The sequence below is a fragment of the Amycolatopsis sp. NPDC104819 genome (genome assembly GCF_055583145.1).
In genome coordinates this window covers 202320-422968 of record NZ_JBVJON010000003.1, presented here as the reverse complement: position 1 = coordinate 422968, position 220649 = coordinate 202320, and the positions used below count along the sequence as shown (strand labels likewise).

The 220649-nt window shown below is 70.9% G+C and carries 227 protein-coding genes and 2 pseudogenes (1 of these 229 only partly in view); 108 read left to right on the top strand and 121 right to left on the bottom strand.

Annotated features, from left to right (window positions below; translation table 11 throughout):
* The 3 genes in view from ACZ63E_RS11180 to ACZ63E_RS11170 are tightly spaced (at most 32 nt apart) and all read right to left on the bottom strand, a layout consistent with a single transcriptional unit that may run on beyond the window.
* Positions 1–133, bottom strand: the 5' portion of a protein-coding gene (locus ACZ63E_RS11180) for a class I SAM-dependent methyltransferase (RefSeq protein ID WP_465335864.1). Its footprint begins 617 nt before the window's first position; the window shows 133 of its 750 coding nt (coding positions 1–133); it begins with the start codon at positions 131–133; the stop codon falls past the left edge of the window.
* Positions 134–165: 32 nt separating this feature from the next.
* Positions 166–594: an acyl-CoA thioesterase gene (locus tag ACZ63E_RS11175; protein WP_465335863.1), complete on the bottom strand. Its 429-nt coding sequence runs from the start codon at positions 592–594 to the stop codon at positions 166–168.
* Positions 563–1387: a helix-turn-helix domain-containing protein gene (locus ACZ63E_RS11170; RefSeq protein WP_465335862.1), complete on the bottom strand. Its 825-nt coding sequence runs from the start codon at positions 1385–1387 to the stop codon at positions 563–565. Before ACZ63E_RS11170 ends, ACZ63E_RS11175 begins: the two co-directional genes overlap by 32 nt.
* Positions 1388–1464: 77 nt before the next feature.
* Here ACZ63E_RS11170 and ACZ63E_RS11165 point away from each other — a divergent pair, with 77 nt between their 5' ends.
* Positions 1465–1923, top strand: a complete 459-nt coding sequence (locus ACZ63E_RS11165) for a VOC family protein (protein ID WP_465335861.1) — start codon at positions 1465–1467, stop codon at positions 1921–1923.
* Between the two features lie 25 nt (positions 1924–1948).
* Positions 1949–2536 (top strand): pentapeptide repeat-containing protein, encoded by a 588-nt coding sequence (locus ACZ63E_RS11160; RefSeq protein WP_465308880.1) that lies wholly within the window; start codon positions 1949–1951, stop codon positions 2534–2536.
* Positions 2537–2578: 42 nt separating this feature from the next.
* Here the strand turns inward: ACZ63E_RS11160 and ACZ63E_RS11155 are convergent, their stop codons facing one another.
* The gene (locus ACZ63E_RS11155; RefSeq protein ID WP_465335860.1) at positions 2579–5272 is read right to left on the bottom strand and encodes a TNT domain-containing protein; all 2694 of its coding nucleotides are present in this window, start codon (positions 5270–5272) and stop codon (positions 2579–2581) included.
* A gap of 188 nt (positions 5273–5460) precedes the next feature.
* Between ACZ63E_RS11155 and ACZ63E_RS11150 the strand changes: the two genes are divergently transcribed.
* Entirely contained in the window at positions 5461–6327 is an 867-nt protein-coding gene (locus ACZ63E_RS11150) for a bifunctional methylenetetrahydrofolate dehydrogenase/methenyltetrahydrofolate cyclohydrolase (protein ID WP_465335859.1), read from the top strand.
* Positions 6324–6647 (top strand): DUF3017 domain-containing protein, encoded by a 324-nt coding sequence (locus ACZ63E_RS11145; protein WP_465308886.1) that lies wholly within the window; start codon positions 6324–6326, stop codon positions 6645–6647. Before ACZ63E_RS11150 ends, ACZ63E_RS11145 begins: the two co-directional genes overlap by 4 nt.
* Here ACZ63E_RS11145 and ACZ63E_RS11140 read toward each other — a convergent pair.
* Together ACZ63E_RS11140 and ACZ63E_RS11135 are read right to left on the bottom strand one after the other, a co-directional pair.
* Complete coding sequence (locus ACZ63E_RS11140; RefSeq protein WP_465335858.1) at positions 6644–7825, bottom strand: MFS transporter; 1182 nt, start codon at positions 7823–7825, stop codon at positions 6644–6646. The genes ACZ63E_RS11145 and ACZ63E_RS11140 overlap by 4 nt on opposite strands.
* Before the next feature lie 194 nt (positions 7826–8019).
* Entirely contained in the window at positions 8020–8343 is a 324-nt protein-coding gene (locus ACZ63E_RS11135; protein ID WP_465335857.1) for an ArsR/SmtB family transcription factor, read from the bottom strand.
* Between the two features lie 108 nt (positions 8344–8451).
* Between ACZ63E_RS11135 and ACZ63E_RS11130 the strand changes: the two genes are divergently transcribed.
* Positions 8452–9618 (top strand): MFS transporter, encoded by a 1167-nt coding sequence (locus tag ACZ63E_RS11130; protein ID WP_465335856.1) that lies wholly within the window; start codon positions 8452–8454, stop codon positions 9616–9618.
* Here ACZ63E_RS11130 and ACZ63E_RS11125 read toward each other — a convergent pair.
* A complete protein-coding gene (locus tag ACZ63E_RS11125) occupies positions 9615–9803 on the bottom strand; it encodes a DUF1918 domain-containing protein (RefSeq protein ID WP_465335855.1) in 189 nt (62 codons plus the stop codon). The genes ACZ63E_RS11130 and ACZ63E_RS11125 overlap by 4 nt on opposite strands.
* Positions 9804–9998: 195 nt before the next feature.
* On the opposite strand from ACZ63E_RS11125, the gene ACZ63E_RS11120 reads away from it, so the two are divergent.
* Complete coding sequence (locus tag ACZ63E_RS11120; RefSeq protein WP_465335854.1) at positions 9999–10433, top strand: TrmH family RNA methyltransferase; 435 nt, start codon at positions 9999–10001, stop codon at positions 10431–10433.
* 106 nt (positions 10434–10539) lie between these two features.
* On the opposite strand, the gene ACZ63E_RS11115 is transcribed toward ACZ63E_RS11120, so the two are convergent.
* The 3 genes from ACZ63E_RS11115 to ACZ63E_RS11105 form a co-directional block, all read right to left on the bottom strand.
* Complete coding sequence (locus ACZ63E_RS11115; RefSeq protein WP_465309427.1) at positions 10540–11121, bottom strand: HhH-GPD-type base excision DNA repair protein; 582 nt, start codon at positions 11119–11121, stop codon at positions 10540–10542.
* Between the two features lie 5 nt (positions 11122–11126).
* Complete coding sequence (locus tag ACZ63E_RS11110) at positions 11127–12359, bottom strand: serine hydrolase domain-containing protein (protein WP_465335853.1); 1233 nt, start codon at positions 12357–12359, stop codon at positions 11127–11129.
* Between the two features lie 113 nt (positions 12360–12472).
* Complete coding sequence (locus ACZ63E_RS11105) at positions 12473–13255, bottom strand: helix-turn-helix transcriptional regulator (protein ID WP_465335852.1); 783 nt, start codon at positions 13253–13255, stop codon at positions 12473–12475.
* Positions 13256–13305: 50 nt separating this feature from the next.
* On the opposite strand from ACZ63E_RS11105, the gene ACZ63E_RS11100 reads away from it, so the two are divergent.
* Together ACZ63E_RS11100 and ACZ63E_RS11095 are read left to right on the top strand one after the other, a co-directional pair.
* Entirely contained in the window at positions 13306–13719 is a 414-nt protein-coding gene (locus ACZ63E_RS11100) for a DUF2000 family protein (RefSeq protein WP_465308902.1), read from the top strand.
* 129 nt (positions 13720–13848) lie between these two features.
* Positions 13849–14337, top strand: coding sequence for a hypothetical protein (locus ACZ63E_RS11095; protein WP_465335851.1), 489 nt, complete (start codon positions 13849–13851; stop codon positions 14335–14337).
* On the opposite strand, the gene ACZ63E_RS11090 is transcribed toward ACZ63E_RS11095, so the two are convergent.
* Genes ACZ63E_RS11090 through ACZ63E_RS11075 form a run of 4 tightly spaced genes read right to left on the bottom strand, consistent with a single transcriptional unit; the run spans position 14327 to position 16559 of the window.
* Positions 14327–15016 (bottom strand): hypothetical protein, encoded by a 690-nt coding sequence (locus ACZ63E_RS11090; protein WP_465335850.1) that lies wholly within the window; start codon positions 15014–15016, stop codon positions 14327–14329. The genes ACZ63E_RS11095 and ACZ63E_RS11090 overlap by 11 nt on opposite strands.
* Complete coding sequence (locus ACZ63E_RS11085) at positions 15013–15630, bottom strand: class I SAM-dependent methyltransferase (protein ID WP_465335849.1); 618 nt, start codon at positions 15628–15630, stop codon at positions 15013–15015. The genes ACZ63E_RS11090 and ACZ63E_RS11085 overlap by 4 nt, the downstream gene beginning before the upstream one ends.
* 10 nt (positions 15631–15640) lie before the next feature.
* On the bottom strand, positions 15641–16021 hold the full coding sequence (locus ACZ63E_RS11080) for a DUF2203 domain-containing protein (protein ID WP_465335848.1): 381 nt from the start codon (positions 16019–16021) through the stop codon (positions 15641–15643).
* Positions 16022–16046: 25 nt separating this feature from the next.
* Positions 16047–16559 carry a hypothetical protein gene (locus ACZ63E_RS11075; protein WP_465335847.1) on the bottom strand — a complete coding sequence of 171 codons (513 nt, stop codon included), beginning with the start codon at positions 16557–16559 and terminating at the stop codon, positions 16047–16049.
* Between the two features lie 257 nt (positions 16560–16816).
* On the opposite strand from ACZ63E_RS11075, the gene ACZ63E_RS11070 reads away from it, so the two are divergent.
* A complete protein-coding gene (locus ACZ63E_RS11070) occupies positions 16817–18040 on the top strand; it encodes an NADP-dependent isocitrate dehydrogenase (RefSeq protein WP_465308914.1) in 1224 nt (407 codons plus the stop codon).
* 171 nt (positions 18041–18211) lie between these two features.
* Entirely contained in the window at positions 18212–18508 is a 297-nt protein-coding gene (locus tag ACZ63E_RS11065; RefSeq protein WP_465308916.1) for an SH3 domain-containing protein, read from the top strand.
* A 4-nt stretch (positions 18509–18512) separates the two neighbouring features.
* Here ACZ63E_RS11065 and ACZ63E_RS11060 read toward each other — a convergent pair whose 3' ends face one another.
* From ACZ63E_RS11060 to ACZ63E_RS11050, 3 genes are all read right to left on the bottom strand, one after another.
* A complete protein-coding gene (locus ACZ63E_RS11060) occupies positions 18513–19061 on the bottom strand; it encodes a permease (protein WP_465335846.1) in 549 nt (182 codons plus the stop codon).
* A gap of 79 nt (positions 19062–19140) precedes the next feature.
* Positions 19141–19716, bottom strand: a complete 576-nt coding sequence (locus ACZ63E_RS11055) for a TetR/AcrR family transcriptional regulator (protein ID WP_465335845.1) — start codon at positions 19714–19716, stop codon at positions 19141–19143.
* Positions 19717–20399: 683 nt separating this feature from the next.
* Positions 20400–21128, bottom strand: a complete 729-nt coding sequence (locus ACZ63E_RS11050; RefSeq protein WP_465335844.1) for an MBL fold metallo-hydrolase — start codon at positions 21126–21128, stop codon at positions 20400–20402.
* Here ACZ63E_RS11050 and ACZ63E_RS11045 point away from each other — a divergent pair.
* Positions 21127–21969 carry an exodeoxyribonuclease III gene (locus tag ACZ63E_RS11045; RefSeq protein WP_465335843.1) on the top strand — a complete coding sequence of 281 codons (843 nt, stop codon included), beginning with the start codon at positions 21127–21129 and terminating at the stop codon, positions 21967–21969. The genes ACZ63E_RS11050 and ACZ63E_RS11045 overlap by 2 nt on opposite strands.
* Here ACZ63E_RS11045 and ACZ63E_RS11040 read toward each other — a convergent pair.
* Positions 21966–22439 (bottom strand): cupin domain-containing protein, encoded by a 474-nt coding sequence (locus tag ACZ63E_RS11040; protein WP_465335842.1) that lies wholly within the window; start codon positions 22437–22439, stop codon positions 21966–21968. The two genes, ACZ63E_RS11045 and ACZ63E_RS11040, sit on opposite strands and share 4 nt — an antisense overlap.
* 65 nt (positions 22440–22504) lie before the next feature.
* Between ACZ63E_RS11040 and ACZ63E_RS11035 the strand changes: the two genes are divergently transcribed.
* The gene (locus tag ACZ63E_RS11035; protein ID WP_465308926.1) at positions 22505–23002 is read left to right on the top strand and encodes a MarR family winged helix-turn-helix transcriptional regulator; all 498 of its coding nucleotides are present in this window, start codon (positions 22505–22507) and stop codon (positions 23000–23002) included.
* 54 nt (positions 23003–23056) lie between these two features.
* Here the strand turns inward: ACZ63E_RS11035 and ACZ63E_RS11030 are convergent, their stop codons facing one another.
* A complete protein-coding gene (locus tag ACZ63E_RS11030; RefSeq protein WP_465308928.1) occupies positions 23057–23776 on the bottom strand; it encodes a chitinase in 720 nt (239 codons plus the stop codon).
* Between the two features lie 467 nt (positions 23777–24243).
* Between ACZ63E_RS11030 and ACZ63E_RS11025 the strand changes: the two genes are divergently transcribed.
* From ACZ63E_RS11025 to ACZ63E_RS10995, 7 genes are all read left to right on the top strand, one after another.
* Positions 24244–24597, top strand: a complete 354-nt coding sequence (locus ACZ63E_RS11025; RefSeq protein WP_465335841.1) for a hypothetical protein — start codon at positions 24244–24246, stop codon at positions 24595–24597.
* 46 nt (positions 24598–24643) lie between these two features.
* On the top strand, positions 24644–25678 hold the full coding sequence (gene trpS / locus ACZ63E_RS11020; protein WP_465308932.1) for a tryptophan--tRNA ligase: 1035 nt from the start codon (positions 24644–24646) through the stop codon (positions 25676–25678).
* 171 nt (positions 25679–25849) lie between these two features.
* Entirely contained in the window at positions 25850–26149 is a 300-nt protein-coding gene (locus ACZ63E_RS11015) for a hypothetical protein (RefSeq protein ID WP_465335840.1), read from the top strand.
* A 45-nt stretch (positions 26150–26194) separates the two neighbouring features.
* On the top strand, positions 26195–27208 hold the full coding sequence (gene yhjD / locus ACZ63E_RS11010) for an inner membrane protein YhjD (protein WP_465335839.1): 1014 nt from the start codon (positions 26195–26197) through the stop codon (positions 27206–27208).
* Positions 27209–27264: 56 nt separating this feature from the next.
* Complete coding sequence (locus tag ACZ63E_RS11005) at positions 27265–28371, top strand: acyl-CoA dehydrogenase family protein (RefSeq protein ID WP_465335838.1); 1107 nt, start codon at positions 27265–27267, stop codon at positions 28369–28371.
* A gap of 8 nt (positions 28372–28379) precedes the next feature.
* Positions 28380–29381 carry an NADP-dependent oxidoreductase gene (locus tag ACZ63E_RS11000; protein WP_465335837.1) on the top strand — a complete coding sequence of 334 codons (1002 nt, stop codon included), beginning with the start codon at positions 28380–28382 and terminating at the stop codon, positions 29379–29381.
* Positions 29378–29824: a winged helix-turn-helix transcriptional regulator gene (locus ACZ63E_RS10995; RefSeq protein WP_465335836.1), complete on the top strand. Its 447-nt coding sequence runs from the start codon at positions 29378–29380 to the stop codon at positions 29822–29824. The genes ACZ63E_RS11000 and ACZ63E_RS10995 overlap by 4 nt, the downstream gene beginning before the upstream one ends.
* Here ACZ63E_RS10995 and ACZ63E_RS10990 read toward each other — a convergent pair.
* A complete protein-coding gene (locus tag ACZ63E_RS10990; protein ID WP_465335835.1) occupies positions 29821–31062 on the bottom strand; it encodes a D-alanyl-D-alanine carboxypeptidase family protein in 1242 nt (413 codons plus the stop codon). The genes ACZ63E_RS10995 and ACZ63E_RS10990 overlap by 4 nt on opposite strands.
* A gap of 43 nt (positions 31063–31105) precedes the next feature.
* Here ACZ63E_RS10990 and ACZ63E_RS10985 point away from each other — a divergent pair.
* Positions 31106–31341 (top strand): annotated as a pseudogene (locus ACZ63E_RS10985) (SCO4848 family membrane protein).
* Between the two features lie 63 nt (positions 31342–31404).
* Positions 31405–32805 carry a S8 family peptidase gene (locus ACZ63E_RS10980; protein ID WP_465335834.1) on the top strand — a complete coding sequence of 467 codons (1401 nt, stop codon included), beginning with the start codon at positions 31405–31407 and terminating at the stop codon, positions 32803–32805.
* A 540-nt stretch (positions 32806–33345) separates the two neighbouring features.
* Here ACZ63E_RS10980 and ACZ63E_RS10975 read toward each other — a convergent pair.
* From ACZ63E_RS10975 to sdhC, 5 genes are all read right to left on the bottom strand, one after another.
* Entirely contained in the window at positions 33346–33825 is a 480-nt protein-coding gene (locus ACZ63E_RS10975) for a TIR domain-containing protein (protein WP_465335833.1), read from the bottom strand.
* 97 nt (positions 33826–33922) lie between these two features.
* Entirely contained in the window at positions 33923–34696 is a 774-nt protein-coding gene (locus tag ACZ63E_RS10970) for a succinate dehydrogenase iron-sulfur subunit (RefSeq protein ID WP_465308950.1), read from the bottom strand.
* A complete protein-coding gene (gene sdhA / locus ACZ63E_RS10965) occupies positions 34696–36450 on the bottom strand; it encodes a succinate dehydrogenase flavoprotein subunit (protein WP_465335832.1) in 1755 nt (584 codons plus the stop codon). The genes ACZ63E_RS10970 and sdhA overlap by 1 nt, the downstream gene beginning before the upstream one ends.
* Before the next feature lie 19 nt (positions 36451–36469).
* A complete protein-coding gene (locus ACZ63E_RS10960; protein WP_247060758.1) occupies positions 36470–36883 on the bottom strand; it encodes a succinate dehydrogenase hydrophobic membrane anchor subunit in 414 nt (137 codons plus the stop codon).
* Between the two features lies 1 nt (position 36884).
* Positions 36885–37328, bottom strand: coding sequence for a succinate dehydrogenase, cytochrome b556 subunit (sdhC, locus tag ACZ63E_RS10955; RefSeq protein ID WP_465308955.1), 444 nt, complete (start codon positions 37326–37328; stop codon positions 36885–36887).
* Positions 37329–37993: 665 nt separating this feature from the next.
* Here sdhC and ACZ63E_RS10950 point away from each other — a divergent pair.
* The 6 genes from ACZ63E_RS10950 to ACZ63E_RS10925 all read left to right on the top strand — a co-directional run bounded on the left by ACZ63E_RS10950 (position 37994) and on the right by ACZ63E_RS10925 (position 44826).
* The gene (locus ACZ63E_RS10950; RefSeq protein WP_465335831.1) at positions 37994–39136 is read left to right on the top strand and encodes a BMP family lipoprotein; all 1143 of its coding nucleotides are present in this window, start codon (positions 37994–37996) and stop codon (positions 39134–39136) included.
* Positions 39137–39214: 78 nt separating this feature from the next.
* Positions 39215–40795 (top strand): ABC transporter ATP-binding protein, encoded by a 1581-nt coding sequence (locus ACZ63E_RS10945; protein WP_465335830.1) that lies wholly within the window; start codon positions 39215–39217, stop codon positions 40793–40795.
* Positions 40792–41880, top strand: a complete 1089-nt coding sequence (locus tag ACZ63E_RS10940) for an ABC transporter permease (protein WP_465335829.1) — start codon at positions 40792–40794, stop codon at positions 41878–41880. The genes ACZ63E_RS10945 and ACZ63E_RS10940 overlap by 4 nt, the downstream gene beginning before the upstream one ends.
* Positions 41880–43157, top strand: a complete 1278-nt coding sequence (locus tag ACZ63E_RS10935; protein WP_465335828.1) for an ABC transporter permease — start codon at positions 41880–41882, stop codon at positions 43155–43157. The genes ACZ63E_RS10940 and ACZ63E_RS10935 overlap by 1 nt, the downstream gene beginning before the upstream one ends.
* A complete protein-coding gene (locus ACZ63E_RS10930; RefSeq protein ID WP_086839697.1) occupies positions 43157–43546 on the top strand; it encodes a cytidine deaminase in 390 nt (129 codons plus the stop codon). Before ACZ63E_RS10935 ends, ACZ63E_RS10930 begins: the two co-directional genes overlap by 1 nt.
* Positions 43543–44826: a thymidine phosphorylase gene (locus tag ACZ63E_RS10925; RefSeq protein ID WP_465335827.1), complete on the top strand. Its 1284-nt coding sequence runs from the start codon at positions 43543–43545 to the stop codon at positions 44824–44826. The genes ACZ63E_RS10930 and ACZ63E_RS10925 overlap by 4 nt, the downstream gene beginning before the upstream one ends.
* A 168-nt stretch (positions 44827–44994) precedes the next feature.
* Here the strand turns inward: ACZ63E_RS10925 and ACZ63E_RS10920 are convergent, their stop codons facing one another.
* Positions 44995–46119 carry a PA containing protein gene (locus tag ACZ63E_RS10920; RefSeq protein WP_465335826.1) on the bottom strand — a complete coding sequence of 375 codons (1125 nt, stop codon included), beginning with the start codon at positions 46117–46119 and terminating at the stop codon, positions 44995–44997.
* A gap of 211 nt (positions 46120–46330) precedes the next feature.
* On the opposite strand from ACZ63E_RS10920, the gene ACZ63E_RS10915 reads away from it, so the two are divergent.
* Both ACZ63E_RS10915 and ACZ63E_RS10910 read left to right on the top strand, forming a co-directional pair.
* A complete protein-coding gene (locus ACZ63E_RS10915; RefSeq protein WP_465335825.1) occupies positions 46331–47425 on the top strand; it encodes an adenosine deaminase in 1095 nt (364 codons plus the stop codon).
* An 89-nt stretch (positions 47426–47514) separates the two neighbouring features.
* Positions 47515–48717, top strand: a complete 1203-nt coding sequence (locus ACZ63E_RS10910; protein WP_465336101.1) for an MFS transporter — start codon at positions 47515–47517, stop codon at positions 48715–48717.
* Positions 48718–49016: 299 nt separating this feature from the next.
* Here the strand turns inward: ACZ63E_RS10910 and ACZ63E_RS10905 are convergent, their stop codons facing one another.
* Complete coding sequence (locus ACZ63E_RS10905; protein WP_465335824.1) at positions 49017–50285, bottom strand: primosomal protein; 1269 nt, start codon at positions 50283–50285, stop codon at positions 49017–49019.
* A gap of 151 nt (positions 50286–50436) precedes the next feature.
* Here ACZ63E_RS10905 and ACZ63E_RS10900 point away from each other — a divergent pair, with 151 nt between their 5' ends.
* Positions 50437–52941 (top strand): DEAD/DEAH box helicase, encoded by a 2505-nt coding sequence (locus tag ACZ63E_RS10900; protein ID WP_465335823.1) that lies wholly within the window; start codon positions 50437–50439, stop codon positions 52939–52941.
* A gap of 21 nt (positions 52942–52962) precedes the next feature.
* Here the strand turns inward: ACZ63E_RS10900 and ACZ63E_RS10895 are convergent, their stop codons facing one another.
* Positions 52963–53511, bottom strand: a complete 549-nt coding sequence (locus tag ACZ63E_RS10895; protein WP_465335822.1) for a DUF1062 domain-containing protein — start codon at positions 53509–53511, stop codon at positions 52963–52965.
* A gap of 228 nt (positions 53512–53739) precedes the next feature.
* Here ACZ63E_RS10895 and ACZ63E_RS10890 point away from each other — a divergent pair, with 228 nt between their 5' ends.
* Entirely contained in the window at positions 53740–54786 is a 1047-nt protein-coding gene (locus tag ACZ63E_RS10890; protein ID WP_465335821.1) for a C45 family autoproteolytic acyltransferase/hydolase, read from the top strand.
* An 88-nt stretch (positions 54787–54874) separates the two neighbouring features.
* A complete protein-coding gene (locus ACZ63E_RS10885; RefSeq protein WP_465335820.1) occupies positions 54875–55045 on the top strand; it encodes a hypothetical protein in 171 nt (56 codons plus the stop codon).
* 2 nt (positions 55046–55047) lie between these two features.
* Here the strand turns inward: ACZ63E_RS10885 and ACZ63E_RS10880 are convergent, their stop codons facing one another.
* A complete protein-coding gene (locus ACZ63E_RS10880) occupies positions 55048–55635 on the bottom strand; it encodes an NADPH-dependent F420 reductase (RefSeq protein WP_465335819.1) in 588 nt (195 codons plus the stop codon).
* 65 nt (positions 55636–55700) lie between these two features.
* On the opposite strand from ACZ63E_RS10880, the gene ACZ63E_RS10875 reads away from it, so the two are divergent.
* A complete protein-coding gene (locus tag ACZ63E_RS10875) occupies positions 55701–56027 on the top strand; it encodes a winged helix-turn-helix transcriptional regulator (RefSeq protein ID WP_465335818.1) in 327 nt (108 codons plus the stop codon).
* On the opposite strand, the gene ACZ63E_RS10870 is transcribed toward ACZ63E_RS10875, so the two are convergent.
* Positions 55915–56595 (bottom strand): hypothetical protein, encoded by a 681-nt coding sequence (locus ACZ63E_RS10870; protein WP_465335817.1) that lies wholly within the window; start codon positions 56593–56595, stop codon positions 55915–55917. The two genes, ACZ63E_RS10875 and ACZ63E_RS10870, sit on opposite strands and share 113 nt — an antisense overlap.
* A 208-nt stretch (positions 56596–56803) precedes the next feature.
* Positions 56804–57790 carry a sugar-binding transcriptional regulator gene (locus ACZ63E_RS10865; protein WP_465308985.1) on the bottom strand — a complete coding sequence of 329 codons (987 nt, stop codon included), beginning with the start codon at positions 57788–57790 and terminating at the stop codon, positions 56804–56806.
* 128 nt (positions 57791–57918) lie between these two features.
* Here ACZ63E_RS10865 and ACZ63E_RS10860 point away from each other — a divergent pair, with 128 nt between their 5' ends.
* The 5 genes from ACZ63E_RS10860 to ACZ63E_RS10840 are packed head-to-tail and all read left to right on the top strand — an operon-like array spanning position 57919 to position 63127.
* Complete coding sequence (locus ACZ63E_RS10860; RefSeq protein ID WP_465308987.1) at positions 57919–58923, top strand: zinc-dependent alcohol dehydrogenase family protein; 1005 nt, start codon at positions 57919–57921, stop codon at positions 58921–58923.
* Positions 58910–60250 carry an ABC transporter substrate-binding protein gene (locus ACZ63E_RS10855; RefSeq protein WP_465335816.1) on the top strand — a complete coding sequence of 447 codons (1341 nt, stop codon included), beginning with the start codon at positions 58910–58912 and terminating at the stop codon, positions 60248–60250. Before ACZ63E_RS10860 ends, ACZ63E_RS10855 begins: the two co-directional genes overlap by 14 nt.
* Complete coding sequence (locus tag ACZ63E_RS10850) at positions 60250–61182, top strand: carbohydrate ABC transporter permease (protein WP_465335815.1); 933 nt, start codon at positions 60250–60252, stop codon at positions 61180–61182. The genes ACZ63E_RS10855 and ACZ63E_RS10850 overlap by 1 nt, the downstream gene beginning before the upstream one ends.
* Positions 61179–62051, top strand: a complete 873-nt coding sequence (locus ACZ63E_RS10845) for a carbohydrate ABC transporter permease (protein ID WP_465335814.1) — start codon at positions 61179–61181, stop codon at positions 62049–62051. The genes ACZ63E_RS10850 and ACZ63E_RS10845 overlap by 4 nt, the downstream gene beginning before the upstream one ends.
* A gap of 2 nt (positions 62052–62053) precedes the next feature.
* Positions 62054–63127, top strand: a complete 1074-nt coding sequence (locus ACZ63E_RS10840; protein WP_465335813.1) for an ABC transporter ATP-binding protein — start codon at positions 62054–62056, stop codon at positions 63125–63127.
* A gap of 54 nt (positions 63128–63181) precedes the next feature.
* Here ACZ63E_RS10840 and ACZ63E_RS10835 read toward each other — a convergent pair whose 3' ends face one another.
* From ACZ63E_RS10835 to ACZ63E_RS10825, 3 genes are read right to left on the bottom strand one after another with little or no spacing between them, the layout of a single operon-like run.
* Complete coding sequence (locus tag ACZ63E_RS10835) at positions 63182–63376, bottom strand: ferredoxin (protein ID WP_465335812.1); 195 nt, start codon at positions 63374–63376, stop codon at positions 63182–63184.
* A gap of 38 nt (positions 63377–63414) precedes the next feature.
* Positions 63415–64614: a cytochrome P450 gene (locus tag ACZ63E_RS10830; RefSeq protein WP_465335811.1), complete on the bottom strand. Its 1200-nt coding sequence runs from the start codon at positions 64612–64614 to the stop codon at positions 63415–63417.
* A 13-nt stretch (positions 64615–64627) separates the two neighbouring features.
* Positions 64628–65851 (bottom strand): cytochrome P450, encoded by a 1224-nt coding sequence (locus ACZ63E_RS10825; RefSeq protein ID WP_465335810.1) that lies wholly within the window; start codon positions 65849–65851, stop codon positions 64628–64630.
* Positions 65852–66030: 179 nt separating this feature from the next.
* Between ACZ63E_RS10825 and ACZ63E_RS10820 the strand changes: the two genes are divergently transcribed.
* Both ACZ63E_RS10820 and ACZ63E_RS10815 read left to right on the top strand, forming a co-directional pair.
* The gene (locus ACZ63E_RS10820; RefSeq protein ID WP_465309001.1) at positions 66031–66672 is read left to right on the top strand and encodes a TetR/AcrR family transcriptional regulator; all 642 of its coding nucleotides are present in this window, start codon (positions 66031–66033) and stop codon (positions 66670–66672) included.
* A gap of 63 nt (positions 66673–66735) precedes the next feature.
* Positions 66736–67515: a GH12 family glycosyl hydrolase domain-containing protein gene (locus tag ACZ63E_RS10815; RefSeq protein ID WP_465335809.1), complete on the top strand. Its 780-nt coding sequence runs from the start codon at positions 66736–66738 to the stop codon at positions 67513–67515.
* Between the two features lie 46 nt (positions 67516–67561).
* Here ACZ63E_RS10815 and ACZ63E_RS10810 read toward each other — a convergent pair whose 3' ends face one another.
* From ACZ63E_RS10810 to ACZ63E_RS10790, 5 genes are all read right to left on the bottom strand, one after another.
* Positions 67562–67684, bottom strand: a complete 123-nt coding sequence (locus tag ACZ63E_RS10810) for a hypothetical protein (RefSeq protein WP_465335808.1) — start codon at positions 67682–67684, stop codon at positions 67562–67564.
* A 114-nt stretch (positions 67685–67798) separates the two neighbouring features.
* Positions 67799–68665: an aldehyde dehydrogenase family protein gene (locus ACZ63E_RS10805; RefSeq protein WP_465309005.1), complete on the bottom strand. Its 867-nt coding sequence runs from the start codon at positions 68663–68665 to the stop codon at positions 67799–67801.
* On the bottom strand, positions 68658–70088 hold the full coding sequence (locus tag ACZ63E_RS10800) for an aldehyde dehydrogenase family protein (protein ID WP_465335807.1): 1431 nt from the start codon (positions 70086–70088) through the stop codon (positions 68658–68660). The genes ACZ63E_RS10805 and ACZ63E_RS10800 overlap by 8 nt, the downstream gene beginning before the upstream one ends.
* Positions 70088–71062, bottom strand: a complete 975-nt coding sequence (gene deoC, locus ACZ63E_RS10795) for a deoxyribose-phosphate aldolase (protein ID WP_465309009.1) — start codon at positions 71060–71062, stop codon at positions 70088–70090. Before deoC ends, ACZ63E_RS10800 begins: the two co-directional genes overlap by 1 nt.
* 84 nt (positions 71063–71146) lie before the next feature.
* Complete coding sequence (locus tag ACZ63E_RS10790; protein WP_465336100.1) at positions 71147–71761, bottom strand: DUF1707 SHOCT-like domain-containing protein; 615 nt, start codon at positions 71759–71761, stop codon at positions 71147–71149.
* Positions 71762–71846: 85 nt separating this feature from the next.
* Here ACZ63E_RS10790 and ACZ63E_RS10785 point away from each other — a divergent pair, with 85 nt between their 5' ends.
* On the top strand, positions 71847–72269 hold the full coding sequence (locus ACZ63E_RS10785; RefSeq protein ID WP_465309013.1) for a protein-tyrosine phosphatase family protein: 423 nt from the start codon (positions 71847–71849) through the stop codon (positions 72267–72269).
* Between the two features lie 5 nt (positions 72270–72274).
* The gene (gene upp, locus ACZ63E_RS10780; RefSeq protein ID WP_465309015.1) at positions 72275–72898 is read left to right on the top strand and encodes a uracil phosphoribosyltransferase; all 624 of its coding nucleotides are present in this window, start codon (positions 72275–72277) and stop codon (positions 72896–72898) included.
* Here upp and ACZ63E_RS10775 read toward each other — a convergent pair.
* The gene (locus tag ACZ63E_RS10775; protein ID WP_465335806.1) at positions 72895–73536 is read right to left on the bottom strand and encodes a TetR/AcrR family transcriptional regulator; all 642 of its coding nucleotides are present in this window, start codon (positions 73534–73536) and stop codon (positions 72895–72897) included. The genes upp and ACZ63E_RS10775 overlap by 4 nt on opposite strands.
* Positions 73537–73620: 84 nt before the next feature.
* On the opposite strand from ACZ63E_RS10775, the gene ACZ63E_RS10770 reads away from it, so the two are divergent.
* The 8 genes from ACZ63E_RS10770 (at position 73621) to ACZ63E_RS10735 (ending at position 82169) form a co-directional block, all read left to right on the top strand.
* Positions 73621–74022, top strand: coding sequence for a MerR family transcriptional regulator (locus ACZ63E_RS10770; RefSeq protein ID WP_465335805.1), 402 nt, complete (start codon positions 73621–73623; stop codon positions 74020–74022).
* Positions 74023–74072: 50 nt separating this feature from the next.
* Positions 74073–74996, top strand: coding sequence for an aldo/keto reductase (locus ACZ63E_RS10765; RefSeq protein WP_465336099.1), 924 nt, complete (start codon positions 74073–74075; stop codon positions 74994–74996).
* A 117-nt stretch (positions 74997–75113) separates the two neighbouring features.
* Positions 75114–76655 (top strand): NAD(P)-binding domain-containing protein, encoded by a 1542-nt coding sequence (locus tag ACZ63E_RS10760; RefSeq protein WP_465335804.1) that lies wholly within the window; start codon positions 75114–75116, stop codon positions 76653–76655.
* Complete coding sequence (locus ACZ63E_RS10755; protein WP_465335803.1) at positions 76655–77725, top strand: alpha-hydroxy acid oxidase; 1071 nt, start codon at positions 76655–76657, stop codon at positions 77723–77725. Before ACZ63E_RS10760 ends, ACZ63E_RS10755 begins: the two co-directional genes overlap by 1 nt.
* The gene (locus ACZ63E_RS10750; RefSeq protein WP_465335802.1) at positions 77722–78987 is read left to right on the top strand and encodes a cytochrome P450; all 1266 of its coding nucleotides are present in this window, start codon (positions 77722–77724) and stop codon (positions 78985–78987) included. Before ACZ63E_RS10755 ends, ACZ63E_RS10750 begins: the two co-directional genes overlap by 4 nt.
* Positions 78984–80264, top strand: coding sequence for a cation:proton antiporter (locus tag ACZ63E_RS10745; protein WP_465335801.1), 1281 nt, complete (start codon positions 78984–78986; stop codon positions 80262–80264). The genes ACZ63E_RS10750 and ACZ63E_RS10745 overlap by 4 nt, the downstream gene beginning before the upstream one ends.
* 64 nt (positions 80265–80328) lie before the next feature.
* Positions 80329–80976 (top strand): response regulator transcription factor, encoded by a 648-nt coding sequence (locus ACZ63E_RS10740; protein WP_465336098.1) that lies wholly within the window; start codon positions 80329–80331, stop codon positions 80974–80976.
* Positions 80973–82169, top strand: coding sequence for a sensor histidine kinase (locus ACZ63E_RS10735; RefSeq protein ID WP_465335800.1), 1197 nt, complete (start codon positions 80973–80975; stop codon positions 82167–82169). The genes ACZ63E_RS10740 and ACZ63E_RS10735 overlap by 4 nt, the downstream gene beginning before the upstream one ends.
* A 32-nt stretch (positions 82170–82201) precedes the next feature.
* Here ACZ63E_RS10735 and ACZ63E_RS10730 read toward each other — a convergent pair whose 3' ends face one another.
* The 10 genes from ACZ63E_RS10730 to ACZ63E_RS10685 form a co-directional block, all read right to left on the bottom strand.
* Complete coding sequence (locus ACZ63E_RS10730) at positions 82202–82330, bottom strand: hypothetical protein (protein ID WP_465335799.1); 129 nt, start codon at positions 82328–82330, stop codon at positions 82202–82204.
* Positions 82331–82417: 87 nt separating this feature from the next.
* A complete protein-coding gene (locus tag ACZ63E_RS10725) occupies positions 82418–83500 on the bottom strand; it encodes a HEAT repeat domain-containing protein (RefSeq protein ID WP_465335798.1) in 1083 nt (360 codons plus the stop codon).
* 56 nt (positions 83501–83556) lie between these two features.
* Complete coding sequence (hisS, locus tag ACZ63E_RS10720) at positions 83557–84846, bottom strand: histidine--tRNA ligase (protein WP_465335797.1); 1290 nt, start codon at positions 84844–84846, stop codon at positions 83557–83559.
* Between the two features lie 24 nt (positions 84847–84870).
* Positions 84871–85260 carry a hypothetical protein gene (locus ACZ63E_RS10715; RefSeq protein ID WP_465335796.1) on the bottom strand — a complete coding sequence of 130 codons (390 nt, stop codon included), beginning with the start codon at positions 85258–85260 and terminating at the stop codon, positions 84871–84873.
* Positions 85261–85348: 88 nt separating this feature from the next.
* Positions 85349–86512, bottom strand: a complete 1164-nt coding sequence (locus ACZ63E_RS10710) for an amidohydrolase family protein (protein ID WP_465335795.1) — start codon at positions 86510–86512, stop codon at positions 85349–85351.
* Between the two features lies 1 nt (position 86513).
* Positions 86514–87644, bottom strand: a complete 1131-nt coding sequence (locus tag ACZ63E_RS10705) for an MAB_1171c family putative transporter (protein WP_465335794.1) — start codon at positions 87642–87644, stop codon at positions 86514–86516.
* Positions 87641–88162, bottom strand: coding sequence for a hypothetical protein (locus tag ACZ63E_RS10700; protein WP_285455959.1), 522 nt, complete (start codon positions 88160–88162; stop codon positions 87641–87643). The genes ACZ63E_RS10705 and ACZ63E_RS10700 overlap by 4 nt, the downstream gene beginning before the upstream one ends.
* The gene (locus ACZ63E_RS10695; protein WP_465335793.1) at positions 88159–88563 is read right to left on the bottom strand and encodes an XRE family transcriptional regulator; all 405 of its coding nucleotides are present in this window, start codon (positions 88561–88563) and stop codon (positions 88159–88161) included. The genes ACZ63E_RS10700 and ACZ63E_RS10695 overlap by 4 nt, the downstream gene beginning before the upstream one ends.
* 309 nt (positions 88564–88872) lie before the next feature.
* On the bottom strand, positions 88873–89325 hold the full coding sequence (locus ACZ63E_RS10690; RefSeq protein WP_465335792.1) for a flavodoxin family protein: 453 nt from the start codon (positions 89323–89325) through the stop codon (positions 88873–88875).
* The gene (locus tag ACZ63E_RS10685; RefSeq protein WP_465335791.1) at positions 89325–90959 is read right to left on the bottom strand and encodes a phospho-sugar mutase; all 1635 of its coding nucleotides are present in this window, start codon (positions 90957–90959) and stop codon (positions 89325–89327) included. The genes ACZ63E_RS10690 and ACZ63E_RS10685 overlap by 1 nt, the downstream gene beginning before the upstream one ends.
* Before the next feature lie 30 nt (positions 90960–90989).
* On the opposite strand from ACZ63E_RS10685, the gene ACZ63E_RS10680 reads away from it, so the two are divergent.
* Positions 90990–92147, top strand: coding sequence for a glycosyltransferase (locus tag ACZ63E_RS10680; RefSeq protein WP_465335790.1), 1158 nt, complete (start codon positions 90990–90992; stop codon positions 92145–92147).
* Positions 92148–92225: 78 nt separating this feature from the next.
* Here the strand turns inward: ACZ63E_RS10680 and ACZ63E_RS10675 are convergent, their stop codons facing one another.
* Genes ACZ63E_RS10675 through ACZ63E_RS10665 form a run of 3 tightly spaced genes read right to left on the bottom strand, consistent with a single transcriptional unit; the run spans position 92226 to position 94359 of the window.
* The gene (locus tag ACZ63E_RS10675; RefSeq protein WP_465335788.1) at positions 92226–93005 is read right to left on the bottom strand and encodes a purine-nucleoside phosphorylase; all 780 of its coding nucleotides are present in this window, start codon (positions 93003–93005) and stop codon (positions 92226–92228) included.
* Positions 93002–93421, bottom strand: a complete 420-nt coding sequence (locus tag ACZ63E_RS10670) for an ABA4-like family protein (protein ID WP_465335787.1) — start codon at positions 93419–93421, stop codon at positions 93002–93004. The genes ACZ63E_RS10675 and ACZ63E_RS10670 overlap by 4 nt, the downstream gene beginning before the upstream one ends.
* The gene (locus tag ACZ63E_RS10665) at positions 93418–94359 is read right to left on the bottom strand and encodes a hypothetical protein (RefSeq protein ID WP_465335786.1); all 942 of its coding nucleotides are present in this window, start codon (positions 94357–94359) and stop codon (positions 93418–93420) included. The genes ACZ63E_RS10670 and ACZ63E_RS10665 overlap by 4 nt, the downstream gene beginning before the upstream one ends.
* Positions 94360–94471: 112 nt before the next feature.
* Between ACZ63E_RS10665 and ACZ63E_RS10660 the strand changes: the two genes are divergently transcribed.
* Positions 94472–95107, top strand: a complete 636-nt coding sequence (locus ACZ63E_RS10660) for a MerR family transcriptional regulator (RefSeq protein ID WP_465335785.1) — start codon at positions 94472–94474, stop codon at positions 95105–95107.
* Here the strand turns inward: ACZ63E_RS10660 and ACZ63E_RS10655 are convergent.
* Positions 95104–96870: a serine/threonine-protein kinase gene (locus ACZ63E_RS10655; RefSeq protein WP_465335784.1), complete on the bottom strand. Its 1767-nt coding sequence runs from the start codon at positions 96868–96870 to the stop codon at positions 95104–95106. The two genes, ACZ63E_RS10660 and ACZ63E_RS10655, sit on opposite strands and share 4 nt — an antisense overlap.
* 112 nt (positions 96871–96982) lie before the next feature.
* On the opposite strand from ACZ63E_RS10655, the gene ACZ63E_RS10650 reads away from it, so the two are divergent.
* The 6 genes from ACZ63E_RS10650 (at position 96983) to ACZ63E_RS10625 (ending at position 104864) form a co-directional block, all read left to right on the top strand.
* Entirely contained in the window at positions 96983–98818 is a 1836-nt protein-coding gene (locus tag ACZ63E_RS10650) for a methylmalonyl-CoA mutase family protein (RefSeq protein WP_465335783.1), read from the top strand.
* Positions 98815–100983: a methylmalonyl-CoA mutase gene (scpA, locus tag ACZ63E_RS10645; RefSeq protein ID WP_465335782.1), complete on the top strand. Its 2169-nt coding sequence runs from the start codon at positions 98815–98817 to the stop codon at positions 100981–100983. The genes ACZ63E_RS10650 and scpA overlap by 4 nt, the downstream gene beginning before the upstream one ends.
* Before the next feature lie 3 nt (positions 100984–100986).
* Positions 100987–101982 carry a methylmalonyl Co-A mutase-associated GTPase MeaB gene (gene meaB, locus ACZ63E_RS10640; RefSeq protein ID WP_465335781.1) on the top strand — a complete coding sequence of 332 codons (996 nt, stop codon included), beginning with the start codon at positions 100987–100989 and terminating at the stop codon, positions 101980–101982.
* A gap of 49 nt (positions 101983–102031) precedes the next feature.
* Positions 102032–102331, top strand: coding sequence for a hypothetical protein (locus ACZ63E_RS10635; protein ID WP_465309067.1), 300 nt, complete (start codon positions 102032–102034; stop codon positions 102329–102331).
* A gap of 197 nt (positions 102332–102528) precedes the next feature.
* Positions 102529–103818 (top strand): amidohydrolase, encoded by a 1290-nt coding sequence (locus ACZ63E_RS10630; protein WP_465309069.1) that lies wholly within the window; start codon positions 102529–102531, stop codon positions 103816–103818.
* A 203-nt stretch (positions 103819–104021) separates the two neighbouring features.
* Positions 104022–104864: a DUF559 domain-containing protein gene (locus ACZ63E_RS10625; RefSeq protein WP_465336097.1), complete on the top strand. Its 843-nt coding sequence runs from the start codon at positions 104022–104024 to the stop codon at positions 104862–104864.
* A gap of 53 nt (positions 104865–104917) precedes the next feature.
* On the opposite strand, the gene ACZ63E_RS10620 is transcribed toward ACZ63E_RS10625, so the two are convergent.
* Complete coding sequence (locus ACZ63E_RS10620; RefSeq protein ID WP_465309071.1) at positions 104918–105370, bottom strand: gamma-glutamylcyclotransferase family protein; 453 nt, start codon at positions 105368–105370, stop codon at positions 104918–104920.
* Positions 105371–105497: 127 nt separating this feature from the next.
* Between ACZ63E_RS10620 and ACZ63E_RS10615 the strand changes: the two genes are divergently transcribed.
* The 5 genes from ACZ63E_RS10615 to ACZ63E_RS10595 all read left to right on the top strand — a co-directional run bounded on the left by ACZ63E_RS10615 (position 105498) and on the right by ACZ63E_RS10595 (position 109880).
* On the top strand, positions 105498–106901 hold the full coding sequence (locus tag ACZ63E_RS10615; RefSeq protein ID WP_465335780.1) for an NAD(P)H-quinone dehydrogenase: 1404 nt from the start codon (positions 105498–105500) through the stop codon (positions 106899–106901).
* A 73-nt stretch (positions 106902–106974) separates the two neighbouring features.
* Positions 106975–107427, top strand: coding sequence for a hypothetical protein (locus tag ACZ63E_RS10610; RefSeq protein WP_465335779.1), 453 nt, complete (start codon positions 106975–106977; stop codon positions 107425–107427).
* 222 nt (positions 107428–107649) lie between these two features.
* Complete coding sequence (locus ACZ63E_RS10605) at positions 107650–108219, top strand: hypothetical protein (RefSeq protein WP_465335778.1); 570 nt, start codon at positions 107650–107652, stop codon at positions 108217–108219.
* 121 nt (positions 108220–108340) lie between these two features.
* Positions 108341–108997 (top strand): class F sortase, encoded by a 657-nt coding sequence (locus tag ACZ63E_RS10600; RefSeq protein WP_465335777.1) that lies wholly within the window; start codon positions 108341–108343, stop codon positions 108995–108997.
* 79 nt (positions 108998–109076) lie between these two features.
* Positions 109077–109880, top strand: coding sequence for a VOC family protein (locus ACZ63E_RS10595; protein ID WP_465336096.1), 804 nt, complete (start codon positions 109077–109079; stop codon positions 109878–109880).
* A gap of 69 nt (positions 109881–109949) precedes the next feature.
* On the opposite strand, the gene glpK is transcribed toward ACZ63E_RS10595, so the two are convergent.
* On the bottom strand, positions 109950–111464 hold the full coding sequence (gene glpK, locus ACZ63E_RS10590) for a glycerol kinase GlpK (protein WP_465335776.1): 1515 nt from the start codon (positions 111462–111464) through the stop codon (positions 109950–109952).
* 32 nt (positions 111465–111496) lie between these two features.
* The gene (locus ACZ63E_RS10585; RefSeq protein WP_465335775.1) at positions 111497–112246 is read right to left on the bottom strand and encodes an MIP/aquaporin family protein; all 750 of its coding nucleotides are present in this window, start codon (positions 112244–112246) and stop codon (positions 111497–111499) included.
* A gap of 202 nt (positions 112247–112448) precedes the next feature.
* On the opposite strand from ACZ63E_RS10585, the gene ACZ63E_RS10580 reads away from it, so the two are divergent.
* Positions 112449–114239, top strand: coding sequence for a glycerol-3-phosphate dehydrogenase/oxidase (locus ACZ63E_RS10580; protein WP_465336095.1), 1791 nt, complete (start codon positions 112449–112451; stop codon positions 114237–114239).
* 7 nt (positions 114240–114246) lie between these two features.
* Here ACZ63E_RS10580 and ACZ63E_RS10575 read toward each other — a convergent pair whose 3' ends face one another.
* The 8 genes from ACZ63E_RS10575 to ACZ63E_RS10540 all read right to left on the bottom strand — a co-directional run bounded on the left by ACZ63E_RS10575 (position 114247) and on the right by ACZ63E_RS10540 (position 121412).
* Positions 114247–114777, bottom strand: coding sequence for a GNAT family N-acetyltransferase (locus tag ACZ63E_RS10575; protein WP_465335774.1), 531 nt, complete (start codon positions 114775–114777; stop codon positions 114247–114249).
* Positions 114778–114855: 78 nt separating this feature from the next.
* Positions 114856–115881, bottom strand: coding sequence for a hypothetical protein (locus ACZ63E_RS10570; protein ID WP_465335773.1), 1026 nt, complete (start codon positions 115879–115881; stop codon positions 114856–114858).
* A 100-nt stretch (positions 115882–115981) separates the two neighbouring features.
* Positions 115982–117007 (bottom strand): hypothetical protein, encoded by a 1026-nt coding sequence (locus ACZ63E_RS10565; RefSeq protein WP_465335772.1) that lies wholly within the window; start codon positions 117005–117007, stop codon positions 115982–115984.
* A gap of 76 nt (positions 117008–117083) precedes the next feature.
* Positions 117084–118238, bottom strand: a complete 1155-nt coding sequence (locus tag ACZ63E_RS10560) for a sensor histidine kinase (RefSeq protein ID WP_465336094.1) — start codon at positions 118236–118238, stop codon at positions 117084–117086.
* Between the two features lie 21 nt (positions 118239–118259).
* Complete coding sequence (locus ACZ63E_RS10555) at positions 118260–118649, bottom strand: DUF1707 SHOCT-like domain-containing protein (RefSeq protein WP_465309095.1); 390 nt, start codon at positions 118647–118649, stop codon at positions 118260–118262.
* 7 nt (positions 118650–118656) lie between these two features.
* Positions 118657–119175, bottom strand: coding sequence for a DUF1707 SHOCT-like domain-containing protein (locus ACZ63E_RS10550; RefSeq protein WP_465335771.1), 519 nt, complete (start codon positions 119173–119175; stop codon positions 118657–118659).
* A gap of 58 nt (positions 119176–119233) precedes the next feature.
* Positions 119234–121030 (bottom strand): acetyl/propionyl/methylcrotonyl-CoA carboxylase subunit alpha, encoded by a 1797-nt coding sequence (locus ACZ63E_RS10545; RefSeq protein ID WP_465335770.1) that lies wholly within the window; start codon positions 121028–121030, stop codon positions 119234–119236.
* Between the two features lie 106 nt (positions 121031–121136).
* On the bottom strand, positions 121137–121412 hold the full coding sequence (locus ACZ63E_RS10540; RefSeq protein ID WP_465335769.1) for an SAV_915 family protein: 276 nt from the start codon (positions 121410–121412) through the stop codon (positions 121137–121139).
* Between the two features lie 158 nt (positions 121413–121570).
* Here ACZ63E_RS10540 and ACZ63E_RS10535 point away from each other — a divergent pair, with 158 nt between their 5' ends.
* Entirely contained in the window at positions 121571–122296 is a 726-nt protein-coding gene (locus ACZ63E_RS10535) for a hypothetical protein (RefSeq protein ID WP_465335768.1), read from the top strand.
* 40 nt (positions 122297–122336) lie between these two features.
* Here the strand turns inward: ACZ63E_RS10535 and ACZ63E_RS10530 are convergent, their stop codons facing one another.
* From ACZ63E_RS10530 to ACZ63E_RS10515, 4 genes are all read right to left on the bottom strand, one after another.
* Positions 122337–123689 (bottom strand): dicarboxylate/amino acid:cation symporter, encoded by a 1353-nt coding sequence (locus tag ACZ63E_RS10530; RefSeq protein ID WP_465335767.1) that lies wholly within the window; start codon positions 123687–123689, stop codon positions 122337–122339.
* A 100-nt stretch (positions 123690–123789) separates the two neighbouring features.
* Entirely contained in the window at positions 123790–124419 is a 630-nt protein-coding gene (locus tag ACZ63E_RS10525) for a Maf family protein (protein ID WP_465335766.1), read from the bottom strand.
* Between the two features lie 332 nt (positions 124420–124751).
* A complete protein-coding gene (locus ACZ63E_RS10520) occupies positions 124752–126368 on the bottom strand; it encodes a DHA2 family efflux MFS transporter permease subunit (RefSeq protein ID WP_465335765.1) in 1617 nt (538 codons plus the stop codon).
* On the bottom strand, positions 126349–126975 hold the full coding sequence (locus ACZ63E_RS10515; protein WP_465309111.1) for a PadR family transcriptional regulator: 627 nt from the start codon (positions 126973–126975) through the stop codon (positions 126349–126351). The genes ACZ63E_RS10520 and ACZ63E_RS10515 overlap by 20 nt, the downstream gene beginning before the upstream one ends.
* Before the next feature lie 520 nt (positions 126976–127495).
* Between ACZ63E_RS10515 and ACZ63E_RS10510 the strand changes: the two genes are divergently transcribed.
* Entirely contained in the window at positions 127496–128389 is an 894-nt protein-coding gene (locus ACZ63E_RS10510) for an LLM class flavin-dependent oxidoreductase (RefSeq protein ID WP_465335764.1), read from the top strand.
* 9 nt (positions 128390–128398) lie between these two features.
* Positions 128399–128857: a MarR family winged helix-turn-helix transcriptional regulator gene (locus tag ACZ63E_RS10505; protein ID WP_465335763.1), complete on the top strand. Its 459-nt coding sequence runs from the start codon at positions 128399–128401 to the stop codon at positions 128855–128857.
* Here the strand turns inward: ACZ63E_RS10505 and ACZ63E_RS10500 are convergent.
* Both ACZ63E_RS10500 and ACZ63E_RS10495 read right to left on the bottom strand, forming a co-directional pair.
* On the bottom strand, positions 128854–129078 hold the full coding sequence (locus ACZ63E_RS10500; RefSeq protein WP_465335762.1) for an acyl-CoA carboxylase subunit epsilon: 225 nt from the start codon (positions 129076–129078) through the stop codon (positions 128854–128856). The two genes, ACZ63E_RS10505 and ACZ63E_RS10500, sit on opposite strands and share 4 nt — an antisense overlap.
* Positions 129075–130712: an acyl-CoA carboxylase subunit beta gene (locus ACZ63E_RS10495; RefSeq protein ID WP_465335761.1), complete on the bottom strand. Its 1638-nt coding sequence runs from the start codon at positions 130710–130712 to the stop codon at positions 129075–129077. Before ACZ63E_RS10495 ends, ACZ63E_RS10500 begins: the two co-directional genes overlap by 4 nt.
* Before the next feature lie 55 nt (positions 130713–130767).
* On the opposite strand from ACZ63E_RS10495, the gene ACZ63E_RS10490 reads away from it, so the two are divergent.
* Positions 130768–131553 carry a GNAT family N-acetyltransferase gene (locus ACZ63E_RS10490; RefSeq protein ID WP_465335760.1) on the top strand — a complete coding sequence of 262 codons (786 nt, stop codon included), beginning with the start codon at positions 130768–130770 and terminating at the stop codon, positions 131551–131553.
* Between the two features lies 1 nt (position 131554).
* Here the strand turns inward: ACZ63E_RS10490 and ACZ63E_RS10485 are convergent, their stop codons facing one another.
* From ACZ63E_RS10485 to ACZ63E_RS10465, 5 genes are read right to left on the bottom strand one after another with little or no spacing between them, the layout of a single operon-like run.
* Positions 131555–132760, bottom strand: coding sequence for an FAD-dependent monooxygenase (locus ACZ63E_RS10485; protein WP_465335759.1), 1206 nt, complete (start codon positions 132758–132760; stop codon positions 131555–131557).
* Between the two features lie 39 nt (positions 132761–132799).
* Positions 132800–133441: a response regulator gene (locus ACZ63E_RS10480; protein ID WP_465335758.1), complete on the bottom strand. Its 642-nt coding sequence runs from the start codon at positions 133439–133441 to the stop codon at positions 132800–132802.
* On the bottom strand, positions 133438–134541 hold the full coding sequence (locus ACZ63E_RS10475; RefSeq protein ID WP_465335757.1) for a sensor histidine kinase: 1104 nt from the start codon (positions 134539–134541) through the stop codon (positions 133438–133440). The genes ACZ63E_RS10480 and ACZ63E_RS10475 overlap by 4 nt, the downstream gene beginning before the upstream one ends.
* A 34-nt stretch (positions 134542–134575) precedes the next feature.
* Complete coding sequence (locus tag ACZ63E_RS10470; RefSeq protein ID WP_465335756.1) at positions 134576–135367, bottom strand: SRPBCC family protein; 792 nt, start codon at positions 135365–135367, stop codon at positions 134576–134578.
* 56 nt (positions 135368–135423) lie between these two features.
* On the bottom strand, positions 135424–135840 hold the full coding sequence (locus ACZ63E_RS10465) for a MarR family winged helix-turn-helix transcriptional regulator (protein WP_465309135.1): 417 nt from the start codon (positions 135838–135840) through the stop codon (positions 135424–135426).
* Positions 135841–135917: 77 nt separating this feature from the next.
* On the opposite strand from ACZ63E_RS10465, the gene ACZ63E_RS10460 reads away from it, so the two are divergent.
* Positions 135918–136475, top strand: a complete 558-nt coding sequence (locus tag ACZ63E_RS10460; protein WP_465335755.1) for a flavodoxin family protein — start codon at positions 135918–135920, stop codon at positions 136473–136475.
* Here ACZ63E_RS10460 and ACZ63E_RS10455 read toward each other — a convergent pair.
* Entirely contained in the window at positions 136472–137038 is a 567-nt protein-coding gene (locus ACZ63E_RS10455; RefSeq protein ID WP_465335754.1) for a TetR/AcrR family transcriptional regulator, read from the bottom strand. The genes ACZ63E_RS10460 and ACZ63E_RS10455 overlap by 4 nt on opposite strands.
* 73 nt (positions 137039–137111) lie before the next feature.
* Between ACZ63E_RS10455 and ACZ63E_RS10450 the strand changes: the two genes are divergently transcribed.
* Positions 137112–138302, top strand: a complete 1191-nt coding sequence (locus tag ACZ63E_RS10450; RefSeq protein ID WP_465335753.1) for an FAD-dependent monooxygenase — start codon at positions 137112–137114, stop codon at positions 138300–138302.
* On the opposite strand, the gene ACZ63E_RS10445 is transcribed toward ACZ63E_RS10450, so the two are convergent.
* Positions 138274–138633, bottom strand: a complete 360-nt coding sequence (locus ACZ63E_RS10445; protein ID WP_465309143.1) for a winged helix-turn-helix transcriptional regulator — start codon at positions 138631–138633, stop codon at positions 138274–138276. The genes ACZ63E_RS10450 and ACZ63E_RS10445 overlap by 29 nt on opposite strands.
* An 83-nt stretch (positions 138634–138716) precedes the next feature.
* On the opposite strand from ACZ63E_RS10445, the gene ACZ63E_RS10440 reads away from it, so the two are divergent.
* Positions 138717–139568 (top strand): NAD(P)-dependent oxidoreductase, encoded by an 852-nt coding sequence (locus ACZ63E_RS10440; protein ID WP_465335752.1) that lies wholly within the window; start codon positions 138717–138719, stop codon positions 139566–139568.
* Positions 139565–140314, top strand: a complete 750-nt coding sequence (locus tag ACZ63E_RS10435; RefSeq protein ID WP_465335751.1) for an SDR family oxidoreductase — start codon at positions 139565–139567, stop codon at positions 140312–140314. The genes ACZ63E_RS10440 and ACZ63E_RS10435 overlap by 4 nt, the downstream gene beginning before the upstream one ends.
* Positions 140315–140352: 38 nt before the next feature.
* On the opposite strand, the pseudogene ACZ63E_RS10430 reads toward ACZ63E_RS10435, so the two are convergent.
* Positions 140353–141128, bottom strand: a pseudogene (locus tag ACZ63E_RS10430) (NAD(P)H-dependent oxidoreductase).
* 71 nt (positions 141129–141199) lie between these two features.
* Here ACZ63E_RS10430 and ACZ63E_RS10425 point away from each other — a divergent pair.
* Both ACZ63E_RS10425 and ACZ63E_RS10420 read left to right on the top strand, forming a co-directional pair.
* Positions 141200–142198 carry a GlxA family transcriptional regulator gene (locus ACZ63E_RS10425; protein ID WP_465335750.1) on the top strand — a complete coding sequence of 333 codons (999 nt, stop codon included), beginning with the start codon at positions 141200–141202 and terminating at the stop codon, positions 142196–142198.
* Positions 142199–142219: 21 nt separating this feature from the next.
* Positions 142220–143086, top strand: coding sequence for a transglutaminase-like domain-containing protein (locus ACZ63E_RS10420; RefSeq protein ID WP_465335749.1), 867 nt, complete (start codon positions 142220–142222; stop codon positions 143084–143086).
* Here the strand turns inward: ACZ63E_RS10420 and ACZ63E_RS10415 are convergent.
* The 3 genes from ACZ63E_RS10415 to ACZ63E_RS10405 all read right to left on the bottom strand — a co-directional run bounded on the left by ACZ63E_RS10415 (position 143043) and on the right by ACZ63E_RS10405 (position 145511).
* Positions 143043–143942 carry a LysR family transcriptional regulator gene (locus ACZ63E_RS10415; protein WP_465335748.1) on the bottom strand — a complete coding sequence of 300 codons (900 nt, stop codon included), beginning with the start codon at positions 143940–143942 and terminating at the stop codon, positions 143043–143045. The genes ACZ63E_RS10420 and ACZ63E_RS10415 overlap by 44 nt on opposite strands.
* A 134-nt stretch (positions 143943–144076) precedes the next feature.
* Positions 144077–144679 carry a TetR/AcrR family transcriptional regulator gene (locus tag ACZ63E_RS10410; protein WP_465335747.1) on the bottom strand — a complete coding sequence of 201 codons (603 nt, stop codon included), beginning with the start codon at positions 144677–144679 and terminating at the stop codon, positions 144077–144079.
* Between the two features lie 19 nt (positions 144680–144698).
* Positions 144699–145511, bottom strand: a complete 813-nt coding sequence (locus ACZ63E_RS10405) for a class I SAM-dependent methyltransferase (RefSeq protein WP_465335746.1) — start codon at positions 145509–145511, stop codon at positions 144699–144701.
* Between the two features lie 191 nt (positions 145512–145702).
* On the opposite strand from ACZ63E_RS10405, the gene ACZ63E_RS10400 reads away from it, so the two are divergent.
* Positions 145703–146290, top strand: a complete 588-nt coding sequence (locus ACZ63E_RS10400) for a dihydrofolate reductase family protein (RefSeq protein WP_465335745.1) — start codon at positions 145703–145705, stop codon at positions 146288–146290.
* A gap of 34 nt (positions 146291–146324) precedes the next feature.
* On the opposite strand, the gene ACZ63E_RS10395 is transcribed toward ACZ63E_RS10400, so the two are convergent.
* On the bottom strand, positions 146325–147173 hold the full coding sequence (locus ACZ63E_RS10395; RefSeq protein WP_465335744.1) for a sigma-70 family RNA polymerase sigma factor: 849 nt from the start codon (positions 147171–147173) through the stop codon (positions 146325–146327).
* A 65-nt stretch (positions 147174–147238) separates the two neighbouring features.
* On the opposite strand from ACZ63E_RS10395, the gene ACZ63E_RS10390 reads away from it, so the two are divergent.
* Positions 147239–148261 (top strand): alkene reductase, encoded by a 1023-nt coding sequence (locus ACZ63E_RS10390; protein ID WP_465335743.1) that lies wholly within the window; start codon positions 147239–147241, stop codon positions 148259–148261.
* 2 nt (positions 148262–148263) lie between these two features.
* Here the strand turns inward: ACZ63E_RS10390 and ACZ63E_RS10385 are convergent, their stop codons facing one another.
* The 3 genes from ACZ63E_RS10385 to ACZ63E_RS10375 all read right to left on the bottom strand — a co-directional run bounded on the left by ACZ63E_RS10385 (position 148264) and on the right by ACZ63E_RS10375 (position 150304).
* Positions 148264–148599, bottom strand: a complete 336-nt coding sequence (locus ACZ63E_RS10385) for a VOC family protein (protein WP_465335742.1) — start codon at positions 148597–148599, stop codon at positions 148264–148266.
* Positions 148600–148640: 41 nt separating this feature from the next.
* Complete coding sequence (locus tag ACZ63E_RS10380) at positions 148641–149192, bottom strand: hypothetical protein (protein WP_465335741.1); 552 nt, start codon at positions 149190–149192, stop codon at positions 148641–148643.
* A gap of 86 nt (positions 149193–149278) precedes the next feature.
* A complete protein-coding gene (locus ACZ63E_RS10375) occupies positions 149279–150304 on the bottom strand; it encodes a C40 family peptidase (protein ID WP_465309169.1) in 1026 nt (341 codons plus the stop codon).
* Between the two features lie 81 nt (positions 150305–150385).
* On the opposite strand from ACZ63E_RS10375, the gene ACZ63E_RS10370 reads away from it, so the two are divergent.
* The 5 genes from ACZ63E_RS10370 to ACZ63E_RS10350 all read left to right on the top strand — a co-directional run bounded on the left by ACZ63E_RS10370 (position 150386) and on the right by ACZ63E_RS10350 (position 154101).
* On the top strand, positions 150386–151186 hold the full coding sequence (locus tag ACZ63E_RS10370; protein WP_465335740.1) for a biotin--[acetyl-CoA-carboxylase] ligase: 801 nt from the start codon (positions 150386–150388) through the stop codon (positions 151184–151186).
* Between the two features lie 85 nt (positions 151187–151271).
* A complete protein-coding gene (locus ACZ63E_RS10365) occupies positions 151272–151859 on the top strand; it encodes a PH domain-containing protein (protein WP_465309173.1) in 588 nt (195 codons plus the stop codon).
* Positions 151859–152788 carry a hydroxymethylglutaryl-CoA lyase gene (locus ACZ63E_RS10360; RefSeq protein WP_465335739.1) on the top strand — a complete coding sequence of 310 codons (930 nt, stop codon included), beginning with the start codon at positions 151859–151861 and terminating at the stop codon, positions 152786–152788. Before ACZ63E_RS10365 ends, ACZ63E_RS10360 begins: the two co-directional genes overlap by 1 nt.
* Before the next feature lie 102 nt (positions 152789–152890).
* Complete coding sequence (locus tag ACZ63E_RS10355) at positions 152891–153841, top strand: TNT domain-containing protein (protein ID WP_465335738.1); 951 nt, start codon at positions 152891–152893, stop codon at positions 153839–153841.
* Positions 153841–154101 carry a hypothetical protein gene (locus ACZ63E_RS10350; protein WP_003105220.1) on the top strand — a complete coding sequence of 87 codons (261 nt, stop codon included), beginning with the start codon at positions 153841–153843 and terminating at the stop codon, positions 154099–154101. The genes ACZ63E_RS10355 and ACZ63E_RS10350 overlap by 1 nt, the downstream gene beginning before the upstream one ends.
* A 490-nt stretch (positions 154102–154591) precedes the next feature.
* Here ACZ63E_RS10350 and hisN read toward each other — a convergent pair whose 3' ends face one another.
* Positions 154592–155377 carry a histidinol-phosphatase gene (gene hisN, locus ACZ63E_RS10345; protein WP_465336093.1) on the bottom strand — a complete coding sequence of 262 codons (786 nt, stop codon included), beginning with the start codon at positions 155375–155377 and terminating at the stop codon, positions 154592–154594.
* Positions 155378–155419: 42 nt separating this feature from the next.
* On the opposite strand from hisN, the gene ACZ63E_RS10340 reads away from it, so the two are divergent.
* Both ACZ63E_RS10340 and ACZ63E_RS10335 read left to right on the top strand, forming a co-directional pair.
* Complete coding sequence (locus tag ACZ63E_RS10340) at positions 155420–156115, top strand: response regulator transcription factor (RefSeq protein WP_395932280.1); 696 nt, start codon at positions 155420–155422, stop codon at positions 156113–156115.
* 3 nt (positions 156116–156118) lie between these two features.
* Positions 156119–157402: an ATP-binding protein gene (locus ACZ63E_RS10335; RefSeq protein ID WP_465335737.1), complete on the top strand. Its 1284-nt coding sequence runs from the start codon at positions 156119–156121 to the stop codon at positions 157400–157402.
* A 1-nt stretch (position 157403) separates the two neighbouring features.
* On the opposite strand, the gene ACZ63E_RS10330 is transcribed toward ACZ63E_RS10335, so the two are convergent.
* Positions 157404–158528 (bottom strand): FAD-dependent oxidoreductase, encoded by a 1125-nt coding sequence (locus tag ACZ63E_RS10330; RefSeq protein ID WP_465335736.1) that lies wholly within the window; start codon positions 158526–158528, stop codon positions 157404–157406.
* A gap of 67 nt (positions 158529–158595) precedes the next feature.
* On the opposite strand from ACZ63E_RS10330, the gene ACZ63E_RS10325 reads away from it, so the two are divergent.
* The gene (locus ACZ63E_RS10325) at positions 158596–159372 is read left to right on the top strand and encodes a TetR/AcrR family transcriptional regulator (RefSeq protein ID WP_465335735.1); all 777 of its coding nucleotides are present in this window, start codon (positions 158596–158598) and stop codon (positions 159370–159372) included.
* Here ACZ63E_RS10325 and ACZ63E_RS10320 read toward each other — a convergent pair.
* The 8 genes from ACZ63E_RS10320 to ACZ63E_RS10285 form a co-directional block, all read right to left on the bottom strand.
* A complete protein-coding gene (locus ACZ63E_RS10320) occupies positions 159262–159672 on the bottom strand; it encodes a Pvc16 family protein (RefSeq protein ID WP_465335734.1) in 411 nt (136 codons plus the stop codon). The two genes, ACZ63E_RS10325 and ACZ63E_RS10320, sit on opposite strands and share 111 nt — an antisense overlap.
* A gap of 3 nt (positions 159673–159675) precedes the next feature.
* On the bottom strand, positions 159676–160308 hold the full coding sequence (locus tag ACZ63E_RS10315) for a response regulator transcription factor (protein WP_465309450.1): 633 nt from the start codon (positions 160306–160308) through the stop codon (positions 159676–159678).
* 101 nt (positions 160309–160409) lie between these two features.
* The gene (locus ACZ63E_RS10310) at positions 160410–161057 is read right to left on the bottom strand and encodes a response regulator (protein ID WP_465335733.1); all 648 of its coding nucleotides are present in this window, start codon (positions 161055–161057) and stop codon (positions 160410–160412) included.
* 18 nt (positions 161058–161075) lie between these two features.
* Positions 161076–161930, bottom strand: a complete 855-nt coding sequence (locus ACZ63E_RS10305; RefSeq protein WP_465335732.1) for an NAD(P)H-binding protein — start codon at positions 161928–161930, stop codon at positions 161076–161078.
* On the bottom strand, positions 161927–163240 hold the full coding sequence (locus ACZ63E_RS10300; RefSeq protein WP_465335731.1) for an MFS transporter: 1314 nt from the start codon (positions 163238–163240) through the stop codon (positions 161927–161929). The genes ACZ63E_RS10305 and ACZ63E_RS10300 overlap by 4 nt, the downstream gene beginning before the upstream one ends.
* Positions 163241–163691: 451 nt before the next feature.
* The gene (locus ACZ63E_RS10295; RefSeq protein ID WP_465309197.1) at positions 163692–164219 is read right to left on the bottom strand and encodes a GtrA family protein; all 528 of its coding nucleotides are present in this window, start codon (positions 164217–164219) and stop codon (positions 163692–163694) included.
* Between the two features lie 38 nt (positions 164220–164257).
* Positions 164258–164758: a GtrA family protein gene (locus tag ACZ63E_RS10290; RefSeq protein WP_465335730.1), complete on the bottom strand. Its 501-nt coding sequence runs from the start codon at positions 164756–164758 to the stop codon at positions 164258–164260.
* A 10-nt stretch (positions 164759–164768) separates the two neighbouring features.
* A complete protein-coding gene (locus tag ACZ63E_RS10285; RefSeq protein WP_465335729.1) occupies positions 164769–166973 on the bottom strand; it encodes a sigma-70 family RNA polymerase sigma factor in 2205 nt (734 codons plus the stop codon).
* A gap of 270 nt (positions 166974–167243) precedes the next feature.
* Here ACZ63E_RS10285 and ACZ63E_RS10280 point away from each other — a divergent pair, with 270 nt between their 5' ends.
* From ACZ63E_RS10280 to purE, 5 genes are all read left to right on the top strand, one after another.
* Positions 167244–168095: a GGDEF domain-containing protein gene (locus ACZ63E_RS10280; RefSeq protein WP_465335728.1), complete on the top strand. Its 852-nt coding sequence runs from the start codon at positions 167244–167246 to the stop codon at positions 168093–168095.
* A 71-nt stretch (positions 168096–168166) separates the two neighbouring features.
* Positions 168167–169516, top strand: a complete 1350-nt coding sequence (locus ACZ63E_RS10275) for a glycosyltransferase 87 family protein (RefSeq protein WP_465335727.1) — start codon at positions 168167–168169, stop codon at positions 169514–169516.
* Positions 169491–170699 carry a glycosyltransferase 87 family protein gene (locus tag ACZ63E_RS10270; RefSeq protein ID WP_465335726.1) on the top strand — a complete coding sequence of 403 codons (1209 nt, stop codon included), beginning with the start codon at positions 169491–169493 and terminating at the stop codon, positions 170697–170699. The genes ACZ63E_RS10275 and ACZ63E_RS10270 overlap by 26 nt, the downstream gene beginning before the upstream one ends.
* Before the next feature lie 13 nt (positions 170700–170712).
* Positions 170713–171897, top strand: a complete 1185-nt coding sequence (locus ACZ63E_RS10265) for a 5-(carboxyamino)imidazole ribonucleotide synthase (protein WP_465335725.1) — start codon at positions 170713–170715, stop codon at positions 171895–171897.
* A 14-nt stretch (positions 171898–171911) separates the two neighbouring features.
* Positions 171912–172409, top strand: coding sequence for a 5-(carboxyamino)imidazole ribonucleotide mutase (gene purE / locus ACZ63E_RS10260; protein WP_465309211.1), 498 nt, complete (start codon positions 171912–171914; stop codon positions 172407–172409).
* Positions 172410–172483: 74 nt separating this feature from the next.
* On the opposite strand, the gene ACZ63E_RS10255 is transcribed toward purE, so the two are convergent.
* Both ACZ63E_RS10255 and ACZ63E_RS10250 read right to left on the bottom strand, forming a co-directional pair.
* Positions 172484–175042 (bottom strand): NACHT domain-containing protein, encoded by a 2559-nt coding sequence (locus ACZ63E_RS10255; RefSeq protein ID WP_465335724.1) that lies wholly within the window; start codon positions 175040–175042, stop codon positions 172484–172486.
* 327 nt (positions 175043–175369) lie between these two features.
* Positions 175370–177052 (bottom strand): class I adenylate-forming enzyme family protein, encoded by a 1683-nt coding sequence (locus ACZ63E_RS10250; protein ID WP_465335723.1) that lies wholly within the window; start codon positions 177050–177052, stop codon positions 175370–175372.
* 105 nt (positions 177053–177157) lie between these two features.
* Here ACZ63E_RS10250 and ACZ63E_RS10245 point away from each other — a divergent pair, with 105 nt between their 5' ends.
* The 4 genes from ACZ63E_RS10245 to ACZ63E_RS10230 all read left to right on the top strand — a co-directional run bounded on the left by ACZ63E_RS10245 (position 177158) and on the right by ACZ63E_RS10230 (position 181028).
* Positions 177158–178315, top strand: a complete 1158-nt coding sequence (locus ACZ63E_RS10245) for an acyl-CoA dehydrogenase family protein (RefSeq protein ID WP_465335722.1) — start codon at positions 177158–177160, stop codon at positions 178313–178315.
* 354 nt (positions 178316–178669) lie between these two features.
* A complete protein-coding gene (locus ACZ63E_RS10240) occupies positions 178670–179599 on the top strand; it encodes an esterase/lipase family protein (RefSeq protein WP_465335721.1) in 930 nt (309 codons plus the stop codon).
* 68 nt (positions 179600–179667) lie between these two features.
* Positions 179668–180093, top strand: coding sequence for a hypothetical protein (locus ACZ63E_RS10235; RefSeq protein WP_465335720.1), 426 nt, complete (start codon positions 179668–179670; stop codon positions 180091–180093).
* Between the two features lie 77 nt (positions 180094–180170).
* Positions 180171–181028, top strand: a complete 858-nt coding sequence (locus ACZ63E_RS10230) for a DUF1206 domain-containing protein (protein ID WP_465335719.1) — start codon at positions 180171–180173, stop codon at positions 181026–181028.
* Here ACZ63E_RS10230 and ACZ63E_RS10225 read toward each other — a convergent pair.
* Positions 181025–182875 (bottom strand): GTP-binding protein, encoded by a 1851-nt coding sequence (locus ACZ63E_RS10225; RefSeq protein WP_465335718.1) that lies wholly within the window; start codon positions 182873–182875, stop codon positions 181025–181027. The two genes, ACZ63E_RS10230 and ACZ63E_RS10225, sit on opposite strands and share 4 nt — an antisense overlap.
* A gap of 253 nt (positions 182876–183128) precedes the next feature.
* On the opposite strand from ACZ63E_RS10225, the gene ACZ63E_RS10220 reads away from it, so the two are divergent.
* Complete coding sequence (locus ACZ63E_RS10220) at positions 183129–183569, top strand: DoxX family protein (RefSeq protein WP_465335717.1); 441 nt, start codon at positions 183129–183131, stop codon at positions 183567–183569.
* On the opposite strand, the gene ACZ63E_RS10215 is transcribed toward ACZ63E_RS10220, so the two are convergent.
* Positions 183566–184276, bottom strand: a complete 711-nt coding sequence (locus tag ACZ63E_RS10215) for a TIGR03089 family protein (protein WP_465335716.1) — start codon at positions 184274–184276, stop codon at positions 183566–183568. The genes ACZ63E_RS10220 and ACZ63E_RS10215 overlap by 4 nt on opposite strands.
* A gap of 109 nt (positions 184277–184385) precedes the next feature.
* On the opposite strand from ACZ63E_RS10215, the gene ACZ63E_RS10210 reads away from it, so the two are divergent.
* Positions 184386–185216 carry an NAD(P)H-binding protein gene (locus ACZ63E_RS10210; RefSeq protein WP_465335715.1) on the top strand — a complete coding sequence of 277 codons (831 nt, stop codon included), beginning with the start codon at positions 184386–184388 and terminating at the stop codon, positions 185214–185216.
* A 57-nt stretch (positions 185217–185273) separates the two neighbouring features.
* On the opposite strand, the gene ACZ63E_RS10205 is transcribed toward ACZ63E_RS10210, so the two are convergent.
* Positions 185274–186596, bottom strand: coding sequence for an LCP family protein (locus ACZ63E_RS10205; protein WP_465335714.1), 1323 nt, complete (start codon positions 186594–186596; stop codon positions 185274–185276).
* A gap of 37 nt (positions 186597–186633) precedes the next feature.
* Positions 186634–188160: an LCP family protein gene (locus ACZ63E_RS10200; RefSeq protein WP_465335713.1), complete on the bottom strand. Its 1527-nt coding sequence runs from the start codon at positions 188158–188160 to the stop codon at positions 186634–186636.
* A gap of 138 nt (positions 188161–188298) precedes the next feature.
* On the opposite strand from ACZ63E_RS10200, the gene rfbB reads away from it, so the two are divergent.
* Both rfbB and rfbD read left to right on the top strand, forming a co-directional pair.
* Positions 188299–189288 carry a dTDP-glucose 4,6-dehydratase gene (gene rfbB / locus ACZ63E_RS10195; protein ID WP_465335712.1) on the top strand — a complete coding sequence of 330 codons (990 nt, stop codon included), beginning with the start codon at positions 188299–188301 and terminating at the stop codon, positions 189286–189288.
* A gap of 5 nt (positions 189289–189293) precedes the next feature.
* A complete protein-coding gene (gene rfbD / locus ACZ63E_RS10190) occupies positions 189294–190199 on the top strand; it encodes a dTDP-4-dehydrorhamnose reductase (RefSeq protein WP_465335711.1) in 906 nt (301 codons plus the stop codon).
* Here the strand turns inward: rfbD and ACZ63E_RS10185 are convergent.
* Genes ACZ63E_RS10185 through ACZ63E_RS10175 form a run of 3 tightly spaced genes read right to left on the bottom strand, consistent with a single transcriptional unit; the run spans position 190185 to position 194734 of the window.
* The gene (locus ACZ63E_RS10185; protein ID WP_465335710.1) at positions 190185–191270 is read right to left on the bottom strand and encodes a glycosyltransferase family 4 protein; all 1086 of its coding nucleotides are present in this window, start codon (positions 191268–191270) and stop codon (positions 190185–190187) included. The two genes, rfbD and ACZ63E_RS10185, sit on opposite strands and share 15 nt — an antisense overlap.
* Positions 191263–193764 (bottom strand): glycosyltransferase, encoded by a 2502-nt coding sequence (locus ACZ63E_RS10180; RefSeq protein WP_465335709.1) that lies wholly within the window; start codon positions 193762–193764, stop codon positions 191263–191265. The genes ACZ63E_RS10185 and ACZ63E_RS10180 overlap by 8 nt, the downstream gene beginning before the upstream one ends.
* 34 nt (positions 193765–193798) lie before the next feature.
* A complete protein-coding gene (locus tag ACZ63E_RS10175; protein WP_465335708.1) occupies positions 193799–194734 on the bottom strand; it encodes a glycosyltransferase family 2 protein in 936 nt (311 codons plus the stop codon).
* 9 nt (positions 194735–194743) lie between these two features.
* Here ACZ63E_RS10175 and ACZ63E_RS10170 point away from each other — a divergent pair, with 9 nt between their 5' ends.
* The 3 genes from ACZ63E_RS10170 to ACZ63E_RS10160 all read left to right on the top strand — a co-directional run bounded on the left by ACZ63E_RS10170 (position 194744) and on the right by ACZ63E_RS10160 (position 197961).
* The gene (locus ACZ63E_RS10170) at positions 194744–195820 is read left to right on the top strand and encodes a glycosyltransferase family 4 protein (protein WP_465335707.1); all 1077 of its coding nucleotides are present in this window, start codon (positions 194744–194746) and stop codon (positions 195818–195820) included.
* Between the two features lie 53 nt (positions 195821–195873).
* Positions 195874–197022, top strand: coding sequence for a glycosyltransferase family 4 protein (locus tag ACZ63E_RS10165; protein WP_465335706.1), 1149 nt, complete (start codon positions 195874–195876; stop codon positions 197020–197022).
* Between the two features lie 75 nt (positions 197023–197097).
* Entirely contained in the window at positions 197098–197961 is an 864-nt protein-coding gene (locus ACZ63E_RS10160; protein WP_465335705.1) for a glycosyltransferase family 2 protein, read from the top strand.
* Here ACZ63E_RS10160 and ACZ63E_RS10155 read toward each other — a convergent pair.
* Positions 197958–198431: a hypothetical protein gene (locus ACZ63E_RS10155; protein ID WP_465335704.1), complete on the bottom strand. Its 474-nt coding sequence runs from the start codon at positions 198429–198431 to the stop codon at positions 197958–197960. The genes ACZ63E_RS10160 and ACZ63E_RS10155 overlap by 4 nt on opposite strands.
* 142 nt (positions 198432–198573) lie before the next feature.
* On the opposite strand from ACZ63E_RS10155, the gene manB reads away from it, so the two are divergent.
* Both manB and ACZ63E_RS10145 read left to right on the top strand, forming a co-directional pair.
* Complete coding sequence (gene manB, locus ACZ63E_RS10150; RefSeq protein ID WP_465335703.1) at positions 198574–199653, top strand: mannose-1-phosphate guanylyltransferase; 1080 nt, start codon at positions 198574–198576, stop codon at positions 199651–199653.
* 3 nt (positions 199654–199656) lie between these two features.
* The gene (locus ACZ63E_RS10145) at positions 199657–200553 is read left to right on the top strand and encodes a DNA-3-methyladenine glycosylase family protein (protein WP_465335702.1); all 897 of its coding nucleotides are present in this window, start codon (positions 199657–199659) and stop codon (positions 200551–200553) included.
* 10 nt (positions 200554–200563) lie between these two features.
* Here the strand turns inward: ACZ63E_RS10145 and ACZ63E_RS10140 are convergent, their stop codons facing one another.
* Genes ACZ63E_RS10140 through ACZ63E_RS10110 form a run of 7 tightly spaced genes read right to left on the bottom strand, consistent with a single transcriptional unit; the run spans position 200564 to position 205450 of the window.
* Positions 200564–200842 (bottom strand): hypothetical protein, encoded by a 279-nt coding sequence (locus tag ACZ63E_RS10140; RefSeq protein WP_465335701.1) that lies wholly within the window; start codon positions 200840–200842, stop codon positions 200564–200566.
* Positions 200839–201210: a GntR family transcriptional regulator gene (locus tag ACZ63E_RS10135; protein ID WP_465309265.1), complete on the bottom strand. Its 372-nt coding sequence runs from the start codon at positions 201208–201210 to the stop codon at positions 200839–200841. Before ACZ63E_RS10135 ends, ACZ63E_RS10140 begins: the two co-directional genes overlap by 4 nt.
* Positions 201207–201812, bottom strand: a complete 606-nt coding sequence (locus ACZ63E_RS10130; protein ID WP_465335700.1) for a hypothetical protein — start codon at positions 201810–201812, stop codon at positions 201207–201209. Before ACZ63E_RS10130 ends, ACZ63E_RS10135 begins: the two co-directional genes overlap by 4 nt.
* Positions 201813–201839: 27 nt before the next feature.
* Positions 201840–202385 (bottom strand): NUDIX hydrolase, encoded by a 546-nt coding sequence (locus ACZ63E_RS10125; protein WP_465335699.1) that lies wholly within the window; start codon positions 202383–202385, stop codon positions 201840–201842.
* Positions 202382–203776 (bottom strand): coenzyme F420-0:L-glutamate ligase, encoded by a 1395-nt coding sequence (locus tag ACZ63E_RS10120; RefSeq protein ID WP_465335698.1) that lies wholly within the window; start codon positions 203774–203776, stop codon positions 202382–202384. The genes ACZ63E_RS10125 and ACZ63E_RS10120 overlap by 4 nt, the downstream gene beginning before the upstream one ends.
* The gene (gene cofD / locus ACZ63E_RS10115; RefSeq protein WP_465335697.1) at positions 203712–204701 is read right to left on the bottom strand and encodes a 2-phospho-L-lactate transferase; all 990 of its coding nucleotides are present in this window, start codon (positions 204699–204701) and stop codon (positions 203712–203714) included. Before cofD ends, ACZ63E_RS10120 begins: the two co-directional genes overlap by 65 nt.
* Positions 204698–205450, bottom strand: a complete 753-nt coding sequence (locus tag ACZ63E_RS10110; RefSeq protein ID WP_465335696.1) for a GNAT family N-acetyltransferase — start codon at positions 205448–205450, stop codon at positions 204698–204700. Before ACZ63E_RS10110 ends, cofD begins: the two co-directional genes overlap by 4 nt.
* 58 nt (positions 205451–205508) lie before the next feature.
* Here ACZ63E_RS10110 and ACZ63E_RS10105 point away from each other — a divergent pair, with 58 nt between their 5' ends.
* The 3 genes from ACZ63E_RS10105 (at position 205509) to dapC (ending at position 207204) form a co-directional block, all read left to right on the top strand.
* Positions 205509–205682: a hypothetical protein gene (locus ACZ63E_RS10105; RefSeq protein WP_465309277.1), complete on the top strand. Its 174-nt coding sequence runs from the start codon at positions 205509–205511 to the stop codon at positions 205680–205682.
* 113 nt (positions 205683–205795) lie between these two features.
* Complete coding sequence (fdxA, locus tag ACZ63E_RS10100) at positions 205796–206116, top strand: ferredoxin (protein ID WP_086680320.1); 321 nt, start codon at positions 205796–205798, stop codon at positions 206114–206116.
* Entirely contained in the window at positions 206113–207204 is a 1092-nt protein-coding gene (dapC, locus tag ACZ63E_RS10095; protein ID WP_465335695.1) for a succinyldiaminopimelate transaminase, read from the top strand. The genes fdxA and dapC overlap by 4 nt, the downstream gene beginning before the upstream one ends.
* Here dapC and ACZ63E_RS10090 read toward each other — a convergent pair.
* Positions 207201–207848: a TetR/AcrR family transcriptional regulator gene (locus ACZ63E_RS10090; RefSeq protein ID WP_465335694.1), complete on the bottom strand. Its 648-nt coding sequence runs from the start codon at positions 207846–207848 to the stop codon at positions 207201–207203. The two genes, dapC and ACZ63E_RS10090, sit on opposite strands and share 4 nt — an antisense overlap.
* A gap of 44 nt (positions 207849–207892) precedes the next feature.
* Here ACZ63E_RS10090 and ACZ63E_RS10085 point away from each other — a divergent pair, with 44 nt between their 5' ends.
* A complete protein-coding gene (locus ACZ63E_RS10085; RefSeq protein WP_465335693.1) occupies positions 207893–209311 on the top strand; it encodes an FAD-dependent monooxygenase in 1419 nt (472 codons plus the stop codon).
* A 42-nt stretch (positions 209312–209353) separates the two neighbouring features.
* Here the strand turns inward: ACZ63E_RS10085 and ACZ63E_RS10080 are convergent, their stop codons facing one another.
* From ACZ63E_RS10080 to ACZ63E_RS10070, 3 genes are read right to left on the bottom strand one after another with little or no spacing between them, the layout of a single operon-like run.
* On the bottom strand, positions 209354–210283 hold the full coding sequence (locus tag ACZ63E_RS10080; protein ID WP_465335692.1) for a CHAD domain-containing protein: 930 nt from the start codon (positions 210281–210283) through the stop codon (positions 209354–209356).
* 28 nt (positions 210284–210311) lie between these two features.
* Positions 210312–211295 (bottom strand): 2,3,4,5-tetrahydropyridine-2,6-dicarboxylate N-succinyltransferase, encoded by a 984-nt coding sequence (gene dapD / locus ACZ63E_RS10075; RefSeq protein ID WP_465335691.1) that lies wholly within the window; start codon positions 211293–211295, stop codon positions 210312–210314.
* A 28-nt stretch (positions 211296–211323) separates the two neighbouring features.
* Positions 211324–211752, bottom strand: coding sequence for a hypothetical protein (locus ACZ63E_RS10070; RefSeq protein ID WP_465335690.1), 429 nt, complete (start codon positions 211750–211752; stop codon positions 211324–211326).
* A 35-nt stretch (positions 211753–211787) separates the two neighbouring features.
* On the opposite strand from ACZ63E_RS10070, the gene dapE reads away from it, so the two are divergent.
* Together dapE and ACZ63E_RS10060 are read left to right on the top strand one after the other, a co-directional pair.
* The gene (dapE, locus tag ACZ63E_RS10065; RefSeq protein ID WP_465335689.1) at positions 211788–212846 is read left to right on the top strand and encodes a succinyl-diaminopimelate desuccinylase; all 1059 of its coding nucleotides are present in this window, start codon (positions 211788–211790) and stop codon (positions 212844–212846) included.
* A gap of 154 nt (positions 212847–213000) precedes the next feature.
* The gene (locus tag ACZ63E_RS10060) at positions 213001–213801 is read left to right on the top strand and encodes a DUF3152 domain-containing protein (protein ID WP_465335688.1); all 801 of its coding nucleotides are present in this window, start codon (positions 213001–213003) and stop codon (positions 213799–213801) included.
* Here the strand turns inward: ACZ63E_RS10060 and ACZ63E_RS10055 are convergent.
* The 4 genes from ACZ63E_RS10055 to ACZ63E_RS10040 form a co-directional block, all read right to left on the bottom strand.
* Positions 213798–214850, bottom strand: coding sequence for a chitinase (locus tag ACZ63E_RS10055; RefSeq protein ID WP_465335687.1), 1053 nt, complete (start codon positions 214848–214850; stop codon positions 213798–213800). The two genes, ACZ63E_RS10060 and ACZ63E_RS10055, sit on opposite strands and share 4 nt — an antisense overlap.
* Before the next feature lie 136 nt (positions 214851–214986).
* The gene (locus ACZ63E_RS10050; protein ID WP_465335686.1) at positions 214987–216591 is read right to left on the bottom strand and encodes a M28 family peptidase; all 1605 of its coding nucleotides are present in this window, start codon (positions 216589–216591) and stop codon (positions 214987–214989) included.
* Between the two features lie 85 nt (positions 216592–216676).
* On the bottom strand, positions 216677–218941 hold the full coding sequence (locus ACZ63E_RS10045; RefSeq protein WP_465335685.1) for a M4 family metallopeptidase: 2265 nt from the start codon (positions 218939–218941) through the stop codon (positions 216677–216679).
* Positions 218942–219253: 312 nt separating this feature from the next.
* On the bottom strand, positions 219254–220528 hold the full coding sequence (locus ACZ63E_RS10040; RefSeq protein WP_465335684.1) for a helix-turn-helix domain-containing protein: 1275 nt from the start codon (positions 220526–220528) through the stop codon (positions 219254–219256).
* Between the last annotated feature and the right edge of the window lie 121 nt (positions 220529–220649).

Sequence of the window (220649 nt, the reverse complement as noted above, 5' to 3'; positions counted from 1 at the left end):
AGCCGACGTCGAGGACCGACTCCGCCGCCATGATCATCGGCAGGTAGAACTCGAAGTCGCCGCTGCTCTCCCGCGGGTTGAAGGCGTCGTAGAGCGCGGCAAGGTCGTGATCGGCGAAGTGCTCGTCGGGCATGGCCGTCACGGTAGTGAGCGCCGCGGCCGGGATCATCCGGTTTTCGGGGCCAGGCCCAGCAGTTCCGGACGCGCGGCCAGCTCGCGCCAGTACGCGCCGGGGTCGGGCAGGAGCCTGCGCCGGTCGAGGTCGAGCAGGCCCGACACCGAGGACACCTCCGCGACCAGCGTGCCGTCCGGTGTGTGGAACTCCTGCGCCACCCGGGAAGTCTTGCCCGCGCCCCACTTGAAGTCGCAGCTGACGGAGACCTCGCCGCCCGGGACGAGCTCGCGGTGGAACCGCACCGTCGTCTCCAGGTTCACCGGCCCGATGCGGCGCGCGGCCAGCGCAGCCGGGTCGATTCCCGCCGCCTGGACGCACATCCAGCGCGCGTGGTCGGCGTAGGCGAGGTACGCCGGGCCGCGGACGTGACCGTTGACGTCGAGGTCGTCAGCGCGCACCGCGATCTTGACTCGGAACATGGGGAAGAGCGTGGCGCGCGGGCGGTGTCGCCGTCTGGAACTTTTCGGCCACGCGCACGAGCGCCGCGGGGGAGGAGCCCGACAGCCGACGGCACTCGCGGCCGAGGTGGGACTGATCGGCGTACCCGAGGTCGGCGGCCGCGCGAGCCAGCGACGTCCGCCCGGCGACCAGGGGCTCCAGGAGACGCAGGAACCGCTGGAACCGCCGGATCCGCTGCAGCTGCTTCGGCCCGGCGCCGACCGCGTGGACGAAGTGCCGCCGCAGCCCGCGTTCGCTGATCCCCACGGCGACCTCGGCCGTCCGCGTGGCCGCGCCGAGGGCCTGCACGGCAGCCAGCACCCGCCGGTCCGGCGACGCGCTTCGCCGGGCGACGAGCGTTTCGAGGATCCCGCGCTGGGCCTCGGGATCACTAGTGCCCGCAAGGGTTTCTTCGGCACGACGGGCGGGCGCGCCCCAGAGGTCGCTCAGCCGGGTCGGGCCCGCGGGCAGCTCCGGCATGGCCGTCCCGAGCACGGCGCCCGCGGCCCCGCACCGCAGCCGCACCCCGACGCGCGACGCCGACGCCGGGACCCACAGCCGCAGCGGCGCGCCGGCCGTGACGACCACCGTGAGCGCGTCACCGTCCCAGACGAGGTCGGCGCAGCCGTCGGGGAGCACGCGCAGCGGCCGCGCCCAGCCGGTGCGCCCGTGCCAGCCGCAGGCGAGCACGGCCTCGAGCCCGGACGGCGGCGGGACTTCGCGGTACACCGACCGGGCCGCGCCGATCGCCAGCGGTCGCAGCGGAACTCCCATGGCCCCAGTATGCAGCGGTCAGGAGCTGTCCTATTTCGATCTTAGCGTCGGAGCTACACCGACCGAGGAGGAAAAACATGGTTCCCGACGGCTACACGACGGTCACCCCGTGGATCATCGGCCACCACACCGCCGGCCTGCTCGACTTCCTGAAGGAGGCGTTCGACGCCGAGGAACTCGGCCGGGTCGTCGGCGAGGACGGGAAGATCGGCCACGCCGAGGTCCGCATCGGCGACGCCGTCGTGATGGCGTTCGACTCACCGGACGGCTGGGACGCCACTCCCGCCTTTCTCCGGCTTTACGTGCCGGACAGCGAAGAAACGCAGCGACGCGCCATCGAAGCGGGCGCGACCGAGGTGACCCGCCAGACCGTCCTGTTCTTCGGCGACCGCGTCGGCCGCGTGCGTGACCCGTTCGGCAACCTGTGGTGGATCCAGACCCGCCTGGAGAACCTGGACGAGGCCGAGATGGCGCGACGCGCCCAGCTGCCCGAGTACGTCGAGGCGATGAACTACGTCCAGGGTGTGAGGCTCTAGGGGCGGGTGTGGCACCCTGGAGGCCGTGCTGGAGACGGGGGAGGACTACCGCGAAGCGGTCTTGTCCGGGCAGTGGTGGGAAAAGCGCCGGTTCACCGGGTGCGACTTCACCGGGGCGGACCTGAGCGGGCTGCGGACCCGCGGCTGCACCTTCGACGACTGCGTGTTCAGCAAAGCCGACCTCTCCCGTTCGCGGCACGACGCGTCGGCGTTCCGCTCCTGCACCTTCGACCGGACGGTGCTCGCCGAGAGCCGCTGGACGGCGTGTTCGCTGCTCGGGACGTCGTTCGCCGAGAGCGGGTTCAGCGGCATCGCCATCACCGACTGCGACCTTTCGCTGACGTCGCTGGCGAAGGCGCGGCTGCGCCGCCTCGGGCTGTCCGGGCTCCGGCTGCGCGAAGCCAACCTGATGGACGCCGACCTCACCGGCGCCGACCTGCGCGACAGCGACCTGACCGGCGCACGCCTGCAGGGCGCGAAGCTCGAGGGCGCGGACCTGCGTGGCGCGCGGATCGACGCGAACGCCCTGGTCCAGGCCGACCTGCGCGGCGCCGAGGTCGACGTCGAGACGGCCATCGCCTTCGCGGCCGCGCACGGGCTCGTCATCCGCTGAAAACGACGAAGGCCCCGGCAGTGCCGGGGCCTTCGCGAAACATCAGTCGATCGGGGGCTCACCCGGGTCGAGCTCGATCAGGTCGCCCTCGGCGAGCAGCTCCTCGATCGACGTCGGCAGCAGGTACGCCGACCCGCCGCCCGGCTGGTTGAACCACGGGATCGCGACGCCGGCGAGCGCCTCGAGCGGCCGCTGCACCCGGTAGACGTGGTACGGGCGGTTCACCCACTCCGGCACCAGCGAGCGCTCGGCGAACGGCGTGCCCGCCGCGTACGTCAGGTTGCCGTTCGGGCCGCCGAAGCGGTCCAGCTCGCTGCCCGCGGGCAGCTCCCGCAGCTCCTTGCCGCGGAACAGCGTCAGCGGCGGCTCACCGGCCATCGGGCCGATCGGCCACTGCTGCTGGCCACCGCCGCCACCCCCGCCGTTGACGGCCGGGCGGGCCGGCTCGTCACGCCGCTGCGGTGCCGGGGGCGCCGGCGGAGCGGGCGGCGGGACCGGCGGGGCGGCCTGCACCGGCGGGGCCAGGACGGTCGGCGCGGACGGCGGCTCACGCCGGGGCGGCGCCGGGGCGACCGGCGGTGGCCCGGCCTGCTGCTGTGCCACGGGCGGCGGCCCGGCCGGGACCGGCGCGGAGACCGGCGGGGCGGGCGGAGCCGGCGGCTCGTCGTCCTCGAGGTCGCCGAACAGCTCCTCGGCGCTGGTGAACGCCGTCTGCTCCTGGGCGGGCACCGGCTCCGGCTTGCGGACCGGGTACGAGCCGGTCGCGACCTCCGGCGACAGCGTCGCGACGACGCGCTGCGGCGCCGGTTCCGGCTCGGGCTCGGGTTCCGGTTCGGGCTCCGGCGCGGGCGGCTCCTCGGCGGGCACGTGGCCCTCCGGGTTGAGCAGCAGCTTGCCGAGCATGAACGCGGCCGCGTCCTCGGCGTCGCCGAACACCGCGGGGTTGCTGAGCTTGCCGTCGTACCAGCCGACCCGCCAGCCGTCGTCGACCTGCTCGACGCTCCAGCCGTGTTCGGCGGGTTCGCCCAGCTTGTAGCCGCTTTCCGGGATCTCGAGCTCGTCCAGCTTCTCCTGCAGCCCGGCGAGCACCGGATGCTCCGGCGTCTCACGGCGCAGCGCCCGGCGGCCCGACCGCGGCGGCTCGGGCTGCGCCGCGGGCGCCGGGGCCGGTGGCTCCGGCACCGGCAGCACCCCGGGCACCTCGGGCTGGGTGATCATCGTCGGCGGGCCGGGGTCGAACGCGGGCTGCGGCGGCTCGAACGCGTGCGCGGGCTCGGCGTCCTCCTCGTCGTGGCGCGGCTGGAACGCGGCGTGCGCCGGCTCGTCGTCGTGCCGCGGCTCGAACCCGGTGTGCTCGGGCGGCTGGAAGCTCTGCGCCGGCTCGTCGTCCCGGTGGGCCGGGAAGGGCTCGCCGTCGCGCGGCTGTTCCTCGCTGTGCCCGATCGGCTGGTCGGGGACGTACTCCGCGGTCTCGTCGAGGTCGGGCACCCGGCCCGGCTCCGGCGCCGAGCCGTTCGAGCCCGCGGCGTGCTCGGCCTGCTGGTCGTACTCCTCCTCGCCGTACTGGTCCTCTTCGGCGAAGCGGTCGTCGAACTCCTGGTCGTCGTAGCCGTCTTCGTGGTACTCGGCCTCTTCGACGTACTCGTGCTCCTCCGCGGGCGCCTCCGGCTCGGCGGGGGAGTGCGCCGCGAGCGGCGCCTCGACGGGCGCGGGCGGCTCCTGGTGCTGAAGCGGCACGACGGGCGGGGCCACGGCGGCCGCGCCCGGCGGCGGGCCGACCGGGGGCTGCTGCGGCGGCACCTGCTGCTGGGGCGGCGGGCCCTGCGGCGGCGGCCCGGCCGGACGCTGCTGCTGCGGCGGCGGTGGCGGCGGGTTGCCCCGGGTCAGGTACGCGGCGGCGGCCTGCAGGGTCGGCTCGTCGACCGGCGGCAGCTTGAAACCGACCGCGCGGACGTGCTCAACGAGGTCCGGTTCGGGCGAAACGCCGTACTTGTGCAGGTAGAAGTTGACGGCGGCGGGCCACACCCACTGGCCGTCGCTGTGGAAGGCGACCGGGACGGTGGCCTCCGGCGCCGCGGCCAGCCGGTCGATGTCGTACCCGCGCTCGGGCACCACCAGCGGCGCCTGCTCGAGGTACTCCAGCAGGCGGTCCTGCTCGTCGACCTCGAGGTCGGGGCGGTTGATCACCGGACGGCCGGCGGGCCCGACGGTGTCGAAGATCCGCGCGATCCGGAAGTGCGGCCCCGGCTGCTCCGGGCCGAGCCCGGACATCCGCCGGATCAGCCACTCGGGCACGTTCTCCTCGGTGCGCGGGAACATCCGCAGCTCGTCGGAGTAGGCCTGCGGCGGCGGCGCGAGGTTCCACACCGGCTCGTCGCGGTTGTATTCGAGGTTGTAGCTGGAGGGGTGGTCGAGCTGGTACCGCGCGTTGAACCAGGTGCCCCGGCCGTCGCGGTACATGCCCCCGCGCAGCCGGCCGAAGAGGGTGGCGATGTCGTGCGTCGCCAGCCACTCGTGGACCGTGCCGTCTTCGGTGACGATCTCGCCGGTCAGCTCGTGGTACCTCCCGACGGCTCGGTACTCCGCGCTGACCTTGCGCCAGTCGCGGGGGGCGGCGCGCAGCAGTGCCAGCCCGATCTGCTTGACCAGGGTGTCCTGCTCGGTCGCGTTCAGCTGCGTCGTCGGTTGTGCCACGGGGACATTTTGACTGTTCGCGCGCGCGAGTGCACCCCGCATGTGGGTTTTGCCGCTCGGCGACCCGATGGCACACGGTCTGACCTCGCGTGATGCGACGTGCGGTAGATCACAGGTTGATCGCGGACGGCGTCGCGAATGGACCGTGCGGGGGTGACGATCACTCTACGGGCTGCGACCACCCGCGCCTGGAAGCGACGCGCGGGGGTCGCTTTGCCAGAATGGGCCCCGTGACGGCGAAGATTCTCGACGGCAAGGCCACCAAGAACGCCATTTTCGCGGAGCTCGAGCCGCGCGTCGCGGCGCTGGCCGCGAAGGGGGTGACGCCGGGCCTGGGCACTGTCCTGGTGGGAGACGACCCGGGGTCGCACTCCTACGTGCGGATGAAGCACGCCGACAGCGGCAAGATCGGGATCAACTCGATCCGCCGCGACCTGCCGGCCGACATCACGCAGGAGAAGCTCGAGGCCGTCGTCGACGAGCTGAACGCCGACCCGGCCTGCCACGGCTACATCGTGCAGCTGCCGCTGCCCAAGCACCTGGACGCGAACCGCGTCCTGGAGCGCATCGACCCGGAGAAGGACGCCGACGGCCTCGCGCCGGTCAGCCTCGGCCGGCTGGTGCTCGGCCAGCAGGGCGCGCTGCCGTGCACGCCGTACGGGATCATCGAGCTGCTCAAGCGCCACGGCGTCGAGCTGAACGGCGCACGCGTCACGGTGGTCGGCCGCGGCATCACCGTCGGCCGCACGCTGGGCCTGCTGCTGACCCGCCGCAGCGAGAACGCCACCGTCACCTTGTGCCACACGGGCACCCGCGACCTCGCCGCCGAGGTCCGCCGCGCGGACATCGTGGTCGCCGCGGCGGGGGTGCCGGGGATCATCACGCCGGACATGGTCGCGCCGGGCGCCGCGGTGCTCGACGTCGGTGTGTCCCACGTGGACGGCAAGCTCACCGGCGATGTTCACCCGGACGTGGCCGAGGTGGCCGCCTGGATCTCGCCGAACCCGGGCGGGGTCGGCCCGATGACCCGGGCGATGCTGGTGAGCAACGTCGTGGAAGCGGCGGAGCGCGCGGTCCAAGGTCTCCAGGGCCGATGACCATGACGGAGGACCGGCGGGACGTCCACGACCGCCGGAGCGGGCCGGCCCGGTTCACCCAGCTGCCGTTCGCGGTGGTGCTGCTGGTGGTGGCCGTCGCGGTGCTGCGGATCGTCCAGTACCACTGGCGCGAGGGCGCGGCGCTGATCGGCGCCGCGCTCGTGCTGGCGGCGGTGCTGCGGGCGGTGCTCCCGACGGAACGGGCGGGACTGCTGGTGATCCGCGGCAAGGCCGTCGACATCGTGACGTACGCCGGCCTCGCCGCGGCAGTGCTCTACGTGGCCCTGACGATCATCGGCGGGCCGTTCGCGTCTTCTTAGGACGCCATCGCGAGCTCGCGCCGTTCGGCGCGGGCTTCCCGGCGGTCCAGGGTGCCGGAGACGATCGCCAGCGACAGTCCGAAGACGGCCAGCAGCGCGCCGACCCAGTTCGGGGCGACCAGGCCGAGCCCGCCCGCGATCACCAGCCCGCCGAGGTAGGCCCCGATCGAGTTGGCGATGTTGAACGCGGACTGGACGGCGGCCGACACCAGGGACGGTGTGCCGCCCGCCTTCTCCATGATCCGCGCCTGCATCATCGGGCCGATCATGAACCCGGCGACGCCGACGAAGAAGATCGTGATCGCCGCGCCGAGCTTGCCCTGCGCGGTGATCGTGAAGATCCCCAGCACGCACGCCAGCGCCAGCAGCGCCGCGTACAGGCCCGGCATCAGCGCGCGGTCGGCCAGGCGGCCGCCGAGCAGGTTGCCGATCGTCATGCCGATGCCGGCCAGGGACAGCAGCAGCGTGACGTTCGACGGCGAGTAGCCGGCGACGTCGGTCAGCATCGGCGTGATGTAGCTCAGGCAGGCGAACACACCGCCGAGCCCGAACGTGACGATCGCCAGCGCGAGGTGCACCTGCGGCCGTTTGAACGCGCCGAGCTCCGTGCGCAGCGACGCGTCGGCGGGCCGGCCCTGGTGGGGCACCAGCTTCCAGATGGCCGCCGCGGCGACCATGCCGATCACGGCGACCACGGCGAACGTGGCGCGCCAGCCGACCTGCTGCCCCAGTAGCGTGCCCAGCGGCACGCCGATGACGTTCGCCAGGGTCAGGCCGAGGAACATCAGCGACACGGCCTTGGCGCGCTGGCCGGGTCCGACGAGGCTGGACGCGACGACCGCGCCCGCGCCGAAGAACGCGCCGTGGGGCAGGCCGGCGAGGAATCGGAACGCGACGCCGAACTCCTGGTTGGGCGAGAGCGCGAAGAGGGCGTTGCCCAGGGTGAACAGGCCCATCATGGCCAGCAGCATGGTCTTGCGCGGCAGCCGGACGGCGACCGCGGTGAGCAGCGGGGCGCCGACGACTACGCCGAGGGCGTAGGCGGAGATGAGGTAGCCGGCGGTCGGGATGTCGACGCCGAAGTCGGCGGCCGCCTGGGGCAGCACGCCCATCATGACGAACTCGGTGGTCCCGATGCCGAAGGCTCCGATGGCGAGCGCGAGCAGCGCGACGGGCACGGCACTCCTTCCAGGGTGGGTAAACGATTACTCGGCTGTTCCGATCTCCGGTGCTGGATCGGTTCAGTACGGGGGCAAAAAGGAAGACAGCCATGCGGCCCCAGCGCCGTGAGCTGTCCTACGCACAGTCCAACCGACGAGGGGGGTCGTTGTCATCCCGATATCGGGTGACGATCCACACCGTAACGCGATGATCAGCGCGGAGCGGCCAGAACGCCGTCCAGCAGGCCGGGGAACAGCGCGTCGAGATCCTTGCGGCGCAACGAGTTGAACCGGGTCGTGCCCTCCTGACGGCCGGCGACGACACCGGCCTGGCGCAGGATGCTCAGGTGGTGGGTGATTGTGGACTTCGTCACCGGCACGGTCAGCGCGCCGCACGCCAACTCGCGATCCTCCGCCGCCAACTGTCGCACGATGCCCAGGCGCACGGGGTCGGCCAGGGCCCGCAGCACCCCTTCGACGGTGATCTCGTCCCGCGACGGGTGGACGATCGGCGGCAGCGCCGCGGTCTTCGGCATGGCTCCATTGTACGACGCCGGTCGAAATTGTCGGAGCCGCGTAGTACGGTGACGGTCGAACTACGACGTTCGTCGAACCAATCGCTCGCTCCCTTGGGGGACCCACCCATGTCCACACCCTCGCCTTCGAGGATCTCGGTGCTCGCCTTCGGCGCGTTCGGCGTCGGGACCAGCGGTTACATCGTCGCCGGGCTGCTGCCCGCGCTGACCGGTGAGCTGCACGTCTCGGCCACGGCCGCGGCGCAGCTCGTGACCGCCTTCGCCATCGCGTACGCGGTCGGCTCGCCGATCTTCGCCGCCGTCACGGGCACCTGGGAACGCCGGACGCTGCTGGTGGCCGCGCTCGCCGTCACCGCGGCCGGCAACCTGTTCGCCGCCCTCGCGCCCGGTTACGGCACGCTCTTGGTGGCCCGGGTGGTGACCGCGATCGGCGCCGCGGTGTTCACCCCCGCGGCGAGCGCCGTGGCGGCCCAGCTGACCGCCCCCGAACGCCGGGGCCGCGCGATCGCGCTCGTGTTCGGCGGCCTGACCGTCGCGCTCATCTTCGGTGTGCCGCTGGGCAGTCTCATCTCGCAGCACCTCGGCTACCGGACGGCGTTCGCGCTGGTCGCCGCGTTCTCCCTGGCGAGCGCCCTGGCCGTGCGGGTGGCGCTACCGCCGGTCGCCGCGCCGCCGCGGGTGACCCTGGCCGAGCGGTTCGCCGCCGGCCGCGACCCGCGCGTGCTCGTCATGCTGGCCGTGACGGTCCTCGGCTGCCTCGCCGCGTTCATGGTCTACACGTTCGTGTCGCCGCTGCTGGCCGCGACCGCCGGCCTCCACGGCACGGCCGTCACGGTGCTGCTCTTCTGCTACGGCGTCGGCGGCGCGGTCGGCAACTTCGCCGGTGGCCGGGCGGCCGACCGCTGGGGTTCACGCGCGCCGCTGCTCGTCGTGACAGCGGCGATCACCGTGGTGATGGCGCTGCTGCCGATCGCGACGACGACCCCGGTCGCGGCCGGTGTCGCGCTGTTCGTGTGGGGCATGGCGACGTGGTCGTTCAGCCCGCCGGTGCAGCACCGGCTGATCGAGCTGGCCCCGGGCCACGCGGGCCTGGTGCTCTCGCTCAACGCGTCGGCGATCTACCTCGGTGTCGGCCTGTCCGGTGTGGTCGGGGGCGCGGTGCTGACGTCCGGCGGGCCGCTGGTGCTGCCCGAGGTCGCGGCGGCGCTGACCCTGGTGGCGCTGGTGCTCGTGGGCACCGCGTGGGGCCGGGTCCGCGAACCGGTCGCCGTCTAGTCGGCGCGGGCCTGGACTTCGCAGTCGGGCCCGGGGTAGACGAGTGCTTCGTGCCCGTCGGCGAACCGCACCAGGTAGGGCGGGGCGCCGTCGGGCCCGCGGACTTCGAGGATCTCGCCGCGCTGCTCGGCCGACCCGACTGTCCGGCCGTGTACCCGGATCTCGTCCCCGACGGCTGCGCGCATGGGGCTCACCTCCGTGTTCAGCGTAGGAGCGTGGGTCGTTCCGCGGTCCCGGCGAACGGGTTAGAATCCGGGTATGACGACCAAAATCGGAGGCGCCGCGCCTCGGCGCCGGTGAGCCCCGCGGTCCGGGTCCGCACCCCACAGGAGCTGCGGAAGTCCCGGCGGAGCAAGTCACATCCCTGTTGGGGCCACCTGGTGGCCGCCCCGCTCTGGCCGTTGCACGGCGTCAACCTCGGCACGCTGCTGCGCACCTGTGACGCGGTGGGCGCGTGCCTCGCGGTACCGCGTTTCCCGTGGGTGCCGGAGGCGCTGCGGCGAGGAAACACGTTGCGGCGCCCGGCATGCGTGCACTGGGTGCACGACCCGCCAGGCTGGCTCGAACGCGAACGAGCGGCGGGCACGAAGGTCGTCGGCGTCGAGCTGGCGGAAGAAGCGGTGCGGCTGGGAGACCTGCCCGCGGCGCGCGGCCGCACGATCGCCGTGCTCGGCCACGAGCAGACCGGGATCCCACCGGAGGCCCTCGACCTGCTCGACACGGTCGTCGAGATCCCGATGGTGGGCACCGGCGCGAGCCTCAACGTCGCGGTGGCGGCCAGCCTGGTGCTCTACAAGCTCGCCGGCCTGCTGTGAAGGAGTCCACTGTGGACCTCGGAAACCGGAGCTGCCGGGCTTCGAGGGTCCGAACGAAGACTGGCCAAGGCGCGGAGCCCCTCGGCCCGCTGCGCGTCTGGGTGCGTCAGCTCGAAGCGGCCGCGGCCTTGGCGGCCTTCTTGAACGCGCGGACCTGGGCGAGCGTCTCCCCGCTGGTGACGTCGGCGATCGACCGGCGCGACCCGCGGTCGCCGTACGCGCCGGCCGCTTCGCGCCAGCCCTTCGGCTGGACCCCGCGCTGCTTGCCCAGCAGGGCCAGGAAGATCTTCGCCTTCTGCTCCCCGAACCCGGGCAGGGCCCGGAGGCGCTTGAGGACCTCCGGGCCGTCGGGCTTCGGGCGGCCGTCGAGCCAGAGGCCCTCGGTCCGGCCGTCGTAGTTCTCGATGATGTGCTGCGCGAGCGCGTGGACACGACGCGCCATCGAACCGCCGTAGCGGTGGATCGCCGGCGGCACCACGCACATCTCGACGAACGTCTCGACGTCGGTGGCGGCGATCTTCGCCAGCGAGAAGCCGTCCATCCGGTCGGCGATCTTGCGCGGGCCGGCGAACGCGTGCTCCATCGGATATTGCTGGTCCAGGAGCATCCCGACGAGCAGGGCGAACGGGTCGTCGTTGAGCAGCTTGTCGGCGGCGGGGTCGCCGGTCAGGTGCAGTTCGCGCAGCATGCGGGTCATCTTGACACATTTTCCGGCCGGCCTTGGGGCGATGTCCCGGCCGGCGACGGCGTGGCCGCGGCCACGGCGATCCGCTGGACGATCGCCGGCTGGCCGTCGCTGCTCTTGGTCGTCGCGTTGACCGAGTAGGCGAGCTTGCGCTGCAGGTCGCAGGTGGCGAAGACCCCGCTGGAGTAGCCGTAGCGGCTGCCGGTCTTGCCCCAGACCGTGAGGTCGCCCAGCCGGATCTTCATCAGGCCCTGGCTGTAGTACGCGTCGCCGGTGCCGTCGAACATCGGGACCTTCGGCACGGTGAACAGCCGGGTCATCATGGCCGGGCCGAGGAGCCGGCCGCGGAACAGGCCGGTGACGAACCGGTCGAGGTCGGCCGCAGTGGACACGAGGCTGCCCGCCGACCACGGGATCGACTGGTTCATCTCGGTGACGTCGACGAGGTCGCCGTCCCCGTTCCGGAGATAGCCGTTCGAGTGGGGATCCGGCAGCCGCGGGTCGTCGCCGGGTTCGAAGGTCCGTGTCATCCCGAGCGGCCGGGTGATGCGGTCGCGCACGGTCTGCCCGTACGAGCGGCCGGTGACCTTCTCGATGAGCATCCCGGCGAGGACGTAGCTGGTGTTGGTGTACTTCTGCGCGGTGCCCGGCGGGTAGTCGATCGGGTGGGCGGTCGCCGTGCCGAGCACGCGGGCCGGGCTCCAGTGCTCGTAACGGTGTTCGAGCACCAGGTCCGGGTCCGACAGCCACGGGATGTCGACGCTCGGCAGGCCCGAGGTGTGGTCGAGCAGGGTGCGGACCGGGATCGGCGGGTAGCCGCGCGGCAGGACACCCGGCAGGTACCGCTGCACCGGCTGCTCGAGGTCGAGCCGGTGTTCCTGCGCGAGCTGGAGCACGACCACGGCGGTGAACGTCTTGGTGGTGCTGCCGATCCGCACGTAACCGCCGGGATCGACCGGGGCGTGGGTGCGGCGGTCGGACTCGCCGGAGGTCCCGCTCCAGTCGCCCGCCGAGCCGGTGACGCGGACCAGCGCGCCGGTCGTGTCGTCGTCGGGTGCGCTGGAAATCGAGGCGGCCAGCGCCGACGCGTTGGGCCGGCTGAGCTCGGGAACGGGTTCCGTCCCGCCGGGATCGGCGTAGGCGCAGGCGTTCACGACGCCGCCGGCCGTCTCGGCGTGGGCGGGGAGGGCGGTGAGTCCGAGGGCCGCGGTGGCGAGGACTGCGATCGCTGTTCGTTTCATGCCGAAAGCCTGTCGTCCCGCGGCCACCGTGCCATCCAGGAAATGCCCGGTCCCCGGATCCCGGTGATCGTCCCCCGCCGGAGGGACGGTTCCGTCCCCGCCCGGGGGACTGCTCAGCGAGCCTTCGGGTACCGCGACGGCGTTGTCCCCAAGTACCGCTTGAAGTGCCGCGTCAGGTGCGCCTGGTCGCTGAACCCGGAGGCGACCGCCACTTCGGCGGCCGGCGCGCCGTCGAGCAGCAGCCGGCGTGCGCGGTCGACGCGGCGGCCGGTCAGGTACCGGTGCGGGGGCAGGCCGAACCGCGAACCGAAGCAGCGGACGAGGTACGCGGGGTGCGCGCCGAGCGTCTCGGCGGCTTCGGCCAGCGTCAACGCCTCGGGCAGGCGCGCGTCGAGCAGGTCCCGCAGGTCGTCGGCGAGGCCGCGCTTGGGCTCGTGGGACACCGGCTGCCCGAGGTGGGTGCGCAGCCGGTCGGCGACCAGCACGAGCCGGCTCTCGGCCTCGAGCGCGTCGCCGGCGTCGGCGTCGGCGAGGGACTCGTGGAGCTGGTGGATGCGGGTGCGCAGCAGCCCGTCGGCGACGCTCGGCTGGTCGACCGCCGCGCCGATGAGGTCCTCGCCCAGCACCGACGTGTCCAGGTAGAGCACGCGCTTGCGGAAGCCGTGGCTGGTCGCGGCGCGCCCGTCGTGCGCGACGTTCGGCGGCAGCAGCGTCACGGCCGGCCCGAGCGCGCCGTGGTGGTGGCGGTCGAGGTCGTAGCGGATGACGCCGTCGTCGACGATCAGCAGCGTCCACGTGTCGTGCGTGTGCAGCGGGTAGGCGTGCGTGGTGAAGCGCGCGTGGAAGACCTCGGCGATCCCCGGGACCGCCGGCCGCCAAGCTTCGACGTCCGCCATGTCAAGAACGTACAAGACGCGCCGGTCACCGGCGGGCGAGTCTGTGCGGCATGACTTCCTTCGACACGAAGATCGCCGTCCTGCTGCGGGAAGACCTGGCGTCCTGGCAGCGGCTCAACGTGACCGCGTTCCTGGTGAGCGGGATCGCCCACGTGACGCCGGAGCTGATGGGCGAGCCCTACCGGGACGCCGACGACACCGAGTACCTGCCGATGTTCGGCCAGCCGGTGATGGTCTTTTCGGGGTCCGCGGACGTCCTGACGGCGGCGCACGGCCGCGCGCTGGGCCGCGGCCTGCGGTTTTCGATCTTCACCGACGAGCTGTTCCACACCGGCAACGACGTCGACAACCGCGCGGCGGTGCGCGCGGTGCCGGGGGAGAAGCTGGCGCTGGCCGGCCTGGCGGTGCACGGCCCGAAGAACGCGGTGGACAAGATCCTCAAGGGCGCGTCGCTGCACCGGTGAGCGGGACGCCGGAACGGTTGTCCGGCCCGGCGAAAAGTGGGGAACCGCGCAAACCGGGTGCGTGACCCGCCGCCGGTGCCATCCTTCGAGTCAGCGCCGCGGAGGGCGGCTCTGACTGGGGAGGTTCTCGTGAAATCACTGCACCGAGCCTGCGTGATCGCCGCGGCGACGGCGGCTCTGGGCGTCGCGGTCGTACCGGTCGCTTCGGCGGATCCGGTCCGGACCGTGGACTACACCTCGGACGACGGCGCTTGGCCGATGCGGGGCAGCGCCCACTACGCGTCGCCGGATGCCGAGATCGCCGTCTGGAACCGAGACGGCAGGCTGACGATCGACGTCGACGCGGGTTTCGACTATCTGCGTGTCGAGCTGAGCGCCCCGGCGGGGGAAGCCCTGCACACCGGGACGTACACCGGCGCGCGTTACCGCGATCCGAACCACCCGGCGCTGAGCACACCGGGGTTCTCGGCGGTCACGGCCGGCTTCGGCTGCGGCGACGACTACGCGGACTTCACGATCGACCGCCTCGACGCGACCGGCGTGGACGTCACCTTCGTCCAGCGCTGCGGCAGCCCGGACGGCCCGGCGACCCGCGGCGAGGCCCACTTCACGGCCTGAGCCGCGCCACCGGCGGCAGCGTCCCGGTGGTCACCCAGGCCAGCCAGTCCGCGGGCTCGAACGCGCAGTTCCCGGACCGGACACGGCTCGCGTGCGCGCCGAGCAGCTGCACGGCGCGCCACAGCTCGTCGTCGGCGTCGTGCCGCTCGAACGTGGCCGGGTTCGCGCCCGACCGGCAGAAGACGCCGGTCAGCGAGCTCGTCAGCCGGTCCCGGCGCTGGAGGAACCAGCCGTCGGGATCGGCGGGCGTGCCCTCGCCGCCCCCGTAGACGCGCCACACGACGTCCGGCCCCAGCCGCGTCGCGAGCTCGAGCGCGACGACCGAGCCGAAGCTGCACTGGCGGGCGTACGGCGAGGGCGGCACGGGCCGCGGCTCGGTTCCCAGCGACTTCAGCTCGAAGGCGGCCGCGGTCACCCGGACGAGGTTCGGGGCGAAGAGCTCGACCGTCTCCACCCCGTCGTGGTCCCAGTGCCACGGCTCCTCGAGCGCGTGATCCGGCTCCGGCGGTCCGGCGGCCTCCAGCTCGGCCGGGTCGGCGCTCAGCTCGAAGACCTCGACGACGGAGATCTCACCGGGCACGAGCCGGTACTCCACGTACGTCTCCAGCCGCAGGGTGACCCGGCTGCCGTCCGTGGTGACCGACGTCAGGTGGCCGTCGGCGAAGCGTTCCAGGTTCACGGCGCCGTGGCGTGCACCAGGAACACACTCCGCACGCGGTCCTCGCCGGTCACCGTGAACGTCCGCGCGGACACGTCCACGAACCCGGCCGACGACGCCAGCGCTGCCGCCTCCCTCTCGTCGGTCGGGAACGTGATGTCCTTCGGCACGAACTCCGCGAAAGCCCCCGACGGCTTGAACCGCGCGCCCGACACCACCGAGAACGCCAGCCGCCCGCCCGGCCGCAGCGCGCGCAGCCAGTCCTCGAACGCGACGGCTCCCAGGAAGTGCAAAGACGACGCACACAGCACGACGTCCGCCGACCCGTCCGGCGACGGCATCGGCACCGCCGGCCCGACCTGCCACGTGATCACCCCGGACGGATCCAGCGTGGGCGCCTTCGCCGTCGCGCGAGCGACCATGGCCGGCGACAGATCGACCGCCAGTACGCGAGACGGCTTCAGCCGCAAAGCCGCGTACGCCGCGAAGCCCGTTCCGGTCGCGACGTCCAGCACGAGCCCCGGGCCGGCCGGCAGCGGCGCCACCAGCTCCTCCGCCACCGAAGCGTGGAAGGTGTCTTCGTCGTAGTGCTCGGCCGTGCCGTCGAAGACGGCGGCCCGCGAGTCGTGGTCCACGGACCTCAACCTAGCCGGAGCCACCAGCGGTTTTCAGCGGACGACGCCCCGCGAACCCCAGGTCCGCGCGGTGGTACCAGGCGAGCTCCCGGTCGCCTTCCAGCCAGCACAGCAGCACGTCGGCGCCGTCGAGCTCGGCCGGGAAGTCGACGAGCAGCGGCGCGAACCCCTTGAGCTCGGCGCCGGTGCGCTGGACCGTCGTCATCAGGTCGTCGAGCCGGGCCTGCGCGGCCTTCCACTCGGGCAGCCCGCCCAGCTCGGTGGCCCGGCCGCCCGGCCGAAGCGACGCCGCGAGCTCTGCCGCGTCGGTCCGGACGCGCACCAGTTCGGCGAGGACCGGCCGCAGCCGCGCCAGTTCGTCGCGGGCCTCCGCGACGGTGAACAGTCCCATCCGCCGATGATCCCATCGGCGGGGTTCAGGCCTCGCGCCGCCGCCGGACCAGCGCGTTGGCCAGGCCGCTGCCGACCAGCAGGAAGCCTACGCCGAGCAGCCCGCCGATGAAGAGGAAGTCCATGACGCCGTAGGCGATGTCGCTCTTCGGCATCAGGTTCACCAGCCGGAAGCCCCATTCCGGCATGGCCATCGCGGCGATGCCCGGCAGCACGCCGTAGATCAGCCCGCCCAGGATCGGGCCGACCGCCGACAGCGCCCCGAGCGCGGCGACCACCAGCAGCAGGATCGCGCCGCCGGCGAGCAGCGCGATGCCCAGCGCGTCGCGGTTGGTGCTGAGGGTGGCCTGGATCAGCTGCTGCTGGCGCAGGCCGCCCCAGCTCAGCAGGCCCAGCGCGACGGGGGTGAGCACCAGCCCGCCCAGCGCGCTGACCACGTGCGCGGCGCCCCGTCTCCGCGGCCGCTCGTCGAGCACGTCAGCAGTGTCGTCGTAGTCCTCGTAGTCGTCTTCGTACTCGGTGTACCGATGGGTCGACATGGCCGTCACCTCCCGCATGATGAGTTCACGGGTGGCATCGTGCCCTGGTTCACCGCCGAGCGCGACGATCGCTCGGCGAGCGGTCGGATCGGCTGACCGGCAGGTCATGCCCCGTGATTCGCGCCACAGCGGGCGGGTGGAGACTTGATACCGGCCACTACTGGAACCATCCAGCTCGGTCAAGCAGTACGCTTGTACCGCTACCGGCGAGACTTAAAAGAAGAATGCGAAGATCCGCGGAAGGAGCACCGCTGCTCATGGCCAAGATCAAGGTCCAGGGCACCGTCGTCGAACTCGACGGCGATGAGATGACCCGCATCATCTGGCAGTTCATCAAGGACAAGCTGATCCACCCGTACCTGGACGTGAACCTGGACTACTACGACCTGGGTATCGAGGAGCGGGACCGCACCGACGACCAGGTCACGGTCGACTCCGCGAACGCGATCAAGCGGCACGGCGTGGGCGTCAAGTGCGCCACGATCACCCCGGACGAGGCGCGCGTCGAAGAGTTCGGCCTCAAGAAGATGTGGCTGTCCCCGAACGGGACGATCCGCAACATCCTCGGCGGCGTGATCTTCCGCGAGCCGATCGTCATCCAGAACATCCCGCGGCTGGTGCCGACGTGGACGAAGCCGATCATCATCGGCCGTCACGCGCACGGCGACCAGTACAAGGCGACCAACTTCAAGGTCCCCGGCCCGGGCACGCTGACCGTCAGCTACACCCCGGACGACGGCTCCGAGCCGATGGAGTTCGAGGTCGCGAAGTTCCCCGAGGGCGGCGGCGTCGCGATGGGGATGTACAACTTCAAGAAGTCGATCGAGGACTTCGCGCGCGCCTCGCTCCAGTACGGCCTCGACCGCGGCCTGCCGGTGTACCTCTCCACGAAGAACACGATCCTCAAGGCCTACGACGGCCAGTTCAAGGACGTCTTCGAGGAGATCTTCCAGAACGAGTTCAAGTCCGACTTCGACGCCAAGGGCATCTCCTACGAGCACCGCCTGATCGACGACATGGTCGCCGCGGCGATGAAGTGGGAGGGCGGCTACGTCTGGGCGTGCAAGAACTACGACGGTGACGTCCAGTCCGACACGGTCGCGCAGGGCTTCGGCTCGCTCGGCCTGATGACGTCGGTGCTGCGCACGCCGGACGGCAAGACCGTCGAGGCCGAGGCCGCGCACGGCACGGTCACCCGGCACTACCGCCAGCACCAGCAGGGCAAGCCGACGTCGACGAACCCGATCGCGTCGATCTACGCCTGGACCCGCGGCCTCGAGCACCGCGGCAAGCTGGACGGCAACCAGGAGCTGATCGGCTTCGCGAACAAGCTGGAGCAGGTCGTCGTCGAGACGGTCGAGGCCGGTCAGATGACCAAGGACCTCGCGCTGCTCATCAGCAAGGACCAGCCGTTCCAGACGACCGAGGAGTTCCTCGCGACGCTGGACGACAACCTGGCGAAGAAGATCGCCCAGGGCTGAGCCGGCTCGCGAAAGCCCCCTTCCCGGATGGCCGGGGAGGGGGCTTTTGCGTACTCACGGGGAGTAATGGCACTGGCGCCTCCGGGTGGTTGCGGCGTCCGGCGCTGTCCGACCGGGTAAAGGATTGCCTACCCTTGGGAGCGGGACGGGGCCACGCGGTTGGAGGAAGGCATGTCGAAGAAGACTCTGCTCATCTTGGGCGCCATCGTCCTGGTCGTCATCGTCTACGTGATGAACACGGACAAGCAGGCTTCGGGAGCTTCGGCGACCGGCTGCAAGGTGACCGTGACCGCGGACGTCCTCAACGCCCGCGAGACGGCCGACGGCAACGCGAAGGTCGTCGGCAAATACCTGCGCGACGCCTCGTTCGACGCGCTCCCGGGAGTCCAGAACGGCTTCCGCAAGGTCGCCGACGACAAGTGGGTGGCGGCCGCGTTCACCCAGCCCGTCGCGGGCTCCACCTGCTGAGCCGTCACACGCCGAGGAGGTCGGCCGCGAGCGTGACCACGCCGAACGCCGCGGCCGACAGTCCCAGCGTCCGAGCGCGCTTGCGGTCACGCTTCGCCGCCTCGCGCCAGTAGAGGCCGATGCCGATCGCGAGCATCAGCAGTTCGACGACGGCCGACACGGCGGGCAGCCGCCAGAGCCCGAAGCCGAACGTCGGCAGGTCGCCCGCGTTGCCGGGCAGGATCGGCAGGTCGGCGCGGTGCACGACGAGGTCGAGCAGCCAGTGCGAGAAGACGACGCCGCCGAGGATGAGCCCGGCTTCTCGGCCGAGCCAGTGGGCCGCGACGGCGCCGAAGAGGGCGGCTAGGACGAGCGCGCCGACGAGGGAGTGCGTGTAGTCGGCGTGGATGACGCCGCCGCCGTAACCCGCGCCGTCGACGGTCTCGATGCCGCTGAGGTACAGCGGAACGAAGACGACGTCGAGCCAGGCCGTGGCCAGCATGAGCGTCCAGATCGGGATGGCCGGCCGCCCCGCCTTGACGGCGACGGCCAGCCCGAAGTGCCCGGCGATCATCTGCGTGCCTCCGTCCAGGGGAAGCGGGCGTCGAGCACGCCGAGCCCGACGGTGAAGAGGAGGACGGCGAGGATGAAGCTCATGGTTTCTCCGCGTAGTTCGTGAGGCCTTGGACGAGCATGGTTTTGAGGACTTCGAAGCTCTGGTCGACGTCTTCGGGGCGCCCGAACCCGCCGGACGCTTCGAGCCCGGCAAAGCCGTGGACGGCCGCCCGGATGCAGCGGGTCGCGTGCACGGCCCGCTCGTGCTCGAAGCCGAACGGCCTGAGCACGGCGAAGACGACCTCCGCGACAGCGTGGGTGGCGGTGCTGAGCTCGGTGTCGGTTTCGTCCGGGGCGGTGGCGAGGGCGTTGGTGCGGTGCGGGTGGCGCCGCAGGTAGTCGCGGTAGGTGTCGGCGAGGGCGCTGATCGCCGCCGCGCCTTCGCGCCCGGTGGCGGCGGTTCTGAGTGCGTCGGCCATCTCCTGGACGACTCTGAGGTCGATGAGCCGGCGCAGGTCGGCGAGGTTTTTGACGTGCTTGTAGAGCGAGGGCGCGGCCACTCCGGCGCGTGCGGCGACCTTGGCGAGGGTGAGGGCGCCGGGGCTTTCGTCGTCGACGATCTCGAGGGCCAGGGTGACCACCGCCGGGGTGGTCAGCCCTGCTCTAGGGGACATCGGGTTGGCTACTTGGCATAGCTTTGAAGCTAATAGTCGTAGCTTTTGGTGTCAAGGAGGCTTTTTTGTCGGTGGTCGCTGATAGAACTTGGTGCGTCGGAAAACGCAGGTGAGCGGAGGTGTGGGGACGTCCTGGGGTGGGCGACAACTGAATGCGGCACGGGCTGAGGCGAGGTGTCCGCGGGGTCTCCAGGGGGAGTTCCGCGGGCGCGAGGGCCTGAGGGCGTGCGGCTTGGCGGCGGCCGGAGGAGTGGAGCCCGGGGACCGCGCTCGGACGGGGGTCGGGGCGCGGCGGTGAGATTCCTTCGGTCTGCCGGAGAGCGGGTGGGGAAGCTGAGGTCGGGGTTTCGGCGGGTCGCGCCCGGGCAATGAGCGAGCGCGAAGGCGAGACTCTTCCGCACTCAGCTGCCGAGACCGCGGCGGACGCGAGCCCAGGGCTCCTCGGCGCCTGGCCGGGGCGGGGGGCGGCGGCGCCATCAGGGCCGACGGACTCGTCGGCGCGGGCTCGGCATCAGCGCTGCGAAGTTCCGCCGGTCGCCGAGGAGCTGACGGCCTGGTCGGGCACCGGGTACGCCGCGCGCGGCCGCCGGCGGACCGAGGTCGGCTGCGTGAGCGAGCTTCCCGGCGGTGCCCGAGCGGGCGCATGCCCTGGCACAGCGGGTGCAACCCGCGCGACCCGGCCGTCAGAGCGCGACCGTCAGGTCCTCTTCGGCGACCAACACCTCACCGCCGAACTCGGCACGCGCCTCGGCAGCCGCCGCGGCCCGGTCGGTTCCCGGCCAGAAGTGGGTCAGCATGAGCCGGCGCGCGCCAGCACGCTCCGCCCAATGGCCCGCCTCTGCGGCGGTCATCAGGAACCGCGGCTCTCCCTCTGCCGGTGGGGTGCGGAGGGTGGCATCGCAGATGACCAGGTCCGCGTCACGGCCGAGGTCCGCCAACACAGGCGACGGTCCCGTGTCCCCGGTGTACGCCACCGTGAGCCCCGGCGCGCTCAGGCGCACGCCGAAGTTCGGCACGAAGTGCGGCAGCGAGTACGCCGTGAGCCGGAACGGGCCGAGGTCGCCCGGTGAGCCGAGGTCGTGGACCTCGAACACCTCCGTCGGGTGCGGCCGCGGCTCCATCGCGGCCAGCCGCCGGACGGTGCCGGGCGTGCAGTGCAGCGGCATCTTCGGCGGCGACGGCTCCGCGTAGTACCAGGCCCGCCCGAGCGCGCTCACGTCCGCGCAGTGGTCGGGGTGCTCGTGCGTCACCACCACGGCGTCGGGCAGCCCGTGTGCGAGCAGGCGCGACGCCGCGCCGTACCCGAGGTCGAGGACGACGCGGAACCCGTTGTGCGACAACAGGAACCCGGCGCACGCACGCCCGGGCTCCGGGAACGCGCCGCAACTGCCGAGGACCGTCAGCTCACCCATGCCCGGCAGTCTGGCAGAGCGGCCACCGGGTAGCGTGGCCCGCGTGCTGACCGTCTCCACCGTGAACGTCAACGGCCTCCGCGCCGCCGCCAAGAAGGGCTTCGTCGAGTGGCTCGCCGCCACGAAGGCGGACGTCGTCTGCTGCCAGGAAGTGCGCGCCACGGCGGAGCAGCTTCCCGCCGACGTCGTCGCCCCCGAAGGCTGGTTCGCCGTGCACGCCCCTAGTGCCGTCAAGGGCCGCAACGGGGTCGCCGTCTACAGCCGCGTCGAGCCCGAAGAGGTCCGGATCGGCTTCGGGGAGCCCGAGTTCGAGGACAGCGGGCGCTACCTCGAAGTTCACCTGCCGAACGTCGTCGTGGCGAGCCTCTACCTGCCCAGCGGTGACGTCGGCACCGAACGCCAGGACGAGAAGGAACGCTTCATGGCCGCGTTCCTCCCGTACCTCGTCGAGCTGCGCGCGAAGGCCGCCGCGGCCGGCCGTGAGGTCGTCGTGGTCGGGGACTGGAACATCGCCTACGACAACGCCGACCTCAAGAACTGGCGCGGCAACCGCAAGAACTCCGGCTTCCTGCCCGAAGAGCGCGAATGGCTCGGCCGCGTCTACACCGAGGCGGGCTTCACGGACGTCCAGCGCCGCCTCGACCCCGAAGGCCCCGGCCCCTACACCTGGTGGTCCTACCGCGGCCAGGCCTTCGACAACGACTCCGGCTGGCGCATCGACTGCCAGCTCGCGACCCCCGGCCTCGCCGAGAAGGTCGTCGACGTCGTGGTCGAGCGCGCCGCCGCCTACGACCAGCGCTGGTCCGACCACGCGCCGGTCACCGCCACCTACGACATCTAGGCCGCGCGGGCGGCGCGCCAGGCCGCGCTGTCCACGAAGTGGTTGTCGAACCGGTCCTGCGACGCCAGGATCTCCGCCGGCGACGCCTCGCCGCGCCGGATCCGGTCGATCATCCGAAAGTACTCGAAGCGCTCGACGCCGGGTGTGAACACGATCAGCACGTCCGCACCCGACCGCGACGTCGCGCCGAAGGCGTGGGTCGTGTGCGGCGGCACGAACAGCATGTCGCCGGTTCGCACCGTCACGACCTCCTCGCCGTTCAGCACCTCCAGCTCGCCGTCGAGCATGAAGAACATCTCCGCCGACGACGTGTGGAAGTGCGGCGTCGCGCCGTCGTGCCCGCGGCCCAGGCAGGCGCGGTTCGTGCTCAGATGGCCGCCGGTCTGGGAGACGTCGGCGAGCAGGGTCATCGTGTCGGGGGTCGAGCCGAGCTGCTCGGCTTCGTCGTTGCGCACCAGCAAAGTTGTCATGCCCGAGATGGTTCCACGGCTGATAGTTCGCTGTCAAACTATCCGGCATCGAATAGACTGCCGGGGTGACTGACGAAGACGCCGTCGACGCCGTGGTGTCGGCCTGGGCCCGTGAACGCCCCGACCTCGATCTGACCGCCATCGGCGTGGCCGGCCGGCTCGGGCGGCTGAGCCTGGTGCTCGGGCCTGCCCAGGAGCGCGTCTTCGGCAAGTTCGGCCTGCAACGCGGGGAGTTCGACGTCCTGGCCGCGCTGCGCCGCTCGGGCCCGCCCTACACGCTGATCCCGTCCGAGCTGTCGGCGACGCTGATGATGTCCCGCGCCGGCATGACCAGCCGTCTCGACCGGCTGGAGAACGCCGGGTTCGTCGAGCGCACGCTCGACCCGAACGACCGCCGCAGCTTCCACATCCGCTTGACGGACCAGGGTTTCGAGGTGGTCGACGCGGCGATGACCGAGCACACGGCGAACGTCACCGAGCTGCTCTCTTCCTTGCGTGCCAAGGAACTCGGGCTGCTCGACGACGTCCTGCGCAAGCTGCTCCGCGAGTACGACACGCCCTGACGCGCAAGAAGGGCCTCCCCGGAAACCGGGAAGGCCCTTCTCGCCGCGCCTGGCTCAGCAGGACAGGTTGGCGCCCGTCGGCACCCCGAGGATCCCGGTGATCTGCGTGTACTTGTCGATCCGGCTCTGCACCTGGGCGGGGTTGCCGCCGTTGCACTCGATCGAGCCGTTGATACTGCGGATGGTCTCGCCGAAGCCGCGCTGGTTCACCATCGCGTCGTGCGGCGTCATCGTGCCCGGGCCGGTCTGGGTGTTCCAGTACCAGAGCCCGGTCTTCCACGCGACGGCCGAGTCCTGCTCGACCAGGTACGGGTTGTTGAGCAGGTCGATGCCGAGGTTGTCGCCGGCGGCCTTGTAGTTGAAGTTCCAGCTCAGCTGGATCGGCCCGCGCCCGTAGTACGCGGCCTGGCCGGCCGGGCAGCCGTAGGACTGGCTCGCGTCGCAGTAGTGCGGGTAGTTCGCGGTGTTCTGCTCGACGATGTAGACGAGACCGCCGGTCTCGTGGTTGACGTTGGCCAGGAACGCCGCGGCTTCCTGCTTCTTCACGGTGTCGTCGCCGGTGTTGGCGAAGCCGGGGTACGCGTCGAGGGCCGCCGTCAGCCCGCTGTAGCTGTAGAAGCTGTTGCGGCTCGGGAAGATCTGGTTGAACTGGTCTTCGCTGACGACGAAGGACGCCGCCGAAGCGGTCGCGGCGGGGAGCACGAGGGCGCCGGCGACGGCCGCCAGCGCGGTCACCGCGACTCCGACGCGCTTCAAGAACCGGGGGATCGACATTCAGACTCCTCTTGGTCACGCCGGTCGTGCGCGGTCCGACCGAGCCGAATGGGCTACTCCAAGAGGTATAGACCAATCACTATCGAGTTAAAAGTTTTCCGAATAAGACGACGCGATCGGACCAGCGGTAACTGCACCGAACGGCAGAGGGTGAAGCGATCTTGCGATGAACGGGTGACGAACGGCCGGACACGAATCGGTCACTCTCTACTTTTAGTATGAGCGTTCCGCCTTCCGCAACACCCACTCGGGTGGCGGGCTGAACCATGGGGGTGCCCGGATCGTGTTCTCGGTTGGGGGCTAGTCTCGGCCCCCGAATCGATCGGTACCGACAGGTCTTGACACGCTCGGTAGTTTTTTGACCAGTAGCACGCAGTGTCTCACTCGGATGGGTGAGGCTTTGGGTGAGTACACTGCGCTCGTCACTCGCGGGAGGCACTCCGGTGCGCAACCCAGGTCAAACCCTGATGCGGTCCACGCTGCGCGGGCTCCGCGCGGCCGTCGTGGTCGCGCTGGTCCCGACCGGCCTGCTCCTGGCCGGCGGAGCGACCGCGTTCGCCGACGTCACGACGACCGCTCAGGCGGACACCAACACGGAGAGCTTCGGCGTGCTTGGGCCGGTCGGGCTGGTCGCCGTCGCGCTCGGCATCGTCGGCATGACGCTGGGTGTGCTGCGCCAGCGCCGCAAGGCCCGCGTCGCCGAGGCCGCCCCGGCCGTGCCGGAAGCCCCGGGCCCGGTCACCGCGATGGCCGAAGCCGTCCTCGGCGAGCCCGACGCGACGCCGACGCGCCCGTTCCTCACCCAGCGCCCGCACGCCTGAGGGCCCTCGGCGCCCGTCGCGCGTCCCGACCTGAAAGAATCCTGACGTGTCCGAAGAGCAGACCGTCGCAGCAGAGCGCCGCCCGCGTGTCCTGTCCGGGATCCAGCCGACCGCCGACTCGTTCCACCTCGGCAACTACCTCGGCGCGCTGCGCCAGTGGGTGCGGATGCAGGACACGCACGAGACGTTCTACTGCGTGGTCGACCTGCACGCCATCACGGTCGAGCAGGACCCGAAGGTGCTGCGGCAGCGCACCCGCGTCTCGGCCGCGCAGCTGCTGGCCATCGGCATCGACCCGGGCCGCAGCGCGCTGTTCGTGCAGAGCCACGTGCCGGAGCACGCGCAGCTGAGCTGGGTCCTGGAGTGCCAGACCGGCTTCGGCGAGGCCGGCCGGATGACGCAGTTCAAGGACAAGTCCGCGAAGCAGGGTTCGGACCGCTCCAGCGTCGGGCTGTTCACGTACCCGATCCTGCAGGCCGCGGACATCCTGCTCTACCAGGCCGACGCGGTCCCGGTCGGCGAGGACCAGCGCCAGCACCTGGAGCTGACGCGCGACCTCGCGCAGCGCTTCAACAACCGGCTGGGCAAGACGTTCGTGGTGCCCGAGCCGTACATCATCAAGGACACGGCGAAGATCTACGACCTGCAGGACCCGACGAGCAAGATGAGCAAGTCGGCCTCCACGGCGAACGGCCTGGTGGAGCTGCTCGAAGACCCGAAGCGCTCGGCGAAGAAGATCCGCTCGGCGGTCACCGACACCGGCCGCGAGGTGGTGTTCGACGCCGAGAACAAGGCGGGCGTCTCGAACCTGCTGACGATCTACTCGGCCCTGACCGAGCGGACGATCCCGGACCTCGAAGCCGCGTATGAAGGCAAGGGCTACGGCGACCTGAAGAAGGACCTCGGCGAGGTGTTCGTCGAGTGGGTGACGCCGATCCAGGACCGGGTCAAGTCCTATTTGGACGATGTGGCCGAGCTGGACAAGGTGCTGGCGGCGGGCGCCGAGCGCGCCCGCGAGGTGGCGTCGAGGACGTTGGCCAAGACGTACCAGCGAATCGGGTTCCTGCCGCCGGCGCGGTGAAGCTGGTCCTGCTGAGCGGCTGGTCCAGTGGGGAGTATTCGACTCTGCCCGCGCGAGGCCCCACCCCCGCCCTCTCCTGGGGGGCTGCCCATGTCCAGTTTATCGGTGCCTGCCGACAATCGGCGGTTTAGCGGCTGGCGCAAGCCTGGTTGTCCACAAGTGCCGAGGGCTGTGGAGAACCCTGCGGGCCCTGGTCGGGACGCAGGTGCAGGCGCCGCCGAGCGGCTCAAAGCCCTGGCCGCCGAGACCGGCGCGAGCTTCCACGAGATCGTGCTCCTGCCCAGCCTCGTGGTGACTCGCCGACGGTTCGCGGAGCGCGGTTCGTCGGAGGTCGAGACGGCGGAGCCGCTCACGGAGAAGGACCTGAAAGCGGCGTACGACCGAGTAGCCGAGTACGCGGCGACGCGCCCCCATGCGGTGATCCTGCGCGACGAAGACGCTTACGCGGGGTTGCTCGCCTCCCTCACGTGAGCCGCTCGCGTTGCGGGAGTCACCCGGCGTGGTTAGCGTTTCACAGTGGCGAACGAAGAAACGAAGGAAAAGCTCCTGCCGCGGCTGCGGCGGAAGTACCCGTGGCTCGATCACCTGATCCGGGCGAACGAGGCCTTCACCGAGCGGTACGGCAACCACTACGCCGCCGCCATCACCTACTTCAGCGTGCTCTCCGTCTTCCCGCTCTTCATGGTCGCCTTCGCCGTGGTCGGGCTGGTGGTCAACCACGACCAGGCGATCATCAAGAAGATCACCGACGGCATCAACGGTTCCGTCCCGGACGGCCTGCAGGAGCTCGTCAACGGCATCGTCAAGGGCGCGCTCGACTCCGGCGGCGGCATCGGGATCTTCGGGCTGCTCATCGCCCTCTACTCCGGCATCGGCTGGATGTCGAACCTCCGGGACGCGCTCACCGCGCAGTGGGGCCAGGAAAAACAGCCGCAGCCGGTGGTCAAGCAGACGCTCAAGGACCTCGTCGCGCTCGTCGGGCTCGGGGTCGCGCTCGTTGTCTCCTTCGCGCTGACCGCCGTCGGCGGTGGTGTCGGGCAGTACCTGCTCGAATTCGTCGGGCTCGCCGACCAGACCTGGGCGATCTACCTGTTGCGGGTGGCCACGATCGTGCTCGGCCTGATCGCCAACACCCTCGTCTTCCTCTGGGTGATCGCGCGGCTGCCCCGGGAGCAGGTCGCGCTGCGCAGTGCCGTCAAGGGCGCCGTGGTCGCCGCCGTCGGGTTCGTCATCCTGCAGCAGGTCGGGTCGATCTACCTGGCCAGCGTGACGAAGTCGCCGTCGGCCGCGCTGTTCGGGCCGGTCATCGGTCTGCTCGTCTTCGCGAACCTCGTCTCGCGCTTCCTCCTGCTCATCACGGCCTGGACCGCGACGGCCAAGGAAAACGAGCGCAAGGTCGTCGTGCCCCCGCCGCCGGTGCGGCTCGAGCAGAACGTCACCGTGCGGCGCGGGCCCGGTGTCGGGGCCGTCGCCGGGGCGTTCAGCGCCGGGGCGCTGCTCGCGTGGCTGGGTGGCCGCCGCAAGTCTTGACAACCACCCGGGTGGTAAAGAAACTGAACCGGTAAGAAATCTGAACCGGAGGTTTCATGCTGGACGCCGCCCGCGAGTGCGCCGCGCTTGCCAAGACGCTCGCGCCCGTCACCGAGCAGCGGCGCGCCCTGCCCGCCGAACTCGTCGCCAAGCTGACCGACGCCCAGCTCCTGCGCAGCGGCGTCCCCGGCTATCTCGGCGGCCCGGAAGCATCACCCGCGCTCAGCCTCGAGACCGCGGAGACGGTCGCGCGCGGGGACGCGTCGGCCGGCTGGTGCGTCTCGATCGCCGTGACGAGCAGCCTGCTCTCCGCTTACGCCCCCCGGAAGTGCGCCGAGGAGGTCTTCGGTGATCCGAAGACCGTCGCCGCCGGTGTCTGGGCGCCGCGCGGAACCGGCAAGAAAACCGACGGCGGTTACGTCGTCTCCGGGCGCTGGCCCTTCTGCAGCGGCATCCCGCACTGCGACTGGCTTTTCGCCGGGTTCGTCCACGAGAGCGAGCTGTACGTCGCCGCGTTGCCGAAGGCCGGGATCGAAGTCCTCGACACCTGGCACACCACCGGCCTGCGCGGCACCGGCAGCCACGACTGCGTCGCCGGCAACCTGTTCGTCCCCGAGCACCGCGTCTTCTCGGTCATGGGCGGCCCGCCCGAGGAAGCCGTTGCGCTGCACCGGTTCCCGCTCTTCGGGTACTTCGCGCTGTCCGTCGCCGCCGCCGCGATGGGCAACGCGCGCGGCGCGCTCGACGACCTCGTCGAGCTGGCCTCGACCCGCAAGCCGCTCGGCTCCAGCCGGTCGCTGGCCGAGCGGTCGCAGACCCAGGCCGCCGTCGCGGAGGCCGAAGCCGCCTTGCGCGCGGCGCGGCTGCTCTTCTACACGAGCATCGAGGACGCCTGGCAGGCCGCGCAGAGCACCGAACCGGTGTCCGACCAGCTCAAACTCGGCCTGCGGCTGGCCGCCACGCACGCGACGCGCACCGCCGCGAAGGTCGCCGACAGTTTGTACGACCTCGCCGGCGGCGCGGCGATCTACGAGACGTCACCCCTGCAGCGCCGCTTCCGCGACGCGCATACGGCGACCGCGCACTTCCAGGTCAACCCGGCCAGCTTCGAGCTGTCCGGCAAGCTGCTGCTGGGCGTCCCGGCCCGCACCGAACAGTTCTGAGGAGCCCCGTGCCCGTCAACGCCCAGTACCGCCTCGCCGCCCGGCCGTCCGGCCTGCCGACGGACGAAAACTGGCAGTACACCGAGGAAGCCGTTCCGTCGCCGGGGGAGGGGGAGCTCCTGGTCGAGGTCAAGTACCTCTCGCTGGACCCGGCGATGCGCACCTGGATGAACGCCGGCCGGTCGTACGTGCCGCCGGTCGGGATCGGCGAGGTCATGCGCGCCGGCGGGATCGGCCGGGTCGTCGAGTCGCGCCACCCCGGGTTCGAAGCCGGTCAGGACGTCTTCGGCACCTTCGGCGTCCAGAACTACGCGGTTTCGGACGGCACGGACGTCCAGGTCGTCCACACCTCGCTCGCCCCGGCGCCGGTCTTCCTCGGCACGCTCGGGATCAGCGGGATCACCGCCTACTTCGGGCTGTTCGACGTCGGCAGGCCGGAGCCGGGCCAGACCGTCGCCGTGTCCGCCGCGGCCGGGTCGGTCGGCATCGTCGTCGGCCAGCTCGCGAAGATCCACGGCTGCCGCGTCGTCGGCATCGCGGGCGGGCCGGAGAAGTGCCGGACGCTGGTCGAGGACTACGGCTTCGACGCCGCCGTCGACCACCGCGCCGGAAATCTCCGCGCCGACCTGAAGGAACACGCGCCGGACGGCATCGACGTCTTCTTCGACAACGTCGGCGGTGACGTCCTCGAAGCGGCGCTGTCCCGGCTCGCCCGCGGCGCCCGGATCGTGCTCAGCGGCGCGGTTTCCCAGTACAACAGCACCGAAGGGCCACGCGGCCCGGCCAACTACATGCAGCTGCTGGTGCACCGCGCGTCCATGACCGGGTTCGTCTTCTCCGACTACGCCGACCGCTACCCCGAAGCGGTCGAAGCGCTGGCGGGCTGGGTGCGCGACGGCAGGCTGAAGACCCGCGAAGAGGTCGTCGAGGGCGGCATCACGAAGTTCCCGGAGACGCTGCTCAAGCTGTTCCGCGGCGAGAACACCGGCAAGCTGGTGCTGGCGCTGTGACCGACCTGCGGCACCGCTTCACGGCGGACTCGGTCGGCCGGGCCCTCGACCTGGTCGGTGAGCGGTGGAGCCTGCTCATCCTGCGCGAGACGTTCTTCGGGGTGCGGCGCTACGGCGAGTTCGCGCGCAACCTGTCGATCCCGCGCCCGACGCTCTCGGCGCGGTTGAAGACGCTCGTCGACGCGGGGGTGCTCGACCGCGTCGAGGTGGCGCCGGACCGGCCCGAGTACCAGCTGACGCAGGCCGGGCGGGACCTCTTCGGCGCCGTCGTCACGCTCATGCAGTGGGGTGACAAGCATCTGGCCGGACCGGAGGGACCACCGATCCTGTTGCGGCACAACGACTGCGGCGAGATCGCCGACACGTATGTCGCGTGTGGACACTGCGGCGGCGCCATCACCACGGACAGGGTGACCCCGGAACCAGGCCCCGGGTTCCGCTAGTTCGCGGCCTTCCGGCGCTGGTGCCCGACCACGAACCCGCCGACGATGATGAGGAACACCACCAGCGTGATGATCCAGCCGGTGACGCCGAACGGGTCTTCCTTGGCGGCCGCGGCGGTGGACGTCCCGCTGCTGACACTGCCGTCGGGGAGCACGGTCGGGGTGCTGCCGGTCGTGTCGGTCGCGGCCGGCGCCTGGTAGGTGATCTTGCCGACCGGCTGGGCGCGATCGGCTTCCAGCGCGAAGCCGTAGTCGAGCAGCTTCGCCGCCTGGTCGACGACCTTCGTCGGCTTCTGCTCGGCGCGCAGCATGACCACCGCGAGCCGCTTGCCCCGCTGCTGCGCCGCGCCGACGTAGGTGTGGCGGGCGTCGTCGGTGAAGCCGGTCTTGCCGCCGAGGAAGCCGGGGTAGACGCCGAGCAGCTTGTTGTCGTTGAAGACCGGGATGGCCGGTTTGCCGCCGGTCGGCGGGATCTCGAAGTTCTTCGTCGAGACGGTCTTCGCGAACTCCGGCTGCTTCATCGCGTAGTGGAAGATCAGGCTGAGGTCGTAGGCCGAGGTCGACATGCCCGGCCCGTCCAGCCCCGACGGCGTCGCGGCGCGCGTGTCGAGCGCGCCGATGCGGGCGGCGAGCGCGTTCATCTTCGACACCGTGGTGTCGACCCCGCCGAGCACCGTGGCGAAGGCGTGCGCGACGTCGTTGCCCGAGTGCATCAGCAGGCCGTGCAGCAGCTGGTCGACGGTGTAGCTGCCGCCGGCGACGAGGCCGACGCAGGTGCACTCCTGCTCGGCGTCCTCCTTCGTCGCGACGACCACCTGCTGCGGGTCGAGCTGGGTGACGACGACCAGCGCGAGCAGCGTCTTGATCAGCGACGCCGGCCGCTGCCGGGCGTGCGGGTCCTTCGCCGCGACAACGGCGCCGGTGTCGAGGTCCTGCACCACCCACGACGCCGCGGTGTTGCCGTCCGGCGGGTTGAGCGCGCCGTCCGGGGTGATCAGGCCGCACTCGGCCATCCGCGGGCCACCGACCGGGTCCGACGGCACGGCCAGCGCGGGCGGGGCCTGCCGGCCCGGCGCGGGCCGCTCCGAAGTGTCGACCGCGGGCGGGGGCGCCTGGTGGTTCGCGCACTGGCCCTGCTGCGGCGCCGCGGCCGCCAGGGCCGGGGTGCTCAGGGCCAGGAGGGCGGCGGCGAGCGTCGTCGTGAAGACCTTGAGCGACCGGGAGACAGCGGAGTGCACCCACGCAATCTAGCGCCGCGGCCCGCGTCGCATACTCAGGGGCATGCGCATTTCCCGACGGACCTCGCTGTTCCTGCTGGCCTTCGGCGTGTGGTCGTGGATCATCTGGATCACGTTCGCCAAGAACCTCTGGGCGAGCGACCAGTCCTGGACCCCGACGGCTCGCCGACGGCGTACTTCATCGTGCACGCCGTGCTGACGGTCGTGTCGTTCGTGCTGGGCACGATCATCGGGGTGCTGGGCTGGCGGGCGCTGCGCGCTTCCCGCGTCGCCTCCTGACTTTGGTCGGTGGCGCGGTCCCCGGGGCCGGTTTAGGTTGACGCCACTGACTCTGGAGGTGGAATGTCCCGTTTACGCCGAATGGCGGCCCCGCTCGTGCTGGCCGTCGCGGGCGGCCTGTTCGCCGCGGCCCCGGCCGCCGAGGCCGCACCGGTCGCGTGCGACACGACGAGCACGCCGTACACGTACGTGGTGACGTACCAGCCGGGCACACGCGCATCGGCCGTCGACAAGGAGCTGGCGGCCAAGTGCGGCACGAAGGTGGCGTACTACGGCGAGATCGGCGTGGCGATCGCGAGCTCGCGCAACGCGGACTTCCAGCAGAAGATCGGCGTGTACCGGGCGTATTCGGGCGGTCGCGACGTGGCTTCTCAGGGTGCTGCGGCCTCGGCTCGCTCGCTGGGCGCCGTCCGGACGCTGGAGGACACGCAGTCGGTTGCCGCCGCCGGTGACCTGTCCGCTCAGCAGTGGGACATGAAGGCGATCCACGCGCCCGAAGCGAACAAGAAGTACCAGGGCAGCCGTTCGGTGACGGTCGGCGTGCTGGACTCGGGCATCGACGCAACGCACCCTGCTCTTCGCGCAGCGGTCTCGCCTTCCGAATCGGCCGGCTGCATCACGGGCGCACCGGACACTTCCCCGGCGTCGTGGGCCCCGACGACGTCCGACCACGGAACGCACGTGGCGGGCACGATCGCGGGCAAGGACCCGGCGGCGGGCTTCACAGGCATCGCACCGGGAGTCAAGCTGGCCTCGGTGAAGGTGGTGAACGACGACGGCTACATCTTCCCGGAGTCGGCGGTCTGCGGGTTCGTGTGGGCGGCGAAGCACGGCTTCCCGGTGACGAACAACAGTTATTACATCGACCCGGGAATGTTCTTCTGCTCCCGCGAGCCCGGCGACGCGGCAGCGTTCGAGGCGGTCCGCCGCGCAATCGAGTTCTCAACGCGCCACGGAGTTTTGAACGTCTCGGCGGCGGGCAACTCGGGCTTCGACACGACGTCCCAGACAACGGACCCGAACCGCCCGCACCCGGTGGACAAGTCGTGCGGCATCCTCCCGAAGGCGATCGACGGCGTCGTGACGGTGTCGTCGGTCGGGTACGCGGGCACGAAGTCGTCGTTCAGCAACTACGGCGAGATCGACGTGACGGCGCCGGGCGGGGACTTCGTCCAGACACCGCCGGCGGGCTCCGGTCCGGCCTGCCCGCTGTCGACAACGGTGTTCGGCGGTCTGTACGGCTCGAAGTGCGGAACGTCGATGGCCTCGCCGCACGCGGCGGGCGTGGCAGCGCTGATCGCGTCTCGCTTCCGTGGGTTGCCGCCCCAGCTGCTGGCAAAGGTCCTGACGGGTGAGGCGGACCCGGTGAAGTGCACGGCCACGGAAACGGCGTGCACTGGGCCGGCGAAGAACAACTCGTACTACGGCCACGGCCTGGTCAACGCCCTGGACGCGGTGAAGTAAGAACAAAAGGAGCAGGGTGGTCATCCCGTCGCCTGAGGCCGTCAAATCACTTTGAGCCGGGCCCGCAACACAGAGGTCAAAGCGAGCTAACAACGCAAGCTTGCGGGCCCGGCTCAAAGTGATAGGCCTCGCTCAGGCGACGGGATGACCACCCAGCGGCCCACCTCTCAGAAGTGAGAGAACAGCGAGACGGCCGGTCATCCCAGAGTCTGCCCGTCCGGCGAGGACGGTTTTGCTTTTGCCTTTGCCTCGGCAGAGGTCTGCCGCAGCGGGGCGGGTCCGACCTCCCCCGCCCCTCCGGTGGGATTTTCAGCCGCCGGCCAGGTTTGTCAAGGCGGGAAAGCGTGCCTTGACAAACCCGACCGGCGGCTGAAGAGACGCTGGGATGAGGGGCGGGGGAGGTCTGGTGACCTCGTGGTCGGCTTGCGTTGCCGGCCGCCGGTTTCGGTACTGCGAAAAACTCACACGCGCTTGAACAGCAGCGCCCGCTTCACTTCCTGGATCGCCTTCGCCACCTGGATCGCGCGGCCTTTGCGCTGTTCATGGCCTGCGGACCGCGTTGTCGACCCAGTGCTCGAGGTTTGCCTGGATGGACCGGTAGACAGCTGAGCTGTCAGCCCCCGCCGGATCGTGCAGCCTCACGTGGCTGTCGAGTTTGGACCACGAATCGGCCTGGATTTTCGAGAATGGGTTGGGTCCGAGCCGATCGGTCCAACCCTGCAGGTCGGCTAGCCCGTGGATCCGGATGCCGACAAGCGGCTTCTTGTCTGCCCACGCCTTCTCGATTTCGTACTGGACCCACGGGCGGTCAGCGGTCTCGGTGCCGACGAGCACCACGACCGCACGTTTGTACACCATTTCGTCGGCGATCCATTTCTCGACGGCCGCGTCGCCTGAGGCGCGGACCTGTTCCCACTCTTGCGCCTTCAGCAGGGGCTGTCCGTCGAGCACGCCCATATTGCGGACTAACTGGACGCGCGTGACGTCGCGCTCGTAGTGGAAGCTGTAGAAGACGGCCATGCTTCGACCGTATGCCGCATCAAGCACACCCAGACGCCCCGAACGACGAAGAGGCCCCACCGCTCGACAAGCGGTGGGGCCTCTTCGCAGCAACAGGTCACACGCGCTTGAACAGCAGCGCCCGCTTCACTTCCTGGATCGCCTTTGTCACCTGGATCCCGCGCGGGCACGCATCAGTGCAGTTGAACGTCGTCCGGCACCGCCAAACGCCCTCGCCATCATTCAGGATGTCCAGCCGCTCCTCGGCCCCCTCATCGCGGGAGTCGAAGATGAACCGGTGGGCGTTCACGATCGCCGCCGGGCCGAAGTACGACCCGTCGTTCCAGTACACCGGGCACGACGACGTGCAGCACGCGCACAGAATGCACTTCGTCGTGTCGTCAAACCGGTCGCGGTCCGCCTGCGACTGGATCCGCTCCCGCGTCGGCTCGTTGCCGTAAGTGATCAGGTACGGCTTGATCGCGCGGTACGCCTCGAAGAACGGGTCCATGTCGACGTAGAGGTCCTTCAACGTCGTCAGGCCCTTGATCGGGGCGATCGTGATCACCGTCGGCTTGCCGGACGTCGACAGGAGGTCCTTCATCAGGACCTTGCACGCCAGGCGGTTGATGCCGTTGATCTGCATCGCGTCGGACCCACACACGCCGTGGGCGCACGAACGGCGGAACGAGAACGTGCCGTCGATGTAGTCCTTGACGTAGAACAGCAGGTTCAGCAGGCGGTCCGTGCGCTGCGCCGGGACGTCGTAGGACTCCCAGTGCGGCTCGTTGTCGATCTCCGGGTTGAACCGGAGGATCTTCAGCGTGACCGTGATCGGGGTGTGGTCCGATTCGGAGGAAGAAGCTGCAGGAGCTTCGGCGACGCTAGTCATCAGTACTTCCGCTCCATCGGCTCGTAGCGGGTGAAGGTGACCGGCTTGTAGTCCAGCCGGATGTCGGACGACAGCCCCGTGCCCTGCTTGTAGGCCATCGTGTGCCGCATGAAGTTCGTGTCGTCGCGGGTCGGGTAGTCCTCGCGGGCGTGGCCGCCGCGGGACTCCTTGCGGGCGATCGCGCCCACCACGAGGACCTCCGCCAGCTCCAGCAGGAAGCCGAGCTCGACGGCCTCGAGCAGGTCGGTGTTGTACCGCTTGCCCTTGTCCGCCACAGTGATGCGCTGGTACCGCGCCTTCAGCGCCTGGATGTCGGTCAGCGCCTGCTTCAGCGTGTCCTCGGTCCGGTACACCGACGCGTGCGAGTCCATCGTCTGCTGCATTTCCTTGCGGATGTCGGCGACGCGCTCGTCGCCGTGCTCCGACAGCAGGCCCGCGAGCTGCTCCTCGACCAGCGTGGTCGGGTTCTCCGGCAGCTCGACGTGCTCGTGCGCCAGCGCGTACTCCGCGGCCGCGATGCCGGCGCGGCGGCCGAACACGTTGATGTCCAGCAGCGAGTTCGTGCCCAGGCGGTTCGAGCCGTGCACGGACACGCACGCGACCTCACCCGCGGCGTAGAGACCCGGGATGACGTTCTCGTTGTCCCGCAACGCCTCGCCGTGGATGTTGGTCGGGATGCCGCCCATCACGTAGTGACAGGTCGGGAACACCGGCACCGGCTCCTTCACCGGGTCGACGCCCAGGTAGGTGCGCGAGAACTCGGTGATGTCCGGCAGCTTGGTCTCGAGGACCTCGACCGGCAGGTGCGTGACGTCGAGGACGACGTAGTCCTTGTTCGGGCCGCACCCGCGCCCCTGCAGCACTTCCTGCACCATCGAGCGCGCCACGATGTCGCGCGGCGCGAGGTCCTTGATGGTGGGGGCGTAGCGCTCCATGAACCGCTCGCCGTCGGCGTTGCGCAGGATCCCGCCCTCGCCGCGGACGGCTTCGGAGATCAGGATGCCCAGACCCGCCAGGCCGGTCGGGTGGAACTGGAAGAACTCCATGTCCTCCAGCGGCAGGCCCTTGCGGAAGATGATGCCGAGGCCGTCACCGGTGAGGGTGTGCGCGTTCGACGTCGTCTTGAAGATCTTGCCCGCGCCGCCGGTGGCCATCACGATCGACTTCGCCTGGAAGACGTGCAGCTCGCCGGTGGCCAGCTCGTAGGCGACGACGCCGGAAGCGACCGGGTTGCCGTTCTCGTCTTCGCTGGTGACGAGGTCGAGCACGTAGAACTCGTTGAAGAACTCCGTGCCGTACTTGACGCAGTTCTGGTACAGCGTCTGCAGGATCATGTGCCCGGTGCGGTCCGCGGCGTAGCAGGCGCGGCGCACCGCGGCCTTGCCGTGGTCACGCGTGTGCCCGCCGAAGCGGCGCTGGTCGATCTTGCCCTCGGGCGTGCGGTTGAACGGCAGGCCCATCTTCTCGAGGTCGAGGACCGCGTCGATGGCCTCCTTGGCCATGATCTCCGCGGCGTCCTGGTCGACGAGGTAGTCGCCGCCCTTGACCGTGTCGAAGGTGTGCCACTCCCAGTTGTCCTCTTCGACGTTCGCCAGCGCGGCGCACATGCCGCCCTGGGCCGCGCCGGTGTGGGACCGGGTCGGGTAGAGCTTGGTGAGGACCGCGGTGCGGGCGCGCTGGCCGGACTCGATGGCCGCGCGCATCCCGGCGCCGCCGGCGCCGACGATCACCACGTCGTACTTGTGGAACTGCATGGCAGGAAGTCTCCGAAAGTCAGTTCGCGGGCATGTTCGGGTCGAACGTGAAGATCACCATCGTGCCGACGGCCAGGATCAGGACCATGGACACGTACAGCAGGATCTTCAGCCAGAACCGCGTGCTGTCCTTGCGGGCGTAGTCGTCGATGATGGTGCGCAGCCCGTTGCCGCCGTGGATCTCGGCGAGCCAGAGCATCGCCAGGTCCCAGAACTGCCAGAACGGGGACGCCCAGCGGCCGGCGACGAAGCCCCAGTTGATCCGGTGCACACCGCCGTCGAGGATGTTCATGATCAGCAGGTGGCCCAGCACCAGGATGATCAGCGCGAGGCCGGAGATCCGCATGAACAGCCAGCTGTAGAGCTCGAAGTTGCTCCGGCGGGCGGCGGGACGCTTCGGCGCGCGGGGGTTCGCGAGGGCGAGGTCGGCCATGTCAGTTACCCCCGAAGAGCGTTTCGACGGTGCGCTTCAGCATGAAGAACGCACCGGGGACCATCACGACGACCCAGACCACGCCGATCACCCAGAGCATGGCCTTCTGCAGCTTCGGGCCCTTCGACCAGAAGTCGACCAGCATGACGCGGATGCCGTTGAGCGCGTGGAACAGCACCGCGCCGACCAGGCCGACCTCCAGGAGGTTGACGATCGGGGTCTTGTAGGTCTCGATGACCTGGTCGTAGGTGTTCGGCGACACGCGCACCAGCGCGGTGTCGAGCACGTGCACGAACAGGAAGAAGAACGTGAGCACGCCGGTGATGCGGTGCAGCACCCAGGACCACATGCCGGGGTCGCCCCGGTAGAAGGTCCCCTGCCGGCGTGAGGCACCCGCCCGATCGCTCGCTCCTGCCTCGCGGGCAGTGCTCGCCGTGGTGGACATCGGTGAACGGCCTCCAACGTCTGACTTGTGCCCGGTGGCCGGTGAGGTCCGCACTGATCGTCGTCGTCCACCGGGGACGACTACGGCGGCAATGCCGAGATCAAGGGTCATCGAGCGTGGATGAAAGGGATGCTAGACCCGCCCCCGACGGACGGCTCACCTCCGGGTTCCTCTCTGTGATGGACCAGACACCAGCGCACACAGCGGTTGTGTGCGCCGTCACAGCAAAGGGGGTCCACTGTGGACGCACGGCGGCGGTTCGCGGGCGGGTCGCCCGCCCGGCGGACGCCCGATCGAGTGTTGTCCGTCTGGAACGATTCGGCTGCCGGGCCGCCGGGCCTGCTTCGCCCGCCGTCTCACAGAGTGATCGGACTGGTCCACCCCTCGGTCGGGCTGGCACACTGAGTCACATCAAACGGCATTTCGGCCGTCCCGCAGCTCGGGGCTGGGCCGAAAGCGGCACTCCGTGACCTCTTTGATCACGTTGGGTGTACATGCGGTCGCGCGTCCGACTCGTGAGTAAACGTTTGTGTTACGTAGCGTGCCTTTCCTATGGCGCATTCCTGTCCGTTGGGTACGGTCTGGCGGTCGACCCGGCAGTAGGGCCGGGTCGTGCCCTTGACCATCCGCTGGATCAGCGGGGAGGGAGACACACGTTGCGTCGCATGCGTGGAACCGCGCTGGCCGCCGTGGCCATGGCCGGGGTGCTCACCCTGGCCGGCTGCGCCAAGGACTCGAGCGGTGGCAGCAGCAACAACAGCGCCGCGCCTTCGTCGGGTGGCTCGGACTGCGTGACCGCGCAGAAGCCGCCCGCCGCTCCCGCCGCCGCGAGCAGCTCGGCCGCCGCGGGGGAGAAGGTCGACGGCAGCAAGCTGAAGATCGGCCTGGCCTTCGACGTCGGCGGCCGGGGTGACGCGTCGTTCAACGACGCCGCCGCCGCGGGCACGGACAAGGCGAAGTCCGACCTGGGCGTGACGACGGTCAACGAGAGCACCGCCAGCGCCAGCGAGGCCGAGTCGGCCAAGCAGCAGCGCCTCGAGCAGATGGCGACCCAGGGCCTGAACCCGATCGTCGCGGTCGGCTTCGCCTACGCGGACTCCGTCAAGGCCGTCGCCGCGAAGTACCCGAACACCAAGTTCGCGATCGTCGACGACGACTCGATCACGCTCCCGAACGTCACGCCGCTGGTCTTCGCCGAGGAGCAGGGCTCGTTCCTGGCCGGCGTCGCCGCCGCGTACAAGAGCAAGAGCTGCCACGTCGGCTTCGTCGGCGGTGTCAACACCCCGCTGATCCAGAAGTTCGAGGCCGGCTTCCTGCAGGGCGCGAAGACGGTTTCGTCGAAGATCAAGATCGAGGACGAGTACCTCACGCCGGCCGGTGACTTCTCCGGGTTCCAGGACCCGCCGAAGGGCAACGCGAAGGCCCAGGCCGAGATCGCCAAGGGCGCGGACGTGATCTACCACGCCGCCGGCGCTTCCGGTAAGGGTGTCTTCGACGCCGCCAAGTCGGGCAACGCGCTGGCCATCGGCGTCGACTCCGACCAGTACAACCAGAAGACGGTCGCCGCCGACAAGGACGTCATCATCACGTCCATGCTCAAGCGGGTCGACGTCGCGGTGTTCTCCTACATCCAGGCCGTCGCCAAGGGTGACCTGAGCGGGCTGCCGAAGCGCTTCGACCTCAAGGTCGACGGCGTCGGCTACGCCACCTCCGGCGGCAAGGTCGACGACATCAAGGACGTCCTCGACGGGTACAAGGCCCAGATCATCTCGGGCGCGATCACCGTTTCGGACAAGCCGCAGAAGTAGCTCACTACGCGCCGGGGCTCGGAGGGATTTCCCCTCCGAGCCCTGACGTGTTTAACGAGATATGGAATTCTCCCGCCCATGAGCACTGCCGAGGCCCCGGCCGAAGCCGTCCCCGACCGGGGCGCGCCCGCCGTCCAGCTGACCGGGATCACCAAACGGTTCCCGGGTGTGGTGGCCAACTCCGACGTCAACCTCACCGTCGCCACGGGCGAGGTGCACGCCATCTGTGGCGAGAACGGCGCCGGCAAGTCCACCCTGATGAAGATCCTCTACGGCATGCAGCCGCCGGACGAGGGCACGATCGCGATCAACGGCGACGAGGTGAAGCTGCGCAACCCGCAGGACGCCATCCGCGCCGGGATCGGCATGGTCCACCAGCACTTCATGCTGGCCGACAACCTGACCGTCGGCGAGAACGTGTTCCTCGGCGCCGAAGGCCTGCACGGCATCGGCCGCGCGGCCCGCGCCCGGCTCGCCGAGCTCGCGCAGCGGACCGGCCTGCACGCCAAGCCGGACACGCTGCTCGAAGAGCTCGGGGTCGCCGACCGCCAGCGCGTCGAGATCGTCAAGGTGCTCTACCGCGGGGCCAAGATCATCATCCTGGACGAGCCGACCGCGGTGCTCGTGCCGCAGGAGGTCGACGCGCTCTTCGCGACCGTCCGGGAGATGAAGGCCGACGGCTACACCTTCCTCTTCATCTCGCACAAGCTCGACGAGGTGCGCGCGATCGCCGACACCGTCACGGTGATCCGGCGCGGCACCACCGTCGGCACGGCCGACCCGAAGACCATCACCTCGCGCCAGCTCGCGGAGATGATGGTCGGCTCCGAGCTGCCCAGCCCGGAGACCCGCGAGTCCACCGTCACCGACCGCGCCGTGCTGCGGCTGACCGAGCTGACGCTCGGCGCCGAGGGCTCCGACCGCAACGCGCTCGACGACATCACGTTCACCGTCCGCGCGGGCGAGGTGCTCGGGGTCGCCGGCGTCGAGGGCAACGGCCAGACCGAGCTCGTCGAGACCATCATGGGCATGCGCAAGCCGTCCGGCGGCACGATCGAGCTGGTCGACGCCGAGGGCAAGGTCCGGGACATCACCAAGGCCGGCACGCTGGCCCGGCGCGAAGCGGGCATCGGCTACATCGCCGAAGACCGCACGCGGCACAGCCTGCTGCTCACCCAGCCGTTGTGGGTCAACCGGATGCTCGGGTACCAGACCCGCGAACCGGTCTCCCAAGGACAGCTGCTCGACATCGCGGGCACCCGCTCGGACACCGAGCGGATCGTGCGCGAGTACGACGTCCGCACGCCGGGCATCGACGTCCCGGCCGCGGCGCTCTCGGGCGGCAACCAGCAGAAGCTGATCGTCGGGCGCGAGCTGTCCGGCGACCCGGTGCTGCTCATCGCGTCGCACCCGACGCGCGGGGTCGACGTCGGCGCGCAGGCGCTGATCTGGGAGAACATCCGCCAAGCGCGCGCCGCCGGCCTCGCCGTGCTGCTCATCTCGGCCGACCTCGACGAGCTCATCGGCCTGTCCGACACGATCCGCGTCATGCTGCGCGGGCGCCTCGTCAGCGAGGCCGACCCCGCCACCGTGACGCCGCAGGAACTGGGTTCGGCGATGACCGGCGCCGAAGACGACACAGCGGGTGACACAGAATGACTTCCTGGCGTACCAAGCTGCTGCCGCCGCTGCTGGCGATCGTGTTCGCCGTGCTGCTGTCGGCGATCGCGCTGATCATCTCCGGGGCCGACCCGCTGAACGCGTACGGCACCATGATCGGCCAGATGTTCAAGGGCTCGACCGCGGTCGACACCGTGAACCTCGCGACCGTGTACTACCTGTCCGGGCTCGCGGTGGCCATCGGCTTCCAGATGAACCTCTTCAACATCGGGGTCGAGGGCCAGTACCGGTTCGCGGCGGTCGTCGCGGCCATCGCCGGTGGCGCGCTCCAGCTGCCGCCGGTGATCCACACGCTCGTGATCCTCATCGTGGCGGTCGTCGCCGGTGCGGCGTACGCGGCCGTGCCGGCGATCCTCAAGGTCACCCGCGGGGTGAGCGAGGTGATCGCGACGATCATGCTGAACTCGATCGTCGGCGGGATCATCGCCTTCCTCATCAACGCCGACCAGTTCGGCGTGCAGCGGGGCAACAACATCGGCACCCGCGTGATCGAGCCGTCCGGCCGGATCCCGGGCATTCCGCTCGGCTCGGGCACGCTCTTCGGGTTCGTGCTCATCGCGGCCGTGATCGGCGCCGCCTACTGGTTCATGCTCAACCGCACCCGGTTCGGCTTCGAGCTCAAGGCGTCCGGCGAGTCCACCACCGCGGCCGCCGCGGGCGGGGTCAACGCCAAGAAGATGACGCTGATCGCGATGCTGCTCTCCGGCGGTGTCGCCGGCCTGGTCGCGATGCCGGAGCTGCTCGGCCGCGACTACAGCTACGGCATCACCTCGACCCAGATGTACGGCTTCACCGGCATCGCGGTCGCGCTGCTCGGCCGCAACCACCCCGGCGGCATCGCGCTCGGCGCGCTGCTGTGGGCGTTCCTCGACACCTCCGCGGTGTCGCTGGAGCAGATCAACGTGTCCAAGGAGATCGCGACGATCATGCAGGGCATCATCGTGCTGTCGGTCGTCGTGGCGTACGAGATCGTGCGGCGCGCGGACCTCGCGGCCGAACAACGCAGAGTCGGGCGCGCACTGGCCGGCAAGAGCGCTTCGGTCGCCGGGGGAGGTGCCGTCTGATGGCCGTCACCGACGTTTCCCGCCCCGACGCGGGCAGCCCCGGCGCCATGCCGGTGCACCGCAAGCGGTCCCGGATCCCGGGCTGGCTCCGCGGGGTCATCTGGGCCGTCATCGCCATCGCCGTCATCTCGACGGCGTCGTACTCCACCGGCGTCGCCGCGCTGACGTCGTCGAACACCGCGTCGACGGCGTTGCGTCTCGCGCTGCCGATCCTGCTGTGCGCGCTCGGCGGCCTCTGGGCCGAACGCGCCGGCGTCGTCAACATCGGCCTCGAGGGCATGATGATCCTCGGGACCTGGGGCGCCGCCTGGGGTTCGTACAACGGCGGCGTGTGGGCCGGCCTGCTGGCCGCGATCGCCTTCGGCGCGCTGGGCGGCCTGCTGCACGCGGTGGCGACGGTGACGTTCAACGTCAACCACATCGTCTCCGGTGTCGCGATCAACCTGCTGGGCCTCGGCGTCACGAAGTACCTGGCGAACCTGATCTTCGAGCCGCTGTCGGGCAACCCGCGGCAGTCGCCGGTGGTGCCGAAGTTCGACACCTACTCGGCTTCGGGCCTGTCCGACTGGCTCGGCGACCTCGAGAAGGAGCAGCGCGTCGGCATCTCCGACGTCGCCGGCATCCTGCGCGGCCTGGTCACCGAGGTGGCGCCGCTGACGATGATCGCGATCCTGCTGGTGCCGATCAGCTTCTGGGTGCTCTGGAAGACCCGCTTCGGCCTGCGGCTGCGCTCGTGCGGCGAGAACCCGGTGGCCGCGGAGTCCCTGGGTGTCAACGTCTACCGGCACAAGTACGTCGCGATGCTCATTTCCGGCGCGTTCGCCGGCATGGGTGGCGCGTCGCTGGTGCTGCTGCGCGGCGGCGCGGACTACCTGGAGAACCAGACCAACGGCCGCGGGTACATCGGCCTCGCGGCGATGATCTTCGGCAACTGGCGCCCGGGCGGCCTGCTCGGCGGCGCGGCGCTGTTCGGTTACGCGGACGGCCTGCAGCTCGCCGGCGGCGGTGAAGCGGTGCTCGCGCTGCTGTACGGCGCGGTGATCCTGGTCGGCGTGATCGTCGTCGTCCAGCTGTTCCGCAAGCAGTGGATCGCGGCCGGGCTCGGCGTGGTCGGCGCGGGTGTGCTGTACGCGATCTACTGGGCCAACGACACGCTGCCGTCCGACCTCATCCCGTACACCGCGCACTTCGTGACGCTGATCGTGCTCGCCGTCGCTTCCCAGCGGCTGCGGCCGCCGAAGGCCGACGGCCAGCCGTACCGGCGAGGTGAGGACTAATGTCCACAGTGGACTGGGACGCGCTGCGGGCTCAGGCGATCGAGGCCGCTTCCCATGCGTACGCGCCTTATTCGGGTCTGCACGTCGGGGTCGCCGGGATCGTCGACGACGGCCGCGTGGTCACCGGGTGCAACGTCGAGAACGCGTCCTACGGGCTCGGGCTCTGCGCGGAGTGCACGATGGCCGGGCAGCTGCGGCTCTCCGGCGGCGGCCGGCTGGTCGCCGTGGCGTGCCGCAGTGGCGCCGGTGACCTGCTGATGCCGTGCGGGCGCTGCCGTCAGATCCTGTTCGAGCTGGGCGGATCTTCGTGCCTGGTGGACACGCCGAGCGGCATCCTGCCGATGTCGGACGTGCTGCCGGACGCCTTCGGCCCGGACGACCTGCCGTGAGCGGGTTCGCGGCGGTCGACGTCATCCGCACCAAGCGCGACGGCGGCCGGTTGTCCGACGAGCAGATCGACTGGGTCGTCGACGCGTACACGCGCGGGGACGTCGCCGAAGAGCAGATGTCGGCGCTGGCCATGGCGATCTTCCTGCGGGGCATGGACTCCGGCGAGATCTCCCGCTGGACGGGCGCGATGATCGCGTCCGGCGAGCGGCTGTCGCTTTCCGTGTCCCGGCCGACCGTCGACAAGCACTCGACCGGCGGCGTCGGTGACAAGATCACCCTGCCGCTGGCGCCGCTGGTGGCGGCGTGCGGCGCGGCGGTGCCGCAGCTGTCCGGCCGCGGCCTCGGCCACACCGGCGGCACGCTCGACAAGCTGGAGTCGATCCCCGGCTGGCGGGCTTCACTGTCCACTTCGGAGATCCAGGCCCAGCTGGAGGACGTCGGCGCGGTGGTCTGCGCGGCGACGTCCGGGCTCGCGCCGGCGGACAAGAAGCTGTACGCGCTGCGCGACGTCACCTCGACCGTGGAGTCGATCCCGCTCATCGCCAGCTCGATCATGAGCAAGAAGATCGCCGAAGGCGCGTCCGGGCTGGTCCTGGACGTCAAGTTCGGCTCGGGCGCGTTCATGAAGACGCTCGGCCAGGCGCGTTCGCTCGCCTCGACGTTGACCTCGATCGGGGTCGCGCACGGCGTGCCGACCACGGCGCTGCTGACCGACATGAGCGTTCCGCTGGGGCGGGCGGTCGGCAACGCGGTGGAGGTCGCGGAGTCGGTTTCCGTGCTCCAGGGCGGTGGCCCGGCCGACGTCGTCGAGCTGACGCTGGCCCTGGCGCGGGAGATGCTGTCCTTGGCCGGGATTTCGGCCGACCCGGCCGAGGTGCTGGCGTCGGGCGAGGCGTACGAGGTTTGGTGCCGGATGATCTCGGCCCAGGGCGGCGACCCGACGGCGCCGCTGCCGACGCCGTCGCACGTCCACACGGTGGTCGCGCCGGCTTCGGGCGTGCTGGCTTCGCTGGACGCGTACGCGGTGGGCGTCGCGGCGTGGCGGCTGGGCGCGGGCCGGGCTCGCAAGGAGGACCCGGTCCAGGCCGCGGCGGGCGTGTTGTGCCTGGCGAAGCCCGGCTCCCAGGTCACCGAGGGCGAGCCGCTGCTGGAGCTGCACACGGACACCCCGGACGCGGTTCCCGCGGCCCTGGCGGCCCTCGAAGGCGCTTACTCGGTGGCCTCGGCGGCGTCCGCGCCGAACCCGATCGTCCGGGAGACGATCCGCGGAACAGTGTGACGATCATCGCGAAGATGATCACCCGACCGAGTGACACCCACGGAGCTTTCACGTGAAAGCTCCCACCTGGGGCCCGAGCTTTCACGTGAAAGCGAGCCGGAGTTCTCGCTCCAGAACGGAAAGAGGCCTCTGCCGGAATCCCGGCAGAGGCCTCTTTCCGTGGCTGGGTTACTCCGTGGCCTCTTCGGCGCCTTCGCCCGGCTTGGCCTTGGCGTCGGCCGCCTTCGGGGCGCGGCCGTTGCGCGAGCTGCGACGCGGCTGGCGCGGGGCCGGGGGCGGCGGCGAGATCTGCTGGACGGCCGGGCCGCCGCCGAGCATCAGCTCCGCGAACGTCGCCATCGCCTCGTCGAGCTGGCCGCCGATGCGGCGGACGCTCTCGTCGTTGCTCTTGCGGACCAGCGAGTCCACCGACTCGGAGTCCGGCTGCTTGGCCAGCGTGCCCTCGACCTTGGACAGCCCGGCCTTGAGCGCGCCGTCGAGGTCGCCGATGCCGGAGAGGAAGCCGTCCTCGACCTTGTCGAGGCGGGAAGCGAGGTCGTCGAGGCGGGTGGTGACCGTCTCGAGGCGGCCGCCCAGCTTCTCCAGGCGGTCCGAGGCGTCGATCATCTCGCCGGTCTCGGTCAGCGCCGTCTTGAGCGCCTCGGTGTTCGCGCCGATCCGCTCCTGCGTGACGCGGTCCAGCTCGCCGAGCCGCTCGTGGGTGGAGCGGCTGAGCTCGTCGACCTTGCCGCGCAGCTCGTGGTCGGCGTGGTCGACACGCTCGCGCAGCGACGCCTCGGCCTGCTCGATCCGCTCGCGGACCGGGCCGTGCACCGACGCCGGGATCGAGTCGAGCTTCCCGTCCTGCTTGTCGAGGTGGCCGCCCAGCTCGTCGAGCCGGCGGTGGATGTTCTGGAGCTTGTCCTCGAGCCCGTCCATCCGGCCGCCGACGCCCTCGAGGCGCGCGGCCATGCCGTCGAGCCTGCCGTCGAGCTGCGCGAACGGCTTGGCCAGCTTGTCGACGATGCTTTCGACCGCGCGGGTCAGCGCCGAGAGGGCGTTGTCCTGGGCCTCGAGCCGGGACATCGTCTCGTCGAGGCGCTCGGCCAGCACGCCGACCTCGGTGCGGTCGGGGAGCTCGGAGAGCCGCTTGCGGACCGCGCCCAGCGAGTCCACCGGCGCGAGGCGGGCGTAGATGTCGTCGAGCGCGTCGAAGATCTGCTGCTGCTCGCTCTCACGCACTTCGGCCGCGCGCACCAGCATGTTGCGCATCCGGTCGAAGGACGGGGCGGCAATGTGGTTGTCAGTGGTCACTGCTGTGTGTCCTTCGTCGGCGGGGAAATGGAGGGACGTGCCACGAAGCTTAACGATTGCGAAATTGCTGTGCGTATGGCCCCCGTGAAGTGCGTATTGCGGAGGCTGCCCCCGGATGGCCGATTCGCTACCGATCCTCGACGCTGAGGGTTAGCCCGAGGCTGAGAGTTACGGCCATGTAGGGGAATGACAACGAGGTTACCGTTGGGGGATGCCTGACGAAAGCCCTGTTCCGACCGCCGAGACCCTCCGCCGCGCGCCCAAGGTGCTGCTGCACGACCACCTCGACGGCGGCCTGCGCCCCGCCACCGTCGCCGAGCTCGCCGAAGCCACCGGTTATGCCGGTCTGCCCACCACCGACCCGGCCGAGCTGGGCAGCTGGTTCCGCCGAGCGGCCGACTCCGGCTCACTCGTGTCCTACCTCGAGACGTTCGCGCACACCTGCGGAGTGATGCAAACGGAGGAATCCCTGGTCAGGGTCGCCGCGGAAGCGGTCGAGGACCTGGCCGCCGACGGCGTCGTCTACGCCGAGGTGCGCTACGCACCGGAGTTGTTCGTCGAACGCGGTCTGTCACTCGATGCGGTGGTCGAGGCCGTCCAGGCTGGGTTCACGGAGGGCACACGGCGCGTGGTCGCGAACGGCGGTTCGATCCGCGTCGGGACGTTGCTCTGCGCGATGCGCCAGCACGCCAGGGCCCTCGAGATCGCGAACCTGGCCGTCCGCTACCGGGACGCCGGCGTCGTCGGCTTCGACATCGCCGGACCCGAGGACGGATTCCCGCCGACCCGCAATCTCGACGCTTTCGAGTATTTGCGCCAGAACAATGCGCATTTCACCATTCACGCCGGCGAAGCGTTCGGGCTGCCGTCCATTTGGGAGGCGATTCAGCACTGCGGCGCCGAGCGGCTCGGGCACGGCGTGCGGATCGCCGAGGACATCAAGACCGACGCGGACGGCACGGTCCACCTTGGACGGTTGGCCGCGTATGTCCGCGACCGCCGGATCCCCCTGGAGATCTGCCCGACGTCGAACGTCCAAACAGGCACGGTCCGCTCGATCGCCGAGCACCCGATCGGCCTGCTCAAGCGGCTGCGCTTCCGGGTGACGGTGAACACCGACAACCGGCTGATGAGCGGATGCACGATGACCAGCGAATTCGCCGCGCTGCACGAGACCTTCGGGTACGGCCTCGACGACTTCCGGTGGTTCACGATCAACGCGATGAAATCCGCGTTCATCGATTTCGACGCCCGGCTCTCGCTGATCGACGACGTCATCAAGCCCGGGTACGCCGCGCTGAGCTGAGGCTCCTCGGGGTGCTTGCGGTCCTTAGCCATGCCAACTATCGTTCACCATATAGGATGTTGTTCTCATATATTGAGACGGTGACGAAGATGGCGCAGGTCGCGGACGGTTCGGTCGGGGTGCAGGCGAGTTCACGGCGGTGGCTCATCCTCGCGCTCGGCCTCGCCGCGCAGACCGCGAGCTGCTCGTTCCTCTACGGCATCCCGTTCCTGGTCCCGGCCATGCGAGCCGCCGAAGGGCTGACGCTGGCCGAGGCCGGGACGGTCGTCGCGGCGCCGAGCATCGGCCTGCTGTTCACGCTGATCGCGTGGGGCGCGGCTGCGGACCGTTACGGAGAGCGCCTGATCATGGCCCTCGGACTGGGGGCCTCGGGGTTACTCCTGGTGTACGCCGGGATAGGAAGTCACCCGGTCGGGCTGCTCTTTGGTGTGTTCTTGGCGGCCGGAGCGTGTACGGCGTCGGTGAACGCGGCGAGCGGCCGGGTGGTCATGGGCTGGTTCGCGAAGTCCGAGCGCGGCGTCGCGATGGGGATCCGCCAGACGGCCCAGCCGCTCGGCGTCGGCGTCGCGGCGCTCGGGCTGCCGCCCCTGGCGGCGCACTTCGGCTTCCGCGCGGCGGTGCTGCTGCCGGCCGGGCTGGCGATCGGCGTCGCGCTGCTGGTGGCTTGGCTCGTGACCGACCCGCCTCGGCCGCCTCGGGCGGCTGGCGGTGTCAAGCCGCCTTCGCCGTACCGGCACGCGACGCTGTGGCGGGTGCACGGCGCGAGCGCGCTGCTGGTGGTGCCGCAGTTCGCGGTGTCGGCGTTCGCGCCGGTGTACCTGGTGGCGGTGCAGCACTGGAGCCCGCTGTCGGCGGGCTGGTACCTGGCGGTGGTGCAGGTGCTGGGCGCGGCGGGCCGGCTCGGATCGGGGTGGTGGTCGGACCGGGTGGGCAGCCGCCTGCGCCCGATGCGGCAGCTGGCGGTTCTGAGCTGCCTGGTGATGCTGCTGGTCGCGCTGGGGGACGCTTCCTGGCCGTGGCTGGTGTTGCTGGCCTTGGCCCTGGCGGGCGTGGTGACGGTCGCCGACAACGGCCTCGGCTTCACGGCGTCGGCCGAGCTGGCCGGGCTCGCGTGGTCCGGCCGCGCGATGGGGACGCAGAACACGGGCCAGAACATCGCGGCCTCGCTGACCCCGCCCCTGCTGGGCCTGGTGATCGGCGACAGCAGGTACGCGTTGGCCTTCTGCGTGGCCGCGGTGTTCCCGGCTTTGGCGGTGCTGGTGGTCCCGGTCCGCGCCGAACCCCGCGACTGACCCCGTGTCGTCCGTCCCGGTACGCGTGTCGTCCGCCTGGGTACGCGTGTCGTCCCCTCAATCACGCGAGTCGACCCTCCAATCACGCGTGATGCCCTCTCAATCACGCGAGATGCCCCGCTGATCACGCGAGTTACGCTCCCGATCACGCGAGATGCGCGTCCAGTCACGCGAGTTCGGCGTTCCGCGCGCGCCTGAACGGACGACACGCGTGCCTGGATGGACGACACGCGTGATTGGGGGGACGACACGACGAAGGCCGCCTCCCCAACCACCGGGAGACGGCCTTCGTCAGAAACTCAAGCCACCGTCAGGCGGTTCTCGAACGTTTCCACGAGCTTCCGCCACGCGCTCTGCTCCGCGTCGAACGGCGCGGACGGCTCGAGGCGCGTCGGGTCCGGGCGGAGGACGAACGACACCAGCCAGCCCAGGCTCTCGTTGCCCGCCAGGGCCGTCTCGGCAGAGTCGTCGCCTGCCCACTCGGCCGCGTCCGTGATCAGCTCGACCGCCAGCTCCAGCTGCGTCGGGTCGATCGCCTCCGGGCCCTCCGCGATGTCGGCGTCGAGGCCGGTCAGCACGTACGTGTTCTCGGCGTCGACCTCGACCTCGAGCTCGCCGGCCGTGGCCTTCGCCAGGACCTCGTCCCACGTGGACACGTCGGCGAGGTCGGTGTCGGCCAGGTCCTTGCCGTCGGCCAGGGCGCGCGCCAGGGCCTTCTCCGACGTGAAGACGTCGATCTCGCCCTCGCTGCCGAGGAACACCGGTGCGTCGTCGAGGTAGCAGCGCAGCGTGTAGTACTCCGCGCCGGACGTGATGATCTTGATCGGGTCGATGCCGACCTCGGCCCAGAACCCGACCGGGCCCTCGTCCTCTTCTTCGTCCTCGTCGGAGTCGGAATCGGAGACGGAGTCGATCGCCTCGAGGTCCTCTTCACCCTCGGCGCCGGCCTCGGCCTCGGCGGACTCTTCGTGGAACGCCGCCAGCTCCTCGGCGGTCTGCTCCAGCACCTTCTCGTCGACGTCGGGCGCGGTCACCAGGCCGTCGATCGCGTCGAGCACGGTGTCCCACTTCGTCGACACCGTCTCGGACAGATCGTTCCAGACCTGGACGCCGACGCTCCCGGTGAACGGGAGCGTGCCCTGGTCGAGCAGCGAGAAGCCCTCGGTCGAGTCGAGGATCTCGTGGACCTCTTCGAGGTCGCAGACGTCGGCGAGCGAGCGGACGATGCCGACGATCTCGGCCAGCTCCGCGATGTGCCACATGTCCGGCTCTTCGGCGACGAGCTCGGGCACGCCGACGAGGTCGTACGTGTGGTCCTCGTCCGGGATCAGCTCCGGCACGTTCAGCGACGGCACGGCGTCCCAGGCCGGGTGGTCCAGCAGGTCGTGGCGCTCGGACGTGCGGACGAAGGCGGCCAAGTGCGCGGCGTCCGGGAAGGCGTACAGGTCGTCCTCGTCGCCGAGGAACGCTTCCCACTCCTCGCCGTCTTCCCGCCAGCGCGGCGCCCACAGGGTGACGACGTCTCCCTGCGGCAGGCCGAGTTCGATCGGGATGATGTCCTGTGCCATTCCTAAGCCCTCCGGATTACCGCCCGTGTGCGCGCGAGACCGAAAGTATCCCCCGGTCGATGCGCGGTACCGCGAAGCCTACGGGTTTACCACGCGCGACGCGATTGCCCCTGCCGACTTTGCGACGAGCGGATGGCACGATGGACGTCTGATGACTCTCACAGACCTCCTGCCTGCGGATCCCGACCCCGACGCTCTGTTCGAAGCGTTCACGACCTGGACGGCCGATCGGGGCATCGAGCTGTACCCGGCGCAGGAGGAGGCGGTGATGGAGGTCGTCTCCGGATCGAACGTCATCCTCTCGACGCCGACCGGCTCCGGGAAGAGCCTCGTCGCCGTCGGCGCGCACTTCACCGCGCTCGCCCAGGGCCGCCGCAGCTACTACACCGCGCCCATCAAGGCGCTCGTGTCGGAGAAGTTCTTCCAGCTCATCGAGATCTTCGGGGCCGACAACGTCGGGATGATGACCGGCGACTCGAGCGTCAACCCGGACGCCCCGATCATCTGCTGCACCGCGGAAATCCTGGCGAACATCGCGTTACGGTTCGGTGCGGACGCCCCGGTCGGGCAGGTCGTGGCCGACGAGTTCCACTTCTACTCCGAGCCCGACCGTGGCTGGGCGTGGCAGGTGCCGATCCTCGAGCTGCCGAAGGCCCAGTTCGTCCTGATGTCGGCGACGCTGGGCGACGTGTCCTTCTTCGAGAAGGACCTCACGCGCCGCACCGGCAAGCCGACCGCCGTCGTGACGTCGGCGCAGCGCCCAGTGCCGCTGACCTTCCGGTACGCGCTCACGCCGTTGCACGAGACGATGTCCGAGCTGCTCAACGGCGGCCAGGCGCCGGTCTACGTCGTGCACTTCTCGCAGGCCGCGGCCATCGAACGCGCCCAGACGCTGATGAGCATCAACGTCACGACCAAGGCCGAGAAGGAGGCGATCGCCGAGCTGATCGGCGACTTCCGGTTCTCCGCGGGCTTCGGCAAGACGCTCTCGCGGCTGGTCCGCCACGGCATCGGCGTCCACCACGCCGGCATGCTGCCGAAGTACCGCCGCCTGGTCGAGACCTTGGCCCAGTCGGGCCTGCTCAAGGTGATCTGCGGGACGGACACGCTCGGCGTCGGCATCAACGTACCAATCAGGACAGTGGTCTTCTCCGCCCTGACGAAGTACGACGGCGTCCGCCAGCGCCACCTCAAGGCGCGCGAGTTCCACCAGATCGCCGGCCGCGCCGGGCGCGCGGGCTACGACACCGACGGTTACGTCGTCGTCCAGGCGCCCGACCACGTCGTCGAGAACGCCAAGGCGCTGGAGAAGGCGGGCGACGACCCGAAGAAGAAAAAGAAGATCGTCCGGAAGAAGGCGCCGGAGGGCTTCGTCAACTGGACCGAGAGCACGTTCGACCGGCTGATCGCGGCCGACCCCGAGCCGCTGACCTCCAGTTTCAAGGTCACCCACTCGATGCTGCTGAACGTGATCTCGCGCCCGGGCAACGCGTTCGACTCGATGCGGCACCTCCTGGAGGACAACCACGAGGACCGCGCGTCCCAGCGCAAGCTGATCCTGCGCGCCATCGCGATCTACCGCGCGCTGCTGGCCGCCGGTGTCGTCGAGCGGCTGCCGGAGCCGGACGAGCAGGGCCGGATCGTCCGGCTGACGGTCGACCTGCAGTTCGACTTCGCGCTCAACCAGCCGCTTTCGCCGTTCGCGCTGGCCGCGATCGAGCTGTTCGAGCTGGAGTCGCCGAGCTACCCGCTCGACGTTGTGTCCACTGTGGAATCCACTGTGGACAACCCGCGGCCGGTGCTGTCGCAGCAGCAGTTCAAGGCGCGCGGCGAGGCCGTCAACGCGATGAAGGCCGAGGGCATCGAGTACGACGAGCGGATGGAGCTGCTCGAGAACATCACCTACCCGAAGCCGCTGGAGGAGCTGCTGCAGGGCGCGTTCCACAGCTACCGGCAGGGCCACCCGTGGGTCGACGACTACGAGCTGTCCCCGAAGTCGGTCGTGCGCGACATGTACGAGCGCGCGATGAACTTCGTCGAGTACATCGGCTTCTACCAGCTCGCCCGCTCGGAAGGGCTGGTGCTGCGCTACCTCGCGGACGTCTACGACGCGCTGCGCCACACGGTCCCGGACGAGGCCAAGACCGAGCCGCTGCAGGACCTCATCGAGTGGCTCGGCGAGCTGGTCCGGCAGGTCGACTCCAGCCTCCTCGACGAGTGGGAGGCCCTGCGTCACCCGGACGAAGAAGGCCCGGTGTCGACGCGGCCGCCGTCCGAACCGCCGGCCGTCACGCGCAACGAGCGTGCCTTCCGGGTCCTGGTCCGCAACGAGCTGTTCCGCCGGGTCGAGCTGTTCGGGCGCCGGGCGTGGTTCCCGCTCGGCGAGCTGGACGCGGAGTCCGGCTGGGACGCCGAGGCGTGGCAGGAAGCGATCGAGGACTACTTCGAGGAGTACGACACGCTGGGCACCGGCCCGGACGCGCGCGGCCCGGCGCTGCTGATGATCGAGCAGCAGCCGGACGTCTGGAAGGTGCGGCAGATCTTCGACGACCCGGCCGGCGACCACGACTGGGGCATCAGCGCGGAGGTCGACCTGGCGGCGTCCGACGAAGCCGGGGTGGCCGTGGTGCGCGTGACCGAGGTCGGCGCGCACTAGGTCCCCGGCTCCGCCGGCAGCTCACCGCTTGAGCGTGAAGGTGAAGTCGCCGGTGAGCCGGCCGGTCAGCCGGACCGCCGCGACGAGCCTCCCTTCGGCGACCAGGCGTTCGACCTCGGCCCGCGGCAGCTCGCACCCTTCGGCGATCAGCCGCACCGGCCGGATCGGGATCCGTGCCGCGAAGCGGACCGAAACGTCGATCACGTCGCGGTCCGGGAGAGCGGGCCAGCCGGTATCGAGGCGCCAGGCGCGGTCCCAGTCGAGCGTAACGCGGTTGCGACGCCGCAGGACCGGATCTGCGAGCAGTTCGGCCGCCAGGGCCGGGTCGTTGGTGTGCAGCCGGTCGAGCAGCTCGGGCCGGACGGACCGGACGTTGGCCCGGTCCAGGACCGTGAGCTTCGTGGTTTCCCCGCAGGTGGTGCAGAGCGCGAGGAGCCAGGCGTCGAGCCGTTTGTGGTGGGCGTTGACGCGGAACTTGCCGCTCGTCCGGAAGCGGTCGGCCGCGCACGCGTGGCAGGACCGGACGACGAGCGGCAGGCGGGTGGGGACGACCACCCAGTTTTCGAGCATGACAAGGACACCCGTTCTCGTGAGAAGTCCGCAGCAAGAAGCGGCGCGGCGCGGCAAGCGCGACGCGCGTCAGATCAGCGCTCGGGGAGGTCTCACGAGGTGTACAACGGCACGTCCTTGACCAGGCGATTCGGTTCGTCGGCACGGTAACCGCAGGCGGTGGCGCCGTTCCACTCGTTTTCCGGCGGGCCCGTTGCCTTTTCCTGACTGCTCAGTCATCGTGAGCGCATGGCGGCCAAGGTCGAAGAGCACCGGATCGGCGACGTGCGCTGGACGATCGTCCGGGGTCCCCGGGAAGCCGCTTTCCGGGCGCTGGGCGAGCACGCGGCCGCGGACATCCGGACCGTCCTCGCCGGACTGGCCGGCTGGCCGGTCGCCGCGCGGGCCCGGCGGTCGCCGGTGCTGTTCCGGGCGGTCGAATCGGCGTCCCAGGTGGACCACCCGGACGCCTACGCCGAGCTGACGGCGCTCGCCGAGGGCGCCGGAGTGCCGTTCGACGACCTGTTGCTCGCCAACCTCCGCGGCGACCTGGGCACCGGCGACGGGACCGGCTGCACCGACCTCGCGTGGGTCGGCGCGCCTTCGCTGCTCGGCCACAACGAGGACGGCCTCCCGGTGTTCGACGGCCTCGGGCGGCTGCTCACGCTGCTGGTCGACGGCGAGCCCGGCGTGTGCGTCTGGTGGTGTCCGGGGTTCCTGCCGGCCAACACGTTCACGCTCACTTCGCACGGGCTGGTGTGGGGGATCGACAGCGTAGGTGTCGTCGCGCCGGGGCCGCGCGCGGGACGGCACTTCGTGGCGCGCTCGGCGCAGCGGGCGGCGAACCTGCCCGAGGCCGTGTCGCTGCTGCGCCGCTGCTCGTCGGCGGGCGGGTTCGCCTACACGATGGGCCGGATCGGCGAGCCGGGCGTCACGGTCGTCGAGAAGGCCGGGACCGAGACGGCGGTGATGACTGTCGCGAGTGGACTTTCCTGGCACACCAACCACTTCCGGCAGCTCCCGCCCCATTTGGACACCGCGCCGGAGGAGAGCCTGCGCCGCGCGGAGGTGTGTGCGCACCTCGCGCCGTCCACACCGGACGCGGCGTGGCTCACGGAGACGTTGACCGGCGGCGTCTTCCGCGACGCGACCGGCGGGGACGAGCTGATGACGTTGAGCACGATGGTGACGGACCTGGCGACGGGTGAGGTGACCGTGGTTCCCCACGGCGGCAAGCCCCTGCGAGCCCAGGCGGCTTCCCTGACGGCGGGCGACGTCGACGCCGTCAGGGCTTGACGTCCGGCCGCTGGCCGGAAGCGGTCAAATTCCCTCGCGACCGAGTGGGCGTCGCTAGGTTGGTGTCAGTCCACAGGGGAGGGAACCCATGATCAACCTCAAGCGTGTCGTGGCCGGGATCTTCGTCGCGGCGGTGCTGGGGGCCGCCGGGGCGGCGCCGGCCACCACCGCACTCGCGTCCATGGGCCCGGACGCCTCGGCGACCGAGTACGGCATGGCCCCGAGCATCGTCGCGGGCGCCTACAAGGCGTGCTGCTGAGCTCAGCCTGCCGGCGCCAGGATCTGCTGCGCGTCTTCGCCCGCGAACCACAGGCCGATGGCGAACGCCGCCGTCGCCTCCAGCAGGGCGGCGCGGTCCAGGCCGCCGCCGTGGACCGGGGTGCAGCCGACGTCCCGGACCAGCGTGCTCACCGCGTCGAGCGCCGCCGGGTCGTCGCCGCAGAGCGGGACCGTGAGCGTCCGGGGTGGCTTCCGCCAGACGTCGACGGACGCCAGGTTGAACGCCTTGACCACGTGTGCGTCCGGCGCGGCGGCCGCGATGCGCGCGGCGACCGGGGTGCCCGGCGGCGGGCCGCCGTCCGCGCCGGGCTGGTTGGTGCAGTCGACCAGGACCCGGCCGGGCAGGGGACCCGCGGCGGCGAGCACCTCGAAGACGGCGTCGGCGGGGACGGCGAGCAGCAGCACTTCGGCCTGCGAAGCGACTTCGCGCCAGGTTCCGCTTCGCGCGTCTAGCTGCTTCGCGAGCGCGTCGGGGCTACGGCCGCTCACCAGCAGCTCGTGGCCCGCGCGCGCCCAGTGCGTGCCGAGCGCCGCCGCCATCCCGCCGGTGCCGAAGATCCCGATCCGCATGTGTCCTCCTTGTGGTTGGCTACCAGCACGACGGTAGGAACCCGGGAAGGAACCGAACGGTAACCATGGACTTCCTCGCCGACTGCCGGACGCGGCTCGCGTTCGACCTGATGGCCAACACGTGGAACCCGGTGGTGGTGTGGGCGCTGCGGGGTGGCCCGGCGCGGCACGGCGAACTGCGTCGCACGATCGGCGGAATCAGCGCGAAGGTGCTCACGGAAACCCTGCGACGCCTGGAGTTCGACGGGCTCGTCGAGCGCCGCGAAGGCGCGTACGCGCTTACGCCGCTGGGGGAGACGCTGCTGGCGCCGATCGAGGGCTTCGGGCGCTGGGCCGCGGAGCACGGCGATGCCGTCGTCGCCGCTCAAGACCGAGCAGCACGATCAGCATGACCAGGGACAACGCGGGCAGCGGGTAGCCGAGCAGAAGCCCGTCGACGACGTCGACCACGGACACGACGACCCCGGCGACGAACACCCAGGTCGGCGCGGCCGGCTGCTTCCCGGCCGGCGCCCACGGCGTCTTCTTACCCGGCTTCGCGACCGAAAGCCACGCCTGGAAGGAAAGCGCGCTCGCCATGAGCGACGCGCCGGCGACCTGCAGCCAGCTCGCGGTGGCCGTGTCCGCGGACTCGCGGAGCGCGGGGGAGAGCAGGAAGATCCCGGCGTAGAGCTGGATGAGCGTCAGGGCGAACTTCGTGAGCACCCACCAGTGGCGGAAGTAGCCCCAGGCGGTCGCGCCGGCCAGCAGCAGGCCGGTGAAGGCGGAGACGTTTGCCATCGGCGCGAGCAGGGTCGAGTCGAGCCGGTCGGCCATGGCGGTCGCGGCGGCGGCGCGGGCCGGGTCCGTCAGGGCGAGCGACATCAGCACAACGAGGGCGAGGGCCTGGCTCATCCAGGCGACCGACGACACGACGTGCAGCCAGACGACGGCCTGCCGCCACCGCGGGGAAGTTTTCATGCGGTCCAGGCTCGCCGTCGGGGCCGGTGGGCACATCGGGCCCGACCCGGGTTTTGCCCCGGAGCCGCGCCGGTCGCGCCTGCACCCGCCGGGGTAGAGCGCCGCGACGCCCGTACTGCCACGGGAGTACGGGCCGGAACCCGGAACTCGCGTGATCAGCGGCGGATCTCGCGTGATTGGAAGGGCATCTCGCGTGATTGGAGGGGCATCACGTGCGGTTGGGTGGGTTTTTGGCGGCGAGGGCCAGGAGGGGGACGGCCGCCGCGGCGTCGGTGATCAGGGTCGAGACCATGCCGGAGCGCAGGACCGCGTCCACCGCCGAGGCCTTCGGGCGGCTGTAGCCCAGGGCGATCACCTCCGGCACCGCCGTCAGCTCCTCGTGGCTGATCGCCAGCACGTGGTGGGCCAGGCCGGTCGACAATGCGTTGCCGGCCGCGTCGAACAGCCGGGCCGCGACCTCCGCCGTCGCGCCGCGGGCCGAGATCGCCGCCCGCTCGGCTTCGTCCAGGGCGTCGTACACCGTCGACTCGCCCGGCTGCCACGCGCCGATGCTGACCACCGCCTTGGTCAGGTTCTTGAACTGGCCGAACGTCTCCGCGATGCCGGGCTGGCGTCGCAGCGTCTCGGTCGTGCGGCGGTCGGGGAGCACCAGCGGCCCGAAGATCGGGTACGCGTCGCCGCCGGACACCGACGTCACGCGGCTGACCGTCTCGACCGAGCGGCCGCGCATGTCCATCCCGGCCTGCACCCCGCAGAGCTGGACGACCGGGCAGCGCGGCAGCGCCCGGATCGCCTCGGTCATCGCGTTCACCGAACGCGCCCACGAGAGGCCGACGACGTCGTCGGGCCGCACGATCTCTTCGAGCAGCCGGGCGGCCAGCGTCCCGATCTTCGCCCGGACGACTTCCTTCGGTTCCCGCTCGGTTGAGCGCTCCAGCACCAGCGCCCGCTCCAGGCCGTAGGCCGAGCGCACCTCGTCCGACAGCGCCAGGTCCACCGGCGCCGGCAGCGAGAACTCCACCCTGACCAGTCCGGACTCCATGGCGGTGTCGAGCATGCGCGCCACCTTGAACCGGCTGACGCCGAACTCGTCGGCGATCTCCAGCTTGGAGCGTCCCTGCACGTAGAAGCGCCGGGCGACGGTCGCGAGCAGCATAGCTTCGGTCAGGGACCCCGGCTTCTTGGTCGTGCTCATATGAGCACTATAGCTAGAAATCCGCCCAAAAGGTTGACGTACTACCGACGTCAGACCTCTAATGCCTTCACAAGTACTCGACGCCATAGGTCAACGCCGCTCATATGAGCGCGAGGAAGGGGTTAGGCATGCGTGCCGCCATCATCGACCGGCCCGGCCAGATCCGAGTCGGCGAGGTGCCCGATCCGAAAGCGGGGGAACGGCAGGTAGTCGTCAAGGTCGGCGCGTGCGGCATCTGCGGCACCGACCTGCACATCGCGGACGGGCACTTCCCGCCCACCCCGTACCCCATCGTCCCCGGGCACGAGTTCGCCGGGGAGATCGTCGAGCTCGGCGCCGACGTGCCGGGCGGCTGGCAGGTCGGCGACCGCGTCGCCGTGGACCCCTCCCTGTTCTGCGGCTACTGCGGCCCGTGCCGCTCGGGCCACGGAAACCTGTGCGCGAACTGGAACGCGACCGGTGACACCGTCGACGGCGCTTTCGCGGAGTTCGTCGCCGTGCCGTCGGCCAACTGCTACCGCATGCCCGACTCGATGACCTGGGAGCAGGGCGCGCTGGTCGAGCCCGTTTCCTGCGCCGTGCACGGCGTGCGCCGCGTCGGCGTCGAGGCCGGCGAGAGCTTCCTCGTGATCGGCGCCGGCACCATGGGCCTGATCATGCAGCAGCTGCTGCAGCGCGCCGGCGCGAACGTCACGGTGGTCGACCGCAACAAGGAGCGCCTGCCCCGCGCGGCCCGCCTCGGCGCCGTCGCCACCGCGTCGGACGTCAGTGAGCTGAACGGCGAGAAGTTCGACGTCGCCGTCGACGCCACCGGCGCCGCCCCGGCCATCGAAGCCGCGTTCGACTCGATCCGCCGCGGCGGCCGCCTGCTCGTCTTCGGTGTCGCCCCGGCCGAAGCCCGCGTCGCGCTTTCGCCGTTCAGGATCTACAACGACGAGATCACCATCGTCGGCTCGATGGCCGTGCTGAACAGCTACGGCGCCGCGCTCGACCTCGTGGCCGGCGGCGCGATCGACACCGAGGAGCTGCTGACCGACCGGCTCCCGCTGGAGCAGTACCCCGAGGCGCTCGCCAAGATGCGCAGTGGCTCGGGCCTCAAGGTGCAGGTCCTCCCGGGAGGTGGCCGTGCGTAAGCTCCTCACGCTCTTCGCCGCGACGTCGCTGCTGGCGACCGGCTGCGCGGGCGCCGGCTCGATCGGCACCGGCAGCTCGACGCTCGTCATCGCGATCGTGTCCAACCCGCAGATGAAGGACGCGATCTCGCTCGCCCCGGAGTTCGAGAAGGCGACGGGGATCAACCTCAAGTTCGTTTCGCTGCCGGAGAACCAGGCCCGCGCGAAGATCACCGCGTCGACCGCCACCGAGGGCGGCGAGTTCGACGTCGTGATGATCAGCAACTACGAGGCCCCGCAGTGGGCGGCCAACGGCTGGCTCGAGAACCTCGAACCGCACATGGCGGCCACCCCGGGCTACGACGAAGGCGACTTCATCCCCAGCATCAAGCAGTCGCTTTCGTACCAGAACCAGATGTACGCGGTGCCGTTCTACGGCGAGTCGTCGTTCCTGGCCTACCGCAAGGACCTCTTCGAGAAGGCCGGGATCACCATGCCGGCCAAGCCGACCTGGCAGCAGGTCGCGGAGTACGCCGCCAAGCTCGACGACAAGGCCAACGGCGTCGCGGGCATCTGCCTGCGCGGCAAGCCCGGCTGGGGTGAGAGCCTCGCGCCGTTCACGACGGTGGCCAACACCTTCGGCGCCCAGTGGTTCGACAAGGACTGGAACGCCAAGCTGACGTCGCCGGAGTTCAAGGACGCCGCGAACTTCTACGTCAACCTCATCCGCGACCACGGTGAGGTCGGCGCCTCCAGCGCCGGGTTCTCCGAGTGCGGCACGCGCTACACCCAGGGTCAGGCCGCGATGTGGTACGACGCGACGGTCATGGCGGGCACCAACGAGGACCCGTCGAGCAGCAAGATCGTCGGCAAGTCCGGGTACGCGCCGGCGCCGGTCGTCAAGACCCAGGCCAGCGGCTGGCTCTACACCTGGGCGCTCGGCATCCCCAAGGTCGCCAAGGACAAGGACGCGGCCTGGAAGTTCATGGCCTGGATGACCGACAAGGCGTACGTGCAGAAGGTCGGCGCGGCCTACGGCTGGAACCGCGTCCCGCCGGGTGTGCGCCAGTCCACCTACGACATCCCCGACTACGCCAAGGCCGCGCAGGCCTACGCGAAGCCGACGCTGGACGGCATCGCGGACGCCAACCAGCAGAAGGCCATGGCGAACCCGGTGCCCTACCCCGGCATCCAGTTCGTCGGCATCCCCGAGTTCCAGGACCTGGGCACCCGGGTGAGCCAGCAGCTGTCGGCGGCGATCGCCGGCCGCGAGTCCGTAGACGACGCGTTGAAGCAGTCCCAGGACTACGCCCAGACAGTGGGCGATTCCTACAAGGCGGTGCAGTGATGTCCACACTGTCGGTAGACACGCCCAAGTCCCACACGCACGCGAAGGCCGAAGAAAAGAAAGGCCTGAGCACCGCGGCCAAGCGGCGGCTCCCGCTGCTGCCGGCGCTGATCTTCGTCATCGCGGTGACGCAGCTGCCGTTCCTGCTGACGGTCTTCTACTCCTTCCAGTCGTGGAACCTGGTCCGGCCGGGTTCACGGCACTTCGTCGGCCTCGCCAACTACATCGACGTCTTCAGTGACACGACGTTCCTGGTCGCGCTGCTCAACACCGTGCTGCTGACGGTGGTGTGCGTGCTCGTCGCGCTGCTGCTCGGCCTCGGCCTGGCGATCCTGCTGGACCGGAAGTTCTTCGGCCGCGGGGTGGTCCGGACGCTGCTGATCACGCCGTTCCTCATCCTGCCGGCGGCCGGCGCGCTGCTGTGGAAGACGACGATGTTCGACCCGACCTACGGGTTGCTGCACTTCGTCTTCGGCACCGACGTCGACTGGCTTTCGGAGTTCCCGCTGGCCTCGGTGATGGCGCAGATCGTGTGGCAGTGGACGCCGTTCATGATGCTGCTGATCCTCGCGGGCCTGCAGAGCCAGTCCAAAGAGGTCCTCGAAGCGGCCTCTGTGGACGGGGCCGGCCGGTGGCGCACGTTCGTCTCCATCACGCTGCCGCACCTGTCGAGGTTCCTGCAGCTGGCGACCCTGCTGGGCGCGATCTACATCGTGAACAGCTTCGACGCGATCTTCCTGATGACGCAGGGCGGGCCGGGCACGGCCAGCACCAACCTGCCGTACTACATCTACCAGCGCGCGTTCGAGGGTTTCGACGTCGGCCAGTCGTCGGCGATGGGTGTCATCGTCGTGATCCTGACGATGATCGTCGCGACCTTCGCCCTGCGCTTGATGTTCCGCACCTTCTCGGTGGACGGAGGCGTCAAATGACCACCCTCGAAACCCGCCCGTCGTCGGCCGCGACCGCGGCTCCGGCCCGCAAGCCGAAGCGCAAGGTCGGCCCCGGCTCGCTCACCTTCGTCACGTGGGTGATCGCGATCCTGTTCGTCTTCCCGCTGCTGTGGATGATCCTCACGGCGTTCAAGCAGGAGGCCGACGCCTACACCGACCCGCCGAAACTGTTCTTCAGCCCGACGTTCGACCAGATCGCGAACGTGCTGAAGGGCGGGTTCCTGCCCTACCTGTCGAACTCGGCGTTCGTCACGGTGCTCTCGACACTGCTGGTGCTGCTCCTCGGCATCCCGGCCGCGTATGCGCTTTCGCTGGCGCCGGTGAAGAAGACGTCGAACGCGCTCGGCTTCTTCCTCTCGACGAAGATGCTGCCGATCGTCGCGGCGATCATCCCGCTGTACATCATCTCCCAGAACACCGAGCTGCTGGACACGGTGTGGGCGCTGGTCATCCTGTACACGTCGATGAACCTGCCGCTGGCCATCTGGATGATGCGGTCGTTCTTCCTGGAAGTGCCGCACGAGATGATCGAAGCGGGCCGCATCGACGGCGCGAACCTGCCGACCCTGCTGCGCAAGATCATCATGCCGGTGGTCGCGCCCGGGATCGCGGCGACCGCGCTGATCTGCGTGATCTTCTCCTGGACCGAGTTCTTCTACGCGGTCAACCTGACGGCGGCGCGCGCCGGCACCGTGCCGGTGTTCCTCGTCGGGTTCATCACCAGTGAGGGCCTGTACTGGGCCCAGCTTTCCGCCGCCGCGTTGCTGGCTTCGCTGCCGGTGATGATCGTCGGCTGGTTCGCGCAGAACCACCTCGTCCGGGGCCTCTCGATGGGAGCGGTGAAGTAGTCATGGCAGCAGTCAGTTACGAAGAGGCGTCGCGGATCTACCCGGGTGCTTCGAGCGTTCGCGCGGTGGACAAGCTCGACCTCTCGGTGCCGGACGGCGAGTTCCTGGTGCTGGTCGGCCCGTCCGGTTCGGGCAAGTCGACGGCGCTGCGGATGCTCGCCGGGCTCGAGGACGTCAACGAAGGAGCCATCCGCATCGGCGACCGCGACGTCACGAACCTGCCGCCGAAGGACCGCGACATCGCGATGGTGTTCCAGTCCTACGCGCTGTACCCGCACATGACGGTCGCCGACAACATGGGCTTCGCGCTCAAGCTGCGTGGAATGTCCTCTTCGGACATCTCGGCTCGTGTGGGTGAAGCGGCGAAGATGCTCGACTTGACGCGCTTCTTGGACCGCAAGCCCAAGGCGCTGTCCGGCGGGCAGCGGCAGCGGGTCGCGATGGGCCGGGCGATCGTGCGCGAGCCGAGCGTGTTCCTGATGGACGAGCCACTGTCCAACCTGGACGCCAAGCTGCGCGTGGAGACCCGGGCGAACATCGCCCAGCTCCAGCAGCGCCTGGGCACGACGACCATCTACGTCACGCACGACCAGGTCGAGGCCATGACGATGGGCGACCGCGTCGCGGTGCTCCGGGACGGCGTGCTGCAGCAGTGCGCGTCACCGCGGGAGCTGTACGAGAACCCGACGAACTCGTTCGTGGCGGGCTTCATCGGGTCACCGGCGATGAACCTGGCGACGCTCCCGCTGACCGAAGGCGGCGTCAAGCTGGGCGACGTCGTGCTGCCGCTGCCGCGGTCGGTGCTGTCGGCGGCCGGCGACTTGCGCGAAGTGGTTTTCGGTGTCCGCCCGGAGTCGCTGGAGCTGGTCTCAGAAGGCGGCTTCGAGCTGGTCGTCGAGCTCGTGGAGGAGCTGGGCGCGGACGCATACCTGCACGGCAAGGTCGGCGACGACCGGTTCGTCGTCCGGGTCGACGGCCGCACACCGCCGCGCATGGGTGACAACGTGCGCGTCGGCCTGCGCGGCGAAGGCGAGACCCACGCCTTCAACCCGGAGACGACCCTGCGTCTCTTCTGAGAGAGCTTCGGCCACCTCGCGGGAAACCCCTTGCCCGCGAGGTGGCCGTTCCCCTCACTCCTGCAGCGAAAGCGCCTGGCTCGGGCAGACGTGCACCGCTTCGCGGGCCTTCTCGACCAGCTCGCCCTCGGGCGTCTCGTTCAGGACGATGACCGTGCCGTCCTCCTCGCTCTGGTCGAACAGCGCGGGCTCGGTGAGCACGCACTGACCCGCGCCGACGCACTTACCGGTGTCCGCGATGATCTTCATGGTTCTTCTCTCCTGTGGTGGGATGGCAGGTTCGATCTCTACCAGGTCACCGGCAGCCGGTACAGGCCGTAAATGTTCGCGTCGTCCTTGAACGGCAGATCGTCCACCGAAGCGCCCAGCGCCAGGGTCGGGATGCGGCGGAAGAGCGTGTCGAAGACGATCTGCAGTTCCATCCGGGCCAGGTTCTGGCCGAGGCATTGGTGCGGGCCGAAGCCGAAGGCGACGTGGTGGCGCGCGCCGCGTTCGATGTCGAGCTCGTCGGCGTTCTCGAACGCCCGCGGGTCGCGGTTCGCCGAGTAACCCAGCGCCAGCACACCCTCCCCGGCGCGGATCAGCTGCCCGCCGACCTCGACGTCTTCGACGCACAGCCGCGCGGTGGCCGCGTCCACGATCGTCCAGTACCGCAGCATCTCCTCGACGGCGTCGAGCGTCTTGCCCGGGTCGGCCTTGATCGCCGCGAGCTGCTCGGGGTTGCGCAGGAACGCCACGGTGGACAGCGAGATCATGTTCGCCGTCGTCTCGTGCCCGGCCACCAGCAGCAGGAAGCCGGTCGCGGCGAGCGAAGCGCGCCGGTAGGTGCCGTCTTCGCGGAGCTTGACGATCTGCCGGCCGAGCAGGTCGTCCGGCGGGTTGTCCTCCTTCTCCGCGATGAGGTCTTCCATGTACCCGCGGATGGTGTCGAACGCCGCCCGCCGCTCCTCCGGCGTCGTCGAGCGCTTGATCAGCTTCGCGGTGTGTTCCTGGAAGAAGTCATGGTCGGTGTACGGGACGCCGAGCATCTCGCAGATCACCAGCGACGGGACCGGCAGTGACAGCGTTTCGACGAGGTCACCCGGCTTCGGCCCGGCCAGCAGCGCGTCGATCTGCCCGTCCACGATCTCCTGGATCCGCGGCCGCAGCGCCTCCATCCGCCGCACGGTGAACTCGCCGAGCACGGCCTTGCGGGCCGGCCCGTGCTCGGGCGCGTCCATGGTGATCATGGTGCGCTCGTCACCCTGGCGCCGGAACCCGCCCTTGACCAGCTGCGGGAAGTCCGGGTGCTGCCGGTCGGCGCTGAAGCGCCGGTCGTTCAGCACGGTCCGGACGTCCTCGTGGCGCGTGACCACCCAGGCCCAGCCGCCGTCGGGCAGCCCGGCCTTCGAAACGGGGTCCCCTTCGCGGATCTCCTCGTACGCCGGCGGCGGCGCGAACGGGCACGTGCGCGTCATCGGGAATTCGTGCTTCTCGACAGTCGTCATGACTTCCCCCTCTTCACCAGGTCACGGGCAGGCAGTACAGACCGAAGATCGACGAGTCGTGCTTGAACGGCAGCTGCTCGACCGGCGCGGCCAGCTTCAGCTCCGGGATACGGCGGAAGAGCGTGTCGAAGACGATCTGCAGCTCCATCCGGGCCAGGTTCTGGCCGAGGCACTGGTGCGGGCCGAAGCCGAAGGCGACGTGGTGGCGCGCGCCGCGCTCGAGGTCGAGCTCGTCGGCGTTCTCGAACGCCTCTTCGTCGCGGTTGCCGGAGTAGCTCAGGCCCAGCACACCCTCGCCTTCGCGGATCAGCTGCCCGCCGATCTCGACGTCCGAGGTGGCGACGCGCGAGGTCGCGAACTCCGCAATCGTGAAGTACCGGAGCAGCTCCTCGACGGCGTCGAGCGTCTTGCCGGGGTCGTTCTTGATGATCTCGAGCTGGTCCGGGTTCTCCAGCAGCGCCACGGTGCCGAGCGAGATCATGTTCGCCGTCGTCTCGTGCCCGGCGATGAGCAGCAGGAACGCCAGCGAGACGAGCGAGTCGTGGTCGGCGTCACCGTGCTCTTCGCGCTGCTTGACGATCTGGCGGCCGAGCAGGTCGTCGGTCGGGTCGGCCTCCTTGGTGGCGACCAGCCGGTCGAGGTACTCCTGCAGCTCGTCGACGGCCTGGATCCGGCTCTCCTGGTCGATCTCCCGGTTGAGCAGCTTCGAGCTGCGGACCTGGAAGAACTCGTGGTCGCCGTAGGGCACGCCGAGCAGCTCGCAGATGACCAGCGACGGCACCGGCAGGGAGAGCGCGGTGACCAGGTCGGCGGGCTTCGGGCCGGCCAGGATCGCGTCGATGTGCTCGTCGACGATCTCCTGGATTCGCGGCTGCAGCGCCTTCATGCGCTTGACGGTGAACTCGCCCACGACCTCGCGGCGGGCCGCGCCGTGCTGCGGCGGGTCCATGTTGATCAGCGACGCCGTGAAGTTCTTCCGCCGCTGCGGCCGGCCGGACTTGAACAGGACCGGGAAGCCCGGGTTGAACCGGTCGGAGCTGAACCGCGGGTCGGTCAGCATCTGCCGGACCTCTTCGAGGCGGGTGATCGCCCAGGCTTCCGACCCGTCCGGGAGGGCGACACGCTGGACCGGGCCCGCTTCGCGGAGCCTGTCGTAGGCCGGCGGCGGCGCGAACGGGCAGGTGCGTTCCAGCGGGAAGACTTCGTCCTTCGTGGTGGGATCGGCGACTTCGGTCATATCGGGCCCCCTAAAACGGACTTACAGTATGCGGAGGATTACATTCCGGTTCCTTGTCCCAAGGTACCGAAGCGGAAGGAAGTCGTCCACTAGCTAACGGGTGACTCACTCGAGTCCGAGTGCGTGGCCCCTTGACCATGCGAGAATCACCCCGCGCGATCCAGCGAGAGGCGAACGGCATGACGGCAGACCCCGAGACCACCCTGCGGGCGGACGCGCGGCGCAACCGCGACCAGATCCTCGCCGCCGCGAAGAGCATCTTCGCCGCTTCCGGTCCCGAGGTGCCGATGGAGGAGATCGCCCGCGCGGCCGGCGTCGGCGTCGGCACGCTCTACCGGCGGTTCCCGGACCGCGACGCGCTGGTCCGCGCCGTCGCGATGGACAACTTCGAGCGCGTGCTGATCGACGCCCACCGGATCGCCGGCGAAGAGACGTCGGCGTGGAACGCGCTGTCCCGGCTGCTGCGGCAGTCGGTGGAGCTGCAGCTGAGCATCCAGCTGGCGATGGTGTCCCACCGCGCGCTCGTCATCCTGAAGGGCGACCCGGAGGTCCGGCGCCTGCGGGAGGAGATCCTGGTGGTGGTGGACGAGCTCGTCCGCGGCGCCCAGGCCGAGGGCCGGCTCCGTGAGGACGTCGGCGCGGGCGACATCGCGATCCTCTTCGCGACGCTGTTGCGTCAGGTGCGCGCGAAGGTGCCGGAAGTGGCGGAGCTGGCGGCCCGCCGCTGTGTCGGGATCATGATCGACGGGCTCAGCGCGCGGCCGGGAACCGAACTGCCCGGCCGGCCGATCACTTCCGGCGACCTGGACCCCGGGGACTGAATTTCCGCTGTTTTCGGGGTAGTGTTCTTGTTCTGCAGGAATTGCGACCGCCGGGCGGGAAAAATGCGAGCTGTGCTGTTGGTCATTTGCGGGTTGGTGCTCGCCGGGTGCAGTGCCGCTCCCGAGCCGGTCGCGTCGTCGAGTTCGGCCCCGGCGCCTTCGTCCACCCCCGCGCCACCTTCGGTGCAGGCGGTTCCGAGCTGCGCCTCGCCGGAGTTCACCACCAGCGAGACCGACGGCGGCTGGGACAACGGCGGTTACTACGTCCACAACAACATGTGGAATTCCGACGAAGCGGGCCCGGAAACGCTGCGCGCGTGCGCGTACAACAACTGGTACGTCGATTCCACCCAGCCGTCGACAACGTCGGTGAAAACCTATCCGAACGTGCACAAGGACATCAACAACCTCGACGGGAAACCGTTCGACGGGTATTCGACGATCAAGTCGACGTTCGCCGGCCGCGGCCCGGGCGTGGGCATCTACGACGTGGCGTACGACGTGTGGCTGAACGGCGTCGGCGACGGCGACGGGGTCACCGAGCTGATGGTGTGGACCGAGAACCTGAAGCAGGTCCCCTCCGGTGACCAGGTGGAGACGTACTCGGCCGGCGGCCAGACCTACGACGTCTGGATGAAGGACGGGTACGTGGCGTTCGTGTCGCAGACGACGCAGTACTCGGGCAGCGTCGACCTCAAGGCGATGATCGCCTGGTCGATCGGCAAGGGGTACATCCCGGCGAACCCGACGGTGAACCAGATCGGCTACGGCATCGAGTTCTGCTCGACCGGCGGCGGCCAGGCCCGGTTCACGCTGACGGACTTCTCGGTGACGATGAGCTAGAGCCGGTAGGCCCGGCGCACGGAAACCGAGGTCACCCCGCCGACGACTACCGTGCCCGCGGTGAGCTCCGCGCCCCGGCGACCCGGCGCGACCGCGCGGTGAGCGCGCCCACCCCCGCGAGCAGCAGGGCCATGCCGCCCGCGCGGAGGAAGATCAGCCCGAAGTACACGAGTGGGTGCCCGACGGCGCGGCCACACCGAGCCAGACCAGGGCGATCCACCCGGCGTCGGCTCGTGCTCCGGCGGCGCCGCGGATGGCAGCGCCGCCGGCTTGGTTCCTGCTTTCAGACGCCGATCGGGTGCCAGACGGTCTTCGCCTCCAGGTACCGCCGCAGCCGCGACAGGTCGGGTGCCGACGTCCAGTCCGGCTCTGCCTCCGGGACCGTCAGCACCCGCTTCACCGTGTTCGCCGCTTCGCGCGCCAGCTCCGGGCGGTCCGCCGGGGCCGCTCCCGTCGGGTCCAGCGCGTTGACGTCTCCGTGCGATGCCAGCCAGGAGCCCAGCTCGGCCGCCCGGCCGGTCAGGATGTTCGCCACGCCGCCCGGGACGTCCGACGTCGCCAGGACCTCCGACAGGGTGATCGCCGGCAGCGGGCGCTCCGCGCTCGAGACCACGACCGCCGTCGAGCCGGTGGCCAGGACCGGGGCCAGGACCTCGACCAGGCCCAGCAGCGACGACTGCTGCGGCGCCAGGATGCCCACCACACCCGTCGGCTCCGGGACCGTGAACGAGAAGTACGGGCCCGCCACCGGGTTCGCGGCGCCGAGGACCGTCGCGATCTTGTCCGTCCAGCCCGCGTACCAGACCCAGCGGTCGATCGCCGCGTCCACCAGGGACTCGGCCTTCTTCGGGGCCAGACCCTCCGAAGTGGACACTTCGGCGACGAACTGGTCGCGGCGGCCTTCGAGCACCTCGGCCACCCGGTACAGGACCTGGCCGCGGTTGTAGGCCGTGGCGGAAGACCAGCCAGGGAACGCCTTGCGGGCCGCCACCACGGCGTCGCGGACGTCCTTGCGGGACGCGTGCGCCGCGTTCGCCAGGAACTTGCCCTTCGGGTCCGTCACCGGGTAGACCCGGCCGGACTCCGAACGCGGGAACTTGCCGCCGACGTACAGCTTGTACGTCTTCGCGACGGAGATGCGATCAGACATCGAGGTAAGCCTCCAGCCCGGTGCGGCCGCCTTCGCGCCCGAAGCCGGATTCCTGGTAGCCGCCGAAGGGGGCGGTGGGGTCGAAGCGGTTGAACGTGTTGGCCCAGACCACGCCGGCGCGCAGCTGGTTCGCCATCCACAGGATGCGCGAGCCCTTCTCGGTCCAGATCCCGGCCGAAAGCCCGTACGGCGTGTTGTTGGCCTTCGCGACGGCCTCGTCCGGCGTGCGGAACGTCAGCACCGACAGCACCGGCCCGAAGATCTCCTCGCGCGCGATCCGCATCGACTGGTGGACGTTCGCGAACACCGTCGGGGCGAAGAAGAACCCGCGGTCGGGCACCGGGCACGGGCTGGTCCAGCGCTGCGCGCCCTCGGCGTCGCCCGCCTCGACGAGCCCGCGGATCTTCGCCAGCTGCTCGGCCGAGTTGATCGCGCCGACGTCGGTGTTCTTGTCGAGCGGGTCGCCGAGCCGCAGTGTCGAGACGCGGTAGCGCAGCTTCTCCAGCACCTCTTCGGCGACGGACTCCTGCACCAGCAGCCGCGAGCCCGCGCAGCAGACGTGGCCCTGGTTGAAGAAGATGCCGTTGACGATGCCCTCGATGGCCTGGTCGAGCGGCGCGTCCTCGAACACGACGTTCGCGGCCTTGCCGCCCAGCTCCAGCGTCAGCTTCTTCGGCGTGCCCGCGACTTGGCGCTGGATCGCCTTGCCGACCTCGGTCGAGCCGGTGAAGGCGATCTTGTTGATGTCGCCGTGCTCCACGATGGCCGCGCCGATGTCGCCGGCGCCGGGCAGGATGTTCACCACGCCCGGCGGCAGCTCGGCCTGCTGGCAGATCTCCGCGAACACCAGCGCGGTCAACGGCGTCGTCTCGGCCGGCTTGAGGACCACGGTGTTGCCGGTGGCCAGCGCGGGGGCGATCTTCCACGCCAGCATCAGCAGCGGGAAGTTCCACGGGATGATCTGGCCCGCGACACCCAGCGGCTTCGGGTTGGGTCCGTAGCCCGCATAGTCCAGCTTGTCGGCCCAGCCCGCGTGGTAGAAGAAGTGGGCGGCGGCCGTCGGGATGTCGGAGTCGCGCGACTCCTTGATCGGCTTGCCGTTGTCGAGGCTTTCCAGCACCGCCAGCTCGCGCGAGCGTTCCTGGATCAGCCGCGCGATGCGGAAGAGGTACTTCGCGCGCTCGCTGCCCGGCATCTTGGACCAGGTCGAAAAAGCCTTGCGCGCGGCCTTGACCGCGATGTCCACATCGGACTTCGACGCGGTGCCGACCTCGGCCAGGACCTCTTCGGTGGCCGGGTTGATCGTCTTGAGCGGCTCACCCGAGCCGTCGACGAACTCGCCGTTGACGAACGGCTTGTAGTGGTCCTTCAGGTTCGCGATGGCGCGCGACTCGGGCGCCGGTGCGTACTCGAAAACGGGCATCAGTCCACCGTCACGTAGTCGGGGCCGCTGTAGTGGCCGTCCACCTGGGTGCGGCGCTGCAGCAGCAGGTCGTTGAGCAGGCTGGACGCGCCGAAGCGGAACAGGTCCGGGGTCAGCCAGTGCTCGCCGGCGACCTCGTGCACGGCGACCAGGTACTTGATCGCGTCCTTCGTGGTCCGGATGCCGCCCGCGGGCTTGACGCCGCGCAGCTCGCCGGTCTGGACGTGCCAGTCGTGGACCGCCTGCAGCATGATGTGCGTGACCGGCAGCGTCGCGGCGGGGGAGACCTTGCCGGTGGACGTCTTGATGAAGTCCCCGCCGGCCAGCAGCGCCAGCCACGACGCGCGGCGCACGTTGTCGTAGGTCGCCAGCTCGCCGGTCTCGAGGATGACCTTCAGGTGGGCGTCGCCGCAGGCGGCCTTGATCGCCTGGATCTCTTCGAAGACGTCCATGTAGCGGCCCTCGAGGAAGGCGCCGCGGTCGATCACCATGTCGACTTCGTGCGCGCCCGCGTCGACGGCGATCTTGGTGTCGGCCAGCTTGATCTCGCGGCTCGTGCGCCCGGCGGGGAAGCCGGTGGCGACGCTCGCGACGTGCACACCGCTGCCCTTGAGCGCTTCGACGGCGGTGGCGACCATGTCCGGGTACACGCAGACGGCGGCGACGCGCGGAGTGTCCTGGCGCTCGGGATCGGGGCGGACGGCCTTCGCGGCGAGCGCCCGGACCTTGCCGTGGGTGTCGGCGCCCTCCAGCGTGGTCAGGTCGACCATGGAGATGGCGGTGTCGATGGCCCACCGCTTGGCGTCCTTCTTGATGCTGCGCGTGCCGAGGCCCGCCGCGCGCTGCTCGACGCCGACCTGGTCGACACCGGGCAGCCCGAGCAGGAACCGGCGCAGGCTCGCTTCGTCGCGAGTCGCGTCCACCAGCGGCGCCGGGGTGGCCGGCGCCGCTGACGTGCTGGTCGTGGCTGTCATAGGCCTGAGTCTAGGCGGCGGGTCCGACAGCGCGAGCCCCCATCAGCTGTGACGCTGAGTGCGTGACGCGTCACAACGCCGAGGTCAGGCCCCTTCGATCTGCGGCGGCTCCGACCGCTTCGCCGGCTTCCGGTACACGACCACCCCGCCCCAGAACCCGAGCCCGTTGATCTTCACTGTCGGCGCGGTCGGCGGGGCCGGGGGTGCTCCCGACTTGTCCTCCAGCACGAAGCCGCCCATGAAGCCGATGCCCGTCACGTCGACGTTGATGTCGTCGGGCACCGTGATCTGGATGCCGCCCATGATGGCGACCGCCGTGATCGTGCAGTGCTTGTCCGCGAAGCGGGCCTGGCGCAGGTCGATCTCCGCGCCGCCCCAGAAGGCGAAGCTGTTGTGCTGCGGGGGCAGGACCCAGCTGCCCTTGCGGATCGCGCCGGACAGGACGCCGATCGACACCGGGGAGCCCGGGTGGCCGCCGATCCGCTGGTCCGGGAAGCCCAGCGCGCGGGTGGTCGCCGGCTCGATCGCCGCCGACGACGTCGGCAGGTCGGCCGTCACCGGCTTGAGCTCGCCGATCGTTTTCGCCTCGTAAACCGTGGTCAGCCGCTCTTCCAGCTCGTTCACGGTGATCCGCCCTTCGGAGAGGGCGTTGTGCAGCACCTGGGCGACGCGCTCACGGTCGGCGTCGGAGGCCCGCATCTGGTCGGGCGTCAGTTCGCTCACCCGGGGGAGCCTAGCGGCGAAAACCACGCACCGTGTCCATCTTCCGGAGGACACTGAGCGGATGGTCGAATTCCCTGACGGCGTCCAGGTCCGTGGGCGGGGGCTGGGGCGCCCGCGCCCCGCCGGACCCGAGCCCGACTTCGGGCTTTACCTGGGCACCAGCCGCTTGCGGCGCAAGCACGGCGGCGGCATCACCTGGCCACACGAATGGGTCACCTGGCCGGACTTCCTGCTGCCCGTCGACCCCGCCGACGCCCGCGAAAAGATCAAGGCGCTCCACGAGCGGGCGAAGGTCGAAACCGTCGAAGTCGCCTGCTACGGCGGCGCGGGCCGCACCGGCACGGTCATGGCCTGCCTGGCGATCCTCTCCGGTGTCCCCGCGGACCGGGCCGTCGCCTGGGTGCGTGAGCACTACAACGAACGCGCCGTCGAAACGCCCTGGCAGCGCGGCTGGGTGAAAAGGTTCGCGGACCGGCTAAGTTGACCCGCATGGATGTGCACGTCGTCGATCACCCCCTCGCGAAGGCCCGGCTCTCCACGATGCGCGACGCGCGCACCGACAGCGCCGCGTTCCGGGCCGCGCTGCACGAGCTGACCGTCATGCTGGTCTACGAAGCCACGCGCGACGTGCCGGTGAAGACCGAGCGGATCCACACGCCGGTCGCGCGCACCGAGGGGTACAAGCTGGCCAGCCCGCCGCTGCTGGTCCCGGTGCTGCGGGCCGGGCTCGGCATGGCCGACCAGGCGCACAAGCTGATCCCGGACGCGCAGATGGGCTTCGTCGGCCTCGCGCGCGACGAGGAGACGCTCAAGCCGACGCCGTATCTGGAGTCGCTGCCGGAGTCGCTGGCCGACCGGCCGGTCATGGTGCTCGACCCGATGCTCGCCACCGGCGGCTCGATGGAGTACACGATCCGGCTGCTCACCGACCGCGGCGCCGCCGACGTCACGGCCATCTGCGCGCTGGCCGCGCCGGAAGGCCTGGCCCACCTGGAGAAGACCGGCCTGCCGGTCCGGGTCGTCACGGCCAGCATCGACGAGCGCCTCAACGACTCGGGCTTCATCGTCCCGGGCCTCGGCGACGCGGGTGACCGCCAGTACGGCGCTGTCTAGGGCGTTGCCGGTCCTGAGGTGGCGGTGATCGCCGCCGGGCCCGGCTGGGTCTTCAGCCAGCCGGAGGCGTTCGCGCGCAACGCCGTCTCGTACGAGCCGGTGATGTCGAACCCTTCCGGCAGGTTTCCCGTCAGCTCCAGCGAAACGAGCCCGTGCACGAACGCCCAGCAGGCGACCGCGATCGTCTCCGGGGGGATGTCCACGAACACGCCCTCGGCCACCGCCCGGCGGATGATCTCCTCGAGGGGCTTCAGGGTGTTCCTGGCCAGCTTCTCGGCGTCTTCGTTCGGCTCGAAGCCCGGCACGGACCGGGTGAACATGATCCCGTAGAGGTTCGGGTCGGCGAGGGCGCTCGCGCGGTAGGCGCTGCCGAGCGTCACGAGGTCGTCCACCGCGTTGCCGGTCAGCGGGGTGCCGGCCATCCGGGCGCCGAAACGGCGGAAGCCCTCCGTGTAGAGCGCGTTCACCAGATCGGGTTTGCTGCCGAACAGGGAGTAGACGGCGGTGGTCGACGTCCCGGCGTCGGCGGCCAGCTTGCGCAGGGAAAGGGCCTTGGGGCCGTCCTCGGCGATGAGCTCACCGGCGCGGTCGAGCAGCTTCAGCCGGAGCGCTTCGTCGTGTGTCCGTGGTCGAGCCATCTACGCAGCGTAGCGCAACGCTGTTATGAATGACCACAGCCGATGGTTGACCTGGAGTGCACTCCAGGTCGTAGTGTCGAGGTCATGAGCTACTCGATAGCGGAAGCCGCTCGACGTAGCGGGCTGTCCATCGACACCCTCCGGTACTACGAGCGCATCAAACTGCTCGACCCGCCCGCCCGCGACACCGCCGGTCGCCGGGCCTATTCGGACGAGGACCTCGGCTGGCTGGCCTTCCTGACCAAGCTGCGGACCACCGGGATGCCCATCAAGAGCATGCGCGAGTACGCGTCGCTGCGCCGTCACGGCGTCGCCAGCGCGGGCCGCCGCAAGGCGCTCCTGGTGGAGCAGCGGCGGTCGGTCGCCGAGCGGATCGCCGAGCTGCAGGGCTGCCTCGACGTCCTCGACTACAAGATCGACAACTACGCCCAGATCGAGCGCAAGGCGTTCGGTGTGGAACCCGACAGGGAGGGAATCTCCGCGTGAAGACCAGGAAGCTCGGCGGGCTGGAAGTCGGCGCCCAGGGGCTGGGCTGCATGGGGATGAGCCAGGCCTACGGCGTCTTCGACGACGAAGCCGAGTCGGTCGCGACGGTCCACCGGGCCCTCGACCTCGGCGTCACCCTGCTGGACACGGCGAACGTCTACGGACAGGGCGCCAACGAAGAGCTGGTCGGCCGCGCGATTGCGGGCCGCCGCGACGAGGTTGTGCTCGCGACGAAGTTCGGCATCGTCTGGACCGACGGTTCGATGGGCGCGCGCGGGGACGCCGAGTACGTCAAGCAGTCCTGCGACGAGTCGCTGCGGCGGCTCGGGGTCGACCACATCGACCTCTACTACCAGCACCGCGTCGACCCGGACACGCCGATCGAGGAGACCTGGGGCGCGCTGAAGTCCCTGGTGGAGGCCGGGAAGATCCGGTACGCGGGCATCTCCGAGGCGAGCGCCGCGACGATCCGGGCCGCGCACGCCGTGCACCCGGTGACGGCGCTGCAGAGCGAGTGGTCGCTGTGGACGCGCGGCCTCGAAGGCGAAATCCTCGACACGTGCCGTGAGCTCGGCATCGGCGTGGTGCCGTTCTCGCCGCTGGGCCGCGGTTTCCTCACCGGCGCGGTGACGTCGATGAAGGACCTGCCCGAGGGCGACATGCGCCGTGGCCTGCCGCGCTTCGCCGACGGCAACTTCGAGCGCAACATGGCGATCGTCGACGCGCTGCGGAAGCTCGCCGAGGAGAAGGGCGTCACCGCCGGGCAGCTCGCGCTGGCCTGGGTGCAGTCCCACGGCGACGACGTCGTCCCGATCCCGGGGACGAAGCGCCGCAAGTACCTCGAGGAGAACGTCGCGGCGGCTTCGCTGGAGCTGACGGCTTCGGACATCGCGGCCATCGAGGCGGCCGCGCCCGCCGAGGCGATCGCGGGGGAGCGTTACCCCGAACGCCTCGCCCGCGCGGCCGGCCGGTGAACACTGGCGAAATGCCGGAACAGCGCACTTTCTGAGGTGCTTCTGAAGCTTTTCTGAGATCTCCGGGGCAGGCTCGGCGCCGATCATGCGGTCGGTGCCGAGCTCCAGGAGGTCGTCGTGGCAGAGGAAGTGCTCGATTACGTGGTCGTCGGCGCGGGGCCGGCGGGGCTGCAGCTGGGGCAGGCCCTCGGCCACGCCGGACACCGGTACCTGGTGCTGGAGGCCGGTTCGGCGCCGGGCACGTTCTTCGCGACCTTCCCTCGGCACCGCACGCTCATCTCCGTCAACAAGAAGCACACCGGCTGGACCGACCCGGAGCTGAACCTCCGGATGGACTGGAACTCGATCCTCGCCGATGGGGACGACGACCCGGTCCTCTTCACGAACTACAGCGAACTGCTCTTTCCGGACGCCGAGGACCTCCTCCGCTACCTCGCCGACTACGCGGCGAAGCATCAGGTCCAGGTGCGCTACGACACCCGGGTGACGCGCATCCGCCGGGACCCGGAAAGCGCTCTCTTCGTGCTCACCGCGGGTGACGCCGAGGTCCGCGCGCACCGGCTGGTCATGGCGACCGGCGTCACGAAGCCGTTCGTCCCGCAGTTCCCCGGGGTCGAGCTGATCGACCAGTACACAGACGTCGACGTCGACCCGGACAGCTTCACCGACCAGCGGGTCCTGGTGCTGGGCAAGGGGAACTCCGCCTTCGAGACCGCGGACAACCTGATCGAGAAGGCGGCGGTCGTGCACGTCGGCGGCCCGCGGCCGGTGAAGCTCGCCTGGCGCACCCACTTCGTCGGCCACCTGCGCGCGTACAACGCCGGCATCCTCGACATGTACCAGCTCAAGCTGCAGCACGCGATCCTCGACGGGGACGTGCGCGAGGTCCGCAAGGACGCCGACGGCTACCACGTCAAGTTCTCCTTCGCCCGTACCGACGAGGTGATCAAGGAGATCCGCTACGACCGCGTGATCGGCTGCACCGGCTTCCGGTTCGACGCGTCGCTGTTCGACGAGGACTGCCGTCCGGAGCTGGTCATCGACGACCGCTTCCCGGCGCAGACGCCGGACTGGGAGTCGACGAACGTGCCCGGCCTCTACTTCGCCGGCACGATCACGCAGGTCCGCGGCTTCAAGAAGGCCACCAACCCGTTCATCCACGGCTTCCGCTACGGCGTCCGCGCGCTGTCCCGGATCCTGAACGAGCGCCACCACGAAACGCCGTGGCCGAGCACCGAGCTGCCCGCCAAACCGGACGCGCTGACCGACGCCGTGATCACCCGGATCAACCGGACTTCCGCGCTGTACCAGCAGTTCGGCTTCCTCGGCGACGTCCTCACGATCGACGGCGACACCGCGCGTTACCTCGAAGAGGTGCCGGTCGACCGCGTGCTGGCGAACCCGCCGGACGACGCCTACGTCGTCACCCTCGACTACGGGCCCGACCACGACAAGATCGACCCGTTCGACTTCGTCGCGCGGGCCGCGCAGGACAAGGCCAACGACCACGGCGAGGGCCACTACCTGCACCCGATCGTCCGGCACTACCGCCGCGGTGAGCTCGTGGCCACGCACCACGTCACCGAGAACCTCGAGAACGAATGGGACAAGGAGGTCCACGTCGGACCGCTGACCGCGTTCTTCACGCGGGAGCTGTGATGCGCACGGTCGCGGAGTTCGAGGCGGCGGCCCGGCAGCGCCTCGACCCGGTGCACTACGACTACTTCGCCGGCGGCGCGCAGGACGAGATCACGGTGGCGGAGAACGAGTCGGCGTTCAAGAAGCTGCGGCTGCTCCCGCGGGTCCTGCGCGGCAGTGACAAGCGGGACCTGAGCGTCGAGCTGCTCGGGACGTCGTCCTCGATGCCGATCCTCGTCGCGCCCACCGCGTTCCACCGGCTCGCGCACGCCGACGGTGAGCTCGCCACCGCCCGCGCGGCGGCGCGCGCGGGCACGATCATGATCGTCAGCATGGCCGCAACCACGGCGATCGAGGACGTCGCCGCGGCGGCCCGCGAGGTGACGCCGGACCCGGGCCTGTGGTTCCAGCTCTACCTGCAGCCGGACCTGGAGTTCACCGAGGCGATCGTGCGGCGGGCCGAGAACGCCGGCGTCAAGGCGTTCGTCGTCACCGTGGACTCGCCCGTGCTCGGCCGCCGCGAGCGCGACGACCGCAACAGCTTCCACGACCTGCCGTCGGGGCTGGTCGTGGAAAACCTCCGCAACATCGGCGTGAACCGCAGCGGCGGCAACGCGAGCCACGTCCGCGACATCGTCATGTCGGCCGCGCTGAACTGGGAGCACATCGCCTGGCTGCGCTCGAAGACCAAGCTGCCGGTGCTGATCAAGGGCGTCCTGCACCCGGAGGACGCACGGCTCGCGGTGCACCACGGTGTCGCCGGGATCGTCGTGTCCAACCACGGCGGCCGCCAGCTCGACACCGTGCCGGCCACGATCGACGTCCTCCCCGAGGTCGCCGCCGCGGTCGGCGGGGCGATGCCGGTGCTGCTCGACGGCGGGATCCGCCGCGGCACCGACGTCGTCAAGGCCCTCGCCCTCGGGGCGGACGCGGTCGGGGTCGGCCGTCCGATCGTGTGGGGCCTGGCCGCGGGCGGCCGTGCAGGGGTCACGCAGGTCCTGGAGCTGCTGCGCGACGACTTCGACCAGGCGCTGGCCATGTGCGGCGGGCGGCACCCCGCCGATCTCACCCCGGACCAGGTGCGGCGATGATCGGGAAAGCGCTCGCCGCCGCGGCGGTCGCCACCGCGCCGGCGTGGCTGCCCGGCCGGGTCGTCGCGCTGCGGGTGAAGATCTTCTCGCTGGTCAACGGCGAAGACACGGTGACGATCCCGGGCGAGCAGATCGGCGCGGCGGACTTCCGGCGCGTCTACGCCGACCCGGCGGCGAACGGCCGCAGCAAGGGCGCCGCGCTGTCGGACCTGTTCTGGTACTGGCTCGCGCCCGGCCCCGAGGTGCACCAGGAGCACCTCGAAGCCGGGCCGCGCTACGACGAGGTCGCCAAGTGCACCCGGCACATCCTGGTCAAGTCCAAAAAGGACTCCGAGGAGCTGACCCGGCGCGTCGCGGCGCACGTGCTGGACACCACGCGGCCCGGGCTGGTCCGGCTGCGCGACGAGATGATGCCGATCTGGGCCGAGCTCTACTACGAGCTGGTCTTCGACGAGCCGTGCCCGCCGGAGGCGCGCGACCTCATCGTGGCGAACGCCGACGACGTCGTCTCGGCGCTGAAGTGCGTGCGGCCGCGGAACATGCGCCGCCGCGCGAGGCTCACGAAGTACCTGCGAAGGCGTCTGGACGACGTCCCGCACCCGCTGCCGGAGTCGCTGACCCGCGAGGAGCAGGCCTACTACCTGCAGGGCACGTTCTTCAACACCGCCGTCGTCCAGATGTCCGAGGCGATGGCGCACCTGCTGATGATCGTCGCGCAGGACGACGAGGTGCAGCGACGCCTGGCCGGGCACCCGGACGACGACGCCTACCTGGACCAGGTGATCATGGACGGCCTGCGCACGTTCCCGCTGTTCGGGATCGCGCACCGGATCTCCACCGCCGACATCGACCTGGCGGATCTGACGATCCCGGCGGGCACCGTGCTGTGCTTCAGCTACCCGGAGTTCGCCGCGCGGACCGCAAAGGACGCCTTCATCCCGTTCGGCGTCGCGCAGAACCGCGCGTGCCCGGCGCGCGGGCTGGCCCCGCTGACCATGCGCGTGGTGGCGCGTGAGGTGCTGCGCCGGTTCAGCCTCGCCTCGACGGCCGCCCACACCCGCTCGATCCCCAACCGCGGCCCGGCGCTGCTGACCCCGCGTGGCGCCCGCTGCCGTCGCGCGCCGCTGGTCTGGCTCGCGGTGCGCGACCGCTGGGAGGACGTCTGGCGCAGCCTCGCCCAGCTCGTGTTCGGGACGTACATGGTGCTCGACGCCCGGAAGAAAGCCCTCTGCTCGACCTATTTCGCCGGAGGAAAGTCATGAGCCCGTCGGAAGCGGCACCGGTGTTCTTCCTCGCGGTGGCGGTCATCCTCGTGGTGTGCCGGGTCGTCTGCCTGGTCGCCGTGCGGCTGGGCCAGCCGCCGGTGGTGGGCGAGATGATCGCCGGCGTGCTGCTCGGCCCGTCGCTGCTTGGACTGGTGTTCCCGGCCGCGCAGACGGCGCTGTTCCCGGACGGCGTCCGCCCGCTGCTCTACGTCGGCGGCCAGATCGGCCTGGTCATCTACATGTTCGGGGCGGGATACGAGTTCAGCCTGCGCAGCATCCGCGGCTCGATGAAGTCGGTCGGCGCGGTGTCGGCGGCCGGCACCGTGGTCCCGCTGGCGCTCGGGGTCGGGGTCGCGGTGTTCGGCGCGAGCTGGGCCGGCATCGGCAAGCCCGGGGTTTCGCTGACCACGTCGGCGGCGTTCGTCGGCGTGGCGCTCGCGATCACGGCGTTCCCGATGCTCGCGCGGATCATCACCGAGCGCGGTCTCGGCGGGACGCGGTTCGGCTCGCTGGCGCTGGCCTGCGGCGCGCTCGACGACGTCCTGGCGTGGGTCCTGCTGGCCGTCGTGCTCGGCATGCACGCCGACTCGGCCGGGCCGGTGTCCATCGCCGTCGGCGGCGGGCTGCTGTTCGCGTTGCTGCTGGTGCTGGTCGGCCGCCGGGTGCTCGCGAAGGCGCTGGGCAGCGAACGGATCTCCGCGGACCAGAAGATGCTGATCACGGCGTTGACGTTGTTCGCGGCGGCGTGGTTCACCGACATCATCGGGCTGTACGCGGTGTTCGGCGCCTTCTGCGTCGGCATCGTGTTCCCGCGGGTGCCCGCGGCGGACGCCGTGCTCGCGAAGATCATGCCGATCGGGCGGATCGTGTTCCTCCCGCTGTTCTTCACCTATTCCGGCCTGAACACCCGGTTCGCGCTGCTCGCCGACCCGAAGCTGCTGCTGTTCGCGCTGCTGTGCGTCGCCGTGGCGATCATCGGCAAGTTCGGCGCGTGCTGGGGCGCGGCCCGGCTGGTGGGGGAGCCGCAGCCGGTCGCGCTGCGCGTCGGCGCGTTGATCAACGCCCGCGGGCTGATGCAGCTGATCGCGCTCAACGTCGGGCTCGCGGCGGGGATCGTTTCGCCCGCTTTGTTCACCGTGCTGGTGCTCGTCGCGCTGGTGACCACCGTCATGACCGCGCCGGTGCTCAGCTGGCTGGACCGGCGGGACGCCCGCCGGGGGAGCAACGAGGCGCTCCTGACGGCCGAGCCGGTTCCGGTCACCGGGAAAAGTTGAGGGTTCAATCCCAGAAATTCACTGCCAGTATGGACTCGTGCACGATGTGGCTGCAAAAACGAGGGTGCTGCTCGTCGAAGACGACCGGGACCTCGCGGGCATGCTCGCCGAGCTGCTCGCGGAGGAAGGCTACGAAACCGACGCCGCCCACGACGGCCAGCGGGGGCTGCACCTCGGCCTCACCGGCGAGTACGCCGTGATGATCATCGACCGCCGTCTCCCGGTGCTGGACGGGCTCGAGCTGCTCGCCCGGCTCCGGGCGCGCGCAGTGACCACCCGGGTCCTGATGCTGTCGGCGCTCGGGGAGCTCGCCGACCGCGTCCAGGGGCTCGACGCGGGGGCCGACGACTACCTCGTCAAGCCGTTCGAGGCCGAGGAGCTGCTGGCCCGGCTGCGCGCGCTAGGCCGCCGTGACCTCGAAGGCGCGGAGTGCCTGCCACTCGGCGCGGCGGCGCTCGACCTGCAGCGGCACGAGGTCGTCCTGCCCCGGGGGGAGCGGATCACGTTGTCCGGGCGCGAGTTCGAGCTGCTGCGGGCGCTGGCGCAGCGGCCGAAGGCGATCCACCCGCGGGCGGCGCTGCGCACGCGGGTCTTCGCCGACTCGACCGGTGAGTCCATTGTGGACACCTACGTCTACTACCTGCGGCGCAAGCTCGGCCGGGACGTCGTCCGGACGGTGCACGGGCTCGGTTACCAGATCGGCGCGGTGTGAGACCCCGCGGCGACCCGGAGGAGCGCGCGCTGCGGCGGGCGCGGTGGGCGATCACCGCGCAGATCGCCGTGGTCGTTTCGCTGCTGGTGGCGGTGGCGGGCGGGATCGCGTACGGGATGTTGCTGTCCGGTCAGCACGCCGACGCCGACCGGACGCTGGCCCGGACGATCGAGCTGGGCCCGGCCACCACCCCGCCCGGCTGCGTCTGGCTGTTCACGCCGGCGCTGCACGCGCCCGCGGGCCGGCCGCCGGCGGGGATGCCGATTCCGGCGTTGACCGCTTTGACGCCTTCGCCCGGCGACGTCCACACGGAACGGCGGCAGATCGGCGCGATGACGTACACGATCCGCGTGGAGAACCGCGGCGGTGTCGTCTCGGAGGCGTTCTTCGAGGAGCTGTACCAGATCCAGGACCGCTCGTCGCTGTTGTTCGGGCTCGGCGTCGCGGAGCTGCTCGCGCTGGTCGCGGCGGTGCTGTGCGGGCGCGTGCTGGCCTGCCGGGCGATCCGGCCGCTGGCCGATGCGCTGCGGCGGCAGCGGACGTTCGTCGCGGACGCGTCCCACGAGCTGCGCGCGCCCCTGACCCGGCTGCACACCCGCGCCCAGCTGCTGGCCCGGCGCGCGTCCGGACGCGACGCGGACGACCTCGACCAGCTGGTGCGCGGCACGCGGGAGCTCGGCGAAGTCGTCGAGGACCTGCTGTTGTCGGCGCGGGCGTGCGCCCGGCCGGAGTTCGTGCCGGTCGAGCTGGGGGTGCTGGCGGAGGAAGCGGTCGCGGCGGAGGCGGTCCGCGCGGGGGAGGGCCGGGTCCGGCTGGCGGTGACCCGGGAGCGGCGCCCGTACGTCGTCCAGGGCGTGCCGACGGCGTTGCGGCGGGTGCTTTCGGCGTTGCTGGACAACGCGCTCGGCCACACCCCGCCGGGCGGCTCGATCGAGGTCTGGCTGGGTGTCCCGGACGAGCAGCACGTGGAGCTGCGGATCCGCGACACCGGAGTGGGCTTTCCGTCAGCCGACGCGGAACGGATCTTCGAGCGTTTCGCCCGAGGTTCCGACGGCGACGGCCGCCGCTTCGGCCTCGGCCTGGCCTTGGTCCGCGAGGTGGTGACGGGCCACGGCGGCACGATCGCGGCCGCGGGCCGTCCCGGCGACGGAGCCACGTTCACCCTCCGGCTCCTGCGCGCCGATCTCGCGTGATCAGCCCCGCAACTCGCGAGTTCCGGCTCTGGTCACGCGCGGTATCTCGCGGAACCCAGGAGGAAACGGATTCCGCGGGCCCGGGCCGGGTCGAGGTGGTCGCACGCGGCCTCGATCTCGGCCCGCAGCCGGGCCGTCGGTTTGGTGTAGACGCCGGCCATGTGCTGGCGGCAGGCGTGCAGGTCCTGCTCGGCGTCGGCGCCCAGGTCGGCGTCGGCCAGCAGGGTGAGGTCCGTGTGCAGGCGCAGCTAGGTGTCGCGGTCGCGCAGCAACGCCGCGGCGGCCCGGCGGGTGTGGACCGGCCGTCCCGGCGCCAGCAGGTCCCGCAGCGCGGGCTCGCCGACCAGCGCGGGCTTGCCGCGCAGGAACTCCACGACCTGCCGGGTCACCGCGGGGGACGGATCGGTCAGCAACGGCGCGACCGCCGCCGACTCCGGGGCGATCCGGCGCAGGCCGCGCACGGCCACCCGCCGGATCCGCGGGCGGTCGTCGGTGAGCAGGCCCGCCAGCAGCCCGGCGTCGGCGGCGGTGCCCGTCTCGCCGAGCCCGGCGAGCATGCCGAACGACACCGGCATGGTGCGGTAGCGCGCGGCCGGATCACCGCCGGCCTTGAGCACCAGGGCCTGCGCCATCGAGCGGACCGCCGACGTCCGGTCGGCCAGGTGCGCCTCCGCGTCGCCGGCCATGGTGAGCGCCCGCATCCGGACCTTCGGCGGCCCACCCGCCAGCAGCTCCTCGACGCATTCGCCGCGGTCGAGCAGCGCGTTGCCGCACACCGCGCGGACGACGAAGTCCCGGTCCCGCAGGGAAATGTCCAGCAGCCGCTCGCGCGAAAGGAGCCCGATCGCTTCGTGGTGCGCCCAGCGACGGCTCTCCCTGTCCTCCAAAGTCAGCGCGGCATCGAGCGAGCCGGCCAAGATTTGGCGGAAGAGCGTCACCGCCCAGTCGTCGACCTGGCGCCGGCCCAGTACGGCGATCAGCGGAAGCATCGACCGCGTGGCCGCCGGATCCAATTTGGCCAGCGCGGCCGCGCGGGCCGCCTCCCGGACCGGCCGGACCCAGTCGACGCAGCGGACCAGCAAGAGGGGGAGTGCCTCGGGATCCGTGCTGTGGGCGAGCCGCTCGACGGCGGCTTGGCGCAGGTGGCCGTTGCCGTGGCAGGCGGCCTCGGCCAGCACCTCCCGCGGCGGCCGGCGCCCCAGCTCACGCACCCCGGGCAGGCCGGTGGGCCGCCACCAGCGCCGCACGGCGAGGTCGTAGGCCACCCACTCGCGCACATCCCCCGCAACGAGGGCACGCAGGCTCGCGGCGGTCAGTGGTTCTTCGTACATCGGCATCCCCCTCGGCGCTCAGGATGCCTGTGCGCCGAGGGGGCGTCGAACCGATTTCAGGCCAGCAGCGCCTGGACCGCCGCCGGGGCCTCCGCGACGGCGACCGGGTTCTGCTCCCGCGTCGCGAGGCTGCGCACCGTCACGTTCCCGGCCGCCCAGTCCTCCTGGCCGACGATCACCACTGCGGCCGCGCCCGCCTTGTCCGCGCGGGTGAGCTCCTTGCCCAGCTTGCGGTGCTCGATCGGGGTCGACGTCCGGAGCCCCGCGGCGCGCAGGGACGCCGCCACCGAGCGGGCCGCGTCCGAGAGGTCTTCGGTCACCGGGATCACCATGACGTCGACCTCGCTGCGCGGCGCCGGGGTGAGGCCGTGCGTCTCGAGGAAGTCGATCAGCGTGACGTCGCCCATGCCGAACCCGATGCCCGGGATCTGCTGCGGGGTGAACATCGACGCGAGGTCGCTGTAGCGGCCGCCGCCGAAGAGGGCCCGGCGGTTCTCCGGTGCGGTGTCGAAGACCTCGAACACGGTCGACGTGTAGTACGCCAGCCCGCGCACGATGATCGGCTCGTACTTCACCAGCGAACCCGCGCTGCTGTTCAGCACCTTCACCAGGTTCGACTGCTCCCGCACCTCGGCGGGCAGCTCGTCGAGCAGCGCCTCGCCCATGTCGAGCGTCTCGGCCAGCTTCACGAACTGCTTGTCCGACAGCCCGATCTCGGCCGCGCCCTCGGCCAGCTTCTCGCGGGGGTACTTCTCCCAGCGGTCGACCAGCGCGAACACCTGGGAGAGGTGGTCCTCCGACACCCCGGCGACGTCGGTGAGCGCCGACGTCAGCAGGTTCCGGTCGTTGACGCGCAGCACGAACATGTCCGGGGTCGCGCCGAGCGCGGCCATCATGTCGTGCACCAGCTCGAAGATCTCGATCTCACAGTTGGCGCTGTCCGAGCCGAAGATGTCCGCGTTGATCTGCCAGTGCTCGCGCACCCGGCCGCGCTGCGGCGCCTCGTACCGGTGGCAGTTCGGGTGGCTGTACCAGCGCACCGGGAACGACAGCGACTTCGCGCTCCCGGCGACCATCCGCGCCACCGACGGCGTCATCTCCGGACGCAGTGCCAGCCGCCGCCCGCCCTTGTCGGTGAGCGTGTACAGCTGCTTGTCCGCCAGCTCCTGGCCGGACTTGCGCTCGTAGATCTCGGCGGACTCGAGGATCGGGCCGTCGTAGCGCAGGAAGCCACGGCGCTCGAGGACGTCGTAGAGATGACCGAACACCTGCGTCCGGACGGACATTTCGGCGGGCAGGAAGTCCCGGGTCCCCTTGTAGGGCGCGGTCGGCAGGTATTCAGGCACGTCACCCAGCTTAACGACCGGCGCTCAGGCGAAGGCGACCCCGTACGCCGTGAGCAGCGTGGCGCCGGCCAGGAGCACCGCGCCGGCGGACGTCACGCGGCCGCCGAGCCTGCCCTTGTTCGGGATCAGGTGCACGAAGAACCCGCCGGACTGGGCGAGCACCCCGAACAGCAGCAGGAAGCAGGCGATCCACAACGTCGTGTCGGACAGCGTGGTGCGGCTGAGGATCTGCAGCGCGACCAGGGCGAGGATCAGCAGGACGCCGGCGTGCGCGTGGCCGGCGCGGAACATCGCGCGCTGGTGTTCGGTGAGCTTCCGGTCGCGCATGACGCCCATCAGCGCGTAACCGCCGTACATCACGGTCGGCAGCGAGACCAGGGCGATCACCGTGAACAGCTGGGTGGGTCCGTGCATCGGGGGACTCCTTCTCCGGGGTGGGCAGACCTACGGTAACACTGTTTTAAAACGGTGTCACCAAACCAGGCATTCCCCGATCGTGGAATCAGGCGGAGCGGCCCTGGGCCAGCACCAGCAGCGGGTTCCGAAGCGCGGCGAGCGACGCCAGCGGGTCACCCTCGACGACCAGGACGTCCGCCGCGAGCCCGGCTTCCAGCCGTCCGGTCACGGCGCCGAGGCCGAGCCCGGCCGCGCTGTCCTCGGTCGCGATCTCCAGGATCCGCCGCCGCGGGAAGCCGAGCCATTCGTACAGCTCCAGGGCGCCGACCGGGTCGTCGAACACTGACCCCGGCAGCCCGGCGTCGGTGCCCGCGAGCAGCCGGACGCCGTGCTCCTCCAGCCACGGCAGCCGCCCGTACATCGCCTCCGCGGCGGAGTCGCCCAGCTTCTCGACGATCATCCGCCAGTTGCGGCTGCTCGTCGAACACGCCGAAATCCCGTCGGCCGCCATCCGCTTGGCCACGTCGGCACGGCGGTCGAACGTCCGCGGCCCGGTCAGGAAGCTGCAGTGCTCGACCGTCGAGACGCCCGCCTCGACCGCGGCCGAGATCGCGTCCGCGCCGTGGGCGTGCGCCGCCACCGGCAGTCCGTGCGACGCCGCGTGCTCGACGATCAGGGCCAGCTGCCGGGTGTCGAACTGCGACTCCCACATGTCCGCGCCGCCCTCGGTGATCTGGCCGCCGCTGGCCATCACCTTGATCACGTCCGCGCCGGCCGCCGCGTTCTCGTCGATCCGCGCGCGGATGTCGCTGTCGGACGCGGTTTCGCCGCCGAAGAAGTGGCAATGCCCGCCCGGCACGGTGATCGGCGGCCCCGACACGAGCAGCCGCGGCGCGGCCGAGCCCGCGAACGACCGGCGCACGGCCGCGCCGAGGTGGTCGCGGTCGCCGAGGTCACGCACCGTCGTGACCCCGCTGGCCAGCATCGACGACAGCCGCGTGCGCGCGCCCTCGAGCGGGTCCGGGGCGTCCTCGAAGTGCGCCAGCATCTCGCGGGAGGCGTCAAAAGCCAGGTGCGCGTGGACGTTGAACAGTCCGGCCAGCGCCGTCCCGGTGGGGAAGTCGTGCCGGACGGCGCCGGGCGCCTGCGCGAGCACGTCCGCGCGCGGGCCCACCGCGGCGAGCACGCCGTCGCGCACCAGCACGCCGCCGTCCTCGATCGGGGTCGACGGCCGTGGCAGCACCCGGCCCGCGGTGATCACGACGTCCACGTCACGCCCCGTTCTCCATCGCGGCCGACAGCGCGAGCAGCGGCCGGACGTCGGATTCGATGTCGTCCGCCCGGGCGGGCAGGACCTGCTTGGCGCGGCCGTCCATCTCCTCGCCCGCCGCGTGCCGCCGCAGCGCCGTCTTCAACGCGGCCGCCGCGGCGCCGGGATCGGCGGCGACCACCTCGCCGAAGTCCGCGTCCAGGTAGGGCGAGAGCTGCACGAGGCCGTCGCGGATCTCGATCACCCGGCGGTAGTAGACGCGGTGGATGCTGCGCGGGGACAGCAGCTCCGTGCGCCGGCGCGGCGGGGTCCGCAGCACGATGCTGGGGAACGCCTGCACCAGGACTGTCCACAACGGACCCAGCGCCTGGTGCTCGCGCCGGTGCTGCCGCCGGCGCCGCAGCGCCGAGACCCGCGCCCGCACACCGGGGTAGGTGACGCCGACCAGGAACAGCAGGCCGCCGACGATCACGAACGGCACGCCGAGCAGCAGCAGGATCTTCACGACCGGGCCGAACGCCCACGCCACCACGATGTACAGCGCGCGGAAGACGCTGCCCACCGCCGCGCTGGCCAGGCCGACCGCACCCAGCTTCAGCCCGATCCGCAGGTCGCGGTCGGCCACCCGCAGGTACCGGACGATCCACGCGGTGCAGGCGATGAGCCCGTAGATCAGGTAGAGACCGGCGCCGAGGTAGAACAGCGCGACCCCGCTGTCGTGGATGGTCGACGGCCCGAGCGGCAGCCCGCGCAGCTCCGGCGGGGTCAGGTCCATCGCGACGACCATCAGCGTGATCGCCGCGCCCAGCGGGACCAGCTCGGCGACCACCCGGCCGTAGCGGCGGACGGGGCCCAGTGCCGAGCCGAGGAAGAAGATCACCAGCGCGCAGACCGCGCACGCCAGCAGCGCGTTGTTCGCCACGCGCGCCGCGCCGAGGCCGAGGAGCGCGTCGACCTCGTCGGAGAGCACCGGCTGCTGCAGCAGGAAGGCCAGCGCGAAGCCGGCGACGCACGCGGTGACGGCCCAGTTCGGCACCGTCGGCGCGCGCTGCACCTGGTAGATCCGCCACGCGAGCGCGACGGCGAACAGCACCAGCGCGATCAAGTTGACTGGGCTGAAAAGTGTGCTCACAACCACCCTTGGTGATCGCCGAGCGCCCCCTGGATCCGGCGGAGATCCCGGTCAGCGGCGCGCCGGGGGATCGTGTAGTTCAGGACGGACGCCCACTCGAGGATGATCGTCGCGACCGTTTCGGCTTCCCACTCGTGCGCGTCATCGTAGGACGAACGACGCAGTGCGCGGTGTACGGCATCCGGGTCAAGATCGGGAGCCGGGCCGCGCAGGAAGTCGGCGGGCTCGGCGTCGCCGTGCGGGTGGTGGTCGGCCAGCATGTGGCCGAGCTCGTGCAGGATGATGTGGTCTTGGTGCGACTTGGTCGTTTCGGCCTGGTAGAAGATGTAGTCGGCCGACGACGTCGCGATCCAGCAGCCGAACGGCCCCGGCACCTCCAGCGGGTACGCCATCAGCCGGATCGGTTTCCCGCGCTGCTCGCCCAGCCGCGCGCACAGCACCTCGACGTCCAGCGGCGGCCCGATGTCCAGCTGCTTCAGCAGCTTCCGGCAGCGGCGGCGCAGCTCGCGTTCCTTCATCGCGGTGCGTCCTCCGGGTTCCGGCCCTCGCGTTCGGCCCGCTCGTAGCGTTCGACCAGCTCCAGCAGGTCCATCACCTGACGGCGGCCCTGCGGGGACAGCTCCTGCGCGCGCATCGCCATCAGCTGCACTTCGCCGGCCGGCGCCGCCGCGGCCTCTTCGTCGAAGAAGTACGTCACGGGCACCCCGAACAGTCTCGCCAGCGCCTCGACGTAGTGGATCTTCGGGTTCACCCGCTTGCCCGTCGCGAGCTGCTGCAGGTAGGCGGGCGACATCGCCGGACCCCCCGCGCGCTCGACGGCGGCCGAGATCTCCCGGTAGCTGTGCGGCGCACGGCCGTCCACCCGAGCTGCCTCGATCAGGGTGCTCAGGCGCTCCGCGAAGGTGCGTTCCCGTGCCATACCCGCCCCCTAGGTTTCCACTGTGAAAATTCTAGCCGGGAAACCACTGTACGCACATGTTGACAGATATCGTATGCAGTGGTTTACAGTTGGCTCGCCTCTCGCCGGGCGATCCGTACCCTGGGGGTGTACGGAACCAGCCCGGCGAGAGGTTGTCCTGCCCGCCGACTCGTCATGATCGGCCGTCTGTAGTACGCTTGGGGGACCAAGGTCGAACGCCCTCGCGGCGATCCCTTGGTCACGGCCTGTTGCCGGAGGTCGACCCCCAGGGCTTCCGGTGACAGGCCCCTTACTTTTTTTCCGGGGTCCTCAAGCCATCAGCGTCGCGGCCAGCGTGCCGCCCAGCTCGGTGCACGCCGCCAGCGCTTTTTTGTCCGGCTCACCCGTCACGACCACCGGGTTCGCGGCCTTTTCCCAGGCCAGCCCCGTGGTGATGGCCAGCAGCTGGCGTTCCGTGCCCGCCGTGTCGCTGTTGCCGTGGATCCAGTACCCGAACGGGCGACCCCGCGTCGAGTCCAGGCAGGGGTAGTAGACCGTGTCGAAGAAGTGCTTCAACGCGCCGCTCATGCTGCCGAGGTTGGCCGGCGTGCCCAGCAGGTAGCCGTCGGCTTCGAGCACGTCGGAAGAAGTGGCCGCCAGCGCCGCCCGGCGGACCACCTCCACCCCTTCGATGTCCGGGTGCGTCGCGCCGGCCAGCACCGCTTCGAACAGCGCCTGCGTCGAGGGTGACGGCGTGTGGTGCACGACCAGCAGCCTCGGCATCAGGCGAGCAGCCCCTCGACCTCGGCCCGCAGCCCCGTCAGCCGCTCCCGCGCCGCGGCCCGCGCGTCCGCCAGCGAGTCCGTCACCGGCGCGACGACCTGCAGGTACGCCTTCAGTTTCGGCTCGGTGCCGGACGGCCGCACGACAACCCGCACCCCCTCGCCGGTCAGGCGCAGCACGTCCGCGTCGGGCAGCAGGTCCTCCAGCGCCACGTCGACGCCGCCGAGCCGTGACGGCGGGGTCTCGCGCACCTTCGTCATCAGCCGGCCGCGGACCGAGAGGTCGGTGACCCGCAGCGAAACCTGGTCGGTCAGGTAGACGCCGTGGCGCTGGGCCAGCTCGTCGAGGACGTCCAGCGGGGTGCGGCCGCCGGCCTTCAGCCGCGCGGTGAGCCCGGCCGCGAGCGTGGCGGCGGCGATGCCGTCCTTGTCGCGGACGAACCCGGGGTTGACGCACAGGCCGAGCGCCTCTTCGTAGGCGAAGACGAGCCCCTCGCCGGCGCGGACCAGCCACTTGAACCCGGTCAGCGTCTCGGCGTACCGCGCGCCTTCGGCCTTCGCGATCTCGCCCAGCATCGACGACGACACGATCGTCGTGGCCACCAGCGGGTCCGGCAGCAGCGTCCGGTCCATTGTGGACAGCACGGTCGAGCCCAGCAGCACGCCGGTCTCGTCGCCGCGCAGCATCCGCCAGGAGCCGTCCCGCTCCCGCACGCCCAGCGCGCAGCGGTCGGCGTCCGGGTCGAGCGCGATGGCCAGGTCGGCGTCCACATCGGACGCCAGCGCCAGCAGCAGGTCCGTCGCGCCCGGCTCTTCCGGGTTCGGGAAGGACACCGTCGGGAAGTCGGGGTCCGGGGACGCCTGGGCGGCCACCAGGTGCAGGTCGGTGAACCCGGCCCGCTCGAACGCCGCGCGCAGCGTGTCGGCTCCGACACCGTGCAACGCCGTCGCGGCCACGCGCACCGCGCGCTCCTGGCCCAGCGGCAGGGCCGCGACCTCGGCCAGGTAGCTGTCGAGCAGGTCGACGACCTGCTCGCCCGGCTCGCGCGGCACGCTCACCGCGGCGGGCGCGGCCTGGATGGCGCGCTCGATCTCGCCGTCGGACGGCGGCACGATCTGCCCGCCGGTCGCGTCGTAGAGCTTGTACCCGTTGTCCGCCGGGGGGTTGTGCGACGCGGTGATCTGGATCCCGGCCACCGCGCCGAGCCGCCCGACGGCGAACGCGAGCACCGGGGTCGGCAACGGCTTCGGGAACACCTTGACGGCAAACCCGGCGGCGGTGAGCACCTCGGCGGCCGCGGTCGCGAAGGCTTCCGAGCCGTGGCGCGCGTCCCGGCCGACGACGACCAGCGCGCCGGCGTGCCCGTGGGCCGTCAGCCACTGCGCCACCCCGGCGGTCGTGCGGGTGACCACGGCGACGTTCATCCCGTTCGGCCCCGCGCGCACCGGCCCGCGCAGCCCCGCGGTGCCGAACTCCAGCGGCCCCGCCATCCGGTCGGCCAGCTCCTCGGCCGCGCCGGGCTCCCCGCCCAGCGCCCGGGCGAGCACGTCCTGCAGCTCGGCGCGGGCGGCGTCGTCCGGGTCGTCGGCGATCCAGCGGTAGGCGGCGTCCCGCAGCGTGGAGGTCACAGTCACCGCGCCAGCCTACGGGCTAGGGTCGGGGGAGTGCGCTTGCTCTTCACCTCACTGGGGTCCTTCGGTCACACGTTCCCGCTCGTCCCGCTGGCGGTCGCCGCGCGCGACGCGGGCCACGAGGTCGTCTTCGCCACTTCGGAAGATTTCCTGCCACAGCTGACAAAAGCCGGGCTCGAGACGGCCGCCGCCGGGCTCGCCCTCAAGGACGCGTTCGGCCAGGCGTTCGCCGCCGCGCCGCCGGGACCGCACCGGGCGCCGGGCGAGATCCCGCCGGAGGTGCTGCGGCCGATCGTCGCGAAGGTGTTCGGCGAGCTGATGCCCGGGCGGTTCGTCGCCGACCTGCTGCCGCTGTTCGAGCGGGCCCGGCCGGACCTGGTCGTCGCCGAGTCGGGCAACTCGGGAGGCGTGTTCGCGGCGATGAAGGCCGGGATCCCCGTGGTGGCGCACGGGTTCGGCAAGCAGTCGGGCGCCGACCCGATGGTGGCGGAGATCCGCGAGGCGATCCGCGCCAACGCCGCGTCGCTGGGCCTGACGCTCGGGGACGACCTGACGTTCGGCGGCCCGTTCGTCGACATCTGCCCGGAGTCGGTGCAGGACCCGGAGTTCGTGGCGCGGGCGACGCGGGTGCCGTTGCGCCCGGTCGGCTGGAGCGAGCCGGGTGAGCTGCCCGCGGGCGTGCTCGATCGCACGCGGCCGCTGGTCTACCTGACGCTCGGCACGGCGATGGGCCACGCGGGGGTGCTCGGCGCGGCGATCGCCGGTCTGTCCGGTTTGGACGCCGACGTCCTGGTCGCCACCGGCCCGACGGTCGACCCGGCGACCCTCGGCGAGGTGCCGTCGAACGTCCGGCTCGAGGCGTGGGTGCCGCAGTCGGAGCTGCTCCCGCACGTGGACCTGGTGGTCCACCACGGCGGCAGCGGTACGACGCTCGGCGCGTTCGGCGCGGGTCTCCCGCAGCTGCTGCTCCCGCAGGGCGCGGACCAGTTCTCGAACGCGGACGCGGTCGTGGCGGCGGGCGTCGGCTCCCGGTTGCTCGCCGCCGAAGTCACGCCCGAAGCGGTGGCCACGCACGCGCGTCGCCTCCTGACGGACACCGCGGTCCGCGACGCGACGAGGGCCTTGGCGGCCGAGGTGGCGGCGATGCCGTCCCCGGCCGAGGTCGCCGCCCAGCTCCCCACCTTCGCCTGACCCGAGTGGAGCTTTCACGTGAAAGCGACACGGAGATCGTAACTCCGGTTAGCTTTCACGTGAAAGCTCGTACTTGGGTCAGGCGCGGGTGACGAGGTCGCGGAGCAGCGAGCCCATGCGGGTCGCCGCTTCACGGCCCGCCTGCAGGACCTCTTCGTGGTTCAGCGGCTCACCGGTCATGCCCGCCGCCAGGTTCGTCACCAGCGACAGCCCGAACACCTCGACACCCGCCGCGCGGGCCGCGATGGCCTCCAGGACCGTCGACATGCCGACCAGGTCCGCGCCCAGCGTGCGCAGCATGTGGATCTCGGCGGGCGTCTCGAAGTGCGGCCCGGTCAGGCCCGCGTAGACACCCTCCTCGAGCGACGGGTCGATCTCTTGGGCGATCTTCCGCAGCCGCGCCGAGTACAGGTCGGTCAGGTCGACGAAGTTCGCGCCGACGATCGGGGAGCGCGCCGTCAGGTTGAGGTGGTCGGCGATCAGCACCGGCTGCCCCACCCGGAAGCCCTCGCGCAGGCCGCCCGCCGCGTTCGTCAGCAGCACCGTCCGGACGCCGGCCGCGGCGGCGGTGCGCACGTTGTGCACCACCGGGTCGATGCCCTTGCCCTCGTAGAAGTGCGTGCGCCCCAGCATGACCAGGACGTTCTTGTCCCCGATCTTCAGCGAGCGGATGGTGCCGCCGTGGCCCACCGCGCCGGGCGTGGTGAAGCCGGGCAGCTCGGCGAACGGGATCTCCGTCTCGCACTCCCCGATGACGTCCGCCGCCGGACGCCAGCCCGACCCCAGGACCACCGCGATGTCGTGCGCGTCCACGCCGGTGCGTTCGGCGATGGCGGCCGCGGCCTCTTGTTCAGTCATGCGCGCGAGCGTATCCGCCCGCTCCGGGCCACCAGGAACGCGACCAGCCCGAACGGCGAGAGGAAGATCGTCAGCACCAGGATCGGGCTGACGACCCACGGCGAGAGCTCCACCGAGCGCCCCTCGAAATACATCCACCGCGCGACGAACAGGTCGAACGCGATGAGGTGCGCCCAGACCAGCCCGGCGCCCCACGGCGTCGCGAGCAGGCCCTGCAGCACCCCGAGGTCGGGGGAGAGCATCGCCCGCCCCCACTCGCCGAAGTGCGGCAGTTCGAGCGCGAAGTAGCAGACGAGCGGCAGCAGGGGCACCCACGGCGACGCCATGATCCGCGCCGTCCAGCGCCACTTGGGCGCCAGGATCAGCAGCGCCCAGAACGGCGTCGCCAGCGGGAAGGCCAGGCTGAACAGCGTCATCGCGACCGCACCGCCGCCCACGAACCCACTCCGACGGCCACGACCAGCGCGACGAACGCCTCCAGCGTCACGGCGTCCGGGTGCACGATCGACTGCGCCCGCAGCGCCTGCCAGGTGACGAGCGCGAGCAGCCCGGCGTAGGCGGCCGCGCCGATGAGCACAAGCCGCGCGCGGACGACGTCGTCCCGCAGCCGCGGGAACCGCGACGCGAGCGCGAGCAGGGCGACGGCCAGCAGCGGCAGCGCCTGCAGCGCGTGCATCCCGACGAAGTGCGGGATCCGCAGGTCGCCGCCGACCGTGCTCCAGCCGAGGATCGGCAGGCCGGGACCGCCGTCGGCGAGCCCGACCGTGTGCGCCCCGATGACGTCTTCGGGGCCGCCCGCCCGCCACTGCGCGAGCTGCTGCGCGGTCGGGCTCGTCATGAGGAAGCCCAGGCCGAGGCCGATCAGCGAGAGCACGGTGCCGGCGCGAACCGCCCAGAAGGTCCCGCGGTCCGCCGGCTTCGTGAACATCACCAGCACGGTCAGGGCGAGCGTCGCGACCCACAGCGCGGCGATCATCTTGCCCATCGTGTCGTAGATCGCGGAGTCCAGCGGGGTCGCGTGGTTGAAGTGGCTGGCCCGGCCGCGCACCGCCTGGAACACGACCAGGACGTACTCAGTGGCGAAGATCAGCACGAGGAAGTTCGTCAGCCAGTGGGCCGTGCGCCGGAAGCGCGGCAGCAGCGAGACGAGCCAGCTCCAGCTCGCGAAGTAGAGCGCGCCGGACACGGCGAACTTGAACGGCTTGGCCCAGATCGGGGCGCCGCCCAGGGTCCGCTGGTCGAGCAGCAGCGCGGCGACGCACAGCACGGCCACCACCCCGAAGGCGGCCGCGGCGAGGGCGGGCGGCCGGTGCCACCCGCGGGTTCTGGTCCGGACGTCGGCAAGGATGGTCATGGTTCCTCCCAGAATGGATAGTCAAGCTCTCCGCTATGGGAAGCTAAGCTATCCATCCTGAGAAGTCTTCAGGGAAGCCCCGGAGGCGACCCTGGGATCGGAGCGGACACGCATGCGGATGGCCGAACTGAGCGCCGAGTCGGGCGTCCCGGTCGCGACCGTCAAGTTCTACCTGCGCGAGGGCCTGCTCCCGCCGGGCGAGCGCACCAGCCCCAACCAGGCCCGCTACTCCGCGGGGCACGTCCAGCGGCTGCGGCTGATCAAGGCGCTCACCGAGGTCGGCGGGCTCTCGCTGGCCTCGGTCGGCGCCGTGCTCGAGGCGATCGACGCCCGCGAAACCCCGCACGACACGATGGGCGTCGTCCAGAAGGAGCTGGCCGGCCCGGCCCCGGACGTCTCCGGCGCGGCCGCCGACTGGGCGTCCGAGCGGCTCGAGGAGATCGCCCTGCGCAGCGGCTGGGAGTCCTACGACCGCCAGGACGCGACGGTCGCGAACGTCGTCGCGGCGCTCGCCACGGCGAAGGAGCTGGGGCACGAGAAGCTGGCCGAACGGCTCGAGGACTACGTCCGGCTGGCCCTGCGCGTCGCGGAGCTCGACGTCGAGGTGGTGACGGGCCTGGCCTCCTACGACCGGATCATCGAGGCCGGGCTGGTCGCGACGGTGCTCGGCGACCGGATCTTCAGCGGCCTGCGCCACCTCGCCCAGGCGCAGGTCTCCCGCGAGGTGCTCGGGCGCCCGCCCGGCTAGTCGGTGACCTTCAGGGTGGCCGCGACGCGGTCGAAGACGTCCCGGCGGGCCGCGTCCTCCTGCTCGGACGGCGCGGTGACCGAGAGGAGCCAAAGGCTGGTGCCGGCCTGGACCAGGTTCATGAACGTCACGCGGGTGCCACCGCCACCGTCGCTCTCGGGCAGCGTGCCGCGCTCGGCCAGGCGGTAGGTCAGCGTCAGGCCCTTGCCGTCCGGCAGCGGCGCCGGTGGGAAGAGCTCGAAGGCGTCACCGGGGTAGGACTGCTTCAGCCAGGTGAGGTACTCGTCGTCGTCGAACTTCGGGAAGTAGTCCGCCAGCCGCTCCAGCCGCAGCGAGCGGCGCCCGTCGGGCGAGACGTACTGGACGGCCAGGCTGACCCCGAACCGCGCCGTGTTGTGCGGGGCGACGAACTTCTGCCAGCCGTCCGGCACGTCGAGCTCGAACTGGCCGCCGTTGCCGGTCACGTAGCTCGCGTCGCCGGTCTGGTGCACGAGGATCGGCGGCGGCACGTCGGTGGGGCCGTTCGACGTGCTGCGCGGCACGCTGTCCGGCGGCAGTAGCGACTGCCCGCCGACCGTCCTGGCCAGCGCGAACCCGCCGCCGGCGGCGAGGAGGAAGAGCAGGATCGCCACGGCGACGAGCACCGTCGTGGCCCGTGCGCCACGGCGTCCGGGCCGCGGCGGCGGCGGCGGGACGAACACCGTCGCGGCCGTCTGCGCGGGCGCCGGGGCCGGTGCGGGCGCCGGGGTGGGCGGCCGCAGGAAGGGCAGCGGGCCGGGGTCGGTGGCGAGCTCGCTGCTCGACTCCTCGGCCTTCTTCTCCGCCTTCTCCGGCAGGACGGTCTTGATCACCTGGGTGTCGCTGGCGTCCGGCTGCGCCGACGTCTTCTTGCCGTCCGGGGTGTGGAACAGCTCCGGACCGAAGAGGTCGAGCGGTGTCTTCGTCTGCAGCGGGTACAGCCGGTGCCGGACCTCGCGCAGCGTGATCCGCTTGCCGGGCTCCTTGCGCATCAGCGCGCTGATGACGTCGGCGAGCGGGCCGGCCTTCGGCTTGGGGACCTTCCCGTTGACCACCTTGCCGACGGTCTCCAGCGGGTCGCCGTCGGCGTCGTACGGCGGTGCGCCCTCGACTGCGGCGAAGAGCGTCGCGCCGAGGCCCCAGAGGTCCGCGGCCGGCGTGACGGCGCCACCGGAGGCGACCTCCGGCGCGATGTAGGCCGGCGAGCCGAGCATGATCCCGGTCCGCGTCATGGTGGCTTCGGAGACGTTGCGCGCGATGCCGAAGTCGGTCAGCTTGATCCGGCCGTCGCTGGCCACGAGCACGTTGCCCGGCTTGACGTCGCGGTGGGTGATGCCGGCGGCGTGCGCGGCCTCGAGCGCGGACGCGACCGCGATGCCCATCGCGGCGGCCTGCTCGACCGTCAGCGGCCCGTGGTCGCGCAGGATGTGCGCCAGGCTGCGCGAGGGCAGCAGCTCCATCACCACGAACGGCTGGTCGTTCTCGCGGGCGACGTCGTGCAGGATGATCACGTTCGGGTGAGACAGCACGGCGATCGCGCGCGCCTCGCGCAGGGTGCGTTCCCGCAGCTCGTCCGCCTGCGACGACGGGATGCCCGGCGGCACCTTCATCTCCTTGACGGCGACCTGCCGGTGGAGGAACTCGTCGTAGGCCGACCAGACGGTGCCCATCGACCCGGAGCCGAGCACCGAACGCAGCCGGTACCGACCGGCGACCAGTCGTTTCTCTTCGCTCGAGGAGGGCACCCGCCAATTGTGGCGTACGCGGCCGAGCGGCCCCTAACCTGCACTGGGTGAACCCCTAGGCGCGACCAGACTCACAGGTCGGACGCGGCGCGTGCCTCTACCATCACTGCTTATGACTGAAGTGGCCGGTCCGGAGTCAGCGCCGATCTCCGAGCTCGACCTGGCGGGTGAATTCCCCCAGGCGACGCGCGGGCAGTGGCAGGAGCTCGTGGCCGGGGTGCTGCGCAAGAGCGGCAGGTTGCCCGAGGACTTCGAGGGCGCCCCGGAGAGCAAGCTCGTCACGAAGACCTACGACGGCATCGAGATCCAGCCGCTGTACACGGCCGAAGACGCGCCGGCGGACAGCGGATTCCCCGGGCTGTCGCCGTTCGTGCGCGGCGCCCGCGCGGAAGGTCAGATCAGCACGGGCTGGGACGTCCGCGCCCGCTTCGCCGGTGAAGACGCCCGGGCGGTCAACCGGGCGATCCTCGCCGACCTCGAAGGCGGCGTGACGTCGATCTGGCTGACCGTGGCGCCCGGGTCGCTGGCCGACGCGCTGAACGAGGTCTACCTCGACCTCGCGCCGGTCGTGCTGGACGCCGGCGCGTCGTACGAAGCCGCGTCGGAAGCGCTGTTCGAGCTGTTCGCCGAGCGGGAGATCCCGCCGAGCGAAGCCGTGGCCGTGCTCGGCGCCGACCCGGTCGGGCTCGCGGCGCGGTCCGGCTCGGCCGCCGACGTCGGACCGGCCGCCGCGCTGGCCGCGCGTGTCGCCGGGAAGTACCCGAAGGTGCGCACGATCGTCGCCGACGGCCTCCCGTTCCACGAAGCCGGCGGGTCGGACGCCCAGGAGCTGGGCGCGCTCGTCGCCGCCGGCGTCACCTACCTGCGGGCCCTGACCGAAGCGGGCCTCGACGCCGAAACCGCGTCCGGGCAGCTCGAGTTCCGGCTCGCCGCGACCGCCGACCAGTTCTCCACGATCGCCAAGCTGCGTGCCGCGCGCCGGCTCTGGGCCCGCGTCGCCGAGGTGTGCGGCTTCTCCTCGCCGATGCGCCAGCACGCCGTGACGTCGCCGTCGATGTTCACCCGGCGCGACCCGTGGGTGAACATGCTGCGCACCACCGTCGCCTGCTTCGGCGCCGGTGTCGGCGGGGCGGACGCGGTCACCGTGCTGCCGTTCGACGCGGCGATCGGCCGTCCGGACGCCTTCTCCGCGCGGATCGCGCGCAACACCCACGCGGTGCTGCTGGAGGAGTCCAAGCTGGCCGGCGTGGTCGACCCGGCGGGCGGCTCCTGGTACGTCGAAAAGCTCACCGACGACCTCGCGCACGCCGCCTGGGCCGAGTTCACGGCGATCGAGGCCGCGGGCGGCCTGGTCGCGGAGCTGGCGTCCGGCGCGCTGGCCGGGCGGCTGGCGTCGACGTGGGAGAAGCGCTCGTCGCGGATCGCCACCCGGCGTGACCCGCTCACCGGCGTCAGCGAGTTCCCGAACCTCACCGAGAAACCGGTGGTCCGCGAGCCCGTGGTGTCCACTGTGGAAGGTGGGCTGCCACGGCACCGGTACGCCGAAGGCTTCGAAGCGCTGCGGGACGCCTCCGACGCGCACCTCGCGTCGACCGGCGCCCGGCCGAAGGTCTTCCTCGCGACTTTGGGCCCGGTCGCCGCGCACACCATGCGGGCCGGGTTCGCCGCGAACCTGTTCCAGGCGGGCGGCATCGAGGCGGTGAACCCGGGCGCGACCGACGACCTGCCGGGCGCGTTCCGCGAGAGCGGCACGCGAGTCGCCTGCCTCTGCGGCACCGACGACGCCTACGCCGAGCAGGCGGCCGAAGTCGCCGCGTCGCTGGGCGCCGAGTACGTGCTACTGGCGGGCAAGGGCTCCTACGACGGCGTCGACGCCAACGTCTTCGCCGGTTGTGACGCCCTCGACGTCCTCAACGGCCTCCACGCCAAGCTGGGAGTTGTGCGATGACCATCCCGAACTTCGCCGACGTCGGCCTCGGCACCCCGTCGCCGGGCGACCGCGACGCGTGGGCCCGCGCGGTGCACGAAGCCACCGGCAAGGGCCCGGACGCGCTGGCCTGGGAGACGCCCGAGGGCATCGGCGTCAAGCCGGTCTACACGGCCGCCGATCTGTCCGATGTGGACTTCCTGGGCACGTACCCGGGCATCGCGCCGTTCCTGCGCGGCCCGTACCCGACGATGTACGTCAACCAGCCGTGGACCATCCGCCAGTACGCCGGGTTCTCCACCGCCGAGGAGTCCAACGCCTTCTACCGGCGCAACCTCGCCGCCGGCCAGAAGGGGCTTTCGGTCGCCTTCGACCTGGCCACCCACCGCGGGTACGACTCCGACCACCCGCGCGTCTCCGGCGACGTCGGCATGGCGGGCGTCGCCATCGACTCCATCTACGACATGCGCCAGCTCTTCGACGGGATTCCCCTCGACAAGATGTCGGTGTCCATGACGATGAACGGCGCGGTGCTGCCGGTGCTCGCGCTGTACGTCGTCGCGGCCGAGGAGCAGGGGGTGAAACCGGAGCAGCTCGCGGGGACCATCCAGAACGACATCCTCAAGGAGTTCATGGTCCGCAACACCTACATCTACCCGCCGCAGCCGTCGATGCGGGTCATCTCCGACATCTTCTCCTTCACTTCGCAGCACATGCCGAAGTACAACTCGATCTCCATCTCCGGCTACCACATGCAGGAAGCCGGGGCGACCGCCGACCTCGAGCTCGCCTACACGCTGGCCGACGGCGTCGAGTACATCCGCTCGGGTGTCGACGCCGGGCTGAGCGTGGACAAGTTCGCGCCGCGGCTGTCGTTCTTCTGGGCGATCGGGATGAACTTCTTCATGGAGGTCGCGAAGCTGCGCGCGGCGCGTCTGCTGTGGGCGAAGCTGGTCAAGGGCTTCGACCCCAAGTCGCAGAAGTCGCTTTCGCTGCGTACGCATTCCCAGACGTCGGGCTGGTCGCTGACCGCTCAGGACGTCTACAACAATGTCGTGCGGACCTGTGTCGAGGCGATGGCGGCGACCCAGGGGCACACGCAGTCGTTGCACACCAACGCGTTGGACGAGGCGCTGGCGCTCCCGACGGACTTCTCCGCGCGGATCGCGCGCAACACCCAGCTGCTGCTGCAGCAGGAGTCCGGCACCACCCGCGTGATCGACCCGTGGGGCGGGTCTGCTTTTGTCGAGAAGCTGACCTATGACCTCGCGCGCAAGGCGTGGGGCCACATCAGCGAGGTCGAGCAGGCCGGCGGCATGGCCAAGGCGATCGACGCCGGCATCCCCAAGCTGCGCATCGAGGAGGCCGCGGCCCGTACCCAGGCGCGGATCGACTCCGGCCGGCAGCCGGTGATCGGCGTCAACAAGTACCAGGTCACCGGGGACGAGGACATCGAAGTCCTGAAGGTGGACAACGCGGGCGTCCGGACGCAGCAGCTGGAGAAGCTGCGGCGGCTGCGCGACGAGCGTGACTCTTCGGCGACGGAAGACGCGTTGCGGCGGCTCACCGAGGGCGCCGGGAACGGCGGCAACCTGCTGGAGCTGGCGATCGGCGCGGCCCGCGCGAAGGCGACCGTCGGTGAGATCTCCGATGCTTTGGAGAAGCTCTGGGGCCGGCACTCCGGGCAGATCCGGACGATTTCGGGCGTCTACCGCGAAGAGGTGGGTAAGTCGCAGAACGTCGAGAAGGCGCGTCAGCTCGTCGAGGAGTTCGCCGCCGAGGAAGGTCGCCGGCCACGCATCCTCGTCGCGAAGATGGGCCAGGACGGCCACGACCGCGGCCAGAAGGTGATCGCCACCGGCTTCGCCGACATCGGCTTCGACGTCGACGTCGGCCCGCTGTTCTCCACCCCGGCCGAGGTCGCGCGGCAGGCGATCGAGGCGGACGTGCACGTCGTCGGCGTCTCGTCGCTGGCCGCCGGGCACCTCTCGCTGGTGCCCGCGCTGCGCCACGAGCTCGCCGAGCTGGGCCGCGAGGACATCATGGTCGTGGTCGGCGGGGTCATCCCGCCGCAGGACTACCCGGCGCTGCGCGAAGCCGGCGCGGCGGCGATCTTCGGGCCCGGCACGGTGCTCGCGGACGCCGCCATCGACCTGCTCAGCCAGCTGACCGCGCAGGAGTCCTGACCGTTGCCGCGCAAGATCGACGTCACCGCCTACGCCAAGGGTGTGCTGGCGGGTGACCGCGGCACGCTGTCGAAGGCGATCACGCTGGTCGAGTCGCAGCGGGAGGACCACCGGGCGCAGGCGCAGGAGCTGTTGGTCGAGCTGCTGCCGTCGTCCGGTGGCGCGCGACGCATCGGCATCACGGGTGTCCCCGGTGTCGGCAAGTCGACATTCATCGACCAGCTGGGCACCGATCTGACGGCGGCCGGGCACCGCGTCGCCGTGCTGGCGGTCGACCCGTCGTCGACACGCACCGGCGGGTCGATCCTCGGCGACAAGACCCGGATGGCGCGCCTGGCGGTCGACGAACGGGCGTTCATCCGGCCGTCGCCGACGTCCGGGACGCTCGGCGGCGTCGCGCGGGCGACCCGCGAGACGATCGTGCTGATGGAGGCGGCGGGTTACGACACCGTGCTCGTCGAGACTGTCGGGGTGGGACAGTCCGAAGTGACCGTCGCGAACATGGTCGACTGCTTCCTGTTCCTGACGCTCGCCCGCACCGGCGACCAGCTCCAGGGCATCAAGAAGGGCGTGCTGGAGCTCGCCGACGTCATCGCCGTCAACAAGGCCGACGGCGACCACGAACGGGACGCCCGCCGCGCGGCGCGCGAGTTGTCCGGCGCGCTGCGGATGATCTACGGGCCCGAGGCGTCGTGGACGCCGCCGGTGCTGACCTGCAGCGGCCTGCACAACCTGCGCCTCGACGAGGTCTGGGGCGCGATCGAGCAGCACCGCGACACGCTCGGCGCGTCCGGTGAGCTCGAGTCCCGTCGCCGTCAGCAGCAGGTCGACTGGACGTGGGCGATGGTCCGCGAACAGCTGCTGAGTCGCCTGGCGGCACATCCGGACGTGCGAACGGTCGTTCCCGACGTCGAGCGGGCGGTGCGAGACGGTGAGCTGACGGCTACCCTCGGTGCTCAGCGGATCCTCGACGCGTTCAATCCACCGCAAGGTGGCTGACGCGGTGGCGTTCCGCGGGCAGAATGCCTGGTCGAGGCGAAGGGACGTCATGGCGAAACTGCGGGTTCTGGTCCTGGTCGGCGTGCTGGGCGCGGTGCTGTTCGCCGCGTCGCCGGCCGTCGCGTCGCCGGTGCGCGTGGCGACCGTGTCGGTGTCGGCGGCGCAGGCCGCGGCGCTCGTACCCGCGCAGACGCAGCCGCCCGGGCCGGTGCTCGACCCGACCCAGACCGACAAGGCGAACAGCGAAAAAACCAAGAACAAGCTGATCGCGGGCCTGGTCGCGGTCGTCCTGCTCGGCATCGTCGTCTGGGGACGGCGGATCCGGTCGAAGAAGGCCAAGAAGTCCTGAGGTTTTCGGCGTTGCCGAAGTTCTGCACGCCGTTCAACGCAGATCCGGTACCGGCCATCTAGGACGGCGGTTTTAGAGGCGCGGCTTGCCGCCTGCATGGTGCACGATCATCTGCAAATGCGTACGACAGATCGATCGGCACGAAGCGTGACCCCAGCCGCTGCGCGGGTTACCCGTGTTGCAGGAGGAGGTGCGGCGTGACGGTGCTCGACTCACGACCGGACGTTCCAGGTGACCCTCATGCCTCTTTCGAGGGGCCGGAGGCGCTCATTTCCGAAGCCGGCGTCAGCATGGCTCCCGTGGAGGACCTTGGTGCGGGCCGCGGCCCGTTCTGGCTCGACGACTGGCTCCGCGCCAACGCGACCGACGTGCTCGCCTGGCGGCGGCACATCCACGCGCACCCGGAGCTGTCGCGGCACGAGTTCGCGACCACCGAGCTCATCGTCACGCTGCTGCGCACGGTCGGGCTCAAGCCGTGGGTGCTGCCCGGCGGCACCGGCGTCGTCTGCGACATCGGCAGCGGCGAGCGATGCGTGGCGCTGCGCGCGGACATGGACGCGCTGCCCCTCACCGAGGACACCGGCCTGCCCTACGCGTCGACCGTCGAGGGCGCGGCACACATGTGCGGCCACGACGCCCACACGGCGATCCTGCTCGGCGCGGCCCGCGCGCTGGCCGGCGCGCCGGAGCTGCCCGGCCGCGTCCGGCTGATCTTCCAGGCGGCCGAGGAGGTCATGCCCGGCGGCGCGCTGGACATGATCGCGGCGGGCGCGCTCGAAGGCGTCGAGCGGATCTACGGCCTGCACTGCGACCCGCGTCTCGAGGTCGGCAAGCTCGGCATGCGCGTCGGCGCGCTGACGTCGGCCGCGGACCTGATCGAACTGCGCCTCACCTCACCCGGCGGCCACACGTCCCGCCCGCACCTGACGGCGGACCTGGTCCACGCGCTGGGCACGGTCATCACGTCACTGCCCGCGGTGCTCTCCCGCCGCGTCGACCCGCGGTCGGGCACGGTGCTGGTGTGGGGAGCGGTCCACGCGGGCCAGGCGGCCAACGCCGTCCCGCAGGACGGCGTCCTGCGCGGCACGCTCCGCACGGCGGACCACGAGGTCTGGACGGCGCTGGAGCCCCTGGTGGCCTCGTCGGTGGAGTCCCTGCTGGCCCCGACGGGCGTCGGCTTCCACCTGGACTACCGCCGCGGAGTCCCCCCGGTGGTGTCCGACGAGGAGTCGACGGCCCTGATGCGCGCCGGCGCCGAGGCCGCCCTGGGCGAGGACGCCCTGGCCGGCACCGAACAGTCATCCGGCGGCGAGGACTTCGGCTGGTACCTGGAGCACGTCCAGGGAGCGTTCGCCCGCCTGGGCGTCTGGCCCGGCGAGCCGTCCCCCCAGTCCGACATCCACCGCCCCACCTTCATCCTCGACGAGCGTGCCCTCCTCTGCGGAGTCCGAACCCTCGTCCACACCGCCCTAACCACCCTCGCGTGAGATGCCTCTCCAGTCACGCGTGATGCCTCTCCAGTCACGCGTGATGCCTGTTTCCGCACAGAGTTATCCACAGGCGTAGCGAGTTGTCCACAGTTCGCGAAATCGGCTCTTCCCTTCGTCGAGGGAAAGGGCCGATTCTCGACTGTGTGATCAATTGGGGAGGGCGACATGGGGCAGTCTCACGCGGCGAAGCCGATCGGATCCTGGGGCGCCGGGCGGTGCTCGAGGGGCTCGCGACGGGAGTGCTCGCGCAACCTTGGCGTGGGGTGCTCATCCACGCCGCTGACTCGCTGAAGCTGGCGACGCTGGCTCAGGCGGCATTGATCCACATCGGCCCGCCTGCCGTACTATCCGGCGCTACTTCCCTTGCGCTGCATGGGATATCGGTGACGGAGGACACGGTGATCCACGTGTCCGTGCCCCCGGTGAAACGTGCTCGATCGAAGCCTGGGCTGGTCGTGCACCGGGCCGAATACCAGCCGTTCGACGTGGTCGAAATCGATGGTCTGCCGGTGTTCTCACTCGACCTGGCACTGGCCGACTACCTGTGCTCGGGCGCCGAGCGAAGTGCGTTCGCGGCGGTCGACCAGGCCATGGCCGGGCTCCCGGAAGACCACTGCCGAACGCTCCGGACGAACGTCCGTGACCGCCTGATCGACCGTCGGGACCGGCGAGGTATCCACAGGGCGCAGATGCTGCTGGCGTTGGCGACGGGGAAGGCCGAATCGCCGCCGGAGAGCATCCTCCGACTGGCCGTGGTCGAGGCCGGCTTCCCGGTGCCGGAGGCGCAGTACGAGATCCTCACGGTCGACGGCCGCCGGCTCTACGTCCTCGACCTCGCGTGGCCCGCGCTCCGGATCGCGCTCGAGTACGACGGGTTCGCCGCACACGAGGAACGACATGAGCGTGACGCCGAGCGGGATGCCCGGATGGCCGGGCGAGGTTGGATCACGATCCGGGCCACGGCCGCCGATCTGCGGGACCCGGGCCGTCTTCTTGCCGAGCTTCGCGACGCCTTCAACCTACGTTCGAGGCATCTCGCGTGACTGTAGGGGCATCACGCGTGATCAGGAGGGCATCACGCGTGATTCAGGGGGCATCAGCCGGTGATGCCTGAGCAGGGGCGGGTGCGGAGGTCGTCGACGTAGTCGGCGGGAGCACCGGCAGCCTCGGCGGCATCGGCCAGGACGCCCAGGTAACGCGCGGAAGGGAGGCCGCCTTCGTACGCGTCCAGGACGTACAGCCATGCCAGGACCGAGCCGTCCATGGTCTGGACGCGCAGGCGGATCTTCGAGTGGATGCCCAGCTCGCCGCCCTCCCAACGGTCGAGGCCCGTCTCGTCCAGGGACGTGACGTCGTAGAGAACGACGAAGACCCGGGATCCCGGGTCTTCGACGATCGTGGCCAGGGCACCTTCCCAGCCGAGGTCCTCGCCGCCGAAGGTCAGGCGCCACCCCTCCAGCCAGCCGGAGCCGGCCATCGGAGAGTGCGGCGCGCGCTCCAGCATCTGGGCGGGCTCCATGTTCGATCCGTAAGCGGCATACAACGGCACGCCGACAGCGTAGCGACCCCCACCTCACCCGAGTGGACGTACTCGGCGTGTTCGCCCACTTCAGTGTCCGGTCACCTTCGCCGCGTACGGTGAGACCACCGCACGAACAGCCCAGAGGAGGACCCAGGTGACCAGGATCGTGATCATGGGCGGGGGCCCGGCCGGCTACGAAGCCGCGCTGGTCGCAGCCCAGCACGGGGCCGACGTCACGATCGTCGAGCGAGACGGCCTGGGCGGCGCCTGCGTCCTCTACGACTGCGTTCCGTCGAAGACGTTCATCGCGTCCTCCGGCGCCCTCGCGAAGATGCACGACCTGGGCGAGCTCGGCATCAACACCGACCTGGCCGACACGAGCATCGACCTCCCGACCGTCCACGGCCGGGTCAAGGGCCTCGCGCTCGCGCAGTCCGCCGACATCCGCGCCCGCGTCCAGCGCGAAGGCGTGCGCGTCCTCATCGGCGAAGCCCGCTTCTGCGACGAAGAGCCCGGCCTCGCGACGCACAAGGTCGCCGTCGTCAAGCCGGACGGCGAGACCGAGAAGCTCCCGGCCGACGTCGTCCTGATCGCCACCGGCGCCACCCCGCGCGTGCTGCCCGGCGCGGTGCCGGACGGCGAGCGCATCCTCGACTGGCGTCAGCTCTACGAGCTCCAGGAGCTGCCCGAGCACCTCGCCGTGATCGGCTCGGGTGTCACCGGCGCCGAGTTCGCGTCCGCCTACACCGAGATGGGCGTCAAGGTCACCGTCGTCTCCAGCCGCGACCGCGTCCTCCCGCACGAGGACGCCGACGCCGCCGCGGTGCTCGAAGAGGTCTTCTCGCAGCGCGGCACGACCGTCGCGAAGCAGGCGCGCGCCGACCGCGTCGAGCGCACCGAGAAGGGCGTCGAGATCTTCCTCGCCGACGGCCGCGTGATCGAAGCCAGCCACGCGCTGATGACCGTCGGGTCGGTCCCCAACACCCAGGACATCGGCCTCGACAAGGTCGGCATCGCACCCGGCCCCGGCGGCTTCATCACCGTCGACCGCGTTTCCCGCACCTCCGTTCCCGGGATCTACGCCGCCGGCGACTGCACCGGCGTGCTCATGCTGGCCTCGGTGGCGAGCATGCAGGGCCGCATCGCGATGTGGCACGCGCTGGGCGAAGGCGTCGCGCCGATCAAGCTCAAGACCGTCGCCGCCAACGTGTTCACCCACCCGGAGATCGCCACCGTCGGCATCAGCCAGCAGGCGATCGACTCCGGCGAGGTGCCCGCGCGCACCATCATGCTGCCCCTGGCCACCAACGCGCGCGCGAAGATGGAGGGCCTCCGCCGAGGCTTCGTGAAGCTGTTCTGCCGCCCCGCCACCGGCGTGGTCGTCGGTGGGGTCGTCGTGGCGCCGCAAGCGAGCGAGCTCATCCTTCCCATCGCGCTCGCCGTCCAGAACCAGCTCACAGTGGACCACCTGGCACTGACATTTTCGGTGTACCCGTCGCTCTCGGGCTCGATCACCGAGGCCGGGCGCCAGCTCATGCGCCACGACGATCTCGACTGAGAAAGTCACGCAACCCCTTCGCACCCGTCGCGTCTTGTCGGTTGTAAGGCTGAAGGACGCGAAGGGTGCGAAGGTGCGCAAGACGGTGGTTTTTGTTGCGGCAGCGGTGATCGGGGCGACGGCGCTGGCGGCGCCGGCAACGGCGCAGCAGACCAGCAGTCCCGCACCGGCCGCTCCCGAGGGCAGCGTGCAGCTCAACGTCAACACCGCGATCAACCAGACGCTCGTGAACAAGTACGTCCGGGATGCGCCGAACGTCGCTTTGGCGAAGTGCCAAGGCGCTTCGCCGGTGTTCTCGTCGCCGGTGCTGACCTTCGCCAACTACTTCCCCGGCCCGTTCATGGGCACGGACGCGAACATCAGCGCCGACGCGACGCTCAAGCCGGGCACCGCGGCCGGGACGTACCCGCTGACCGTGACCTGCGGCAGCAACACCTACCGCACGCAGTTCTCGGTGCCCGCGGCTCAGGTCGCGAAGGTGCCTTCCGGCGCGGCGAAAGCGGGCGACGGCAGTATGGCCGGCTGATTCATCAGTTCGAAAAGACCACCTCGGAGCCGCGCTCCGGGGTGGTTTTTTCTGGGTTCCTCGCCGTTGATTCCGCGATGTTTTCGTGACCTTAGGGCGCAACCGATCGCAGGTGGAGACGTCTTTGGCTGTGTAGGTGAGCGGAGCAGATCGATGCAGGGGGAACTGCGAACGGCGTCCGTTTCCCGTCATTTCCGAAGCGAATCCACAGGGGAGAAAAGAATGAAGAACACTGCTGTCGTCGCGGGGGTCGCTGCGGCATTCCTGGTGCTCGCGCCCACCGCCGCGCTCGCGGCGACGCCGGACACCGCGCCGTCCACCTCGGCCAAGCCCACCACCCCCGCGCCCTCGGACGAAAACGGCCCGCAGACCCGGGTCACGAAGGCGCTGACGTTCTCGCCGTCGGCCGCGAAGCCGGGCACGAAGGTGGCCGTCGACTTCCACTGCCAGACCCGCGGCCCGGACGAGACCGTCAGCGTGCGGTCGGCGGCGTTGAGCTTCGCCAAGCCGGGCAACTGGGGTGACGCGACCGTCAAGAACGTCAAGCCCGGCAAGTACATCGTGGCGCTGCACTGCGGCCCGGAGACGCAGGAGCTGTGGTTCGTGGTGCAGCCGGCCGCGAAGCAGCCTGGCAAGCAGGTCGCGAAGGTGCCCGCGGGCGCCCCGCAGACCGGTGGCACGGACGGGCCGGACGACGGTTCCGGCACACCCCTCGCGGCCGCGGCCGCCATGGGGGTGCTCGCGATCGGAGGCAGCGGCCTCGTGCTGGCCCGACGGGCTCGGCGCCGCTGATCTTCCAGGGCCACTCCGGAGCGGGGGCTCCGGAGTGGCCCGCCCGCGGCGGTACCGTCGGGACCCAACCGAACGGGCCACCCGGACGTGTGAACTGCAGGCGCCAGTCACGGGGGAGACCATGACCACGAGGATCACGACCAGACGGGGTTACCTGATCGCGCTCGTCGTCGCACTGCTGGCCGTCCTGGCGGTCCTGGTGCTGACGCTGGGCGGCGGGTCCGAGCCGTCCACCGCTCAGCCGCCGCCGGCCCAGCCGGTCGCGGTGAGCCCGGAACCGCGGGCCGAGGGGGCCGCGGGGGCCGACGCCGTCGCGTCGATGCCGAAGTCGGAGCCGGTTTCGATCGACATCCCGAAGATCGGCGCGCACTCGTCGCTGGTTCCGCTCGGGCTGAACGCGGACAACACCGTCCAGGTGCCGCCGGTGACCACGCCGCTGCAGGCCGGCTGGTACACCTACGCGCCGACGCCGGGCGAGGTCGGGCCGGCCGTCGTGCTCGGGCACGTCGACGGCAACCACCAGAAGGGCATCTTCTACCGGCTTAAGGAGCTGGCGCCCGGCGACCGGGTCGCGGTCGCCCGCAAGGACGGCACCACGGCGTCGTTCGAGGTGACGAAGGTGCACCAGGTGCCCAAGCAGGACTTCGAGGGTGAAGGCGTCTACGACGACACACCCGGCCCCGAGCTCCGGCTGATCACCTGCGGCGGTGTCTTCGACCGGAGCGCGCACAACTACGTCGACAACATCGTCGTGTACGCCCGCCTGGTCCAGGGCTGATTTCCGGTTTTGTCGGACCCCGGTGCCACACTGTGTCGGCCGTCACCCGAGGCGGCGCGGACGAGGGATGGGAGTCGACATGATGTTCCGGGACGAGCGGTGGCCGGACGGCACGCCCAGCTGGGTGGACCTGATGGTGCCGGACCAGGCGAAAGCGGTGGCCTTCTACGGCGGCCTGTTCGGCTGGGACGTGCAGAAGGGCGGCGAGGAGACCGGCTTCTACGGCATGGCGGAGCTGAGCGGACGCCCGGTCGCGGGGATCGGCCAGACACCGCCGGGGCAGGAGATGCCCGCGATGTGGACGACGTACCTGGCCGTGTCCGATGTGGACCGGACGGCCGAAGCGGTCGTGGCGGCCGGCGGGCAGCTCCTCCTGCCGGTCATGGACGTGATGAAGGAAGGCCGGATGGCGGTCGCGGCCGACCCGGCGGGCGCGGTCTTCGGCCTCTGGGAGCCCGGCAACCACATCGGCACGCAGGTCACGGCGGCGCCGGGCACCCTGGCGTGGAACGAGTGCATGAGCCGGGACTTCCCGGCCGCGAAGGCGTTCTACGAGACGGTCTTCGGCTACGGCTTCCAGGACCTGTCGAACGACGACTTCACCTACGCGGTGCTGCTGGTCGACGGCCGTCCGGTCGGCGGGCTGGGCGCGTTGCCCGCGTCCGCGCCGGCGGAGGTGCCGTCGAACTGGTCGGCGTACTTCTCGGTGGCAGACGCCGACGCGAGCGCGGCGAAGGTCGTCGAGCTCGGCGGCCAGGCGCTGGACCAGCCGTTCGACTCCCCGTACGGGCGGCAGGTGCGGGTGGTGGACGACCAGGGCGTGCCGTTCCTGGTCATCGCCCCCAACGAGCAGTCCGGCAAGCCGGAGGGCTGGGACGACTGAGCTGGGACGACTTAGCTGGGACGACTGAGGGGCGGGCCGAGGGCACGTGGTGCCCCCGGCCCAGGCCGGTCAGTCCTCTTCGGAGACCCAGTCGAAGGTCTTGGTGACGGCCTTCTTCCAGTTGCGGTACTCGGATTCGCGGCGGGCGTCGTCCATCGACGGGTCCCACTGCTTGTCCTGGGCCCAGTTGGTGCGGATGTCGTCTTCGGACTTCCAGAACCCGACGGCCAGGCCGGCGGCGTACGCGGCGCCCAGCGCGGTGGTCTCGTTGACCACCGGGCGGATCACCGGCACACCGAGGATGTCGGCCTGGAACTGCATGAGCAGCTCGTTGACGACCATGCCGCCGTCGACCTTGAGCGACTTCAGCGGGACTCCGGAGTCGGCGTTCATCGCGTCGATGACCTCGCGCGACTGGAAGGCGGTCGCCTCCAGCACCGCGCGGGCCAGGTGTCCCTTGTTGACGAACCGGGTGAGCCCGACGATCGCGCCGCGAGCGTCGGACCGCCAGTAAGGAGCGAACAGACCCGAGAACGCCGGGACGAAGTACGCGCCGCCGTTGTCCTCGACGCTGCGCGCGTGCTCCTCGATCTCGGCCGCGGTCGAGATCATGCCGAGGTTGTCGCGCAGCCACTGCACCAGCGAACCGGTGACGGCGATGGAGCCTTCCAGCGCGTAGACCGTGTCGTTCGAACCGATCTTGTAGCAGACCGTGGTGAGCAGCCCGTTCTGCGACATCACCTTTTCGGTGCCGGTGTTGAGCAGCATGAAGTTGCCGGTGCCGTAGGTGTTCTTGGCCTCGCCGGGCGAAAGACAGGCCTGGCCGAACGTCGCGGCCTGCTGGTCGCCCAGGATGCCCGCGATCGGCACGCCGGCGAGCGCGCCCTTCTCGCGGACCTTGCCGTACTCCTCGGAGGAGGAGCGGATCTCCGGCAGCATGGACAGCGGGATCGTCATCTCGGCGGCGATCTCGGGGTCCCACTGCAGGGTGTCGAGGTCCATGAGCATGGTGCGTGAGGCGTTGGTCGGGTCGGTGACGTGCACGCCGCCGTCGGCGCCGCCGGTCATGTTCCAGAGCACCCAGGTGTCCATGTTGCCGAAGATCAGGTCACCGGCTTCGGCCTTCTCGCGCGCGCCGTCGACGTTGTCGAGGATCCACTTGATCTTCGGCCCGGAGAAGTACGTCGCGAGCGGGAGGCCGACCTTGTCGCGGTAGCGCTCCTGGCCGCCGCCGAGGTTGCCGAGCTCGGTGACGATCCGGTCGGTGCGGGTGTCCTGCCAGACGATCGCGTTGTACACCGGCTTGCCGGTCGTCTTGTCCCAGACCAGCGCGGTCTCGCGCTGGTTGGTGATGCCGACGGCGACGATGTCACTCGCGTGCAGGTCGGCCTTGGCGAGCGCGCCCGCGGCGACCGTGCGGGTGTTTTCCCAGATCTCCTCGGCGTTGTGCTCGACCCAGCCCGCCTTCGGGAAGATCTGCTCGTGCTCCTTCTGGTCGACGGCGACGACCCGGCCCTCGTGGTTGAAGATCATGCACCGGGTCGAGGTGGTGCCCTGGTCGATCGCGGCTACGTACGAAGTCATGCTTGCTCCAGGAGTTCTTCTCGGACGGGCGATCAGGTCAGGTTGTGCACGAGGAGGTAGACGAGCGCGGCGAGAGCGCCACCGACCAGCGGGCCGACGACCGGGATCCAGGAGTAGCCCCAGTTGGCGTTCGCCTTGTTGCGGATCGGCATCAGGAACGCGTACGCGATCCGGGGGCCGAGGTCACGCGCCGGGTTGATGGCGTACCCGGTCGGGCCACCGAGGGAGGTGCCTATCACAAGGACCACGAACGAGACGCCCGCGTAGCCCAGCGCGGAGTTGCCGAAGTTCGGGGTGCCGCCGTCGGTCGCGGCGAACGTCGGGCTGAGCAGGATCCAGGCCACCAGCACGAAGGTGCCGATGACCTCGGTGACGAGGTTCCACGCGACGTTCGGGATCTGCGGTGCGGTGGAGAAGATGCCGAGGGTGTTCTCGGGCTCGGGGTGGTCGTCGAACTGGAGCTTGTAGGTCGCCCAGCAGAGCAGGGCGCCGATGATGGCGCCGGCCATCTGCCCGATGAAGTAGAAGGGCACGTCGGCCCACTTGGTCTTGTCCGCGATGGCGAGCCCGAGGGTCACCGCCGGGTTCAGGTGCGCGCCGCTGGGCGCGGCGATGCTGGCGCCGGTGAAGACGGCGAACGCCCAGCCGAAGTTGATGAAGAGGATTCCGCCGTTGTTGCCGTTGGTCTTGCGCAGCACGTGGTTCGCGACGACACCGTTGCCGAGCAGGATCAGGGCGGCCGTTCCCAGTAGTTCCCAGACGATTATTGCCCCAGCACTCACCGCTGCACCTCCACACTGGACACTCTGCGCAGGGTCGATCACGGCGTGCCACGGCACCGTTGCCGACCCACGTCCGCGCGACGTTACCGGGGCGTAGAAGCGGATTCCAAGCACCGGCCAGCCGAATCTTTTCAAGATCCGGCCGGATGCCACAGCAAGATCGCGGAGGGTTACGCCACACGTGTCATCCGCGAACGGGCGGATGATCACCGGGTCGTGCGATGCTGGAAGCCTCGCCGGTACCGAGGAGGAATGTCACGTGGCGCAGCACGCAGCGGAGACGAACCCGGCTCGATTGGGCCCGGTCAAGCGCGAAGAGACTTGGCAGCGGCTCGGTGGCGAAACGTTCGACCTCGTGGTGATCGGCGGCGGCGTCGTCGGCGCGGGCACCGCGCTGGACGCCGCGACCCGCGGGCTGCGGGTGGCGCTGGTCGAGGCCCGCGACCTCGCGTCGGGGACGTCGAGCCGGTCGAGCAAGCTCTTCCACGGCGGCCTGCGGTACCTGGAACAGCTCGAGTTCGGCCTGGTCCGGGAAGCCCTGCGCGAGCGTGAGCTGATGCTGACGACCATCGCGCCGCACCTGGTCAAGCCGGTGAGCTTCTTGTACCCGCTGACGCACCGCGTATGGGAACGCCCGTACACCGCGGCCGGCCTGCTGATGTACGACACGATGGGCGGCGCCCGCAGTGTCCCGGGCCAGAAACACCTCACCCGCGCGGGCGCGCTCCGGATGGTGCCGGCGCTCAAGCGGTCCGCGCTGATCGGCGGGATCCGCTACTACGACGCGCAGTCCGACGACGCCCGCCACACGATGACGGTGGCGCGCACGGCGGCTCACTACGGCGCGGTCGTGCGGACGTCGACGCAGGTGGTCGGGTTCCTGCGCGAGGCCGACCGGGTGTCCGGCGTGCGGGTGCGCGACGTCGAGGACGGCCGGGAAACGGAGATCTCGGCGGCCGCGGTGATCAACTGCACCGGCGTCTGGACCGACGAGCTGCAGCGGCTGTCCGGCGGCCGCGGGCGGTTCCGCGTGCGGGCGAGCAAGGGTGTGCACATCGTTGTCCCGCGCGACCGGATCGTGTCGGAGTCGGGGATGATCCTGCGCACCGAAAAGTCGGTGCTGTTCGTCATTCCGTGGCGGAATCACTGGATCGTGGGCACCACGGACACGGACTGGAACCTCGACCTGGCCCACCCGGCGGCGACGAAGCACGACATCGACTACCTGCTCGAGCACGTCAACAGCGTCCTGGCGACACCGCTGACACACGACGACATCGAAGGTGTGTACGCGGGCCTTCGCCCGCTGCTGGCGGGGGAGAGCGAAGAGACGTCGAAGCTCTCGCGCGAGCACGCGGTGGCGCGCGTGGCCCCGGGCTTGGTCGCGATCGCGGGCGGCAAGTACACGACGTACCGGGTGATGGCGGCGGACGCGGTCGACGCGGCGGCGGTCGATCTGCCCGGCCGGTCCCAGCCGTCCATCACGGACAAGGTCCCGCTGATCGGCGCGGACGGGTACCACGCGCTGGTCAACCAGGCCGACCACCTGGCCGCCGAGCACGGCCTGCACCCGTACCGGGTCCGGCACCTGCTGGACCGGTACGGGTCTCTGGTCCACGAGGTCCTGGCGTCGGCGGAAGGCCGCCCGGAGCTGCTCAAGCCGATCGAGCACGCGCCGGACTACTTGGGCGTCGAGGTGGTGTACGCGGCTTCGCACGAGGGGGCGCTGCACTTGGAGGACATCCTGGCCCGCCGGACGCGCATCTCGATCGAGTACGCCCACCGCGGCGTGGACTGCGCGGAGCAGGTGGCGGCCCTGGTGGGCGAGGTCCTCGGCTGGTCACCCGAAACGGTGAAGAGGGAGATCGAGGTCTACCGCGCGAGGGTGGAGTCGGAACGCGAGTCCCAGTCCCAGCCGAGCGACGAAGCGGCGGACGCGCTGCGGTCGGCGGCCCCGGAGGCCCGCTCGGGCCTGGTGGAGCCGGTGAGCTGAGGGAGCGTCAGGAGGTCCGGTGCCAGCGGATCAGGCGTTCGCCCGTCGGCGCCCGGTCCGGCTCCGGGCCCACCAGCGTGAACCCGCAGCGCTCCGCCACGATCGCCGACGCCGCGTTGCTCTCCTCGTACCGGTAGCTCACCTCGGTCAGCCCCAACCCGCCGAAGCCGAACCGCAAGGCCGCGTTCAACGCCGTGGTCGCGATGCCCTTGCCGCGCTCGGCCGGGTGGACCCAGATCGTCGCCTCGGCGTAGTTCGAGGAGAGGTCCAGCTCCCGCAGGCCCACCTCGCCCAGCAGGCGCCCGGACGTCGGCTCCGCGATCGCCCAGGAACACCGCTCGTCGCCGGCCCACTGGGCTGCTCGGAGGGTCACGTACTCCGTGGCTTCGTCGAGGGTGCGCAAGCGGTAGTTCAGCACGTACTTGCGGTGCGTCGGGTCCGCGAACGCCTCCATGAGCAGCGGCCGGTCGTCGAGGTGCCGGTCGGCGCGCAGCTGGCGCAGGTAGTAGGTGCCCGCGTTGATCTCCACCGGTTCCACTCCACCCAGCCTAGCCAGGCCGGGAGCACGTCGCTCCCGGCCCGGCGATCAAGGCCGGATCAGGCCCGGGTCACGGCGTCAGCGCAGCGAGTAGCGCCACACGACCGGGCGACCGCCGTAGGTCGACGGACTCCGGTCGGAGACCACGCCCGCGATCGTCCCGTCGTCACCGACCGTCTTCGCATAGCCGGCGCTGAACCCGGCGAGGGGCAGTGGCCCCATCGCACGCCCGGCCAGCCACACCGAGAGGGGACCCAGCGGGCCGGTCGGATCGGGCCTGGTGCCGTACCCGACGATCAGGCCGAGCCGGTTGAGCCCGAACGTCGTGCTGGACGACGGCAGCACTTCCGGCTGCCCGGGGGAGCGCCACCGCACGCCTTCGAGGGTGAGCCAGTCGGATGCCCCGAAGTTCCCGGTGACCTGCCCGTTCCGGATGCCGGAGGCGTTGACGTACGCCGCCCCCGCAGGCGCCGTGAGCTGCTCGAACACACCGTCCCGCCAGACGAACGAGTTCGGGAGCGAGTTCACCAGGACCGCGCGGTCGTCGTCGATGTCCGTGGCGGACAGGTACGGCTGCCCGGTGATCACGACGGGGTGGTCGCGGTCGTCGGCGTGCCAGAGGACGACCGCGCCCGCGCCGCCGCCGTTCGGCTGTGCGTTGGCGACGACGTCGCCGCGTTCGTTCAGCGCCACCGCGGTCAGGCTCGCCCAGTCGCCCGGCGCCAGCAGCATCCGGTACTCGCCGTGGTCGAGCAGGAAGGGCTGCAGCCGGGAGCCGTACCGGTCGATGGTCTGGCCGAGGACGGTCCCGGACGAGTTCTCGTCCAGGACTTCGGCGGACGGGGAGTCCCCGGGCGCCGGGTGGACGGTGGGCTGCCCCTTCGACCACGTCACGACGTGGGAAGTGCCGTCCAGCCAGAGGTTCCCGGCGTACCCGCCGTGGCTGTCGGTGCCGCGGACCCACCCGGACGCGTCCGAGTAGCCGGCCGGCAAGGCCAGCAGGTCGGCCTCCCAGCGGCCGAGGGCGGCCTGCGCGGGCTGCGCGAGCGTGGTGGCGAGCAGTGCCGCCGCGGCGACGGCGAGTGCCTTGGTTCTGAAGGTCATCCGTTCCTCCCCTGTTCGCCGCCAGCACGCGCGAACCCCGGGAACGGTTTAGGAACGGGCCGGGAGCACGTCGCTCCCGGCCCGCCCGGTCAAGGCCGCGTCACGGCGTCAACCGCCAGATCACCGGCACCCCACCCTCGTCCAGCGGGCCGTTCGACGCGATCCCCGCGAACGTCCCGTCGTCGCTGACGTGGGTGGGCTGGTAGCCGGTGTAGGTGCCCGGCTGCTTCAGCTCGCCGGCCGGCGTGGTGCCGCGCCACGCGATCGGCTTGCCCCGGAACGAACCCGGGACCGGCGCCAGCCCGGCCGTCAGGCCGCCCACGTTCTGGTCGATGGCGTAGTCGCCGCCGGAGAGCGCCGTGGCCTTCTCCGGGGTCGTCCACCGCACCGCCTGCGACGCGTTGGCGTTCGACGCGAACCCGACGACGACGCCGTTGCGGATCGACGAGCCGTGCGGGTTCGCGAAGCCGGCGATGTCGGCCAGCGGCCGGCTCACGCCGTTCTTCCAGACGACGTCGCGCTCGATCCCGAAGAACAGGATCGCGCCGTCGTCGTCGATGTCGGTCACGTTGTCGGTGCCCGGCGGGAACGACAGGATCGTCGGCGCCGCGGCACCGGCGGGCCAGACGGCCGGCGCGTCGGCGGCCGGGTCGTCGCTGATCAGCATGGCCACCGCGTCACCCCGCTTGTTGACCGCGCGCACCTGGAAGTCCCGGAAGCCCGCCGGGTTCTCGCGCAGGTGGAACCCGGTGGCGTCGAGGACGAACGAACGGTCGTTGTCGGAGTCGTAGTCCAGCGCGTCGCCGTACACCCGCCCCGAGCTGTCCTCCCCGGCGACCATCGCCCACTCGTAGCCCTCCGGCACACCGCGCAGCACCGGCTTGCCGTCGCGCCAGCTCACGACCTGGAGCTTGTCGTCGACGATGAACGAGCCCGTGTACTCGCCGTGGCCGTCCGAACCGTTCAGGTACCCGTGCCCCAGCGGGCTCGCCCCGGCCGGCAACGGCAGGATCGTCGGTTTCCACGACAGCCGCACGGCCTGGGCCTGCGCCGCCGGAACCCCCAGCGCGGTGACGGCGATCGCCACGGTGGCGAGCACCCCCGCCCGCAGCCACATCTTCCTCATTTTGTCCCCTTTCCCCCGACCTGCACGATCACCACGTCCGGACCGGCGGACGGGTTGCCCGGCGAAAGGAGCAATCTCAGAGGGCGGGGACCTGCGCGCTCACGGCCGTGCCGCCGCCCGGCTCGCTCTCGACCGACAGCGTTCCCGCCACCCGCCGGACGCGCTGCCGCATCGCCTCCAGGCCGAACCCGGTGCCGTCGCCGCGGTCACCCGGCCGGAAGCCGGCCCCGTCGTCGACGACGTCGAGCAGGACCAGATCGTCCGCATAGGACAGTGTCACGCCGATCCTGGACGCCTTCGCGTGCTTCTCCGCGTTCGCCAGCGCCTCCTGCGCGACGCGGTAGAGCGTCTCCTCCAGCTCCGGCAGGAGCGGCCGGGTGTCCCCGGTCGTCTCGACGCGCACCGCGACCCCGGACGTCTCCGACACCCGCCGGGCCAGCCGGGAAAGCGCTTCCGGCAGCTGGGCCGCGTCCAGTGGCTCCGGCCGCAGTGCCTGCACGGCGCGTCGCGCTTCGCCGAGACTCTCCCGGGCCAGCGTGCGAGCCTGCTCCACGCGCCGATCCCGGTCCGGGCCGTCGGCGGCCTGCAGCTGCGTGACGATCCCGGTCAGGCCCTGGGCGAGCGTGTCGTGGATTTCGCGGGCCATCCGCTGCCGTTCGTCGAGCACGCCCGCTTCGCGCGCCTGGGTCACCAGCCGGGCGTGCAGGTCCGCGTTCTCCTCGAGCGCGGCCTCCAGCCGGACGTTCGCCTTCCGCCGCTGCTCGCTCTCCGCGCCGACGAACCACGCGGCGTACAGCAGCGGCCCGGCCATCGACGCGACCAGCACCCAGGTCGGGCTTCGCGAATCCGAGTTGGCGGCCAGCAGCGGCAGCGTCGCCGTCGCGGCCACCGCGAAGAAACCCCACCGCGCGGGGAAGAGCACGAAGGCGAGCGGGTAGCCGAAGGACGCGAAGCCCATGAAGGTGTCGTCGCGGGCCACCAGCACGGTCGCGACCGCGAGCACCCCGGCGTAGTAGCCGGAGACGAGCCACGGGTGCGCCCGCCGGTGCGGGAAGAGCGGGACCAGCAGCGGCACCCACACCGCCGCGACCACGACGGCGACCAGCGTGACACCCCGGACACCGGGGCCCCAGATCACGCACGCCGCGAGCCCGGCCAGGCCGACGACCGTGAAGATCGGTCCGGCCAGCCGTTCGCTTCGGGCGTCCAGCGCGCCCGGGACCACGCCCATCACGCGGCGATTCTCGCAGGTTCAGCGCCGCCGGCGGGCCCCCGCGATCATCGCGACCACCAGGGGCAGCGCGACGGAGATGATCAGCAGCCGGCCGCGGGACAGGATGAGCACCACCACGGCGAGGACGATCGCGATCGGCACCGCGCTCGCCGTCAGCCAGCGCGACAGCGTGGTCTCGCCGGTCATCACCGGCACCTGCGGCGCGGCGGCGCCGTTGAGCAGGGCGCTCGGCCGCGGCGAGGGCAGGTCGTCGAACAGCGGGACGAGCTCGCTGACGCGCTTGGCCGCGGTGACCTTCGCCGAGCGCGAGCCGTACTCGTCGATGTCGAGCCGCCCGGTGCGGACGTGCTCCTCGAGCACGTCCAGCGCGTCCTGGCGTTCGGCGTCGCTCAGCAGCATGTCGCCCACGGGAGGATCAGCGGCCCATCTCGCGGCGGTAGGAGTCGCGCAGCGCGCGCCGGCGCTCGCGGTCGCGCAGGTGCCGGTCGTGCCGGTCGTGCCGCCCGGCATGCCCCCACATCGACCGCCCGAAGATGCTCAGCCCGATCGGCACGAAGATCAGCGTCCCGGACACGAGGCCGGTGGCGATCAGCGCGATCGTCGCGATCCAGACCAGCGGGAGGAACGCGGCGACGAACCGCTGCCCGCCGCTCCAGCCGTCCGCCGTGCCCGGGTGCCGCGGAGCCGGTGCGGCTTCCGGTTCGGGAGCCGCGACGGCCTGCGGGACGTCGTCGTACTTCGGGTGCGGCGCCGGCAGGTCACCGAAGATCTCGCCCAGCTCGCCGCGCGTCTTCGCCGCGGTGATCCGGGCCGAGCGCTCGCCGTACTCGTCGATGTCGATCCGCCCCGCGCTCATGTGCTCACCGAGCGCGGTCAGTGCGGACTCGCGGTTCTGGTCGCTGATCCGCAGCTGCGGAGACGGGACTTCGGTCACGTAGTCGATGGTAGGCCGCCTCGGGGGCGGCCCACCACGACATCCGTAACGAACTGCGCTACTTGATCTCCAGGAGCTGGGTGCCCTGCGTCACGGCGGCGCCCACCTCGACCGAAAGTCCGGTCACGGTGCCCGCTTTGTGTGCGGTGACCGGGTTCTCCATCTTCATCGCCTCGAGGACGACGATCAGCTCACCGGCTTCGACCGACTGGCCCTCTTCGACGGCGACCTTCACGATGGTGCCCTGCATCGGCGCGGTGACGGCGTCGCCGCTGACGGCGGCCTTGCCCCCGCCGGCGCGCTTGCGCGGCTTCGCCTTGACGGCGGTGCCGCCGCCCCCGCCGCCGCCTTCGAGCGCGAACCCGCCCGGCAGCGACACCTCGAGCCGCCGCCCGCCGACCTCGACGACGACGTTCTGGCGAGGCTCGTCTTCGGTGGCCTCGACGTCCGGCGCCACGAACGGCTCGATCTGGTTGTCGAACTCCGTCTCGATCCAGCGCGTGTGCACGCTGAAGCCGTTCTCGTCGCCGATGAAGGCCGGGTCGTTCACGATCACGCGGTCGAACGGCAGCACCGTCGCCATGCCCTCGACGATCATCTCGGTGAGCGCGCGGCGGCTGCGTTCGAGAGCGTTGTTCCGGTCCGTGCCGGTGACGATCAGCTTCGCCAGCATCGAGTCGAACTGCCCGCCGATGACGCTGCCGGACTCGACGCCGGAGTCGACCCGCACCCCCGGCCCGCTCGGCGCGACGAACTTCGTCACCGTGCCCGGCGCGGGCAGGAAGCCGCGGCCGGCGTCCTCGCCGTTGATGCGGAACTCGATCGAGTGGCCGCGCGGTTCGGGGTCCTCGGTGATCCGCAGCTTCTCGCCGCGCGCGATGCGGAACATCTCGCGGACGAGGTCGAGGCCGGTCGTCTCCTCCGACACCGGGTGCTCGACCTGCAGGCGCGTGTTGACCTCCAGGAACGAGATCGTGCCGTCGGTCGCGACGAGGTACTCGACCGTGCCGGCGCCGTAGTACCCGGCTTCCTTGCAGATCGCCTTGGCGGACTCGTGGATGCGCTTGCGCTGGTCGTCGGACAGGAACGGCGCGGGCGCCTCCTCGACGAGCTTCTGGTGCCGCCGCTGCAGCGAGCAGTCGCGGGTGCCGACGACGATCGCGTTGCCGTGCTGGTCGGCCAGCACCTGGGCCTCGACGTGCCGCGGCTTGTCCAGGTAACGCTCGACGAAGCACTCGCCGCGGCCGAACGCGGCCACCGCCTCGCGCGTCGCGGACTCGAACAGCTCCGGGATCTCTTCGCGGGTGCGCGCGACCTTGAGGCCACGGCCACCGCCGCCGAACGCGGCCTTGATGGCCACCGGCAGGCCGTGCTCGTCGGCGAACGCGACGATCTCGCTCGCGTCCTTCACCGGCTCCTTGGTGCCCGGCACCAGCGGCGCGCCCGCGCGGGTCGCGATGTGCCGCGCGGTGACCTTGTCGCCGAGGTCGCGGATGGCCTGCGGGCTCGGCCCGATCCAGGTCAGCCCGGCGTCGAGGACGGCCTGGGCGAAGTCCGCGTTCTCGGAGAGGAAGCCGTAACCCGGGTGCACCGAGTCGGCGCCCGAGTGCTTCGCCGCGTCGAGGAGCTTGTCGATGTTGAGGTAGCTCTCCGCGGCCGTGGTGCCGCCCAGCGCGAAGGCCTCGTCGGCCAGGCGCACGTGCGGTGCGTCGCGATCCGGGTCGGCGTACACCGCGACACTGGTGAGACCAGCGTCTTTCGCGGCTCTGATCACGCGTACCGCGATCTCGCCCCGGTTGGCGACCAGGATCTTGGTCACCGGGCCACCCGTGGATTCGCCGACCTGCTCGGCCACCCCGCACCTCCTGTGTCCGACAGCTGCATTGCTGACCGCCTGCGCGGCACCTGGGAAGTCTACGGATACGACGTCGCGCGTCTCTGGAGTGAGAGCTGAACCACGCTCAGACGTGGTGACGCAGCTCCGCCGGCAGCGGCGAGTCGAGCACGATCACGTCGTACGGGTTCGCGGCGTGCACCTTCGGCAGGTGCTCGGTGTTGACCAGCACCCACGGCTGGTGCTCGCCGCAGCAGTCGATCAGCCGGTCGAGGGCGGTGAAGGCGACCAGCGCGGTGCGGCCGTCCGGCGTGCGGCGCAGCTCGATCGACGCGCCTTCGGCTTCGACGTTCACCGGCCCGGTCGGCAGGTACAGGGCGGGGGGAAGGTTGGGGTTCGTCACCCGGCCAACATAGACGGACACGCAGAGCGAGATCTGGCCCTATCAGGTCACCCGTTCAGGGGGTCCGCCGGGGTGGTCTCGCACCCCCGGGGGATTTCGGCCACACGGCGCCGGGGCGCTGCCCACACACGGTCGCGAAGCGGCTTACGCTCTGTCTTATGCGGACTTCGGCAGCGCGGACGCCCCGGTCGGCGCTGCTCACCGCGGTGCTGGCCGCGGTGGTGACCCTCGGCGCGATCGGCTCGGTGTTCCTGCTGCGGCCGCGCCCGGAGGTGCCCGCCGGCGCGGCCGAGCCCGCGGCCGGCCCGGTGGCGCCCGTGGTGACCTGCGGTGGCGGGCCGTGCCGCCAGCTCGCGGCGATGACGGTCGGCGGCACACCGGTCGTGCTGCTCACCGACGCCTCGGGCGGGTCCGGACGGCTGCGCATCGGGCCGGAGCCGGGCACGGTGTTCGAGCTGTCGATCGCCCAGCTGGGGGTGCGGCTGGACCAGAACTCGCTGCGCTGCATCGACGGCGCCGCGCCGACGTGCCTGGTCCGCGGCGACGTCGGCGACGAGGGCACGGCCGCGTACGGCGAGCTGCTGGTCGCCGGCGGGGGAGTGTGGCGCGACTCGGGGAAGCCGTTCTACGCCGACGCCGGGACGCTCGCGCTCTACGACGTCACGGCCGACGGCCGCCCGGACGTGATCGTGGTCCGCCACGACTGCGCCGACGCCGACGACGGCACCCCGCAGTGCGCGGCGGCGCCGGTGCTGGGCGAGGTCTACGACCTGACGGGCAAGTCGGTGGGCTGCACCCGGCGGGTGACCTCGCCCTCGGACCTGCGCGGCTGGCCGGACATCCGCCTGACCCGCGCCGACCTGCGCGCCTGCCCGTCCTCCTGACGAGCGCCCCGAGGCGGGCCCCGGGGCGCTCGGCGTCAGGTCAGGCGGGGGCGGGCTCGGTGTGGCGGGCCGCGGAGCCGTCGTCGGAGGCCTGCGGGCGGTCCGTCGGGGTGTTGAGGACCGCTTCGTCGAGCAGGCCCTCACCGCGGGCTACGACCACCGGGACCACGATCTGGCCGGCCACGTTCGTCGCCGTGCGCATCATGTCCATGATCGGGTTGACCGAGTAGATCAGCGCCAGGCCGAGCGCGACCTGCTTGGCGTCGAGGCCGATGAACGACGTCGTCAGCGTGAACGCCGTCAGCCAGCCGGTGGTGCCGGCCGTCGCGAGCGCGCCGATCACGGCGACCACCACGATGCCTGCGTACTGCCAGAAGTTCAGCGACACCCCGGCGAGGTTCGCGACGAAGATCGCCGCGATCGCCGGGAAGACCGCCGCGCAGCCGTCCATCTTCGTGGCGCTGCCGAGCGGGGTCGCGAAGGCCGCGTACGCCGGCTGGACGCCGAGGTTCACCGCGGACTGGCGGGTCAGCGGCAGGGTCGCGGCCGAGGACTGCGAGGCGAACGCGAACTGGATTGCCGTGCCGGCCTTCGAGAAGAACTTCAGCGGGCTGACCTTGGCCACGAACTGCAGCAGGATCGGGTAGACGACGAACAGCACGAGCAGGCAGCCGACGTACACCGCGAGCGTGGTCGAGAACAGCGGCCGGAACAGCGCGTCGCCGTAGTTGGCCACGGCCGCGCCGATCAGGCCGATGATGCCGATCGGGGCGAGCCGGACGATCCAGCCGAGGTAGCGCTGGATGATCTCGAAGACGCTCGTCGTGAAGTCGACGAACGGCTTGGCCTTGTCACCCAGGCTGTAGGCGGCGGCGCCGATCACGAGCGCGAGGAACAGCACCTGCAGCGTCTCGCCGTCGGCGAAGGCCTTGATGAAGTTCTCCGGCAGCAGCCCGTTGATGAAAGCGCTCCACGAGCCCCAGCTGTCGACGCTCTTCGCGGCCTTCTCGGCGTTCTTCGCGGTGGCTTCGACACCGCCGAGGCCGCCGGAGCCGGGGTTGAAGATCCGGCCGACGGCGATGCCGATCAGCGAGGCGATGAACGACGTGATCGCGAACCACAGCACTGTCTTGCCGCCCAGGCGCGCGGCCGTGCGGCCGCCCCCGAGCTTGCGCAGGCTGTTGATGCCGACCACGATCGCCGTGAAGACCAGCGGGATCACCGCGATCTGCAGCAGCGTCGTGAAGATGGTGCCGATCTGGTCGAGGAGATCGGTCAGCCAGCCGGCCTCGGTCTGCCGTGCGACGACACCCAGCAGGGCGCCAACGACGAGCGCGCCGAGAACCGCGGCCGCGAACACCCGCGGCTTGGTGTATGTCCGTACAAAAGACACGGGGCTACTCCGGTGCTTGAAAGTATCTTGTCTTGCCTCGTCAGAAGAACGTTAGGCAGGACGGGACTCTTCCGGATCGCCCGTTCGTGTGGTGCCTTTCTCAGGATGCGGGAGGCCGCCAGAGATCCACGACACTCACGCCGACCTCGGCCAGCAGCCGGCGCGTCAGCGGCAGGCTGAGACCGATGACACTCGTGTGGTCGCCGTCGAGGCCTTCGACGAACCAGCCGCCCAGGCCGTCGATCGTGAAGCCGCCGGCGACGTGTAGCGGCTCGCCGGTGCCGACGTAGGCGTCGATCTCCGCGGCGCTCGGCGTGCCGAACCGGACACCCGTCGACATCGAGCCGGAGGCCTCCTTGGCGCGGTTCCCGCCCTCGAGCCGGACGACCGTGTGGCCGGTGAAGAGTTCACCGGATGAGCCCGCCATCGCGGCCCAGCGCTGCCGCGCGATGTCCGGGGTGGCCGGTTTGCCGACCATCCGCCCGCCGATGTTCAGCATCGAGTCGCAGGCGACGACCACGGCGTCCGGGTGCGCGGCGGCGACCTGGTCGAGGACGGCTTCGGCCTTGGCCGCGGCGAGCGCCATGACCAGCTCGGCGGGCTCCGGCTCGGTCAGCGACGCGGCGACGGCGTCTTCGTCGACACCGGAGACGAACACGGCCGGGTCGAGGCCCGCCGAGCGCAGCAGGGCGAGCCGGGCGGGGGACTGGGAGGCGAGGACGAACTGCACCCCGGGAACCTACCCGGGCGGGGGTCGTGACCGAATTGTGACCGCCGTCACCCGGATGCCGAGTTAGTTTGTTGTGGCTCGCAACATATGGGCGGCGCGGGTGCCGCGAGGAGCTCGGAGGTGACCCCGATGACGGTACGGGTGACGGGTTCCGCCTTGGGGGCACGACCGCCGTGGTGGGTGAAGCGCCGCCCCTCGAAGGGCCGCGAGCCGCTCCGGACCGAGCCCCCCTCGCTGCCCAAGGCCACGTCGAACTAGACCACCGCTCCCGCGGTCCGTACGGGCCTGTCGATCCGGCCACCCGACACCGGAACGACAGGCCCGCCCGGCTTTCAGGCCGTGGCGGCCTCGGGCGCGGCCGGCGCCGGGGTCTCCCAGCGCGGCTTGACCTGCCGCATCACCGCGGCCGAGACGATGCCCAGCAGCAGCACCACCATCGGCAGCAGCATCGTCACGCGGGCCGCGTCGGTGAGTCCACTGTGGACCGCGTCCGAGGCCAGCTTCCCCGCCTGGGCCGCGATCTCCGCCGGCAGCCCCGGCATCGGCGACGGACCGCCCGAGGAGCCGAACTCGCCCGTGCTCGCGGCCGCCTTCGCGATGCCCTCCGCGAACGGCGCCCGGTACTGCTCCGGCAGCTGCGTGGCCGCCTTCGCCGCTTCGTCCGTGATCGACGCCGTCACGCGCGCCTGCAGCAGCACGCCGATCGCCGCCGAACCCAGCACGCCGCCCACCTGGCGCGAGGTGTTGAAGATGCCCGACGCCGTCCCGGCCAGCCGCGGCTCGACCGAGCCCATCGTCATGTTGCTCATCGGCGAGAAGATGCAGCCGATGCCGAGCCCGCACAGCAGCAGCGCCGGGATGAAGCTCCACGGGCTGCTCGTCGGCGACGCCTGCAGCGCGATGACACCCAGCCCCGCGGCGAGCGAGGCGAGGCCGAACATCACCAGGTACTTGCCGTTGACCTTGTCCGACGCGCGCCCGACGAACGGCGCGATGATCCCGGACAGCAGCGACATCGGCGCGGTCAGCAGGCCGGCCATGGTCGGGGTCAGCCCGAGCACCGACTGGATGTAGATCACCAGCGGCAGGAACATGCCGGTCATCGCGAAGCCGACCGTGGTCGCGGTGAGCGTCCCGGCCGAGAAGTTCCGGTTCGAGAACACCTGCAGCGGCAGCAGCGGCTCACGCTTGTTGAACCGTTGCCACGCCAGGAAAGCCAGCAGCAGCACCACGCCGGCGCCGATGATCTCGAAGACGGTGATGCCGCCCCAGACCGTGCCCCAGTCGTACTGCTGGCCGTTCTGGACGCCGAACACGATGCAGAACAGGGCCGCGCTGGAGAGCACGATCCCCAGCAGGTCGAAGGAATGCGAGTGCTTCGGCTGCCAGTCCGGCACCAGCATGAGCGTCAGCACGATGGCGATCACGCCGATCGGCACGTTGACGTAGAAGATCCATTCCCAGCCGAGGTGGTCCACCAGCACCCCGCCGAGCAGCGGGCCGGCGATGGTCGCCAGGCCGGCGACACCGCCCCACATGCCCATCGCGGGGCCGCGCTTGGCCGGCGGGAACAGGTGCGTGATGAACGCCAGCGTCTGCGGCGTCATCAGCGCGGCGCCGAGCCCCTGCACCGCACGCGCGGCGATCAGCATCTCGACGTTGCCGGACAGACCGCACCACAGCGACGCGCCGGTGAACACGACCAGCCCGGCGAGGAACACGCGCTTCGGGCCGAAGCGGTCACCGAGGCGGCTGGTGAACAGCATCGGCACGGCGTAGGTGAGCAGGTAGACGCTGATCACCCAGACGACCGAGTTCAGTCCGGCGTTCAGCTCGCGCAGCATGGTCGGGATCGCGATCGACACGATGGTTGTGTCGAGCAGGATCATGAAGAAGCCGAGGCACAGCGCGCCCAGCGCGGCCCACGGGTTAGCTTGTCTTGCGTTCATCGTCGTCTTCCTTGGTGATGAGCGTGAGCCTGGGTTGTTCGCAGTCCTGGAACGGGATCCGCCCGGACGCGAGGTCGTCGACGAGCCGCTCGGTCCACTCGAGCTCGAACTTCCGCTGGTCGCACTTGAAGCGCCAGTCGAGCCAGTAGATCGGCGGCGTCGCGTCTTCGGCCAGCCGCTGCAGCACGGCCTGGTCGGCGGCCACCGCGGCGCGCAGCCGCGTGACCCGGTGGTCGAGCTCGATCAACGAGGTTTCGCGCCCCAGTTCGTCGATCACGGCGAGCCCGGAAAGGTAGGCGGGGAACTCCTCGACGAGGTCGCCGAGCAGTTCGCGGCCGCGCTGGTTGAACGCGTCCAGGCCCGCCTGGGTCATGCCGTAGACGGTCCGTTCGGGCCGCCGTCCGTCACGCTGCGTGTCGACGACCTCGACAAAGCCGTCCCGGTGCAGGCGTTCGACGGTGTGGTAGAGCGAGCCCGCCTTCACGTTGACCCGCGTGCTGACGTACCGCTCCCGCATGAGCTGGGCCATCTCGTACGGGTGCATGGGCTTCTCGTGGAGCAGCTCCAGCACCGCGATGCCGAGTGGGGTCAGCTTGGCCGAGGCCATGATCGTTGGTCCCTCCGGATGACTCCAGGTCGTTTATTCCACGTGGACTATACGGCGCAGACTATGCGGGAGTCCACGGTCGGTTCTGTGACCGTGCGTACACGGTCTGGAAGCTTCCATGATCCGGTGTCGGGGCTCCGGTGGCTTCTCTCGGAACGCTTAGGGAGTGGTCGATGGAGGACCGACCTCTGGCCACGGTGACGGACTCGCAGCCCTGGCTGGATACGAGAGCACGTTCACGACCGGGGCAGCTGCACCGAGTGCTGGGCCGGCGCTCGGAGGAGGAAATCCGGAAGGTCGACAAAGAGACGAGTCGTGCGTTGAGCGCTCTCCTGAACATGAAGACCAAGGCGGGCTGCACCCACGCTTCCCTCGCAGTGGAGGAAGTGAAGCGGGCAGGGCGGAGCGTGGAGACCCTGATGGTGCGTGCTCGCCGGAGGGTTCCTGTCTGAGTCTCAGTAGTTCGTGCTAAGAACTATGTATAGTCAGTTCGTAGAGCGAACTAAAACTGGGAGGAATCATGGTGCACTTCGGGATCGGGGTGTCAACGGCCGTTGCCGCCGTTGAGAAGACCCTGCGGCTCGCCGTCCAGGTCGACCGGGCCGGGCTCGACCTCGTCACCGTCTCCGATCACCCCTACTACGTCGACCGGCTCGACGCCTACGCCGAGATCGGCGTTCTGCTCGGGCGCACCGAACGGGTCTCCGGCCTGGTCAGCGTCACCAACCTGCCCACGCGCCACGCGCCGATGCTCGCCAGGACCGTCACGTCCTTGTCCGCGCTGAGCGGCGGGCGGATCGTGCTCGGCATGGGCGTCGGCGGGCTCTGGGACGACATCGCCCGGCTCGGCGTCGCCAAGCTGACGCCCGGGGCGGCCGTGCGGGCGTTCGAGGAGGGGATCCGGCTGGTGAAACTGCTCGGCGGGGGCGGTGGGCCGGTCACCTTCGACGGCGAGTTCTACCAGGTCGCGAACCTGGAGCCGGCCGAGGAACCCGTGCCGCCCGTGTGGACCGGGTCCGTCGGGCCGAAGTCCCTCGCCGTCACCGGGCGGGTGGCCGACGGGTGGATGCCCGGCCGCGCCGCCGACTGGCTCAGCGAACGCTATCGCACCTCGCGGCCGGTGATCGACGAAGCCGCGGCCGCCGCCGGACGCGAGCCCGCCGACGTTGTCACCGTTTACAACTTCCCCGGGCGGATCAGCGAAAAGCCGCTGGCGAAGACCCGCGCCGACGACGGGCGCTGGATCGGCGGCTCACCGGACCAGTGGATCGAGGAGCTGACCGGCGCGGTGCTGGAGCACGGCGCCGCCGGGTTCGTGCTCTTCGGGCCCGGCGGCAGCACTCCCGACGAGACCGCCGCCGCCCGGTGGGCCGAGGAGATCGCGCCCGCCGTGCGGGAGGCCGTCGCGAAGTAGGCTGGTGTGATGGGGAAACGCGGGGAGGACCTCGGCGTGGTGGCCGGGCTCGTGCGGGCGTCGTTCCTGGTGAACGCCGTCTACGCCGAGTCGGCCCGTGAGTACGGGCTCACCGTGCAGCAGGGTCAGCTGTTGTGCGTGCTGATGGGCCGGCCCTACGGCATGGGCGACCTCGGCGCGACGCTCGGCCTGGAGAAGTCCAGCCTCACCGGGCTCGTCGACCGCGCGGTCCGGCGGGAGCTCGTCCGCCGCGAACCCGATCCGGCCGACCGCCGCGCCGTGCGTGTTGTGCTGACGGCCGAAGGTCGTGTCCTGGCGGAGGACTTCTACGCGGCGACGTGCCGCCGCGTGGACGACCTGGCCGCGAGCCTGGGCACCGAGGACCGAGACCGGCTGGCCGCGCTGCTCGGGACGGTCGTCCGCGAGAACGAGGTCCCGACCGTGTTCCTCGACGCTCTTTCGCGCTAGGAGCCGGGCAAACCCGAAGCGCGCCAAGCACCTTCGCCGTGGTGAAGGGGCTTCCGCAGCGCGGTCGCGTGGTCGCCCCACCAGGACGTACGCGGCTTCGGCTTCTCCGAGGACGCCGGAGCCGAAGCCGCCGCGGCGACGACCGCCGTCAGCGCCGCCAGCTCGGCGTCGCTCGGGTTTCCTCGGACCACCCGCAGCAGGGGCTTGCGCTCCTCGCTCACAGCGGGATGTTCCCGTGCTTCTTGGGCGGCAGCGCCTCACGTTTGTTGCGCAGCAACGACAACGCCCGCGCGACGTGCCCGCGGGTGTGCGCCGGCACGATCACCGAGTCGACGTAACCGCGCTCGGCCGCCGCGTACGGGTTCAGGAGCGTGTCCTCGTACTCCTGGATCAGCTCGGCCCGCAGCGCGTCGACGTCGCGGCCTTCGGAAGCGGCGTTCGCCAATGTCTTGCGGTGCACGATGTTCGCCGCGCCCTGCGCGCCCATCACCGCGACCTGCGCGGTCGGCCACGCGAGGTTGATGTCGGCGCCGAGGTGCTTCGACCCCATGACGTCGTACGCGCCGCCGTAGGCCTTGCGCGTGATGATCGTGACCAGCGGGACGGTCGCCTCGGCGTAGGCGTAGATCAGCTTCGCGCCACGGCGGATGATGCCGTTCCACTCCTGGTCGGTGCCCGGGAGGAACCCCGGGACGTCGACGAAGGTCACCACCGGGATGTTGAACGCGTCGCAGGTGCGCACGAACCGCGCGGCCTTCTCGGACGCGTCGATGTCGAGGCAGCCGGCGAACTGCGTCGGCTGGTTCGCGACCACGCCGACACTCTGGCCGTCGACCCGGCCGAACCCGACGATGATGTTCGGCGCGAACAGCTCGTGGACCTCGAGGAACTCGCCGTCGTCGACCACACGGGTGATGACCTCGTGCATGTCGTACGGCGTGTTCGGCGAGTCCGGGATGATCGTGTCCAGCTCGCGGTCGGCGTCGGTCACGTCATCGAAGAACCCGGCCGGCGCGTCCGACGCCTCGAACACCGGCGCGTCCGACAGGTTGTTCTGCGGCAGGTAGGAGAGCAGCTCCTTGACGTACGCGATCGCGTCTTCGTCGTCGGAACCGAGGTAGTGCGCCACACCGGACTTCGTGTTGTGGGTCCGGCCGCCGCCGAGCTCCTCGAAGGTGACGTCTTCGCCGGTGACCGTCTTGACGACGTCCGGGCCGGTGATGAACATCTGCGACGTCTCGTCGACCATCACCACGAAGTCGGTCAGCGCGGGGGAGTAGACGTGCCCGCCCGCGTTCGCGCCCATGATCAGCGAGATCTGCGGGATCACGCCGGACGCCTTGACGTTGCGGTTGAAGATCTCGCCGTACAGGCCGAGCGAGACGACACCCTCCTGGATGCGCGCGCCGCCGCCTTCGTTGATGCCGATGATCGGGCGGCCGGTCTTGATCGCCAGGTCCATCACCTTGACGATCTTCTCGCCGTAGACCTCGCCGAGCGCGCCGCCGAACACCGTCACGTCCTGGCTGAACACGCAGACCGGGCGGCCGTCGATGCTGCCGTAGCCGGTGACGACGCCGTCGCCGTACGGGCGGTTCTTCTCCAGCCCGAAGTTGGTCGAGCGGTGCCGGGCCAGCTCGTCGAGCTCCACGAACGAGCCTTCGTCGAGCAGCAGCTCGATCCGTTCGCGCGCGGTTTTCTTGCCCTTGGCGTGCTGCTTCTCCACCGCGCGGGCCGAGCCCGCGTGCACCGCCTCGTCGTACCGGCGGTACAGGTCGGCCAGCTTGCCGGCCGTGGTGTGGATGTCCGGTTCGTCCTCGGGCGGCGTCCCGAGCGGCTCCGTCGCACTGCTCATGCCACGGGAGCTTAGCTACTTGCCGGTCACTTCGCGTGTGGCGTAGGCAACGTCCATGGAGATCCGGTTGCTGACCCCCGCGGACCTGCCCGCCTGCTCCGACCTGGCCGAATCCCGGTCGTGGCCGCGCGAGCCGCCGAAGTGGGCGATGCTGCACGACGTCGGGCAGGTGTTCGGGATCGACGCGCCGGACGGCGACGGTCTGGCCGCCTCGGCCGCCCTGGTGTCCTTCGGCGCGGTGGCGTCGATCTCGATGGTGCTGGTCGCGCCCCGCTACGAGCGCCAGGGCCTGGGTCGCGCGATCACGGCGCAAGCGCTTGCGGCGGCAGGCGACCGGGTGGTCTGGCTCCACGCATCGAAGTCCGGGCAGCCGCTGTACGAGTCGATGGGCTTTGTCCTCGACGGCGGCTGCCAGGGCCACGTCGGCACCTTCGCCGACGACGGCGGGCCGGGCGCTTCGCCGGGTTCGTTACCGGACGTCTTCCCGCTGGACCTGCGCGCTCAGGGCGTGGACCGGCGGCCGCTGCTGGAGCGGCTGGGGACGCCGTTCGTCGTGGCGGGCGGTTTTGCGTTCGGCGTGGACATCGGGCACGTGACCGTGATCGGCCCGGTGGTCGCGGACACGGAGGAGCAGGCGAAGGCGCTGATCCGCGGGGTGGCGCGGTCGGCGTCCGGCGAAGTCCGCGTGGACCCCGACTTCCGGTTCCCGGCGCTGACCGCGTGGATCCGCGAACGCGGGCTGGTCCCGGGCGCCCTCGCGCCCCGGCTGGTCCTCGGTGGCCGCACGCTCCCGGGTGACCCGGCACGGAGGTTCGCGCCGTTCACCCGGGCGGTGGGCTGACCTACCCGGTGGCCGCCGGGATCGGGTACTCCGGCAGCGTGATCGCCTCGGCCGGCGGTGACATGAACTTGCCGGCCAGCCCCGACACCCGGCCGAGCACCGGTGACGCGGCCACGCGCACCGCCGTCCGGAACGCGGTGAGCTGCAGGCGGGAACGGGGGTGGGCGATCTGCGGCGCCCCCGGCGGGAGCTGCTGCGCCTTCGTGACCAGCGGCCGCAGCACCTGTTCGTAGCGGGCGAAGGCGACGCGCGGATCGTCGTGACCGGCGAGCTCCCCGGCCAGGACGTAGGCGCCGGCCAGGGCCAGCGTGGTGCCCATGCCGCTGATCGGGGACGCGCAGTACGCGGCGTCGCCGAGCAGCGCGACCCGGCCGCGGCTCCAGGTGTCGAGCTTCGCCTGCCCGACGTCCTCGAAGTACAGGGAGCCGTTGTCCAGCTCGGTGAGCACGCGCGGACCGGCCCAGCCGACGTCGGCGAAGGTCGCCCGCAGGACCGCGACGACGTCGTCGCGGTCGAGCCGGTCCAGGCCGCGCACGTCGGAGATGAAACCCAGGGACGCCTGGGTGGTGCCGAGGTTGTCCGGGCGCAGGGAGAGGGTCCGCCCTCGTCCGCACGCCAGCACGCGCCAGCGGTCGGTGTCGTCGCCGGTGCGCGGGATGGCGAGGAAGGCGCTGTAGAGGCCCAGTTCGTCGATCCGGGCGTCGGGCATGACCAGCGCGCGGCTGCGTGAGCGGAGGCCTTCGGCGAGGACGACGGCGTCGAACCGCCGGCTCGCGCCCTGCCGGAACTCGACGTCCACGCCGGAGCCGTCGTCGTGCAGGGCGGTGATCTGGTCCCCGAAGACGTACTCGGCGTCGTTCCTGGAGTGCTCGTAGAGGATCTTGGCGAACTGACCGCGGAGGATCTCCAGCTCGGCCGTGCCACCGGACGTGTCGTCGGTGCCGCCCGCGAAGGTGGCGATCGCGCGGCCGTGCTCGTCGACGAACTCCGTGCCGGTCTCCCCGGTGTGCGCGGCGCGCACGGCGTCCTCCAGGCCCATCCGGCGGATGACCTGGCGCCCGACCCCGCGGACGTCGATGTTCTGGCCCTGCTCGCGCACGTGGTCGAAGCGTTCGACGACGGTCACGTCCCAGCCCGCCCGCGAAAGCCACGAGGCCAAGGTGGGTCCGGCGATACTGGCGCCGGAAACGAGGATGCTGCGACTCAAGGTGTACCTCCCTCCAACCCACCGTAGCCGTCCTGAGCCTCAGCCCGGGCGGACCAGCCCCGACTCGTACGCCGTGATCACGAGCTGGGCCCGGTCGCGCGCCGCGAGCTTGTGCAGAAGGCGGCCGATGTGGGTCTTCACCGTCGCGATGCCGAGGTGCAGGCGCGCGGCGATCTCGTCGTTCGAGAACCCGCGCGCGATCAGCGTCAGCACTTCCTGTTCGCGCGTGGTCACGCCGTCCAACCGGGTCACCGGGCCGGCCGGCAGCCGCGCGAACTCCGCCACCAGCCGCCGGGTCACCGACGGCGCCAGCAGCGCGTCGCCGGAGGCCACCACGTCGATGGCCGCCAGCAGGTCTGCCGGGCGGGTGTCCTTCAGCAGGAAGCCGCTCGCGCCCGCGCGCAGGGCCGCGTAGACGTACTCGTCGAGGTCGAACGTCGTCAGCATCAGCACCCGGACGTCGGTCTCGGCGCAGATCCGGCGGGTCGCCTCGATGCCGTCCATCTCCGGCATCCGGACGTCCATGAGCACGACGTCCGGCTTCTCACGCCGGGTCAGCGCGACCGCCTCGACCCCGTCGGACGCCTCGCCGACCACGCTCAGCCCGGGTGCGCTGTCCACCAGCACGCGGAAACTGCCGCGCAGCAACGCCTGGTCGTCGGCGATCAGGACGCGGGTCATCGGGCCACCGCCGTTTCGTAGGGGAGCTGCGCGAAAACGCGGAAGCCGTGGTCGCACGGGCCCGCGCTGAACTCGCCGCCGTAGACGGCGACGCGTTCGCGCATCCCGATCAGGCCGTGGCCCGGGGTCGCGACGCCGCCGCGGCCGTTGTCGAGCACTTCGATGCTCACCTCGCCGTCGCCGCCGGTGACGTGGATGCGGCACGTCGTCGCGCCCGCGTGTTTGACCACATTGGTCAGTGCCTCCTGCACGATCCGGTACACGGACTGGCCGACACCGTTCGGCAGCTCGTCGAGACCGTCGACGACGAGGTCGACGGCCGGGCCCGCGATCTGCGCGCGTTCGGCGAGCGCACGCAGGTCGTCGAGCGTCGGGGCGGGCGCCAGGGCCGGGACGCCGGTGCCGTCGCGCAGCACCCCCAGCATCCGCCGCAGCTCGGCGAGCGTCTCGCGGCTGGTGTCTTCGATGACGCGCAACGCGTCCCGCGCCTGGTCCGGCTGCTCGAGGGCGACGTGGTTGCCGACCGCCGCCTTCACCGCGATCAGGCTCATGCTGTGCGCGACGACGTCGTGCATCTCCCGCGCGATCCGCAGGCGTTCGGCCGAAACCGCTTGGCGCGCATGGTTTTCCCGTTCGATCACGGCGTACTCGCGACGGGTGCGGACGGTGATGCCGAGCACGAACCCGACCACCAGCGCCGACACGCTGAAGTTCACCGTCGTGGCCGCGCTCGGGTTCGACAGGACCAGGGCCAGCACACCCAGCTCGATCATGCCGGCCGCGAGGCCGATCTGGCCGAACCGGCGGTTCAGCCGGACCACCACGACGTAAAGCGCACACCCGGCGCCGACCACGGCGACGCCGAAGACCGGGCCGCCGATCGGGACGGCGGCCGCGGCCAGCACGAGGCTGAGCACGTAGCTGCCGAGCGGCCACCACCGCCGGAGCACGATCGGGAGAACGCTCGTCAGCAGGATCGTCCAGCCGAGCCAGGCGGGCAGCCACACCGGGAGCGTCCACGCGCCCGCGGCGAGGTTGCCGCCCGCGCCGATCCCCAGCACGAGCGCGGCCAGCACGTCGAGTGCCACGCGGATTCGCATGGACCGAACGTAATGCGGCCGCGCGGGGGAAGCGTCAACCCTGGGTCGGACGCTCCGCGTACTGCTTCTTCACGTACTCGACGCGGTCGGGCGTCCAGTCCGGCAGGTCGACGCCGTGGGTCGCGGCGAAGAGCTTGTCGAGCTGTTCGTGCCGCCTGGCCAGCTGCGCGGGGACGTCGGCCTCGGCGGCTTCGGTGAGCTCGACGCGCGTGCCGTCGAGCGGGTCCTGGAGCACGTGCCAGCCGGGTTCGCCGGGCAGCAGCGCCCGCACCTCGTCGACGGGCTTCCAGACCAGGTCGCGGCGGAAGCGGATGGTGCCGTCCGGCAGGACTTCGCCCGTGTCGAGGCCGAACTCCGTCACGTAGGACGCCATCCGGTCGTGCCACTGGCCGGGCTGGGTGAAGGAGCGGCCGGACAGCCGTGCGTCGAGGGCGTCGAGGCAGACGTCCCAGCCGGCGGCGTTGCGGCCCGCCGCGAGCCTCGCGATCGCGGGGTCGCCGCGGCCGAAGGTGTGCGTGAACTCCAGGAGGCTGCCCTCGCCGTCCGGGGACACCAGCCAGCGCAGGGTGTCGTCGTTCCAGACGAAGGTGAACTCGTGCGGCGGGTCGGCGGTGACGACCCGGCCGGTCGTCGTGTCGTCCTCACCGGGGAAGGTGAACCGGATGGCGCCGCCCGCGCGCAGGTCGACGTCCACCTGCGCGGGGAACCAGTGCGCCAGCTCGGCGGGGTCGGTGAGGGCGTGCCACACCTTCTCGGGCGGGTGCTCGAGACGGCGTTCCAGCCTGAGCACGGGGCGATCGTCGGCGGTCAGCAGCTTCGCGGGCACGGCGTCCTCCTGTCAGGGTGCCTGTGCCCGTATATAACCACCGTGGCATATTCGGGTCAAGCGCCGCGGACGGCGGCGACCGCGGCGGTGAGCTCGGGATCGCCCGCGGCCTTGTCGAGCGCGGTCCGCAGCACCGAGCAGTACGTCGGCTCGGTCTCGGCGTAGCGCTTGCGGCCGGCGTCGGTGATCACCGAGTAGACGCCGCGACGGTCGTCTTCGCACAGGTCGCGGATGGTCAGGCCGGCGTCTTCGAGGCGCGCGCACATCCGGCTGACCGAGCTCTGGTTGAGCCCGATCGCCTCGGCGAGCTCCTGCATCCGCAGGCCGCCGCGCGGGCCTTCGACCAGCTTGCCGAGCGCGCGGTACTCGGACAGGCCGAGCCCGTGGCGGCGGTGCAGCGCCTTGCCGAGCTCCTGCTCGATGCGGGCGTGCAGGACGAGAACGCGTCCCCACGCCTGTTCGTCGACGGTCATGTGCGGCCTCCTCTTGACATCAGGATAGCTGTAGGGACAGTCTTTATATGTACATGCAAGTAACTGAGGGGACTCTCATGACGCGGAACTTCCTCTTCCTGGTCGGCGCGGCGCGGGCCGGCGGGAACACGGAGATGCTGGCCCGGCGAGCGGCGAAGGAGCTGCCCGCCGACGCGGAGCAGCGGTGGCTGCGGCTGCCCGAGCTGCCGCTGCCGCCGTTCGAAGACCGCCGCCACGGCGCCGGCGAGCACCCGGAGCCGGGGCCGAACGAGCAGCTGCTGATGGACGCCACCTTCGCGGCGACGGACATCGTGATCGTGTCGCCGGTGTACTGGTACTCGGTCGCGGCGAGCGTGAAGCTCTACCTGGACTACTGGTCCGGCTGGATGCGCCTGCCGGTCGAGTTCAAGCCGAGGATGCGCGGCAAGTCGCTGTGGGGCGTGAGCGTCCTGAGCGAGACGGCGCGGGAAGCCCAGCCGCTGATCGGCACGCTGGAGCTGTGCGCCGAGTACCTGAGCATGAACTGGGGAGGAGTGTTGCTGGGCAACGGAAGCCGTCCCGGTGACGTCCTGCTGGACGCCGACGCGATGACGGCGGCGGAGACGTTCTTCAGCAAGGCTCTCGTGACCGCTTAGGCGTCCGCCGCGATCAGGCGCAGGCCGCGGACCAGGTCGGCGCCCGAGGGGGCGTGGTCCGGGTCGACCAGCCACTGGAGCATCACGCCCGAAAGCAGGGCCTGGTGCACCGTGCCGGCGGCCCGGGCCTCGGCGCCGCCGTCGTCGAGGCCCTGGAAGAGGTTCGCCAGGCCGAAGCGGGCCAGCTCGAAGGCGTTCGCCAGCTGGGCCCGGACCTTATCGTCGAGATCCGGCTGCGAGCAGGCCTCGAAGGTCATCGCCCACATCCGGCGGTGCGCCCCGAACGACTCGATGACGCGCTGCCAGATCAGCTCGAAGCGCTCGGCCGGTGACGCGTCCGCGGGGGTCTCGGCCTGCAGGACGCCGGCCAGCGTCTCACCCCACTCCTCGTTCGCCTCGATCAGCGCGGCGTTGAGCAGCGCCTCCCGTGAGCCGAAGTGGTACCCGATCGCGGCCATGCTGACGTCCGCCGCCGAGGCCAGGTCGCGCACCGTCGTGCGGGCGTACCCCTTCTCGTTCAGGCAGCGCTTCGCGCCCGCCAGCAGTGCTTCCTTGTTGCCCATGCCGAGAGTCTAGCACGATCGTCTTAGGCGAACGCATTGCGCGATCGCCCAAATCGAGGTTATGGTTCTCGGCATGCAGAACAGACGAGTCCTCATCTCCGGCGCCGGCGTCGCCGGCCCTGCCCTGGCCTTCTGGCTCCGCCGCCACGGCTTCACGCCGACGGTCGTCGAACGCGCGCCCCGGCTGCGCGATGGCGGCTACGCGGTCGACTTCCGCGGCGCGTCCCTCGACGTCCTCGACCGGATGGGCCTGATCGGCCAGGTCGAAGCGGCGGCGACGCGGATGGGCGACGTGTCCTATGTGGACGGCGACGACCGGACGCTGGTGGTCACGCCGTCGACGTTCCAGAGCGGTGAGCTGGAGATCCTGCGCGGCGACCTCTCACGCATCCTGCACGAGGCGACCGCGGACGACGTCGAGTACGTCTTCGGCGACTCGATCACCGGAATCACCGAGCACCGCGACGGCGTCACGGTCACCTTCGAACACGGCGAGCCGCGCGAGTTCGACCTGGTCGTCGGCGCCGACGGGCTGCACTCGAACGTCCGCTCGCTCGTCTTCGGCGACGAGTCCTCCTACCGGCGCGACCTCGGGTACTACGTCTCGATCTTCACCGTGCCGAACCACCTCGGCCTCGACCACGTCGGCCGCTTCTACAACGAGCCGAACCGCACTGTCGGCGTCTACAGCGCGCGGGACAACAGCGAGGCCAAGGCGTTGTTCTGGTTCGGCTCGGACCCGCTCGGCTACGACCACCGCGACGTCGAGCAGCAGCGCCGGATCGTCGAAGAGCGCTTCGCCGATGTCGGCTGGGAGACGTCGACGCTGCTCAAGGCGATGCGCGAGGCGCCGGACTTCTACTTCGACTCGGCCAGCCAGATCAAGCTCGACAGGTACTCGAACGGCCGGGTCGCGCTGGTCGGCGACGCGGCGTACTGCGCCGCACCGCTTTCGGGCATGGGGACGAGCCTCGCGATCGTCGGCGCATACGTGCTGGCCGGCGAGCTCGCGGCGGCCGGCGGTGACCACCGGAGCGCGTTCGGCGCGTACCAGGAGGAGATGCGCGAGCTCGTCGCCGCGTGCCAGAAGCTGGCCGAGGGCAACGGGAAGTGGTTCGTCCCGCCGACCCGCGCGTGGATCCGCATGCGCAACCTCAACTACAAGCTGCTGCCGTACCTGCCGTGGCGCAAGCTGATCGAGGAGCTGCCGCTCAAGGCGGGCAACACGATCAAGCTCAAGCGCTATGCGGCGGCGCCGGCGTGACACCCCGGCGGCTCGCGATGCCCGCCATGTTCTCCTCGCCCCAGTCGCCCAGGGGCAGCAACGCGGTGTTCAGCCGCTGACCCAGGCCGGTCAGCGAGTACTCGACCTTCGGCGGGACCTCCCGGAACACCTCGCGGTGCACGATCTCGTCCGCCTCCAGCTCTCGCAGCGCCTGGATCAGCATCTTCTCGCTGATGCCCGCGACCTTCCGCTTCAGCTCGCCGAACCGCAGCGGCTCGGCGTGCAGCGCCCACAGGATCAGGGCCTTCCAGCGGCCGCCGACCACGTCGATGGCCGCGTCCAGTCCGCAGCGGTAGGTTCTCGCCAGCATGCGCCGATCCTTACCTTTTGGTGAGTACCCGACTTATTAGTCGGTACTTGTCCATTGTAAAGCGCGTCAGCAGCATGGAACCCATGGGAGAAAGCACAAAACAGGTGGGCGTGCTCGGCCTGGGGCGGATGGGCGCCGCGCTCGCGGGGGCCCTGCTGGGGGCGGGCCACGACGTGGTGGTGTGGAACAGGTCGCCGCTCAAGGCGGGCCCGCTGCTTGACCGGGGAGCACGGCTCGCGGCCACCCCGGCGGAAGCGGCCTCGGCGGACGTCGTCATCAGCTGTCTGTCCACATACGACGTCCAGCGGCCGGTGCTGGCGGCGGCCGAGCCGAAACTGCTCGTCAACCTCACGTCCGGAACGCCGGAAGAAGCTCGCGAGACGGCGAAATGGGCGTCGTCGCAGGGAATCGACTACGTGGACGGCGTGATCATGGCCGTGCCACAGGGCATCGGCACCGCGGGCGCGCGGGTTCTTTACGGCGGTTCCGAAGCGGCGTTCACGGCGGGGCGGGACGTGCTGGAAGTGCTGGGAAAGCCGGTGTTCCTCGGCGAGGACGCCGGACTGGCGGCGCTGTACGACCTGGCGTTGCTGGGAATCATGTGGTCGACGATGGGCGGTTACCTGCACGCGCTGGCACTGGTCGGAACCGAGGGGGTCACGCCTGAGAAGTTCACGCCGATGGCGCTGGGCTGGCTCTCGGCGGTGGGAGGATTCCTGCCCGGCATCGGCGCGCAGGTGGCCAGCGGCGAGTACGAGACCGACGTCTCCGCGCTGGACATCAACGCGGCCGGGCTCGGTTTGCTGGTGGAGACGAGCCGAGCGCAGGGGATCGGTGTCACGGTCCCGGCCGCCCTGCACGAGCTGTTCGACCGCGCGGTGGCATCGGGCCACGGCGCGCACGCGATCGCGAGTGTCATCGAGGAGATCCGGTGAAGTACCTGGGCAAGAAGGCGGTGGTCACGGGCGGCACCCACGGAATGGGGCTGGCGGTGGTGAAGGCCCTCCTCGACGGCGGGGCCGAGGTGCTCCTGACCGGCCGCGACGTCTCGTCGCTGGAGGGGAAACTGCCGGGAAAGGCGCACGTGCTGTCGTCGGACGCTGCGTCTCTTGCGGACGTCGACGAGCTGGGTGCGGTGGCGGCGGAGACGCTTGGTGAGCTGGACCTGGTGTTCGTCAACGTGGGGTTCGCAACGCTGACCCCGTTCGCCGAGACGACACCGGAGATCTACGACCGGACGTTCGCGGTCAATACCCGGGGCGCGTACTTCACGGCGCAGCGGTTGGCGGGGTTGGTGCGGACTGGGGGATCGTTCGTGTTCACGACCTCGGTGGCGGCGGAGGCCGGGATCGCCGGGATGGGGCCGTATTCCGCGGCGAAGGCGGCGGTTCGGTCGTTCGCCCGGACGTACGCGGCCGAGCTGGCGCCGCGCGGGATCCGGGTGAACGTGGTCAGCCCGGGTTACACGGACACCCCGACGATGGGGGTGACGGGGGTGCCGTCGGAGGTGCTGGCGGCGTTCAAGGAGACCGGTGATGTGGTGACCCCGCTGAAGCGGCACGCGACTGCGGAGGAAGTGGCGGCGGCGGTGTTGTTTTTGGCTTTCGAGGCGACTTTTACGACGGGAGCGGATCTTCCGGTGGACGGGGGGTTGGGGCAGCGGCTGACGTTGCCCGCCTGAGGCGCGACTGGGCCGTGTGGCGTGGCTGGGCCGGTGCGTCACCCTGCCTGGGTGAGGTGCGCGGCCAAGCCTGTCACTCCGGGCGCGCGGTCAGGGCGGAGGACCAGGTCGTCGTCGTAGTCGCCGCCGTTCTGGGTGCGGAACGGGATTGGCTCCGTCGTTTCCAATGCGTCCAGGCGCTTTCGCAGTAGTTCGCGCGCCTCGGTGAAGTCGTTGTCGTACAGGCGGTCGGCGCCGTAGACCGCGAGTGGGGGTAGGACCGTCATTCCCGCGTAGAAAAGCGTTCCGTGGTGCAGTGGGAACAGGACCTCGTTCAGGGCGCCGTTCACCCCGCGTGGGCCCATGGCCGGTTCGCGGGCGCCCGCGTGAGGACCGTCATTGCGCGCTTGCCCGTGAGGCGGCCTTCGCCGTAGCGCAACGTTCGGCCGCCTTCTGCTCGGATGCCGTAGGCGAAACCCTTTACGAAGACGCGGTCGAACCAGCCCTTCAGGATCGCCGGCAGGCCGTACCACCACAGCGGGAACTGCACGACGAGCGCGTCCGCCCAGTCGAGTTTTTCCTGCTCCGCCAGGATGTCGGGGCTCAGCTCGCCCCGCGCGTGCGCCCGCGCCGACGTTGCTCCGACCACCAGGCGCTCGTCGCCGGCTTCGGCGCCGAAGTCGGCTGCGTCGACCACTGGGTTCCACTTCATCGAGTACAGGTCCGACTCCCGGACCTCGTGACCGAGCTCGCGGAGCGTCCGGAGCCCGTCGTCGCGGAGGGCGCCGCTCAGTGAGCGGGGCTCGGGATGCGCAAAAACCCACAACACGTCCATGACCTCGATGGTCACTCGATCTCCTCGGCCGATCGAGTGGCCTGATAGCCAACATGTGCAAGAATCGAGCCATGGCCGAATTTGTGCACCCCGGGCGTCACCACGTTGCCGTGCTGGTCCGGCACGGTCTGCTCGTGATGGAGCTGGGCATCGTCCACCGGCTGTTCGGGCAGGCCCGCTCGGCGTCGGGCGAGCCGCTGTACGAGGTGGTGACCTGCACCCTCGAACCGGGCCCGGTGCGCACCGACACCGACTTCGCCATCCCCATCGACCGTGGTCCCGAGGTGCTGGCCGAGGCCGACACGGTGATCGTCCCGGCGTCCTCGGCCGAATACGAGCCGATGGCGCGGGTGCTCACCCCGCCGCTGGCCGCGGCCCTGGAGCGCATCCCGGCGGACGCCCGGATCGCGTCGATCTGCACCGGCGCGTTTGTGCTCGCCGCCGCCGGCCTGCTCGACGGCCGGCGCGCGACCACCCACTGGCGATCCGCCGAGGAGCTGCAGGACCGGTTCCCCGAGGTCGACGTCGACCCGTGCGTGCTCTACACCGACGAGGGCAACGTCCTGACCTCCGCGGGGGTCGCTTCGGGGATCGATCTCGTGCTGCACATGATCCGCCGCGACCACGGCACGGCGGTCGCCAACGAAGTCGCCCGCGGCACCGTGGTGTCCCCGCACCGTGAAGGCGGCCAGGCCCAGTTCGTCCGCCGGCCGGTGCCCGAGCCCCGCACCTCCTCCACCAAGGAGGCGCGCGCCTGGGCCCTGGAGAACCTGCACCGGCCGCTCACCCTGCGCGAGCTCGCCGCCCGCGAGGCGATGAGCACCCGGACGTTCACCCGCCGCTTCCGCGAGGAGGTCGGCATCTCGGCGCTGCAATGGCTGACGCAGCAACGGATCGAGCGCGCCCGCCAGCTCCTCGAGGAGTCGGACCTGCCGGTCGACCGCGTCGCCACCGAGGCCGGGTTCGGCACGGCGGCGTCGCTGCGCCAGCACTTCCAGGTGGCCCTCGGGGTGTCACCGAGCGCCTACCGCTCGACGTTCCACGGCGAACTGGCGACGCAGGCGGGCTGAATCCGGCTAGCGTGGTCGGCCATGGACGACTTCTACGTCAGCCACAGCCGGTTCACCGACCCGGGAGCCCAGTCGTCCTGGCTCGACAGCACGCCGGACGACCTCGCGGCCTTGCGCCTCGCGGCGTCCGAGCTGGTGTTCCACTACTGGGCGCAGGGGGACATCGCCGAGCACGGCTTCCCGTCGGCACGGCGCGAAGAGATCAACCTGCGCTACGCCTCGGACATGTTCGCCCGCCTGCGCGAGCTCGACCCGGCACCGCCGGGCGGCCCGCGTCAGCCGCTGCAGCGGATCGTCGGCTGCTGTCGTGACTTCACCCTCCTGTTCGTCTCGATGGCACGGCACCACGGTTTCCCGGCCCGCGCCCGCGTCGGGTTCGCGAGCTATCTCGTGCCGGGCTGGCACCTCGACCACGTGGTCGCCGAGATCCACGACGGCGCCGAGTGGCACCTCGTCGAACCGCAGTTCCCTGCGGGGTTCGGCGAGTTCGACCTCCTCGACGTGCCCCGCGACCGCTTCCTGACCGGCGCCGACGCGTGGACCGCGGCCCGCTCCGGCGACGTCGACCCGGACCGGCTGGTCGTCTCCCCGGACCTGGACGTGTCCTTCCTGCGCGGGCTGCCGTACGCGTGGCACAACCTCGTGCTCGACCTCGCCGCGCTCAACAAGCACGAGATGATCCTGTGGGATCTCTGGGGCGGCCTCACCGAGGACGCGACGCTCTCCCCGGCGACCCTCGCCCGCGCCGACGAGCTGGCCGAGCTGATGGCCGACGCCGACGTCGAGCAGCTGCGGGTGGCGTTCGAGGCCGACGACGTCCGCGTGCCGCCGGTGATCCGCTCGGTCACCCCGCCGGGACAGCTCCCGGTCGAGGTGGTGCTCCGCTGACCTCGACGGCCGTCCGCACGAACCGCGCGATCCGCGGGTCCCGCGCGTCGGTCGGCCACACCAGGACGAGCGAGTACGGCGTCGCGTCCACCACCGGCCGGTAGACGACGTCGGCCCGCACCCGCTGCTCGGCCACCGACACCGGAAGCAAGGCGATCGCCTGCCCGAGCGCGACGGTCTCCAGCATCTGCTCGCTGTTGTGCACCACCGGCCCCGGCGTGGCCGCGCCACCGGTCACGTCCTGCCCGGACCAGTACGCCCGGTCCGCGGCGGACGCGTCCGGCCACCACGGCGTCGGCCGCCCGGCGAAGTCCGCGCAGGCCAGCGCGGCCCGCCCGGCCAGCTCGTGCCCCGAGGGGAGCGCGGCGACCCGCGGCTCGCTGAAGAGCACCTCGACGTCCAGGCCGTCGTTGTCGGCCGGGCCGCCGACCACCGCCACGTCCGCGCGGCCGTCCCGCACCATCTCCGCCTGCTCGCCGAACCCGCTGATGCGGATCTCGACCCGGTCCGGGTACCCCTCGGCGATCCGCCGCAGCAGTTCGGTGGCGACCCCGGGTTTGGCGGTGACCACGAGCGGCGGCGCGTCCTGCGCCGCCCGGCGGGTGCGCCGGACCGCCGCGGTGACGGCGTCGAGCGCCTTCGCCGACTCCGCGAACAGGACGTTCCCGGCCGGTGTGAGGGACACGTGCCGGCTGGTGCGTTCGAACAGCAGGACCCCGAGCCGCCGCTCCAGCAGCCGGATCGCGCGCGACAGCGGTGGCTGCGCCATCCCGAGCCGCTCGGCGGCCCGGGAGAAGTTCAGCTCCTCGGCGACCGCGCGGAAGTACCGCAGCTCACGGACCTCGACATCGTCCATACCGCAACGGTATCGCGGCAGCGTCCATCGGTCTTTCCCTTCCCAGGTCGCGAATGACGGGATTCAAGTCGTCTGCTCTACAGAGGACGGACCGCGCCGACGGGTGGTGCGGGTGCGGGTGCGGGACCGAGGGGCTAGGGAGCGATGCCGTGGAGCACGGCCTCGACCACCGACTCCGGGCTCGGCGGGTCGAGGGGGCTCGTGTGCGGGAAGACCGCCGCCATCACCGAGTTGTGGCAGTAGCCGACCAGCAGCGCCGCCGAGGCGTCCACTTCGGACTCCGGGCGGAGGCGGCCCAGGTCCCGTTCCGCTTCGAGGTAGGCCAGCAGGCGGTCGCGCCAGTCGCCCGAGTTCTCGCTGATCGCCGCGAACTGCTCCAGCACGGTCGGCTGCCCGACCAGGCCGCTGAACGCCGGGACGATCGCCCGGTGCAGCGTCAGGCCGAACTCCAGGTGACGGCGGAGGTTGCCGGCCACCGTGCCTTCGCCGGGTGTCGGGAGCTCGCCCAGCGTTTTTTCCGTGTGGCGCACGTACTTCAGCAGCGCGTAGGCGATCAGCTCCTCCTTGCCGGAGAAGTGGTTGTAGAGCACCCCGTCGGCGACGCCCGCCGTGCGCGCGATCCCGCGCACGGTGAGGTTCGCCGTGCCGTTTTCGGCGATCAGCTTCTCGCAGGCTTCGACCAGGAGGTCGTACAGGGACTGGCCGTCCCGCTGGGCCGCGGCTTTCCTCGGTGACATCGCCGCCATCGTAGGCCCGTCAGGTCCTCCTTCCCGTGACCAGCCACGCCGCACCGCGCAACCGCACCGCGTCCGGGGCGGCGAACGGCTCCAGCGCCGCCGCGAGCGCTTCGGTCGCTTGGGCGGCGGAGGTCTTGTCGACCAGGCTCAGGTGGTGGCGCACCGGGCCCCAATCGGAGATGAACCGCACCGCGTCCGGGACGTCCCGGCCCCAGATCTGGTCGGCCTCGACGTGAGTGCACGTCACGTCTTCGAAGCCGGCTTCGGTCAGCACCGCCTTCGTCCGGTCCGGGTCCGCGAACGACGTCGGGCCGCTGCCGTCCGGCCCGGTCGGCTGGGGCAGGTACGCCGCCATCGCGCCGAACACCCGGCCCAGGTCCGTGCCCGCCAACGCGGTCAGGCACAGGAACGCGAGCCGGCCGCCGGGGCCCAGCGCCCGCCGGACGTTGGCGAACGCCGCCACCGGATCGGCGAAGAACATCACGCCGAACCGGCTGACCGCCAGGTCGAACCCGCCGTCGGGGAACGGGTGCACCTGGACGTCACCCTGCTCGAACGTCACGTCCGACCCCGCCCGGGCCCGCGCGGTCTCGAGCATCGGCCCGGACAGGTCGACCCCGAGCGCGGACCGGCCCCGCGCCGCGGCCAGTCGTGTCAGCTGACCGTTGCCGCAGCCGATGTCGAGCACCCGGTCTTCCGCGCCGACGCGGTCGAGCAGGAATTCGTTGAACCCGCTGTTCACGCCGTCGTAGCGGTCGGCGTTGGTCGCCCAATGCTCCCCTTCGTAGCTGTTCCACGCCTCCGCCTGCGCGGTGTTGACGATCCCGCTCATCTGCATCCCCTTCGTTGTGAACACGCGTTCATGAACACACGTTCATAGTTCCGGGACCGCCCGGCGCTGTCAAGGCATCGGCCACCCCGTCACCGGATGTCAGCCAGGTGGCAGATCTTCCGGGAGCGCCGCCGCGGAAGACTTCTCCTCAGCAGGGAAACCGCCCCTGACCAGCACAAAGGAGCAAGACAATGGCCCAGGTCATCGCCAACATGTCCATGTCCCTCGACGGCTTCGTCGCCGACCCGGAGGACCGCACCGATCACCTGTTCGAGTGGTTCGGCAACGGTGCCGTCGAGGTCCCGACCGCCGCCGAGTGGGCGACCTTCAAGACCTCCGAAGCCAGCGCGAAGATGCTCAGGGAAGCCCTCGAGAACGTCGGCGCGCTGATCACCGGACGCCGCCTCTTCAACCTGACCCAGGGCTGGGGCGGCACGCACCCGATGGGTGTGCCGGTCTTCGTCGTCACCCACGACACGCCCATCGACTGGCCGCACCCCGACGCGCCGTTCACCTTCGTCACCGACGGCCTCAAGAGCGCCGTCGACCAGGCCAAGCAGGTCGCCGGTGACAAGATCGTCGCGGTCGCCAGCACCACGATCGCCCAGCAGTGCCTGAACCTCGGCCTGCTCGACGGCATCCAGGTCGACCTCGCCCCGGTGCTGCTCGGCTCCGGCGTCCGGTTCTTCGACAACCTCGACGCGATGACCAAGCTGGTCGGGCCGGAGATCATCGAAGGCACCGGCGTGACGCACCTGTCCTACCGGATCGACCGGTGAGGGCCGGGCCGGTCGCGCCAGTACTGCCGCAGGCTTACAGGAGCGTGATCCGCAGGGCGGCGAGGCGGGCGGGGTCGGCGATCACCTCGTACGACGTCACCTGCGCACCCTCGACGGTCACCGCGAGGGCGAGCAGCAGCCGTCCTCGCGGGGCGACGACCACTCCGACTGCACCGTCTACCAAGGCCGTCTCGGCGAAGCGGGCCCGCTTTCCGAACACCTGCGTCTCCTCGGCGACGGCGTGGGCGCCGCGTGCTTCGAGGCATGCTCCCGAAGGGAGCGCCGCCGGGTCGGCGCGGCGCACGACGTCCGGGGCAAGAACGTCGAGGAGCTCGTCCAGGTCACCGCCGCGGGCCGCGGCCAGGAACGCGTCCACGACCCGGCGGTGCCGCGCCAGGTCGGCCGGCGGCAGCGGGGACGTGCCCCGCACCCGCTGCCGGGCGCGGCTCGCGAGCTTCTTCGCCGCCACGGGCGTCCGGTCCAGCACCGGCGCGATCCGGTCGAACGGCACCGCGAACAGGTCGTGCAGCACAAACGCGATCCGCTCGGCCGGGCCGAGCGTGGCCAGCACGACGAGCAGCGCGCGGCCCACCGAGTCGGCCAGCTCCACCTCGCCGGCCGGGTCGGCGCCGTCCACCGGCTCCGGCAGGACCTCGAACGGATCCTCCCGGCGCGCCTTCCGCGAGCGCAGCACGTCGAGGCAGACACGGGAGACGACCGTCGTCAGCCACGCCGCCAGGTTGTCGACCGGCTCCGCGCGGTTCAGCCGCAGCCACGCCTCCTGGACGGCGTCGTCCGCTTCGGCCGCGGAGCCGAGCATCCGGTAGGCCAGCCCGCGCAGCCGGCCGCGCTCGGCCTCGAACTCCGCCGCCAGGTCGTCCATCGGTCACCTTTCGCCCGCCGTCACCGTCGCTCCTTTGACGAATCCCCGCGACCGGAGGTGACCGGATGAGCTTGCTGACCCCTGCCGACCTGGGTGGCTGGCGGGTGCCGAACCGGGTGGTGGTGGCGCCGGTGACGCGGGCGCGCGTCCCCGGCGGCGTGCCGGGCGAGCTGCAGGCCGCCTACTACGCGCAGCGCGCGAGCGCCGGGCTCGTCGTCACCGAAGGCACCTGGGTGAGCGAACGGGCCGTCGGGCTCGCCGACGTCCCCGGCATCCACACCGACGCTCAGGTCGCCGGGTGGCGGCGGGTCACCGACGTCGTGCACGCACTCGGCGGCCGGATCGTCCTGCAGCTGTGGCACACCGGTGCGGTGTCGCACCCGGAGTTCCTCGGCGGACGGCCGGGCGGGCCATCCGCGGTGAACCCGGGCGAAACGGTGCACCTCGCGAGCGGGCGACGGCCGACGCCGACCCCGCGCGAGATGAGCGTGGCCGAGATCCGGGCGACTGTCGTGGACTACGGCACGGCGGCGGAAAACGCGCGCCGCGCCGGGTTCGACGGGGTCGAGGTCGCGGCCAACGGCGTGTACCTGCTCGCGCAGTTCCTGCACCCGCGGCTGAACCACCGCACCGACGCTTACGGCCGCTCCCGGGGGAAGCTGCTGCTCGACGTCGTCGCCGCCGTGCGCGAGTCCGGGCTCGCGGTGGGCGTGCGGCTTTCGCCGTGGTGGACCGGCGGACTGTTCACTGTGGACGAAACACTCCGCGCCGAGTACGACGAGCTCGTCGCTTCACTGGATGTGGCGTATCTGCACCTCCGAGGAGCCGATGACGGACCGGACTTCGCCGCTTTCGCGCGCTACCGGCGGTTGTTCGCCGGGCCGCTGATCGTCAACAACGGCTTCGACCGCGACTCGGGCAACGCCGTGGTCGCGGCCGGGATCGCCGACGCCGTTTCCTACGCGCGGCACTTCATCGCCAACCCCGACCTGGTGACGCGGTTCGCGCTCGGCCTGCCGCTCGCGCCCGGCGACCCCGCCACCTACTACGGCGGCGGGGCGGCGGGGTACGTCGAGCTGGCGTCCTAGTGTCATTCCGGGCACCACACCGCCAGTTCGCTCCCGCCGGGTTCGCGGAAGTGGAACCGCCGCCCGCCGGGGAAGGCGAACGGTTCCGTCGTCACCACACCGCCCGCCGACTCGACCGCCGTCCGGGCCGCGGCGAGGTCGTCGGTGCGGATGGTGACCAGCGGTGCGCCGGTCTGCTGGGCCCGGTCCGCCTGGAAGCCGAGGGTGGGTCCCGCGGTCCGGACGTCCGTGTAGTCCGGGCCGTAGGCGGTCGCCGCCCAGCCGAACGCGCGCTCGAAGAACTCGCCGGACGCCACTGCCGACGCCGACGGGAACTCCACGAAGTCCACTTCGTACATGCCGGCGACGTTAGCGGTGACCACCGACAAAAACGGCGAGCTCAGTCGACGACGAACCAGTTGCCGCCGCGGTACTCGAGCACCGCGTCGCCCAGGTCGCCTTCGGTGAACTTGACGGCCGCCTTGATCGCGCTCGCCGGGATCTGGACCTTCGTCGCGCTGTCCTCGCTGACGCGGGCCCGGTCGACCGTCGCGCTCTGCAGCGCTCGCTTCTGCGCCGCCGAGATCAACCCGAACATGACCGGGATCGTCTGCTCGCACGGCCCGAAGCCCTCGTCCTCGGCCTTCTTCGCGGCCGGCGCGGCGATCTCGCAGACCGTCGCGACGTCCTGCTTGCCCACCGCGTGCAGGTACGTCTCGTACCGCGCGATCGCCCCGGCAGCCGTCTTGACCGGAGCTGACGAGGGCGAGGACGGCGTGCTCGACGGGGATGGCGCGGGTGTGGAGGACACGGCCGCGGTCGACGACGACGGCGTGGGCAAAGCCGAAGCCGAAGTCGAAGCCGGGGCCGCCGTGCCGCCGACGCCGCTCGAACAGCCGGTGATCACCAGGAAGACGCCCGTGGCCAGGACCGATAGCGCGCGAACGGACATAAAAGTGCCTTTCCCCTCGAAGAATCCGGAGGGTAATCGACACCGGCCCGGCGGCGGGGCGGAACCGGAAACGCGAGACGAAAGAGTCAGGCGGGGCGGCCCGCGCCCGCGTAGTCGTCACCTTTCGAGTGATACGTGTGGATCTGGATCGCCTGGCCCTCGGTCGGTGCGTTGATCATCAGGCCGTTGCCGAGGTACAGCCCGACGTGGTGGATGCGCGTCGCCGGGCTGCCATAGAACACCAGGTCGCCCAGGCGCGGCTCCTGCGAAGCCGGCACCGGCGGGAGCGCCCGGAACTGGCTGTCCGCCGTGCGCGGCAGGGACACACCCGCGCTGTCGTACGACGCCTTCGTCAGGCCCGAGCAGTCGAAGCCGGCCGCGCCCGCGTCGGGGCCGTTGCCGCCCCAAACGTACGGGAGGCCGAGCTGGCCCAGCGCGAACCGGGTCGCACGGACCGACGGCGACGAGGCCGACGCCGGGTCGAGCGAGAGCGTCGCGTACAGCTGCGCCGTGCCGAGCACCCGCTGCCGGAACAGCTCGGTCTCGCTGCCCGGGTGGTACGCCGCGATCGCCTTCCACCAGCCGGGGCCGGCGCCGAGGTCGGTGCCGCCCGCGCAGAGCGCCCGCCCGGCCGCGACCGGCGCGTCGGCGCCGTACTTCTTGGTCTGCGCCGCTGTCAGCCCCAGCAGGTTCCCTCCGCCGCGGCCGTGGTCGGACGCCGCCGAGCCGACCCCGGCGAGCGTGACCCACGAGAGGTGGCACGACGGCTGTTCGCTGCGCAGCGCCAGCTCGCCGTTCGCGTAGCCGACCAGCGCGTCCGCGGGGATGTCCAGGGGCCCGGACAGCTGCTCGGCCCACTGCTGGAGCGGGCTCTTGCCGCCCGCGCCGGACGCGCCCTGGCCCGGCTCCTGCGCCTTCACCGGTGCGCTGACCTCGAGGACCGATGGGCCCGACGCCGCCGCGTCGCGCGCCACCGGGAGCGGGGCGGGCGCGGGTTCGGGGGAGCGGTCGGCCAGCAGGAAGCCCGCGGCCACGAGACCCGCGACGAGCGGCAGCGCGACGAGGCCGCGCAGGGCCGCACCACGAGCCCAGGAGGTCGGCTTGGTCGTCACGGGGTCCAACTTAGAAGAGCGCACCTCTTAGTGAACGACTGAGTAGCTTGCACGTTAGGGGGACTCCCATATGGTGGGCACATGCCTGAGATCGACGCTGCCCGCCTGAGCGCGGAGCTGCAGGATCGGTACGCGAAGATCGACGTCGTCGAGCGGACCGGCTCTACCAACGCCGACCTGCGGAAAGCCGTCGACGACGGGGCTGCCGACCGCACCGTCCTGCTCGCCGAGGAGCAGACCGCGGGGGTCGGGCGGCGCGCGCGGTCCTGGAGCTCGCCGAAGGGCGCGGGGCTGTACCTGAGCGTCGCGCTGCGGCCGTCGGGCGTGTCGTTCTCGGCGCTGGGCTCACTGTCCGTCGTCGCCGGGCTCGCCGTCCGGGCGGCCGCCGCCGGGGTCGGCGTCGACGCCTCGCTCAAGTGGCCGAACGACGTCCTCGTCGACGGCGCCAAGTGCGCCGGCATCCTCGCCGAGGCCGTCGCGGGGGCCGAAGCGTCGATCGTGCTCGGCATCGGGCTCAACGTGCTGCCGCTCGGCGACGTCCAGCCGGGGCCCGGCGGGCTGCCCGCGACGTCGCTGGCCGAGCGCGGCGCCACGAACACCGACCGCACCGACGTCGCGATCGCGCTGCTCACCGAGCTCGACGAGCTCGAGCGGCGCTGGCGGCTCGCGGGCGGCGACCTCACCGAAGCGGGCCTGCTCGGCGACTACCGCGCCCACTGCGCGACCCTCGGCCAAGACGTCGAGGTGCAGCTCCCGGACGGCACGTCCCTCGTCGGCCGGGCGGCCGACATCGACGCCGCGGGGCAGCTGCAGGTCGACATGGCGGGCGGCCAGCGCCACACCGTCTTCGCGGGTGACGTGGTGCACGTCCGCCCGGCCTGATTCTTCGGGGCGTTGCACTCACCGGCCGGGCGTCTCGCCGGTACGGTGAGACGACACCGCCGCACCGACCTTGGGAGCGTCCGCCGTGGCCTATCCGGACGATTTGCTCAGCGAGCAAGAGCACGTCGTGGTGCACAGTCACCCGCACTTCAAGATGCTGATCTTCCCGACGCTCGCGTTGCTGGTCACCGTGGGCGCGGGCATCTGGCTCGCCCTCCTGGCGAAGGACGCCGGCTCGCCGTGGGACTCCGTCGGGCTGATCGCCATCGGCGTGGTGGCGCTCGTGCTCGTCGTGTGGCTGTTCCTGGTGCCGTTCGTGCGCTGGCGCACCACCCACTTCATCGTCACGACCGACCGGCTGATCGTGCGCGAGGGTGTGCTGAAGCGCACCGGCATCGACATCCCGATGGGCCGCATCAACAGCGTCCAGTTCGAGCACGGCCTGCTCGACCGGGTCTTCGGCTGCGGCTCGCTGATCATCGAGTCGGCGTCGGACGAGCCGCTGCGGTTCGAGGACATCCCGCACGTCGAGAAGGTGCACTCGGTGATCTACCGCGAAGTCAACGACAACCCGTACGACGACTACCGGCCCGGCGGCGCGCCGGCTCCCCAGCAGACCGAGCCGCTGCCGCCCCAGGGCGGGCACCCGCCGCGCGGCGATCGACGCCGCTGATGGGCACGCGCGAACTCGGTCTGCCGGAGCGGGTCCCCTCGGCGGGTGACCTGCCGGAGCGGGTCACGATCTGGGAGGTCGGCCCGCGGGACGGCCTGCAGAACGAGAAGACGATCGTCCCGGTCGAGGTCAAGCTGGAGTTCCTCGACCGGCTCGCGGGCGCCGGCCTGACCACGCTGGAGGCGACCAGTTTTGTGCACCCCAAGTGGGTGCCGCAGCTGGCCGACGCCGAGCAGCTGCTGGCCGGGCTGGACCGCCGCGAAGGCGTCCGCTACCCCGTGCTGGTGCCGAACGAGAAGGGCCTGAACCGGGCCCTCGACGCGGGGGTCGAGCACATCGCGATCTTCGCCAGCGCCACGGAGACGTTCGCGCAGAAGAACCTCAACTCGTCGCTGGACGAGCAGTTCGCGATGTTCGAGCCGGTCGTCACCCGGGCCCGGGAAGCCGGCCTAGATGTGCGCGGTTACCTCTCGATGTGCTTCGGCGACCCGTGGGAAGGCGTGGTGCCCGCGAAGCAGGTCGCCGACGCCGGGCGCCACCTGCTGGACATGGGCTGCTCGCAGCTTTCGCTGGGCGACACCATCGGCGTCGCGACCGCGGGCCAGGTCGAGAACCTGGTCGGGCTGTTCGGCGATGTCGGTACTTTGGCCGTGCACTTCCACGACACCTACGGTCAGGCTCTCGCCAACACCCTGGCGGCGCTCCGATGTGGAGTGTCGACAGTGGACTCTTCGGCGGGCGGACTGGGTGGCTGCCCGTACGCCGAGTCGGCGACCGGGAACCTGGCCACCGAGGACCTGGTGTGGATGCTGGCCGGCCTCGGCGTCGAGACCGGCGTCGACCTGGACGCGCTGGTGGCGGCCAGCGCGTGGATGGCGGGACAGCTCGGCCGCCCGAGCCCGTCCCGCGTGGTGGCCGCGCTGAGCTGACCTCGCCTGCGCACGCACCCGGAGGGTGCGGTATCAAGGGGGACCGGCCGCGGCCGCGTCGAACAGTGTGCCCGCGGGCACCGACCGAGCCGGAGGATGGGTGTGACCGAGCCTTCCGAGGCGGGCTCCGAACCGGTCGAGGCCGACCTCGACACCGGGCCGATCCGGCTGCCCGGGTACGGCTTGCCGGACTCGGGCGCCTTCGAAGAGGCGCCGACGCCGCCTTCGGGCAATCCCGCCGCGTGGCCACACGCGGTGTCGCCGCTCCTGCCGCCGTTCCCGCTGCCCCCGGCCCCGCCGGCACCGGCCGGGCCGCCGCCGCCCGTGGCGGGCCCGCCGCCGAACCCCGGCTCGCCCGCGCCGCTGCCCCCGCTCGGCTCGCCGCGCGTCGAACGGGAAAGCGTTGTCGCGCTGTTCCTGGTGCACATGTTCCCGATCGGGCACCTGCCGGTCGCGATGGACAAACCGGCGCTGCAGCTCGACCTGCCCGAGGGCGACCCGGACGGCTTCGGCCCGAACGACCACCCGGACGCCCGGCTGATCTTCGACGACCAGGCCCTCACCAACGTCACCGCCGGGTTCCGCCGGTCGCCGACCGCGCCGCCGCGGCCGGTGCCGGCGCACCTGACCGAGCACTACGTCCCGTACGCGCGGGCGACGCAGGCGGTGTGGATCCGCCGGTTCGTCGTCGGGCACAGCGAGCTCGGGCCGGAGTACGCGTGGCCGCCGGGGGAGATGTTCCCCGAGGGCGGCGTCGACCACGCCGAGCCGGTGATGGTCCCGGCCAACACCGTGCTCGACCGCTTCGGCCCGGCATACGGCCGGGTGTTCTTCGCCGACGGCACGCCGTTCGCGGAACGCTCGCTGCCGCCCGGGATGCTGGACGCCGAGTACCGCCGGTACGTCGTCGTGCGCGCGGTGCCGATGTGGCGGTCGGAGACCGCGAACTGGTTCGGCCAGGTCGGCGGCGGCGCCCGCTACCGTGCGCTGCTGGCGGCGGACGAGCTCGTCACCCTCGGTTATCTCGCCGAGGCCAAGGGGGAAGAGGACTGATGAACACCCAGTCGATCCAGCGCTGGCTCGGCGTGCTGGGCGTCCCGCCGGAGGTGGTCTCGCTCGGCGCCGAGGTCGACAACGCCTGGTGCCTGATGCAGGGCGAGGACGAGGCGTGGGAGGTGTTCTGGCGGGAGCAGGGCAACCGCTACGACTGGGCGCGGTTCACCAGCGAGCAGGTCGCGTGCCACTACCTCTTCGGCCGGCTGGCGTGGGCGCAGGTCGCCCGCGGCGCCGTCGGCCTGCTGCCGGGGTCGTGACGAAGCGGGAGCTGCCCGGGAAGGTCATGCGGTGGGTGCCCGACGCGGTCGGGTGGCTTCGGTCACCGGCCTGTGGGAGGGAGCCGATCCGCGGTTGCTGAGGTTCGACGGGGCCGACGCGGCCGTGCTGCGGCTCGGGGACCCCGCTGATCCCGATCATCGCCGTCGGTTCGCGACCGAGGCGGCGGCATTGCGGGTCGCCGGTGACCACGGGCTGCACCTGCGGACCTGCTCGATCGCGGACGTCGACTTCGCGGCCCAACGCCGGGAAAAGGGCACCACCGCACTGCTGGCCGCCGCCGAAGAACGGCTGGCCCGCCTGCCGAGGCCCGGCGGCCCAACCGTCTTCGTGCACGGCGACCTGTGGTTTGGGAACGATCTCAGCGGGGCGCGCTTCGACGCGGCTTTGATGTTCGGGCTGCGGGCCGGCGGGCGGACGACGTCGCCTACGCCGGGACGCGTTCCTCAGCACCGCATTGGACCGGCTCGCCTAGCGCTTGAGGATCCCCAGCGCTTCGTCGTGCAGCAAGCCGTTCGTCGACAACGCGCTCCCGTTGTCGTACCGGCCCAAGCCGTCCAGGTCGGAGAACCGGCCCCCGGCCTCGGTCACGATCACCTGCGCCGCCGCGACGTCCCACGGGTTCACGATGCACTCGGCCGCGACGTCCAAAGCGCCCTCCGCCACCAGGACGTGGTGCCAGAAGTCGCCGAACGCGCGGGATTCCCAGCACGCGCCCACCAGTTCGAGGTACTTCTCCCGCGAGTGGTGCTCTCCCCACGAGTTCAGGTCCGTTGTGGACAGATAAGCGTCCGAAAGAGACGAAACCCCCGAAACCGCCAGCCGGCGCGTCCCGGCCGAGTCGGACGAGAACGCCCCGGACCCGGTCGCCGCCCACCAGCGGCGGCCCAGCAGCGGTGCGGTGATCATGCCGACCACCGGGTCGCCGTCGACGACCAGCGCGATCAGCGTCGCCCAGACGGGTACTCCGCGGAGGAAGTTCTTCGTGCCGTCGATCGGGTCGAGCACCCAAGCGCGGCCCGTCGCCGCGGAACCGCCGCGTTCCTCGCCCAGGACGGCGTCGGACGGGCGTTCCGCGGCCAGCACCGCGCGGATCGCGTCTTCGACCGCGGTGTCCGCGTCGGTCACCGGGGTGCGGTCGGGCTTGCGCTCGATCCTGAGGTCCAGGGCGCGAAACCGCGCCGCCGTGATCGCGTCGGCGGTGTCAGCCAGCCGGGTGGCGAGGTCCAGATCATCTCCGTAGCCAGGCACGGTCACGATGGTTTCACGCCGCACCGCCGTAGAGTTGACCAGGTGAGCATGGTCCTACTTGCCGAAGACGATCCGGCCATCGCCGAACCGCTCTCCCGCGCCCTCGAACGTGAGGGATACGAGATCCACGTCGTCACCGACGGCCCTTCGGTGCTCGACGCCACCGCCGCCCAGCGCGTCGACCTGCTCGTGCTGGATCTCGGCCTGCCCGGGATGGACGGCTTGGAGGTGTGCCGGCGCCTGCGCGCCAACGGGACCGAGCTGCCCGTCCTGATGCTCACCGCCCGCACCGACGAGGTCGACTTCGTCGTCGGCCTGGACGCGGGCGCCGACGACTACGTCGCCAAGCCGTTCCGGCTGGCCGAGCTGCTCGCCCGGATCCGCGCGCTGCTGCGCCGCCGGGTGCCCGAGGTGCTCGAGGCCGGCGGGGTCCGGATGGACCTCGGCGCGCGGCTGGTCACCGTCGACCTGCACGAGGTGCAGCTGGCGAACAAGGAGTTCGAGCTGCTGCGCGTCCTGATGAGCCGCGCCGGGCAGGTCGTCAGCCGCGACGAGATCCTCGCCGAGGTCTGGAACGACCTCGAGTCGAAGACGTCGAAGACGCTCGACATGCACATGTCGTGGCTGCGGCGGAAGCTCGCCATCGCCGCCGACGAGGCCGCCGGCCGCAGCAGCAAGACCCACGACGGCGAACGGCGGATCGCGACCGTCCGCGGCGTCGGCTTCCGCTTCAACGCCGAATAAGCCGTGCGCCGCCGCATCCTGCTGGCCATCCTCCTGGCCGTCGCGGTCACCGCGGCGGTCCTCGGCATCCCGCTGGGCATCGTGGCGAGCTGGCAGATCGAGTCGAGCTACCGCGAGACCCTCGCCGAAAACGCCCGCGCGGCGGCGGCGATCCTCGACACCGAGATCGCCAACGGCCAGGCGATCGACCTCGACCAGGTGCGCGCGGCGGTCCCGGCGAACGGCCTGCTCACCGTGTGGTCCAGCGGCCAGGGGGAGAAGCGCTACGGCAACGACCCGGGCCCCGACATCGTCGGCGAGACGGCCGACCTGGCCCGCGACGGCAAGGTGGAGATCGCCGTGCCGGCCGGGCCGATGCACGAACGCCAGACGACCGTGACGCTCGTCGTCGTCCTGCTGGTGCTGCTGTCGATCGGCACCGGCGCGGTGGTGGCGATCGCGACCGCGCGGCGGCTGGCGAAGCCGCTGCGGCACGTCGCCGAACGCGCGTCGCGGCTCGGCGGCGGTGACTTCCGGCCCGACCCGAGCCGCTACGGCGTCGGCGAGCTCGACATGGTCGCCGAGGCGCTGGACGCGTCCGGCACCGCGCTCGCCCAGCTCGTGCAGCGGGAACGCCAGCTCGTCGGGGACGTCTCGCACCAGCTCCGCAGCCGGCTGACGGCGTTGCAGCTGCGGCTCGAACCGCTCACCGTGCACCCGGACGACGAGGTCGCCGTCGAGTCGAAGGCCGCCCAGGAGCAGGCCGACCGGCTCGCCGAAGCCCTCGACGAGCTGCTCGCGGCGGCGCGTGCGGCCCGTGAGGTCGGCGCGGAGCCGGTGGACCTGCCGACGCAGCTGCCCGAGATGGCGCAGGAGTGGCGTGAGCTGCTCCGCTCGGAGGGCCGCAACCTGCGCATGCGCGTGGCCGACGGCCTGATGGCGCGGGCGACACCCGGCCGGCTCCGCGAGGTCATCGGCGTGCTGCTGGACAACGCGTTGCGCCACGGCTCGGGCACGGTCAGCCTGGTCGCCCGCCGCGGGGACGCCGAGGGCACGGTGGTCATCGAGGTCAGCGACACCGGCTCGGGCGTGCCCGACGAGCTCGCCCCGCACATCTTCGAACGCGGCTTCTCCGGCGGCGGCTCCACCGGCGTCGGGCTGGCGCTGGCCCGCGCGCTGGTCGAGGCCGACGGCGGCCGCCTGGAGCTGTCGAACCGCCGGCCGGCCGTGTTCAGCCTGTTCCTCAAGGTCCCGCGGCCCAGCGACGTGCCCGAGGTGCGCTGGCCCGCCGAACGCGTCCCGCGCTGAGTCAGGCCTGCCCGGTGAGCAGGGCGACCAGGCTGTGCGGTGTGTTCTCCCCGAAGCAGAGCTCGAAGTCGCTCGCGGCTTCGGTGGCGGCTTCGAGGCTCCGCGGGAACAGGGCCCGCTCGTACTCGGCGAGCGCGGCCTCGACGTCGTCCGGGTGCGCGGCGAGGGCCTTGCCCAGCTCGGCGCCGTCGGCCATGGCCAGGTTCGCGCCTTCGCCGTTCGGGACCGAGAGGTGGGCGGCGTCGCCGAGCAGCGTCACGCCCGGCACGCGCTCCCACCGGTGGTTCGCCGGCAGGGTGTTGAGCGGGCGCAGGACCGGGGCGGTCTCGCCGTCGGTGATCAACGCCGTCAGCTCCGGGGCCCAGCCGTCGAACTCCTGCACGATCCGCGCGGAGGCCGCGGCCGCGTCGGTGAAGTCGATCTCGGCGAACCATTCCTGGGACTCCGACAGCACGACGTAGGTGTGCAGGTTCCCGCCGCTTTCGCGGTGCGCCTGGATGCCCTTGCCCGGCTCGAGCGAGAACAGCGCGCCGCCGCCGACGGCCTTCGCGCTGGCCGGGTGGCGGGTGTCGCTGTCGAACAGGTACGTCTCGACGAACGACGTCCCGGCATACGCGGGCACGGCGTCGGAAAGCAGGGGCCGGACCTTCGACCACGCGCCGTCCGCGCCGACCAGGACGTCCGTGGTGACGGTGGTGCCGTCGGCGAAGGTCACCTCGTGGCGGCCCTCGCTGAGCGCGCGGACGCTGCTGACCTTGTGTCCCCATCGGACGGTGTCCGCGGGGAGTGAATCGAGCAGGAGCTGCCGCAGCTCCCCGCGTTGCACTTCCGGACGGCCGCCGGTGCCGTCGTCGGGTTCGTCGAGCAGCACGGTGCCGTGCCGGTCGAGGATCCGCGTCGCTTCGCGGCCCTCCAGGACCAGGCCGCGGAACTCCTCGAGCAGGCCGGCCGCTTCGAGGGCGGGCTGGCCGTTGTGGGCGTGGATGTCGAGCATCCCGCCCTGGGTGCGGGCCGCCGGGGAGGCCTCGGCCTCGTAAACCGTGGCCGGGATGCCGTGGACGTGCAGGACCCGGGCGAGCGTGAGGCCGCCGAGACCGGCGCCGATGATCGTGATGGGGGTGCGCATGGTGGTGCTCCTCTCTGGAATGTCATTCCATATTGGAACGGCGTTCCAGTCATGTCAAGATGGAGCCATGGTTGCGCGGCGCACAGAGGCTCTTTCCCGGGATCGCATCGTCGAAGCGGCCGTCGAGGTGCTCGACGAAGCCGGCGAGAGCGGCCTGACGTTCCGGGTGCTGACCGAGCGGCTCGCGACCGGGGCCGGGGCGATCTACTGGCACGTCGCGAACAAGGGCGAGCTGCTCGGCGCCGCGACCGAAGCCGTCGTCGAGGCGGTGCTGGCCGCGCCGGCGGACTCCGCGAGCTCACCGCGGGACGGGATCCGCGACGTCGCGCTCGGCCTGTTCGTCGCGCTGGACGAGCACCCGTGGCTGGCGACCCAGCTCTCGGCGCAGTTCTCCCGGAACCCCTCGGGCCTGGTCGCGCCGCGGGTCTTCGAAAGCTTCGGCCGGCACGTCCAGGCGCTCGGCGTGCCCGAAGCCGGCTGGTTCACCGCGACGTCGGCGCTGGTGCACTACGTCCTCGGCGCCGCCGGCCAGAACGCGGCGAACGCGCACACGCCCGGGCTCACGGTGGGCCGCGCCGAGTTCCTCGACACCGTGGCGACGGCGTGGGAAGCGCTCGACCCGGCCGGCTTCCCGTTCGTCCGGGCCATCGCGGGGCAGATGCGGGAGCACGACGACCGTGAGCAGTTCCTCACCGGGGTCGACCTCGTGCTCGCGGGCATCACCACCGCGCACTCACTCGGTGTCGGCGGTGACGAGCAGGACGAACCCGGCTCGCGCGGGCATGCCCAGGCTGGTCCACAGGGCCGTCGGGTCGGTGGCCGCCAGCCGCGGGCGGACCGGTGAGCCCTCGTCGGCGTCGAGCACCGCGTGCAGCGCGGCGTCGAGCAGATCGTGTTCTTCGCGGACCTTCGCGGCCCGCGCGGTGACGAGGTAGGAAAGCGCGCAGCGGCGAGCCGTGCGCTTCCCTCCCCCCTCGTCTTCTTCGCCGACGGCGTCGTGCAGCGCGAAGAGGAACAGCTCCACGCTCCGCACCTGCGACTCCGTCTGCCAGGTCGGCTTCGGCGGATCGAGCCGGATCTGCGTCCCCGCCGGCAGGTGCGGCCGCAGCAGCCGGCACAGGGCCTCGTCGACCTGGGCGATCATGGGTCAGATCAACCCTTCACGCAGGGCGTACGCGACCGCGTGCGAACGGTTGCGCAGCTGGAACCGGTTGGTCACGTCGTGCAGGATGCTCTTCACCGTGCGCTGCGAGTAACACAGCTGGTCGGCGATCTCCTGCGTCGAACAGCCCGCCGCGACCAGCCGCAGCACCTCGGTCTCCCGGTTGCTCATCCCGCCCAGGTGCAGCCCCCGCGGCTGGAGCACCTGGCGCTGCAGCCGGGAAACCCGGTTCAGCAGCCGCCCGAGCAGGTCGGGCGGCAGCGCGCCCTCCCCGGCCGCGGCGGCCTTGACCAGCCGGACGAGCACCTCCGGCCCGGCGTCGGCGCGGCGGGCGACCGCGCAGACCCCGTGCTCGACGGCGTTGAGGATCTCGTTGTCGTCGACCTCGCCCGCGACCAGCACGATGCGGGTGAAGCCCTGGTGGTGCAACGCGGACAGCAGCTGGGTCATCGACTCGTCGAGCCGGTCGGCGACCAGCAGCGCGACCACGCCGGAGTCGGCCGCCTCCGCGTCCACCACCCGGACGTCGTCGCGCGAACGCAGCGCCATGCAGACGCCGTTGTGCAGGATCGGATCGGTGGCGCGGACCACCACCGGCGTCCTGTCGGATTCGAACATCGTCACCCATTCCCCTCGAACGGTGCAGGCCTTCAGCCTGCCCGCCGAGGTGTCCCGGGCACATGGGACCGGCGTCCCGATGTTGCCCGGAGGGCCGCCTCTCAGGACCGCCCGAGGCCGGCGTCCCTGGCCCGGACGATCGCCTCGGCCCGGTCGGCGACGTGCAGCTTGGCGAAGACGTTCGAGATGTGGTTGCGCACGGTTTTCGGGCTCAGGCACAGCGTGTTCGCGATGACGCCGTTGCTGTGCCCGGCCGCGATCAGCGACAGGACCTCACGCTCGCGCCCGGTCAGCTCCGGGAAGACCGGCTCGGTGGCCGGCGGCTGGTTGAAGAAGCCGAGGACGCGGTTCGCGATGTCGGGGCCGAAGATGGCTTCACGCCGGGCGACCGCCTGGACGGCGCGGATGATCTCGGCCGGCTCGGCGTCCTTGAGCAGGTAGCCGCGGGCACCGGCGCGCATCGCCGCGAAGACCGACTCGCTTTCGTCGGCCATCGTCAGCATCAGCACGCCGGTGTCCGGGCTCGCGGTCACGATGTGCCGGGTCGCCTGGATCCCGGAGAGGTCGGGCAGGTGGAGGTCCATGACCACGACGTCGGGCCGCAGCGCGGCCGCGGCTTCGACGGCGTTGACCCCGGTCGCGGCCTCGCCGACGACCTCGATCCCGGCTTCGGCGTCGAGCAGCGTGCAGACGCCGAAGCGGAAGAGGGGGTGGTCGTCGACGACGAGGACACGCAGGCCGTCGGCCATCCGGTCACCTCCCCGCCGTCACCCCCGGTAATGGTAGGTGAACGCGGCCGCATTCTCACGCGCCCAGTCCGCGAAGGTCCGCGGCGGCCGGCCGAGCAGCCGCTCCACGGTGTCGAAGACGACGTGTTCGTGGCCGGCGGACTCGCGCTTGAGGGCGAAGAGCCCGTCGACGGCCTGGGCGGGCCAGCCGAACATCCGAATCATGCGGTCGCGCGCGGCGCTTTCGGGCTCTTCGACGTACTCGATCGGCCGGCCGAGCACTTCGGACAGGATCTTCACCTGCTGCTCGGTGGTGAGGGCCTCGCCGCCGGTGAGCTCGTAGGTCGCGCCTTCGTGGCCGGACGTCGTGAGGACGAGCGTCGCGACGTCGGCGATGTCACGGACGTGGACCAGCGCGGACGCCGGGTCGGTGTCCGGCGCGTACACGGCGTTCTCGCCGCGGATGGTTTCGCGCCAGGCGAACCGGTTGTCCATGAAGGCGCCGGGCCGCAGGATCGTCCACATCGGACCGGCCGCGCGGACCGCCTGCTCGGCTTCGGCGTGAGCGCGTGTGATCACGTCGTTCTGTCCGAAGTGGACACCGGTGGTGGACAGCTTGACGACGTGGGTGACGCCGGCCCGGGCGGCGGCTTCGGCGACGGCCCGTTCGCGGTCGGCGGCGTGTCCCTGGGTCAGCACGAACACGCGGTCCGAACCGTCGAGCAGCGCGGGGAGATCGGCGGTGTCGAGGTCACCCTGGACGACTTCGGCGCGCGGATCGATGCGGGCCTGCCCGGGATCGCGGGTCAGAGCGCGGACGGCGGCGCCGGCGTCGAGCAGGGCGGGGACGAGGGCGCGGCCGACCTTGCCGGTGGCGCCGAGGACGAAAATCATCGGGATTCTCCTTTGAGGGGGACGTGCGGGAGCGCGAACGCCGTGACGAGGGCGAGCGCGAGGACCGGCAGCAGGGCGAGGAAAACGCCGTGGGCGCCGGCTCGGTAGGCGAAGCCGAGCGCGACCGGGCCGAGGGCCGAGCCGAGCGCGCGGGCGAGGTTGACGGTGGCGGCGACCGCGCCACGGTCTCCCGGCGGCGCGGTGTTCTGCGTCGCCATCGCGAGGACCTGCAGGTTGAGCCCGGCGGCGAGCCCGAAGACGACCAGGCAGAGCAGGGCCAGCGGCAGCCCGTGGACGACCGTGAGGCCGAGCACGGCGAGCAGGCCGAGCGCCATGCTGAGCCGAGGCGCCCAGCGATAGGCGCCGGTGCGCGCGATGACCCGGCTCGCGACGGCGGACGCCACCGCGACGGCGATCGTCATCGGCACGAGCCGTAGCCCGCCTTCCGCCGGGCCGGCGTCGGCCTGCAGGAAGACCGCGACGTAGTTGATCGAGCCGAGGAAGGCGAACCCGGCGAGCACGCTGAGCACGACGGACACGGTGAACGTCCGGTCGTTGAAGAGACGTAGCGGCAGCACCGGCGCTTCGGCTCGTCTTTCGACGAGGACGAAGGCGACGGCCGTGAGCGCGCCGAGCCCGATCGACCACGGCGTGAGCAGGGTGAACCCGGTGATCGTGATCCCGAGCAGGACCACGCCGGCGAAGTCGAACGGAGCTTGACGACGGCGTCGGGGCAGTTCGAGGTGCTTGAGCAGCACCAGGGCGACCAGGCCGAGCGGCAGGTTGACCAGGAAGATCGACCGCCAGCCGGCCAGATCGGTCAGCAGGCCGCCGAAGACGGGGCCGGCGAGCGAGGCGACGGCGAAGCAGATCGAGAACCACCCGAAGTACTTCGCGCCTTCGCGGGGCGTGAACATCTCGCCGAGCGAAGCGCCTACGGAGACGAAGAGGCCTCCGGAGCCGGCGCCCTGCAGGACGCGCCCGGCGATCAGCAGTGCAGCCGACGGCGCCAGGCCGCAGGCGAGCGAACCGAGCAGGAAGAGACCGAGGGCGCCCAGGAGCACACGTTTGCGCCCGGCGACGTCACCGAGCTTGCCGTAGAAGGGAGCGGTGACACTGCCGGCGAGCAGGTAGGCGGTGGTGACCCAGGCATAGGCCCCGGCGCTCGTGAATTCGGCGGCGATCCGCGGGAGTGCGGTGGCGACGACCTGGGCGTCGAGCATGGCGAGGAAAACGGACAGGAAAAGGCCCGCGAGCGCGGGTGCTTTGCCATGTTTCAGCTGAGCGCGTTTCAGCGCGGTGGTGCTCAAGAAAGGGTCCTTGTTTCGTCAGAAGGGACGAGAGATGCGGACGCGGCTGGGCACGCGTCCCGTCGAGTCGGGAAAAGGCTCCATCGTCACCCGCGAACGGGTGCGACCTCTTCGCGCTCGGAAACCACCTCGAATCGTCCCGCTCGCCCGGCCGAACCCGGACGGCGTCCTCACGGAGGAACACTGACGAGGATGACTGTAGACAACTACATGTCAGAAGACAAGTAATTCCGCGAGATCCGCCGGGAATCACGCGAGATACGGCCCCGGTCACGCGAGATCCGCCGGGAATCATGCGTGATCCGGGAGGCATCACGCGTGATCGAGAGGGCATCGGGCTGATGCCTGCCCAGACACGCGTGATGCCCGCCCAATCACGCGTGATGCCCGTGACCAGAGCCGGTACTCACGTGATCCGGGACGGAACTCGCGTGATCGGAGCCGGAACTGGTCAGCGCAGGCGGGTCACGTCGCCGGTGTCGCGCCGGCGCTCGCCGAGCTCATCCGGGAAAACCCACTTCTTGAACCCCCAGAAGCGGAAGAACATCGCCAGCAGCATGCCGATGATCGACCCGCTCGCGAAGTCCGCCACCTCCTGCACCAGCCGCGTCACGTGCGGGACCTCCAGGTCGAGCACGTACCGCGAGACGTACAGCGGGATCAGGTTCACCACGACCGCGATGCCGCTGATCACGAAGAACAGCGCGGCCTCGTGGTGGCGTTCGCGGCCGCCGCGGGTGCGGAACGACCATTCGCGATTCAGGATGTACGACACGATCGTGGCGACGATGATCGCGATGGCCTTCGCGGTTGTCGGTTTCGACTCGAGCACCGACAGCTTCAGGAAGTACCAGACGCCGTTGTCGACGAGGAACGTCGTGCCGCCCACGATCGCGAACTTCAGCAGCTCCCGGTGCTTGATCAGCACCGAACGCAGTGGTTCCGGCGTGCGCTTGAGCACGGTTTCCACAACGGTCACGCACCCCAGTCTAGGAGCACACCGCGTTGACCTGTGGTTCAGGCGGCCTTGCGGCCGGGAATGTCCGGATCGTCCGCGACGGAAAGGGACACCCGGGCGTCTTCCTCCGGGAACACCCACTTCTTGAACGCCCACCAGCGGAACGCCGTCCCCAGCAGGGTGCCGATGACGATCCCGCTGACGAAGTCGGCCACCTCGACGCCGAACGCCGTCAGGTGCGGCGCCTGCAGGTCGAGCACGTACCGCGAGAACCACTGCGGCAGCGCGTTCAGGCCCAGTGCGACACCGCTGATCAGGAAGAACAGCGCGGCCTCGTGCGCCCGCTCGCGGCCGCCGCGGGTGCGGAACGACCACTCGCGGTTGGCGACGTAGGAGAAGATCGTCGCGACGAGGACGCCGAGGATCAGCGCCGTCACCGGGTGGGTCCGCAGCACGGTGAACTTCAGGCCATAGTTGACGGACATCGTGATCACGAAGCTGATCCCGCCGACAACGGCGAAGCGGAGGAGCTCGCGATGCTTTTTCAGCAGCTCGCGCACCGCGCGGACGCTACCCGGTCAGCCACCCGAAAGCCCGTTCGGGGGTGACGGTCGGCGGCTGGTCGCCCGGCTTGCCGGTCGGCCGAGGCGGCGCGCTCGTCGTCGTCGAAGACACCGGGGGCTCGGTGGTCGGCTCGGTTTTCGACGTGGTCGCCGGCGGAGTCGTCGACGTCGGCTTCGAAGGCTTTGTCGGCTTCGTGGGCGTGGTCGACGACGTCGGCGGGGTGGTCGTCGGCAGCGGGTCCTCGCCGCACCAGTGGTGGTAACAGCCGAAGTCCACGGTCACCGGCGCCGCCGTGGCCTTGCCGAGTTTCGCGTTGATCGTGACGCGCCCGTCGTTGGGACGGCCCTTCAGCCGCACCCACAGGTTGACGTGCTGGCCGGGGGCCAGCGCGCTCTTCGTCGTGCAGCTCGCGCCGTCGCCGGTCGTCGTGCAGGGGAAGCCGCGCAGGCTCCACCACTGCCACAGCGGGTGGTCGAAGGTGACCGTGACCGGCTTGGTCGTCTCGCCGGTGTTGCGGACGCGCACGTAGACCAGCGGGTTGCGGGTCCAGGGGAACGCCGAGAGCCCGTCGCCCTGGGCCTCCAGGACCACGGCTTCCGGCGGCAGCTTCACGGTGACCTTCACGCTCACCGCGACGTTGATCTGCACGCCGGCGGTGACCGATCCGGTGACCGTGCCGCCCTGGGCGTCCTCGTCGGCCTGGAGCCGGAAGTTCAGCGTGGCGCTCTGGCCGGGCTGCAGGCCGGCGCCGGTCTTGCAGACGACCGTGCCCTCGCCACCCGGGCAGTTCACCGAAATCGGGGCGCCGTCCTGGGCGAACGCCATCGGCGCGCCACCGCCGCCCGCGTCGACCGCGCGCACGCCCGGCGGCAGGTTCAGCGCGGCGGCCACCGGTTCGGACGCGCTGCCGCCGTCGTTGCGGACGGTGAGCGGCAGGTTCAGCGCGGTGCCGGGGCTCAGCTCCAGCCCGCCCGGCGGCGTGGTCGCGGACACCGACGGCGGTGCCGGGGTGGGCGGCGCCAGCGGTGCGGGAGCCGGCGGCTCGACCGTCGGCGGCGCGGGCTCGACGGGCGGCGCCGGTGGTGCGGGAGGCGCGGGCGGTGCCGGTGGCTGCGCGGGCGCCGGAGGGGCCGGCGGCTGCGGCTTCGGCGCCGGCGGCTGGACCGGCTGGGTCGCCGGCGGCGGCACCTGGGCCGCGACGGGGATGTCCTGCGCTCCGCCGCCCGCGGTGAGCGCGATGATGACGGCCGCGACGACCGCCGTCCCGGACGCGGCGACCCCGGCGAACTGGCGGGGTCCCGCGGCGGCGGCCCCCGCGGCCGCGCCGGCCTTGCCCCCGGCCGCGGCGGCGCCGGCGGCGGCCGCCCCCGCGGTCGCGGCGGTGGCGGCGCTGGCCTTCGCGGCGCCGATCGTGGCGAGGTAGCCGAGTGCCGCGCCGCCCAGGACGATCGGGGCGATGATCGCGCGCAGCCCGCCGTTGACGTCGGCGAGCTCCGCGGCCAGCGCGCGGCAATTCTCGCACTCGTCGAGGTGGCATTCGACCTGCGCGCGTTCCCGCTTGGACAGCCCGTCGCGGGTCCACGCGCCGAGGCGTTCGGCGCAGGCGCGGCAGCGTTCCTCTTCGTTCTCCTGCAGGTGGACCTGCAGATACGCCTGCCGCAGCCCTTCACGGGCGCGGTAGGCGAGCGCGGAAACGCCGTTCGCGGTCAGGCCCAGCAGCGGCGCGACCTCGGCCGGGCTCTGCTGCTCGATCTCGGTGTGCCAGAGCACCGCGCGCCAGCGTTCGGGCAGCCGCGCGAAGGCCTTCGCGGCCATCGTCCGCTCGAGCCCGGCGACGGCGGTGTCGGAGAACTGCACGGTCAGCGCCTCGCCCGCCGCGCCGCCGACGTCGGTCATGTCCTCGTTGAGGTCGACCCGGCGTTCCTTGCGGGTGCGGTCGTACGCAGTGTGACGCAGCGCGGTCAGCAGGTACGCCCGGAAGGCGGTGTCCGGTCCCTTGCCACCACGGAGAGTGTCGAGCACCTTGGCGAACGCCTCGGACACGAGGTCGTCGGCTTCGGAGCTCGAACGGGCCAGCTGACGGGCGAGATTGTGCGCCGCGCCGGTGTGCCGTTCGTAGAGCGGCCCGTACGACTCGATCTTCCCGGCGCGGACCTCGGCGATCAGCTCGGCGTCACTCTTTCCGCTGAGATCGGCGGGAACGGTGGACACGGCACTCCTCGGTCGGCTAGGGCCAGGACCTGCCATTACAGGCGAGCCCGCGGCGCGAGACAAGTGTGACTGACCCACCCCGGGCCGTCACGTCGTGGTGGGGGTGTTGACTCCGTCGGCGGAGCAAAATCACCCACCTCCGGCCGGCGCCGGGGAAAACCTTCTTAACAAAAACTCGCCAGTACGCGTCACGGCGTCCGCCGGGGTACGTCCTCACCGTGAAGCACCGACCAAGATCGACACGGACCGGACGAAAGGGGCGGGTGGCCAGTGGATCTTCCGGCTACGCGATCCGGCTCCGGTGACGTCCCGCCCGCCTCCGCGCACGCCGAGCGCGACCACGCTCTCCGCACGTTGCGGGCGCGCTGGCGCACGGCCAGCCTGGCCTCCGGCTGGCGCTTCCCGAGCGACTGGGCCCTGCCCGAGGTCGACGCCGTCTGCGCGGCGGTGACGGCCAAGGGCCGGATGGAAGCCGCCGAAACGGCGTTGGCCGGGTTGGCCAGGGCCCGGGCGGCCGCCGGCGCGGGGCTCGCCGAGACCCTCGCCGACCTCGCGGCGCTGCACGCCGTCGTCGACCACGGTGGCGACGGGTTCGTCTCGCCCGACGTCGACGCGACCCCGGCGCGGCTGCTTCGGACCACGGCGCTGGCCTGGGCCGACGTCGCCACCGACCAGCTCGTGCACACCGAGGTCACCGACCCGCTCACCGGCCTGCCCTCGGCCGCGTACCTGCGCACCCGGCTCGTCGAGGTCTACCAGGCGGCCGCCGCGCGGGAGCGGCCGGCGGCCGAGGACCACGTGCTGCTCGTCGTCTCGCTCGACCTCCGCACGGTCGCCGGGTTCCCGCGGCTGACCGGGATGATCCTGGTCGCGGACGCGCTGCGGGCGGTGTTCGACAGCGGGCAGAGCGTCGCTTCGCTCGGGCCGTCCGTCGTCGCCGCTCTGGTCCCGAAGGGCGAGGGTGTCGCTTCGCACGGCGTCGCGCTGCGAAGAGCGCTGCACGAGCGGCTTTCGGTCGACAGCCAGCTGGCGGACGCGGGCCGCCCCCGGGTGTCGGCGGTGCGGCTGCCCGCCACCCACGAACTGGCGTGCGACCTGCTGGCCCGTCTCGCGCGGGCGTAGAACGTCCGGAAAGCCCGGTTCGCGCGGACCCTTCTGACCCCGGACGGGACCGGCCATGATTTCCTGGTGAGGTGACCCGGACCGTACCCACCGACGTCGACGGCGAAGTCGCGGCCAGATCCCAGCACCGCCTGGCCCTGCGCAAGTCACTCGCCCGCCTGTCCGTACGCCCGCGGTCGATCCTGATCCTGCTGGTGATCCCCGTGATCGCGATCGGGTACGGCATCTACGGCTGGCAGCACGACTGGGTGCTCGGCGTCGACAGCGCGGTCTACCGCGCCGGCGCGCTGACGCTGCTGCACGGCGACTCGCTCTACGACTCCAACACCCTCGCCAACGAGCCGTGGTGGGCGCTGCTGCCGTTCACCTACCCGCCGACGGCGGCGCTGATCTTCGTCCCGCTCGCGGCGTTCCCGACGCAGATCTCGTGGGGCCTGATCACCGCCGTCTCGCTCGGCGCGATGGCCCTGTCGATCCGGATCGCGATCGGCGCGCTGCCCCGCCCGGCCGACGACGGGCCGCGCTGGTGGGCCTCGCCGGCCCGCTCGACCATCGTGTTCTTCCTGGTCTTCCTCGGCCTCGAACCGGTCTGGCGGACGATCTTCCTCGGTCAGATCAACCTGATCCTGATGGCCATGATCCTGCTGGACATGCTGGTCATCGGCGCGCGGGGGAGCCGCTGGGGCGGCGTGCTGGTCGGCGTCGCGGCGGCGATCAAGCTGACCCCGCTGGTGTTCCTCGGGCACCTGTTCATCACCGGCCGCCGCAAGGACGCGCTGCGCGGGCTCGCGACGTTCGTGCTGCTCCAGGGTCTGATGTTCCTGATCAATGCCCACGACGCGGCCAAGTACTGGACCATCACGCTGCCCGACACCGGCCGGATCGGGCCGGTGCACTGGGCGGGCAACCAGTCGCTCAACGCGCTGATGAACCGGGCCACCGACCTCGCGCCGTGGGCGTCGAAGGCGGCGATGGGCATCGGCTTCCTGCTCGCGATCCCGGCGCTGTGGCTGCTCATGCGGTTCCACCGCAAGGGCCAGGCGCTGGCCGCGGTGCTGGTCACCGCGTTCTGGACGCTGCTGATCTCGCCGATCTCGTGGACCCACCACTGGGTCTGGGTGGTCCCGCTGATCGTGCTGCTCGTGTCGCGGCTGCCGAAGACCACCCCGGCGACGGCGTGGAAGCGCTGGGTCGGGACGTTTCTGGTGGCGTTCGTGTTCCTCAGCTGCGTGCTGCTGATCTTGCCCAACGGCCGCAACGTCGAGCTGCACTGGAAGGTGTGGCAGAACATCCTGGGGGACGCCTACATCCTGATGCCGGTCGTGCTGGCCGCGGCGCTGATCGTGCGCTGGGGCCTGCAGCGGCGGGCGCGGAAGAAGGCCGCCGCGGACGAGCATGTCGACGTCACGACCGGCGTCTGAGACCCGCACCGGCTGGGTGCTCTCGGGCCTTCTCGCGCTGCTCGTTCTCGCTCTGGGCGTGGTCGTCTGGCTGGCCGGCTGGCACCTGGGCGCGGACAGCGCCGTGTACCGCGCGGGGGCGTTGACGCTGGTGCACGGCGACCCGCTCTACACGCGGGACGTGCTGACGGCGCTGCCGGACTGGGTGCGGCTGCCGTTCACCTACACGCCGGCCGCCGCGCCGCTGTTCCTGCCGCTCGCGCTCGTGCCGTCCGGCCTGGTCTGGGGCGTGATCGCGTTTTTGTCGGTGGTCGGCCTTATGGTCGTGATCACGGTGGTGCTGTCGTCGCCGGGGGGCTCGTCGCTTCTGGGAAGAAGCTGGTGGGCGCTGCCGGCGGGAACGGCCATCGCGCTGGCGCTGGAACCGGTGTGGAAGACGCTGTTCCTGGGCCAGATCAACTTGATACTGATGGCGTTCGTGGTGCTGGACGTCCTGGTGCTGTCCGCGCGTGGGTCGCGGTGGGCGGGCGTGCTGATCGGCGTGGCGGCGGCGATCAAGCTGACCCCGCTGATCTTCGTGCCGCACCTGTTCTTCACGGGCCGGTGGAAGGACGGGCTGCGCGCGCTGGGCACGTTCGTGGCGCTCGAAGCGGTGATGTTCGTGGTCATCCCGGTCGACGCGGCGCGGTTCTGGCGGGATTCGGCGACCGACCCGAGCCGGGTCGGGTCGGTGCACTGGATCTTCAACCAGTCGCTGAACGGGCTGGTCAGCCGGGCGTCGCAGCTGGCGCCCTGGTCGCTGGCGGTGGCGGTCGGGGTGGCGGCGGTGCTGGCCGTGCCCGCGGTGTGGCTGGTGGTGCGGCTGCACCGGCGCGGTGAGGATGCGGCGGCGTTGCTCGTCACGGCGTTCTACGGGCTGCTGCTGTCGCCGGTGTCGTGGTCGCACCACTGGGTGTGGTGCGTGCCGTTGCTCACGCTGCTGGTGGTCAAGGGGTGGTACCGGATCGCGGCGGCGGTCGCGGTGCTGTTCGTCTCGCAGATCGTGATGCTGGTGCCCAACGGCGGCGACACGGAGTTCGGCTGGGGCCCGGGCTGGTCGGTCCTCGGCAACGCCTACGTGCTCGCGGCGGCGGCCGGGATCGTGGGCCTCGCGGCGCGCGAGGTTCGCCTGGTCCGGCGGTCACCGCAGGTCGTCACCGTTTAGGCTGAGCGGCGTTATGGACAAACACACTGGTCTGCCCGTCGTGGGCATGGTGGGCGGCGGGCAGCTCGCCCGGATGACCCACCAGGCGGCGATCTCCCTCGGTCAGTCCCTGCGGGTGCTCGCCGCGGGGGAGAACGAAGCCGCCGGGCTCGTCGCGGGCGACGTCACGCTGGGGCACCACACCGACCTCGAGGCGCTGCGGAAGTTCGCGGCCTCGGTCGACGTGCTCACGTTCGACCACGAGCACGTGCCGGGTGAGCACCTGCTGTCGCTCGCGATGGAGGGTTTTGTCATCCGGCCGGCGCCGTCCGCGCTGGGCTTCGCGCAGAACAAGCTCGTGATGCGCGAGATGATGGCCGGTCTCGGCGTGCCGGGCCCCGCCTTCGCCGAGGTGTCCACTGTGGACGACGTGGTGAAGTTCGGCGGCGCGCACGGCTGGCCGGTCGTGCTCAAGGCGTCCAGCGGCGGTTACGACGGCCGCGGCGTCTGGATGCTGGACACGGCGCAGCAGGCCCGCGAAACGGTGCCCGAGCTGCTGGCGGCGGGCACGCCGCTGCTGGTCGAGGAGAAGGTGGTGATGCGGCGGGAGCTGGCCGCGCTCGTCGCCCGCTCGCCCTTCGGCCAGGGCGCGGCGTACCCGGTGGTCGAGACGGTCCAGTCCGGCGGCATCAACACCGAGGTCCTCGCCCCGGCGCCGGGCCTTTCGGACGCGCGGGTCCACGAGGCGCAGGACCTCGCGCTGCGCGTGGCGTCGACGCTGGACGTCACCGGACTGCTGGCGGTCGAGCTGTTCGAGACCAACACCGGGCTGCTGGTGAACGAGCTCGCGATGCGCCCGCACAACTCCGGGCACTGGACGATGGACGGCGCGCGCACGTCGCAGTTCGAGCAGCACCTGCGCGCGGTGCTCGACTACCCGCTGGGCCGGACGGACCTGGTCGCGCCCGCGTGCGTGATGGCGAACGTGCTGGGCGCGTCGGAGCTGCCGGAGATGGGGCCGGACGAGCGGCTGCACCACCTCTTCGCGCGCTACCCGGAGGTGCGGGTGCACCTCTACGGCAAGCAGGAGCGGCCGGGGCGCAAGCTCGGGCACGTCAACTTCACCGGTGAGCGCATGGAGGACCTGCGCAACCGCGCGCTGCTGTCGGCGCACTGGCTGTCCCACGCCGTCTGGCTCGACGGCTACGAGATCCACTGACGGGAGTATCGGGTATGGCGCCGCAGGTGGGCGTGATCATGGGCAGCGACTCGGACTGGCCGACGCTGGAGGCGGCCGGCGCGGCACTGGACGAGTTCGGCGTCGAGTACGAGGTCGGCGTCTACTCGGCGCACCGCACGCCCCAGCGCATGCTGGACTACGCGACATCGGCGGTGGCCCGGGGAATCCGCGTGATCATCGCAGGCGCGGGCGGTGCGGCCCACCTCCCGGGCATGGTCGCTTCGGCAACGGTCCTACCGGTGATCGGCGTCCCGGTCCCCCTCAAGTACCTGGACGGCCTGGACTCACTGCTGTCGATCGTCCAGATGCCGGCCGGCGTCCCGGTGGCCACGGTGTCAGTGGGTGGCGCGCGCAACGCGGGCCTCCTGGCGGTCCGCATCCTGGCGGCGTCCGACGAGGAGCTGCGCACGAAGATGGCGCGTTTCCAGCAGGACCTGGAGAAGCTGGTCCTGGACAAGGACGCGGCCCTGCGCGAGAAGACCGGCCACTAGCTACGTCCCTGTGGCGGCTGATCCACTGAAAAAGACTTTTGAGTCTCGAAATCGATAACGGGCAGCTTGTGCATTCACTTGAAATTCTCTTCAAAGAACGGCAGAAGTGACGAGTCGATGTGCGCGTTCTCGCTCAATCGAGCCACGATCGGGCGACCGCTCTGAGTGGTACTCAAGACACGGCCACCCCTGCCATTGTTGAGCTGGACATGTCCAACGGAAATCAGGAACTGAACAAATCTCCTCGCAAGTTTGATATTGCGCTCAGAAGCACCGCGTTGCTCAAGGCCGTATCTCTGGTGAGGTGCTCCGTCAAGTAGTACCCTGCATATCTTCTCGCAGATCTCAAAGTTTTTTTCAAAGCAGTACATGAAGTACGGATCAACCGGATCCGTAATGGCACCTCGCCGTTTGAGGTAACCTCGAATTCTATTCGAGTCTAAAATCAGTACCTCTCTTCCGGTCTTCGCTACTGCGGTTGAATCCTTGTCGAGATTGCTGAAGTTGGCTTCACTGCAACGCAGATCTGTGATTTCGGTGTCTAGCATCAGTAGATTCGAGAAGTTTGCTCCGCTCACGTCGGCATGCTGCAGTTCACATGCGTCAATGGCGCAATCCGAGAAGTCTGCCCCTGAGAGGTCGGCATTCGCGAAATTGATGTCGGTTAGTATTGAACCGCACATGTTTAAGTCGCGCAAGTCGGGGCTTTCTTCGCCGAAACCGAAGTTTATCCCGTTCAGCGTGCAGCTCGTCAGATCTGGTTTATTTCCGATGAGGCTACGAAGTGTTTCGGCGACTCTTTTAACTTTACGTTCTTCGTGTCGCTTCGCACTCCACAGCAAGGTTAGCATTTGGTCGAGCCCAGGACGAGCCTTTCGCGAAGGCCAAAGAGCTGAAAGTTGTGTATAAGCGTCTTGCAGTTTGGCCGTCGGCATAGAGTTTACAAATGTGAGCACGGTATCTGTAATTGACACAGATTTGGCTACCGGGTCGCCTTCGATAAGTCTGTCGACGAGATATCCGGCGAGGAGAAACTCGCGGAGGGAGTTATGAGAGAATTGCCACTGCGCGATGCCTTGGTCTGAGCATCGCGTCAGCGTGGTCGAGGACCTCAAGTCATCAAAAAAAGCATCTTCGGCATCGACGGCTCCTTCCGCTCTTCGTCTAACGATTTTTGATTCAAAAACGGTCCTGACTATCTCGCGAAAGCTGGCTTCGTTGACCATTTTTCGCTGAGAATACGAGGTATAAAGCGAAAGTTGTTGAAGGAACTGATACCGTTCTGTCGGCAGCAACGTCGACGTTCGGGCCCAGTCGCGAAGCATCAGCTTGCTAACGATAAGATCGTAGATGTCCCATTCTGACATTCGTTGATCAAGTCCGCTTTGTTCGTCTCTCTTCAGCTCCTCGACGACCTCTAGGAGATAAGTGATGATCACCGGCTTCCCGGAAAGTGATACATCACCGTCTTCGTCGTGGCGAAAAACCTTCGACAATAGCCTGGTAACTACTTCTGCGCCTTCGATGTCATCTTGTAGTCGGCGACGGACAAGGTCGATTGTCTGCTGATATGTGAGATCTCTCAAGCTACGTTCGACGCGATTGAGGACGAATCTCTCAAGTAGTGAGTCGACTTCTCGTTCGTGTTCGACAACTGTGCGATCTAGAATGTGCACCTGCTGGTGAGCTGCGATCTTCTGGTAGAGCACCTCGAAGACTCGAAGTTCTTCAGCTTCAGTAAAGTAGTTGGGTCGACTCGTGAGTATACCCTTGGCCCCGTTGCGAGCTAAATCTGCAAGGGCTTCCAGGCAAGCACGTCGCTCGCGCACGTTTAGGTACTGTGCCATTTCGTCGTAGCCGTCGAGTAGCAATACGACGCGGCCGTTAGAAATCATACTCTCAACGAAGGATACTGGAAGGTGTGATAACTCATTTCTGTCTAAGAAATGATGAAGCAGGCCGCGAGAGTCAAACTGCTTTGCAAAGTCACGAAGCTCAATTCGAAAAGGGATACGAGGGCTTTCTGCTTGCCGGTATAGTTCCGCCCATCTTTTTTGGAGGATCTCGGTAAGAGCGGTCTTGCCGGTTCCGTACTCGCCTACAACTATAAGCCAAGAATGGTCGTGACCGTCGTCCTTGAGCCAATTGGTCAGATGCTCCGTAGCCCACTCATTACCGTGCATATCTTGGAAGTTGGGCTCTTCGTAGACTGCGTCGAGTGCCTTTAGTTCCTTCGCTTGAAGCGAGTTTCCGAGAATGTAGGTAAGGTAGGGCTGCACGCGCTCAAAGCTTGCGAAAAGCTCATCGTAGGTGAACGTGAGTATTCCTTCGACCTTGGCTCGTTCTTTAACGCTCGGCGTAAACCCAGTCGAAGAAACAATTATCCTCTGAGCTCCGGGCTCGTTTCGAAACATTGTCAGCTTGGTGAGGTCTTTCCCGTATTTTGTGTTATCGACATACTGAATAGTCGCTTCAATGTAGACCTTTTGTTCGGTGAATCCGGAAAGCTGCGTTGCGATGAGATCGACTTCGGCCCCGTGGATCTCGACAGGACCGACGACCTCGTATCCATTGGTTTCGAAGAGCCAGCGCACGGCCGTCGGGAGACTATTTTCTGTGAATTGCTTTTCCATGCTGCCCCCGTTGGCTACCCGCCGGTTCGATACAACAAAATTTGCACTATCCTAGCTGCGTTCGTCTCAGATGAAAGTGGTTCGTTCTGGGGAGACTTTTGTTACTCATGTACCGATCGTGACATATAACCGATACGCGATCGTAATCAGAGTTCGTGCGTGGAACTCCGACAAGGTTCCTGACTAGGTTGATATTTGCAAACTACGTTCCAGTTGGAATATTAGGCATATATGATGACCGCGTCTCGCTGTAGAGAGCGAAATGGGGACTGCCGACAACTCCAACGGCTGTTGATAGGCCAGTGGTGGGTTCTTGAAATCTCGTGCCTAGTCCTCCGACGGCAGCTCGCCGCTCAGCTGCTCCCGCAGCTCCCGCTTCAGCACCTTCCCCGCAGCAGACACGGGGATCTGCTCGACGACGTGCACCTCCCGCAACCGCTTGTACGGCAGCACCTTCTCGTTCACAGCGGCCATCAGCTCGTCGGCGTCCAGTTCGCCTCGCGGCACCACGAACGCCACCGGCAGCTCGCCGACCTCGGTGTCCGGGCGGCCGACCACCGCGGCCGCCGCGACGCCCGGCATCGTGATGAGGAGCTCCTCGAGCTCGCGCGGGAACACGTTGTATCCCTTGTACAGCAGCATGTCCTTCTTGCGGTCCACGATGGACAGGTAGCCGTCCGCGTCGAGGATGCCGATGTCGCCCGTGTGGAGCCAGCCGTCGACCAGGGCGGCCGCCGTTTCGTCGGGGCGGTTGCGGTAGCCGAGCATGATCTGTGGTCCGCGGAGGCAGACCTCGCCTTTCTCGCCTGCCGGGAGCGGGTCCTCGCCGCCTTCGGCCGGGACGATCTTGACCTCCGTGTCGAAGATCGGCAGGCCCACCGAGCCGACCTTGCGCGTGCCCGAGACGTACGTCGGCGAGATCACCGCGCCCATTGTCGCCTCGGTGAGGCCGTAGCCCTCGCTGACCACCACGCCGGGGAAGCGCTCGCGCAGCGCGTTGATCATCGCGTGGTTCATCGGCGCCGCGCCCGAGCCGAGCGTGCGGACCGAAGACAGGTCGGCCGTGTGGAACGCCGGCGTCGCGAGCAGGGCGGCGAACAGCGCCGGCGCGCCGCCGATCCCGGTGATGCGCAGGCGCTCGGCGTCGGCGACGTAGGCCGCCGGGTCGAAGCGCGCGTGCAGGACGATCGTCGTGCCCGCGATCACCGCCGCGTTCAGGCCGCCGATGATGCCCATCGCGTGGAACCACGGCGTGAGGTTGATCGCGACGCCGGTGCCCAGGCGCGTCTGCCACTCGTCCTCGCTGCCGACCTGGTCGAGGGTGATGTCGCCCTGGGCGTCGAGCGCCGGCACCGAGCCGCTGCCCCAGCACGAGTGCTGCAGCGTGTTGACCACGACGTTGCGGTGCGAGAGCCGCACGCCCTTCGACCGGCCGGTGGTGCCGCCGGTGTAGGCGAGGTGCGCGAGGTCGTCGTGCAGGGCGAGCTCGACGTCGGGGCGCGTCTCGGGCTGGCCGGCGTGGAACGCTTCGAACTCGGCGACGCCCTCGGGCAGGTCGGTAGTGGGGTTCACCACGACGGTCAGCCGCGCCGGGATCCGGTCGGCGACGCTCGCCAGCACCCCCGCGACCGGGCCGAACGTCACGACGGCCGCGGCCTCGCAGTCGGCGAGCTGGAAGGCGAGGTCGTCCGGCGGGAGCAGCGGGTTCGCCGGGCTGAAGGTGGCCCCGGCCAGCAGCGTGCCGTAGTAGGCGATCGGGAAGGCCAGGCAGTTCGGCAGGTGCAGCGCCACGACGTCACCGCGGCCGATGCCGCGCTCGCGGAGCGCGTTGGCGAACCGGCACGCGGCCCGCCAGGTCTCGGTGAAGGTGAGGCTGTGACCGTCCATGGCGAAGGCGGTCCGGTCGCCCCAGCGGGCGGCGCCCGCGGCGAGGATCGAGCCGACCGGGACGTCGGGGTAGTCGAGGGAGGCGGGCAAACCGGGCGGCGTCGTCGGCGCGGTGAGCGGCATCACCCGACCGTACGATTTCTGCGGCCAACGACACAAGGACGCAGGCTGTGAACGAGCGCTAACATCGGCAGAACCCTCCCGACGTCGTAGAGAAGGTGACCGGAAGTGACCGAAGGCCTTTACCAGCTTGCCGAGGAGCACGAGGAGCTGCGGGCCGCGGTCCGGGCCCTGGCCGAGAAGGAGATCGCGCCGTACGCGGCGGAGGTCGACGAGAACGAGCGCTACCCGATCGAGGCGTACAACGCGCTGGTCAAGTCCGGGTTCAACGCCGTCCACATCGGCGAGGAGTACGACGGCCAGGGTGCCGACGCCGTCGGCGCCTGCATCGTGATCGAAGAGGTCGCGCGGGTCGACGCGTCGGCGTCGCTGATCCCGGCGGTCAACAAGCTGGGCACGCAGCCGATCATCCTGTCGGGTTCGGAGAGCGTGAAGAAGCTGGTCCTGCCCGCGATCGCGTCGGGCGAGGCTTCGGCGTCGTACGCGCTCTCGGAGCGCGAGGCCGGCTCGGACACCGCGTCGATGCGGGCGCGCGCCCGGCTCGACGGTGACCACTGGGTGCTCAACGGCACCAAGTGCTGGATCACCAACGCGGGCGAGTCGTCCTGGTACACGGTGATGGTCGTGACCGACCCGGACGCGGAGAAGAAGGCGAACGGCATCTCGGCGTTCGTCGTGCACAAGGACGACCCGGGCTTCTCGGTCGGCCCGAAGGAGAAGAAGCTCGGCATCAAGGGCTCCCCGACGCGCGAGATCTACTTCGAGAACTGCACGATCCCCGAGGATCGGATCATCGGCGAGCCGGGTACCGGGCTGAAGACGGCGCTGCGGACGCTGGACCACACGCGTCCAACGATCGGGGCGCAGGCGCTGGGCATCGCTCAGGGGGCGCTCGATGCGGCCGTGGCGTATGTGAAGGATCGTAAGCAGTTCGGTAAGTCGATCTCCGAGTTCCAGGGTGTCCAGTTCATGCTGGCCGACATGGGGACGAAGATCGAGGCTGCCCGTCATCTGGTGTACGCCTCTGCGGCGGCTTCGGAGCGTGGGGACAAGCGGGCCGGGTTCATGGCTTCGGCGGCTAAGACGTATGCGTCCGACATTGCCATGGAGGTGACTACGGATGCCGTTCAGCTCTTTGGTGGGGCTGGGTATACCCGTGACTTCCCTGTCGAGCGGATGATGCGGGATGCCAAGATCACGCAGATTTACGAGGGGACCAACCAGATTCAGAAGGTTGTCATGGCTCGGGCCTTGCTCAAGGGTTAGTCCTCCGGCACCCCGAAGCCCCGATTGTGACTACGGCCGGCGGCACCGCGTCAAGGCGGGAAAGATGCCTTGACCCGGCGCCGCCGGCCGTGTTCTGGCTTCGGATCGGGGTGCGGGGGGTCTGGGTTCTCGTCCGCCTCGGTTCTCGCTGACCGTCGCTGGTGGCCCCCGGTGCGGGTTCGTGCCGGGGGCTTTGTCATGCGTATGAGTGGCACTTCAGTCGCCGCGTGTCACTCATAGCAGGTCAACATCCGATAGAAAATCACTCACCAGGGGGAGTGTCCGGACATGTTACCCGCGCGTTAATAAAGGCGGTGACGCGGATCACCATCGGTTCACAGAGAGGTGAAACGGATGGGCGCAACGACGCGCAGGTGGCTCACGGCGGCCGTCGCTACGGTGGCGGCGCTGGCACTGGGGGCCGGTACCGGGCAAGCGGCCGAGAAGGAACCCACCGGGCCCGTGCAACCCAACATCCTCACAGCCGCGCTCTACTCGCTCGGTGCGCCCACCATCGCGCCGCCCGGGGCGAACGACTGGAACTGCAAACCCTCCGACAGGCACCCGAACCCCGTGCTGCTCTCCAACGGGACCACCGCCAACGCCTACGAAAACTGGGCCAACCTCTCCAAGAAGCTCGCCGACGCCGGGTACTGCGTCTTCGCCGGCAACTTCGGGGGCGCGCCCGGCAGCTTCCTGCAGACCGTCGGGCCGATCGCCGACACCACGAAAGCGCTTGCCGCTTTCGGGGACAAGATCCTCGCCGCCACCGGTGCCAAGAAACTCGACGTTGTCGGGCACTCGCAGGGCGGGATGAACATCCGGTACTGGATCAAGTACCTCGGGGGCGCGGACAAGATCAGCCGGCTCGTCGGGCTGTCGCCGTCCAACCACGGGACCGACCTCTTCGGCCTGCTCAGCACCCTCGAAATGATCCCCGGGGTGCCGGCCGCGCTCGGGACCGTCTGCCAATCGTGCAACGAACAGGCCGTCGGATCCGCCTTCCTCACCGATCTCAACGCCGGTGGCGAGACCGTCGACGGCATCGAGTACACCGTCATCCAGACCCGCTACGACGACGTCGTGACGCCGTACACCAGCGCCTTCCTGGCGCCGGCGCCGAACGTCAAGAACATCCTGCTGCAGAACGTCTGCGGGCTCGACTTCACCGACCACCTCGGCATCACCTACGACCCCGTCGCGCAGGGGCTGGTGCTCAACGCGCTCGACCCCGCGCACGCGAAGACGCCGCCGTGTGTGCCGGTGCCGCCGGTGATCAGCTGAGCTACGCCACATGAGACATAACCCACCGCCGGGGCGGATTTCCGCTCCGGCGGTGTCACGCTCGAAGCATGTACTGGCCGGTTCCGGCGTCCTGGACGCCCCACGACGAAGCCGAGCTGCTCGCCGGCTGGCGGCTGTGGCTCGAGCTGTCCGACCGCGCCTGGCCGACCGCCGCCTGGGACGGCACGCCGGCCGATGCCGTCCGGCAGCTGCGGGAGCTGCTGGCCGCGTGTGACGACATCGAGACGGCGTACCGGGACACCGCCGAGGAGCCGTCGCCCGGGTTCCGGCGGCTCGTGCAGGGCCTCGTCGTCACGGCGGGCGCGGCGATCGGGCTCTGGTGGGACGACTTCGAGCAGCTCGACAGCGAGCGCGCGGCCCTGCTCCACGACGACCTCGCGCGCTTCGCCGAGCAGGCGGAGCAGGTGCTGACGCTGCTCGCCGTCAACGGCGGCTGGACCGGGCTCGACGAGGTCCGCCGCCGGTCCGCCTGACGGAACCGGCCCGTCACCCAGCGCGATTGCGCCGCTTGGCCCAGCCGGGAGCCGTCCGGGGTGGGTACCCACCGGGTATGAATCGGACATCAGAGGGCGCGAACCGGGCGGCGCAGGGCGCGCGGCGGACCGGGGCCACCGCCAACCGGGGCGCGAAGAGCGACACCGCGCAGTGGCTCGGCCGGGCCGGGATGGCGTGTTACGGCGTGGTCCACCTCGTCCTCGCCTACCTCGCGCTGCAGGTCGCCTTCGGCGACAGCGAGCAGGCCGACCAGAAGGGCGCCCTCCAGCAGGTCGGCTCGACGGCGTTCGGGCAGGTCCTGCTCTGGGTGCTCGCCGTCGGCTTGGTCCTCTACGGCCTTTGGCAGTTCCTGATGGCCGCCACCGGCTACGAATGGGTCAGCGGCGGGGAGCGGACGCGCAAGCGGATCGGCGCCGCCGCGCGCGGGGTCACCGTGCTCGCGCTCGGGTTCTCCGCCATCAAGCTCGCCACCGGCAGCGGGGGCGGCGGGTCGAGCAACCAGACCCAGCAGGAGTTCACGGCCAAGCTGCTCCAGCTGCCCGCCGGGCCGGCGCTGGTCGTCATCGCCGCCGCGGCCGTCCTCGGGGTCGCGATCGCCGCCGGGGTCAAGGGCTTCAAGAAGAAGTTCCTCGAAGACCTCGACACGAGCGAGCTGCCCGGGAAGACCAAGCACTGGATCGGCTGGGTCGGCATGACGGGCTACCTGGCCAAGGGTGTCGTCTTCGCCGTGGTCGCGATCCTCCTCGCCATCGCCGGGTTCACCGCCGACCCGAACAAGGCCGGCGGGCTGGACGCCGCGCTCAAGACGCTCGCCGCCCAGCCCTTCGGCACCGTGCTGCTGACCGTCGTGGCGCTCGGCCTCGCCGCGTTCGGCGCCTACTGCTTCGGCGCGGCCTGGGCGCACAAGCGCTAACGCCGGGCCACCCGCGCGAGGTATTCCTTGCGGTCCAACGGGTTCTCGCCGGTCCGCGGCCGCGTCGGCGGCGGGCCGGGGTAGGGCCGGTAGTCCGCGAACTCGCTCAGGAACACGCCTTCACCCTGGCTGAGCGCCGGGAGGGCCTGCTCGAACGTGTGGACGTGCTCCGCGGGGATCGTGCCGTGCAGCGTGCACGACACCGGCCCGACGACGGGTTCGCCCGGCACCGCGCGCAGCTCGCCGAGCTTGAGCAGCACCGCGCTGACGGCGTTCGCCGGGATCTCCAGCTCGAAGCGGTGCACCGGCTCGTGCACCCGGGTGCCGGCCCGGTCCAGCGCCGCCATCAGCACCAGCGGGGTCATCTTCCGGAAGTCGCCCGCGGCGCTGATCGGGCTGAAGTACGCCGTGTGGGTCAGCGTGACGGCGCAGTCGAGCACCTCCCAGCCGTACAGGCCCTGGTCGAGGGTGGTGTGGACGGTCTCTTCGATCGCCTTGTGGAACGCCAGCGGCAGCGAGCCCAGCTGGACCGAGAGGCCGAACGTGACGCCGGGACCGGGCGCCACCCGCAGCCCGACCGTCGCGAAGAAGTACAGCCGCTGCTCCGGATCCATCTCCTCGAGCGCTTCCCCGCACCCGATCGGCTTCTCGACGTACAGGGTGCGCGTCTCCTCGAACGTGACGTCGAGGCCGGCGCCGTCGGCCAGCATCGAGCGCAGCACCTCCTTCTGCACCTCGCCGTAGAGCCGGACCGAAAGGTCGTGGCCGTGGCGGCGGACGTCGATCAACGGGTCCTCTTCGGACAGCCGGGTCAGCGCCGTGAACAGCGCCGAGGCCTGCTCAGGCCGGACCGGCCGCACCACGGTCTCCAGGCTCGGCGGCGCGAACACCCCCTCGCGGGCGTTGCCGGGGGCGCCGAGCCGGTCGCCGATCCGGACGTCCCGCAGGCCGCGCACCCGGGCGACGTCACCGGCGAGCGCGACGTCGTCACCGGCGACCTCGACCGCCGAGACGCGGCCGGTGAGCTCGGTTTCCCCGCGGTAGAAAGAAATCCGCTGCCGGGGCGCCAGGGAGCCGGAGAACAGGCGTGCGTAGGCGATCTTCTCCCCGGCGCGGCCGCGGTCGATCTTGAACACCGTGGCGCGCAGCGGGCCGTCGCCGGTGCGCTCGGTCGCCGGGAGGAGCCCGGCCATCGCCGTGACGAGGTCCGCGACGCCGGCGCCGGTGATCGCGGAGCCGGCCAGCACCGGGTACAGCGCGCCGCGGGCGACCTGCCGGAGCAGTTCGGCGTGGCGGGCCGCGGGATCGACGCGGTTGTCCACATAGGACTCCAGGAAAGCGTCGTCGCCGTCGGCGAGCAGCTCGGCCAGCTCGTCGGGCGGGGCGTTCAGCGCGATCGCCCGCGGCGCCAGCCTGGCCCGGATCTCGCCCAGCAGGTCACGCGCGCCCGGCCGGTCGGTCTTGTTGACGAAGATCAGCGCCGGGATGGCGAGCCGGCGCAGCGTGCGCATCAGGACCCGGGTCTGGGCCTGCACCCCTTCGACGGCGGACACCACCAGGACCGCGCCGTCGAGCACCCGCAGCGCGCGCTCGACCTCGGCGATGAAGTCCGAGTGGCCCGGGGTGTCGATCAGCGTGATCCGGGTGTCGCCGGTCACGAAGGACGCCACCGCGGACCGGATGGTGATGCCGCGACGGCGTTCGAGCTCGAGGGAGTCGGTCTGGGTGTCACCGCGGTCGACGCTGCCGAGGTGGCTGATGGCGCCGGCTTCGAAGAGCAGGCGCTCGGTGAGGCTGGTCTTACCGGCGTCGACGTGCGCGAGAATGCCGATGTTCAGGGTTTTCACGGGAGATCCTCTGGGATGCGGGGGACAGGCCGGGTCGGACGGTCTGTCGGCGCATCGGGATCTCCTCACGGTCGTGGACGCAGGTCAGGGCAAAGATAACGCCGCCGCGGGGCGCGCGAAACCGGTTTTCGCCGCCGCTGTCGTCCCTGTCGGTTCCCTGTCGATCACGCTCCGGAGCTTCGGGCGGGGGTGCCGGGTGCCCTACTTTGGGTCGGGTCAGTTGAAATTTCACCTACCGGGGAGCTGAAACCGGATGTTCGGACGATTCAAGGACGTGGCCCTGGTGCTGGGGAGGATCGGCGTCGCGGTCGTCTTCCTCGCGCACGGGATCCAGAAGTGGAACAACGGCGTCGACGGCACCGCGAAGTTCTTCGCCATGACCGGCATCCCCATGCCCACGGTCGCCGCGATCTTCGCGATGACCGTCGAAATCCTCGGGTCGATCGCGTTCATCGCCGGGTTCCTGATGCCGCTGGTCGGCGTCGGCTACGTCGTGATCTCGGTCGGCGCGCTGCTCTCGGTGCACATCGACAACGGGCTCACCGGCCAGGGCGGCTACGAGCTGGTCCTGGTGCTCGCGCTCGCCGGGCTGGCGCTGGGCTTCAACGGCGGGCGGCTGTCCCTGGACCACCTGCTGTGGGGCCGCCGGCGCGCCCGCCGCGAAGCCGAGGTCGGCGAGCTGCAGAACGCCTAGGCCGGGAGGTCCGCCGTGGTGCGTTCGGCGCCGCGGCGGGCATCCAGCTTGGCTTCGTCCGCGTTGCTCACGTGGACCAGGTGGGCGCCGGCGGCCAGGGGGACGAGCAGGCCGTCGAGAATGCCTTCCGGGCCGCTCCAGTCTCGAGTGGACAGCACGCGGTCGTCCGCGCTCAGGCCGAGTTTTCCGGCCCGGGCGCGGGCTTCCGCGAGCAGCTCGTCCACAGTGGAGTCGAAGAGCGCCGCCGTGTCGCCGGGGACCGGGAGGAGCGGGCTGTACTGGTCGCCCGCCGCGCGGGACTCCGTCAGGTAGTCGAACGCGCCGCCGCCCGGGGGCTCGTCGAGGCCGCGGCCCATCGGGTCGAGCGTCACGACGGCGGTCGCGGTGGCGCCGGTCGGCTCCGGGTCGTCCGGCCCGACGAACGCCACCCGCGCGCCCGCGCCTTCGGTCACCACGCGGGCGCCGCACCACCAGGCCCCGAGCAGCACGCCGACGGTCTGCCAGTGCGCCGGGAGCTGCACGGCCACGGCGTCGCCGGGCTCGATGTCGAACTCCTCGGTCAGCCAGTTGGCCGTTTTGGCCGCCCAGTTGGCGGTGGTCGCCACGGACAGCTCGACGCGGCTGCCCAGCTGGTCGTCGTAGTGGGTGATCAACGGTTTGGCGGGCGAGGCCAGCAGCGGGCGCAGCAGCTCGTCGGTCAGGCTCATGCGGACAAGGCTAAAGCGCGGACCACGCGCCTCGCCGGTTGACACCGCGAGTCCAGGCTGAGTAGCTTTGCTTTGAAAGCAAAGCTATCTCGGAAGCTGGGGGACAGCCATGACCATCCTCGTCACCGGCGCCCGCGGGCACGTCGGGCGCGCTGTGCTGGAGGCGCTCGTCGCCGCAGGTCAGGACGTGCGCGCGTCGTCCCGCGACGCCACCACGCTCGACGTGCCCACCCCGAAGGTGAGCGCCGACCTGGAGGATCCCTCCACAGTGGACGCCGCGCTCGACGGCGTCGACGCGGTGTTCCTGTACACGCGGCCGTCGGGGATCGAAGGGTTCGTGAAGGCAGCCGAGGCGGCCGGCGTGCGGCACGTGGTGCTGCTGTCGTCGGCGGCCACGCTCGAGCCGCGGTCCGCGCAGAGCCGGATCGCGACGCTGCACCGCGCGGTCGAGGAGGCACTGGCCGCGGCGCCGTTCGCCTCGACGGTGCTCAACCCCGGCGCGTTCGCGACGAACGTCCTGGGCTGGCGCGCGGACATCGTGTCGGGCGTCGTCCGCATCGCGTACCCGGACTCGCGGATCGGGGCGATCCACGAGCGCGACATCGGCGACGTCGCCGCGCGAATCCTGGTCGACGGGTCGCACGCGGGGGAGGCGCTCGCTCTCACGGGCCCGGCGCCGATCTCCTTCCGGGAGCAGGTCGACGTGCTCGCGGACGTCCTCGGCCGGCCGCTGCGGGTCGAGGAGGAGACGCCGGAGCGGTCGGCCGGGAAGATGGTCGCGCTGGGGTGGCCGCCCGAGGTGCCGCCGGAGGTCCTGCGCGCGTGGGAGCGCACGACGCGGGAGCCGTCGCTGGTCACGGACATCGTGCGCGAGGTGACGGGGAACGCGCCGCGGACCTTCCGGCAGTGGGCGGAGGACCACCGCGCCGACTTCGCCTGACCGAGCTTTCACGTGAAAGCTCGGACCAGGGGATGGAGCTTTCACGTGAAAGCTCGGTCAGTTGACGCAGGTGACGCCGGGGGAGGCTTGGCGCAGCGGTGCCGCGGCGGGGGCGGCGCCGCTGCCCGAGCCGCCGCCGGGGAGTCCGGCCGCCGCCGAGCCGCCGCCTGTCGGGGCGCCTCCCGGGGCCTTCGCCGCCGCTGGGGCCGGGCGGCCCGCCAGGCCCGCCACGAACTCGCGGACCGCGTTCGGGTCGACTTCCACGATGCTCTGGCCGTCCGGGCTGCGGCCGTTCGCCGTGATCACCGGGATCGTCGCGAACGTCAGGTCGCCCGAGGCGATCCCCTTGGCCTGCTGCGCGAACTGCAGCAGGTCGAGCCCCGGGTCGAGGGTCAGCGACCGGTGGACCGCGTCCATCAGATTGCCCATCGTGCCCGGGCTCGCCAGCGTGCCCGCCGACAGGACCTGGTGCAGCGCCGAGGACAGGAACGCCTGCTGCCGGACGATCCGGTCGAGGTCGCCGCGCGGGAGGTTCTTGCGCTGGCGGACGAACGACAGCGCCTCGCCGCCGGACACCGTCTGCTCGCCGCGGCGGAAGTCCGCGCCCGAATCCTTGTCCTCCGTCGCGTGGTTCAGGCACACCTTGACGCCGCCGAGGGCCTCGGTGAGCAGGTAGAACCCCAGCAGGTTGACCTCGGCGTAGTGGTCGACGCGCACCTGCGTGAGGTCCTGCACCGCCTGCACCAGGATCCGGCGGCCCTCGGTGTCCGAGTCGCGCTCGATCTTCGCCTGGTCGCGCTCGCCCTGCGCGCGCAGACCCTGCGCGAAGTGGGCCTTCGCGATGCCGTACGCCGAGTTGATCTTCGCCTTGCCGCGGCCGGGGACGTCGGTCCACGTGTCGCGCGGGACCGAGACCGCCGACGGCTTCGAGCCGTTCTTCGGCACCCGCAACAGGATCATCGTGTCGGTGTTGACCGCGCCGTCGTTGGACTCGGTCCGCAGCTGCTTCAGCACGCGCGCCGGGAGCGCGTTGCCCTGGGCGTCCGTGCGGGCGTCGCTGCCGACCAGGAGGATGTCGTCGGCGCCGTCGTCGGCCGGCGGTGGCGCGGGCTCGCCGGCCCGCGGGGTGAGCGCGTCGGTCGTCGGGACGTTCTGCTGCAGCTTGTCCTTGGTGACGTACGCGTAGCCGCTGGCGCCGAGCGCGAGCAGCGAGACCAGGCCGATCGCGACCCGGCGTGTCACCCGCCCGGCGCGCCTCGTGCGCGAAGGGGCTTCGACCACCGGGGGCTGTCTCGGGAAGGGCGACGGCTTCCAGTCGGGATCGTCGCGCTGCGTCACCGGCTCGGCGACCGGCTCCGGCCGTTCCTGGTCGTCTTCCACCCTGCTCTACCTCCCCCGAACACCCTGCGTACTCAGTCTAGTTGACGCAGGGGACGTCGCCCGCCGTGATCGTCGGCGCGGCGGGGGTGGAGCTCGCGGTCGTCGAAGGCGGTGCCGACGGCTTGGTCGCCGTCGGCGCGCCGCCCGGACCGGCGGAGGCGCTGCGGAAGTCCTTGCCCAGGAGCACGCGCACGTGCCCGGCGGTGACGTCGCGGTCCGGTTCGGCCTGGACGCTGGTGCCCAGGGCCTGCTTGACCAGGTCCAATGCGGCGGTGTCGGCCGGGTTGTAGCGGACGACGGTGGTGTTGCGAGTGCTCAGCCGCTGGTCGGCGGCGAGGGTGAAGCCCTTGCCCTGCAGCACCGTGTGGGTCTGGCCGGCGACGGTGGTCGAGCCGGTGCCGTCGAACAGCTCCACCGTGACGGCCTTCGCGCCGGGCACCTGCGCCGGCGTCGGGGTGGCCGGGGTGTCACCGTCCGAGGTCAGCCGGGTCACCTCGGCCTGGACGGCGGCCTGGTCGACGCGCAGCACGTCGGCGCCGCCGATCACGGCGTTGCCCTGCGTGGGGATGGTGTGGAACTCGATGTTGCCGCCGGTCAGGCCGCGCATCTGCTCGGCGAACTCGGTGAGGTCCCAGCCCTGCGACAGCACGACCGACTTCTTCACCGCGCTCACCAGGTCGGCGATCTTCCCCGGGCTGGTCAGCACGTCGGACGAGATCACCTTGCGGGCGAGCCCGGAGAGGAACGCCTGCTGGCGCGCGATCCGGTCGAGGTCGTAGTTGGGCAGGTCGTACCGCTGCCGGACGAAGGCGAGCGCCTGCACACCCTCGATGGTCTGGCGGCCGCCCGGCAGGTCCACGCCGGACTTCGCTTCCTTGACCGGCCCCTTGAGGCAGACCTCGACGCCGCCGATCGACTTCGTGATCTCGTAGAAGCTCGCCAGGTTGACCTCGGCGTAGCGGTCGATCATGCCGGGCTTGCCGATGAACTTCTCGATCGTGGCGATCAGGTTCTTCCGCCCGGCGACCTTCGCCTGCGCGTCGGCCTGCTTGAGGTCGGTCATGCCCTGGCGCTGCAACGTTTTGTAAGTGTCCGTGTACGCGTAGACGAACGCGCTGTTGAGCTTGTGCTTGCCGTAGCCGCCGGCCAGCTCCACCCAGGAGTCGCGGGGGAAGGAGATCGCGATCGCGTGCTTCCCGTTCTGCGGGATGTGCACGAGGATCATCGTGTCGGTGTTCAGCTCGCCGTCGGAGACGCCGGCGTGCAGCATGTCCAGCACCTCGCGGGGCAGCGGGTTGCCCTGCGCGTCGGTGCGGCTGTCCTGGCCGACCAGGAGGATGTCGATCGCGCCGTCGAGCGGCTTCGCGTGCGCTTCGGTGTCGGCGAACACGTTCGTGGTGGTCAGGCCGGTGTTCGGGTCGCCGATGAAGTGCCAGGCGTACCAGGTCAGGGCCAGGACGGCGACCGACAGCAGGGACACGACGACCTTGCCGCCGCGGCGTGCGAAGACCGCGACACCGTGGTTGCGGCGCGCCGGGACGGGCGGCGCAGGCCATTCGGTCACGCGCTTCCTCCCCTGTGAAACCCCGTGCTTCCCCCAGGGCACCCCTGTGCCTCCAGCAAGACTCTACTGAGGGTCCTGTAGGACCTCCGTAGGCTGGGGGCCGGTTGCCCCGCGCGGGGGCCGAGGAAAGGCGGGAAGATGCGGGTCCTGGTCACCGGTGGTGCCGGCTTCATCGGGTCGCACTACGTCCGGCAGGTGCTGACCGGCGCCTACCCGGAACTGCGCGACGCCGAAGTGGTCGTGCTCGACAAACTCACCTATGCGGGCAACGAGGCCAACCTCGCCCCGGTCGCCGCCGATCCGCGGCTGCGGTTCGTCCGCGGTGACATCTGTGACACCTCCCTGGTCGCGGAGGTGGTGCGGGGGGTGGACCTGGTGGTGCACTTCGCCGCCGAGTCGCATGTGGACCGCTCGATCCTGGGCGCCGCCGACTTCGTGTTGACGAACGTGCTCGGCACGCAGAACGTGCTGCAGGCTTCGCTGGAGGCCGGGGTCTCGAAGTTCGTGCACGTGTCCACCGACGAGGTCTACGGCTCGATCGAGACCGGCTCGTGGACCGAGGAGCACATCCTGGAGCCGAACTCGCCGTACGCGGCGTCGAAGGCGTCTTCCGACCTGGTCGCGCGGTCGTTCCACCGCACCCACGGGCTGCCGGTGTGCGTCACGCGGTGCTCCAACAACTACGGTCCGTACCAGTTCCCGGAGAAGGTCATCCCGCTGTTCATCACCAGCCTGCTCGACGGCGGGAAGGTGCCGCTCTACGGCGACGGGCTCAACGTCCGTGACTGGCTGCACGTGGACGACCACTGCCAGGGCATCCAGCTGGTCGCGCACCGCGGCCGGCCCGGCGAGATCTACAACATCGGCGGCGGCACCGAGCTCACCAACCGCGAGCTCACCGGGAAGCTGCTCGACGCGCTCGGCGCGAACTGGGACAGCGTCGAACCGGTGCAGGACCGCAAGGGTCACGACCGCCGGTACTCGGTGGACATCACGAAGATCGGCGCGGAGCTGGGGTACGCTCCGCGGGTGTCCTTCGAGGACGGTCTGGCCGCGACAGTGGCCTGGTACACGGACAATCGCGCGTGGTGGGAGCCCTTGGCGGAACGGGCCGCGCTCAAGGAGTAGAGGATGTGGCGGTGCGGCTGACGGTGCTCGTGCCCGGTGGTTCCGGACAGCTCGGGCGGGATCTCGCCGCCGCGGCCGGGGGTGACCTGGACGTCGTCGCGCCCGGTTCGGCGGAGCTGGACGTGACGCAGACGGGCCAGGTGCTGGCGGCGGTCGGCGCGCTGGCCGACCGGGCGCGGGAAGCGGGTTCGGCGCCGGTGGTCGTCAACGCGGCGGCCTACACGGCGGTCGACGCGGCGGAGCAGGACGAGGAACGGGCGTTCGCGGTCAACGCCGACGGCCCGCGGGTGCTCGCGGCGGCCTGCGCGGCCCGCCGGGTCCCGCTGATCCACGTGTCGACGGACTACGTCTTTTCGGGCGACGCGTCTTCTCCTTACGAGCCTTCCGACGAGCTCGGGCCGCGGAGCGCCTACGGCCGCACCAAAGCGGCGGGCGAGGACGCGGTGCTCGGCTCGGGCGCGTCGTCGTGGGTGGTGCGCACCGGCTGGCTGTACGGGCGGTCGGGGTCGAACTTCGTGAAGACGATGGCGAAGCTGGAGTCCTCACGCGCCGAGCTGTCCGTTGTGGACGACCAGCTCGGCGGTCCCACGTGGACGGCCGACCTGGCGGCGGGGCTGCTGGAGCTGGCCGGTCGCGTGGCCGCGGGCGACGGCCCCGAGCGGCGCATCCTGCACTGCACGAACGCGGGTTCGGTGAGCTGGTACGGCTTCGCGCGGGCGATCTTCGCACGGCTGGGCGCGGACCCGTCGCGGGTGAAGCCGTGCACGACGGAGGAGTTCCCGCGGCCCGCGGAACGTCCGGCTTACTCGGTGCTGTCGCCGGCTGCGTGGCAGGAAGCCTGGCTGACGCCGATGCGGCCGTGGGAAGAGGCGCTGGACGCCTACTTCGCGGCCGAGTCAGTGCCGGCCTGAGGCCAGCCGGTAGGCGCCGACCGTCAGCTCGGCGCACGTGCGCCACGTGAAGTTCGCCGCCTGGGCTCGGCGGGCGGCCGACGTCGCCACCGCGTGCGGGTCGGTCACCGCCATGCGCAACGCCTCGGCCAGGCCGTCGACGTCGCCGTACGGGACCAGGCTCGCGCAGTCGCCCGAAACCTCGCGCAGGGCCGGGATGTCCGTGCAGACCACCGGAACGTCCGAAGCCATCGCCTCCAGCACGGGCAGCCCGAACCCCTCGTCGCGCGAGGGCAGCACCACCGCCGACGCGCCCGCGACCACCGTGCGCAGGTCCACATCGGACAGATAGCCGGTCTGGCTCAGCCGGGCGCCGCGGGGGAACGGGCCCGGGCCGGCGAACACCAGGTCCGGGAGGTCGGGCGCCGCGTCGTGGGTGCGGGTCAGCCAGTCCAGGCCCTTGCGCGGGCCGGCCGCGCCGGCGAACAGCAGGTACCGAGCGGGCAGGCCCAGCCGGGCGCGCCGCTCGTCGTCCGGGGGCCGCGCGGTGAACCACGCCGGGTTCACACCCAGCGGCGTCACCACGATCTTGTCGCGTGAGACGTCGAGGCGCTCCGCCACCGAGTCGGCCACCGCCGCCGTCGGCGTGCAGATCACGTCCGCGCGGTGGGCGCCGCGGCGGACCAGCTCCGGCAGGCCGCGGTCGCTCGGCGCGAGCTCCCCGGGATTGTCCAAAAAGGCCAGATCGTGGATCGTCACGACCCCGGCGGCGCGGAACCGGCCGGGCAGCACGAAGTTCGTGCCGTGCACGACGTCGGTCGGACCGGCGAACAGCTCCACCGGCGGGAAGTCCGAGCGCAGCCACGCCCGCCGCAGCAGCCGGGCCGCCACCGGGATCCCGCGGGCCCGCGCGCCGTACGGGAGCACGTGCCGCAGGCGCCGCCAGCCGCGCAGCGTGAACGCCACCGCGCGCGTGTCCACCTCGGGGATCGACACCAGCTCTTCGCTCAGCGCCGCGGTGTACCGGCCGATGCCGGTGCGCGCGCCGAGCAGCGGAGTGCCGTCCAGGAGGACCCGCAGCGACCTAGCCACGGCGGAGCCGTTGCTTCGCGACCTTGATCGCCCGGCCGCCGACGCGCCGCGCCAGCTCACGCGGCCCGCCCGCGTTGAGGTACTCGCGGATCAGGTCGGCGTCGCGGCGCAGCATCGCCCGGCCGCGCACCGCCGGTGTGGTCGTCAGGTCCGCCGACCCGGGCAGCCGGTCGGCCGCCGGCCGCGGGTCGCGGCAGAACTCCACCAGCGGCTTCAGCGCTTCGGGCCACGCGAACCGCTGCGCGACGACGGCGATCCGCTCGACGCAGCCCGCGGCGAACTCCTCGTCGTACAAGGACTTCTCGAGTGCGTCCGCCAACGCGGAAGCGTCCTCCGCCGGGACGACCACCCCGAGCTTCTCCGCCCGCACCAGGTCGGCGAAGGCGTCCCCGTCGGTGGTGACGATCGGCAGCCCCGCCCACAGGTAGTCGAGCACCCGGGTGCGGAACGCGAACGTCGTCTCGACGTGCTCGTAGTGCGTGGTCACGCCGCAGTTCGCGTCCAGCAGCCAGTTCTGGCGCTCGTGGTAGGGCACCCACTGCTCGTTGAAGTAGACGTGCTTGCCCGTGAGGCCCAGCGAGTCGGCCAGCCGGATCGTCCGCGCGCCGATGTCCATCTCGGCGACCTCGGGGTTCGGGTGCTTCATCCCGAGGAACACCAGCCGGACGTCACCGCGGCGGCGGCGCAGCTCGTCGATCGCGCGCACCAGCGTCAGCGGGTCGAACCAGCTGTACACCCCGCCCGCCCAGAGCACGACGTGGTCGGTGCCGCCGATGCCGAGCGACGACCGCAGGCCCGGCCCGGTCCGCGTGGGCGCCTCCGGCGACAGTCCGAAGGGGACGACCGCGAGCAGCGACTGCGTGGTCGGGTCGGCGTCGTAGAGCCGCGGGGAGAGCCGGCCCATCGCGGCCAGGTGCCCGAGCCAGAAGTGCCGCTGCCGCTCGGACGCGCAGAGGAAGAAGTCCCCGCGCTCGAGCTGCGCGTCGAGCACCTTCGTGACGCCGGCGAGGTCGGCCGCGCGCTTGTCGTCGGCGACACCCTTGCCCTGCTCCAGCAGCTCGAGGTGCATCGGGTCGTAGAGGTCGGCGACGACGATCTTGCCGCTGTGCTCCTTCTTCAGCGACGGCGCGAGCTCGAGCACGTGCCCCTGCAGCACGACGATGTCGGCCCAGGCGACCGGCGCCTCCAGCTCGCGGTGCTTGCCCGCGCTGACGCGGAACGGCGCGGGCGGCGGGGTCGCGAGGGGGTTGGTCGTGACGAGGTGGACGTCGTGCTCGGCGGACAGCGCCAGCGCGATGTTCCAGGCGCGGATCGCCGGGCCGGCCATCCGCTCGGTGAGCGCGTCGCCGGTGATCACCAGGATCCGGCGACGCTGCCCGAACGCCTTCTCGATGCCGAACGCCTCGACCAGGATGTCGTGCGCGGCGAGGTAGCGCGGCAGCGGGTAGGCGGGCTCCAACGCCTTGCGCAGCAAGGGAAGCAGGTCGGCGTCGGTGCGGACGCGGGCGGCCTGCTCGACCGCGCGGGACGCCGCGAGCGACGGCAGCTGCTCGACGAACTGGTCGATCGCCAGCAGCCCGGCCAGCGTGGTCCGCGGGATCGCGACGTCGCCGGACTCGATCGGGCCGACGCCTTTTTCCAGGTCGAGCTGGGTCGCGTCCAGCTCACCGCGGGCGGTGGCCCGGCGGACGGCCAGGGCGAGCGCCGCGGGCAGCGCGCGGGCCAGCGTCTCGTCGGAGAGGTTCTTGTAGAGCGCGGCCAGAGCGTTGCGCTCCAGCAGGAACGTCTCGCGGCCGGTCTCCGGCGCGTCGACCGCGGCCATCGTGCCGTGGTGGCGGTGGTAGGTCAGCGACTCCGGCACGTACCGGACGCGCCAGCCGCGCAGGGTGAGCCGCCAGCCGAGGTCGACGTCCTCGTAGAACATGAAGAACCGCTCGTCGAAGCCACCGAGCTCGGCGAACACCGAAGCGCGCACGAACATCGCCGAGCCGGTGCCGAACAGGACGTCCTTCGCGACCTCGTGCTCGGCCGCCGGGACGTCGGCCAGCGGCGAGCCCGCGTGGCGCTTGTAGCCCATGCCGAACCAGGTCAGGCCGCCGTCGACGAAGTCCGTGCCGGTGCCGTCCCAGTCGAGGACCTTGCTGGCCACGGCGGCGACGCGCGGTTGCGTGCGCAGCTCGGCGACCGCGGCGGAGACCCAGCCGGGCGCCGGGCGGGCGTCGTTGTTGAGGAAGCCGAGGACGGTGCCCTTCGCGTGGCTCGCGCCGAGGTTGCAGCCACCGGCGAACCCGGTGTTGCGGCCGGCCTCGATGACGCGGGCCTGCGGAACGGCCTCGCGGATGCGCGCGGCTTCGTCGGAGTTGTCGACGCAGATCAGCTCGAGCTCGGCGTAGTCGTGCTCGGCGAGCGCGCGCAGGCAGGTGATCGTGTCTTCGGCCCCGTGGTAGTTCACCACGATCACCGAGACGAGCGGTTGCGGTTCCCCCTGCGCCAAAGCCAGCTCCTCGTCGTCGGGTCGTCCGCAAAGCTTAAAGGCCTGCCCATGCCTCCCAGACCGCGCCTCGGCCCAGCGCCGCACGGCGGCCGATCTTGCGCCGCGCCCGCAACGCCGCAGGTGACCGCGCGACGACCTCGGCCAGCACCCGGCAGCGCAGGCCGAACCGGAAGTTCGCCGCGGCCGGACGGCCCGGGCGCAGCGGCAGCACCACCGTCAACACGGCGAACCTGACCAGCTGGTTCACCGCGACTTCGCGGGGCGCGCAGCGCAGCAGCATGAGCAGCCGGTTGCGCTCGTTCCAGCGGTGGAACTCCGGCGAGCCGGGCTTGCTGCTGGCGCCGTGGGCGTGCCGGACGCGGGCGTCCGGCGCCGCGACGACGTCCCACCCGGCCAGCCGCAGCCGCCACGCGGTGTCGGTGTCCTCGTAGTAGCAGAAGAACGCGGCCGGGACGCCGCCGACGTCGCGCAGGGCGTCGGCGCGCAGCAGGGCGGCGCCGCCGCAGAAGGCGAACACCTCGTCCGTGGGCTCGGTGAGGTCGGCGCCGTGGCCGTCGGCGGTCAGCCGGACCCCGGCCGACTGCGTGCTGCCGTCGGGCCGCACGAGCAACGCCGTCGCCGCGGCGGCCAAGGGGGCCTTGTCCAGGGTGTCTTCCAGGGTGGCGAGCCACTCCGGCTCGGGTTCGGCGTCGTCGTTCAGCCACGCCAGCAACGGCGTCTCGACGCTCTTCGCGGCGACGGCGAGCGCGCCCGCGTAGCCGGCGTTGCGGGGGAGCCGCAGCACCGCCGGGTGCGAAGGATGGGCCGCGAGCAGGGCGGCGGTGCCGTCGTCGGAGGCGTTGTCCACCACGATCGTCCGATGTGGACGCGTCTGCGCGGCGAGCGCGTCGAGGCAGGCGGTGACGTGCCCGGCGCCCCGCCAGGTCACGACTACCACCGTGGTGGCGGGATTCGGCGTCACGTCCCGCACAATAGCCGCGTGCCCGAACTGGTCGTGCTCGCCGAGCAGCTCCTCGCGCCCGTGCCCGGTGGCACCGGGCGCTACACGGCCGAGCTGCTGCCCGCGCTCGCGAAGACCGCGCCGCCGGGCTGGACCGTGTCCAGCGCCGTCGCGCGGCACGCCGACGTGGCCGCGGCCCGGCTCGACGGCGTCGACGGCCCGCGGGTGCTGCGGTACCCGCCGCGGGTGCTGGTCGGCGCGTGGCAGCTGGGGATCCCCTGGTGGCCGGGCGGCGACGCGGTGCACGCGCCGACGCCGTTCGCGCCGCCGCGCGCGCCGGCCGGGCGCACGCTGAGCGTGACCGTGCACGACACCGTGCCGTGGACCCACCCCGAGACGCTCACCGCGCGCGGGGTCAGCTGGCACCGGTCGATGATCGCGCGGGCCGCGCGCCGCGCGTCCGGGCTGGTGGTGCCGACCCGGGCGGTCGCGGACGAGCTGGCGGTGCTGGTCGACGTCGACGTCCCGGTGCGCGTGGTGCCGCACGGCGTGCGGGTGCCGTCGGGCTCCGCTTCGCTGGACTTGCCTTCGGAGTACGTGCTGGCGGTCGGCACGATCGAGCCGCGCAAGGGGATCGACGTGCTGGTCGACGCGGTCGCGGCGCTCGACGGCGTGGCTCTGGTGGTCGCCGGGCAGCCGGGCTGGGGCGGTGTCGACCCGGCCGCGCTGGCACTGGACCGCGGCCTTCCCCCGGAGCGGCTGCGGGTGCTGGGGAAGGTGTCGGACGCCGAGCTGGCGACCGCGCTGCGGGGGGCGAGCGTGCTGGCCGTGCCGAGCCTCGCCGAGGGCTTCGGGATGGGCCTGCTGGAGGCGATGGCGGCCGGGGTGCCGGTGGTGCACACCGACGTCCCGGCGCTGGTCGAGGTGGCCGGCGGCGCCGGGATCACGGTGCCCCGCGGTGACGCGGTGGCCCTGGCCGCGGGGTTGCGGGAGGTGCTGGAGTCACCGACGGTGGCGGCCAAGCTCACCCGTTCGGGGCGCGACCGCGCGAAGGCGTTCACCTGGCGTCGCGCGGCGGAAGCCGTCTGGGCTATTCACCGGCGAGCGCGCGACTGACCGGTTTGCCAGTTCCCCACCATGACACCGGGTCACCGCCGTACCCTGCAGGGGTGAGCGATGATCCCCGGGTCCTGATCGACGCGACCGCGGTGCCCGCGGACCGCGGCGGGGTCGGCCGGTACGTGGACTCGCTCGTCGCCGCGCTCGACGCGGACGGGGCACGCATCACCGTCGTCTGCCAGCCCCGGGACCTGCCGCTCTACGATCGGCTGGCGCCGCGCTCGCGCGTCGTGCCGGCGTCGCCGACGACGACCACCCGCACCGCGCGGCTGACCTGGGAACAGGCGACCCTGCCGCGGCTGGTGCGCCGCCTCGGCGCCGACGTCGTCCACTCGCCGCACTACACGATGCCGCTGACGACGTCGGCCGCGTCGGTGGTCACGCTGCACGACGCGACGTTCTTCACCGACGCCGTGCTGCACTCGTCGGTCAAAGCCCGCTTCTTCCGCGCGTGGACGGCGACGGCCCTGCGCCGCGCGACGCTGTGCGTGGTGCCGTCGGCGGCGACCGCGGCGGAGCTGGCCCGCGTCGGCCCGGTCCGGCACGCTTCCCTGGAAGTGATTCACCACGGCGTCGACAGCGAGCGGTTCCACCCGCCGTCACCCTCGGAAGTCGCGGCGGCCCGGGCGGCCGTCGGACTGGGCCGGACGCCGTACGTGGCGTTCCTCGGGGCGCTCGAGCCGCGCAAGAACGTCCCGGCGCTGATCCGCGGCTTCGCCCGCGCGGTCACCGGCCGCAGGGACGCGCCGGCGTTGGTGCTGGCCGGCCAGCCGGGCTGGGACACGCAGGTGGAGCGGGCCCTGGACGCGGTCCCGCACCGGCTGCGCGTGATCCGGGCGGGTTATCTGCCGTTCGGGACGCTGGCGGGGTTCCTCGGCGGCGCGGAGCTGGTGGCATACCCGTCCCTGGGCGAGGGTTTCGGCCTCCCGGTCCTGGAGGCGATGGCGTGCGGCGCGTGCGTCCTGACCACGCGACGGCTGTCACTGCCGGAGGTAGGCGGCGAAGCGGTGGCGTACTGCGGAGTGGGCGCGGGCGACGTCGCGGCGGCGATCAGCGAGCTCCTCGCCGACCCGGGCCGGCGGGCAGAGCTGGCCACGGCGGCGCAGCAGCGCGCGAAGGAGTTCTCGTGGGCGACGACCGCGGAACGGCACCGGGAGGCGTACGCCAAAGCTTGGTCGCGCCACCTCCGAACCCGCTGATCTTCCTACTTCTTCCAGCGTGCTCTCGGGCCGGGGCGGCGGGACCGCGCAGCGTCACGAGGGGACAATGGCCCGATGACCGATCACTCCCGTTACGGCGACGAACTCGGCGTCGTGACCGTCACCTACTTCTCCGGCGAGACCCTCGAGCGGTTCCTCGACACGCTCGAGAAGGCCACCGAGCGTGATGTCCAGGTCGTCGTCGCGGACACCGTCTCCACCGATGGCGCTCCCGAGAAGGCCGCGAAGCGCGAGAACGTGCACCTGCTGAACATCGGCGAGAACGTCGGTTACGGGACCGGCTGCAACCGGGGCGTCGCCGAGCTGGACGACCGGTACGGCTGGATCGTCATCTCGAACCCGGACCTGGAGTGGGAGCCGGGCACGATCGACACGCTGCTCGACGCCGCGAAGCGGTGGCCGCGCGGGGGCGCCTTCGGGCCGCTGATCCACGACCTCGACGGCACCGTCTACCCGTCGGCGCGGCTGGTGCCGTCCTTCGGGCGGGGCATCGGGCACGCCGCCCTCGGCAAGATCTGGCCCGGCAACCCCTGGACCAAGCAGTACCGGCAGGAGACCGGCACGCCCACCGAGCGCGTCGCCGGCTGGCTGTCCGGCTCGTGCCTGCTGATGCGCCGCGAGGCGTTCGACTCCGTCGGCGGCTTCGACTCGCGCTACTTCATGTACTTCGAGGACGTCGACCTCGGTGACCGGCTGGCGAAGGCGGGCTGGCTGAACGTCTACACGCCCTCGGCCGGGGTCATGCACGTCGGCGGGCACTCGACGTCGCAGGCGTCGAAGAAGATGCTCGCCGTCCACCACGAGAGCGCTTACCGCTTCCTCGCCGACCGCCACCAGGGCCTCCTGTGGAAGCCGCTGCTGGCCGCGACGAAGCTCGGCCTCGCCCTGCGGCTGAAGCTGGAGACCCGGAAGGGCTAGATCCCGTCGAGCCGGCGGGAGAAGTCGGACTTGCCGTTGGTCTGCGTCACCGTCGGCACCAGGCCGGTTTCATCCGGGTCCGGCTCCTTCAGCGGGCTCGTGATCGGCTCGGCCTGGGGCCGGCGGGCCAGCGGAGCCGTGACCGGCTTCGGCGCGGCTGTCGGCATCGGCGTGGTCGGTGTCGGCGTGCTCAACGGCGTCGTGTGCTGACGGCGTCCGCCGTGGCCCTCCAGCCGGCGGGTCGGCGACGAGCCGGCCAGCGGGTGGTCGTTCTCCTCGATCAACGACGCCGGCAGCTGCGTGGTCGTGTCCGGGTCCTGGCTCCGGTCGAGACCGTCGATGGCGGCCCGCGGTATCTGCTGCGTGTTCGAGGCGTCCATCGGCGAGATGGCACTGTCCGGCGTCACCACGAACACACCACGCGCTTGGGCTCGTGCGAGCAGGGCGTCCGCCCGATCGCGGGGGTCCATCCCCTCGGCCTCCCGACTGACCCGGGGGCCCTCTGGGGAGGGGCCCGCCTGTTTCCTGTCTAGGGTAGGCCCTCCGGGCGACCTCCGTCAGGGTTTCCCGCGGCTTGTCGCTCAGCGGTGCGTGATACAGGAGGAGATTTCCGTGACGTCCGAGGTCGAGATCGACGCCGTCGTGCTGGTCGGGGGCAAGGGCACGCGACTGCGGCCACTGACCCTTTCGGCGCCGAAACCGATGCTCCCGACAGCCGGGACGCCCTACCTCAGCCACCTGTTCTCGCGCATCCGCGAGGCCGGGATCCGGCACGTCGTGCTCGGCACGAGCTACCGTGCGGAGGTGTTCGAGGAGTACTTCGGCGACGGCAAGTCGATCGGTCTGGACCTCGAGTACGTCGTCGAGGAAGAGCCGCTCGACACGGCCGGCGCCATCAGGAACGTCCACGACAAGCTGCGTGCCGACCACGTGATCGTCTTCAACGGCGACATCATCTCGGGCGCGGACCTCGGCGCGCAGCTGCAGGTGCACCGCGAGTCCGAAGCCGACGTCACCCTGCACCTGCAGCGCGTCCCGGACCCGAGCCGGTTCGGGTCGGTGCCGACCGACGAGACCGGGCGGGTGCAGGCGTTCCTGGAGAAGACGCCCAACCCGCCGACCGACCAGATCAACGCCGGCTGTTACGTCTTCCGCCGCCCGGTGATCGAGGCGATCCCGGCCGGGCGCCGGGTGTCGGTCGAGCGCGAGACGTTCCCGCGGCTGCTCGAGCAGGGCGCGCACATCCAGGGGTTCGTCGACGCGTCCTACTGGCTCGACGTCGGCACGCCGGAAGCGTTCGTGCAGGGCTCCGCCGACCTGGTGCGGGGCGTGGCGCCGACGTCGGCGCTGCCCGGCCGGCCCGGCGACTTCCTGGTGCTCGACGGCGCTTCCGTCGCCGAAGACGCCCAGCTGAGCGGGGGTTCGACCATCGGCGTCGCCGCCGTCGTCGGCTCGGGCGCGAAGGTCGACGGCTCGGTGCTGTTCGACGGCGCGGCCGTGTCCGAAGGCGCGGTGGTCGAGCGTTCGGTGCTCGGGCACGGCGCGCGCGTCGGCGCCGGCGCGGTGCTGCGCGGGGTCGTGCTCGGCGACGGCGTGTCCGTCGGGGCCGGCTGCGAGCTGCTCGACGGCGCCCGCGTCTGGCCCGACACCGTGCTGCCGGACGGTTCCGTGCGCTTCTCGAGCGACGCGTAGCCGATGTTCTGGCGTCCCGCGTTCGAGGTCGACCTGGGCCGGGTCCTGGGTCCGCTGAAGCGCGGCCGCGGGTCGCTCAACATCCTCACCGACGAACGCGGCATCACCTGGCTCGCGTCGAACACCCCGGACGGCCCGGGCACCCTGGCGCTGCGCAAGCTCACCGACGGCCGGATCGAGGCGGCCGCCTGGGGTGCCGGCGCGGACCGGCTGCTCAGCGGCGTCCCCCGGCTGCTCGGCGCGGACGACGACGACTCGGAGTTCGTCGCGCACCACGACGTCGTCGCGCGGGCCCGGCGGGAGAACCCCGGCCTGCGGCTCGGCGCGACGGGGGTGGTGTGGGACTGGCTGGTGCTCGCGGTGCTGGAGCAGAAGGTGACCGGCAAGGAGGCGATCCGGTCGTGGGCCGAGCTGTGCCGCCGCTTCGGCGCGCCGGCGCCCGGGCCGGGTCCGGACCGCCTGCGCGTGCCGCCGACACCGGTGGCGCTGCGGTCGCTGCCGGACTGGCACTGGCACCGCGCGGGTGTCGACATCAAGCGGCGGACGGCGTTGCTCAACGCGGCCCGCGTCGCCCACCACCTGGAGCGCGCGGTCGAGCTGCGGGGGATCGAGGGACGCCACCTGCTGCGGCACGTGCCGGGCATCGGCGTGTGGACGGCCGCGGAGGTCGCCCAGCGGGCCTGGGGTGATCCGGACGCCGTGAGCTTCGGGGACTACAACATCCCGTCGATGGTCGGGAACGCCGTGCTGGGCACGAAGGTCGACGACGCCGGGATGGCGGAGGTGCTGGCGCCGTACGCGCCGCAGCGGCAGCGGGCGGTGCGGTACCTGGAGGCGGCGGGGCACCGGCGGCCGCGGTTCGGGCCGCGGGTCGAGCTGCGCGAGTACCGGGCGATGTGAGGCGCGCCGGTCAGTACTGGGGCGGGTAGCCGCCCTGCTGGTTCGGCGGGTACGGCTGCTGGCCGGGGTAGCCCTGCTGGGGCGGATAACCGGGCTGCTGGGGCGGGTAACCGGGCTGCTGGCCCGGATACCCCTGCTGCGGGGGATAACCGGGCTGCTGCGGGTAACCCGGGTACTGCTGCGGCGGGTACTGCGGCTTCGGCTTCGCGGCCGCCTTGATCACGACGACGGCCACCGTCACGATGCCGGCCAGCACCAGCAGGCAGAGCAGCAGCACGATCAGGCTCACGGTCGGCTTTCCCCCTCGTCGAGCGCGGCGCGGGCGATGGCCAGCGCCTCGGCGTCGTCCAGGCCGAGCTTACGGGTGAGCTCCGCGTACCGGGCCGCGGCCTGCTGCGCCCGGCGGCGGCTCTGGTCACCCGACGCGGCGACGAAGCTGCCCGCCCGGCCGCGCGTCTCGATCAGGCCGGCTTCCTCGAGCTCGCGGTAGGCGCGGGCCACGGTGTTCGGGGCGATGCCGAGGTCGGCCGCGAGCTGCCGGACGGTGGGCAGCTTCGTGCCGACGGCCAGGCTCCGGTCGTTGATCCGCGTCGCGAGCCCGGACCGGACCTGCTCGAAGGGCGGCACCGGCGAGCTGCTGTCGAAGGGGACGGTCACCAGCTCTGCGGACCCGCTCCCGGACCGGGCAGCGGCTGCTGCGGATAGGGCGCGGTCGGCGAGTACTGCGGCGGCGCGGGCGGGTACCCGCCCTGCTGCTGCGGCACCGGCTGCGACGGCGGGAACCCGGCCTGGTACTGCGGGAATCCGGGCTGCGGCGCGGCGCCCGGCACCGATGCGAACCCCGGCTGCGGGACCGGCTGCGACGCCGGGAAACCGGCCGGTGAGGCTCCGCCCTGCGGGAACCCGGCCTGCGGCACCGGTTGCGCCGGCGGGAATCCGGGCGCGCCCGGCGCGAAGCCCGCCTGCGGCACCGGCTGCGAAGCCGGGAACCCGGCCGGCGACACCCCGCCCTGCGCCGCCCCACCCGCTGCAAACCCTTGCTGCGGCGGGAAGTTCTGCGCCGGGAAGTTCGCCTGCGGGAACTGCCCGCCGTTCTTCATCGCCTCTTCGCGGCGCATCTTCGACACGCGCACCGCCACCACGATCACGAACACGATGATCGCGAGCACGAGCAGCCCGACCACGATGTAGCCGAACACACCGTCGCCGCCGCCACCGCCGGAGTGGTAGTGCACCCGCTCCAGGAACTGCGTTGCCATCCGTTCCTCCCCTGTCCGCGCTCCAGGCTAGTGCCCGGCACCGACAGGAACGGCCGCTTTCACCAGATCGGCGAGATCTTCCGACCCCGCCGGGAGCGCGTCCACCGGCCACCACCGCAGGTCGTCGGACTCGCTGCTGCGCACCGGCGAAGCCCCCGGCGGCGCGAACACCGCGTACCGGACGTCGAAGTGGCGCGTCGGCACGCCGAGCGAGCACGTGATCGGGTGGACGTCCAGGTGCACCGGCGCGGTCCCGATCCGCAGCCCGGTCATCCCGGACTCTTCGGTGGCCTCGCGCAACGCGGCCTCGGCCACCGACGCGTCCTCGGGCTCGCAGTGCCCGCCGAGCTGCAGCCACCGGCCGACCCGCGGGTGCAGCGTGAGCAGCACCTGCGTCGCCGTGTGGTCCAGCAGCACGGCCGACGCCGTCAGGTGCCCGGCCGCGCAGGACCGCTGACAGCTGTCGTCGCGCGCCGCGAGGAACCCGAGAAATGCCTGCCGCAGGGACTCCTGGGAAGCGAGCGAAGGCCGCCACGCGCTCAGCGTCGTGACGGCGTCGGCGTGCAAAGTCACAGCTCCAGCAGCCCTTCACCCGGCGCGGCCGAGAGCCGCGACTCCGGCTCGGTGAGCGGGACGCCGATCGCGACCGAGCCCAGCGGCTGCCAGCGCTCGTCCAGGCCGAGGACGTCGCGGACGATGTCGGCGGCGAAGATCGTCGAGCCGATCCAGCACGAACCGAGGCCTTCGGCCGCCAGCGCGACCAGCAGGCCCTGCACCGCGGCGCCGCCGGCGACGGTGAACATCGTCTTCTCGCAATCGTTGCGGCGCGCGTCGGGGTAGGTGTGCGCGCCGTCCGGCACCAGGAACGGGATGACGATTTCCGGGGCCCGGTAAAGGATGTCGCCGCGGCTGAGCCGCTTCGCGACCTGCTCCGGGGTGAACTCGTCGCCGACGAGGTCGGCCTGCCACGACTCACGCATCGCGTCGAGCAGTTCCTTGCGCTTCGCGCCGTCGCGCAGCCAGACGAACCGCACCGGGTGCGTGTGGTGCGGCGCGGGCGCGGTCAGCGCCGAGCCGACGGCCCGCCGCATCGAGATGGGCGACACCGGGGCGTCGCTGAACTGCCGCACCGACCGCCGGACCGGCACGGCCTCCCGGCGGCCCTGCGCGATGGCTTCGTTGGCGCCCAGCCGGAAGAGGTCCTCTTCGAGCGGCCGGATCAGCGACCGCGCGTTAGAACCGTCGTCGACGAGGTCCAGGCCGCGGACGACCGCCACCGGCGTCCCGCCCAGCTTGCCCTTGACCAGGTCGGCGGCCGAGGCCAGCTCGTCGGCGATCGCGACCTCGGTGACGGCCAGCTCGTTGCCCTGTCCGTCGATCGTGCCGCGGTAGGCGTGCAGCACGCGCAGCCCGGACGCGCCGATCGCGTTGTCGGTCTGCCCGACCCGCCAGGCGCGGCCCATGGTGTCGGTGATGACGACGGCGACCTCGACGCCGAGCCGGTCGCGCAGCCCGTTGCGCAGGGCCAGCGCCGAAGCGTCCGGGTCGGCCGGCAGCAGCGCGACCTCGTCACCGGCCACATTGGACGCGTCGATCCCGGACGCCGCCTGGACGATCCCCAGCCGGTTCTCGGTGATCACCGTGCGCGCGATCCGCGCGACGATCCGCACGGCCTCCTGCTTGACGAGGTCGCGGCGCGCGGCGTCCCGGGCCTCGGGATCGGTCGGCACGCGGACGAGCCTGCCCTCGGCCTTCGAGACGATCTTGCTGGTCACGACCACGACGTCCCCTGAGCGCAGCCACGGCGCGGCCGTGGCGATCGCGCCGGTCAGGTCGTCGCCGGGACGGAACTCGGGCAGCCCGGGGACGGGCAGGATCTCGAGCTTGGGGGCGGCGTGGTCAGTCAACAGGGGCTCCAGCGAGTTCCAGGGCGGCGCGGGCCATCGCCGCGGTCGCGTCCACATCGGACATCAGCAGCGGGACGTCGCGGACGGTCACGCCCGGCACGTCGGCCGTCTCGCCCTCGGCGATCAGCCAGCCGTCGAGGACGCCGTCGGCCTTGCGCGAGCCGTAGTGCCGGCCCACCGCCTCGGCGGACGTCTCGACGCCGATCGCGGTCAGGCACGCGTCGGCCATCCCGCGCAGCGCCTTGCCGCCGATGATCGGGGACACCCCGACCACGCCGGCCGACGTCCTGCGCAGCGCGTCCCGGACCCCGGGCACGCCCAGCACGGTGCCCACCGAGACGACCGGGTTCGACGGCGCGAACAGCACCGCGTCCGCCCCGGAGATCGCCTCTAGCACGCCGGGCGCGGGCTTGGCCTCGTCGTTGCCGACGGCGACGATCGAGTGCGCCTTCGGCTCGGCGCGATAGCGCACCCACCACTCCTGGAAGTGGATGGCCTTCTGTTGCCCGTCCTGCTCCGGGTCGTCGATGACGACGTGCGTCTCGACGCGGTCGTCCGACATCGGCAGCAGCCGGACGCCGGGTTGCCAGCGGTCGCACAGGGCCTCGGTCACCGCGGACAGCGGGTACCCCGCGCGCAGCATCCGGGAGCGGATCAGGTGGGTGGCGATGTCCTTGTCGCCGAGCCCGAACCAGTCCGGGTCGGCGCCGTAGGCGGCCAGCTCCTCCTTGACCACCCAGGTCTCACCCGAGTGCCCCCAGCCGCGCTCGGAGTCGATCCCGCCACCCAGCGTGTACATGCAGGTGTCCAGGTCCGGGCAGATCCGCAGGCCGTGCATCCAGACGTCGTCGCCGGTGTTGACCAGCGCCGTCACCTCGTGCGGCGACTCGCTCGCCCCTTCCGGCGCCATGCCCAGCGCCGCCTTCAAACCCAGCAGGAAACGGGCCCCGCCCACTCCGCCGACCATCACCACGATCTTCACGACGTCGAATCCTCGCACGAGCCGGGTGTCGCCACCCAGTACCGGTACCTGTGGTGCGGGGCGTAGCCGAGCCCCGCGTAGAGCGCGAGCGCGCCCGAATTGGCCTCCGCGACCTGCAACACCGCGTGGCCGGCCCCGTGTTCCGCGCCCCAGGTGTGCAGCGCGCCCATCAGCGCGGACGCGAGCCCGCGCCGGCGGAAGGCGGGCGCGACCTCCAGGCGCCCGACGTGCAGCCAGCCGTCGACCAGCGCGCCCCGGACGACCCCGGCGGTGACACCGTCGAGCGTCGCGACGCCGTAACCGACCTTGCCGCCGGTCAGGACGCTGCGCGCCGCTGGGACGTCTTCGCCGGGGCCCAGCGTGAGCTCCCACCAGGCGGGAGTCGGCTCGTCGTCCACCGTGACGCCGGGCGCGGCCGGCCCGGCGGTGAGCGGCGAGGTGAGTACGACGACCTCGTGGCCGCGGGCGTGCCGCGTCGCCTGGAACCAGCCTTCGGCGACGATCGCGCGCTCGTTCGGGCTGTCGCGGATCACCTGCACCATCGGCGGGATCCCCCGATCGTGGGCGAAGTCACACACCGCGGCGAGCGCCGCCGGGATGGGCCGTCCGGGGTCCCCGACGGCGAGTGCGCTGTTCGCGCGGCCGGTGAACCCGTCCGCCCAGCGCAGCCGCCAGTCCCCCAAGGATTCCTCGACCAGGGGCGGCCATGCTCTGCTGCAGGCGATTTCGAGCGTTTCGGGTGCGTTCACGGCTAGATTGTGACTGAGGCGGCAAAAGTCGTGGAGCGGATTTCGGAGGAGGCGGGCCGTGGGCATCCAGCGCAAGGACGAGCGGCACAACGAGAAGCTCGTGGACGAGATCTCCGAGGGCTTCAACCGGGCCGTGGGGGAGCAGAAGGCCGAAGAAGACGCCCCCAAGCCGCGCTTCGTCATCACCGGTGACGCCCGGGCCACCCCGCCCCCGCGCCGCCGGGAGCGGTGAACACACGCCGTACCCCGGGTATGGCTAAGGGTTGCCTCACCAACCGATCGGGTGCCGCTGCCGCGTAATGTCGGCACGGACTGGCTGTTTGCAGAGAAAAGCAGGAGTACGCAGTGACCTACGTGATCGCCGAGCCCTGCGTCGACGTGCTCGACAAGGCGTGTATCGACGAGTGCCCCGTGGACTGCATCTACGAGGGCGAGCGGATGCTGTACATCCACCCGGACGAGTGCGTCGACTGCGGCGCCTGCGAACCGGTCTGCCCGGTCGAGGCGATCTACTACGAGGACGACGTCCCGGACAACTGGTCGGACTACACCAAGGCCAACGTCGACTTCTTCGACGAGCTGGGCTCGCCGGGCGGCGCCTCCAAGGTGGGCAAGACCGCGCACGACCCGGGCTTCATCAAGGCGCTGCCCCCGCAGGGCGAATGAGCCGGGTCGCGCTGCCCGACTTCCCCTGGGATTCGCTCGCCGAGGTCAAAGCCACGGCGCAGGCGCATCCCGGCGGGGTGGTCGACCTCTCGATCGGCACGCCGGTCGACCCGGTCCCGGCCGGGATCCGTGACGCCCTGGCGTCGGTGTCGGACATCCCGGGCTACCCGACGACGCACGGCATCCCGGCCCTGCGCGCGGCGGCGATCGCCGCCCTCGGCCGGCGCCACGGGGTCACCGGGCTCGAGGCGGACGCCGTGCTCCCGACGATCGGGTCGAAGGAGGCCGTGGCCTGGCTGCCGCGGCTGCTCGGCTTCGGCGAGGGTGACCTCGTCGTCATTCCGGAGCTGGCGTACCCGACGTACGAGGTCGGGGCGCTGCTGGCGGGCGCTTCGATCCTGCGTTCCGACGGCCTGACCGCGCTCGGCCCCCAGAAGCCGGCGATGATCTGGCTGAACTCGCCGTCCAACCCGACCGGCAAGGTGCTGCCCGTCGAGCACCTGCGCAAGGTCGTGGAGTGGGCCCGCGAGCGCGACGTCGTCGTGGTCTCCGACGAGTGCTACCTCGCGCTCGGCTGGGAGGCCGAACCGCTGTCGGTGCTGCACCCGGACGTCTGCGGCGGCCGCACGGACGGCCTGATCGCCGTCCACTCGCTGTCCAAGTCGGCGAACCTGGCCAGCTACCGCGCCGGGTTCCTGACCGGCGACCCGAAGCTGGTCGCGCAGCTGCTGGAGATCCGCAAGCACGCGGGCATGATCGTGCCGCGCCCGGTCCAGGAGGCGATGGTCGCCGCCCTGACCGACGACGAGGCGTTGACGGCCCAGCGCGAGCGGTACGACCGGCGTCGGCTCGCGTTGCGGAAGGCGTTGCAGGACAACGGGTTCCGCATCGACCATTCGGAGGCGGGGCTCTACCTGTGGGCCACCCGCGACGAGGCCTCTTCGGTAACCCTCGAGTGGCTGGCCGAGCGGGGCATCCTGGTCGCGCCGGGCACGTTCTACGGCCCGAAGGGCGGCAAGCACGTCCGGGTCGCGCTGACCGCGACGGACGAGCGGGTCGACGCCGCCGTGGCGCGGCTCAGCGCCTAGTAGTCCCGGCCCGTGAAGCCCCGGTAGACGAACCGGGTGAGCGCCTCGACCGCCTCTTCGTCGGTCGGGGGTGTCCACCCGGCCGGCACCGGGTCGAGCAGCCACATCTGCGCGAAGCTGTCCACCAGCTGGTACATCATCGCGATCGACAGCTCCGTGCTCGCCGGCAGGCGCATCCCGGCCGCCGTCACGTGCGCGAGGTGGCCGTGGAGGTCCGTGGCCTGGGTCGCGCCGAAGCTCGCCAGCGTGCGCGCGAAGGTGTCGTTCACCATCGACGCCTGGCGAAGCGCCTGCATCGTCGACGCGTGCTCCTGGTAGAAGTCCCAGTACTGGGCGACGTGCCAGCGCACCGCCGCCGGGTCGCTGAAGTCGGACAGGTGCCCCTCGGTCAGCGCGCTCTCGTCGCCTGACGCCGCGAGGTCGGCCAGGAGCGACTCGAGCAGCTCCTCCTTGCCCGCGAAGTGGTTGTAGAACGACCCCGCGGCCCGGCCGGCTTCCGCCGTGATGTCCGTGATCTTGGTGTTCAGGTAGCCCTTGCGCGCGAAGACGCGCTTGGCCGCGGCCTTGAGCGCGGCCTCGGTCTCCGCGGCCTTCTCCTTGCGGTTCACCGCCACCTCCTTGACGCCGGACGCTAGCAGTGTCATTCTGAATTCAGATTCACTGAACTTCGATTCACTGGGAGGACGAGATGGACACACGGGTGCTGATCGCGGGGGCGGGGCCGACCGGGCTGACGCTGGCCATCGAGCTGGCGCGGCGCGACGTCGCCGTGCGGCTCATCGACAAGGCCGAGGAGTTCTTCGTGGGCTCGCGCGGCGACGGGCTCCAGCCGCGGACGCTCGAGATCTTCGAGGACCTCGGCGTGCTGGACGCGGTGCTGGCGCAGGGAGCCGCGCCGGTCCCGATGCGGATCCACGTCGGCGGTGAGGTCGTCGGTGAGCGGCTGATGTTCGACCCGGTCGAGGCGACGCCGGACAAGCCGTACCCGACCGGCTGGTTCCTGGGCCAGTCGCAGACCGAGGGCATCCTGCGCGACCGGCTGGCCGAGTTCGGCGTGCACGTCGAGCTGAACACCGCGCTGACCGGCTTCGAGCAGGACGAAGACGGCGTCACGGCCACGCTGAGCACGGGCGAGACCGTCCGCGCCGAGTACCTGGTCGGCGCCGACGGCGGCAAGAGCTTCGTCCGCAAGGCGCTGGGGATCGCGTTCGAGGGCACCACCGACGAGTCGATCCGGATGCTGCTCGGCGACGTCCACGCCGAAGGCCTCGACCGCGGGTACGGCCATTGGTTCGGCGCGTCGGACGACCCGATGCGCGGCATGATGTTCAGCCCGCTGCCGGGCACGCCGTGGTTCCAGTTCGGCTCGCCCCTCGGGGACGGCGAGCTGGAGGCCGAGACCGCGCTGCCCGCCATCCAGGCGCGGCTCGACGCGCTGAGCGGCGGCACCGTGAAGCTGTCCGACCTGGCCTGGTCGACGGTGTGGCGGCCGAACGTCCGGCTCGCGGAACGCTTCCGCGACGGCCGGGTCTTCCTGGCCGGCGACGCGGCGCACGTCCACCCGCCGACCGGCGGCCAGGGCCTGAACACCGGTGTCGGGGACGGGTACAACCTGGGCTGGAAGCTAGCGGACGGCTCGCCCGAGCTGATCGACAGCTACGAGGCCGAACGCCGGACGAACGCGGCGCGCGTGCTCGGGATCTCGACCGGGCTGATGCAGAAGTACGTCGACGGGGACGACGACGCGCACCGGCGCGGCGAGGACACCCAGCAGCTGGACATCAGCTACCGCGGCGGCCCGCTGTCCCCGGCCGGCGCCGGCGCGCTTCAGCCGGGAGACCGCGCGCCGGACGCGCCGCTGACCGACGCCAACGGCAAGCGCGTCCGGCTGTTCGAGCTGTTCCGCGGCCCGCACGCGACCGAGCTGGTCTTCGGTGACGGCCCGACGTCGGGCTATCGGATCCTGCCCGCGGGCAGTGTCGCGACGGGCTCGGACCTGGTCGACGACGGCGGCCACGCGTACGCGGCTTACGACGTGAAGCCGGGCGCGAAGGTGCTGGTCCGGCCGGACGGGTACGTCTGGTCGGTCTCCCGCGGCTTGTCGTGAGTGGTAATTAGGGTTCTAACCCGAATTACCACTCACGACGGGTCAGGCGTGGAGGGCCTGGGCGGCGGCGTCGACCGCGGCCCAGGAGTCGTGCCAGACCGCGCGGGCCTCGGCGCGGCGGGCCAGCTCACGCTCGGCGATCCGGCCGGCGACGAAGCCGACCTCGCCGTCCGCGGTGTCCAGCACCGTGCGCATCCGCTCGGCGGCGATCACCGCGTCCTGGTGGTCGCCGAGCACCGTCTGGAAGTCCCGGGTCGCCTTGATCAGCTTCTTGATGCGCTTGGCCCGCTTCTTCTTCGCCGACGTCTGCGCGAGCTCGGCGGCGTAGCGGAGCTTCTTGCCGTGGATGCGCAGGGCGTGCAGGTCGTCGTCCGGCGGGTCGGCGGGCAGCGCGCGCACGGCCTTCGCGAGCTTGCGGTGCGGCTTCGCCAGCCCGGTCACCAGGTCGTGCGGTTCGCCGGGCACCTCGGCCGACGAGCGGGTCAGCAGGCTCACTTCACGCAGCAGCGTCGAGTAGCGCGCGCTGGACAGCGCCCGGCTCAGCCGCCGCTTCGCCGCGGCGCGTTCGGTGACGAACCGGGACACCAGCCGGTGCCCGGCGGCCTGGTCGCGGACCTCGAACCCGGCGATGACCTCGCGCAGGTGCCCGATCAGCACGTCGTAGTCGCGCACCTCGCCGAGCGACTGGCCGAGCCAGCCCAGCTCGGCGCGCACCGGCTCGGCGCCGTCGCCCACCAGCCGCCCGGACAGCTTCAGCACGCTGCGCATGCGCCGCAGCGCGACGCGCATCTGGTGCAGGTCCTCCGGATCGGCGCCGGAGCGCGTCCCGGCTTCGTGCGCGAGCATCGCCCGGATCTCCCGATCGAGCTTCGCCCGGACGTGGTGGCCCGCCGGGTCCGCCGGGCCGACCTCGACCGGGAGCTCGGGCAAGCCCAGTTCCGACGGAGTGCGAGGCAACGATTCGGTGGTCACCACATGAATTGTAGGTGAACCGCGACGCTCAGTCGTTGGCGTGCAGCATCGCGTTCAGCTCGACGCCGCTGCCGGTCCGCGGCACGACCTCGACCGCGCCGGTGCCCGAGTTGCGCCGGAACACCGCGCCGGAGATGCCGTTGAGCTCGCGGGCCTTGACGACCTTGCCGTCGACGACCACCTTCGTGCCCGCCGTGACGTAGAGGCCGGCTTCGACGACCGTGTCGTCGCCCAGCGAGATCCCGACGCCGCCGTTCGCGCCGATCAGGCAGCGCTCGCCCAGCGAGATCGTCTCCTTGCCGCCGCCCGAGAGCGTGCCCATGATCGACGCGCCGCCGCCGACGTCGGAGCCGTCGCCGACCACGACACCCGCCGAGATCCGGCCTTCGACCATCGACGCGCCAAGCGTGCCGGCGTTGAAGTTGACGAAGCCCTCGTGCATCACGGTGGTGCCGGTGGCCAGGTGCGCGCCGAGCCGGACGCGGTCCGCGTCACCGATCCGGACGCCGGCGGGCAGCACGTAGTCGACCATCCGCGGGAACTTGTCGACGCTGTAGACGGTCACTGCGCCGCGCGCCCGCAGCCGCAGCCGCGTCGCTTCGAAGCCTTCGGCCGGGCACGGGCCGTGGTTGGTCCACACGACGTTGGCCAGCAGGCCGAACATGCCGTCGAGGTTCTGGCCGTGCGGGCGGACCAGCCGGTGCGAGAGCAGGTGCAGCCGCAGGTACATGTCGTGGGTGTCGGCCGGGGCGTCGGCGAGCTTGCCGATCGTGGTCCGGACGGCGACGACCTCGACTCCGCGGTCGGTGTCCGGGCCGAGCAGGCCCGCGGCGGCCTCGCCGAGCACCTCCTCGGCCTCCGCCGCGCTCAGCCGCTGCGTGCCGGCGGTGCCGCCGTCGGTCAGCTTGGGGTGCGGGTACCAGGTGTCGAGGACCGTCCCGTCGGTCGCGACGGTGGCCAGCCCGACGCCGCTGGCGCCGGTCGTTTCGGGGTTCGGGCTCTGCTCGCTCACGGCCCTCACCGTAGTCGAGCGGGGCCGGTCAGCCCGTTGTGGGCCGGGCGTCCACCTGCTTCTTCAGCCCCGAAAGGGCGGCGGCGATGTCGACCAGCGCCTGGGTGCACGGCCCGCCCGCGTCCGGCACGGTCGTGCAGCCCGAGCTGCGGAACGCCTTGACGGCCGTGTCCAGCTTGTCGGCTTCGGCGACCAGCTGCGGGTCGCGGTCGTCCGCGCGCTTGCGGGCCGAGCCCGGGACGTTGCCGATCTCCGTGACGTACTTCTCACAGCCCTTCGGCAGCTGCGTGCGCGGGCTGGCGAAGCACTGGTCGACGGTCAGCGCGTCCAGCTTCGTGGGGAGCGCGTCGGGGCCCGGCTCGCCGCCCTGCTTGGGGGTCGGGCCGGCTTCGTTGCCGCAGCCGGACAGGACCAGGACCAGCAACGCGCCGCCGACGGCGACCGGGAACCTACGCACAGGCCCACGGTAGCCCTGCCGGTAGCGTGCCGGGCATGAGCCTCGACCTGCACGCGGACCCCGTCGACCTCACCGCCGCGCTCGTGGACGTCTTCAGCGTCTCGGGCAGCGAGGCCGAGCTCGCGACGCTCGTGCAGGAAGCGCTCGAGAAGCAGGCGCCGCACCTGGAGGTCGTCCGCAACGGTGACGCCGTGCTCGCGCGGACGAACCTGGGCCGCGCGTCGCGGGTCGTGCTCGCCGGGCACCTGGACACGGTGCCGGAGAACGGCAACCTGCCGTCACGGCGCGACGGCGAGGTGCTGCACGGCCTGGGCACGGTCGACATGAAGGGCGGCGACGCGGTCTTCCTGCACCTCGCGGCGACGCTGCCTTCGCCCAAGCACGACATCACGTTCGTGTTCTACGACAACGAAGAGGTCGAAGCGGTCAAGAACGGCCTCGGCCGCATCGAGCGCGAGCTGCCTGAGTGGCTGGCGGGCGACCTGGCGATCGTCGGCGAGCCGTCGAACGCCGTGATCGAGGCCGGCTGCCAGGGCACGATGCGCGTCGAGCTGCGGTTGGCCGGCAAGCGCGCGCACACGGCGCGGGCGTGGATGGGGGAGAACGCGATCCACGCGCTGGCCGAGCCCCTGCGCCGGCTGGCGGAGTACACACCGCGGGTCGTCGACATCGACGGGCTGACCTACCGCGAGGGCCTCCAGGCGACGTCGATCGGCGGTGGCGTGGCGGGCAACGTCGTCCCGGACGCGGCGGTCCTGACGGTGAACCACCGGTTCGCCCCGGACCGTTCGCCGGAGGCGGCGGAACGGCACCTGCGCGAGGTGTTCGAGGGGTACGAACTGTCCGTTGTGGACTTGTCTCCGGGAGCCCTGCCCGGCTTGTCCGCCCCGGCGGCGGCGGAACTGGTGGCGGCGGCGGGCGGCCGCGCGGCGGCAAAGCTGGGCTGGACGGATGTGGCGCGCTTCGCGGCGCTGGGGATGCCGGCGGTGAACTTCGGCCCGGGCGACCCGACCCTGGCCCACACCCAGCAGGAGAACGTCCGGACGGCGGAGATCGGGCAGGTCGCCGAGGTGCTCCGCAAGTTCCTGAGCTGAGTGGCCCGACCGCCCCAAGGCCACCTTGGGACGTAGTGGCGGTCGTCACATCCGGACCCGCTGAGCTGCGGTGACGCTCCGGCACCGGACGTCACCGCAACTTTTCCGGGCCCCTGTCCGTATCTCCCCGTGAGGGGTGCAGCCGGGAGGGACCATGCCCAAAACCGCGAGACGGGCCGCGGCCGTTGCCGCGCTCGCCGTGGCGGTGATCGGTGCTGTGACTGCCTGTGAGCAACAGCCCGTCGCCGCGCCCGCGGCCGGGCCCGTGGTCATGGCCATCGGGGAGGCCACCTCCGTGCCGCCGCCGCCCGATGCGCGTGAGCCCGTGACGCAGGCCGCGCCGGTCGAAGTCGCCATCACCTTTCCGCGGACCGGGTCCGGCCAGTGGATGTTCACCCCCGGCAGCGACCAGGTCGCCGGCGCCCGCGGCCGGCTCATGCGGTACCGGATCGCGCTCGAAACCGACATCAACGGCGTCGGGCCGGCCGAGTTCGCGAAGGACATCCGCGGCATCCTCGGCGACCCGCGCGGCTGGACCGGCGGCGGTGAGTGGCGGCTGCAGCAGGTCGGGCCCGACGACAGCGCCGACTTCACCATCTACCTGGCGACCCCCGCCAGCCGTGACAAGCTGTGCGGCGGCACCCCGGACGGCTACACCTCCTGCCGCAACGGCAGCAACGTCGTGCTCAACATCGCCCGCTGGGCCAACGCCGTCCCGAACTACGGCGCGCCGCTCGCGCAGTACCGCCAGTACATGGTCACCCACGAGACCGGGCACCGGCTCGGCCACGGCCACGAGCTGTGCCCGGGCGCGGGCCGGCCGGCGCCGGTGATGGAGCAGCAGACGCTCGGGCTGCACGGCTGCGTCCCGAACCCCTGGCCGTTCCCGGACGGGCGCGAGTACGCCGGCCCGTCCGGGGAGTACAACGACCCGATCCCCGCCGGGGACTCCTAGCGGCCCTGCAGGGACTTGACGTTGTTCCCGAAGGTCCAGCCCTTCGAGCCGTCCCAGTTGATCGACCAGTCCATCAGGCCCTTGAGGCCCGGAACCGACCGCCACGCCTGGGAAACCAGGCTCGTCGACATGTACCCGCCGCCCGCGCCGGGCTGGGCCGGCAGACCCGGGACCTGCTTGTCGTACGGCACGCGGATCGTCGTGCCCTGGATGACCAGACCCTGGTTCAGGCACTGCGTCTGCACGGTGAAGCCCTGCACGGTCCCGGCCTGGTACGAGTCGCCGGAGCAGCCGTACATGGACCCGTTGTAGTACTGCATGTTCAGCCACCACAGCCGGCCGTTGTCGGCGTACTTCTTGATGATCGGCAGGTAGGCGCCCCAGATCGAGCCGTACGTGATGCTGCCGCCGGTCACGTAAGCGGTTTCCGGCGCCATCGTGAGCCCGAAGTTCGACGGCATCTGCGCGAGCACGCCGTCGATGATCCGGATCAGGTTGGACTGCGACGCCGAGAGCGTCTTGATGTTCCCGCTGCCGGTGAGGCCGGTCTCGATGTCGATGTCGATCCCGTCGAAGTTGTACTGCTTCAAAAGCGGCACGATCGTCGCGACGAACTTGTCGGCCACGGCGCTGGAGGACAGGTCTATACCGGCGGCCGCGCCGCCGATCGACATCAGCAGCGTCGCGCCCGCGGCCTTCGCCGCGCACATCTCGGCGGGCGTGGACACCTTGACGCCGGCGTCCATCCCGTTCTCCCACAACACGGTCCCGTCGGACCGGATCACCGGGAAGGCGGCGTTGATGACGTTGTACCCGTGCTGGGCCATGCGAGCGTCGGTGATGGGCACCCAGCCCATGCCGGGGTGGACGCCGTTCGCGGCGCCGTCCCAGTTCTCCCAGTAGCCCTGGAGGACCTTGCCCGTGGGCCGCGACTTCACCGCGCACGTGTCGGCCTGCACCGCCCCCTGCGCGGGGGCCGACACGAGCAGCGGGACGGCCAGGACCGCCGCCAGGAGGGATCCGAAGAAGCGGGTTCTGCGACCGGACATACCGGCTCCCATCGTCGTTGAGGGCGAACGCGGCGTGTTCGTCCACGATAGGGAAACCGGGAAAGCGCTGACTACCTACGAACGGGTGGTCTAGACAACCGGGGCGCCTCCGCGGCGAAGGCGCCCCGGTCGCGGGTCAGACGGTCAGCGTCCAGGAGGACAGGTAACCGGTGTCGGCCGGGCCGACGTCGCGCAGCCGCAGCTGCCAGGCGCCGTTCGCGGCCTCCGAAGACGCGTTGACGGTGTAGGTCGTGTCGAGGTTCGGCGTCGAGTCGCTGCTGGAGTTCTTCAGCCGGTACGCCGTGCCGTCCGGGGCGACGAGGTCGATGACCAGGTCACCGCGGTAGGTGTGGGTGATGTGCACCTCGACCTTGGTGGCGTTGGACGCGTTGCGCGTGCAGCCGCCGACCGTCGCGGTGCTGTTCACCGCGGCACCGGGGTAGTCCGGGATGTTCAGCCGGGTCCCGTTGGTCACCGGCGCGCACGACGACGTCCCGACGCCGAGGGTGAACGACGCCGTGTGGTCGACGCTCGCGCCGTCCGCGGTCACCGTCACCGGGAAGCTCCCGGTCGGGGTCGAAGCCGACGTCGTGATGGTCAGCGTCGAGGAGCCGCCCGACTGGACGGTCGCCGGGCTGAACGACGCGGTCGCGCCTGCGGGCAGGCCCGAAGCCGACAGCGAGATGGACTGCGCGCTGCCGGACGTCGTCGCGGTGCTGACGGCGACCTGCAGCGACTGTCCCGGTTGGACGGTCCCGGCCGTCGGGTTCAAGCTCACCGAGAAGTCGTTGCCCTGGGTGGTGGCGACGGCCAGCTTCCACAGCGCGTACCCGATCGCGTCGGAGTTCTTCTCCAGCGGGGTGTCCGGGATGTTCGACGTCGTGTCGCAGGCGCGGTGGTAGCAGTTGTCGAACGCCGCGCCCGCGGTGCCGCCCCACTTCTGGGCCTGCGCCGAAGACTTGATGTCGCCGGCGCCGGTGGCGAGGCCGCCGACCGGGATGCCCGCGCTCTTGAACGACGCGTGGTCGGACCGGCCGTCGCCTTCGCTGTCGCCCTCGGTCTGGATGCCGATCGAGGAGAAGTACTCATCGAAGATCGCCTTGACCGAAGCGACGTCGTCGTAGACGAAGTAGCCCCAGTTCTTCGAGCCGATCATGTCGAAGTTGAGGTAGGTCTTGATCTTCGTGCGCTCGGCGCTGGGCAGGTTGTTGACGTAGTACTTCGAGCCGACCAGGCCGGACTCCTCGTCGGCCCACCAGGCGAAGCGGACGCGCTTGGCCATCGCCGGGTTGGTGCGGGCCAGCGTCAGCGCGGTCTCGAGGATCGACGCGCTGCCGGAGCCGTTGTCGTTGATGCCGGGGCCGGCGCTCACGCTGTCGAGGTGCGCGCCGAGCATGATGACCTGGCTCGCGTCACCCTGCGGCCACTCCGCGATCAGGTTCTGCGACTGGCCGATGCAGCTGGTGCACGTCTGCCGGGTCGTGGTGAAACCCGCGTTCTTGAGCAGGTTCTCCACATAGGACACCGACGCCGCGTAGCCCGCGCCGCGCGGGGAGCGCGTGCCGCCGTTGTTGTTGGCGATGGTCTGCAGCTGGTTGAGGTGGGTCTTGATGTTGGCCAGCGAGATGTCCGGCGCGGCGAGCGCCGTGGCGGGCGCGGCGGTGGCCGCTGGCGCGCTGACAACGCCCAGCACGGCGGCCAGGGCGGTGACCCCGGCGCCGAGGCGAGTTTTCCACTTCATGGCGGTGAGTTCCTTCGATGGGGGTTGGGGAGAACGGCCGTGAAGGCCGCACCGGGCTGGTGCGGCCTTCACGGGGTGGGGCGTGTTACACGGTCAACGTCCAGGAGGACAGATAACCGGTGTCGGCGGGGCCGACGTCTCGGATGCGGAGCTGCCACGCGCCGTTCGCGGCTTCCGAAGAAGCGTTGACGGTGTAGGTGGTGTTGATGTTCGGCGTGGACGACGAGCTGGAGTTCTTCAGCCGGTAGGCGGTGCCGTCCGGCGCGACCAGGTCGAGGACCAGGTCACCGCTGTAGGTGTGGGTGATGTGCACCTCGACCTTGGTGGTCGACGACGCGTTGCGCGCGCAGCCGGCCACGGTGCTGGTGCTGCTGACCGCGGCACCCGGGTAGTCCGGGATGTTCAGCCGCGTCCCGTTGGTCACCGCGGCGCACGAGCCCGTGGTCCCGACGTTCAGCGTGTACGACGCCGTGTGGTCGGTGCTCGCCCCGTCGGCGGTGATGGTGACCGGGAAGCTCCCGGTCGGGGTCGACGACGTCGTCGCGATCGTCAGCGTCGAGGAGCCACCCGACTGGATGGTCGCCGGGCTGAACGACGCGGTCGCGCCGGCCGGCAGGCCCGAGGCGGACAGCGTGATCGACTGCGCCGCGCCGGAGGTGATCGCGGTGCTGAGCGTGGTGGTCGCCGAGGCGCCCGGCTGCACGGAACCCGAGGCCGGGTTCAGCGCGACGGAGAAGTCCGGCCCGCCGCCGCTGCACGAGGCAGGCTCACCGGTCGCGGCGGTGACGGAGACGGCGTCCCACGCGGCCTTGGTGGCGTTGAACTCGGTGCAGCTGCCCGGGAAGAGCGCGATCGCGGCTTCGAGGGTCGCCTTGCGGGCGGCCTTGTGGTTCCACGACGAGGTCTTCTTCAGCAGGCCGTTGTAGAAGATCTTGCCGGCCTTCTGGATGCCGACGCCGGTGACGCTGGAGTTGTTGCAGGTCGGGCTGGTGGGCTTGCCGCCACCCGGGTTCGAGCCCTCGGCCAGCAGGTAGAACCAGTGGTTCTGCGGGCCGGCCGCGGCGTGCACCTCGGTGCTCGGGATCGACGACGAGTAGCAGTTCGGGTCGCCGACCTTCGACGGCTGGTACATGTAGCGGATCGGGCCCTGGCCGACCAGGTTGACCCCCTCGCCGACCTCGTAGTCCGGCGTGTCCTTGACGTTGTTCGCGTACGCCTCGGTCAGCGCGCCGAAGATGTCGCCGGTCGACTCGTTCATGCCGCCGTTCTCGTTGCCGGAACCGGCGCCGCCCGGGGTGAACTGGAAGATGCCGTGCCCGAACTCGTGGCCGACGACGTCCATCGAGGTGGCCTGGCGCTGGTTGTCCTGCGAGTGGCCGAAGTGGGTCGAGGAGCCGTTCCAGTAGGCGTTGACGTCGGCCAGGCCGACCGAAGCCGGGTAGCCGGTGCCGCTGCCGTTGATGCCGTTGCGGCCGAGCCAGTCGGCCAGCATCTTCCACTCGGTCTGGACGCTGTAGAGGACGTCGACGCAGCCGGTCTCGAGGTCCGTGCCGGAGCCGTTGCCCCAGGCGTTGTCCGGTCCACTGTAGACGGAACCGCCCTCGCGGCCGCAGCTGATGCCGGTCCGGCCCGGGTCGCGCATCGTGTACGTGGAACCGGACTGCGTCGTGTCGATCGAGACGTTGCCGACGTAGTAGCTGTTGCCGGTCCCGGCGACGTTCACCGTGTTCGGCTGCGCCTGGGTGCGGGCGCCCGAGGCGAACGTCTTGACGTCGTCGCGCTTGTCGAGCACCGCGCCGGTGGCGGCGTCGACGAACACGTGCAGGTTGCTCGGCGCCGTGGCCGTGCGCCCGGAGACGACGACCTCGTAGGCCAGCTTCGGGCTCGTCCCGGCCAGCACGACCTTCTCCGGCGTGCTCACACTGTCCACAGTGGGCAGCTGGGCGCGCGCGGTGGCGGCGGCCTTCGCGGCGTCGAGCGCAGCCTGCGTCCCGACGCTGATGGCGGCGGTCTCGGCGGCGCTGGTCCCGCGGACGCGCCCGGCGCCGTCGGCGACGACGACCGCGTCCCCGCCCACGACCCGCAGGCCCTGGTAGGTCCGCTGGTAGGCGCCGTAGAAGAGGCCGCCGCCACCGGCGGTCAGGCCGACGCGCTGGAACGATTCCGCGGGGCCCCGCTTGAGCGCGTCGAGACCGCTGGCGGCGGCCTGGTCGGCGGCGCGCGCGGCGGCGGCTTCCGGTGCGGCGGGCTGTGCTGCTGGGCTCGCGCTCGCCGGGGTCACCGGCAAGGCGAGCGTCATGGCGAGCCCGGCGGCGGCCGCCAAGCCCGTTCTGAACCCACGATGGGTCATCGAGGTCAACCTTTCATGAAGGCAGAATCGTGGACCGGCAAGGAGAAAAGGGGACGTGTCCGGCGGGCTAACAGGAGGTATGCGTCCGGACGCATCCGAGTAAAGGGATCAGGGCGTCGGGCCGTCAATGCGCCGAACGGACCAACGCCGCCTTTGGGATTCGCGGGTCAATTCGTACAAACCCCGCTCGTGCTGGGGATTCGCCCCGCGTTCCGCGCCGGAACGACTTTCGTAGGGAGTGTCCCCGACACCATCCGAACGCCGGACGATCTCGATCATCGGGAATCGTTAGTACCGCTCAGGAAACGGTGTTCAGTCGGCTTCGGCGCCCAGCGCGATGAGCCCGTTCCGCAGCACGTCCGCCGCTTCCGCCTGCCGCCCGGTCTCGCCCAGGAGCTCGCTCAACGGCCGCAGCGCGCGCACCAGCACCTCGCGCGCCCCGAGGCCGGTGGCCAGCTCGACCGCGGCCCGCAGGTCGTCGGCCGCGCGCCGGGCGTCACCCCGGGCCCGGGCCAGGGACCCCTGCTGCAGCCGCAGCTCCGCCGCCAGCGCCGTGCCGGACACGACCGAGGGACGCACCTGGTCGAGCAGCCCGCTTGCCGTCTCCGCCCGGCCCGCCGCGAGGTACTCCGCCGCCAGCTCGAGCGTGATCGCCGGGACGTCGTCCGGCCAGGCCGTCTCGCGGGCCGCGGCGAGGTCGCCCAGCGCGCCTTCGACGTCGCCGGCCCGGCCGCGGACCCGGGCCCTGGCCAGCAGGCAGTGCGCCATCGCCGGGTGCAGGGCCCGTTCCTGCATGAGGTCGTAGGCCGCGGCGACCGACGCCGCCGCGTCGGCGAACCGGTCCGCGGCCAGGTGGCTGCGGCAGACCTCGACGTGGCTGCGGGTCAGCTCGGCCAGCACCGCCGGGCCGCCGCGGGTCAGCCGCAGCGCCGACTCGGCGTACTCCGCGGCCCGTTCGAGGTCGCCCTGGCGCAGGTGGCGTTCGGCGAGACACGCTCGCAGCGTCAGTAGCATCGACGGCTGCGGGTACCCGTCGCGCAGCAGCTCCGCGTGGCAGGTTTCCAGCAGGTGCAGGGAATACCGCGCCTCGCCCCAGTCGCTCAGCACCGCCGCGCGCAGCGGCACGACCATCGCCCGCACCGGCGGCGGCTCGCCCGACAACGTCGTCTCGGCCTCGGCGACGTACTTCGTGCGGACGTCACCCCGGGTGTACCCGGCCAGCCACAGCAGCGCGATGCCCGCCTGCCGCGGCCGCTCCAGGCGTTCGGCGGCGCGCCGGATGCGCTGCATCCGCGGGGCCGCGCGGCGGGCGTCGCCGGCCAGGAACCGTTCCGCCGTCTCGATCAGCTCGAGGTCCAGCTCGACCAGCTCCCGCGGGGAGCTGCCGCCGAGCAGCTCGTCGGGGTCGATGCCCAGCTGCCGGGCGAAGAACCGCAGCGCGTCGCCCGACGGCGTCCGCGCGCCGGTCTCGACCGAGGAAACGTAGGCCGCGGAGTACTGCGGTCCGGCGAGCTCACGCTGGGTGAGCCCGCGTTCGGTGCGGAGCTCACGCAGGCGCTCGCCGACGGTCTCGCCGCTCACACTCACGCAGCCGCCTTTCCACCGGGTGCCGGACGTCCAAGGGTAGGCCGCGGGGGGGGGGGGGGGGGGGGGGGGGGGGGGAGGGGGGGGGGGGGGGGGGGGGGGGGGGGGGGGGTCAGGGAAAAGA

Excerpts from the sequence above, each read along its gene's own strand:
- ACZ63E_RS10045 (WP_465335685.1), bottom strand. The coding sequence starts at position 218,941 with ATGACCCATCGTGGGTTCAGAACGGGCTTGGCGGCCGCCGCCGGGCTC.
- ACZ63E_RS10605 (WP_465335778.1), top strand. The coding sequence starts at position 107,650 with ATGAAGAACACTGCTGTCGTCGCGGGGGTCGCTGCGGCATTCCTGGTG.
- ACZ63E_RS10450 (WP_465335753.1), top strand. The coding sequence starts at position 137,112 with ATGCAGAACAGACGAGTCCTCATCTCCGGCGCCGGCGTCGCCGGCCCT.
- ACZ63E_RS10755 (WP_465335803.1), top strand. The coding sequence starts at position 76,655 with ATGCGCACGGTCGCGGAGTTCGAGGCGGCGGCCCGGCAGCGCCTCGAC.
- ACZ63E_RS10370 (WP_465335740.1), top strand. The coding sequence starts at position 150,386 with ATGCCTGAGATCGACGCTGCCCGCCTGAGCGCGGAGCTGCAGGATCGG.
- ACZ63E_RS10870 (WP_465335817.1), bottom strand. The coding sequence starts at position 56,595 with ATGAAAACTTCCCCGCGGTGGCGGCAGGCCGTCGTCTGGCTGCACGTC.
- ACZ63E_RS11100 (WP_465308902.1), top strand. The coding sequence starts at position 13,306 with ATGACTTCCTTCGACACGAAGATCGCCGTCCTGCTGCGGGAAGACCTG.
- ACZ63E_RS10255 (WP_465335724.1), bottom strand. The coding sequence starts at position 175,042 with ATGGAAAAGCAATTCACAGAAAATAGTCTCCCGACGGCCGTGCGCTGG.
- ACZ63E_RS10940 (WP_465335829.1), top strand. The coding sequence starts at position 40,792 with ATGACTTCCTGGCGTACCAAGCTGCTGCCGCCGCTGCTGGCGATCGTG.
- ACZ63E_RS10825 (WP_465335810.1), bottom strand. The coding sequence starts at position 65,851 with ATGACCGAAGTCGCCGATCCCACCACGAAGGACGAAGTCTTCCCGCTG.
- sdhA (WP_465335832.1), bottom strand. The coding sequence starts at position 36,450 with ATGCAGTTCCACAAGTACGACGTGGTGATCGTCGGCGCCGGCGGCGCC.
- ACZ63E_RS10480 (WP_465335758.1), bottom strand. The coding sequence starts at position 133,441 with ATGACCCGCGTCCTGATCGCCGACGACCAGGCGTTGCTGCGCGGCAGT.
- ACZ63E_RS10665 (WP_465335786.1), bottom strand. The coding sequence starts at position 94,359 with ATGACCATCCTTGCCGACGTCCGGACCAGAACCCGCGGGTGGCACCGG.
- ACZ63E_RS10635 (WP_465309067.1), top strand. The coding sequence starts at position 102,032 with ATGGCGAAACTGCGGGTTCTGGTCCTGGTCGGCGTGCTGGGCGCGGTG.
- ACZ63E_RS10860 (WP_465308987.1), top strand. The coding sequence starts at position 57,919 with ATGCGTGCCGCCATCATCGACCGGCCCGGCCAGATCCGAGTCGGCGAG.
- rfbB (WP_465335712.1), top strand. The coding sequence starts at position 188,299 with ATGCGGGTCCTGGTCACCGGTGGTGCCGGCTTCATCGGGTCGCACTAC.
- ACZ63E_RS10960 (WP_247060758.1), bottom strand. The coding sequence starts at position 36,883 with ATGGCCGACCTCGCCCTCGCGAACCCCCGCGCGCCGAAGCGTCCCGCC.
- ACZ63E_RS11030 (WP_465308928.1), bottom strand. The coding sequence starts at position 23,776 with ATGTCGATCCCCCGGTTCTTGAAGCGCGTCGGAGTCGCGGTGACCGCG.
- ACZ63E_RS10905 (WP_465335824.1), bottom strand. The coding sequence starts at position 50,285 with ATGGCACAGGACATCATCCCGATCGAACTCGGCCTGCCGCAGGGAGAC.
- ACZ63E_RS10880 (WP_465335819.1), bottom strand. The coding sequence starts at position 55,635 with ATGCGGATCGGGATCTTCGGCACCGGCGGGATGGCGGCGGCGCTCGGC.
- ACZ63E_RS10865 (WP_465308985.1), bottom strand. The coding sequence starts at position 57,790 with ATGAGCACGACCAAGAAGCCGGGGTCCCTGACCGAAGCTATGCTGCTC.
- ACZ63E_RS10465 (WP_465309135.1), bottom strand. The coding sequence starts at position 135,840 with ATGACCGTCGACGAACAGGCGTGGGGACGCGTTCTCGTCCTGCACGCC.
- ACZ63E_RS11110 (WP_465335853.1), bottom strand. The coding sequence starts at position 12,359 with ATGAAACGAACAGCGATCGCAGTCCTCGCCACCGCGGCCCTCGGACTC.
- ACZ63E_RS10400 (WP_465335745.1), top strand. The coding sequence starts at position 145,703 with ATGGCCCAGGTCATCGCCAACATGTCCATGTCCCTCGACGGCTTCGTC.
- ACZ63E_RS10945 (WP_465335830.1), top strand. The coding sequence starts at position 39,215 with ATGAGCACTGCCGAGGCCCCGGCCGAAGCCGTCCCCGACCGGGGCGCG.
- ACZ63E_RS10340 (WP_395932280.1), top strand. The coding sequence starts at position 155,420 with ATGGTCCTACTTGCCGAAGACGATCCGGCCATCGCCGAACCGCTCTCC.
- ACZ63E_RS10395 (WP_465335744.1), bottom strand. The coding sequence starts at position 147,173 with ATGGACGACCTGGCGGCGGAGTTCGAGGCCGAGCGCGGCCGGCTGCGC.
- ACZ63E_RS10935 (WP_465335828.1), top strand. The coding sequence starts at position 41,880 with ATGGCCGTCACCGACGTTTCCCGCCCCGACGCGGGCAGCCCCGGCGCC.
- ACZ63E_RS10210 (WP_465335715.1), top strand. The coding sequence starts at position 184,386 with ATGACCATCCTCGTCACCGGCGCCCGCGGGCACGTCGGGCGCGCTGTG.
- ACZ63E_RS10425 (WP_465335750.1), top strand. The coding sequence starts at position 141,200 with ATGGCCGAATTTGTGCACCCCGGGCGTCACCACGTTGCCGTGCTGGTC.
- ACZ63E_RS10900 (WP_465335823.1), top strand. The coding sequence starts at position 50,437 with ATGACTCTCACAGACCTCCTGCCTGCGGATCCCGACCCCGACGCTCTG.
- ACZ63E_RS10315 (WP_465309450.1), bottom strand. The coding sequence starts at position 160,308 with ATGTTCGAATCCGACAGGACGCCGGTGGTGGTCCGCGCCACCGATCCG.
- ACZ63E_RS11040 (WP_465335842.1), bottom strand. The coding sequence starts at position 22,439 with ATGACAACTTTGCTGGTGCGCAACGACGAAGCCGAGCAGCTCGGCTCG.
- scpA (WP_465335782.1), top strand. The coding sequence starts at position 98,815 with ATGACCATCCCGAACTTCGCCGACGTCGGCCTCGGCACCCCGTCGCCG.
- ACZ63E_RS10830 (WP_465335811.1), bottom strand. The coding sequence starts at position 64,614 with ATGACGACTGTCGAGAAGCACGAATTCCCGATGACGCGCACGTGCCCG.
- ACZ63E_RS10535 (WP_465335768.1), top strand. The coding sequence starts at position 121,571 with ATGCGGACTTCGGCAGCGCGGACGCCCCGGTCGGCGCTGCTCACCGCG.
- ACZ63E_RS10670 (WP_465335787.1), bottom strand. The coding sequence starts at position 93,421 with ATGACGCTGTTCAGCCTGGCCTTCCCGCTGGCGACGCCGTTCTGGGCG.
- ACZ63E_RS10060 (WP_465335688.1), top strand. The coding sequence starts at position 213,001 with ATGCCCAAAACCGCGAGACGGGCCGCGGCCGTTGCCGCGCTCGCCGTG.
- ACZ63E_RS10440 (WP_465335752.1), top strand. The coding sequence starts at position 138,717 with ATGGGAGAAAGCACAAAACAGGTGGGCGTGCTCGGCCTGGGGCGGATG.
- ACZ63E_RS10675 (WP_465335788.1), bottom strand. The coding sequence starts at position 93,005 with ATGACTGAACAAGAGGCCGCGGCCGCCATCGCCGAACGCACCGGCGTG.
- ACZ63E_RS10460 (WP_465335755.1), top strand. The coding sequence starts at position 135,918 with ATGACGCGGAACTTCCTCTTCCTGGTCGGCGCGGCGCGGGCCGGCGGG.
- ACZ63E_RS10560 (WP_465336094.1), bottom strand. The coding sequence starts at position 118,238 with ATGGGCGTGGTCCCGGGCGCGCTGGACGCCCGAAGCGAACGGCTGGCC.
- ACZ63E_RS10835 (WP_465335812.1), bottom strand. The coding sequence starts at position 63,376 with ATGAAGATCATCGCGGACACCGGTAAGTGCGTCGGCGCGGGTCAGTGC.
- ACZ63E_RS10155 (WP_465335704.1), bottom strand. The coding sequence starts at position 198,431 with ATGGACCCCCGCGATCGGGCGGACGCCCTGCTCGCACGAGCCCAAGCG.
- ACZ63E_RS11055 (WP_465335845.1), bottom strand. The coding sequence starts at position 19,716 with ATGTCCCCTAGAGCAGGGCTGACCACCCCGGCGGTGGTCACCCTGGCC.
- ACZ63E_RS10405 (WP_465335746.1), bottom strand. The coding sequence starts at position 145,511 with ATGAGCGGGATCGTCAACACCGCGCAGGCGGAGGCGTGGAACAGCTAC.
- ACZ63E_RS10350 (WP_003105220.1), top strand. The coding sequence starts at position 153,841 with ATGAACACCCAGTCGATCCAGCGCTGGCTCGGCGTGCTGGGCGTCCCG.
- ACZ63E_RS10595 (WP_465336096.1), top strand. The coding sequence starts at position 109,077 with ATGATGTTCCGGGACGAGCGGTGGCCGGACGGCACGCCCAGCTGGGTG.
- ACZ63E_RS10850 (WP_465335815.1), top strand. The coding sequence starts at position 60,250 with ATGTCCACACTGTCGGTAGACACGCCCAAGTCCCACACGCACGCGAAG.
- ACZ63E_RS10130 (WP_465335700.1), bottom strand. The coding sequence starts at position 201,812 with ATGGCAACGCAGTTCCTGGAGCGGGTGCACTACCACTCCGGCGGTGGC.
- ACZ63E_RS10325 (WP_465335735.1), top strand. The coding sequence starts at position 158,596 with ATGGTTGCGCGGCGCACAGAGGCTCTTTCCCGGGATCGCATCGTCGAA.
- ACZ63E_RS11175 (WP_465335863.1), bottom strand. The coding sequence starts at position 594 with ATGTTCCGAGTCAAGATCGCGGTGCGCGCTGACGACCTCGACGTCAAC.
- ACZ63E_RS11135 (WP_465335857.1), bottom strand. The coding sequence starts at position 8,343 with ATGCCGAAGACCGCGGCGCTGCCGCCGATCGTCCACCCGTCGCGGGAC.
- ACZ63E_RS10580 (WP_465336095.1), top strand. The coding sequence starts at position 112,449 with ATGATCACCGGGTCGTGCGATGCTGGAAGCCTCGCCGGTACCGAGGAG.
- ACZ63E_RS10975 (WP_465335833.1), bottom strand. The coding sequence starts at position 33,825 with ATGGCCGTCTTCTACAGCTTCCACTACGAGCGCGACGTCACGCGCGTC.
- ACZ63E_RS10805 (WP_465309005.1), bottom strand. The coding sequence starts at position 68,665 with ATGTCTGATCGCATCTCCGTCGCGAAGACGTACAAGCTGTACGTCGGC.
- ACZ63E_RS10660 (WP_465335785.1), top strand. The coding sequence starts at position 94,472 with ATGCGGATGGCCGAACTGAGCGCCGAGTCGGGCGTCCCGGTCGCGACC.
- ACZ63E_RS10715 (WP_465335796.1), bottom strand. The coding sequence starts at position 85,260 with ATGCACGGACCCACCCAGCTGTTCACGGTGATCGCCCTGGTCTCGCTG.
- ACZ63E_RS10085 (WP_465335693.1), top strand. The coding sequence starts at position 207,893 with ATGGACACACGGGTGCTGATCGCGGGGGCGGGGCCGACCGGGCTGACG.
- ACZ63E_RS10980 (WP_465335834.1), top strand. The coding sequence starts at position 31,405 with ATGTCCCGTTTACGCCGAATGGCGGCCCCGCTCGTGCTGGCCGTCGCG.
- purE (WP_465309211.1), top strand. The coding sequence starts at position 171,912 with ATGGCGCCGCAGGTGGGCGTGATCATGGGCAGCGACTCGGACTGGCCG.
- dapC (WP_465335695.1), top strand. The coding sequence starts at position 206,113 with ATGAGCCGGGTCGCGCTGCCCGACTTCCCCTGGGATTCGCTCGCCGAG.
- ACZ63E_RS10800 (WP_465335807.1), bottom strand. The coding sequence starts at position 70,088 with ATGCCCGTTTTCGAGTACGCACCGGCGCCCGAGTCGCGCGCCATCGCG.
- ACZ63E_RS10145 (WP_465335702.1), top strand. The coding sequence starts at position 199,657 with ATGTTCTGGCGTCCCGCGTTCGAGGTCGACCTGGGCCGGGTCCTGGGT.
- ACZ63E_RS11170 (WP_465335862.1), bottom strand. The coding sequence starts at position 1,387 with ATGGGAGTTCCGCTGCGACCGCTGGCGATCGGCGCGGCCCGGTCGGTG.
- ACZ63E_RS10160 (WP_465335705.1), top strand. The coding sequence starts at position 197,098 with ATGACCGATCACTCCCGTTACGGCGACGAACTCGGCGTCGTGACCGTC.
- ACZ63E_RS10650 (WP_465335783.1), top strand. The coding sequence starts at position 96,983 with ATGACTGAAGTGGCCGGTCCGGAGTCAGCGCCGATCTCCGAGCTCGAC.
- ACZ63E_RS10910 (WP_465336101.1), top strand. The coding sequence starts at position 47,515 with ATGGCGCAGGTCGCGGACGGTTCGGTCGGGGTGCAGGCGAGTTCACGG.
- ACZ63E_RS11125 (WP_465335855.1), bottom strand. The coding sequence starts at position 9,803 with ATGCGCGCAGCCGTCGGGGACGAGATCCGGGTACACGGCCGGACAGTC.
- ACZ63E_RS11005 (WP_465335838.1), top strand. The coding sequence starts at position 27,265 with ATGCTGGACGCCGCCCGCGAGTGCGCCGCGCTTGCCAAGACGCTCGCG.
- ACZ63E_RS10695 (WP_465335793.1), bottom strand. The coding sequence starts at position 88,563 with ATGGCACGGGAACGCACCTTCGCGGAGCGCCTGAGCACCCTGATCGAG.
- ACZ63E_RS10265 (WP_465335725.1), top strand. The coding sequence starts at position 170,713 with ATGGACAAACACACTGGTCTGCCCGTCGTGGGCATGGTGGGCGGCGGG.
- ACZ63E_RS11105 (WP_465335852.1), bottom strand. The coding sequence starts at position 13,255 with ATGGCGGACGTCGAAGCTTGGCGGCCGGCGGTCCCGGGGATCGCCGAG.
- ACZ63E_RS10750 (WP_465335802.1), top strand. The coding sequence starts at position 77,722 with ATGATCGGGAAAGCGCTCGCCGCCGCGGCGGTCGCCACCGCGCCGGCG.
- ACZ63E_RS11155 (WP_465335860.1), bottom strand. The coding sequence starts at position 5,272 with ATGCGGGGTGCACTCGCGCGCGCGAACAGTCAAAATGTCCCCGTGGCA.
- ACZ63E_RS11025 (WP_465335841.1), top strand. The coding sequence starts at position 24,244 with ATGCGGTCCACGCTGCGCGGGCTCCGCGCGGCCGTCGTGGTCGCGCTG.
- ACZ63E_RS11145 (WP_465308886.1), top strand. The coding sequence starts at position 6,324 with ATGACCATGACGGAGGACCGGCGGGACGTCCACGACCGCCGGAGCGGG.
- ACZ63E_RS10230 (WP_465335719.1), top strand. The coding sequence starts at position 180,171 with ATGAATCGGACATCAGAGGGCGCGAACCGGGCGGCGCAGGGCGCGCGG.
- ACZ63E_RS10270 (WP_465335726.1), top strand. The coding sequence starts at position 169,491 with ATGTCGACGTCACGACCGGCGTCTGAGACCCGCACCGGCTGGGTGCTC.
- ACZ63E_RS10320 (WP_465335734.1), bottom strand. The coding sequence starts at position 159,672 with ATGATCGCCCAGGTCGACGAGGCCCTGTGCCGGCTGCTGCGGCCGCAC.
- ACZ63E_RS10455 (WP_465335754.1), bottom strand. The coding sequence starts at position 137,038 with ATGGGCAACAAGGAAGCACTGCTGGCGGGCGCGAAGCGCTGCCTGAAC.
- ACZ63E_RS10490 (WP_465335760.1), top strand. The coding sequence starts at position 130,768 with ATGGAGATCCGGTTGCTGACCCCCGCGGACCTGCCCGCCTGCTCCGAC.
- ACZ63E_RS10890 (WP_465335821.1), top strand. The coding sequence starts at position 53,740 with ATGGCGGCCAAGGTCGAAGAGCACCGGATCGGCGACGTGCGCTGGACG.
- ACZ63E_RS10950 (WP_465335831.1), top strand. The coding sequence starts at position 37,994 with ATGCGTGGAACCGCGCTGGCCGCCGTGGCCATGGCCGGGGTGCTCACC.
- ACZ63E_RS10765 (WP_465336099.1), top strand. The coding sequence starts at position 74,073 with ATGGGGATGAGCCAGGCCTACGGCGTCTTCGACGACGAAGCCGAGTCG.
- ACZ63E_RS10915 (WP_465335825.1), top strand. The coding sequence starts at position 46,331 with ATGCCTGACGAAAGCCCTGTTCCGACCGCCGAGACCCTCCGCCGCGCG.
- ACZ63E_RS10930 (WP_086839697.1), top strand. The coding sequence starts at position 43,157 with ATGTCCACAGTGGACTGGGACGCGCTGCGGGCTCAGGCGATCGAGGCC.
- ACZ63E_RS10235 (WP_465335720.1), top strand. The coding sequence starts at position 179,668 with ATGTACTGGCCGGTTCCGGCGTCCTGGACGCCCCACGACGAAGCCGAG.
- ACZ63E_RS10415 (WP_465335748.1), bottom strand. The coding sequence starts at position 143,942 with ATGGACGATGTCGAGGTCCGTGAGCTGCGGTACTTCCGCGCGGTCGCC.
- ACZ63E_RS11130 (WP_465335856.1), top strand. The coding sequence starts at position 8,452 with ATGTCCACACCCTCGCCTTCGAGGATCTCGGTGCTCGCCTTCGGCGCG.
- ACZ63E_RS10775 (WP_465335806.1), bottom strand. The coding sequence starts at position 73,536 with ATGGCTCGACCACGGACACACGACGAAGCGCTCCGGCTGAAGCTGCTC.
- ACZ63E_RS10120 (WP_465335698.1), bottom strand. The coding sequence starts at position 203,776 with ATGTGGACGCGACCGCGGCGATGGCCCGCGCCGCCCTGGAACTCGCTG.
- ACZ63E_RS10360 (WP_465335739.1), top strand. The coding sequence starts at position 151,859 with ATGGGCACGCGCGAACTCGGTCTGCCGGAGCGGGTCCCCTCGGCGGGT.
- ACZ63E_RS10820 (WP_465309001.1), top strand. The coding sequence starts at position 66,031 with ATGACGGCAGACCCCGAGACCACCCTGCGGGCGGACGCGCGGCGCAAC.
- ACZ63E_RS10505 (WP_465335763.1), top strand. The coding sequence starts at position 128,399 with ATGGGGAAACGCGGGGAGGACCTCGGCGTGGTGGCCGGGCTCGTGCGG.
- ACZ63E_RS10520 (WP_465335765.1), bottom strand. The coding sequence starts at position 126,368 with ATGAACGCAAGACAAGCTAACCCGTGGGCCGCGCTGGGCGCGCTGTGC.
- ACZ63E_RS10445 (WP_465309143.1), bottom strand. The coding sequence starts at position 138,633 with ATGCTGGCGAGAACCTACCGCTGCGGACTGGACGCGGCCATCGACGTG.
- ACZ63E_RS10380 (WP_465335741.1), bottom strand. The coding sequence starts at position 149,192 with ATGTCCGTTCGCGCGCTATCGGTCCTGGCCACGGGCGTCTTCCTGGTG.
- ACZ63E_RS10730 (WP_465335799.1), bottom strand. The coding sequence starts at position 82,330 with ATGGCCGGCGTCTACACCAAACCGACGGCCCGGCTGCGGGCCGAGATC.
- ACZ63E_RS10215 (WP_465335716.1), bottom strand. The coding sequence starts at position 184,276 with ATGAGCCTGACCGACGAGCTGCTGCGCCCGCTGCTGGCCTCGCCCGCC.
- ACZ63E_RS10570 (WP_465335773.1), bottom strand. The coding sequence starts at position 115,881 with ATGACCTTCAGAACCAAGGCACTCGCCGTCGCCGCGGCGGCACTGCTC.
- ACZ63E_RS10250 (WP_465335723.1), bottom strand. The coding sequence starts at position 177,052 with ATGCCGCTCACCGCGCCGACGACGCCGCCCGGTTTGCCCGCCTCCCTC.
- ACZ63E_RS10420 (WP_465335749.1), top strand. The coding sequence starts at position 142,220 with ATGGACGACTTCTACGTCAGCCACAGCCGGTTCACCGACCCGGGAGCC.
- dapE (WP_465335689.1), top strand. The coding sequence starts at position 211,788 with ATGAGCCTCGACCTGCACGCGGACCCCGTCGACCTCACCGCCGCGCTC.
- ACZ63E_RS10310 (WP_465335733.1), bottom strand. The coding sequence starts at position 161,057 with ATGGCCGACGGCCTGCGTGTCCTCGTCGTCGACGACCACCCCCTCTTC.
- ACZ63E_RS10565 (WP_465335772.1), bottom strand. The coding sequence starts at position 117,007 with ATGAGGAAGATGTGGCTGCGGGCGGGGGTGCTCGCCACCGTGGCGATC.
- ACZ63E_RS10700 (WP_285455959.1), bottom strand. The coding sequence starts at position 88,162 with ATGAAGGAACGCGAGCTGCGCCGCCGCTGCCGGAAGCTGCTGAAGCAG.
- ACZ63E_RS10090 (WP_465335694.1), bottom strand. The coding sequence starts at position 207,848 with ATGACACTGCTAGCGTCCGGCGTCAAGGAGGTGGCGGTGAACCGCAAG.
- ACZ63E_RS10510 (WP_465335764.1), top strand. The coding sequence starts at position 127,496 with ATGGTGCACTTCGGGATCGGGGTGTCAACGGCCGTTGCCGCCGTTGAG.
- ACZ63E_RS10495 (WP_465335761.1), bottom strand. The coding sequence starts at position 130,712 with ATGAGCAGTGCGACGGAGCCGCTCGGGACGCCGCCCGAGGACGAACCG.
- sdhC (WP_465308955.1), bottom strand. The coding sequence starts at position 37,328 with ATGTCCACCACGGCGAGCACTGCCCGCGAGGCAGGAGCGAGCGATCGG.
- ACZ63E_RS10385 (WP_465335742.1), bottom strand. The coding sequence starts at position 148,599 with ATGTACGAAGTGGACTTCGTGGAGTTCCCGTCGGCGTCGGCAGTGGCG.
- deoC (WP_465309009.1), bottom strand. The coding sequence starts at position 71,062 with ATGACAGCCACGACCAGCACGTCAGCGGCGCCGGCCACCCCGGCGCCG.
- ACZ63E_RS10220 (WP_465335717.1), top strand. The coding sequence starts at position 183,129 with ATGTTCGGACGATTCAAGGACGTGGCCCTGGTGCTGGGGAGGATCGGC.
- glpK (WP_465335776.1), bottom strand. The coding sequence starts at position 111,464 with ATGACTTCGTACGTAGCCGCGATCGACCAGGGCACCACCTCGACCCGG.
- ACZ63E_RS10515 (WP_465309111.1), bottom strand. The coding sequence starts at position 126,975 with ATGGCCTCGGCCAAGCTGACCCCACTCGGCATCGCGGTGCTGGAGCTG.
- ACZ63E_RS11165 (WP_465335861.1), top strand. The coding sequence starts at position 1,465 with ATGGTTCCCGACGGCTACACGACGGTCACCCCGTGGATCATCGGCCAC.
- ACZ63E_RS10725 (WP_465335798.1), bottom strand. The coding sequence starts at position 83,500 with ATGTACGAAGAACCACTGACCGCCGCGAGCCTGCGTGCCCTCGTTGCG.
- ACZ63E_RS10895 (WP_465335822.1), bottom strand. The coding sequence starts at position 53,511 with ATGCTCGAAAACTGGGTGGTCGTCCCCACCCGCCTGCCGCTCGTCGTC.
- ACZ63E_RS10745 (WP_465335801.1), top strand. The coding sequence starts at position 78,984 with ATGAGCCCGTCGGAAGCGGCACCGGTGTTCTTCCTCGCGGTGGCGGTC.
- ACZ63E_RS10840 (WP_465335813.1), top strand. The coding sequence starts at position 62,054 with ATGGCAGCAGTCAGTTACGAAGAGGCGTCGCGGATCTACCCGGGTGCT.
- ACZ63E_RS10390 (WP_465335743.1), top strand. The coding sequence starts at position 147,239 with ATGAGCTTGCTGACCCCTGCCGACCTGGGTGGCTGGCGGGTGCCGAAC.
- ACZ63E_RS11065 (WP_465308916.1), top strand. The coding sequence starts at position 18,212 with ATGTCGAAGAAGACTCTGCTCATCTTGGGCGCCATCGTCCTGGTCGTC.
- ACZ63E_RS11050 (WP_465335844.1), bottom strand. The coding sequence starts at position 21,128 with ATGGGTGAGCTGACGGTCCTCGGCAGTTGCGGCGCGTTCCCGGAGCCC.
- ACZ63E_RS10875 (WP_465335818.1), top strand. The coding sequence starts at position 55,701 with ATGGACTTCCTCGCCGACTGCCGGACGCGGCTCGCGTTCGACCTGATG.
- ACZ63E_RS10305 (WP_465335732.1), bottom strand. The coding sequence starts at position 161,930 with ATGATTTTCGTCCTCGGCGCCACCGGCAAGGTCGGCCGCGCCCTCGTC.
- ACZ63E_RS10055 (WP_465335687.1), bottom strand. The coding sequence starts at position 214,850 with ATGTCCGGTCGCAGAACCCGCTTCTTCGGATCCCTCCTGGCGGCGGTC.
- ACZ63E_RS11075 (WP_465335847.1), bottom strand. The coding sequence starts at position 16,559 with ATGTCGACCCATCGGTACACCGAGTACGAAGACGACTACGAGGACTAC.
- ACZ63E_RS10475 (WP_465335757.1), bottom strand. The coding sequence starts at position 134,541 with ATGCGAATCCGCGTGGCACTCGACGTGCTGGCCGCGCTCGTGCTGGGG.
- ACZ63E_RS11115 (WP_465309427.1), bottom strand. The coding sequence starts at position 11,121 with ATGCTGCGCGAACTGCACCTGACCGGCGACCCCGCCGCCGACAAGCTG.
- ACZ63E_RS10600 (WP_465335777.1), top strand. The coding sequence starts at position 108,341 with ATGACCACGAGGATCACGACCAGACGGGGTTACCTGATCGCGCTCGTC.
- upp (WP_465309015.1), top strand. The coding sequence starts at position 72,275 with ATGGATGTGCACGTCGTCGATCACCCCCTCGCGAAGGCCCGGCTCTCC.
- ACZ63E_RS10330 (WP_465335736.1), bottom strand. The coding sequence starts at position 158,528 with ATGCGCACCCCCATCACGATCATCGGCGCCGGTCTCGGCGGCCTCACG.
- ACZ63E_RS10785 (WP_465309013.1), top strand. The coding sequence starts at position 71,847 with ATGGTCGAATTCCCTGACGGCGTCCAGGTCCGTGGGCGGGGGCTGGGG.
- ACZ63E_RS11070 (WP_465308914.1), top strand. The coding sequence starts at position 16,817 with ATGGCCAAGATCAAGGTCCAGGGCACCGTCGTCGAACTCGACGGCGAT.
- ACZ63E_RS10815 (WP_465335809.1), top strand. The coding sequence starts at position 66,736 with ATGCGAGCTGTGCTGTTGGTCATTTGCGGGTTGGTGCTCGCCGGGTGC.
- ACZ63E_RS10970 (WP_465308950.1), bottom strand. The coding sequence starts at position 34,696 with ATGACTAGCGTCGCCGAAGCTCCTGCAGCTTCTTCCTCCGAATCGGAC.
- ACZ63E_RS11060 (WP_465335846.1), bottom strand. The coding sequence starts at position 19,061 with ATGATCGCCGGGCACTTCGGGCTGGCCGTCGCCGTCAAGGCGGGGCGG.
- ACZ63E_RS11045 (WP_465335843.1), top strand. The coding sequence starts at position 21,127 with ATGCCCGGCAGTCTGGCAGAGCGGCCACCGGGTAGCGTGGCCCGCGTG.
- ACZ63E_RS11080 (WP_465335848.1), bottom strand. The coding sequence starts at position 16,021 with ATGGGACTGTTCACCGTCGCGGAGGCCCGCGACGAACTGGCGCGGCTG.
- ACZ63E_RS10885 (WP_465335820.1), top strand. The coding sequence starts at position 54,875 with ATGATCAACCTCAAGCGTGTCGTGGCCGGGATCTTCGTCGCGGCGGTG.
- ACZ63E_RS10845 (WP_465335814.1), top strand. The coding sequence starts at position 61,179 with ATGACCACCCTCGAAACCCGCCCGTCGTCGGCCGCGACCGCGGCTCCG.
- ACZ63E_RS10410 (WP_465335747.1), bottom strand. The coding sequence starts at position 144,679 with ATGTCACCGAGGAAAGCCGCGGCCCAGCGGGACGGCCAGTCCCTGTAC.
- ACZ63E_RS10050 (WP_465335686.1), bottom strand. The coding sequence starts at position 216,591 with ATGAAGTGGAAAACTCGCCTCGGCGCCGGGGTCACCGCCCTGGCCGCC.
- ACZ63E_RS10690 (WP_465335792.1), bottom strand. The coding sequence starts at position 89,325 with ATGCCGAGGCTGCTGGTCGTGCACCACACGCCGTCACCCTCGACGCAG.
- ACZ63E_RS10790 (WP_465336100.1), bottom strand. The coding sequence starts at position 71,761 with ATGCGGGCCTCCGACGCCGACCGTGAGCGCGTCGCCCAGGTGCTGCAC.
- ACZ63E_RS10770 (WP_465335805.1), top strand. The coding sequence starts at position 73,621 with ATGAGCTACTCGATAGCGGAAGCCGCTCGACGTAGCGGGCTGTCCATC.
- ACZ63E_RS10240 (WP_465335721.1), top strand. The coding sequence starts at position 178,670 with ATGGGCGCAACGACGCGCAGGTGGCTCACGGCGGCCGTCGCTACGGTG.